Below are 230,686 nucleotides of genomic sequence, written 5' to 3' on the forward strand. Positions count from 1 at the left end.
TCGTAAGAAGCCTATGGATGTGTAGGCAGTTAAGGGTTCGATTCAAGCGTTTTGAGTAATCTCAAATGTTTTGTATTTGATTCAGCGAGCCGAGAACACGAGGTGAGCCCCTTATCTGCTTAAAAAACCATGGGATGGTGTTGGAGAAGCGGAGGGGAAGTTTGGAGCTGTAGGAACGAAGTATCCGCCTTTGTTCTCTGATTTCACCCGCTAACAGCGGTCCAATCAAGGAAATCAGAGAACAACAGCGGCCAGAAGCCCAAACATTCCCCGCAGCGACGACACACACCAGACCATATAAGGAGGATACCTATCATGGATTCAGTAACAAGCGTGCTTGGCGGCCGGGGCAGTTACCCGATCTCGGCAGTCATCATTGCCCAGGACGATGAAGTTCGGATATCCAAAGCGATTCAGTCCTGCCGGTTATTCGCCGATGAGGTGGTTGTAATCGACGGAGGAAGCAAAGACGGGACCGTAGGGCTATCCGAGAGCCTGGGATGCCGGGTGTATGTCAACCCATGGCCCGGATATGCGAAGCAAAGGGAATTCGGAGTGGAACGTGCCATCCATGATTGGGTCTTCCTGATTGATACCGACGAAGTGGTCAGCGAGGAGCTGGCCCGGGATATCCTGGAGCGCAAGCCGGGACTGACCGATGCTACGGTGGCGTTCTCGCTGTACCGGATTGGCGATTTCCTCGGCAAATGGCTGGATAAAGGCGAGTACCTGGTGCGGCTGTATAACCGCAAGGAATACGGTATCCGCAACTCTCTGGTGCATGAGATGCCCGAGGTGTCCGAGGAGCGGACGGTGAAGCTGAACGGAACGCTGTGGCATCAAGGCTTCCGCAGCATCAACGACCATGTCGCCCGGTTCAACAAATACACCGATCTGGAAGCAGAGAGCGCGTTCGCCAGCGGCAAGCCGTTCAAGCTGAGCCACCTGCTGCTGCGTCCGCCGGCACGGTTCCTGCAGAAGTATTTCCTGCATGGCCTGTTCAAGAAAGGCATCTCGGGCTTCGCAGTATCCGTCTTCTGGGTGATGTATGAATTCATGGTCGGCTTCAAGCATTACGAATTGCACAGCGCAGGCAGGCTGGCCCGGCACAACGAAGCAGGCCAGGCCGAGAAGGAGAACAAGGGGGAGAGAAGCTATGTCGTACAATGACGGACTCAACATTATGACGACCGGCCTCAGCTGGCCCTCGTTACAGCCCGGAGGACTGAACACCTATTTCAAATCCGTGTGTGAACAGCTCTCTTCACGGAACCGGGTGCATGCCCTGATTTGCAGCCAAGAAACGCCGGAGACGCCGCAGGAACTGATCATCCACAATGCCGGTGATCCGAAGGAGACGATCTGGAAGCGCAAGGATGCCTTCCAGCGCAAGGCGGCCTCCCTGATGGGGGATGGCAGCGGGCGGATTGATATCCTCTACACCCACTTCGCGCCTTACGGCATCGGGCCGGCGATTGAAGCGAAGAAACGCGGAATTCCGGTGGTGATGACCTTCCACGGCCCCTGGAACGAAGAGATGAAGATCGAAGGTCAAGGCATCAAGCATAAGGTCAAAACAACGATTGCCAAATCGATAGAACATAAGGCTTACAAGCTGGCCGACAAATTCATCGTCCTCAGCGATTACTTCCGTAACCTGCTGCACGAACTGCACGGTGTACCGCTGCACAAGATTACGGTCATTCCGGGAGCGGCGAATGTCGAGCGGTTCACCCCCGCCCCGAACCGGCTGGCGGTCCGCCGGACGCTGAATCTGCCGGAAGGCGCAACCACGGTCCTGACGGTCCGCAGACTGATGAACCGGATGGGGCTGCTGCAGCTGCTGGAAGCCTGGAAGCAGGTGGCGGAGCGGTTCCCGAACGCGATTCTGCTGATCGGGGGCAAGGGCCCGCTGCGCGGGGAGCTGGAAGAGCGGATCGCTGATTATGGGCTGGGCAACAAGGTCCGCCTGCTCGGCTACATTCCCGATCATGAGCTGGCCTCCTATTATCAGGCAGCGGATATGTTCGTTGTTCCTTCCCAGGCGCTGGAAGGCTTCGGCCTGATCACCGTTGAGGCTTTGGCCTCGGGGCTGCCGGTGATGGCTACGCCGGTCGGCGGCAACAAGGAGATCCTCCAGGGCTTCCGGCCAGAGCTGCTGTTCAAGAGTGCAGCCAGCGAGGATATGGCGGAAGGCATGATTCATATGTTGAGCAACCGAAAGCTGCTGCCGGGCCGGGACGAATGCCGGAATCATGTGCTGGAGAAGTATACCTGGCAGCATGTGGGCGACAGGATTGAGTCTGTATTCCTCGAAACCTTGGGAAAGGGTGTGAGCGTAGGATGATCAAAGTCGCTTATATCGACCACACCGCCAAATGGAGCGGGGGCGAGGTCGCCCTGTTCAACATCCTCACCAACATCGGTGAGCAGATTGAGCCGCTGGTGATCCTGGCGGAGGAAGGCACGCTGGCGGAACGTCTGCGGGAGAAGGGCATCGATGTCCGCATTATCCCGCTGGATGAGAGCATCCGCAGCCGCGGCCGCAATACCGTGAACCTCGGGGCTCCGGCGGCTGCGATGAAGCTGCTGGCTTACGGACGCAAGCTGGCTCCGCTGCTGAAGGAGGAGAAGGTGGATTGTGTGCATACCAATTCCCTGAAATCGGCCTTTTACGGAGCCGTCGCCGCCAAAAAAGCAGGTGTGCCGCTGATCTGGCACATCCGGGACCACATCGGGGCGCCTTATCTGAAGCCGGTTGTCGCCAAGGCGATCCGGCTGCTGTCACGCCTGCTGCCGAACGGGGTCATTGCCAATTCCCACTCCACGCTGAATGCCCTGGAGCTGCCGCGCTCGAAGAAGACGCTGGTCGTCTACTCGGCCTTCGCCAAGGCCATCGGCGAAGGAATCGGCCGGCGGGAGCGGAAGGACTTCAACGTCCTGCTGGTCGGGCGGCTCGCCCACTGGAAAGGCCAGCATATTGTGCTGGAAGCGGCCAAGGCCTTCAAGCAGGACAGCCGCGTGAAATTCTGGCTGGCCGGTGACGCCCTGTTCGGGGAGGAAGAATACAAACAGGAATTAATCAAGCAGATGCAGCAAGATGACATCACCAATGTCAGCCTGCTGGGTCATGTGGATGATATACAAGGACTCATGAACCAAGCGGATTTATTGATTCATACGTCGATCACTCCTGAGCCGTTCGGCCAGGTCATCGTCGAAGGCATGGCGGCCGGACTTCCGGTGATTGCCTCCAATGAAGGCGGACCGGTAGAGATCGTAGTTCCTGGTGAGACAGGACTGCTGATCCAGCCCGGAGATGCTACTGTACTTGCAGACTCCATCACCTGGATGCTGAACCATCCCGAAGAGCGTAGACGGATGGCGGACAATGGAATGAGACGGGTGAAAGAGCATTTTGTCATCGAGAACACGGTCAAGGATATTGTCGCTTACTACAAAGGTCTGCTGGCAGTTACCTGACCTTCCCGCTCCATAATGCTTAAGGCTTGCATCATATCTGTCTCTAGCCATGCGTGTACTGCTTAATGATGCTGCTCCATAAAACTTTGAGGATGATTCACATGAAAATTGCGATCGCGCACGATTATTTAATCCAGATGGGCGGGGCGGAACGGGTGGTGGAGGTTTTTCATCACATGTATCCGGAAGCTCCGATCTTCACAACGGTTTTTAACGGAAGCCGCCTGACCGATAACCTCAAAGATGCCGATATCCGGGCCTCCTGGCTGCAGAAGATTCCGGGAGTGAAGCGTAACTTCAAAGGGGTGCTCCCGCTCTACCCCATGGCTGTCCGCGATTTGGACTTCAGCGGGTATGATATCGTTCTTAGCTCCAGCAGTGCTTTTATGAAAAGCATCCAGGTGCCCGAATCCACCTTCCACCTGTGCTACTGTCATACGCCGATGCGTTTCGCCTGGGACTATGACACGTACATGGAGCGGCAATCGAATTCAGGTTTATTCAAAAGACTGCTCAAGGTGTATATGCAGCGGCTCAAGAACTGGGACCAGCGCACCTCCAAAAATGTGAACCAGTTCGTCGCCAACTCCTCCGTCGTGAAGACGCGGATTCAGAATTATTACCACCGCGATTCCGATGTGATTTTCCCGCCGATCAATACGGCCCGCTTCACCAGCTCCCCGAGCATTGGAGATTATTATCTGATTGTCTCGCGGCTGGTCTCCTACAAGCGGATTGATCTGGCGGTGGAGGCGTTCAACCGTAACGGGCTTAAGCTGTATATTGTCGGGGACGGACCGGACCGTAAGCGTCTGGAAGGCATGGCCAAAGGGAATGTATCGTTTCTGGGCCGGCTGGAGGATGAGGAAGTCACAGGGCTGATGTCCCAGTGCCGGGCGTTTGTTTTTCCCGGGGAAGAGGATTTCGGCATCACGCCGCTGGAGGCGAATGCTGCTGGAAGACCGGTCATTGCCTATCAGGCCGGGGGAGCGCTGGACACGATTATTCCATACGTTAACGGCGTGTTTTTCCAGCACCAGGAAGTTGATGATTTGCTTAAGGCCATTGATGAGGTGGAGTCCTATGCGTGGGATATCGACCAGATTATGGGCCATGCACGCAAATTCGATGAGCAGGCGTTTATGGTTCAGTTCAAGCAGTATGTAGAACAGGCCTACGTCAATTTCCTAAAAGGAGGATGAAAGTATGAAACTCGCAGTGATTGGTACCGGCTATGTAGGACTTGTATCAGGCGTATGCTTTACCCTAAATGGAAATCATGTCATCTGTGTGGATAAGGATGAGGAGAAAATCAATAAGCTGAACCGGATGGAATCTCCCATCTATGAGCCGGGCATTGAGGCCCTGATCGAAATGAATCTGCGCGAGGGCCGGCTGAGCTTCTCGTCCGATCTTCAGGAGTCGGTCCGCCGCTCCGATATCGTCATTCTTGCCGTGGGTACACCTTCCTTGCCGGGCGGCGAAGCCGACCTGAGATATATTGAAGGAGCGGCTGCTGAGATTGCACAGGCGATGGAAGGCTACAAGATTATTATGACCAAGTCGACCGTCCCTGTTGGCACTAATGAGCGTATCCGCCAGCTGATCTCCTCCCTCACGAATCATCCCTTCGATATCGTCTCTGCGCCTGAATTCCTCCGTGAAGGCTCTGCCATCCGCGACACGCTTCATCCCGACCGGATCGTCATCGGACTGGATAATCCGGCCCTTGAGCCAACGATGCGCGAGCTTCATCAGGGCTTCACAGAGAATGTATTCGTCACGGATATCCGCAGCGCCGAGATGATCAAATATGCCTCGAATGCTTTTCTGGCGACAAAGATCTCCTTCATTAATGAGATTGCCAACATTTGCGAAAAGGTAGGAGCAGATGTCACCGAAGTCGCAGGCGGCATGGGGATGGACCAGAGAATCGGTTCGACCTTCCTGCAGGCCGGTATCGGTTATGGCGGCTCCTGCTTCCCGAAGGACACCAATGCGTTGATCCAGATTGCCGGTAACGTGGATTATGAGTTCAAGCTGCTCAAATCCGTCGTTGAAGTCAATAAAGGCCAGCGCTTCATGATTATCTCCAAGCTGCATGAATCGCTTGGCAGCCTGCGCGGCGCGGTCATCGGCATCTGGGGGCTTGCCTTCAAGCCCAATACCGATGATGTCCGCGAGGCCCCGGCCCGTGAGATTGTTGAGGCGCTGGTAGCCGAAGGCGCCATCGTGAAGCTGTATGATCCGATTGCGGCCGATAACTTCCGCAAGGAATACGATCACCCGCAGCTCCGCTGGTGCGGACTGGCGGAAGAGGCTGCCGAGGGCAGCGATGCTGTCTGCCTGCTGACCGACTGGAGCCAGTTCAAGGAGATCAACCTGCACCAGCTCGCCGGAACCATGCGCCGCCAGGTGCTGATCGACGGCCGCAACGTCTATAGCAAAGAGCAAATCGAAGGCACCGGCCTCGAGTACATCTCTGTCGGCCGCCCGCAGATGGGCGGGCTTAGCGGATTCTCCGCCAGCGTGGCTGGCGCGGTGTAAGGCCGGCTCAGCCTTGCTGAACGCGCCACGCCGGGGGTGGTCTGCGCGGTGAAATAAGAGGTATAAATCCCCTTGAATGCGCCGAAAGTGGGCTGCGCGGTGAAAAGAGAGGGATAAATCCCCTTGAATGCGCCGGAAGTGGGCTGCGCGTTGAAAAGAGAGGGATAAATCCCCTTTAATGCGCCGGAAGTGGGCTGTGCGTTGAAAAGAGAGGTATAAATCCCCTTTAATGCGCCGGAAGTGGGCTGCATGGTGAAATGAAGAGCATTAGTGCCCCTGATTTCTCGAATGTTGGCTAAATGAGCAAATGAAGAGCACAAGTGCCTGTACTTAAACTAACCAGCTTCTGCCGCCGCAAACTTATGCGGCGAGCCCTTGGCACAAGAGTCTTGAATTCCGGTCTTGAATTCCATTGTCTTGGATTCTCTTGTCCTATACTCTTGTTCTTTCCAGCCGCTAACTCAGCGGTGACGCCTTGGAACAAGCGGCACTTAAGAGTCTTTGAGCCTCTGAGCCTTTGAATCTTTCGCCGCTGGAACAATATAGCGGCAGCCCGGCCCCCTTGCCGCTACAACAAGCGGCAATACCCGGATCTTTAGCCGGGAGCTTCGCCTGCGGGCGAAGCGGATATAAAAAGTAAAGCCGGTTATGAAATGGAGTGGAGAGGAATTTTGGAGCTGTAGGAGCGTTAGCGTCCGCCTTTGTCTCCGGATGTTATCTGCTGCAAGCAATATAATCAACAACATCTGGAGACAACAGCGGCCGTAAGCCCAAAATTCCTTGCAGCGACCCTCATAACAGGCGGGATTTTAACACACAGCCGAAATAAGAAATACCCAATAACAATACGATACGGAGGGTTCACTATGAAACTAGTACTTCTATCAGGCGGCTCCGGCAAGCGGCTCTGGCCGTTGTCCAATGATTCACGCTCCAAGCAATTTCTGAAGGTACTGGCAAGTCCGGCAGGTGAACCGGAATCAATGGTACAACGGGTATGGAGACAGCTGGAGGAGAACGGCATGGCCGGGTCCTCTTATCTGGCGACCGGACGCAGCCAGGTGGAGATGATCCAGAGTCAGCTCGGCAGCGAGGTGCCGATCATCGTGGAGCCGGAGCGGCGGGATACCTTCCCGGCCATTGCGCTGACGGCGGCCTATTTGTATTCCATCGCGGGGGTGTCTCCAAGCGAGACCGTGGCGATTCTGCCGGTGGACCCATACGTGGAATCCTCCTTTTTCGAAACGGTGCTGCAGCTGGAGAACACCATGCTGGTGAGCGGGGCGAACCTGGCGTTGATGGGCGTAGTTCCCGAGCATGCTTCGGAGAAATACGGCTACATTATTCCAACCGGCGCAGATGCGGGAGCGAATGGTTATCTGCAGGTCAGCCACTTTCAGGAGAAGCCGGACCGTGTGCAGGCCGAGGAGCTGATCAGCCAAGGCGCGCTCTGGAACTGCGGGGTGTTCGCCTTCCGTCTGGGTTACCTGCTGGATATCCTGCAGCGCAAAGGATTGCCGCTGAATTACGAGGAGCTGCAGAAGCAGTATAAGCTGCTGTCGTCCATCAGCTTCGATTATGAAGTGGTGGAGAAAGAGGAGAACATCGTCGTGCAGCCGTACGCCGGATTCTGGAAGGACCTGGGTACCTGGAACACCCTTACCGAAGAAATGAGCAGCAACCATGTCGGTAAAGGCTTCGTAACAGCAGACTCCGAAGGCACCTGTCTCATTAACGAGCTGGATATTCCGATTACCGTGATCGGGGCGAAGGATCTGATTATCGCCGCCAGCCCGGACGGTATTCTGGTGACGCACAAGACCGAGAGTCCGCGGATCAAGGAAGTGCTGAAGTCTTTTGAACAAAGACCGATGTACGAGGAACGCCGCTGGGGTCATTACAAGGTGATAGATTATGTGAAATATGATGAGGGCAACGAGGTGCTGACCAAGCGGATTTTCATCAATGAGGGTAAAAATATCAGCTATCAGCTGCATCACAAACGCAGTGAAATCTGGACCTTCGTCAGCGGGGAAGCCAGTATTGTCATCAATGAGAAGATGCATACGGTGAAGGCGGGAGATGTGGTGCGGATACCGGAAGGGACCAAGCATGCCATTCTTGCTCTTACCGATGTGGAGTTCATTGAGGTGCAGACGGGGTCGGAGCTGGTAGAGGAAGATAATATCCGTATTACTCTGGACTGGGAGGATATAGCGCTACATCAGTTCATTTCGTAGGTCTAACTTATCTATTTAACCATTTGTTACAGAATCAAAACAGGTACTCGGAACTATTTATTCGGAAAAATTCGCGTTTGCTCTACAAAAAAATTGCATAAAGACGATAATTTACGGTAAGAGGGATTGATCCTTCCAAAACGACAAAGGCAAACCTGATCGAAAGACAGGGACGCAAAGCTATAGGGCCTTCGCAAGAGTGGCAGCCTGGCTACCGAAAGGAAGAGAATATTGTGAAAACTTACCGTAAGTCTCGTTTGCTCTGCGCTGTGCTGTCGCTGGCCGTGGTATTGTCTGCTGTACCTGTGGGACTGGGAATCGCCCCTTCCACCGTCAAGGCTGCCTCCTCTGAAGGAGCGCCGGTGAACCCTAACGCCTCAGCGGAGGCGGTCAAGCTGCTGAATAATCTGTATGGTATCTCGGGAAATGGAATCATTACAGGCCAGCATGACTATTTCGAGAGTCCGGATGAGCTGAGCAACAAGCTGAAGGGAACAAGCGGACAATACGCAGCACTGCATGGTTATGAGCTGGGAGCAATCGGTGGGCAGAGTGAGAGCGGAGTAGCTGCACAACGCAAAAATATCGTCTGGAGTGCGACGAACTGGTCCAGAGCGGGCGGCATTGTCGCCATGACCTTTCACCAGAATCTGCCGGGCACCAAGTACGAATGGTCCAATGTGCAGAAGTCAATCACCCAGGCGCAATTTAACAAATACGTAACCCCCGGAACGCCAGAGTATAATGCTCTGATCACCGATTTGGATAAAGTAGCTGTCTCTCTGAAAAGCCTGCGGGATGCTAAGGTTCCGATCCTCTGGAGACCTTACCACGAAATGAACGGCGGCTGGTTCTGGTGGGGGAAGAAAGATAATTTTACATCCCTGTGGAATATTATGTATGACCGGTTCGTGAACGTTCATCAGTTAAATAATCTGCTCTGGGTATGGAACCCGAATGCGCCTAATGCAAACTCCGATCCCTATCCGCGGACTTATCCGGGTGCGGACAGAGTGGATGTGCTGGCAGCAGATATATATAATAACGACTACTCCAATAAATATCATGATGATCTGACCAGTCTGGCTGGCGGCAAACCGATCGGCATCGGCGAGAATGGTGAAATGCCGAACATCTCGAAGCTGAAGCTGAATCAGCAGAATTACGTGTTTATGATGAACTGGGGCAAGATGCTCTACGAGAATAACAGCACAGCTACGATCAAGAATTTTATGAATGACAGCTACACACTGACCCGTGACCAATATAAGGCCTGGTCTGCTCCGGCGGCGGCTCCTAAGCCAACCGCAACGCCGACGCCTACAGCAACGCCGACGCCGACACCGACACCGACGCCAACCGCAACGCCGACACCGGCGCCAACCGCAACACCGGCGCCAACCGTTGCGCCGAAGCCGGTCCCAACCTCCGGTGATCCGGAGAGTAAGCCTGCCCAGAATGGCTTGCTTGGAGAATACTTCAAGAACATGACGCTCTCGGGAACACCGGTTATGGTCCGTAACGATGATGTCATCAGCTTCAATTGGCGTCAGAGTACTCCTAATGCCGCACTCGGCGTAGATTACTTCTCGATCCGCTGGACCGGCCAGATTAAGCCGGCTTACAGTGAGAGCTATCAGTTCTATACTACATCGGATGACGGTATCCGCTTGTGGGTGAACGGTACAGCCGTCATTGACAGCTGGGTTAAGCAGAGCGGAACGGCCCGCACAGGAACCATAGCCTTGACTGCCGGGCAACTATACGATATCAAGGTAGAGTATTACGAGAATGCAGGCGATGCGAATGTCCATCTGATGTGGCAGAGCCCCAGCCAGGTGAAGGGAACCGTACCTTCAAGTGCACTTTTCTCCAGAGCAGGCAACACATCCATACCTGCTCCGGCTGCAACAGCAGTACCGACAACGGTACCAGCAGCGACAGCAGTGCCAGCACCGACAGCAACGCCGGCACCAGTAACGACACCAATGCCAACACCAGCACCAACACTGACGCCAGCACCGACACCAGTGCCTACGCCAACGCCGACAGCGGCTCCTGTTCCCGTTCCTTCTCCTACAGCAACACCGGTGGATCTGCCGGTAGAAGTCCCTGCTGCCAATGGGTTGTACGCGGAATACTTCAATAACATGACGCTATCGGGCGAACCCGCTGCAGTGCGCACCGATGCGGTGCTTGATTTCAACTGGCGCCAAGGCTCGCCGGATGCCGCTATCGGCGTAGACTTCTTCTCTGTCCGCTGGAGTGGCAAGATTAAGCCGCTGTACACAGAGACGTATCAGATTTATACCCATTCTGATGACGGTATCCGCGTACGGGTGAACGGTGAGCTTGTGATTGACAGCTGGGTGAAGCAGAGCGGCACCGAACGCATGGGCAGCATCAGCCTGACCGCAGGCGAGCTGTATGATATTCAGGTAGAGTATTATGAGAATCAAGGGGATGCAAAAGCGCGGCTAATGTGGCAGAGTCCGAGCCAAGCCAAAGGTACCGTTCCGGCAAGCGCGCTGTTCCTCCCGTCCGCTTCCTAAGCTCATAAGGTCCGCAGCTGTGTTCATCATTGGCGCTGTTACTGGTTAAGACGTTACAATTATAAATCCTGTAAGCCACTCTTAATGGCCCTGCTTACCAGCAGGGCTACTAAGCTATAGAAAGGCAGATAATCCGGGAGGCTTAACCTCCGGGGCCTGCCTGAGAGTGTGGCTGGAGAAAGGAGATTACATTGAACACTTACCGTAAGTACAGGCTATATACAACTATTTTTCCTCTAATCCTTATCCTTTCATTACTTCCATGGGGGGAAGGGCGCAGTCTGCCCGCAGCCGCCAAGGTTACGGCACCTGCCGCCCCCGCTCCCATAAAGCCCATTAATCCTTCGGCCTCCAAGGAGGCTTCCGCACTGTTAAGCTATCTTAGTAATCTTAGCGGCAAGGGGATGATATCCGGCCAGCATGATTACCTGGAGAGCCCCGATGAATTCAATAATAAGCTCCGCACAACAAGCGGCCGCTATGCCGTTCTGCATGGCTATGAGCTGGGAGCCATAGGCAACCAGTCTAAGGAGACCATTGCCAGACAGCGTCAGGCTGTCGTGGACAGCGCCATACGATGGCATGAGGGCGGCGGCATTGTCGCCATGACCTTCCATCAGAATCTGCCGGGAACCGCGCCGGTATGGACCAATGTGCAGAAGCCGCTTAGCCAGGATCAATTCAAGCAGTACGTCACTCCCGGAACGCCGCAGTATAAGGCTTTGGTTGCTGAGCTGGATGAAGTGGCCAAGTATCTGGGTGAGCTGCGCGATGCCGGAGTTCCGGTGTTATGGCGGCCCTATCATGAAATGAACGGCGGCTGGTTCTGGTGGGGGCAGAAGGATGACTTTGCGAAGCTCTGGGACCTGGTCTATGACCGCATGGTGAAGACGCATAAGCTGAACAATCTGCTGTGGGTGTGGAATCCGAATGCCCCCAACAAGTCGTCTGAGCCGTATGCCGCCTATTTTCCCGGCACCGCCAAGGTGGATATTCTGGCCGCCGACATTTACGACAATGATTTCAAGCAGTCTTATTATGACAGCCTCCTGAAGCTTGCAGGCGGCAAACCAATAGGCATCGGGGAGAGCGGAGAGCTTCCAGACCCTGTCATCATGTCTCAAAAACAAAGCAAATGGGTATATACGATGACATGGGGCAAGATGCTGGTGGAGAATAATCCGCCCGTAAAAATCCAAAGCTTCATGAATCATAAATACACGGTATCGCGGGAGGACTATAAGCTCGCGGTGGGTACCAAAACGCATGCGGCGGCTGTAAGCTCAAGGAACGGCCTGAAGGGCCAGTATTATGGCAATATGGACCTGTCCGGCACACCGCTGCTTACCCGTAACGACAGCACCCTTCAATTCAACTGGCATGGCAATTCACCGGCCTACGGCCTGCCCAAGGATGCATTCTCGGTACGCTGGACCGGGACCCTTAAGCCTCTCTACAGTGAAAAGTATACGTTCACCGCTTCTTCGGATGACGGCATCCGCGTATGGATCGGCGGCAAGCTCCTGATCGACAGCTGGAAGAATCAGAGCAGCACGGGCAAGGAGGGCAGCATCACACTTTCTGCAAATACCCCCTACGCCATCAAGGTAGAGTATTACGAGAACCGCGGGGATGCCAGCGTCAGTCTGATGTGGAGAAGCCAGAGCCAGAAGCAGATGATAATTCCCCAGAGTGCACTGACGCTTCCTTAAGGAAGCTCCGCAGCAGAAGAAGCGTAACGTTATCCCGGTACAGCATAGAATTCCGGAAGAAAGCGAGGACAAGGGAATGAGGACTAGAGTTCAAAAGAAACCCGGTAAATATCTCCACAGGCTACTAAAATTTGCAGCACTGATCATCTTGGTTCTGTTGTCCGTCTCTATCTTCGGAGATTACGGGACGAAGGACGGTGAAGCGGATGTAGATCTGTCTTCATTGTCAGCGGCTAAGGATGCCGGTCCTGAGATGCCGGAAGGAACGGTTCTATGGAAGCTTGGCAAGCATGACGGCTCTGCCGATGAGTTCAAGGCGGCAGGGTCAAACGGGGTGAAGAAGACGCTCAGCATAGCCTCAACCACTGCCAGGTCGGCAGAGCTGAAGTCCCTTCCCTCCGGCCTGCACGGGGAGACCAACCCGGAGCTGCGGATTCAGTATGAGCTGGATAAGATCCCGGAGCACGGGGTCTTATTTCGCGTCAGCATTATCGATGCGTACAAATCCGTACCCCAGATGAGCGTATTCTCCAACGCTCAGCTCTCAGGCATCATTCAGATCGCCGGGATTGCCGGAACAGGCAGCAAATACGACTTCCGCAAAACCTATGAGCTGTACATTCCCAAAGAGCAGCTCATCAGCGGCACCAACGAGCTGACGCTGCGGACGGCCAGGGGAATCTATTCCTCAGAAGCTGAGGATAAGTACAACTGGTGGACATGGGATAATCTCAGTCTGGAGGCGCTGAAGTCTCCGATTAAGGAGCCGATTCACGGCAGCTATACGGTGACCGGGACGGTGGTCAATAACAAGCAGTTTTATTTTGACGAGGGGGCGGTTACGCATCTGCCCTATATTATGAAGTGGCTGGGCGTAGCCTACAGCGGCAATATCATGCGAACCAGCTGTGCCAGCGATGTGGGCCGTTCCTGTGAGAAGATGGAGGAGTACTATAAGGTCCTGAAGGATTACAATATGCAGGCCGTAGCGCTCTATCTGTACACAGGCGATATCAAGCTGAAGGCGGACGGAACGCTGCCGGAGGATGCGGAGAAGAAGCTGACGGATTATTTCCAGAAGTACAGCCCGTACTTCCAGTATTACGAGGTGGATAACGAACCGGGCCTGTTCAACCGTTCCAAAGCGGTCAATCTGGCTATAGCCGAGTGGCTGAACAGCAAGGGTAAGACAATCGCGCCTCATTTGCAGACGGTTGCACCCGGATGGGCCTACTGGCCGGGCTACAGCGAAGATTCGTGCGGCAACCAGAAGGGGCCCGTGAAGCAGTGCGGAGACCCAGACGGCTGGGAACGCGACCCGAAGCAGCGCGATGAGCTGGAGGCGGTAACGGATCTGACAAATGGCCATTCTTATGGCGATTCCTATATTTTCGGTCAGGGCGGGAGCTTCACGGAGAACCTGAAGACCTTTGGGGGATCGGTAGACGGGCTTAGCAAAAAAATGCTCGCTACTGAGTTCGGCACCTCGGACTCCCATGTGGACGCGTATCAATACGGGGCCAAGGAGCGGACCTCGGCGGTGTTCGACCGGATTATGCGGGCACATATCGGCTATGCCGATATGTTCGTGCAGCATGCCGCCTTCTTCAAGAATTTCAGCCTGTTCAAATACGGCTTCAATCTGGAGGATCACGATCCGGCGGCTACAGAGATCTACTACACGAAGGAAGGCGAAGAATCCCGCGTCAGTATCATGCGCAGGCTGGATCTGGCTTATGCCACACACGGCGCTCCGCTGACCTATCAGATCAGCAATAAGGAGGAGCTGAAGGATAAGCTGGTCTATGTAAGAGCCGTGGACACCTCCACGCTTGAGCCGCTGGCGGGCAGCAAGGCGACATCCAACAAGGTGCTGGTGAACTTCGTCAATTTCGAGAAGACCGAGCAGACCGTTAAGGTCAAGGTCACTATGCCGAAGAAAACGGTGTACGAAGGAGAACGGTTCGGCAAGGGTGACACTTATGAGGAGGCCCGCAGTTACGTAACCGGCAGAGCCGCTTCGCCGGAGCTGGAATTCACGGAGACGCTGGCTCCGGGAGAAGGTGTACAGTACATTCTGGAGCCTTCCTCCGAGGTAGCGGATACGGCGCCGCAGGGCCTGAAGGCGACTGCTGTCAAGGGATTATCGATGCATCTGAACTGGCTGGAAGCCCCCGGAGCAAGCTATGAAGTGCTCCGGGCGGACGGCCCGGACGAGAAGCTGAAGGTCATCGCTACAGCGGTTAAGGGAACGGAGTATAACGATAGCAAGCTGAAGGAAGGCACACTTTATACTTATGCTGTAAGAGTGTCCGGCTCTGGTGTGATGTCAGAGAAGACACAGATTACAGCAACCGGACTTGTCCCGCTGGACCGGGCAGGCTGGAAGGTGACGTCCAGTGTGAGTAAGGAGGCTTCCAATCCGGCAGGTGCCATTGACGGAGACCGGCGGACCCGCTGGGATACGGTCAAGCATCAGGCCTCGGGGGAGTACTTCCAGATTGATCTGGGCGCCGAACATACGGTAGAAGCTATAGATATGGATTATCCTTTATCACCATATGACTATCCGCGCGGCTACATTGTGCAGGTATCCGATGATGCCAAGAGCTGGAGACAGGTCGCAGCAGGCAAAGGCCAGCTGGGGAAGACCAAGATTACGTTTGCCCCGGTCAAGACCCGGCATATCAAGATTACCCAGACAGGCTCCGGCGGCAACTATTGGTCTATTCAGGAGCTGCAGGTGTATTCAAGAGAATGAAGGACGGCATAATAACCTCCGTGGTATTCAGCCCACCGGGGTTTTTTTCTGTCGTGGAATCATAAACATTACTATAAAATACATGGGGCTAAGGCGGATACCCGGCTCCGGGGAAGGTGTGAACCGGTTCATGACTCATCTTGCAGATCAAATCATCCTGCTGCTGGCGGCTTTGCTGCTGATCGCCGTGCTCTCCACCAAATTCTCCACCCGTTTTGGCATGCCTGCTCTGGTCCTGTTTATTGCGGCAGGCATGATACTCAGCCATTTTATTTATTTCAACAATGCTTCGCTCACACAGATTGCCGGCATTTTTGCTCTGGTGGTGATTCTGTTTGAGGGCGGCATGCAGACGAGTATGAAGGATATTCGCCCGATTCTCAAGCCGGCGTTATCGCTGGCTACACTCGGAGTGCTGCTGACTACAATGATCGTTGGTATTTTTGCCAAATTCGTACTCGGTGTACCCTGGGCGGAGAGCTTCCTGTTCGGGGCCATTGTCGGCTCCACAGATGCGGCGGCGGTATTCTCCGTACTGGGCGGCAAAAATATCGATAAACGGTTAACCTCGACGCTTGAAGCCGAATCCGGCAGCAATGATCCGATGGCTGTATTCCTTACTGTGTCGCTGATTGAATGGGTGCAGCACCCGGATACCGCAGTGTTGAGCCTGGTGCTGTCGTTCTTCTGGGAGATGGGTGTAGGGCTGCTGGTCGGAATCATCATTGGCAAGCTGGCGGTGTATCTGATTAACCGGATAAATCTGGACTCCACCGGGCTGTATCCGGTCATGGCGGTCGGCTTCGCAGTTCTGACTTACGGGGTCTCGGCCATGGTACACAGCAGCGGGCTGCTTGCCGTCTATGTCATGGGGCTGGTGCTGGGGAATTCCGAACTGATGTACCACCGCACCATTATGAACTTCAATCATGGCTTTGCCTGGATGATGCAGATTGCCATGTTCATTCTGCTCGGGATGCTGGTCTTCCCGCAGGAGCTGGCGGCGGTGGCCTGGCAAGGGCTGCTGCTGTCTGTCATCCTGATGGCCCTAGCAAGACCGCTTGGCGTATTCCTCAGCCTGCTCGTGTCCCGGTTCTCCTTCCGTGAAAAGCTGCTAATCTCCTGGGCCGGGCTCCGGGGAGCCGTCCCGATTGTTCTGGCGACCTACCCGCTGCTCGCGGGGCTGCCGCACGGCAGGCTGTTCTTCAATGTCGTATTCTTCGTTGTCCTGACCTCGGCAGTGATTCAGGGAACAACGATTTCGCCTCTGGCCTCGCGGCTGAGGCTGGTGGGCCGGGAGCAGGCATCCCAGCCTTCATTAATGGAGCTGGTTGCGCTCGGGAAGACCGATTCCGAATTCAATCATATCGGAATTGACCGGCAGATGGCGATATGCGGCATGCAGATTGCAGAGCTCGGCCTGCCGGACGATATTCTGTTCACGGCCATTATCCGGAACAAGACGATCGTGACGCCGCATGGCAGCACGGTGATTGAACCTGGAGATACGGTATATGTGCTTAGCCCCAAGAGCAAACGGGAGGAGATGCGCGCCATCTTCCGCAGCGGCCTGGGGCGGGCGGCAGAGACGGATATCCCTACGGTATAAGGGACATCCTACGGGAGGATGTTAGCTTCTCTTCCGGTTTAGGTGATTTATGTCAATCCATGTGCTTTTCCAGAATTGTGATTCAAATTATAGGATAGGCTCCCGGAGGAGTGCTAGAATGTGCAGTACATCAAGGATGCAGGACATTAGATTGCAATACGGCAAAAAGTATGTTAAATTGTATATAGATTTAGAACGAGTCTAAATACAATAAGTTGTAAAATACACACTCCGGGAGGTTTTTTAAATGAGTACACAAGTTAACAGCCACACTGCACTGCATGCTGTTCTGAACCGTCAGACCGCGAACTGGACGTTGCTGGGAGTGAAGCTGCATCACTACCACTGGTATGTCAGCGGAACTCAATTCTTCACGCTGCATGAGAAATTCGAAGAGCTGTACAACGAAGCTGCGGGTTATGTGGATGAGCTGGCTGAACGGCTGCTCGCCATCGGCGGACGCCCTGCTTCCACCATGGCAGAGTACCTGAAGCTCTCCAGCCTGAAGGAAGCTGCCGGTGGTGAGAGCGCGAAGGAAATGGTGGCACAGCTGGTGCAAGACTTCGCTGCCGTAGCTGAAGAGCTGAAGCAGGGTATTACTAGCGCAGAGGAGGTCAGCGACCAGCCTACCGCCGATCTGCTGATCGGAATCCGGACAAGTGTAGAAAAGACAGCCTGGATGCTGAACGCTTACCTGGAAATATAAGAACGTATAGGTTTCACGCTATACGTTATCCTTCTATTTCTCGCTGAAACGGTACCGTCCTTTCAAAGGACGGCAATGCCGTTTCCACTTGCTTAATTCCGGCACAGGAAATATAGAAGAGCGCCCGCGTTACACATGCGGGCGCTCTTTGCTTAAAATATAAGAATTTATATGTTTCACACGATAACTTATCCTTCTATTTCTCGCTGAAACGGCACCGTCTTTTCAAAGGACGGCAATGCCGTTTCCGCTTACTTAATAAATACACCGCCAAAGGGCAGGGCCTCCCGCAGGAAGCGCTTGATAATGCCGTCTTCATTATTGTCGCGCTCGAAGCGTCTGCTCTGGCGTCCGGCCTGGAACAGCACAGGCCCGTGGCCGGTCATCTTCCAGTGATAGCTCATATGCTGGCTGGCGAGATGGTTGCCGTAGACCGTCAGCTCCAGCTTGGCGTTCTCAGGATAAGCGATAATGCTCCCGGCATCGACATACAGGGGATCGAAGGGATGGAGCTCGGCTTCGCAGACCGTGCCCTCCGTCAGAATGCCGATGCTGCCGCGGCCGGAGAATTTGACCTTGACGATATCACGGGTAATCAGCATATTCTTCATGCTCAGGACTCTCGTCTGCATCGTGACTCCCTTACTGTAGAAGAAGAGATGCCTGAAATCGTAGAGCAGATCGCTTTTACTGTCGAGCTGGATGGTCTTGACCCGGTAGCCGGGCGGCAGCGCGGCTGTGAACCGGCAAGGGCCGGTCAGATCCGCCCGGATCAGCTTGCGCTTGCGGTACATGCCCTTCACATCCATGAACCGGTCGGCACGTCCTGCCGAAGGGCCCTGGTAAGCAATAATCTGCTGCGGATGCAGCACATGAACCTCTTCGTTCTCCTGAACGGTAAAAGCAACCGCCTGTCCGCTGCCGCTGTCGCCTTCATCCTGAATGTCTATGTTCATTCTTCATCCTCCTTAACGCAGCCGGTCACTTCTTCTGGAGCGGTGGCGCATTGTGAAGCGCAGCACCCGGATCAGCAGGAAGTAGCCGACAAGAAGAGCAATCCCGGAGATGACCGTCACCTTGATCCGGTTGAAATAATTCTCTCTCGCTGTCCGGTCGTTCTTCAGCTCGTCCACGACCTGGCTGAGCTGACGGTTCTGCTCCTGCAGGGCGGCATTCTGGGACTGATACGTCTGCATTTGCTGCAGGCTGTCCGTCAGCTGGTCCTTGGCTTCACCGAGATCCTCCTTCGTCTGCTGAAGCTCTTCTGCAGTCTTCTGGTAACTCTCCTGCAGCTTGGTGACTTCTCCGGGAAGCTCCGAGAAGCTCTGTATTCCATTGTATATATCATTCAGATAATTGGCCTTGGCCTCGGGGGCAGGCCAAGTGAGAGTAAGGCCAAGCAGAAGCAGGGACGAACCCAGCAGCTTCAGCATCACTCCTGTTACCCGTCTTTTCATTAACTGATCACCACCTGTTAGAGCTAATTGTCTTCCTATTTTATCATAGCTGCTTGCCGTTTGAACAACCTGGAAGGCTGTAGGCATAATTACCCTTCAGGTCCATAGAGAGAACCATACAGGTAATACAGCGTTAAGCCAGAGATGGTTCCCGCGATATTGAGTGTCGCTGCAAATTAACGTATACTGTGAACGGAAAGGGGCTGTGTTCAATGAATAGATGGCTCAAAACACTGTTGTTCCTGGCAGGCTCTGCCCTGTTAACCCGGTTTATTCCGTTCTCCTCCTTATTCCGTAATCTGGATACCATGTTCCATGAATTCGGCCACGCGCTGATGACCCTGCTGCTCTCCGGCAATGTGCTGCGCATTGAGCTGTATTCTGATCACAGCGGTGTGACCTATTCAGCGATTGCTGCCGGAGGCAAGGCAATCCTGGTGTCGCTGGCGGGTTATCCACTGGCTTCACTGTTCGCGTTGCTGCTCTTCTATTTCTATAGTAGAGATAAGCGGGAATGGGGGCTGGTTCTGGCCAGCCTGGTCGCGCTAATTATGCTTGTGCTGTATGTGCGGGGCGGCTTCGGGATGATCTGGCTGAGCGGCTTCATTCTGCTGAATGCTGCGATGCTGTTTCTCTGGCCGAAGGTCAGCAAGGTGTACTACCTGTTTCTTGCGTTCCTGACCCTGGAGGAGTCCGTAATGGGGACCTTATTCCTGGTCTATGCTTCCGTCGTGACACCTTCCCGGGCAGGGGACGCAGCGAATTTGTCCAGATTAACCATTTTACCGGCCCCGGTGTGGTCACTCCTGTTCTTCCTCTTCGCATTGCTGTGTGCAACCTGGGCCCTAGGGCTGTTCTTCCGCCATGAGAAAGCGGGCAGACGGGTGAGATTGATGTAATGCGTAAAACTTTGTTCGTCATATTTTGACAAAAGAATAGGCTTTCGCAAAGAGGCAATCCCCTTTAGGGGGAGGTTGGCTCTTTTTTTGTCGATATTATAGGACCGAACATACATTCCATGACAAGGAGTTGTCCGCCAATATTGGTACATTAATAGAAGACCCAAATTAAGAAAGAGGTGGAAATATGCAAGCAAGTATTCAGACGTTGTTTACATGGAGCCAGGAGCGTATTTTGGCAGGCGGTGCCAAGAAAGTAGTGCTGCTCGTGGAGTGGAAAGGAGCGCTACAAGGTGAAGATTTCCGCAAGAAGAGCCGCAAGGTGGTAGCCCGGGATATTGAGCTGCGTGTCTGGCTCGAAAGTCATGTCAAGGTAACAGGATGTTACGGGTGTAGTGCAGAAGAAGGAGAGGGGAGATCACTGCTCCTGAAGCTTGGCAAAATCCATTCCGGACAGCGCAGGTACATCGCCCTGGAATTCATGATGGCGGGTATGCCTGCAGGCATACATGAAGCCCTCTGGCTGCAATGGCAATACAAGCAGCCTACGGTGGAGCGTATCCGCGAGCTGCCGCTTAAGAAGCTGGGAATCGAATATTCCCATCATACCGACCTGCTGGGGGCCCGCTCCTGCTTCCATGTGGAGAAGCATCTGGCACTGCTGCAGACAGAGGCTCTAATCGCGGAGGCCCAGGAGGCCCGGATAAAGAACAAGCCGGAGGTGCCCGCAGATATTCTTCGCAGGCAGGCGGACCAGTTGCTGCTGATGTCTGCCCGCTCCGGGGATATGCAGCTGCTCAGAGAAGCGGAAGCGCTGTATAAAAGACTGGAGGTGGAGAATCTGCCGCTTAGCAGGACCGGAATGAGATAATTGCAGGGAAGCTGCGTAGATAGAATAGGAATTACCCATACATAGGGCTCAAATATACAATCACACCCGGCGGAGCAGATAAAGAAATGCGTAATATATAAATGTGGTAACATAGTAAAATAGTTCTATTATATTTTCTTATCTCGGTTATTACATCCTTGGTTATAGATATATATAACTAGTTTATTTAAAAATAATGGGTCTATTTTACCATAAGTCAAGGAGAACTGAATATGACAGACCGATTGATCCGGCTGATGCGCATCATTACGCTAGTTCAAGCCAAACCGGGAATTCTGGCCCGTGAGCTGGCGGAACGATGCGGCAACAGCGAGAGAACGATTTATCGGGATATGGATGCGCTCAGTGCCATGCATATCCCCATTACTCATATGGGACATGGCAAGGGGTATGCTTTTATCGGGAATTTCGCGCTCTACCCCTTGGATTGGTCAGAAGAGGAAGAAGAGGCTTTTTCACAGTTGCGCAGTATTATGGCGGAGATCAAACCTTTACTGCCCCCGGGCTTTGAAGATGCATACGAGAAAGTGATGGCGGCAGATTATAAGCAAAAGGCAGAAAGGGAAGAAACAATGGAGCCTACGAAAAAAGAAGCCGGACCAAACTGGACGGAAAATAGCAGATCTCAGGGAGACCAGCCCCTCTTTCTGACCGACATTCTGGATGCCGTGATGAAGCAGAGAAGCATACAGGCTGACTATAGTGAGAATGCCTACGAAGAAAAAGGTATCCGGATTGATCCCTATTGCCTGGTCCCGCTAGAGAATCGTTTTCACCTGATTGGTTTCTGTCACCGTTTTGGAATTATCCGTACCTTTCATATTAACGGCTTCTCCAGTGTGAATCAGTTGGACAGGTGGTTCTCCAAAGATCAGTTCGATCTGCAGTCCTTCATGGAGCAGAAGTGGTCCCTGGAGCAGGACAGCCTGCAGGTTGAATTCAGAGTCAAATTCTCGCAGCGGATGATGGAACGGCTGAAGCAGGAGGAAATGTTTGTGAAGCCGAGCAGAGTGGACCGCCAGAACCGCAGCCTGCATTTCAAGGTCGCTGTGGAGCAGGACATCGGCTTCGTCCATTGGATTATGAAATACAAGGAAGAGGCTGAGATTATGGAGCCGCTGTACTACCGGGATGTGCTGAAGCATCAGTTGGAGAAGTGGCTGTCGCTGTACAAATAACGATAAGTATATTTTCCCCGGATTTTTATGCTCTGATATATTCATATAAAATTCATAGGGTTAGTTATATGCACAAATTTCCCTTGCCTAGATAGGATATCCATAGTAATGTTATACATTAAATAACAGTAATATGTATTTAAAGTCAATTATATTACTTAATATGTTAGGTATTGGTTATTGTATCTAACTTTTTAAATAGTTTTCCTGACCAGTCATTTGACCTTCGTTCAATTTTTAGCAGAAAAGAGGGAGAGACTTGATCCAGCCGATTCTGAGCATTGAAAACCTGCATACCCACTTTTTAACGGACCGCGGTGAGGTTCCTGCAGTGGATGGTGTCGATCTCTACATTAACCCGGGCGAGGTTCTGGGCGTGGTGGGGGAATCGGGCTGCGGCAAGAGCGTCACCTCCCTGTCCATCCTGAAGCTGGTTCCAAGCCCCCCAGGAAGAATCGTAGATGGACGTATCCTGCTGAAGGGCCGCGATATTGTCCCGCTGAAGGAGAAGGATATGCGCAAGATCCGGGGAGATTCGGTCTCCATGATCTTTCAGGAGCCGATGACCTCGCTGAATCCCTTATTCACAGTTGGCCAGCAGATTATGGAGACGGTACGTCTGCACCGCGGTCTCTCCAGAAAGGAGGCCCGGGAGCATGCGGCCGGTATGCTGCGCAAGGTTGGAATTCCCCGGCCGGAAGCGATCATCGACGAGTACCCCCATCAGCTCTCGGGCGGCATGCGCCAGCGTGTCATGATTGCCATGTCGATCTCCTGCAGCCCGGAGCTGCTGATTGCCGATGAGCCGACAACCGCACTGGATGTAACGATTCAGGCCCAGATTCTGGAGCTGATCCGCCAGTTGAATGAGGAGCAAGGCACTGCTGTCATGCTGATTACCCATGATCTTGGCGTAGTGGCTGAGATGTGCCACCGTGTGGCTGTGATGTATGCCGGCAAGGTGGTGGAGGAAGGCAGTGTTCGAGATATTTTCAAAAATCCGCTGCATCCGTATACGAGAGGACTGATTGCCTCCGTCCCCCGGATGGATGAAGCCAAGGAACGTCTCTACTCCATTCCGGGTAATGTGCCGGTTCTCAGTACAGAGATGCAGGGCTGCCGGTTCGCACCGCGCTGCCCGGAGGTCATGGAGCTCTGCATGCAGAGCCTTCCGGCGCTGACACGGCAAGAGGAACAGCACAGCTGCAGATGCTGGCTGCATGACAGTCCACAGGAGGATGCGGTATGAGTGAGAGCCTGCTTGAGGTCAAGGGACTCCGGAAGTATTATCCGCTGAACAAGGGCTTCTTCAGCCGGGACCGCGGCAGTGTGAAGGCTGTGGATGATATCTCCTTCGCTGTAAGCAAGGGCGAGACCTTCGGTCTGGTAGGAGAGAGCGGCTGCGGCAAATCGACCACCGGCCGCGCGCTGCTCCGGCTGATTGAGCCGACAGCGGGTGAGATCTGGTTCGAAGGGCAGGAGCTTACGAAGCTGTCTGCGGAAAAGATGCGGAAGCAGCGCCGGGAGATGCAGATCGTCTTCCAGGACCCGTTCTCCTCTCTGGACCCGCGTCATACTGTGCAGCGTATTCTCGAAGAGCCGATGATTGTACACGCCACCGGCAATGCCAGGCAGCGTAAGGCAGAGGTGGAGCGGCTGGCGGATGTGGTCGGATTGTCCAGGGCGCATCTGCAGCGTTACCCTCACCAGTTCTCGGGCGGACAACGCCAGCGGATCGGCATTGCCAGAGCGCTGGCACTCCATCCGAAGCTGATTATCGCGGATGAGCCTGTCTCTGCGCTGGATGTATCGATCCAGTCCCAGGTCATTAACCTCATGCAGGATTTGCAGCGGGAATTCGGCTTAACTTACATATTTATCGCCCATGATCTTAGTGTGGTGAAGCATATCTGCGACCGGGTAGCCGTAATGTACCTGGGGCGGATTGTCGAAATTACGGACAAGCATACGCTCTATGCCCGGCCGCAGCATCCTTATACGCAGGCTCTGCTCTCTGCGGTTCCTGAACCTGATCCCGATATCCGCAAGGAGCGGATCATTCTGCAGGGGGAGGTACCGAGTCCGGCCAATGCGCCAGTCGGATGTGCATTTAACACGCGTTGTCCGCGCGTGATGGAGCGGTGCCGGGTAACCAGACCTCCGCTGCTGGAGACAGAAGCCGGCCACTTCACAGCCTGCCATCTCTATGATGAAGAAGCCAATACACCGCTTGCCTGATCTGTTTGCATCTTAGAGCCATACACAGAAGAACCTTGGTTTATAGCTGTGCTACCTGCACCGCTCTATATAAACACTTTGATATTTCAATGAAAGAAGGGAGCTTTCTGGAGATGAAGAAATGGGGTAATCTCGCATTGGTACTGATGCTTGGCGCGGGGCTCGCGCTCAGCGGCTGCGGCGGAGGGAACAACACAGGCAACGCAGGCAACACAGGAAATACCGGAGGGAATACGGCGGCAACGAATGCTCCGGCAAGCCTACCTGAGACATCCGGGACAGCGCAGGATACCCTGATTCTGGGGCGCGGGGGCGACTCGGCTTCCCTTGACCCGGCGATTGTGACGGACGGGGAGTCGCTGAAGATTGCCCATCAGGTCTTCGATTCGCTGCTCGAATATAAGCCGGGCACCTCCGAAGTCCAGGCCTCCCTTGCCGATAGCTGGGAAGTAACGCCGGACGGGCTGAGCTATACCTTCAAGCTGCATCCCGGCGTGAAGTTTCATGACGGAACCGATTTCAACGCCGAGGCCGTTGTGTTCAACTTCCAGCGCTGGAGTGATCCGGCCAGTGAATACAAATTCGAAGGTGATTCTTTCGACTACTATGACTCCATGTTCGGCCCGGACGGGTCGCGGGTGATCAAGGAAGTGAAGGCGGTGGATGAGTCGACGGTTCAATTTGTACTGAACCAGCCGCAGGCGCCGTTCCTGCAGAATATCGCCATGACCACCTTCGGGATTGCCAGTCCTGCTGCGATCAAGGAGAAGAAGGAGAATTTCAAGAATGAGCCGGTAGGGACGGGCCCGTTCGTGTTCAAGGAGTGGAAGCGCAACGATTCCATCACGCTGGATAAGAATACTGCCTACTGGAAGGAAGGGCTTCCCAAGCTGAACAAAGTCATCGTGCGCTCGATCCCGGACAACTCGGCCCGCTTCACGGCGCTGCAAAACGGGGAAATCGACCTGATGGAAGACCTGAGCCCGGACGACTTGTCCACGCTGGAGAGCAACAGTGCTCTGACCAAGATTGAGCGCCCGCCTTTCAATGTGGCGTACCTCGGCTTCAACTTCAAGAAGAAGCCGTTTGACAATGTGAAGGTCAGACAGGCACTCAGCCATGCGGTCAACAAGCAGGAGATTATCGATGCATTCTTCGCCGGCCAGGCTCAGGCTGCGGTCAATCCTATGCCGCCTTCCCTGTGGGGCTATAACGACAGCGTGAAGGACTATGAGTATGATCTGGACAAAGCCAAAGCTTTGCTGGCCGAAGCGGGCTATCCTGACGGACTGCCTGACCCGGTGACCCTGTACGCGATGCCTGTATCCCGTCCTTATATGCCTGACGGCAAGAAGGTAGCCGAAGCGATTCAGGCGGAGTGGGAGAAGATCGGGGTCAAGACCGTGATCGAGTCCCCGGAATGGGCCACTTATCTCGATGACACTAAGGCCGGGGAGAAGGATGATATCTTCATGCTCGGCTGGACCGGCGACAACGGCGACCCGGACAACTTCCTGTACACCCTGCTGGACAAGGATGCTATTCCCGGCAATAACCGTGCCTTTTATGTGAATGAAGAATTGCATACGCTCCTGACCGGCGCCCAGAAGGAGACAGACCAGGGCAAACGCACCGAGCTGTACAAGCAGGCTCAAGAGATAATCAAAGCCGATGCGCCATGGATTCCGCTGGTTCATACCACACCGCTGCTGGCCGGCAAGGCCAATCTGAAGGGCTTTGTTCCCGGACCGACAGGTACAGAGTATTACAGTGAGATTTATTTTGAATAAATACACCTTTGGAAGGTGAACGGAATTGAACTCTTACCTCATAAAACGTGTGATGGTGCTGTTCCCGGTGCTGATCGGCATGACCCTGATCGTCTTCTCCATCATCCATGCCATTCCGGGTGATCCGGCCGAGACGATTCTCGGCCAGAAGGCGACGGAGCAATCCAAGCAGGCGCTGCGTAACCAGCTTGGCCTCGATAAGCCCTGGCTGCAGCAATATTTTAACTACATGGGTGACTTGGTGCAGGGTGACCTGGGGACTTCAATCCGCACCAAAACGCCGATTGCCAAAGAAATCGTACCGTATCTGGCCGCTACGCTGGAGCTGACGGCTGCCAGTATGCTGTTCGCAACCTTCGTTGGAGTGAACGCCGGTATCCTCAGCGCCTGGAGGCAGAATTCCTGGTTCGATTATACGGCTATGATCATCGCGCTCATTGGGGTATCGATGCCGATCTTCTGGCTGGGGCTGATGGAGCAGCTGCTCTTCGCCCTGAAGCTCCATTGGCTGCCGTCCATCGGCAGGATGGACCAGCGCAATCCGGTAGAGACGATAACCAACCTGTATGTGCTGGATACCATTCTGGCTGGGCAGTGGGACCAGCTATGGACGGTCATTAAGCATCTCATTCTGCCGAGTATTGCGCTTGGCACGATTCCGATGGCGGTCATTGCTCGGATGACCCGCTCCAGTATGCTGGAGGTAATGAATTCCGATTACATCCGTACAGCCAAGGCTAAGGGGATGTCGCAGTTCCTCGTGGTCTATAAGCATGCGCTGAAGAATGCACTGATTCCGGTGCTGACGGTAATTGGCCTGCAGACAGGGGCGCTGCTCGGAGGGGCGGTGCTGACCGAGACGATTTTCGCCTGGCCCGGGGTAGGGCGTTATATCTTTGAAGCGATCAGCTCGCGGGATTATCCGGTGATTCAGACGGGGATTCTGATTATCGCTTTTATCTTTGTGGTCATCAATCTGCTGGTGGATCTGCTGTATGCCGCTATCGATCCGCGCATCAATTACAAGTGAGGGGGAGCAGCTATGGGACAGGCAGCACTAAAGGCTTCACCTCCTAAGGCTCCGGCGGATCAAGCCTCCGGCCCCTGGCGCGATGCGTGGAAGGCCTTCCGCAAGAACAAGACGGCCATGGCCGGGCTTGGCATTATCCTGTTCTTTGTACTGATTGCGCTGCTTGCGCCGTGGATCGCCCCGTATGATTTCAAGGCCCAGCAATTGGTGAACCGCCTGAAGCCGCCGTCGGCGGAGCATTGGTTCGGTACGGATGATCTGGGACGGGATCTGTTCACCCGGGTGATCTATGGGGCACGGATTTCACTCTGGGTAGGATTTTTCTCCGTAATCGGCTCGATCATTGTCGGCACCGCACTGGGCATGCTCGCCGGATACTACGGCAAATGGATGGATATGATGATCTCCCGTCTGTTTGACATTTTGCTGGCTTTTCCGAGTATTCTGCTTGCCATCGCTATTGTAGCTATTCTGGGGCCTTCCTTGCAGAATGCGCTCTACGCAATTGCCATCGTCAACATTCCGACTTATGGGCGGCTGGTCCGGGCCAAGGTGCTGAGCTTGAAGTCCGAGGAGTACATTACGGCGGCCAGGGCGATCGGGATGAAGAACGGGCGGATTCTGTTCAGCCATATTCTGCCAAACAGCCTGACGCCGATCATTGTCCAAGGCACCCTTGGAATCGCTACAGCCATCATTGAAGCCGCTGCGCTGGGCTTCCTTGGACTGGGCGCCCAGCCGCCGGACCCGGAGTGGGGCAAGATGCTCTCCGATTCCCGGCAGTTTATCCAGAAGGCCCCCTGGACCGTAGTCTTCCCGGGCCTGTCCATCATGCTGACCGTCCTCGGCTTCAACCTGATGGGCGACGGCCTGCGGGATGTGCTGGACCCGCGGATGAAGAACTAAAGCGGATGTACCAGGAACCAATCCGGCCAAGGGAGGCGGGTTGGTTTTTTGGTGTGAGAAGTGATCTTTATCTAAATAAAGTCTTTTTGTTCATATCTACATTATTCGACTAAAAAATTCAAAAAAAGTAATGGATTAAACCCTAAAATCGGTTTATGATAGATTCATCAAATGGAATATTAACCCTTTTATTTAAAAATGTGAAAAATATCACTAAGTCTATTGATGCAGGATGTTTAGAGAAAGGGAGAGTACATAATGAAATTGCAGGAAGAAGTAATTGCTAATCTCCAGGCTATTCTAGTAATGAAGCTGCGCCTTCCGATGCAGCCCTCAGAGATTGATCCTGAGATGGAATTGTTCAACAGCGGACTGGGCTTGGATTCTGTCGATTCTTTGGAATTAATAGCAGCAATTCATGAGGATTACGGGATTGAGCTTAACGCGGAGCATACCCCGCTCTTCAGAAATCTGAATACATTAAGTGAATATATTACATCTTCCCTGGCGGCTACACTGTGAGAACCGGGAAGCAATGTGTAGTTACCGGACTGGGGGCCATTTGTGCGAACGGGGCGGATGCAGAGATATTCTGGAATAACAGCATACAAGGACAGAACGGCATCCGGCTAATTTCGCCTGAGAAGCTGGGCCGGGATATCCCGGGATGGTACGGCGAGGCCGAAGAAGTCATTCCATTAGCGGGAAATGGACGGGAATACCGGAGAATGGACAGGACTTCATTACTATGCCTCAAGGCTGCTGAAGAAGCGGTGACTCACTCCGGCGCGGATTTCAGCAGGATGGACAGACAGCGTATAAGTGTCGTGATGGGAAGCTGTACAGGCGGGCCGAGCAGTGCAGAGCGCATGTTGACAAGGCTGCGGAGCGGGAAACGGTTATCCCCTTATGATGTGCTTAATATTCCTATACACGCTACAGCCGGGCATATTGCCGGACATTACAGCCTGCGGGGTTCTGTAACCAACATTGCCAATGCTTGTGCGGCAGGAGCTATGAGTATCGCTTATGCCTGTAATCTGATCCGTTACGGTCAGGCTGATCTGGTTATTGCCGGAGGAGCAGACGCCTTTGCCAAGCTCCAGTTCGGCGGCTTCTACGCCCTTAAGGCCCTGGATGCCTCTCCGTGCTCTCCCTTCAGCAGAAGCGAAGGAATCTCACTTGGCGAAGGGGCCGGTGTTCTGGTTATCGAGTCCAGGGATCATGCGACCGGCCGCGGCGCCAAGATACTGGCAGAGGTGCTGGGCTACGGCATTACCTCTGATGCCTACCATATTACAGCTCCGCGCCCTGACGGTGAAGGGCAGATTGCCGCCATTCGTCTTGCACTAGAAGAGGCCGGGCTTACCAGCGCAGAGATAGGTTATCTCAACGCTCATGGAACAGGAACGCCGCTGAATGATGCTGCCGAGCAGAAGGCCCTGGAGGCGGTCTTTGCTCCTGAGGAGATTGCCGTAAGCTCCACCAAATCCATGATAGGACATTGTCTTGGAGCAGCGGGAGCTTTAGAAGCCGTGATTACGATTCAAGCCCTTGAACATCAGCAGCTTCCTCCTACTATTCATTCAAGCGGCAGCAACAAGCAATCCCGGTTCAACTTTGTACCGGATACAGCCCAGCATGGAAGCTTTGAATATGCGATGTCGAACTCTTTTGCATTTGGAGGAAATAATGCAAGCCTGATTTTTGGTAAAAATTCATATAACAACGGTATAAGAACATTTAATGAACAAAGAGTCTACATAACAGGAATCGGACTCCTCACTTCTGAGGGCGGAGATATTGCAGCCTATTGGAAGAATATGAATGATGCGGACAAAGAGAGGGCTACGGGTAAGGAGGCTACCGGTGGTCTCGTACCAGACTCCCACTTAGCTGCTGAAGGCATCTCTCCGGCATATACCCGAAGAATGGACAGGTTATCCAAGCTGCTATTGTTCTCTGGCCTCGGTGCCATTCGGGATTCAGGCCTGGAGATGGATGAACAGCAGGCACAGGATACCGGACTGATTGTAGGCACTTCGGACGGGCCGGCGGGCGAAATCCGCGGCTTCCTGGAGCAATTGCTGGCCAAGGGCGTCCAGGCAGGAAGTCCGATGTTGTTTCCCAATACCGTCTACAATGCCGCCGCCGCCCAACTGTCGATCAACCAGCAGATTCAAGGCTGCAACATGACGGTAAGCAATGGAATTGCCTCCGGCCTGGATGCGGTCTGCGACAGCTTCGAGATGGTCAGAACCCGGAGACATCGGGTGGTGCTCGCGGCCGGAGTGGACGAATATTCAGATACGGCGCAGCTGCTTTACGATACGCTGCAAGCACTTGACCGGCACGGGGAGTCAGCACTGTCCAAGCCGTACGGCTTCACCGGCAACGGATTCTCGCTGACGGAGGGTGCAGCGGTACTTGCCCTTGAATCTGAGGATCATGCCCTCTCCCGAGGGGCTCCCTTGTATGCCGAGATCACAGGGTATGGACGCTCTTACCAATTCTGTGCCCCCGGGAAGATTGATCCCGAAGGCACAGCCCTCGATCTCGCCGTTCTGCAAGCGACAGCCATGGCGGGCCTGTCTCCGGAAGACATTGATGCGATCGTAGGCTTCGCGAATGGGGATTCTGCCATCGACAGGATGGAGCTGCGCAGCTATGAGCGTGTGTTCGGCAGCAGGGCAGAGGATATACCGGTATATGCCATCAAGAACCGGTTAGGTGAAGGGCGGGCAGGGATCAGCGCGGTGCAGGCTGCACATGCTGCCATGCTCTTGCACAGCGGAGAACGTCCTGTACCCCAGAGAGGGAGCCTTCAGCCTTCGGGTATGGATTCTTCCGGGAGCAGTAAGGGATTCAATACCATTCTGGTCACCAGCTTTTCGTTCGGGGGCGGCTTCAGTGCCATCGTACTAGAGCAAGTCCCGGACCGGAGAGGAGCGCAATCATGAGGCAGGTAGCTGTGGTAACAGGCGGATCAAGAGGGATAGGCAAAGCATGTGCACTGGGGCTGGCCCGGGCCGGTCTGGATGTTGTGGTGAACTACCATGAGAATCAGGAACGGGCGCTTGAGGTTGTGGATACCATACACAGCTATGGAGTCCGGGCGATAGCTGTCCAGGCGGATGTCTCACGGAGCATTCAGGTGAAGCGGCTGTTTGAGGAGACGGTAGCAGCTTTTGGGACCATGGATGTACTAATCAATAATGCAGGGATCTCGGACAGCACACTCGGCATGATGATCAGCGACCAGCAGATAGAGCGGTCCATTGATACGAATCTTAAGGGGTGCATGTACTGCTGCAAACAGGCTGCCCTTCTGATGGTGCGGAATAAGCGGGGGAAAATCATCAACTTATCCTCGGTGAGCGCCTTCAAAGGGTTAACCGGGCAGTCTCTATACAGTGCTACTAAGGGGGCAGTCAATGCTTATACAAGGGTGCTCGCCAAGGAGCTGGCGCGTTTTAACATTCAGGTGAATGCAGTGGCTCCAGGATTCATTGAGACGGATATGGTATCTGCGCTCCCGGCGGCTAAGCAGGAGGAATACCTGAAGCTGATTCCTGCCCGTACCTTCGGGAAGCCGGAAGATGTCGCCAATCTTGTCTGCTTCCTGAGCAGCGACAAGGCAAATTATATTACTGGACAAGTCATGCTGGTAGACGGCGGGCTGGAGATCGGATGAGGGGGAGCGGGATGAACGAGATCTATTCATTGCTTGAGCAGCGGCCCCCGTTCCTGTTCCTGGACAAGCTTCTGGAGTTGGAAGAGGGAGTGTACGCCAAGGCTGTGAAGAATATCAGCATGAATGAGCCATTCTTCAGCGGGCATTTTCCCCGCCAGCCGATCATGCCCGGTGCCTTAATTATGGAAGCGGCGGCTCAGCTCTGTGCCGTTGTCATGGGCAGAGCGGATGAACAGCCGGATAAGCTCCCCGTACTGATCAAGGTGGAGCTGATGAAGTTCCTGAAGCCTGTTGTTCCGGGAGACCGCCTGGAACTGGAGGCCCGGCTCCTGTCAGGCACACCGTCATTGGCTAAGTTTAGCGTAGAAGGCTTTGTTGAAGGCCGGAAGGCAACAAACGGTATTCTCGTATTTTCATTCATATAACTATCCATAACCACTATTAAGAGCGGAGGCGCATTATGTACAGAGTCAGCAATTACACCATTTCCATTCCATTAACGGAGGACAAGGACAGATTCATGTTAGTACACGGGTATTCCGGGGCATTCGATATTGTGAACGAGTCGATCCACCAGGCACTGCGCAGCAGTGCTACGGAGGAGGAACTGCTGTGCGAGATCACAGCCGGAGACAGACAAGTACTGGAACAGCGGGGCTACCTCACCACGAAGACCGAAGAGGAGGAGCGGCAGACACTGGGCAGAATTTCGGAAGCGCTGCACCGGGCAAGCTCCAAGGTGATATCGGTTACGTTAATCCCCACGTATAATTGCAATTTCCGCTGCGAGTATTGTTTTGAGAAGAAATTATTCGATAAAGGTAAAGATTATCTGCAGCGTTCCATGGACGCTGAGACGCTCGCCGCAGTCTTCGTTCAGATTGACAAGTATCGGGAAGAGGGCTATCAGATTGGCCAGGTTACCTTGTTTGGCGGGGAGCCGTTGCTGCGGACAAGCTACCCCATCGTGAAGCAAATCGTAGAATTGTGCAAAGAACGGGGGATTACGCTGTTCGCTGTGACCAACGGCCATGATCTGAAGCATTATCAGGACCTGCTTACCAAGGATGGGATCAATTCGATCCAGATCACTCTGGATGGCGAAGAAGCAACGCATGACAGCAGGAGATACCTCGCCGGAGGCCAGCCGACCTTTGCCCGGATCGTGGAGAATATCACCATGGCGCTGAAGCAGGGAATTCATGTGGCCGTCCGCTCCAATGTCAACAAGCGCAATATCGCCCAGCTCGAAGGACTGATGAAGATATATCAGGACAAAGGCTGGACGGAATATCCGAATTTCAGCTACTACTTCAAATCGACGCATAAATGCTATGAAGAGCCTGCGGAGGCCATTACGGATGTAGAGCTGATGGAGCGGCTGAATTCTATATACGGCGGTGTCGAAGGCTTCTCCTTCAATAGTATCTACAGCAATCTGACCCGCACCCTGGGCAGCATGTTCAAGAGCGAAGGGTATGCTCCGCTTAGGGCGGGGTATTGCGGAGCCACCACCGGGATGTTCACTATTGATCCCTATGGAGACATCTATCCCTGCTGGGATGTTTTGGGCGACCGTAAAGAGAGCATTGGTGTGGTCAACCTGGAGCAATCGCGCTTTGAGCTGAATGAACGCTCTGCCTTCTGGCGGGGACGGACGGCCGACAAGATTGAAGAGTGCGCAGCCTGTCAATATGCTCTGTTCTGCGGCGGCGGCTGCGGAGCACATGCCAACATTACCAATAAAGATCATTACACGGCATACTGCGAGAATTTCAAACTGATTTTTGATGAAGTAGTTGCGGGACTATATAGCAAAATCCTTAAGGAACCGGCACAGGTATAGACATGCCCTCTTCCGAAAGGAGGTGAAAAGTATGCAGACAGAGACTGTTCAATCACTAAACAAGAATGTCAGTTTCAATGAGAAAATGGATATTCTGTTCCAGGAATTGTCCGAACGGACCGAAATGTCCTGCTCCAGCAACCATTGTACGATCGTAAGCACCACGCCAGGTGGAGGGTCGTGTATGGGCAATGTTTCCTTCTGTGATGTGAATCTGTAAGGCGCTAGCCCCTATTATTACGTAAAGGAGGTGAGAACAATGGAAAAAAGCATCCAATCTGTGAATCAAAGCATTGAGATTGATGAACAAATGGACTTATTATTCGAAGAATTATCTGAAAGAGCAGAAATGAGCTGTGCAGGCAATGCTTGCAGCGGAAACGCTTCAGCTTGTGGAGTTAATTTCTAATGCATCTAACTAGACGATGAAAGTGTGGTGGGAAAATGATTCAATCTTTGAACAAGGAAATTCGGGTGAACGAGCTGGATGAGATGATGATGGAGCTGGAGGAAAGACCGGAAATGGTCTGCTTCTTCCATGCTTGCGGAGGAGATGCAGGTACCGTTTGTCTGCCTGTGGCTTGTGCAGGATATTTAGGTTTAGGCGGAGGGGTATGTTTCCTGGGTATCTAATAGGCTACATAACACCATGAACAAGACAGGTCGGGATATTCTCTCCCGGCCTGTCTACCTGTTCCGCTAATACGAAGAGCTATTTCCTGAGAAGGTAGTGATATTATGAATCAGCAGCTTGTCCCCAAGCTTAAGCAGGAAGTGACGGTCGAACAATTCGATTCCAGCATGATCAGTGCAAGCTATCTGCTCAGCTATGGTTCACGGCAATGGCAGATATCGGAGCTTGTCTATAGTGTAGTCTCTCTCGTGAACGGCAGGAATAACGTGGAGGAGATTTGTAGTCAGATGAATAAGACGGGCGGACCGCGGATCGAACCCGAGTCCGTCCATTATATTATACATGAGCTTCTATGGAAGAAGGGTGTGCTTGAAGGTTCAGAGAATACAGATGCTCCCAAGAAATCGCTGAACCAGAGCTTGTGGCTGCGGGGAACGCTAATGAAGGCGGGTCTCGTAGGGAAATTCCGGTTTCTTGGAGTGCTGTACAATCCCAAAATATTCGTCTATCTTGCGGGCCTCGGGCTGATCTCGCAGTTATGGCTGTTGTCTTATTTGCTGCATCCCGGAACCTATCAGGCTGTACTGAACACCAACGGCCAAGGCTTTCTATACCTTCTGGGTACAGGGCTGCTGGTCACGTTGTTCCATGAGCTGGGTCATGCCAGTGCGGCCATGCACTACAAGATTGCACCCGGCAACATCGGATTCGGAATCTATTACGTTATGCCCGTGTTCTATTCGGATGTCACCAAGGTATGGAGACTGTCCCGGCGGCAGCGGGTGATAGTGGATATTGGCGGCATCTATTTTCATTCACTGGTGCTGCTCGTGGTCTATGCTGCCGGGTGGATGTTCTCGAATCCCTACTTAATGGTGTGTGCCATTGTGTTATCAGTAGAGACAGTGCTTAACCTGAACCCGTTCATCAAGCTGGACGGGTATTGGATTCTGTCCGATTTAACGGGAATCCCCAATCTTCAGGAGCAGATGAAGAAGTTCCTGGCGAGCAAGCTCAAAGGATTGTTCCGCCGTACGGAAGAGGTGAAATTCAACCTTCCTATCGGCCAAAAAGAAAAGATATTCTTTTATATTTATGTGGCCAGCAGCTCCTTGTTCATGATCTTTTTCTTCTATTGGATCTTCTCTATGGCTTACACGGTGCTCTCCCATCTGGATAAATTGCGGGCTATCGTGATGGTGGACTACAAAAATCTATCGATATGGAGCGCAATAACACAGGTATTCCGGAATATCTTCAATAATTTTGTTTATTTGATTTCTTTATTTTTTGTGGGGAGAATGGCTTACGGATTCGGAGGCAAGCTGATTCGTCCTGTTGCATACGCTATCCAGAGGAGGTTCCGGCGTGAGAAAACAGATCAGCGGGTTTCAGAGCATTCCTGAGCGGGAGATGCTGGATTGCCGGATCACATCCTTCCGGGAGATTCTGAGATATTATGGAATTATACTGGATTCCGCACCGATCTTCCTCTTATCAGGCGGTGCGGGATTCCAGTTCGGCCATCTTGCGCTGCAGGAGCTCGCGGGGGTGAAATTCTGGTTCGCGGGCAGCTCTGTGCCCTGTCTGGAGGAAGAATTCATGAACCGCATCTCCCTTCCCCGGCAGAAGTACCATATTGCCAATGATACGGGGGGATGGGAGACCATCAAGGAATTCACGGACCGGGACACCCCTCTGCTCATTATGTTTGACAGCAGATACATAACCAGCGGGCCAGCAGGAGGAGGAAGCATCCTGGGTCAGCTTTATAACCCTTCAATGACTGTATTTACCGGTTATGACACCGAACAGGAAGAAGCCTATATTGTGCTCCACCAGACGGACCAGCAGTCAGAGGTGCTGGTGACATCCCTGCCTGAATTTCTGGGTTCACGGCATCATGTAACGATTCCCTCCTCACCCGAAGGAATCTGTTATGAGCTGAATATAGATGCAGCGTACCGGGAATGGTTCAGGACTGAATACCCGCTGTTGCTGAAGAAGGCCCTACAGGATACATGTGAGCGTATGCTCGGGAACGGGACGATGGAGGACCTGGGTGGCGGTGCGGAGATTACAGATGGCGTGCAGGGAGTTTCAGGCCTGGCCAGGCTTATTGCAGAGATGGAGCAGCATGCCGCAGAGCTTGCCGAGACAGATAGCTTCAACGCCAAACAGTTTGTGGTCATCTTCCTGATTCTCAGGGGCAATCTTGAGATGGGCAGCTATACGTGCAACAGAGTAGAGTTCGGCAGCAGCCTGCAGAAGGTCGCCAGCCTGTTTGATCCTCAGGCGTTCCATGAGCTGGGCCAGGAATTTATTGAGGCAGGCGGGCTTTGGCGCAGCGTTATGAGACAGCTCTATAATGTAAAGTTCCGTACTCAAGATCCAGTTGCTTACCTGGGTGAAGTCATAGCGTTATTCAGGCAGATTAAGGAGAGGGAACAGTTGCTGTTTACCCGGCTGAAGAATATTTTGCAATGAATAGGAATTTATTTGTGAATTTCCGAACAATATCCAGATTGCTTCGTAATGTAGGTTGAAAGGGCGGGCGGAGAACAGATGATGACAGACCAACAGCTCGTTGAAGGATGCAAGTCAGGTCAGCCGCAGCATCTTGAGCAGCTCATTGCCAGATACAGGGATGATCTGTACCGGTTCTGCCGCCATCTGACACTGAACCGGCAGGATGCCGAGGATCTGTTCCAGGAAGTATGGGTGCGGGTAATCCGTAAGCTGGAGAAATATAATGCGGAGCGTCCATTCAAGCCCTGGCTGTTCCAGGTGGCCTTCAATCTGTACCGCGACCACTACCGGAAGTGGAAAAGCGTATACGCACTCTGGAATTGGCTGTCTTCCGATGCAGAACTGGTTCAGCTCAGAGACCCTGAGCCTTCCGCAGAGGAGAACCTGCTGCGGAGCGAGGAGCACCGGCAGCTGGAAGAGTGTCTGCGCGGCTTGCCCGCTCGTTATCTGGCCCCCCTGGTGCTGTACTACTACGAAGAGTTCAGCTATGAAGGAATTGCAGAAGTGCTGGGTGTGCCGGTGGGGACTGTCAAATCCAGATTGAATCAAGGCAAGAAGTTGCTGCACAGTCTAATGAAGGAGATGAATTAATTGAAGGAGCCCGGAGACAATGAACGGCTGCTGAAGGAATATTTCCATACCCCGCTCACCCCTTCGCCCCGGCTGGTCTTAAGCACCCTCCGGCGGATACAGGGTCGCGGGAGGATGGGCATCATCGCCGGACTAATGGCGCTGCAATGGCTGGTATTCATTTTGATGGCAGGATTCTTCCTGACAGGTCCGGCGGCGCAGCCCTGGATCCTCTGCCTGTTGCTGCTATTCGTCCTGGCGGGAATGGTTGCAGCCGCCCTGTTATTGTACCGTATGACAGGAGGCAGGGAGGGAGCGGGAGCTTATGAGAATTCACTTCACCGTTGAGAAGTTCGTATTCTGGGGGCTTACGGCCATCGTCCTGCTAAGCTGCATTGCACTCGGAGTAGGTATCAGCCCCTATATGGGTGACTTTCTGGAGGAGAATCAGACCTGGCTGATTGTAATGAGCCTGCTGGCCTTGCTGTTCCTCAGCCTCAATGCTCTGATTGCTGTATTTATATACAAGGATGCGTCCCGGCGGAGGATGAATGCCTGGCTGTGGATGACAGCGGTAATCTATATCCCCAACTTCATCGGCCTGATCCTGTACCTGCTGGCCAGGAAGCAGCCGCGCAATTCAATAACCGCTGACTCAAGCGTTGAGGGTATCCGTTGTCCGCACTGCGGGCATCTAATCTAAACCGGGGAGTGTTAAGAATATGAATAAGAAATGGATAACGCTGGGGATCTTGATCGCCATGGTGCCTTTACTGCTGACAGCCTGCGACAAAAGAATGATGTTCGCCGGCTCGAGCACCAAGAGCAAATTAAGCGCATCCTACAAGCTGTTTACAGGTACGGAAGAGAAGAAGGTTAAGCTCAAAAGAGGTGAAACGCTCAGCATGGATTACAATTCCAAGGTGGAAAAGGGCGAGTTGTCCATGAAGTTGTATGGGCCTGACAATGAGGTGCTCAAGGAGCTAGGAACTAATGAGTCAGGAACGGAGAAGGTAGAGGCTGACAAGGACGGGAAATACCGGATTGAAGTCAAGGGCGATGATACCAAAGGAAGCTTCGAGGTTACATTTAAAGTTGAATAACGATCTGCAAGGGGATGTGTGGGAATGGAATTCGGTACATTTACAATCGGGGAGAATGTTGATGCGAAATTCTGGCTGATGTTATCGCCACTCATCGTGCTTCAGCTTGTATTATGGATTATTGCGTTTGTGGATATAGCCAGACGAACCCGCTTTCGCTTCGGCAATAAGTGGATCTGGTCGCTGATTGTGATCTTTGGCAATATTCTTGGACCAGTGGCCTACTTCCTGCTCCGGGGAGATGAAGAGTGAGCTATATTCTGGAAACCGAGAAGCTGACCAAAACCTTCGGCTCGTTCACCGCTGTCCGGGAGATGACGGTGCGTATCCCCGCTTCATCGGTCTGCGGGATTCTGGGAGCGAACGGGGCAGGGAAGACTACCACCTTGAACATGCTCTGCGGGCTGTCGCGCCCTACTTCAGGAATGATCAGGATTGATGGGGAGGTGCTGGAATTCGGCAAGTCCCGTTACTCCCGGCTTGGCTTTGTTCCGGATGTTCCGCAATACTACAAATGGATGAAGCCCAAGGAGCTGATGCGGTTTGTGGGGGAACTGTATTATATGAGAGGCCCTGCATTAACCAGCCGGATTGAGGAGCTGCTCCACAAGGTTGGCCTGGAAGGCTGCAACAAACGGATTGGGAGCTTCTCCCGTGGTATGAAGCAGCGGCTTGGCATTGCCCAGGCCCTGCTGCCGGAACCGAAGATTCTGGTGCTGGACGAACCGACCTCGGCCCTGGACCCGGTAGGTAGAAGTGAGGTGCTTGAGCTGATCCGGTCGCTTGCCGGAGAGCTGACGATTTTATTGTCCTCTCACAATCTCTATGAGGTTGAACAGATCTGTGACCGGATTCTGATGATGGACCAGGGGAAGGTGATTGCCGATGATTCGCTGGTCAGCATCAAGAGCAAGTCCGCCCTGAATACCCTTGAGCTTCAGACCGAGAGCTTGGAGCTTCTGCAAACCGCAGCTTCATTATTAATCGAACACCCGCAAGTACTGGATGTTGAGATTTTGGAAGAGCGGAATGCATTAAACCTGAACGTGGCTGATCTAAGGGAAGCGCAGCTTTATATCCCGCAGCTGTTATCCGGTGCAGGGATTCCCCTGATGCTGTTTCGGATAACGGAGCCCACATTGGAACAATTTTTTCTGAAGATGGTGAATGCCCGGTGAATACTAAAGTGCTGTTCAGGAAAGATCTGAGAGAGATGATAGTCAGCAAGAAGGTGCTGATTCTGTTAGGGGTATTTATTTTTTTTGCCTTGTCAGGCCCGCTGTCTGCGAAGTTTGAACCCGAATTAATGAAGGCTTACTCGAATAAGTTAGGCCCTGGAAGCGTAATTCATATACCGGCCCCTGTATATACCGATGCCTACAAGGATACATTTAACAACCTCAAGCAGGCGGGCATCATCGTGGTGATTCTGCTGGTATGCGGAACTATGGTAGATGAGAAAAAAAGCGGAACCGCTGCATTTCTGCTGACAAAGGGACTGTCAAGGACCTCTTTTCTGTTAAGCAAGGTTGCCTCCAGGATGCTGCTGTTTACCGCTGCCTGCGCAGCGGCTGGTATCGTATGTGTCCTGTACACTTATCTGATTTTTGGTGAATATGCTCTTCCGAATTTGTATCTGGCTTTTCTCTTATATTGGGTGTACGGGGTTTTTGTAATCTGTATTTCCATGCTGGCCAGTGTATTGGCCCGGACATTTACCCAGGCTTTTTTTACCGGGTTTGCCGCTTATTTTGTCATAAGCCTGCTCAGCCTGGTGCCTTATCTGGACCGATATTTGCCCGGGAGGCTGAACACCATTAATCAGGATATCCTTTCCGGGGCAACGCTGCCGGAGCATTGGTTCATACCTGCGTGCATCTCTTTGCTACTGTCGGCAGTACTAGTCTTCCTGTGCCAGCGTATTTTTCAGGAGCAGGAACTGTAGTAAGGGAACCGCTGCATAACGTTTGGATACGGGACTCTTCCCTATACATAGGGTGGGGTTTTTTTAGCGTGCGGGCTAGGGTTATCCCTGATTTTAATACTAATTATAACTAAACATATACAAACATAATCAAATATATTGTATAATTCGATTTAACTTGCTAGAATATGATCAAAATAAAGAAGAGTGATTGGGAGGTATGGAGTGTGCTGAAGAAGTGGTTGACAGGATTATTGGTGTTCCTGATGGTGGCGGGCGTGTCGGCGGGTTCAGCGGGAGATGTTGAGGCGGCAGCCAAAAAGACGGAGATTATTGTCTCCGCAGCAGCGAGTCTGCAGGATAGTCTGGATAAGATCGCGGTGCAGTATGAGAAGCAGCATCCTGAGATTAAGCTGGTGTTCAATTACGGCGCCTCCGGGACGCTGCAGAAGCAGATTGAGCAGGGGGCACCGGCCGACTTGTTCTTCTCGGCAGGCGATAAACAGATGAACGCGCTGGTGGATAAAGGGTTGATCGCTGACCACAAGGCGCTGCTGAAGAATCAATTGGTCGTCGTGGTTCCTTCCGATTCGAATACGAAGCTTACAACCATTACTGACCTTACCGCTCCAGCCCTCAAAAAAGTAGCCGTAGGCCAGCCGGAATCGGTTCCGGCCGGACAATACGCCCAGCAGTCCTTGACCGCGAAGAAGGTTTGGGATACGCTGCAAAGCAAGCTGGTCTTCGCCAAGGATGTCCGTCAGGTGCTGTCATATGTGGAGACAGGCAATGCGGATGCAGGGTTCGTCTACAAGACAGACGCGTTAACCTCGAAGAAGGTGAAGATTGCCCTGACGGTGGGCGGCCATGTACACAAGGCGATTAACTATCCGGTGGGCATTGTCAAAGATTCGTCGCATCAGGCAGAAGCCAAAGCCTTCTACAGCTATGTGCAGACTGCTTCTGCAAGCTCGGTCTTTACAGGCTACGGCTTTCAATTAGCGAAATAAGTAACTTCTATTAGATAGGGTGAAAAGAGATGGAGATCAATTGGACCGACTTTTTCGCCCCGGTCTGGCTGTCCATCAAGATTGCGGTATTAACCAGTGTGATCGTATTCCTGCTGGCCACAGTGGCTGCCCGGAAGATGGCGGGACGCCGGTTCTTCGGACACAGCCTGGTCGAAACGGTCCTGCTGCTGCCGCTGGTGCTGCCGCCGACTGTGGTCGGCTTCGTCCTGCTGGTCTTCCTCGGGCGGCGCAGCTGGATCGGCAGGCTGTATGAACAGTTCACAGAGCAGACGATCCTGTTCACCTGGGGGGCAGCGGTAATTGCCGCAGTCGTGGTGGCTTTTCCGCTGGTATACCGCACGGTCAAGGCAGGCTTCGAGGGGGTAGAGAAGGATCTTGAGGATGCTGCGCGTGCGCAGGGAGCCAGCGAGCTTCAGGTGCTGCGCTATGTCACCCTTCCGCTGGCCGGGCGTTCGCTGGCTGCCGGCTATGTCCTCGGCTTCGCCCGCGGGCTGGGCGAGTTCGGGGCCACGATTATGGTGGCGGGCAATATTCCGGGCCGCACCCAGACCGTGCCTACCGCGATCTATGTAGCGGTGGACGGAGGCAACATGACGCTGGCCTGGATGTGGGTCGCTTCGATCATTTTGATTTCCATGCTTATGCTGATGTTCGTGAACCGCCGTTCCTGACGGATTACAGGTTAACAAGAGCAACCCCCGTCCTCACCGGAATTTGCGGTGAAGGCGGGGGTTGTTTACGGTAAACCGACCACAATCGGCTGGAGCGGGCGGCACATGACCAATTTATATACTTTGAGTCCCCTGCCGGCGGTAATCGGAGGGGGAGACGCCGGTCTCCTTCTTGAAGATCCGGTTGAAGGAACGGTAATTCTCGAACCCGATGGATTCGGAGATTTCGAAGGTCTTGTGGTCGGTGGTGAGCAGCAGCAGCTTGGCTTGTTCGATGCGCAGGCGGGTCAGATATTGGACAAAGCTCTCGCCGACGGCCTTTTTGAACATGGAGCTGAAGTAAGGCACGCTGTAATTGATCGAAGCCGCCAGCTCCTCCAGCTTGTAGGGATAGCTGAGATCTTCGCGCATCTGTTGAATGATACGTGTGATGGAGGCGTCGATCTTCCGGCCGCCCTCCTGAAGCTGCTGAAGCTTGCGGAAATAATCGCAGGTGATCTCATGTACGGAGTTGAACGTCTGGCAGAGCTCGATTTGTACACGCAGCTCCGCTTCGAGGTCCGCTCCGCCTTCCGCCCCAATTACGTTATGGCTCATATCCAGGAAGACTCTCAGGTACAGGGACTTGATCTGCTCCGGGTCCCAGGCTTGCTCCATGGCCTGACGGTGCAGGGATTGGCGCTCCTGTTCCAGAGCGGCTGTGCTGAGATGCGGCTCCAGCAGCGCTTTCTTCAGCACCTTGCTCCAAAAGCGGCTCTGCGGCTCGGGAATCCGCTGGAAGCTGGAGAGCTGCCCCCACTCCCCGATGCCGATAAGCTCATTGCAGCGGTAAAAGAACGGATACGGCGCTGAAGCCAGCCGCTTCAGCGCCTCCGGCTGCTCCTCCAGCCCCTGTTCGAAGCTGCACAGCAGGGCGATGCAGCTCATCCGCAGATTCGCGGCCAGAGACTCCAGCACCTGCTCCAGGAAGCGGGGTCTCTCCGTCTTCATGCTGTCGGTATACAGGGCCAGGAATCGCCCTTTGTCGAGGGCGATAACCTTATGCGGGCCTATGCTGCCGAGCAGCTCCTTCAGCACGTTGACCCCGGCGAATTGCCACAGTTTCAGCTCCTCCAGCTGGTCGATCGGGAAGCGCAGGGAGTTGCGGTCCAGCTCCAAGAGCAGGGTCATGAAGCCCTGGCCGTGAAGCGGAAGCTGCGAGTCTGCAAGACTGCGCAGCCATTTGGCTTCAGCCGCCGGGCTGCGCAGCATGTCCAGGAACAGGCTCTGCTCGATCTCCACTTCGCTCAGGCGGACCTGCTGCTCCAGCTGCAGATAATTGTTCCTCGTCTCGCCGCGTGAATCCGCCAGGACCGCCAGCTCCTCCATCGTCCGGGTCAACAGGCCCGGATCGGAGAGGCAGTCATCCTTAATCAGATAGGAGGCTGCCTTCAGATGAATGGCCTGCTGGGCATAATGGAAGTCCTGATGGCAGGTCAGGATAATGATCTGCGGCGCACGGACCCCGCTCCGTTCAATCTCGCGCAGCATTTCCAGCCCGTTCATGCCAGGCATCGTGATGTCGGTAACAATCAGCTCCGGCTTATGCTTCAGGAACAGCTCCAGTCCGTCCCGGCCATCTTCGGCTTCGCCGACAAGGGTGAACAGGTCAGCGCGCTCCTCAATGAAATGCCGGAAGACGGTTCTTGCCGGAATCTCGTCCTCCACAAGGACAACTCTATAGTGATTCATGATGTTCCTCCTTAATCAGGACGTTCCCGGACGGCAGCAGCATGCGGATGGTCAAGCCTTCGCCCGGAGCGCTTGTGAGCAGGATCTGTGTCTCCGCCCCGAACAGCAGCTTCATACGCATCCATACATTCTGCAGTCCGATGTTCTCGGCAGACTCTTCCTGCTGGAGATGAAGCTGCAGTTTCTTCAGCTCAGCCTCTTCCAGACCCTTCCCGTCGTCCTCCACTTGTACAATAATATGGCTCCCGCCGGGACTTCTGTATACGCGCACACGGATATGCCCTTCCGGTACCTTGCGCGGGAGAATGCCGTGGAATACGGAGTTCTCAATCAGCGGCTGCAGACCCAGCTTCGGAATCATCATGCCCCGCAGCGGCTCCTCAATCTCAGCCTCCAGGTGAATCTGGCATTTGTAGCGCATATTCAGCAGCCCGACATAATCCGCCAGATAATCAAGCTCCTGCTGGAGCTGCACCGTCTGCTCGAAATTCTCCATCGAATACCGCAGCAGGGCCACCAGCCGTCCCATCAGGGAGTTGATCTTCTCATAATCCTTCATCATGGCGAACATACGGATCGTATTGAGGGTATTGTACATGAAATGGGGGTTGATCTGCGACTGCAGCGCCCGGATCTCCAGCTTGCGCTTCAGATCCTCCGAATCATGCAGGTCTGCCAGCAGATCCTGAATGCGGACAGCCATGGTATTAAGCATCCGGCCCAGATCTCCGATCTCATTATTGGCGAAATGGGTAACCCGGGCCTCGAAATTCCCTTTTTTCAGAGCATCGACCTGCCGTTTCACAGCTTGCAGAGGCCGGTAGAGCTGATACCCGAAACCGACCACACAGAGCGCCCCCAGACAGACCAGAATCAGCAGGAAATAAGTGACTGTCCGGCGGATGATCTCAGCGCTGGCCGTCAGCTCCTTGGACGGAATCTCCGAGAGGACGATCCATTTGTCATAGGTTGAGGTCTGTTTGACAGAGACTATTGAGGAGCCTGCCGCGAACTGATCGGGGCGCTTCAGCTCCTTCCAGCGCTTTAGAATCTCCTGCACCCGCTGCGTATCCTCCTGCTTCTCCAGCTTGCTGGTCGTGGCAATGGTCAGGCCGTCTTCGGTCAGCAGGGAGATGGACCCCTCGCTCCCAAGCTGAATATTCTCGATCTGCTGCTGGTATTGGCTGTTGTTCATGGAGATCAGCAGCACGCCCTTCAGGTCCTTATATAAGTCGAAGGGAACGCGTGAGATATAATAGGTAGACGAATTAAGGATAGCCAGCTCAGGCAGCGAGTGCTTGTCCAGAAAAAGATTCGGCCGTCCCGAAGCCAGATACGCTTCAATCAGCGGCCGGTACGGGGAATCCTCCAGCATGGCAGGAGCTTCCGTGGAGGAGAGGACTTCTCCGGTGACGGCGGAATAGACCTGCAGTCCCTCCACGTTCCCGATGATGGCGGAGGCGCCGCTGAGCACCGAGATCAGATCCTTTTTGCGGACCACCTCTTCAAAATATTGGGCCGAAGGCGAGACCAGTGCACTCTGAATGGACGAGATCCGCGAGTATTGCTCGCTGAGCTCCCGCAGCCGGGTCATGGTTAATTCAATCCGGTCCACGACCTGATTGACGAGCTGGGCGTTCAGGCGGTTCACCTGCTGCTCCACTGTCGTGCTGGATACGCTTACAGAGATGAAGGACAGCACAATCAGCGGAACCACCGAGATGGCGAACATGACCACAATCATCTTAATATAGAAGCTCCGCCGCAAAAAGCTGAAAAAGGGTGAATTCATAGAATCACATCCGTTAGGGGTTTTGGACTACGGATACCGGGCAGGCTATCCTAAACAGATTATAGTACATTGGCGGACATGGAGATACCTGCGGCCCGGCAAATCTTAAAAATGGTGACACTTTGGCTGGAATCCGGCATGTTCTTAAGCTCCGGCGTCTTCTATAATCCAAAGTGTAAGCACGATGTAAACGCAATCAATACAAGCAAATGGGGGATGACAATGAATATTACAAGAAAGCTTGTACCGCTTGTAGCTTCAGCGGCGTTGATGGTAACTACACTGGCGGGCTGCGGCGGCGGTAATAATTCTGCGGCAGGCAGCACAGCGGCACCGGAAGGCAGTACACCAAGCGGTGCGGCTGGCAAGCCAGCCAGCATCAAGGCCATGACCATTCTTTTCGGTAATCCGCCGCAGATGACGAACAACAAGGCGCTGGAGGATCTGGAGAAGCGCGGCAATGTAGACCTGAACGTAACCTTCGTGCCATCCGAAGCCTATACAGATAAGCTCTCTGTGGCGGTATCCGCCGGAGATTCCTATGATCTGCTGCTAATGGATGGCGGTAAGGACGATAAATTCAACAACCTGGTGAAAATGGGCGCTTTTCATGACCTGACGCCTTACCTTGCGAAGACCAAGAATATCAGCCAGATTGATGAGGTGGTCTGGAACGGTGCCAAGATTGACGGCAAATCCTACGGGATTCCCCGGCCGCGCGGTCTCTACGGCGGAGGTGAAGCCAATATCCTGATCCGCAAGGACTGGCTGGATAAGTATAATCTGCCGGTTCCGAAGACTATGGATGAGCTGGCGAATGCGCTTGCGGTGTTCAAGGAGAAGGACCCGGCGGGCGGCGGCAAAACCATTCCGTTCACAATCTACGGATCAGACGGTGTGAACAGCCCTGGACCATTCTCCGGTGTTCAACCCATTCAATATGCCTTCGGCATCCCGAATGTATGGAAGCTGGAGGGCGATAAGGTGGTCCGTGATTTCCAGACGCCTGAATACAAGGCATTCCTGGAGTGGCTGAGAGATTCGTGGAGCAAGGGCCTGATCGACAAGGATGCGCCGGTACTGAAGAACCAGGGGCAGGCACGTAGTAAGTTCCTGGCCGGTACAGCGGGTGCTTTTGTCGGGAATGTAAGTGATATTGTAGAGACCAACGTAGAGAAGCTGAAACAGACGGACCCGAAGGCCGAAATCGCGATTGTCGATGTGCTTGAAGGCGCGAACGGACAGAAGGGCGCTTCTGTACTCTCCGGGTACTACGGACTGTGGGCGGTTCCAAGCTCCGTGCCGGAGGATAAGGTGCAGCAGATTGTAGACTTCCTTGATTTCACAGCCTCCGAGGAGAATGTAGCGTTCTCCAAAGCGGGTGTCACCGGCATCCATTCCAGCGATTTCAAGAATGGGGTTGCGGTGCAGACCGAGGAGCAGAAGAAGCAATATGAGCTGGATAAGCCGAACAATTTCATCCTGGAGAACCGCGCAGATCCATATGTATACGCCAACTCCAAGGAGCCGGACATCCTGGCGCTGCAAAAGGCGACTCTAGATACGATCAGCAAGATCGGAGTGGAGAATCCGTTCCTCAGCTACAACTCACAGTACGCCAGCAAGAATCCGGACAGCTATAAGAAAATGAGTGCGGTAATGACGAAGTATGTGCTGGGCGAGGGAGCCTGGGAGGATGTGCAGAAGGAAATTGATGCCTGGACTGAGGGTCCTGGGGTGCAGATCACCAAGGAACTGCTGGACCAGTATAAAGCAGAGCATTCCACGAAGTAATACAACACAATACACAGAGGCAAAGGAGGGGGCTTTTCCCTCTCCACTTGCCCAATCGGATAAGGAGGTTTAGCCCGTGCAGAGAGCTTTACGCCCCAAACGGTTTCATCAGCTATGGCCCTTTTATTTACTGGCAGCACCGGGTATTCTCTACTTTCTCACCTTTCATTATATCCCGATGACAGGACTCATTCTGGCCTTCAAGGAATACAGCCCGTTCAAGGGCATGATGGACAGTCCCTGGGTGGGGCTGGATAATTTCAGACAGTTTTTCGGAACCTCCGATTTCTATATGTTGCTGAAAAATACGCTGCTGATCAGTCTGCTGAATCTGATCATTTATTTTCCTTTCACTATCTTTCTCTCGCTGCTTCTGAATGAAGTGCGGCTCAAGGTGTTCAAGCGTGTCTCGCAGACCATCGTGTATCTGCCCCATTTTCTCTCCTGGGTCGTGATTTACGGGATTACGATTTCCTTCTTCGGGCCTTCGGGGGTCATTAACCATTACCTCGGCCAGTGGTTCGACGGCAGTGCAAATTTCCTGGTAAGCAACGAATGGTTCCGGCCGCTCGTCATCTTCCAGTCCATCTGGAAGGATGCGGGATGGGGTACGATTATCTTCCTGGCGGCACTGGCGGGGATTAACCCTGAGCAGTATGAAGCAGCCAAGGTGGATGGAGCAAGCCGCCTGCAGAGCATCTGGCATATCACGCTCCCCGGCATCAAGGGAACCATTGTGATTCTGCTGCTGCTCCGTCTGGGCTCCTCTATGGACTCCAACTTCATGCAGATCTTCCTGATGACCAATAGCCTTAACCTGGATGTCTCCAATGTCTTCGATCTGTTCGTCTACCATGTCGGTCTGGAGCAATTCAATTACAGCTTCGCGATTACCGTAGGCATGTTCAAATCCGTTGCCAGTCTGATCCTGGTCCTCGGGGCCAATTATGCGGCGAAGCTGCTGGGTGAGGAAGGCATATTCTAGAACTAGAACAGGAGTGGAGAGGTTATGAAGCTTAAGGCAACCTGGTTTGATACCATTATTGTAGTCATCATTTGCTTAATCAGCTTGCTGGTTATTCTGCCTTTTCTGTATATTATTGCGGTCTCGTTCAGTCCGCCGGGAGATTCGATGGCCGGGAATTTCTTCATCTGGCCCAAGCACTGGACACTGGACGCCTACAGCTATCTGCTGAATGCGAATACGTTCCTGACCTCCGTCAAGAACTCTGTAATTATCACGGTGATGGGCACGGTGCTCAGTCTGTTTGTCTCGATTACACTGGCTTATGCGCTGTCGAAGAAATTTCTGCCCGGACGCCGGGTCATGCTGCTGGTTATTTTCTTCACGATGATCTTTCACGGGGGCATGATTCCGAACTATCTGGTCGTCAAAAATCTGGGTCTGATCGATTCCTACTGGGCGGTAGTGCTTCCGGCAGCCTCCAGTGCCTTCAATATCATGGTCATCCGCTCGTTCTTCCAGAGCCTGCCTGAGAGTCTGGACGAAGCGGCAAGAATTGACGGGGCGGGGGAATTCCGAATTCTTTACTCGATCGTGCTGCCGCTGTCCAAGCCGATTATCGCTACGTTCACCCTGTTCTTCATGGTGCAGTTCTGGAATGAATTCTTCTCGGCGGTTATCTATCTGAATGATACGACGCGCTGGCCGATTCAACCACTCCTGCGGCAGATGGTCGCGATCAGCGCCTCCAATATCTCGGCAGAGGCGGCGGTGGATGCCTCGCTTGCGGCCAACCTTGGACCCAATGTCCAGAATGCGGCCATTCTGCTGGCGATGCTGCCCATAGTCATGGTGTACCCGTTCCTGCAGAAATATTTTGCTAAGGGTGCCATGCTGGGTTCGATTAAGGAATAGACATTTAGGCGGATGAATCCGCAAATATAAAGGTGATGATAGAATTGACCATGAATTATAAAGATCTGCGGCACAATCCCGCATACACGAAGCCGCAGCTGACTGCCGGAGAATTCTTAAGCACAAGGCTGGACTTGACCAGACCGGAGCTTGCCAGTGTAGCTGCGAAGCTGGACTTAGGCGATATCGCCGGTGCACGGGATGCTTATTTAGAAGTCATTGCAGCGGGTAACAACGGGAGATATTACTTTGATGTGAAGGATGTTCCTGGGCTTAGGGCTTACGCCGCCAGCCATTACAGCGGGGAGGAGGAGGCGCAGCAGGATATTGCCGAGGCGGACCGGATTGTGGAGGGGGATATTCCCCTGTTCAAAGGGAAAAGAGTGCTCTTCCGGCACGGAAGCTATGACTGGAACAGCTGGCTGTTCGACAGCTCGCAGTATCAGCTGCATTTGACCCGGTTCGTCTATGTGAAGCGCCTGTCCAGAGCCTATGCGCTGACCGGGGATGATAAATACGCCAAATGCTTCAATGATATGATCAGCCATTTCATTGACGATAACCCTATGCCGGTGGATGGTACGTTCCGGGCGGAGCATTCGACCTGGGACCCTCTCTCGGCTGGTGTGCGGATGTTCATGCTGCCGGAAGCCTTCATTACCTTCTTCGGCTCCCCGGCCTTTAGGGCTGAGGTGAAGCTGAAGCTGATTCAGTCCTTTCAGCAGCACGGGGAGTACGTCCGTAAATATCATGCCAGCGGCGGCAACCATGTCTGCATGCAGCTCCGGGGACTGACTCAGACGGCGCTGCTTCTGCCGGAGCTGAAGGATTCCGCCGCATGGCTGGAATACGCTGGGCGTAAGCTGCCGGGATACATCCTTGAGAACGTCTACCCCGACGGGGTACAGTTCGAGGGCAGCCCGAATTATCACCTGATCGTCATGCGCGAGCTGTATGAACTGGTGGTTCTGTACCAGAAGCTCGGCATCGATGCCGGGGAATACCGGGAGACGCTGGAGAAAATGTATGTCGTCACGATGCATCTGCTGGCACCGGACGGGCAGCTGGTCAAGTTCGGCGATACCGATGTTCAGGTCGTCAGCGAGCTGCGCAACGTCATGAGCCTTGGCGCTTACCTGTACCAGCGGGGGGACTTCAAGGCGCTGGGACATGAGCGGCTGCCGTTCTCCCTGCTGTGGAGAGTGGGGCCGGAGGCTGCGTCGGAGTATGATCAGCTCAAGGCTGCAGAGCCTGCGGAGACGGCCGCCTGCTTCCCGGCAGGCGGTTATGTGACCTCGCGCCAGGGCTGGAGCCCTAACGATATGTACATGGCGATGCGGGCAGGTGTGGGGATTGGCGGGCATGCGCATTCCGATGCGCTCAGTCTGGTTCTCTACGCCGGAGGACGCGAGCTGCTGGCCGATTCGGGTATGGGCTTGTTCGAGTGGAACAAGGAACGTAAATATACAGTCTCGACCCGCGCCCATAACACTGTAGTTGTCGACGGGCAGGACCAGCATGTCCGCAGCTTCCACTGGAATACACCGCCTACGGCGAGCTGTAGAATCTGGGATACTGGGTTCAATGAAGCGTATGATTATGCCTTTGCGAGCCAGTACGGATATACCCGTTACGAAGATCCGGTGGTTCACTCCCGCAAGGTGCTGTTCGTCAAGAACAGCTATTGGCTGATCGTGGACCTCTTCGAAGCGCAGGAAGAGCACCGCTATGAGCAGTACTTCCATCTGCCGCCGGGTGCAGCGGCTTACGACTCTCTCAGCGGGGAAGTGGTCTCGCAGCTGGAGGGGGCCAATCTGCTGCTGAAGCCGCTCCCCTCCGGGCTGGCGGAGGACCGGCTGACGCTGGAGCAGGGCCTGATCTTCAAGCAGGGCCACTATCACGAGAGTCCGGTCATGAAGCGTTCCCTTACCTTGACCGGAGGCGGAGCCGTCGTTACCTTGGCCGTTCCGTTCAGAACAGAGAAGCCGCAGGTGAGTGTAGAACGGCTGCCTGTCCGGCAGCATGGGGAACTACTCTCCGTGCAGGAGGCCACCGCGCTGCGTATCGTGATGGGGGACCGGGTGGATGATATCTGCCTCTACCATAAGAGTGTCGATGTCACCAGCTACCTCGACCATACCGGCAATATTATCTCCGAAGCGCTGCTGCCCCGCAAGACGGAGCCGGAGGGCATCGCGTTTGCTGGAGGCAACTATAACCGGGATGTTATTGTCGTTAGCGGTCATAGAGAATAGCACAGCACGAATAAGCAACGCCCCTCCCGAACCGGTGAGGGGCGTTGCTTATTCATCTAATATACGCCCTCGCTCTTCCGGGGATAGCTTGGGACAAGTGCTGCAATACTCTCCGGCATCTGGCCCGATCCGGATCCGGTAGGCCAAGCAGCAATGCTTGCGCAGATATAATGAATGGCCGCGCAGCTTCGGATGCTCATACCTCCGGAACCGCATGGATAATTCATCCGGCTTCTCCGGCTGGAGCAGGGTAGTATAATCCTGGCTGATGATCCGGCCACGCTCCTCAGAGTCCCAGAGTCCCTTGTCCGTATGCAGCCGTTCATACAGGTTATGCAAATTATGTGCAATCAGCGACCACATGATTTTCTCCTTAGCTCCTGTATACACAGATACAGCCTGTAGCACCTGCCGTAAATGTGCCAGCAGGCGATCCATATAGCCGGAAAGGCAGGCTTGACGGACTTCCGAAGGATTAACAGGCCATTTGTCCGTGGCTGCCGTCTCCGCTTCATATTGCATCATTCCTGCATCCGTTAGCCTGAACCGTAAAGCGCCGGGCAACAGAGAGAGAGGGGTATCGAAGAGAGTGATGGAGGCGGCCAGTCCCATGATCAACACCGAGTACCTTTTGGCAAATAAAGTTCCGACCACAATTCCTCCAGGCTCCCCAAGCTGAACCGATTGCTTGCCGATAATGAGCGGTAGCCTCGCTTCATCCAATAGATCTTCTGTACTGTAAGGAAAAGAATTATTCCTGTCCTCCGCGACAGTCACGGCAAAATGCTGCTGCATGAAATCTTGTATCCACTGGCTGCTAAAAGGTATAGCCTCACTCATTTCCCCAGCCATGCCATGATTTCATCAATAATTTCACCCCGGCCGATCACTCCCCAGCCCTTAAAGAGCCAGAAGGAATCGGTCTCATGAACCTTTCCTCCCTGTACGGCAGGGATGTTCTTCCAGAGCGGGCTGGCCTGCATGTTGTCCAGGAAATCTCCGGCATTGGAATCCACCTCAAGGACGATAAAGTCTGCCCCCAGCTCCGGTATTTTCTCCAAGGATAAATCTGCTCTTTGCTCTTCCGGCGTAAGTGCGGCAGGTTCGAACCCGAGATCCTGATAGAGTAATGCATTGGTTGGATGACCTTGCTGTGCGTACAATTGGAGTGTCTTCTCCCGCACACGGAGGTAGGCGAGTTTTTTGTTGTCCAGCGCTTTGATTTTCTCGCTGGCCTGGAGCGTTTTCTGTTCCAGTTCAGCAATTTTTTCCTTCGCCAGGTCCGTTTTGTCATACATCTCCGCAATGGTTAGCAGATCCTTGGTCCAAAAGGAAGTATCGTCGCCATAATCAAGCCATTCATTTCCAAGAACGATGGTAGGGGCGATTTTGTTCAGTTGCTCATACTTATTCTCGGCCGTCCGGCTCTCAATAAGAATCACATCCGGATCAAGCAAGGTAATGGCCTCAAGGTTGGGATTATCCGCCGAACCTACGGTTTGTACCCCCTGCAGCTTGTCAGCCATATAGGGAAGATACTCTCCTCCGTACCGGACCTCGGTGTTCACACCGGAGGGCTTCTCTCCGATAGTCAACAGATGATCTATGTACTCTGCCGAGAGAACAACGATTTTTTCAATTTTGGCCGGAATCACAGCTTCTCCCTTAAGGTGGGCAATCGTGCGTGTGCCCGGTTCCGCAGCCCCCTGACCGCTGGTTTGGGAGGCGGAGGGACGCGGTTCTTCAGAAGCCGGTTGACCTGTTCCGTTGCTGCACGCAGCCAGGATCAGCAGCAGCACGGCAAGGAGCAGGAACTGGAAGGATTTCATTTGCTTCATTTATTTCTAGTCTCCTTTACGCAATAGATAATAATAATCATTATCATTATGATAGGAGAACGATACATACTTATCAATGGATTATAACCCTGTGTTGGCGTGGATAATTCTATCGGCCGGCCTGCTAATCCGGGATGCAACATACGACATGGCCCACTTTCTGCCGGAGGGTCCGAGTGTTTTGAACAACAGATCTCCGGCATCGAACACCCGGGATTGCTTCACTGCATCCAGTGAAGACCATTCTCTGGACGAGAGCAGTGCTTCCAGACGTTGTCTCGATTCCAGGGTAGGGTCCGCAGCCAAAAAGATGGTTCCCGGGTTATACCCGGGAAGCTCATGAATCTCGAAATCCATTGCTTCAGTCTGCTCAGGGGTTGAGAGGGGCGGACTCAGTCCAAGATCCTGGTATAGCAGAGTTCCTGTCTGATTAGAGGCGCCGTACAAGCGGTAGAATTCAGAGCTGACTCTGATAAAAGAAACGGTGGGCAGCACATCCTGTGCCTCCAGCTGTGATCTAAGGAGGTGCTTTTGCTCTGCGTAGCGGTTCATCCAGTCATCTGCCTGCTGCTCTCTGCCCAGAATGCGGGACAACCTTGACAACTGCTGCTCCACATTATCGGTATGCTTAAGAACAACCGTCGGTGCGATGGACTCCAGCAACTCTCCTGGTAACAGGCGGTCGCTCCCAATAATCAGATCAGGCTTCAGACGTGCCAGCTCCTCGTAATTCAACCGGGAACCGTTCAGGCGGACAATGCCCTGCTCCTGTATACCGGAGTGGGGGAGGCTGTAATTTCTTGATACCCGCTCCCGGTAAGACAGCGCAGCCACTGGCGTCAATCCAAGTGTCATCAGGTAATCGTCCAGACCATAGTAGAGAACAGCAATACGGATATGATTATTTTTGAGGTAGCCTGCCGGTGCCACGCCTTCCGATTTTTTGAACACCCGGCTAAAATAATGCTCGTCCTTATAGCCCACTTCCTTGGCGATCTGTTTGACCCGTTCAGAAGAGAACAACAGCTGCTTGGCTCTTTTTATCCGCTCCTCCAGTAAATAAGTCATAGGTGTCTTTTCTGTAAGCTGCTTGAACGCTCTGATAAAATGATTGGTGCTTAAGCCCGCCATTAGAGCCAGTTGCCCAACTTTAAGCTCTTGGTTGTAGTTGTTCTTCATGTGGGCAAGCACAATGTCCATCCCTACAGCCTTGTCCTGCACAATACGCTTACTTGGTTGAAGGAGCATCGCGAGCAGCAGCTGCAGCCGGTGTTTGGCGTGCATGATATCCTCCGGGTCACGGGTACGGTGAAAGGAGGCCATTTGGCTGGTGATCTCTGCAGCCTGTGGATGGGCGGAAGCTTCAAGCTTCCCGCTAATTGGAAATTCCGGAGGGTGGAGCTGCTGTTGCCTGCGATTTTTACGAAGCTGGATACAGGAGAAGAAAATGATCATATAACGCAGCGGTTCTGTCGTCAGCGCTTTGCCTTCCACCGAAGTTTCGGGCAACAACAAAAAGAAGTCTCCTTTATTCGCCGTAAGCAGCCTCCCGTTTAGGATAATCTGCCCTTTACCTTCTGTAACATAACACAAAGCATGATGGTGAAGGATCCTTCGGGGCAAAGACTCCCCCTCTGCAAATCTTCCGAAATAGCTGTGTACGCTTGAAAAAAACAAGCGCTCCAGCCTGAATGCTGTCTGCTGTATTGTGGATAACATGCGTACCTCCTCGTCCGGCCGGAAAAAAATAGCAGATCCTTTTAAGTCTCGTAAATAATATCCCCCGTCTCACTCAGGTCATAGCTGTGAATCGAGCTTAGCTCACTGCGGAACGCTTCCGAGCGCAGAATTTCCAGAATCGCGTTAATCCAGACTTCATTCTCCGGCTTCTTCACCATGACCAGATCGTAGCGCTCGCGGATCAGGGGAATGAAGTCGATGCCGTCAATGATTTTGGCCGCTTTCTCGGTGCCGATGCCCACATCCGCCCCGCCTCTCGCCACCAGGCTGGCTACTGCCAGATGACTGTTCTCTTCATTAGAGTATCCGTTCAGGCGGGACGATGGAATACCATGAAGACGCAGCTGCTCATCCAGCAGCACCCGGGCGCCGGAGCCGCGCTCACGGTTGATCAGCGTCACTCCGTCCTGCCGGAGGTCTCCCCAGCTGCGGATGCCCAGCGGATTACCCTTCTGCACATAGAAGCCTGCGCTACGCGTCAGCAGATGCACTACTATATAAGAGAAGCCCACGAGCAGCTTGCGGATATAGGGCAGATTATATTCGCCGCTGTCGCCGTCCAGCAGATGGGTACTTACAATATCTGATTCACCCTGATACATGGCAATGAGGCTGTCCAGACTGCCCGCATAGGAACGGAGCGGACGGGTGGAGGGCAGAGTCCGCTCCAGATGGGTTGCCAGAATATCAAGCGACATATCCTGCCCGGTAATGACTACATTTACACCGCTGCTCTTCAAGCTGTGCGGCGGCGGGGAGGCGAAGGCCTGATAAGGGGCGGCGAACGGGAGGCCTGCCTGCTGCGATGGCTGTGCCTGCGGCAGTGCAGCTTCAGTCAGCCCGCTCCCGGGCAGCGGATTCGCATAGGCCCCGCTGTTGCGGGAATTCTGCTTGTATTTCTCCAGGTCGGAGAGGTCAACGCGCATCTGCTTGCCGACACGGTAAGAGGGCAGCTCGCCCTTTTTAATGAGATCATAGACCTTGAGCTTGGAGATTTTGAGCAGCCGGGCGATTTCCTCGGTTGTATAGGAAGTATTCTCGGTCATATATTGTACCCTCCTGGGGGATGGACTGGCAGATTCACAAATAGCCTTATTAGGATAGCCTTATTATGCTCAAGACTACCTTATTTTGTGAACCTGTGCAATCCGGGGAGGCCCCCTAATAGGTTATATGCCGGTCCGTCTTCGCCTGCTGTACATCGGATAACTCAATCAGCTCCGAGACGGTCACGAACCGGAAGCCCTGCTTCTTCAGCTCAGGCAGAATAATCTTCAGCGCTTCCTTCGTCTGAGACGGCCCGTGGACATGGTCGTGGAAGAGGACAATATCGCCGCTCTTGGCATTGCGGATGACCCGGCTTGAGATGTTCCAGACGCCGGGGCGGTTCCAGTCGCGGGTGTCCTGATGCCAGGACCACAGTACGGGCTTCAGGCCCATGCTGTTGGACACATCGATCAGGGTCTCGTCATACATTCCGCCCGGCGGTCTGAACAGGCTGCTGTGCCTGCCGGATATCTTCATAATTTCCTGCTCTGTCAGCGCGAGCTCCTCCTGAATCTGCTTCCCGGAGACCGGCTTTTTGAAGTAGACATGGTTATAGGTATGGTTTGCCAGCTCATGTCCTTCATTAATTACGCGTCTGGCGACATCGGGATATGCGGCGATCCGCTTGCCAATCGCAAAAAACGTGCATTTCGCATCGTACTCATGCAGCACCTCCAGAATGCTGTCCGTCTCCAGGGGGTCCGGACCGTCATCGAAGGTCAGCGCAATCACCTTCTGGCTGGTGCGCACTTCCCAGATCATATCTCCGCGCTCCTCATAGTAGTAGCGGTTTTTTGCCTTATTCGGACTGCCCAGGGCCAGATCGGAGGGGCTATGCATCAGCGCCAGTGCTGCAAGAACTGCGGCGGTCATTCGGGTGGCTGTTCTCATGGCTCTCAGATTCACTCCACACTTGTTTTTATAAGCGGTTCCTGCTGCTTAAGTCTTAGAATGCTCTATCCCCCTTGGATGCTATGCATTTATAACAGCCCGCAGGGCGATTTGCATTTTAGAGTGAAAGTTCCGGCGGAAATGACTTATAATAAGTTACTAAATACAGATCAAGGAATAGGGGCAGCGGAGATGACACTGATTGAACAAAGAGAGCATAGACAATATCCCGAAATCACGAAGCTGGAGACCTCCAGAGCCGCATATGAACGCGACTATTCGCGTCTGATCCATTCGCCGACCTTCCGGCGGCTGCAGGGCAAATCCCAGGTGTTCGGAGCCGGAACCGGGGATTACTACCGGACGCGCCTGACCCACTCGCTGGAGGTAGCGCAGATTGCCCGTGAAGCGGCCAAGAGTCTGCTGCGTTCTTACCCGGAAGTAGAGACAGGAGCTGCGGAGAATCCGGGTCTGGTCATTGATCCCGAGGTCGTGGAATGCGCGGCAATCGCCCATGACTTCGGACATCCCCCGTTCGGGCATAAGGGAGAAGAGGTGCTGGACAACCTGCTGGAGAAGCTGGTTACCCGCAAGACGGTGGAGGCGGTAGCTAAGTCCGGGGCAGGACCCGTTCAGCAGCAGACGATTCATGAGAGCATGAAGCGCAAATATGAGCATTTTGAAGGCAACGCCCATAACTTCCGCCTGATTATGTTCCTGGAGAAGCGCGAGAATATCGACGGCCTGAACCTCTCGGATGCGGTGCTGCTGGGGATTAACAAATATCCTTTTCCCGGGACGGTGCTGAAGAAGGGGATGTATCTGCACGAATGGGAGTATATCCACGAGATCCGCACCCAGTGGGGAATTCCGGCCGGCAAAAAAACGCTGGAAGCGCAGCTGATGGACCTGTGTGACGATATTGCTTATTCGGCGCATGACCTGGAGGACGGCATCAAAGCCGGGAAGATTGAGGTGCATGAGCATTTCATGCATGACGATTATATCCAGCGGCTGATTGTCGAGAAAATCACCACGCTTGAGGATGCCTTTTGGTCCGGCTGGAACAAGTCTGCGATCCGCTTCAAGGTGGAGGAGGTGCTGAGTTCGTTCCTGCGGGTGTGGAAGGAGAAGATGCCTACCTGTGAGAATGACTATTCCCGCACCCGCCGTGAAGTCAAGGCCTATTGGGTCAGTACCTTCGTCGCGAGCCTAGGCGTGATCGGGGACGGGGACTGGAAGAAGGTTACCTTCATTAAGGAAGGCAGGGAGGATGAGGACATGCTGCGGACCGTCAGTGTGCTCAAAAGCTTCGCCTGGGTAACGATGATCCGCGATTTGCGCGTGCAGCGTCTGCAGAAACGGAGCGAGTGGATACTGCGGCGGCTGTGGGAGGCCTTCCTTGATCCCGAGACATCCCGGAGTATCATCCCTTCGGACTGGCTGCAGCGGTTCGAGAAGGACCAGAAGTCGGCCAGACCGATCTGGACCTGGGAGCATATGGTGACGGATTATATTGCCGGAATGACGGACGCTTTTGCCGAGAAAATCTACAATGAGCTGTACGGACTGAAGGTCGGTTCGATATACGATCTGGATTAAGCTTGTTATAGTAGGAACTTTATCTGTCAGCCCTTTGGGCTGGCAGGTAAAACCTTACATCGGGAGAAACATGTAAATTTTTAATCGTCTGCTGCCGACATAGTACATATAACCTATTTTTTTTTTGCTTTTTTTATGAAAATAAATGTAATCAGATGGAAAATGGTGTAAACATCCAGACATTATCAAGGGGGCACACAGGTGTGGGTATAGGTCAGCGACTGAAGAATTTGTTAGGAAAAGGGAGAAAGAGAGCAGGCAAGAAGCAGCAGGCGAAGCTGTCCAGCGGCGGAAAAAGCATTGGCTTCAAGATCGCTTCCGGTTATGCGGCTCTGGCTGTATTCGTTCTGATCAGCGGCGGGGTATCTCTCTATCAAATGAACGGCATGCAGAATAATACCGAAAAAATCATTAATCACATCATCCCCGAGTTGAATAAAATTCATAATGTCAATTACCTGACAGAGCATGTTATGGCACTCAGCCTGCAGCATATCCTGAGTACTGACAGTGCGGACAAAAACGCCCTTGCGGAAGAACGGTCCGAATTCATCCGTAAAGTGTCGGATACCTTTAAGGAATATAAAGCCAATCTGAAAGGAGACCAGGAGCTGAAGCAATTACAGTCGCTCGTCGGGAAATGGGGCGAGTTCCTGACGGTCAACAATCAGGCGATCCTGCTCAGCAGCTCCAATGACGAGAAATTAGCTCTGGAGGTATCGCAGAAGGGAATTGACGCTTTTAATTCCATGCAGGTGGATCTGGATGCGCTGGTAGCACACAGTCAGAAGGATGCTGAGAATGAGGGTGAAATCTCTGCGAAAATTTTTAATACCTCAGTCACTTTAAATATCGTGACTGTGCTGGCTGCGCTTCTGGTGATCGGCTTGACGAACACGGTTATCCGCAGAACGATCATCAATCCGCTGAAAAGGGTAACTGCGCAGCTGCAGCAGATCTCCAGCGGGGATCTGACGGCGGAAGAGACGCTGATCCGCAACAAGGACGAGATTGGCCTGCTCGCCAAGACCGTGAATGAAACGAACCGTACGCTGCTCGAAATGGTCAGCCAGATCCGAAATGTATCCACTATTATTTCGGAGCAGGGCGATGAGCTGATGCATCGAATTGCCGATACGAAGGAAGGCAGCAGCCAAATCGCGCTGACGATGGAAGAGCTGGCCACAGCCTCCGGAAGCCAGGCCGAAGCAGCGGTGGATGCCTCCAAGGCGGTGGAGGAGCTAAATACGTTAATTGAGAATTTTGCCGGCAAAGGCACGGATCTCTCCAATCATTCCGAGCAGGTACGGCAAAAGGGTGAAAAGGGCCGGGCACTTATGGAAAGCTCCGTAGCGCAGATGAACGAGATTGCCGATGCGGTCTCGCAGTCCATGGATACGGTAGAAGAGCTGAACCGCAAGAATGAAGGCATCTTCCATCTGGTGGGGGCCATCCGGAGCATCTCGGAGCAGACTCATCTGCTGGCGATCAATGCTGCGATTGAAGCGGCACGGGCCGGTGACAGCGGACGCGGCTTCGCCGTTGTCGCACAGGAAGTACGGAAGCTGTCAGAGGATGTGCAGCGGACGGTCTCGGAGATTACAGAGATTACGCAGGGCATCCAGCTCGACTCCAGAACCATGGTAGAGCAGCTGCGCGGCGGAGTAGTGAAGACGGAGCAAGGCAGCCGGCAGATTGTCGAGACCGGTGATGCCCTGGCTGAGATCAACAGCTCGGTCCGCATGATGGCCGTGACCATCGACGAGATGGGCCAGGACCTGCAGCAAATGACCGGTGCCAGCGAGACCATGAACGAGTTCAGCCAGCATATCTCGGCACTCTCCCAGGAATCCGCGGCAGGTGTCGAAGAGACCTCTGCTTCTGCACATGAGCAGCTCAGCTCAACCACCGCTGTGGCTAACGGCATCGCGGAGCTGAAGCTGCTGCTTACGGAGCTTCGGGAGTCGGTAAGCCGATTTAAGGTGTGAGGGGGATAGATTGAAGTGGTAAAATTTCGGGGATTAGGGATACGCCGTGACTGCAGAGAATGTTTGGACTTCCGGCCGCTGTTGTTCCCGGATTTCTTGGATTGAACCGCAGCAGCGGTTGAAATCCGGGAACAAAGGCGGACGCTGTCGCTCCTACAGTTCCAAACTTCTCTTCCGCCACTGCTCCCTAATGGGGAAATTTCAAGTTCAATCTATTGAGGGATGGAAGTATATAAAGAGCCTCTGCTTAGTTCAGCAGAGGCTCTTTATTATGCGTGAATTCGTGAATCACTGAATGAACTGAATTGCTGAATTGCTGAAATTAGTTAAAAGAGTTGAACGAGCTGAGCATTTATCGACATGTGGTGCTGTTGCTGGTGTTGGTGCTGATGTTGGTGTTGGTGCTGGTGCTGATGCTGGTGCTGGTGCTGGTGTTGGTGCTGGTGCTGGTGTTGGTGCTGGTGTTGGTGCTGATGTTGGTGCTGATGCTGGTGCTGGTGCTGATGTTGGTGCTGGTGCTGGTGCTGGTGCTGATGCTGATGTTGGTGTTGGTGCTAATGAGTCCGCTTGGAATCCTGCACAATTTGCAACATTTACCTGATCAATATGAGGTGAATTGAGAGATTGTTGTACAAATGTCAGCAATTCTTATCCAGTTGGCAGATGAACAGGATAATTCCTGCATTTCCTGCAACATTCCGCTCGAACAGCCCAAATTGGGTATACCCGAGTTGCAATATGTGCAACATTTGGCCGCAAGGGACCGTTAGAACTCTAAACTGTGAGTCAATCCACCAAGCTACGGCCAACCAACCACGACTTGTCCACCCACCAACACGCAGCCTGCAATCCCAATAGTCCGCTAAACCGCCACCCGCCAGCTCAGCTCTGCAAGCAACCTAATACTGGCGGCTGTAGTCTACCAGGTTGCGTGAAGGTTTGCCGGTATCCAGGTAGGCTTTCATGTTCTGCACGAAGATATCGACTACCCGGTCGGCATAGCGGTCGGTCACCCCGGCACAGTGAGGGGTGATGATGACCTGCTCCATGTCCCATAGGGGGTGGTCTTCCGGCAGCGGCTCGGTCTCAAAGACATCAAGGCCCGCTCCGGCCAGCTGGCCGCTATTCAGTGCAGCGATCAGATCGTCCGTATGAGTGGTCACGCCGCGGCCAATATTAATATAGTATGCCCCCCGCTTGCAGGCAGAGAAGACTTCAGCATCGAACAGGCCGCGGGTTTCGTCGGTGAGCGGCAGCGTGTTGACCACGAAGTCCGCTCCGCGGACGGAGTCCTTCAGTTCCCCGGTGGTGAAGATCTGGTCGAAGCCCTCCACCGGACGCCCGGAGCGGCTGACGCCGATTGTCTTCATCCGGAAGGCCTGGGCGATTCTGGCGGTCTCGCTGCCGATCGCTCCGGTTCCGGCGATGACGATCGTCTTGCCGGTCAGCTCGCTCTCCTGCCCGTCCGAGTGCCAGCGGCGGTTCTGCTGGTTACGGATGGCCGTGTGCATGTTACGTGTGAACATCAGCATGAAGCTGAGGATGACTGCAGTAATCGGCTGCGCATGCACACCGCTGGCGTTCGTCAGCAGAATTTCGCGCTCTTTCATGGCTTCCAGCGGAAGCTTCTCTACTCCGGCGGACCAGGCTTGTACCCAGCGGAGCGGCGAGCCCTGGCGCAGTACGGTGTCACGGATGCCTTTGCCCCAGCCGATAATAATCTCTGCGCCGGCGAGCAGCTCCAGATCAGGGTTTCTGGAATCTCCCAGGGTAAGTGTGTACTCTGGTGCAGCGGCGCGGATCAGCTCCTGTTGAGCAGAGGAGAGCTGCTGCATACAAACGATGGATTTAGTCATGATGGTTCCCTCCTGTTCTACATTTCAGTAGAGAAATGGACGATAAGTATAGATAAGCATAACAAATCTGCCTGGAAAGGTGAAATTCGTATGAACCATTTGGACCCGGAGCAAGAAGTAGAGCGCCTGTTCGTTGCGGTGCCGTTGCCTGATAGGCTGCTTGAATATTTGAAAAATGAGTCTGCCCATGTGTCGTCCGGACTTAAATTTGCCAGATGGACACATTTTAAAGATTTCCATATTACGCTTCAATTTCTTGGAGATACTCCCAGGGAAACTATTCCAGCTCTCTGTGAGGCACTATGGAAGGTTGCACGCTCAAGCAAAGGCTTTCAATTGAAGCTCGGTGAATGGGGCACCTTCGGTCTTCCAGATTCGCCAAGAGTGCTCTGGGCGGGGGTTACCGGCGAATTGGAGCCGCTCTTGGAGCTGCAGCAAAAGGTGGTTTCAGCGACACTTCCCCTAGGATATACTCCTGAGATGCGAACGTACAATCCCCATTTGACTGTGGCCCGCAAATATCGCGGAGAAGATCCGTTTACGCTGGAGCGGCTGGAAAATTTACGGATGGAGAAGCACCCCTCAGACCAAGTACTTCCAGACATAGGCTGGACGGTAGATGCTTTTGTGGTGTATGCTACCAGGATGCATGCCATTCCTATGTATGAAATGACTGAAAAATTTACATTTTTCTAAATATAAAATCGACAAGAAAGTTTTCAAAGCTTCCATTTTCGGTTACATACAATAGGAATGTGCCGTAAAATAGGAGGTAAAACATGTTGATTTTCAAACAGAGCCGCTATATTGCGCTGCTGGTTGGTGTAATCCTAGTGTCTTTCTCAGCGATAAGTTTGATGAACCCCGAAGGAACTGCTGCTACCGGGGAGAATGTAATAGAAATAGGTAAGCTTAACTCTGCAAGCCATCAATCGGTAGAGCAGCTTATTCCGCAAGCCGCATCCGTCCTGCACAGGACAAGCCATTCAGCCGAAAATAGTACACCCATGCTCTACACCACAGCTGCCAAGCCGGTCCATACCTGGACCCGCACGGTGAGTGCAGGATGGATAAGTCCCGAGAAGCTGCAGCACAAGAGTGCGGCTAAGCCGGCTTCCATTGTGACTAAGCCTAAGGTAACTGTGGTGAAAGCATCGCCGCCAGCGGCGCAAGCGCTGAAGATCGCGGCAACGGGGACGAAGAGTGTGAAACCAAGCAAGGCTGTAACTCAGCAACATCCCCCCGCAACATTGTTCTTCTCCCGGACCAAGCTACTACCCAAGGAGCAGCAAGCTGAAGCTACCTGGAGCTACGCCGTATCCGGAGAAGACCTGCATCTGCTGCAAAAAATCGTCATGGCAGAGGCAGAAGGCGAACCGTACAAGGGCAAGGTGGCAGTTGCCAACGTTGTTCTAAACCGGCTGCGGTCAGCCAATTTTCCCGACACTATCAGAGAAGTCATTTATCAAAAAAGGCAGTTCAGTCCTGTGGCAAACGGGCGTCTTAAACGCGTGAAGCCCAATGCGGACAGTATTAAGGCTGTGAACGCAGCGCTTATGGGGGTCAAAGAAGTTACGGATGACACCTATTTTTTCCTGTCGCTGACGCTGGCACAGGATCTGACCGTGCATCATTCACGGACACTCGCCAAGACCATCGGCAATCATACCTTTTATAAATAAGGATTCTTCCGTAAACAAAAAGATCTTATACACCAGACGCTATACGTCTATTCAGTTACAGCTATTTGACGCAGCCGGAAGACACAACCGTACTGCTGACTCCGATGCCTTGTCAGGTCCGCGGAGCGAAAAGAACCTCCAGCCCCATTTCTATGGGCTGGAGGTTCTTTTGCACCTTCGTATGAATATCAGGATAAGGGCTTATGGTGTGACATAGACGGCTTCTTCTCCCCGTACCTTGGGCGGAGGGGCGCTCCACGCCTCGGAGAAGACGGCTTCTGCAGCTGGCTTGCCTAGCATCTTAAGAATGGTGGTGGCGCAGTGCTGCGGCTGCTGGAGGTCCGGAGAGCTTTTGCGCTTCTTCGGTCCTCCGAATCCGGCATATTCGCTCAGGAGCATGGAGAACCATTTGTCCACGACGCCCGGATCAAGCATCTCGGCGAGCCCCAGCTCGACGAAATACTGGCTGTTCTTCTCTTCCTGGCCGGGGATGGCGTTATAGAACAGCATGGGAATACCTTTGGCCTGGCCTTCCGTGCAGGTCATTCCGCCGGGCTTCGTGATCAGCAGATCCGAGGCATCCATCAGCTTGTTGATCTCGCTGCTGTACCCAAGAATCCTTACGTTGGGATGGTTGAGCAGGGGGTTGGCCTGCATTTTGGCTATAGCCTTGTCGTTGCTGCCCATACAGAAGATAAGCTGGATCTCATTGATCCGGGCAGTGAGCGAGTTCATAATATCCTTGCCGAACATCAGGCCCCAGCCGCCGCCCATAATAAGCGCAGTCGGGATGTCAGCGAGCCCCAGCTCCTTCCGCAGCTTGGTCTTACCCTGGGACTCCCAGAACTTCGGATGCACGGGAATCCCGGTCACCGTTACCAGCTCGGAGGGTACGCCGCGTCCCGTAAGAATGGATTTGACCCTGGAGGTCGATACCAGATACCGGTTGGCTTCCGCATTCACCCAGCTGCCGTGGGCATCATAATCTGTAATCAGCGTATAGAACGGCACATCAAGACCCTGGCGCTTGAGTCTGGAGATGACCGCAGCAGGAATCGGATGAGTACAGATAATCAGATCCGGCCGCAGCTGCTCAATGACCTGAGAGGCATGGGTATAAAAAATCCGGTGAAGGGCCAGCTTAGTCAACCGGTTCAGTGATTTATGATATTGGGTCTTATACATCATGCCGACCAGCTTCGGCTGGCTGCTGACAGTTTTGCGGTAAGCGGAAAGAATCCAAGGAGCGACCGTAGGATTCAGGAATTTTCCGAGCTCGAAGACCCGGCACTGAACATCAGGGTTCAGCAGTCGTATTCCTTCAGCCAGAGCATAGGCTGCCCCTGTATGGCCCGTGCCGAAGCCTTCCGAAAACAGCAGTACTCTTTTCTTTCGCATAAGTTCACCTGCAACTTTCCATTATAGGTAGGTTTGTTAGATAGCTTCATAAGTCCGTCTGCGGTTACTCGCGTACATGCTTCTCCTAATATTATACTAGGGATTTTGCTTCTTTTCTCACATTATACAAATAAGACGTAAATAGAAAGTTAAAACACTGCAATAAAATAAAAAAATTTAGCAAAAGTATTGCAAAGACATAGGCAAAGTGATAAAGTTGGTCTTGACCGAGTGACCGGATTAGTAAATTGGTCAGAACGGGAGTTACAGACGATCCTTCAGGAAAGGGAGTGTATGAATGGCTGTGGTAGATCGAAGGCAGCAGGTGCTTCAGGCGGCGACGAAGTCTTTTTCATTATTCGGGTATAAGGCAACAACGATGGATCAGGTCGCCAAGATTGCCAATGTCGGCAAAGGGACGATTTACACCTTTTTTACGAACAAGGAACAGTTATTTGATGAAATCCTGCGGGACGTCATCATCGAGATGAAAATGATCGCCGAGCGGGAGATTAGGCGTGATAAGCCGTTTTTTGATAATCTGCACCGTGTGCTGGATGCCCTGCTGGAATTTCGAAGCGAACACGAGCTATTCATCAAGCTGTCCCAGGAGAGTCTGGACTTCGGAACGCCGCAGGCTGGTGAAGGGCTCGACAAGATCGAGAGTGTGGTGCTTGAATATCTGGAACGGGAGGTGGAGCAGGCCATTCGTCAAGGGGAAATCAAACCCTGCGATCCCCAGATTGTGTCGGTGGTAATGTTCAGGCTATATATCGCGCTTACTGCTGAACTGAGCAAGGTACATGTGCCGTTGACCAAAGAACAGATCAAGCATTATTTTCATCTGTTTTTGGCAGAGGGGCTGTCACAGTAGAAGTTAAGTCCGGTATAGGGATGGCGTTTCGCACTGCTGCGCTTTCCCTGAATGGAATGGATGGGCTGAGGCGGATGGTACTGAATTAGGATAGACCCATTTTTTTTGCTCTTGATTGACCGAATGGGGAAAACAGTCATCTGGTGTTACTGTAACATTCACGAAACTATCATTTCAAAGCAAGTCACCGTATTTTTCAAGAGAGAGCATATGATCATAAGGAGAGAACCAGAATGAAATCTTTATCCGTGTTTATGAAGGATCTTGGCGCGGTATTCAAGAATCCCAAGATGCGTATTTCCATGTTCGCCATTCTATTTATTCCTGTTCTGTACAGCGGATTGTTCCTGAAAGCATTCTGGGACCCTTACGGTAAAATGAACGAGCTTCCGGTAGCGGTTGTCAACCAGGATAAGGGTGCTGATTATGAAGGCACCAAGCTGACCGCCGGAGCAGATCTGGTCACGGAGCTGAAGAAGACGGACGGGTTCAAGTGGAATTTCGTCAGCCGGGAGCAGGCGGAAGCCGGGCTTGCGGACAATACCTATTATATGGCGATTGTGGTTCCGGAAGACTTCTCGGCTAAGGCCACTACACTGCTGGATGCAGATCCGCAGCCGGCCAAGATCATCTACGAGCCGAATGAAGGCTATAACTTCCTGGCAGGCCAGATTGGCGGCACAGCAGTGAAGGATATGAAGAGCAAGGTATCCGCCAAGATTACGGAAGCTTATACCAGTTCTGTGTTTGATAAAATCACCACCATCGCAAACGGTCTGGGCGAAGCCGGAGACGGTGCGACCAAAATCGCAGACGGCGCCACTAAGCTCGATGACGGCGCTCTGAAGCTGAAGGACAATCTGGTTGTCCTGACCGAAGGCACCGGCAAGCTGCTGGATGGTGTAGCGCCGCTTACCCAGGGCGTGAGTGATCTCAATAACGGAGCAGCCGCACTCAAAACCGGCACGAGCACGCTGGCCGGAGGTCTGCAGCAGTTATCCGCAGCACATAAGCAGCTGCAGGATGGTGTGACGCAGTCGGCAGCGGGCAGCAAGCAGCTGAATGCCGGGCTGCAGAAGACGGCAGCCGGAACGGCTTCGCTACAGGCCGGAACCCAGTCGGCTGTAGTCGGTACCGAGAAGCTGCAGACAGGTACGAAGGCGGTTGTAGACGGCAGCGAGAAGCTTGCGGCCGGATTATCTTCCTCCGCCGAGGGCAGTGCTAAGCTTGAAGCCGGACTTACGGCTTCGAAGGACGGAAGTGCCAAGACAGCAGCCGGAGCCAAGGCTGTAGCTGATGGTCTGCAGGCGCTGGCGAAGTCGAATCCGACGCTTGCAGCAAGCCCTGAGGTGCAGAAGCTGCTGGCAGCAAGCGCAGCAGTAGCTGCGGGCACGGAGCAGCTGGACCAGGGTCAACAGCAGCTCCTGAACGGAGCTGCGGCCTTGAACAGCGGCCAAGAGCAGCTGTTGCAGGGAGCAAAGCAGCTGCACAGCGGTTCACAGCAGCTGGATGCAGGTGTAGGCCAGCTGCATGACGGAGCGCAGAAGCTCTACGCAGGCAGTTCGCAGCTGCTGGATGGCCAGAATCAGCTGGCAGCCGGAGCAGCTGCACTGGAGAACGGCGGCGCGAAGCTGACCGCAGGCATGAAGCAGTTCGGCGCGAAGCTGGACGAAGCTGCTGCGGGCGGCGTGAAGCTGGCTGACGGCGGCAAGGCGCTTGAAGCCGGCACCACGAAGCTGCTGGCTGGCGCAGGCAAGCTTGGTAGCGGCCTTAGCTCGGTAGCCGATGGCTCGAAGAAGCTGAGTGACGGAGCAGGGCAGCTGAAGGATGGCCTCGATGAGCTGAAGACAGGCTCCGGTGAGCTGGCAAGCAAACTGGGCGATGCGGCAGCGCAGACCAAATCGGTGAACAAGACCGACGGGCTGGTATCCATGTTCGCCCAGCCGGTACAGATCGAAGAAGTGAAAGTTAACAAGGTGCCTAACTACGGTACAGGATTCGCTCCTTACTTCCTGTCCCTCGGATTGTTCGTAGGTGCTCTGATCTGTACGATTGTTATCCCTATGCGTGATTCCGAAGTCATTGGAGCCAGCCGGTTCAACCGGTTCATGAGCCGTACCCTTACGTTCTCCATGATGAGTGTGCTTCAGGCACTGCTGGCTGTCCTGATTGTCTTGTATGGTCTCGGACTTGAAGTACAGAATGTACCCTTGTTCTACGCCTTCTCTTTCATTACCAGCCTGGCCTTCATGTGGATGATTCAAGCGATTGTTACTTGGCTGGATCAGCCGGGCCGCTTCGTAGTCATTCTGATTCTGATCTTCCAGTTGACTACAAGCGCAGGAACCTTCCCGCTGGAGCTGATTCCTAACTGGATGAAGTTCTTTAATCCGCTGCTGCCGATGACTTACAGTGTCAAAGGCTTCAAGGCAGTAATCTCTACTGGAGACTTCGGATCCATGTGGGCCGATGCAGGAACGCTTGGCGCTTATGGAATAATCTTCCTGGCCCTTACCTTCACCTACTTCATGACCCGTGACCGCGGCAATGAAGCTGTGCTGAAAAGTGAACAAGTTTTGACTGTATAAATCAACAATATTCTTTGTAAAACATACGAACCAAAAGCGTCTCCTAAGGGGGCGCTTTTGGTTTATTCATAAATATAAATAGCTAAAGAAAGTGCCGTTTTCAGTGCGGGAAAATGATTGAAACGCTTTCAATGCATAAGCGCTTATTCGCCATTTATGCATAATTATACATTCGACAGTTTTTTTACGCTTTTATTCGCTAAAGCTGCAATGCAAAAGCAAATGTTAATCAAGCTCATAAAAAAGTTTAAATTGCGCTCATGTCAGCTCGATGATAAAATAATAACACCAATTCTGCCTGAATAATTATTAAGATTTTCCGCTGAAAAATTTTCCTGGAATTCCGTCTACTTTATAATAGAGAGGTTGCATGTGATGAGACACACTGAACTGCCCGGCAAACAGGGCCTTTATGATCCCCAGTTCGAAAAAGACGCTTGCGGCATGGGATTTGTCGCGCATATTAAAGGCAAGCCGTCCCATGATATTGTCAGCAATGCGCTGACTATGCTTTTCAATATGGAGCACCGGGGAGGCCAGGGAAGCGAGCCGAACTCTGGAGACGGAGCCGGCATTATGCTGCAGATTCCCCACCGTTTCTTTGCCGGTGAAGCCGCGAAGCTGGGCTTTGAGCTTCCGGAACCGGGCCATTATGGCGTGGGCATGATCTTTCTGTCTCATAACGACGAGATCCGGGCCAGCCATGAGGCGCTCCTGAGCGAGATTATCGCGGAAGAGGGTCAGCAGGTACTCGGTTACCGCGATGTCCCGACCTTTGACGAAATGCTCGGCAAGACAGCCAAGGCTGCGAAGCCATATGTACGCCAGGTATTTATCGGCCGCTCGGAGGGAATCAAGGATGATCTGTCCTTCGAACGCAAGCTGTATGTGATCCGCAAACGGGCAGAGCTGGCCATCCGCTACGGCGGGGCAGAAGAGGGCGAATCCTTCTATGTGCCGAGTCTTTCCTGCAAGAAGATCGTATACAAAGGCATGCTCACTACCGTACAGGTAGGACAATTCTATCTGGACCTCCAGGAAGAAACGCTGGAATCAGCGATTGCGCTGGTCCACTCCCGCTTCAGCACCAACACCTTCCCGAGCTGGGAACGTGCCCACCCTTACCGCTTCATGATTCACAACGGTGAAATTAACACCCTTCGCGGCAATGTGAACTGGATGCATGCGCGCCAGTCGCTGTTCAAGAGCGAGAAGTTCGGAGAAGACATCAGCAAGGTTAAGCCGGTGGTGAATCCGGACGGCTCCGATACAGCCATGTTCGATAATACCTTTGAATTCCTCTACCTGAGCGGACGCTCCCTGCCCCATGTGGCGATGATGATGGTTCCTGAGCCTTGGAGCAATCATGACAGCATGGACGAGAAGAAGAAAGCCTTCTATGAATACCATAGCACCCTGATGGAACCGTGGGACGGGCCTGCCGCAATGGGCTTTACCGACGGCGTGCAGATCGGGGCCATCCTCGACCGTAACGGCCTGCGTCCTGCGCGATACTATGTCACCAAAGATGATCTGATTATTCTCTCCTCTGAAGCGGGTGTCCTCGACATTCCGGCAGAAGATGTTCTATACAAAGACCGGCTGAGACCGGGCCGCATGCTACTCGTGGATACGAAGCAGGGCCGGATTATCTCGGACGAAGAGGTAAAAGCCGAAATCGCCTCCGAGCAGCCTTATCAAGAGTGGCTGGATGAGCATCTGATCGGCCTCGACCAGCTCCCGGATGCACCGGAGCTGCCGAATCCGAAGCATGATAATGTGCAGCAGCTGCAGCAGTCCTTCGGTTATACCTTCGAGGATCTGCGCAAGGTGCTGGAGCCCATGGCCTCCACAGGCGCCGAAGCTGTCGGCTCCATGGGTTATGATTCACCGCTGGCCGTGTTATCAGACCGTCCGCAGCGCCTGTACAATTACTTCAAGCAGATGTTCGCCCAGGTCACTAACCCGCCGATTGATGCCATCCGTGAAGAGCTGGTAACTTCCACAGCGACTACGATCGGACCTGAACGCAACCTGTTGAAGGCAGAACCGGAGAGCTGCCGGCAGATCTCGCTGGATTCTCCGATTCTCTCGAACGAGGATTTTGCCAAAATCCGTCATGTCCGCCGTGCGGGCTTCAAGTCGATGTCCATTCCGATTCTCTTCCCGGCAGAGCTGGGAGCAGAGGGGCTCAGAATCGCGCTTGACCGGATGAATGAGGCGGCAGACCGCGTCATGGGCAAGGGCCATAATATTCTTATTCTCTCCGACCGGGGTGTGGACCGCGAGAATGCGGCAATTCCGGCGCTTCTGGCAGTCTCCAGCCTGCATCACCATCTGATCCGCTCGGGAACCCGCACCAAGGTCAGCATTCTGCTGGAATCCGGAGAACCGCGTGAAGTTCATCATTATGCGCTTCTGCTGGGTTATGGTGTAAGTGCGGTCAATCCTTACCTGGCCTTCGAGAGTCTGGATGACATGATCAGCCAAGGGCTGCTCCGCGGAATCTCGCATGAGAAGGCTGTGAAGAACTATATCAAGGCAGCTACGAAGAGCGTGGTCAAAATTCTGTCCAAAATGGGAATCTCCACGATTCAGTCTTATCGCGGGGCGCAGATCTTTGAAGCAGTCGGGCTGAATTCCGAGTTCGTAGACCGTTACTTCACCTGGACGCCTTCACGGATCGGCGGGATTGGCCTTGCGGAAGTGGCACAAGAAGCGCTTGCCAGTCATTACCGCGCCTTCACCGACAAAGACGGCAACGATATGGTGCTGGATTCCGGCGGTGAATACCAGTGGCGCAGTGACGGGGAAGAGCATCTGTTCAACCCGCAGACTATTCATCTGCTTCAGCACTCCGTGCGCAGCGGTGATTATGAGATGTATAAGAAATATGCGGCGCTCGTTCAGGGCGAAAGCGAGAAGCACCAGACGCTGCGCTCGATGCTGCAGTTCAAGAGCGTAGGTGCTCCTGTATCGCTGGATGAGGTAGAATCGGCTGAATCGATCATGAAACGCTTCAAGACCGGTGCCATGTCCTTCGGCTCGATCAGCAAGGAAGCACATGAGACGCTGGCCATTGCCATGAACCGCATCGGCGGCAAGAGCAACACCGGTGAAGGCGGAGAAGATCCGGCGCGCTTCCTTACCGATGCTAACGGCGATTCCCGCCGCAGTGCGATCAAGCAGGTTGCTTCGGGACGGTTCGGCGTTACCTCGAACTATCTGGTGAATGCCGACGAGATTCAGATCAAGATGGCACAGGGCGCGAAGCCGGGTGAAGGCGGACAGCTTCCGGGCCGCAAGGTTTACCCTTGGGTTGCTGAGGTCCGCGGTTCAACGGCAGGCGTGGGACTGATCTCGCCGCCGCCGCATCATGATATCTATTCCATTGAGGATCTGGCCGAGCTGATCTATGATCTGAAGAATGCTAATCCGCGTGCGAGTATTAACGTGAAGCTCGTCTCTGAGGTTGGTGTGGGCACCATCGCCGCAGGTGTGGCGAAGGGACGCGCTGATATTATCCTGATCAGCGGTTACGACGGCGGTACCGGCGCTTCGCCGATGAACTCCATCCGTCATGCCGGACTGCCTTGGGAGCTGGGCCTGGCGGAGACCCATCAGACGCTGATGCTGAACAATCTGCGCGACCGTGTCGTGCTTGAGACGGACGGCAAGATGCTTAGCGGGCGCGACCTCGCGGTAGCCGTTCTGCTGGGTGCTGAAGAATACGGATTCGCTACTGCACCGCTGGTAGCCGTAGGCTGTATCATGATGCGTGTATGCCAGATGGACACCTGTCCGGTGGGCGTAGCTACGCAGAACCCTGAGCTTCGCAAGAACTTCATGGGTGATCCGCAGCATGTGGTGAACTTCATGACCTTCGTGGCACAGGACCTGCGCGAGATTATGGCAGAGCTGGGCTTCCGGACGATTGAAGAGATGGTCGGCCGTACCGATTGCCTGGATGCGGTTAAGGCATCCACACACTGGAAGAAGAAGGGCGTCGATCTGAGCAGCCTGCTGCACATTCCGGCTATGCCGGAAGGAAGCACACGCTTCCGCAGCAAGTTCCAGAACCACGGTCTGGAAGAGACCCTGGATATGACCCATCTGCTGGATATTGCTGCACCTGCGCTTGAATCCGGTACGGCAGTGGAAGCCTCCCTGCCGATCACGAACGTGAACCGTGCCGTAGGTACGATTCTCGGTAGTGAGCTGACGCGCAAATACGGCGCAGCCGGATTGCCGGATGATACGATCCGGCTGCATTTCACCGGATCAGCGGGACAGAGTCTGGGCGCATTCGTACCAAAGGGGATCACCATTACCGTTGAAGGCGACTCGAATGACTATGTCGGCAAAGGGCTGTCCGGAGGCAAGCTGATTATCCGGCCTTCACGCAAGGCCACCTTCGCGGCAGAAGAGAATATCATCATCGGAAATACGGCGCTGTATGGAGCGACCGGCGGCGAAGCTTACGTGAGCGGCATTGCCGGTGAGCGGTTCGCAGTCCGCAACTCCGGGGCCAATGTAGTTGTTGAAGGCGTGGGTGACCACGGCTGCGAATACATGACCGGCGGCCGTGTCGTTGTACTGGGTACAACGGGCCGTAACTTTGCAGCAGGGATGTCGGGCGGTATCGCTTATGTCTACGATCCTGACAATACCTTCATCAAACGCTGTAACCTGGAGATGGTACTGCTGGAGCGTGTAGAGGAAGCGGACGAAATCGCCGAGCTGCATGCTATGATCAGCCGCCATACCCAGCATACAGACAGTAATGCGGGCCGGGCGATTCTGGATTCATGGGATGAGGCTCTGCCGAGATTTGCCCGTGTGATTCCGAAGGATTACAAACGGATGCTGGAGCAGATCCGTAAGGTGGAGCAGAACGGCCTGACTGGTGAAGCTGCGCTTATGGCTGCTTTTGAAGCCAATATGCGCGAGCTTGCGCGTGTGGGCGGTTAATATTCTACATTTCATAAGTGATGTGCTTCTGCATTAACGGAGCGCATTGTCAATTCAAGAGGCCACCTCTTTCCTATATGGAAAGAGGTGGCCTCTTAGGTTTTTCTTACAGGAAATTAGGGTCTCCTCTGATGGTGATAAAGTAAGCATAACGGGGCAAATGTATGCGAAAACAGTAAGTATCCGGTACACGGGGCCCGCGCTGGCCCAATGTAATCGGTTTTTCGATTACATTTCACTCATACGCCCCGCGCTGTTCCATTGTAATCGGTTTTACGATTACATTCCGCCCACACGCCCCACGCTGGCCCAATGTAATCGGTTTTTCGATTACATTCCGCCCACACGCCCCGCGCTGGCCCAATGTAATCGGTTTTTCGATTACATTTCACTCATACGCCCCGCGCTGGCCCAATGTAATCGGTTTTTCGATTACATTCCGCCCACACGCCCCACGCTGGCCGATTATTGCACTCGCACGCAGGCGCATGGCCCGAATGTATGCGAAAAACAGCATACATTGTGCTCGCACACAGGCGCATGGTCCGAATGTATGCGAAAAACAGCATACATTGCACTCGCACGTAGGCGCATGTTTCGAATGTATGCGAAAAACAGCATACATTGTGCGATCCCGTTCATGCGGTAGGATGATTTTGTGCCAAGCCGTTTCCACTGGCTTTCACTGCATTTCTTTCCTAATTTCAGGGAAAAGGGAAGGTGTGGTAAAATATATAAATGGTTGAAAATGGGTTGTTGATGCAATGATAAGGTTAATAATAGTTTGAACTGAAAAAGACAAGAATAAGATGAGAATAACGGAGGGGAAATTTGGAACTGGAGGAGCGGTAGCGTCCGCCTGAAAGCTTTCCGCAGGAAAGCTCGCTTCGGAAGCATCAGCAGTCAGCGGATTTCAACCGCTGGCGAGCGGATTAAATCAAGAAATCTGGTGACAACAGCGGCCGGAAATCCAAATGTTCACCGCAGTTACGGCTAACATCTACATTAGCTTCTCTTCAGTTCTGCTATGAAAGCACCTTATCCGAAAGCGCAAGGCCCGTTTCACACCAAACCGACGAAAGGAAGTGAAGTTATGCCGAATACGGCAGAAGTGGTGAAGCCCGTAGCCAGCCTGATAGGAGTCACCAAAAAGATCGGCTCCAAAACGCTGATCAGCGACTTGACACTCGACATTCCACCCGGGCAAATCTTCGGATTCCTCGGGCCGAACGGAGCCGGTAAAACCACTACCATCCGTATGATGGTAGGACTTATCTCCATTAGCCGCGGGGATATCCTGATCTGCGGACGAAGCATCAAGGACCATTTTGAAGAGGCCATAGCCAACGTGGGGGCCATCGTAGAGAATCCCGAAATGTACAAGTTCCTTACCGGATACCAGAATCTTCGCCAGTACGCCCGCATGGTGCCTGGCGTGACCAAAGAGCGCATCAATGAAGTAGTGGAGTTGGTAGGACTTAGCCAACGCATCAATGACCGGGTCAAGACCTATTCCTTGGGGATGCGCCAGCGGCTGGGTGTGGCCCAGGCGCTGCTGCACCGCCCGAAGCTGCTGATTCTGGATGAGCCGACCAACGGACTGGACCCGCAGGGTATCCGCGAGCTGCGTGATTATCTGCGCAAGCTGTGCCAGAGCGAGGGGACAACCGTGTTTGTTTCCAGTCACCTGCTGTCTGAGATGGAGCTGATGTGCGATAGTGTGGCGATTATCCAGAACGGCCGCCTGATCGACGTGAAGCAGCTTAAGACGGTCGGGGATGCAGCGGTACCGGTAAGCCAGACCTTCTTCGAGGTAGATAATCCTGAGGCTGCATTGGCGCAGATCGGCCAAGGCGTGATCATGGAAGGCGGAATAGCGGTAGAGGCGGTTCGGGAGGAGATTGCCGAGCTGAATGCCAAGCTGGTAGCTGCCGGGATTAAGGTCTACAGTATCAAGGCGTTGTCCCGTTCGCTTGAAGATCAATTCTTGGAAATTACAGGAGGTGAAGGCATTGGGTGAGTTCGCTTCTCTCATACATAATGAGAATATCAAAATATTCAGACGTCTGCGGACATGGATTATGCTGGTTCTGCTGGCACTGATGAGCGCGCTGTTTCCGGCGCTAATTCATTTCACCACGAACGGGAGTAATGTAGTCGGGTTATGGGACAGCTTCCGGACCACCGTAACCATCGCATTTTTCCTGAATACCATCTTCACAGCTTTAGTGGCTGCCGACTCTGTAGCTGGCGAGTTCACCTGGGGAACGATTAAGCTGCTGCTGATCCGCCCTTGGAGCCGCTCCAAGATTCTGCTCTCGAAATATATTTCGCTGGTCATCTTCAGTCTTGTCAGCACAGGCGTGCTGATCCTATTCGGCTATGGCTCCGCCTTCATTTTCTCTTCCTCAAATGCAGGGAATACCGGGGACATGGTGATGGGCTGGGGGCAAGGGGAATATGTCTTCATGCTGATTCTGTGCAGCTACATTGAGCTGTTCCTGACAGCAGCCATTGCCTTCATGATCTCCAGCGTGTTCCGTTCCAGTGGTCTGGCGATTGTGCTGTCGCTGTCGATCATGTTCACCAAGGATATCTTTATCGCCATCTTCAACCCTGACCGGTATGAGTGGGCGAACTATCTGATTTTTGCCCATATGAATCTTAGCAATTATGTGGTGTCGGATACCGGTCCCGGAGGAGCGACGCTGTGGTTCGCGATTGCCGTCCTGGCTGTGTATTATGTTATTTTCATGGCGGTATCATGGATTGTGTTCCGTAAAAGGGATGTGGCAGCGTAGGAGCAAGAAGGAGCTTGCCAGTGTTAAGCGTACAGGCTGAGAGCTTACGGCTCATGCACCCTCAAGCTTACTCTGCTTGCCCTCTCTGCGCTTACCGACAGACTTCTTGGCAGTGACCGTATGCAGCCCGCCCGCTGTCTCAGGGGCGGGCTGTTCGGTCATGGCCACAGCCCCGTTCAGCAGGCAGCCTTCCGTAATGCTCAGGGAACCAGCGGCAATGTTACCATGCAGCTGTCCCGTTCCGGTGAGAATCAGCTTCCGCTGGGCGGTTACGTCTCCATAGACCTTGCCGGCGATGATGATCTCCTGCGCCTCAATGCTGGAATGGACGGTGCCTTGCTCACCAACCGTCACAGTACCCTCACATAGAATCTCCCCGCTGAAATTCCCTTCAATCCGCAGGTTCGTATCGCAATGCACTTTTCCCTCAAGCGTGCCGCCATGTCCGATCAGGGAGTCGGTTGCCCTCAGCGAAGCACCTGGTTGACGTTTGTTCCACATTCCCGCATTCCTCCTTAATATTCTTGAACCTATAAAGGCTTAACATAATTAAGCGGATTCACCGGCTTGTTCTGCTTCACGACCTGAAAATGCAGATGAGGGCCCGTGCTGCGCCCGGTGCTGCCCAGCATGCCGATCTGCTCCCCTTTGCTGACCCGCTCACCGGGGGTGACCGTCATCTGGTTCAAATGCATGTACCAGGTCTCCAGTCCATTGTCATGCTTGATGATGATATATTTGCCCCGGGCTCCCATTTGTTCTGCGGAGGTAACCACGCCGCCCAGTGCCGCGTATACTGCATCTCCGATATTTCCCGCAATATCAATTCCGGAATGATAAGCAGAGACTCCTTTGAAAGGATCGGAGCGGTAGCCGAAGCTGGAGGTGATGACCTTCGAGCCGGTAGGCCACATCACGGCCCGTGCCAGCCGGGCTTGCTTCTCCTGGGCTTGTTTGGCCTGAAACTCCGCTCTTGTCTTGTGTGCCTCCTCGGCCTGTGTAATCGTGCTTGAGATACTGTTCATCATCTCATCCATGATGCTGTGGATCTCCTCGAAGTCATCCTTTGTCTCCTCAACCAGCCGCTGCGGATCATTCTCGTAGACGGCCACATATTCACCGCCGACCTGCGGATTCGCAGGCAGGCTCAGTGCGGTAGCAGCAGCCCGGATACGGAAGTTGACGGCAGGCGATACAGCGGCAGAGAGAGCTTCCGGCTGTTCCCGGATGAACGGGCCGGCGCTTAACCGGCTGACCTTGCCATAGCTTCCGGCGGCTGCGGTTCCTGCCCCGGCATCAGGCAAATCGGCCACTACCGGCTGGCTGCCTTTGACGGAAGCTGCGGAAGTTGCTGTACCCGCGCTGTAAGTCTTGGCACCAACATCTTCAGTACGGATAGCCGCATTAGAACCGCTGCCGGCAGCAGAAGAGGTGGTCTCCTTGTTGATCAGCGATTGCAGCTGCTCCTCCAGCTCAGTCACACTCTTCAGCTTGTCTTTAATACTCTCCGCTTCCTCCGAGAGCTCGCTTACCTGGCCGCGCAGCTGCTGTAATGCCTGATCCTTATCGGCAACCTTCAGCTCCATGCGGATATTGGTCAGCGATAAGGCGGCCGCTTCAGCCTCCAGCTCTGCGATGGACCGGGAAGCATGCATATGAATGGAGGTGACCAGACTGGAGAGGGAGAGAGCGGCTGCGGCAGGCAGCGCCAGAGCGAAGGGCTTCGACATCTGCAGCTGCTTCACAGGCCGTCCGGCCTCACGCATAACGAGCAGCGTAATCTTTTTCTGACTTGGCTGACTCTTCATAACGTCTCCTTACTGCGGCCATGGCAGCCGCTTGGTATGAACTGACTGAAACCATCTGTCGGGGTGCAGGGGGCTTATCCGATTCGTCCTACTACTCTATGTATTCCATAACTAAGGTGAACATGACAACGGTTTACTTGAATAAAGAAGGAGAGTTAAGGCAAAACCTGTAGTAAGCGCAGGTTTATGCCGCGGCAGACTCCTCATGAAAGTTAGCAAGTGCCGTCTATGCCCGCAGAGATAGTAAGAGTTCATTCAGTTGATCAGGAGGCCCGGAATGAGGATATTTGCCGTTATCTTATGTCTTTTTATTGTGCAGCTTGCCATTATTACCGCTGCAGAATTTCGCCGTCCGCAGCGGGCGCTTGCCTGGATATGTATCACCTTCTGCTGCCCGCCGCTGGGCCTGCTGTTCTACTATTTCCTGGGACGCGATTACTGGCAGAGCCGGAAGCTTGGCAACCGGTGCGTCTCCCTGCTGCGGGAAATCCGTATTCATGTTACCGGCAAGATTCATAAGGTCAAGCAGGCGGAGGATACCGGCAACCCCGGATTTGAACACCGCTCAGAGCTGCTGCACCTGTTCGCTGGACTGGCGGACAGTCCGGTTACAAGCCACAACCGGTGTGAAGTGCTGTCCAGTGCACAGGCAGCGTATAAGTCCATGCTGGAGGTGATGGAAGGTGCGCAGGAGCACATCCATATGGAATTTTATATTTTCCGGGAGGACGGCATCGGCCGGCAGTTCCAGGAGCTGATGATCCGCAAGGTACGCCAGGGGGTGAGGGTGCGCCTGCTGTGCGATGGACTGGGCAGCCATAAACTAAGCAGGGGCTTTGTGAATACACTGAAGAACGCGGGAGTGCAGGTCTATTTTTTTCTGCCTCCGCTGACTGCACTGCCGGACCGCCGCTTCAACTACCGCAATCACCGGAAGATTCTGGTGGTGGACGGACTGACCGGATTCACCGGAGGCATGAACATAGGCGATGATTACCTGGGCAAAAATCCGGAAATGGGCTACTGGCGGGATACGCATCTGCGCCTTGAAGGGGATGCCGTCTATCAGCTGCAGTATGTGTTTCTCAAGGACTGGCGGCTGGCGGCTGGTGATATTATCAGTCATCCGCGCTTCTTCCCGGATCATAGCTGTAGCGGAAGGGATGCCGTGCAGATTGTCGCCAGCGGCCCGGATGCGGCCATAGATGCCACCCAGGAGATGTATTTCGCTTCTATCTGCGCCGCAAGGCAGCGGATCTGGCTGACCTCGCCGTATTTCATTCCCGACCCTTCGATAAGCAGGGCGCTGAAGAATGCGGTCCTTAGCGGGGTGGATGTCAGGATCATCATCCCGGCGAAACCGGATAATAAGCTGGTCTATTATGCCACGCTGTCGTATCTGGAGAATCTGCAGGACGCCGGTGTGAAATTTTACCGTTATACCAAGGGGTTCATGCATGCCAAGGTCATGATTATTGACAGTCTGCTGGCTACGGTCGGCAGTGCCAATCTGGACATGCGCAGCTTCTATTCCAACTTTGAGCTGACGGCGGTGCTGCTCCGGCCGGAGATTATTACAGAGCTGGCTGAGGACTTCAGCAGAGACCTGGAGCAGAGTGAATTCATTGATCCGAAAAAGTTCCGGGAGCGCGGCCGTAATGTCAAACGCATAGAAAGTCTGTGTCAGCTCTTATCCCCGCTATTATGACAGAAAAGATGGCGGAAGCATCGATTATCGAAGGTTATATCAATTTACATGCGTTATTTGACCTTCCTTTATGATATAATGGAGATATAAGAAGAACAGGGGAGAAGGCACAACTGTACGTTCGCTTTCGTATGCTTCTTAGATACACTATTTATAGGGGGAGTTCTATGACTGTAAGCCAACATATCTTTACGAGTGAAGAACAGAAGAAGCCGCAGAAGTCCGGAGTTTTTAAGACGGCAAGATTGGCCCAGCGGATTGTGATGATTGTCATCGGAGCGGCCATGATGTCTGTTGCGCTTGAGATTTTTCTTGTTCCCAATAAGTTGATTGATGGCGGAATCACCGGTATTTCCATTATGTTGTCCCATATTTTCAATATACCGCTCGGTATTCTATTGACCCTGCTTAACCTGCCGTTCCTGGTTATCGGGTATAAGCAGATTGGTAAGACGTTTGCCTTATCTACTCTATTCGCTGTCATTGTAATGTCCATTGGTACCCAGTTGCTGCATCCTGTTCATCCTATTACAGTTGAGCCGCTGCTGGCAGCAGTATTCGGAGGGGTCATTCTCGGCGTTGGGGTTGGACTCGTTGTCCGTTATGGCGGATCACTTGATGGTACGGAGATTGTAGCCATTCTTGTATCCAAGAGGCTTCCGTTCTCTGTAGGGGAAGTTGTTATGTTCTTCAACCTGTTTATTCTGTCCGGCGCAGGCTTTGTGTTCGGCTGGAATAATGCGATGTTCTCCCTGATTGCGTATTACATTGCTTTCAAACTGATCGATATTACACTTGAAGGCTTGGACCAGTCCAAGTCGGTATGGATTATCAGCGATAAATTCCGTGATATCGGCGAAGCCCTGACGGAGCGTCTGGGGCGCGGAGTGACTTATCTTGATGGTGAAGGCGGATTCTCCGGCGATAACAAGAAAGTGATCTTTGTAGTCATCACCCGCTTGGAAGAAGCGAAGCTTAAGTCGATTGTCGAGGATTGGGATTCCGACGCGTTCATCGCGATCGGCAATATCCATGATGTCAAGGGCGGCCGCTTCAAGAAAAAAGCAATTCATTAGCATTAGCGTTACCAGCCCAGCCGCAACGCTTTCGAAGGAAGGTATATTTACGAACGACAGATTAATCCATACGGCGGTCTTGACTTGCTGCGCCGTATTCCCATATATAATACCTTTCGTCCTGATTGAGGAGGAAACCAGATAAGCCCGCAGCCTGAGAAGGCATTTGCGGGCTTATTGCTGTCCTGAGGGCAGCTTGGCAATAATCGCTTCGACCGGCTGGGGAGGAACCTTGGCAATCAGATCTCCTAACCGGCTAAGCCGCTCCTCTATATTCAGCAGGTTGAAATCTGTAGGTTTGACGCCCCGTTCAACCTCCTCCCACAGGAGGGGAGTGGAGACGGTGGCCAGCGGCCGGGCGCGCGGGGTGTACGGGGCAGCGAGTGTTTTGCCGCCGTAATGCTGGAGATAATCGAAGTATATTTTATCCCCGCGATGCTTCTTCAGGCGCTCCAGGGTGAAGAGATCGGGCCGCTTCTCGGTGACATAACGGCCTACGAAATGCCCGATCCGGCGCAGCTCATCGAAGGTCACCCCCGGCTTAACCGGAACAATGATCTGCACTCCGGTGGCTCCCGAGGTTTTGGGAACGGAGTCCAGTCCGAGCGATTTCAGCACCTCCCCTACCACAGCGGCAGCTTCCATAATCCGCGGTTCGACCTCAAGCGAAGGGTCCAGATCAATCATCCATTCGCAGGGCAGCGTACTGCCGGCATAATGGAGGGAGGGATGGAATTCGAGCGCAGCCAGATTGCCCAGCCAGAGCAGCTCCGGCAGGCCCTGGAGCACAATATAGGTGATATCGTCCTGCACCGCCGTTCGGACGAATTCCGGCAACGGCTCCGGGGCGTTCTTCTGATAGAACGACATCCCGGGAACGCCATGGGGATAGCGGATCACCGTGAGCAGCCGGTCTTTGCAATAGCGCAGCAAGTAAGGCGAGAGGGCCGCAAGCTTTTGCAGATAGATCTGCTTGGTGATGCCCATCTCGGGCCAGAGCGGTTTGTCGGGATTGGTGATGCTGATTTGCTGCCCGTCTACGGTAATGGTTCCTTTAGTGGCCGCTGGCATGGGACATCCCTCCTTAGCTTTCCCATTAACTTAAAATTTCAAGTTCAATCTATATAGTATTTGCCTTACTTTAGTTTTTCAGTCGACCAGGGCAGTTCACTTTTTTTGCGTAAAATGTCCCTTTTGGCCCGGGCAGGTGCTTATAAGAGTGTTAGCTATAAGAGAGGAGCGTTTTACGATTTTGGATGAAATGGAACACCTCGTGGTTCAGGTGCAAAACGGCTACGTGGAGCAGTACGAGGGGATCGTTGAGGATGTTCAGCAGCCGATGTACCGTTATTGCAGCCGCCTGCTCGGCAGCGGGGCAGAGGCGGAGGACGCCGTGCAGGAGATTCTGGTCAAAGCGTATCAAAATATCGGTAAGTACCGCCCGCTGGTCAGCTTCTCTTCATGGCTGTATAAAATCGCTTATCATCATTGTCTGGCGGTTATCCGCCAGCGCCAGCGGCAGAGCCGGGTGATGATGCTGCTGCGGCCGCAGAAATACGCAGAAAGCCCGGAGCAGCGGATAGACCGCTTCCTGTTCGATGAACCGCTCGCTGTAGCGTTTGCCCGGCTGAAGGCGGAGGAGCGGAACCTGCTGGTATTGCGGATTTTTGAAGAGCTGAGCTTTGCAGAAATTGCCGTCATTCTGGGCAAGAATCAGGATGCGGTCAAAAAAAGATACCGGCGCACGATCATTAAGCTCACGGGCCTGCTGCAATCGCAAAGAGAGGGGGAGGAACAATGGACAAGCACATCGCTGCTGAAGAAAAAAGGATAAGACGAATGGGTAACGGTGAAGCTCTGGGTAGCATTGATGTTAAATCATCCGTTATGGAGCGGGTACGGGTCATCCATGCCCAGCAGATTACAGCACAGGACGATACGCTGGCTTCCCAGGAACAACCGGTGTCCGGAATGGATGCGCAGACACCTGTAATGACCAGGCAGCCAATACTTTCGCTGCGGCCTGCGGTAAAGCGGGGCAGAAGGCTGGCCGCCGGGCTCTGCGCAGTTGCGTTGCTGGGACTGGCTGGATTCAGCGTTCTCCGCCATGTGACGGACCAGGAAACTACGGTGAAGGCGCAGCAACCGGACTTTGCGGTCATCCGGCAGACGGAGGGGCAGCCACTGGCCTTGAAGGACAACAGCGGCAGAGTTGTGGCGCAGGTGAAGAGGGCTGAACCGAAGGTCTATACGCCTTACATTGGCTCTAGCTCTGCCCGGGAACGTTACTTTAAGCTAAGTGAACAATATGAACGGCAGGCGCAAGCGGGCTTACAGCCGGGAGAGACAGCAGCTTATTATGTCAATGACAGTGAATTAATTACACTCATGAACGGGCTGGGGTATGGGAAACCGCTATTTTTCACAAGCAGAACGATTACGTATACCAGCTACACACAGTTGTCAGCAGCCCGGGAGCAAACGGGCAAGTGGAGCTTTGCACTGCCGCCTGAGAGTATTGGCCAACTCCGGTTTGCAGAAGGCAGACTGTTCACAAAAGTTCCTTCTTCATTTGCTTCAGAGTACGGGGTGATTCTGGAGGCGCTGAAGGCCAAAACAGATGCCGCCCAGGACGGGAATCCGTTAGCTGTAACCATATGGCCCTTAGAGGATATTGCGAGAGCCGAGGCGGTCTATCGGGATGGAAGAAATCAGCTTGCTCTTCAGATATCCTGGGACAGTACAGTAACAACCGGTCCTTCGCAAATTCACGTATCTCCCGGCCAAACGGCTGAACTATGGACCTACGAGGATAAGGAGCTGCTGTTCATTTCAGGTGCCGAGAACAACGCGGGTTCAGTAAGCAGACTGTATTGGTATGACAGCGCCTATGGAGGACTTGCTTGGATGACGGACCCGCCGAACCAGCGGCTGACCCGGGAACAATGGGAGACCATTGCCGCCGGGATGGTACAGTATTGAGGGAATCAGTGCGCAGATCAAAGGTGTTCCAGAAGCCTCAAAGGCAAAGGGACATCTTTTTTGTGCGAAAAACCGACCACAATCGGCCACGTGTAGGCGTGCGCGCCAAATGTTATTACCGGGGGACAAGGATGAACAGGTGCAGGTTAACGGGCAGGAGATATTGTTCACCTCGTTCGGGCCGCATCATGACAAGTTGAAATCTCAATTGCAGTGGAGCAGTGCTAACGGCAGCAGGGAGTACACATTGACGGATACCAGGAACATTGTGCAGAGTAAAACTGAACTGCTGAAGATTGCCGGAAGTCTCATTCCGCAATAGACAGCTAGAACCCCCTCTGGCTTAAGGAACAAGAGTGTGCGGGCAGATCGACCTGAGCCTGAATCACGGGCTGGCGGAAGGTGCCGGAGGGATTCCATTCCAGGTAATGCAGCTTAAACACCAGCTCAGGCTTAATCCAAACGGAGCCTGAGCTTCGCTGCGGAAGTGCAGCAAACGGCATATGCTCTGTGACAAGTTCCGGAATTCTTGCGGTCAGCGTCCGCCAGTCCTGGACGGTCATTCTGCCCGCCCCGGCATGCCCGATATAATGCAACTCCCCGGCATCATCATACAGGCCGAAGAGCAGTGCATTCACGATGCCGTCACGGAAGGTGACGCCCCCGGCGACAGCAGTGACATCAGAGATGATCTTGAGTTTCTGCCAGCGTTTGTCCTTGCCGCCCGGCACATAAGTGCTGTCCAGATCCTTGCAGACGATCCCCTCCAGACTCCCCTGCCGCGCCGCAGCGAGGAGCTGGGCGGGGTCAGGGTAGCTCGGCACCTGCTGTACATGGGGATGGGGAAGCAGTCTCTCCTTCAGTATCTCCTGCCGCCTGCCAAGCGGTTCGTCCAGCAGCCAGATGCCGTCACAGTATAGCATATCAAAAACCATATACAACACCGGAACCTGCGGCTGCACTGCCCGGATCGCCGATTCGTTCTTCAGGCTGTCCCGCCGCATAACCTCATGGAAGGAGGGCTTGCCGCCGCTGAGCGCAATGACCTCGCCATCCAGAATGAAGGAGCCGGCCCGGCAATAGCTCTCTGATCCGGCCAGCTCGGGATACTGGAGGGTGCGCCGGTTGCCCCGGCGGTTAATCAGTTCGGCATGGCTCCCGTCGTAATAGGAGATCATCCGCACGCCGTCCCATTTGATCTGGGCGATCCACTGTGCTCCACTTGGAAGCACAGAGGCCAGCACAGGCTCAAACGGAGTGACGGGCTGAAGCTGAAGGGAACCGGCGGGCCTTGCAGCAGGTGCAGGAGTCCGTCCCCTAGGCACCGGTGACCTTGCTCTTCGCGCTTCTGCGCTTCGGCTTCGGGGCAATCACCGGAATCGGTCCGGTGGCATCATCTACAACCGGAGCGGCAGTTGTATCGGTTGAAGTCGCGGCGGCAGCGGCCTTGGCCGGACGTTTCTTCGCACCGGCAGCAGTCCTCGGCTTAGCCCCGCTGCCTCCTTTGGCGGGCCCGGGATCGGAAGGAATATGCTGCACAGCCTCGATACTGGCCTGCAGTGCGGCCATTAGATCGATGACATTGTTCTCCTGGCGGGCCGGAGCAATATGGAACTCCTCTCCTGCAATCTTATGCGTAATCAGATCAAGCATCCGCTGGCGGTAATCATCGGTATATTTGGCAGGCTCGAACGGGGTGGACAGCTGTGAGATCAGCAGCTTGGCCATATCCAGCTCTTTGTCGTTCACACTTCCCGGCTCCGGCAGGCCCGGGACCTGCGATACGGGACGGACCTCGTCCGGGTAATAGATCGTCTCAATCGCCAGACAGTCCGCCAGGACGCGGATGGCGGCCAGACTGCTTTTGGAGCGGATAGAGATCTTGGCAATACCGATCTTTCCGGTCTGACGCATAGCCTCCATCAGTAGACGGTAGGCATTGGCGCCTGCCTGATCGGGCGATAAATAGTAGGTCTTCTGGAAATAAATCGGGTCAATCTCCGTCAAATCCACGAAATCGAGGATGGTGATGCTCTTGCTGCTCTCCTCGCTTAGCTGATCCAGCTCCTCCTTGTCGAACAGGACAAACTTGCCCTTCTCATATTCGTACCCCTTGCCGATCTCCTCCCAGGTGACCTCCTTGTCACAGACAGGACATTTACGTACATAAGACAGCGGACTGCCGCATTCTTTGTGGATGTAGCGCAGCGAGATGTCTTTATCCTCCGTAGCGGAGAACATCTTGACCGGAACATGCACAAGCCCGAAGCTGATGGCTCCTTTCCAAACGGTATGCATGAGAATCGCCTCCTGATGGGATGTGTTATGGCTTAGTATGGGGCGTCAAGGCTTTTTCTAGCCGGATGCATTATTTGAGAGTCATGGGAAAAAATAAGGCTGCTGAGCTTGCACAGACCCATAGCGAGAAGAGGAGGCAATATGGACAAGGAATATTATCACTGGAGCGATGCCCTATCGGAGCAGGACATTCCGGCAGAGGCGGTCAATTGGGACAATATTATTGCGGGTCCGGAGGATGCGGGACTGGATGAGGACGCAGCACTGCTGGATGCTGATGCAACCATTGGGGAGCTTCCGGCGGAAGATGACGACGAAGAATAGGAGGCTAGAAAAGAATGGATATAACACGTGCGCAGGATATTTACGCTTCCAAGGACAAAATCGCGGTGCATCTTGATGGAGAACCAGTGTGGATTGAGCATGTTGATTCCGCTAACGGCATGGCAACGGTTCAGGTAGGCTCCCGGCCGGCGAATACGCAGACTGTTGGTGTTGAGCGGCTGGAGGAGCAGGGGAAGTAGCGGGAGCGTAAAAGTAACTCAGCATTGGGGCAGGACCTTATTGGCGGTATTATTAACGCCAATAAGTCCTGCTTTTTCTCGCTGAAACGGTACCGTCCTCTAAAAGGACGGCAAAGCCGTTTCCACTTGGTGTGTTGGTTGTTGGCTGATCCTCTAGCTGGTGCATGGAGCTCTATAGGCTAGTTTTAGGCGGTGGCGGTAAGCGGAAAGAGGAACATTAGTCGGGAAGGTGGTGCAGAAGTGCCCCGGAATTGGAGGAAAGGGAGCATGGGGCGGGTATAAGGTGCAGAAGTGCCTATGAATTTAAGTGAAATGGGCGTGGAGCGGCGGCTTCAGGGGGGCGAGTTGGGAGGAAGATGTTGAGCGGACTGGAGTGCTCTTATTTGGATGAAACTCTTCGTTTTGTGGACCCGACCGGACTCAGATGTCGTTAAGTAACCCACTCAGCGTAACATTTGGCTCAAAATTGGAAATTAACGGCTCCTGAGTCCGCAACAAGCATCAAAATGATATTTTAAGCCAAATAGCGGCTTCTGGGTCCGCTGAACTCCCAGCACTCCGCTTATGCGCCACCACACTCATTCGTCTCCTCACCCACTGTCGTCTTGTTCATCCGCCACCACGCTCATTCGTCACCTCACACACCGTCGTCTCGCTCATCCGCACCACACACACCCTGAACTCTCCTCACAGTCACCTCCGCCAGTAACCTTCCCTGCGTCACCCACCAGGCAACGGACCTCTAATTATAGCTGACACAGTTATTGACGCCAGGCGTGGTGACCCCCTATATTTGGAAGAAGTATTTTGACGAAAAGAGATGATGGAAGTGCGTCCGATATTGCTGGGTGTGTGCTCGGCGCTGTTTTTTGCAGTGACGTTTGTGCTGAACCGGAGGATGGAGCTTGCGGGAGGAAGCTGGGCCTGGAGCGCCTCGCTGCGGTATTTGTTCACGCTTCCGCTGCTGCTGGTTATTGTAGCCGGGAGAGGAAAGCTGAAGCCGCTGCTGGCTGCGATGAGAGAACGGCCGGGGGCTTGGCTGCTGTGGGGCACTGTCGGGTTCGGCCTGTTCTACGCGCCCATCTGCTTCGCCGCTGCCTATGCACCGGGCTGGCTGACAGCGGGAACGTGGCAAATCACAATTATCTCCGGTTCCCTGCTGGCTCCGTTCTTCGGAGAATGGGTCAGCGGACCGGGGGGACAAGTATACATAAGAGGTAAAATCCCGCTGCGCGGGCTGCTCCTCTCCCTGATTATTCTCGCCGGAGTAGCGCTGCTGCAAGTGGAACAGGTGCGGCAGCTTGCCCTATCCCAGGTCCTGCTCGGCATTGTCCCGGTACTTATCGCTTCCTTCGCTTATCCGCTCGGAAACCGTAAAATGATGGAGCTGTGCGGCGGCCAGCTGGATGTATTCCAGCGGATTCTTGGCATGACGCTCGCCAGCCTGCCCTTCTGGCTGGCTGTTGCTCTGTATGGGATGGCAGATACAGGACTTCCCTCCTCCCCGCAGGTAGGACAATCAGTCATTGTTGCACTCAGTTCGGGAATTGTGGCTACGGTGCTGTTTTTCCGGGCTACCGATCTGGTCCGGGATAACATGGGCAGTCTGGCAGCCGTGGAAGCGACCCAGTCACTGGAGGTGTTGTTCGCCTTGCTGGGGGAGATGCTCCTGCTGGCCTCGCCGCTGCCGTCCCTGCTCTCTTGGGCAGGGATTGCGGTCATTATTGGCGGAATGGTGCTGCATAGCCTATTCTCCCGGCATCCGGGGAAGCCTGCGGCGGTTCAAGCGGCCTCGAGGGACTAACAGCGGCTGTTGCGGTACAAGTAGCATACCGATATAATTAAGGATATTGTTAACCGTTAAGGGACTTCAAAAAGGTGGTAGTTGCAGCTTTGGATAATAATACACAAACGGTGTTTACCTACCGTTCATTCAGCCTTCAGGATACGGAGGCACTTGCCGCCGCCATCGCTGCCGCGTCATCGGCGGGGATGGTTATCGGACTTGACGGGGATCTGGGTGCGGGCAAAACGGCGTTCTCGCAGTGCTATGCGCGCCATTTGGGTGTGGAAGGTATTGTGAATAGCCCTACTTTTACCATTATCAAAGAGTATGAAGGACGTCTGCCGCTGTATCATATGGATGTATACCGGATATCGCTGCAGGAAGCGGACGAGCTGGGGCTGGAAGAGTATTTCTATGGTCAGGGCGTGAGTCTGGTGGAATGGAGCCGAATCATCACTGATCTGATGCCGCCGCGGCATCTCCATATAGAGCTGAAGACCGCCGGCCCGGATGAACGGGAGATTACGGTGACCGGAATCGGAGAGCCTTACGGCGAAGTGTGCCGGATGCTGATCCAGAAGTGGGGTAAAGAAACATGACGAACTCGAATAATGAGCCGCGTAAGCGGTTTTTGGCGCTGGATACATCTACGGCAGTTCTGGGAGTGGCCGTGACTTGCGGCGGGGAGCTGCTGCATGAGATTAATGCTTCCGGGGAGCGGAACCATTCGGTTCATCTGCTGCCTATTATTGAGCAGGCGCTTCAGGCGTCTGCGACGACGGCTGATACAATCGGCGGAATCTCGGTCGGGATCGGCCCGGGCTCCTATACCGGAACACGGATCGCTGTGACCGCAGCGAAGACGCTGGCCTGGGCCTGGAACGTTCCGGTTACCGGCGTATCCAGCCTGCATGCGCTGGCCTGGGGCGGATACCATGCGGCTTCTGCGCTTGGCGCGGCAGGAACAGACTGGATCATTCCGCTGATCGATGCCCGGCGGGGACAGGCGTACACCGCTGTATTCGCGGCGGACGGGGACAAGCCGCCCCGGCGGCTGGCACCGGATGCTATCCGGCTGATGGCCGACTGGGTGCAGGAGCTGGCGGTACAGCTGAAGGAAGCCGCAGCTGAAGGCAATCTGCCGGAGACCCTGTGGTTCGTAGGCGAGACGGCGCTGCACGGAAGTGCGGATATGCTGGCTCCGCTGATGGAAGCTGCCAATGTCCAGGCGTTGCCTTATGAGCTGGAAGGACGCTGGACCGGCTTACTGGCGGAAGCGGGCCTTTATGAAGAGAGCGGAGATCTGCATACGCTGATTCCCAATTATACGCAGCTGTCGGAGGCGGAGGCGAATCTGCGCCGCAGCAGCGAAGGGAGCCTGAATACACGATGATCGAACCGGAACGTAGACCAGCTCAGGGGGCTGAGCTTGTTTTTCGCCTGATGCGGCTGGAGGATGTGCCTGCGATTCTTGTGATTGAACGGGAGGCCTTCACCATGCCTTGGACAGAGGAAGCCTTCCGCAACGAGCTGACCCACAATCATTTTGCCAAATATATGGTGATGGAGCTGGAAGGGAAATTAATCGGCTACGCTGGAATGTGGGCGATTGTCGATGAGGCGCATGTCACCAATATTGCACTGCTGGAGGCCTACCGGGGGCGTAAATGGGGCGAGCGGCTGCTGGACGAGCTGATGAAAACGGCGGCTTATCTCGGCATGCAGTCGATCACGCTTGAAGTACGGGTCTCCAATGAGGTGGCCCAGAATTTATACCGCAAAAAAGGCTTCAAGCCTGCCGGTACCCGCAAGGGCTATTATTCGGACAACCGCGAGGATGCGCTCATCATGTGGGCCGATCTGCCGGAGTACGGGGAGCAAGCTGTAACGGAAGGAAGCGTGGACTTGAAATGAAGACAGACACGGGCGCAAGGGAGCCTGTATTGATTCTGGCGATTGAAACCAGCTGTGACGAGACCTCTGTAGCTGTAGTGAAGGATGGCTGTGAGGTGTTGTCCAATATTATTTCCAGCCAGATTGAGACCCACCGGGCATTCGGGGGAGTGGTGCCTGAGGTGGCCTCCCGCAAGCATGTCGAGGTGATAACGCTGGTCATTGAAGAAGCCTTAAGCGTAGCTGGCGTACGTCCGCAGGAGCTGACGGCAGTGGCAGTAACGCAGGGTCCGGGACTGGTGGGGGCGCTGCTGGTAGGAGTCGTGGCTGCCAAAAGCCTCGCGCTGGCCTGGGGCAAGCCGCTCATCGGCACGCATCATATTGCCGGTCATATCTATGCCAACCGGCTGGTCAAGGAATTGAAGTATCCTAACATGACGCTGGTGGTGTCAGGGGGACATACGGAGCTGGTGCATATGGAGCGGGAAGGAAGCTTCCGGATTATCGGGCGTACCCGTGACGATGCCGTCGGAGAGGCGTATGACAAAGTAGCCCGTGCCCTGGGCTTCCCTTATCCGGGAGGGCCGCATGTGGACAAGCTTGCGCATGAAGCGGAAGAAGCCTTCGCTCTGCCGCGTGTGTGGCTGGAGCCGGGTTCGTATGACTTCAGCTTCAGCGGGCTGAAGTCTGCGGTGCTGAATGCGGTGAATCAGAGCAAGATGAAGGGGCTTGTGCCGGATGTCGCGGCCATTGCGCGCGGCTTCCAGGAATCTGTAGTTGAAGTGTTGATTGAGAAGGCGATCCGTGCCGTCCGTGAATACCACGCGGAGCAGCTTCTGCTCTGCGGAGGGGTAGCGGCAAACAAGGGGCTGCGCGAAGCCCTGATCCGGCGCTGCGGGACAGAGGGGATTGAGCTGATTATCCCTCCTCCCGTGTATTGTACGGATAATGCGGCGATGATCGGTGCCGCAGCTTATGTGAAATGGAGACATGAAGGCGGGATTCAGCTGGATATGGTCGCCGATCCCGGGTATTCGCTGGAGAAATGGTCGGTATCTGCCTATTGACTTTTGCAGAAGCCGCCGGGTATAATCAGTTCAATTCAATTACTTTATATTTGAACAAACGCAATGATCGGAAGCAGTAAGGTCACTCCGGGATAAGAGAGCTGCGGGAAGGTGCGACGCAGTCGATGGAGACCTGAACTCGTCCGGGAGCGGAGCGGTGGAAGCAGGGAGCTCTTTGAACAGGAGCGCTAGCCGGTACAGGATGTAATCCGGCGACCTTAGGTACACCGTTACGGTTAACCTCCGTGAGAGGGTGGTCAGTCAGGGCTTGGCGGAATGGGAACATGCCGGGAACCTTGCAGACATGGAGTGGGTATCGCAGAACAGCTGGAAGGCTAGCGGGTTCGGATATCAACAAGAGTGGTACCGCGACAGTGAGCAGCCTGTCGTCTCTTGAATGAGACGGCAGGCTTTTTTGTGCACATTTTGTGAGAAGTTTATAGGAATGACACGCTAGGATCGGGAGCAGTAGACGGCTAAGGTGAACAGAGAGCTGCGGGGAGGTGCGACGCAGACACCAGAGGCCGGCGAATCTCGCCCGTGAGCGGAGCGGCGGAAAGAGCTACAGGTACGCTGCTACGGATGTCCCCGTTACGGACCCTTCAGATCTTTAGAGCTTCCGTTATCGGGGCTGTGAGATCTGATACTAAGCTGGACGCAGCCGGGACTTCTGTACATCAGGAAGCCTATGCGTCAAAAAGAGTGGTACCGCGGAGGGCTGACCCCCCGTCTCTTTATAAGAGACGGGGGGTCTTTGTGCTTTTTAGGAGGCAGCTCTCCATTAGATAAACCTAATTTGAGGAGGAATTACGATGATCATTCCGGTAAAGAAACGAATTCAGATTTTTGATACGACGCTGCGCGATGGCGAGCAGGCCCCGGGAGCCAGTCTTACCCCTGAGCAAAAGATTATTCTGGCCGGCAAGCTGGCGGACCTGGGAGTGGATGTCATGGAGCCGGGGTTCCCTGTATCCAGCCCGGGGGATTTCGCTGCGGTGGAGACGATCTCCCGCAAGATTCAGGGCGTAGAGATCTGCGGCTTCGCACGTGCAGTCAAGGGGGATATCGATGCTGCTGTACGGGCCACCCGGGATGCCGCGCGGCGGCGGATTCATCTGTTCATCTCCTCCTCCGACATCCACCTGCGCCATCAGCTGCGCATGAGCCGCCCTGAGGTAGTAGCGGTTGCCAGAGAGATGACGGCTTATGCCCGCCAGTTCTGCGATGTGGTAGAGTTCACTGCAATGGACGCTGCGCGGACGGGTATCGACGATCTGATCGAGATGGTCGAGGCGGTGATTGAAGAGGGCGCTTCGATTATCAATCTGCCGGACACGGTGGGTTATGCGCTGCCGCAGGAATACGGAGAGATGTTCCGGCGTGTGCGGCTTGGGGCCAGGGGCGGAGACAAGGTCATCTACAGCGCCCACTGCCATAACGATCTGGGCCTCGCCGTAGCGAACAGCCTGGCGGCCATTGAAGGCGGCGCCACACAAATTGAGGTCACGGTCAACGGTGTGGGCGAGCGGACCGGCAACTGTGCGCTGGAGGAGCTGGTCATGGCGCTGGAGACACGCGGAGACTCTATTGGCGCCGAGACTGGAATCGTGCTGGATAAGCTGTATGACACCTCGCGGATGATCAGCGGGGCGATGCATTTCCCGATTGCCTTCAACAAGCCGGTGGTCGGGCGCAATGCCTTCCAGCATGAATCCGGCATCCATCAGGACGGTCTGCTGAAGGACCGCAGCACCTACGAGATTATGGACCCGGAGCGGCTGGGCATCCCGCGCAGCATGATTATTCTCGGCAAGCATTCCGGCCGGCATGCACTGAAGGACCGCGCCGCGAAGTACGGCATCGCCCTGGATTCGGCGGAGCTGGACGCGCTCTACGAATCCTTCAAGGAGACGGCTGACCGCCAGAAGGCCGTCAGCGACGATGAGCTGCTGCGGATGGTCAGCAGCACCACCGGACAGCAGGCGCAGGTCTATGCGCTCGGCGAGGTCCAGGTCCTGGCCGGCAGCGCGCCGCGCCGCGTGGCCGCAGTGACGGTGCGCCATCTGCAGAGCGGCGCAGAGACGACCCAGACCAGCACCGGAGACGGTCCGCTGGAAGCAATCATTGCCGCTATAGGGCAAGGGATTGCCGAGGATATCCGCTTCGACGGGCTGGAGCTGCATTCCCTCGGCAGCGGCGGGAATGCCCAGGCCGAGGCTGCCGTCATGGTGGAGTGGAAGGACACCAAGTTCCGGGGCACGGCCATCCATCACGATATCGTGATGGCCGCAGGCATTGCCTATATCGCCGCCTGCAATGCGGCGCTGCTGTCGGAATCAGAGGTGCCCGCTCCCGGCGCGGCGGTGAACAGCTAGAGCGGGGTTGTCCAAAGCATCAGGAGCACCAGCACCAGGAGCAGGTAGAGTGCCTTTACCCTAACGCATCTTGCCAAGCCCGATTTTACGGACTTGGCAGATGCGTTTTTTTGAAGCCGGCGGGACAGGGGCATTGGAGGGGAGAGCGTAAAGCGGATATAACGGGAGGAGTAAGGAGAGGGTTACCCGTCAAAGTAATCGTGCAAAGAGAGTACAGTTGGAGAAACGTAGCTTAATTTCCCGGTTTCTGAGATATATAACGAAGCAAGTGGAAAAACAGCATTTAATGGTGCTAATTGTGCCACATGGGCCGCAACTGTGATCTATTAAATGTAGTTTCTCCAACTGCTGTTGCTGTAGGGAACAATCTTGCTTTAGCAAGTGGAGAAAATCCATTTAATGAACAGAATAGCACCGCACCTGGCTCGTACCTTGCCGAAACAGGTCATTCCGCCGCTGTCCTGTCTCTGAAATTTGAGCTTTATCCAGCAGAATTTTTGCCTCATGCGGCATTTGTCAACCTGTGGACAACGTTATCCACATATTCCGCACGAGTTGTGTAAAAACCGTGTAAAATCAGCAATAACGCCTTTTTTGCGAGCGCTATAAACAGGAGGTTATGCTCTGAAACAAAATTGTGAGAATTGTGGATAATGTGGATAATTCGGTGGATAAAAAGTCCTTGACAAGCAAAGTAGCCATTTTACGCATGAAAAAAGCCCCGAAGGGCTAATTTTAGGTGATAGTTATGCACGGAAACTGTGGATGGGGCTGTGGATAACTACATTTGAACAAATTGGAAACTGTTAAAATTTTTTTTGAACCGCTTTTACATTATTCCTCAGCCAGTTTCTCCCATTCGCTAAATAAATCTCCCAGCTCGCGTTTTTTGTCCTTCAGCTCACTTTCATGCTCCTGAAGCGCCATATAATCCTGATACACCTCAGGTTTAGTCATTTCATGCTCAATCCCCGAGATGGCTTCCTCCAGCTTCGCGATATTCTCCTCCAGTTCAGAGATGCGGCGCTGGCGGTTCCGCTCCTCGCGTTTGGCCTGTTTCTCCGCTTCATAGGAGAGGGAGCTGCCTCTTTCCGCCGCTATCGCTTCGCTGTCGGCATTGCGGGAGGACTTGGCGGCGGCAAGCTCGGCTTCCTCTTCGGCAATTGCCTTGAGCTCGAGCTTTTTCTCAATATAGTCGTCATAATTGCCCAAGTACTGATCAATTCCGTCCGGGTGCAGTTCAAGTACCCGTTCAGCCATCTTGTTGAGGAAATAACGGTCATGGGAAATGAACAGCAGGGTGCCTTCAAAATCGATCAGGGCCGATTCGAGCACCTCGCGGCTGACGAGATCCAGATGGTTGGTAGGCTCATCGAGAATCAGCATATTGGCTCCGCGCAGCATCAGCTTGGACAGGGCGACGCGGGCCTTCTCACCGCCGCTCAGCGCAGCGACCTTCTTAAGTACATCCTCGCCGCTGAACAGGAAGTTGCCGAGAATCGTGCGGATTCTGGCCTCCTCCAGCATCGGATATTCGCTCCACAGCTCCTCCAGCACAGTATTGCGCGGATTCAGCCGGGTCTGCTCCTGATCATAGTAGGCGATCTTCACCTTGGTTCCCCAGTTCACGGTTCCGCGGGAAGGCTCGCGGGTGCCGGTCATACATTGCAGCAGTGTGGACTTCCCGATCCCGTTCGGCCCGATCAGCGCCGCTGTCTCGCCGCGCCGCAGCTCGAAGGAGGCATTGCGGAAGAGCGGTGCAGCCTCCGGACTGAAGGAGACTGCCACCTCCCGGACCTGGAGCACCTCCTTGCCGGACATGAAGTCGGGCTCGAAGGAGAAGCTGGCCTTCTTCAGGTCGCCCAGCGGCTTGTCGATGCGCTCCATCTTGTCGAGCGCCTTACGGCGGCTCTGTGCCCGCTTGGTGGTCGAGGCCCGGACAATGTTGCGCTGCACGAAATCCTCCATCCGCGAAATTTCGTCCTGCTGCTTCTCGTACTGCTTCATACGGATCTCGTATTCCGCAGCCTTCAGCTCCATATAACGGCTGTAGTTGCCTGTGTATCTGCGCGATTGGTGCCGCTCGATCTCTACGATGGTCGTCACCAGGCGGTCGAGGAAATACCGGTCATGGGATACGACCAGAATGCCTCCGGCGTAGCCGCGCAGATAATCCTCCAGCCAGGTGAGCGTCTCGATGTCCAAATGGTTAGTCGGCTCATCGAGCATGAGCAGATCGGGTGCTTGAAGCAGGATACGGGCCAGTGCCAGACGCGTCTTTTGGCCTCCGCTTAACGTTGAGATTGGAGTATCCGGTGCGAACTCCCCGAAGCCCATCCCGTGCAGCACGCTGCGGATGCGTGTATTGATCTCATAGCCGCCGTGATCCTTGAACCAGTCGGAGCGTCTGGCATAACGCTCCAGCAGATCCTCATAACGCTTCGGATCTTCGGCAAGTGCGGGATCGGCGATATCCGCCTCAAGCTGCCGCAGCTCGGCTTCCGCCTCCAGCAGCGGCGCAAATACCGCGAGCATCTCTTCCTGTATGGTGTTATCCGACTGCAGGCCGCTATTCTGGGCCAGGTAGCCAATCGTAGTCTCTTTAGACTTATGAATTTGTCCGCTGTCATAAGACATCTCACCCGCAAGAATCTGCAGAAAGGTCGATTTGCCTGCTCCGTTGACGCCAACCAGCCCGACTCTCTCCCTCTCGTTCACCATGAGATTAATGCCGTCCAGCACGCTTTGTATACCGTATGATTTCGTAATTCCTGTCGCTTGAAGAAGCATTCTGATGAAACCTCCGCCCTTGCAAATTGGCCTTGGCGGCTTGCGCCCAGGCGATTGTCCAATCTTATTCTCCAGTTTACATGAAAAAGGTTGGACGTGCGAGGTCCATTCTCCTAACAAGGGGAATGAATCAACCTTGGCGAACCAGTGAGAAGAGTGGTAAACTGAGCTTACAAACTATGATAAGCTAGGAACAAGTGAAGGAGGAGGCTGCCTATGCAGGACAGCAGCATGCAGCTTGCCGGGCGGAAACGTGAGCTTCGCACCGGGAATGCCGCGCTCCGCGATGCCTTGCCCATGGAGCAGCGGGAGCTGTTATCCGCCCGGGTATGCGCCCATGCCTGGAGCTGGTTCGCGCAGGAAGGCGCAGCTTCACTGCTTGCGTATGCGCCGTTTCGCTCCGAGCTGGACTGCCGTCCGCTTCTTGCGGCGGCGTGGGCTGAAGAGCACGAGGTGCTGCTTCCCCGCGTCAACCGGGAGAGCGGGGATTTAAGCCTACACCAGGTAAGCTCCTGGGATGAGCTTGTCCCTGGAACCTACGGGATCATGGAGCCGGCGGCGGGGAGTGCTGCACTTGCCGGACCCATCATGCAAGCAGCAGGACGGGGAACCAGCTGGCCGGAGGTCATCTTCGTGCCCGGACTGGCCTTTGACCGGCGGGGCGGGCGCCTCGGCTACGGACGCGGATATTATGACCGCCTGCACACCGCCTTGGAGGCGGTAGCCCCCGGCACGGCTGCCAAGCCCATATGGATTGGTCTGGCCTACGGCCTCCAGCTGGTACCCGAAGTACCGCTTGAAGAGCATGATGCCTTAATGGATCTGCTGATTACGGAGAACGGCATCTGGGATTGCCGGAAGGAGAGGGCTACATGGAATTAACTCATTTCAACGAGCAGGGCAGAGCCCGCATGGTGGATGTGAGCGACAAGGAAGTTACCAAGCGGACAGCGGCAGCCAGAAGCCAGGTACATATGGCCCCGGAGACGCTGAGCGCCATTAAGGCGGGAACGATCCGCAAGGGCGATGTGCTTGCGGTAGCTCAGGTTGCAGGAATCATGGCGGCGAAGCAGACCTCGGGCTGGATTCCGATGTGCCACCCGCTGCCGCTTACCGGAGTGGATATCCGCTTCATGGATAACAACAAAGATGAACTATATATAGAAGCAACCGTCAGCACTACCGGCAAGACCGGGGTGGAGATGGAGGCGCTCACTGCCGTATCGGCGGCGGCGCTGACCGTATATGATATGTGCAAGGCGCTGCAGAAGGACATGATTATCGGACCTACGATGCTGGTGTCCAAGAGCGGCGGTAAGAATGGGGATTACGCGCTGGAAGCAGAATAGAGCAGCAGCAGGGAATGATACAGCCGAAGGCGCAGCGGCAGCTGCTTCAGCAGCCGGACATACATAGTACATAGAGAGGGAGGGACAACCTATGGCGTGGAAAACAGCAATCCTGACGGCCAGTGATAAAGGGGCCAGGGGCGAACGGGAAGACACGAGCGCCCAGGTGATTCGGGAGCTGGTGGAAGAGGAGCTGGGCGGCGAGATCATTGAATACCGGATCGTGCCTGACGAGCAGGATGAGATTATTGCTGCACTGATTGAGCTCACGGATTATTTCCAGGCGGATCTGGTGCTTACTACCGGCGGAACCGATCTGGCGATCCGCGATGTTACGCCGGAGGCGACGCGGCGGGTTATTGAACGCGAAGTGCCCGGACTCTCCGAGGCGATGCGCAGTACGGTCATGCAGAAGAACCGCGCAGCAATGCTGTTCCGGGGAATCTGCGGGATCCGCGGAAGAACCCTGATTGTCAATCTGCCTGGTACCCCGAAGGGGGTACATGAGAATCTGGCAGCAATTATGGATCAGCTGCCGGAAGCTCTGTTAATGGTTACAGGGCAATACCGCCAGTAATAAGCCCCGGTTCCACCCGCTTTTGTCTAAATCGTTCAGGATAGACGATGGATGTGTGATATAAGTTATGGTATTATTATTTTATCGTTAACTATTGTCATGAACGGACAGAAGGATGGGAGGAAACCGGAATGTTAGGTGGTATTGGCACACCCGGAATTATCTTGTTGGTTATCTTGGCGCTTCTGCTCTTTGGTCCCAATAAGCTTCCTGAATTGGGGCGGGCAGTCGGGCGTACCTTCCGTGAATTCAAGGATGGTGCACGGGAGATTGTGAACGAGCCGGAACCGGCCAAGCGGAGCGAGACACCTGCTCCTGCGGCCTCGCAGACGGTAGCAGCAGAACTTCCGCAGGACCGCCGTCTGCCGGAATAATTGTAAGGTTCCCACGCAGGGGCGTCTTTCCCAGGTCTGCTAATAGACTGGGACGGCGCCCTTTTTTTGAAATATAAGCATTTAAATGTTGCACACGATAAATTATCCATTGCTAATATATCTATCCGGGTGGTGTCAGTCATGTCTCTGGAAGCGGAAGAAATGTCCCTCGTCGATCATCTGACGGAGCTGCGCAGACGTCTTATCTACGTGCTGATTGTATTTGTGGCCGGACTTGTGCTGGGCTTATTCGTCGCCAAACCAATCTATCTGTACCTGATCAGCGCCGACGCTGCGCAAGGCTTTGTACTGCATGCGTTCTCCTTCTGGGACGGGATCGGGATGTATATGAAGATCGCCATGGCGGTCTCGCTGGTCTTCTCCGTACCGTTCATTGCCTTCCAGCTATGGGCATTCATCAGCCCCGGTCTGCGTCCTGTGGAGCGGAGTGCTGCCCTGCGATATGTGCCTTATGTGTTTGTGTTGTTTATTGCCGGCATTGCTTTTGCCTATTACATAGTATTCCCTATGGCCTTGTCCTTCACCATTTCGATTACGCGGAATATGGGGCTTGAAGAGACCTACGGCATCGCTGAATACTTCAACTTCCTGTTCAGTCTGGTGATTCCGCTGGCCCTGCTCTTCGAGCTGCCGCTGATTGTCATGTTCCTGACCAAGCTTAGGGTGCTGAATCCGCTGCGTCTGCGCAAGATGCGCCGTTATGCCTATTTCGCGCTTGTGTTTATTGCTGTGGTCATTACGCCGCCTGATTTCATCTCGGACTTTCTGGTGACAATTCCGCTGCTGGTGCTGTATGAATTCAGTGTGTTTCTGTCCGCGTTCGTCTACCGCAGGCAATTGGCCGAGGACGCCAAGCGGGAGGCGCGGTATGTGAAGGCAGAATGAATGGATGGGGGGCATAAACTGCCCCTTGATGGATAGAATGTAGGAAAGTGTGTGCCGGACAAGCACTGAAACCATAATTTTGCAAAAAAACAAATACGATTTTACGTAAAAGGACTTGAAATCCGCCTTCAAGTTGAGTATCATAAAAATTGTTGTTAGCACTACAGAGGGTTGAGTGCTAACGCTGCGAGAAAACCGGGATTGGCCGCAGCAATACCCCTTCAGGGATGCTGATGGTGCAGATCCCCGCAGTTCAATCTATGTTTTCAAGGCAAAACACATAATTTCAAAGGAGGCTATTTTTTCATGATTAAACCACTAGGTGAACGCGTATTGGTAGAACCAAGCGAGCAACAGGAAACCACTTCTTTCGGGATCGTGCTTCCGGACTCTTCCAAAGAGAAGCCGCAAGAAGGTACTATTATCGCTGTAGGCAGCGGGGCTTTGAAAGACGGAGTCCGTGTAGCGCTGGAAGTGAAAGAGGGCGACCGTGTGCTTTTCTCGAAATATGCCGGAACTGAAATCAAATACGAAGGCAAAGAATATCTGATTATGAAAGAAAGCGACATCCACGCTATTCTTGACTAGTCTTGAACGTCTCTCATAATTCAGATTCAGAATACATTCACAAATTATATTAGGAGGTTAACTATACAATGGCTAAAGAAATTAAGTTCAGTGAAGATGCTCGCCGTGCAATGCTGCGCGGGGTTGACGCTTTGGCAAATGCAGTAAAGGTTACACTGGGTCCAAAAGGCCGCAACGTGGTGCTGGAGAAGAAATTCGGCAGCCCGCTGATCACTAACGATGGTGTAACCATCGCCAAAGAAATCGAACTCGAAGATGCCTTCGAGAACATGGGCGCACAGCTCGTTAAAGAAGTAGCTACCAAGACTAATGATGTAGCAGGTGACGGTACTACAACTGCAACGGTTCTGGCTCAGGCTATGATCCGCGAAGGTCTGAAGAACGTAACTGCAGGCGCTAACCCGATGGTTATGCGTAAAGGGATCGACAAAGCAGTTAAGGCTGCTGTCGCTGAACTGCAGAATATCGCTAAGCCGATTGTGGATTCCCAAGCGATCGCACAAGTAGCTGCAATCTCCGCTGCTGACGAAGAAGTGGGCCAACTGATTGCTGAAGCTATGGAAAAAGTGGGCAAGGACGGCGTTATCACCGTTGAAGAATCCCGCGGATTCCTGACTGAGCTTGAAGTGGTTGAAGGTATGCAGTTCGACCGTGGATACATTTCCCCGTACATGATCACGGATACGGACAAGATGGAAGCCGTTCTGGAGAACCCGTACATCCTGATCACAGACAAGAAAATCAGCAGCACTCAAGAAATTCTTCCGCTCTTGGAGAAGATCGTTCAACAGGCACGTCCGCTGGTAATTATCGCTGAAGATATCGAAGGCGAAGCTCAGGCGATGCTGATCGTGAACAAACTGCGCGGAACCTTCAACGCTGTGGCTGTTAAGGCTCCTGGATTCGGCGACCGCCGTGAAGCGATGCTGCAGGATATCGCTGCTCTGACAGGCGGCCAAGTGATCACTGAGAAGCTGGGTCTTGATCTCAAGAGCACTTCCATTGAGCAACTGGGTAATGCCCGTCAAGTGCGCGTAACCAAAGAAAACACTACAATCGTAGACGGAAGCGGCGACAAGGCGGACATCAATGCACGCGTTAGCCAAATCCGTTCCCAGCTGGAAGAAACGACTTCCGAGTTCGACAAAGAAAAACTGCAGGAGCGTCTGGCTAAATTGGCTGGCGGCGTAGCCGTTGTCAAAGTCGGTGCTGCGACTGAAACTGAACTGAAAGAGCGTAAGCTCCGCATCGAAGATGCCCTGAACGCAACCCGCGCTGCGGTTGAAGAAGGTATCGTATCCGGTGGGGGTACAGCTCTTGTGAACGTATATGCTGCTGTAGCTGCTGTTGTAGCTGAAGGCGACGAAAGAACTGGCGTTAACCTCGTGCTGCGCGCACTGGAAGAGCCTGTTCGTACGATCGCTGCTAACGCAGGCCAGGAAGGTTCCGTTATCGTGGACCGCCTGAAAAAAGAAGCCATCGGCATCGGCTACAACGCTGCTACCGATGAGTGGGTAAACATGTTCGAAGCAGGGATCGTTGACCCTGCCAAGGTAACCCGTTACGCGCTGCAGAACGCAGCTTCCGTAGCTGCTATGTTCCTGACTACCGAAGCCGTTATCGCTGACAAGCCAGAACCACCTAGTGCTGGCGGCGGAATGCCGGATATGGGCGGCATGGGCGGTATGGGCGGCATGATGTAATAAGGGTTACAAACCCTTATGCATCAAGGGTTTTCTGAGAAGGAAACCCCGTTTGACCACATGATGCAAAAATAAGAGACTTCCTATGAGTTCATTGAACTTGTGGGAAGTCTCTTTTTCTTCAATCTAATTCTTGATCTAGAAGAGGTTTTACTAAACGACGCACTTCGTCTGTTGAAGTGGTTTCCATTAATTGGTCTCGCAGTTCGTCTGCGCCTCTAAATCCACGAACATAGATTTTGAAATAGCGAAGAAGTGGTTTAAATGAACGTGGCAAGGTTTCTGTTGAATATTTATCATGAAGATCCAACTGTAAAAGAAGTAAATTGAGAAAATCCTTCGCGCTATGTTCTTTAGAGTCTTTCTCAAAAGCAAATGGATTAGTGAAAATGCCGCGGCCAATCATGATACCATCAACGCCGTATTGTTCAACTATTTTTAATCCTGTTGCGCGGTCCGGAATATCTCCATTAATGGTTAACAACGTATTTGGGGCAATTTCATCGCGCAATTTTTTTATTTCAGGAATTAGTTCCCAGTGTGCAGCTACTTTACTCTTCTCTTTTTTGGTACGAAGGTGAATGGAAAGATTCGCAATATCTTGTTTCAATATATGTCCTAACCAATCGCGCCACTCATCAATTTTAGAGTAACCTAATCTTGTTTTAACACTAACCGGCAATCCACCTGCTTTTGCTGCTTGAATAATTTCTGCTGCAACTTCAGGATGGCGTATTAATCCAGCCCCTTTTCCACTGGCTGCGGCGTTTTGTGCCGGGCATCCCATGTTTATATCGATACCACGAAAACCAAGTTTTTTCATATCAATACTCATCTGTTCAAAAAGTGCAGGTTTATTGCCCCAAATATGAGCGACAATCGGTTGCTCATCCGCTGTGAACATTAACCGGCCACCTACATTTTCTTTTCCAACAGGATGACAATAATTTTCTGCACTTGTGAATTCTGTGAAAAATACGTCAGGTTTTGCAGCTTCACTAATGACGTGACGAAATACAATATCTGTGACGTCTTCCATTGGAGCTAATATAAAAAACGGTTTCGGTAAATCCAGCCAAAAGTTTGGTTCGTTACTCATATTATCTTCTCCTGTTGCAACATATAAAAACGATATAATCTATAGCTAAGTCTTTTACCCATCCTACATAGACTAACACATTTTGTTAGGGGATGTGAATCAATTAGGCATCCTTAAAAGTCTGATCTCCTGGAGATCAGGCTCTTTTTGCTGTTGGCCAGAAGGGAGCGGCAAGCGCGAACTTAAAGATTTCTTTAACTTTCACACAGGGGTTAATCCGCCATGTAGAATTGTAGCTTAATAGGATTAATCAATTGAAGGGCCGGAACATGATGACAAAAATCAGAGGTTTTATCATTTTTTTAGTCTTTCTTCTTGCAACAACTCCATCATCAGCAGCGGCACAAAGCTCCAGCTATGCAGAAGCGCTTAACCACTTGGGATTGTTCAGTGGAACGGAGAATGGATATGAGCTGTCGCGGGTGCCTACCAGGGCAGAAGCCCTTGTAATGATGCTGCGTCTGTGGGGCAAGGAGAAGGAGGTCCTGAAAAGCACCTACAACAGTCCATTTACTGATACAGGGTGGGAAAGCCGCTACGTGTCGTATGCCTATACCAAGGGTGTTGTTAATGGAATAGATGAGTTTCGTTTTGGCGGTAACCGGCCCATCTCGCTTAACCAGTATTGTTCAATGGTTTTAAGGGTGCTCAGATATTCAGAAACAAAGGGCGACTTCACTTATGGAACTGCGGTTTCTTTCGCCTCAATAGTTCTAGGAATAGACCTTACCCAAGAACGCGGATTCAACCGGGGAACGCTTGCAAAAATAAGCAGTTATGTTCTAAACACAAGACCCAAAGACCAGCTTGCAACGCTAGGTCAAACCCTTAGTACAGCAAATATTTTCACCACGCAAGCTTTAAACGAGGCGAGGTCACTTTGGGAGCAGGATAAAAAGTTGAATGGAACGACGATTTTAATCTATGCAGTGGGTTCTGACCTTGAATCACAGCAAGGCCGGTTAACCGATGACCTGGAAGAAATTTTGCGGGGTCAGCCCAACCAAAATACGAAAATCCTGCTGCAAACAGGCGGAACGCTCAACTATCACAACAAATATATGACCGATGGAGCAGCCGAACGCTTTGAAGTTAGTCTTGGACAACTGCAAAAGCACGAAAGCCACATCCAAACCGCCGCATCAGACCCTAAAACACTAAAGGATTTTCTTGTATGGGGCAAAACCGTTGCACCAAATGATCGTTACATTCTGATTCTATGGGACCATGGGTATGGAACAATGGGCGGATTTGGCGCAGACGAGCTAAATGAACGAAAAACGATGAAGGTCTCGGAGCTTTCCCAAGCAATCGATTCATCAGATATGTATTTCGACTTAATCGTCTTTGATGCATGCCTTATGGGCACCGTTGAAACTGCCTATGCACTTAGAAATCAGGGCAAATATCTCATAGCTTCTGAAGATTCAACGCCCGCAGCAGGCTTGTACTATACCACATGGATAGGTGCGCTAGAGCGAAACCCGCAGATCAGCACTGAAAGGATAGGGCGCTTAATTTTAGATTCCTTTACCCTTCATTCGGGGATGGAAGCTAAGATGCAAACCACCCTATCAATGATGAAGCTGTCTCAGGCGGAATCCCTGGTTAAGGCCATAGAACATACAGAATTTGATCTCTCCCTAACAGACCTTGCCAACCGCTCAGAGCTATTAGGCAAGAACGACGGGATATTCGATCAATATGATCTTATAGAGATTATGGGCCAATCCTCAGAAGTCACTGCTGCCGCCCAAGCACTTGCCTTCGAAGTAAGAAATTCAGCAGGCTATAACCATCGGGGCGGCGTAGCGGTATATGTCCCTAACAAAAAAATGGAACTCACACATCAAATGAAACAAGAGCTACAAGCCATTGGTCTTAGCTCAAAATACATAGAAACTATTTTCTAACGAGGAGGTATTTTATGAAGAAGATTATAAGTTTGATGCTGGTATTCTCGCTTTTACTATCAGTAGCACCTGTGTATGCGAATGTAGCAACAGAGTACACTTATGTGTTTGGTGTGAAAACAGGAGGCAACGAGGACGGCGGAACGGGTGATAATATTTATATGGGCGTAAGTACATATGAATCTGGAGCAAGCTCTGATCAAGCAGCAAATTTTGGCGGCGCTGCCGCTTGGTCTGATACACAACATACATTTAAATTGCAAAATACTCCACCGTGGAGAATGAACGAGCTCGTTTTTTGGCTGGTGGGCAGTGATGACTGGTACGGTGAGTCGGTGGTTCTGTGGCTTCCTCAAATTGGCGGAAACATAAATCCAACACAGACGAAGACCATTCCAATATACTCATGGACAAAAAATCAGGACAGACTGTATCGTGACATTTCGGATGTAACCAAAAGAAAATTCACAGATATGGGTGACGTTGATAAGCATGGAGGAGAGTTCTATCTGGATGCGAATTCGTCAGGCTCTGAACGTGCAGAGTGGGACAACTATGTCAGAGATCAATATGGCCACTATGACATTATGCAATATGAGGATGCTCCTGTTGTCAGCTATAGCGTTTCGGACGACGCTGTGGGCAGGGATTGGTTAACATTCCAGGAACCGACAAAAACAAAAACGTTTGAGCTCAATATTGACCGCAAGAAGCTTCACGATCAGATGGTTGCCAAGGACAAAGCAGAGATTTCGCTGACCTATAGAGTGGCGCTGCTTGCCCAGTCTACCAATGCTGAGAGCCTCGGGGGAACTTTTGCCCATACAAGTTCAGGAAATCCCGAGGTTAAAACCTATTTGACAACAAAGATAGGGCAAGCGGACTACTATTATAAAGATGTAACGTATACGTTCTATCGTAGCATTTATAACCTCGGCAACCCCGATATCACTCAAACGGTTACCTATTCACCGAGCCAGGACAATCTGTATCTCAACCGTAAATTCACAGATGTTAATATCACGGTTGAAGCGGTGTCCATTCATAAAAAAACTATGACGCAAGAAATTAAAACGGAGCTTATCACCAACCTCCAAGCCACGCCTGTGTTATATCTTGGAAACAGTACGGAAACACCGCTTACCAGCCTTACCATGACCAAACTGCAGGGCAATGACGGCAAACCAAACGGCAAGCTTCAGTTCACTGGACAAGTCCCGCTTGATGTTAGCGTAGTTGAAAGCGAGGGCGTAAGGCTTCAGCTTGACAACGTCTCTACCCATCTAACGAAAAAAGGTCAGGCGCAGGCCTATTATTTGGAGAATCCCACTCCAGAATCACCGTCATCACAAAGCTTTTATTTCTCAACTCACAAAGTGGACACCAAAACCCCAACGGTAAGAGTGACTGACCAAACTGGAAATGACCTGACGGGGGCAGATTCCATTCAAGGCAACATCAAAAAGCTGCATGAATTCTATATGGTGGCCAGCGAAACCCTCTATCCAGAAGGAAATGTCGCCCACAGCGAGTCGAATCAAAACTATTTTAATTATGAGCTGTACAAGAAAACCGGTGATTCCTATGAACCGGCCATGACCCGAATCACAAACTTTGACGGTACAGGAAACAGAGCAAGAGTTACCGCACCTATAAACACGCAGGTTATCAATGGCGTTAGCCTAAAGCTAAGTCCAATCGATCGGGCGGAAGGCGAATTCAAGCTTCGGCTGTATGGATGGGATCAAGCCGACAATCCGCTTGGCGGAGAGGCCGGATATGCAGAAATTGAGAATATCCTAATCGATAATCTGGCTCCGCGAGTGACCGTAACCGAGACGGTACATCCGCAAGATGCACAGCTCCGCAAAAGAAATGACTATAGCTTTGAAATGAATGATCTTGAGCAAAGCAATAACGGCTGGTCAAGAACTTATTATACCTTTATGAACGGGATTGCGGCACCGCCTGACACGCCAATCCATCAGATTAAACCTGCCTCCGCAGAAATTGCTTCAACTCAAGGCGCATGGGCATTCGTAGACTCAGAAGGTGATAGCACAACTGCCATTCTATCCATTCCAAAAGGGGACAACTTTGAGGGAACGCTCTATTATTTCACCGTAGACTCACTTGGAAACGATTCTAGAAACGAGCAAGCCTCCAGATACTATAAAAAGCCTGTGAGTATGTTCAATGGAAATGTTGCTGACACCCTCCATACGGAGGATTCCAGTCTGCCAAAGCCGTATTTTGACATTAGCTTTGACGTAAGCAATCCAAACCTTGAAACGAGTTACCGGTGGATTTCTGATCCTGGCAATGACAACAGCTTTACACAAAAATTTAAAGTGTACGAATCAAGCGATGATGTTGGTGCAGCTGAAAAAACGAATCTTAGCGGAACCAAAGTGCTGATGGACGGGAAATATATCCTTGAATATCGTGTGAAAAATAAACAGTCTGGTAATACTGCTGAATTTTCACAAGAATACACGTATGACGCCTATCCCCCGGAGATTAAATTTACCGTAGGAAGTCAGCACGATCATTTCAAATCATCCCATCAAATTAACGTGAAAGTGGCAGACCGCAGTGGAATTGCCAGTGCATATTACTATGTATCCAAGCCGGATTCAGAGATGAGAATTGAAGATATGCCCAACTATCCGCTGACACTGACACTTGGCAGTGACAACATAGCCCAGGTTAATCAAACCTTGACCCTGACAGGACTTCCATCAGGTGCGTACAGCATTGTGGTTGTGGCCAAAGACCCGCATGGCAGAGAAAGTAAAAAGGTGTCCCCCTACTTTGGGATGAGGTCAGAACCTGCGGTAATTGATACCTTAAACTTTGCGGGAGCAAAGATTGTAAACGGAATGGGTACAACCACGGATGGAACCTATAGTATCAATGCTGTGTTGAATGAGCCCCATGCAACATGGACTTCTGACAGCGCAACGAAATATCAGAACCCGGTATATTATGCAGCAACGGACGGCCTGCCAACAGATAACGGCGTTTTAGTTCCTGAGTTCACAGCGAGCAACAATTCCGGCGGTAATTATGCATTTACACTCGACACACCGGTTCCGCTTCAAGAAGGTGTCAACACTATCTATTTCCAGTTTGGACTTATCAATGCTCCTGCGGACGACAGACCGGAGTTTGTAACAGAAGCAAGACCGCTCACCATTCTGTATGATAGCCAGGCACCAACCTTTGAATTGCCGGACTATAGCACCATACAGCCAACCAACGCATCAGTGACAGCAACAATAATCGCAAGTGATGCGGGTACAGGGATTAGCAAACTGACCGTTGCACCCGAGGATGCTGACAAAATCACGGTTTCTCCCTATACAGACGGTGCATTCACAGTAACGGTAAGCGAAAATATAACCACAAATCTGATCTTGTCTGACGAGCTTGGCAATCGTGTTCTAGTTCCTATTTCCGTATCTAACATTGACCGGGCAGCTCCATCTGCGCTTGCTTCAAGTGACACCGTGACCAAAGGAGCAAGACAGGATGGTGTGGTTACAGTTGATGTCTCAGACAAGCATGACACAACCGTCTCCTTCGCACTTATTCAAGATCCGGCAGCAAACCCTATTCTAACCGAAGCGGACTATGCGCTGTTTCAATCAAGCCCATCCGTGGAAATGCAGAGCAGTCCGGTCGTCATTAATGGCGAAGGCAACAAACAAAAAACCTACACCATTGACTTGAAGGGGCTTAGCGGAAGCTATGCCATTGGGATCAAAGCCGCCGACACCGCAGGAAATGTGACTGAAAAAGTGTTCTTTGACGCAAAACTGGACCTGGTTGACGCAGGGGCAGCCATTGTAAGTGTCAGCGCAAACCCTAGAACTACAAAAACCACCGCAACGGTCAGCGTTTATTTTAACGTTCCAGTAACCGTAATGCCAAACGCACCAGTAGAGGGCGATGTTGTGGGTGATATGGCCAGGTCGAACCTTCTGTATACAGGACTTTTAACAACCTCCGCTAACTATGTAATGGACTATGAGGTTGTTATCCAAAACAATAATAAAATCAGCCTTTATATTCAGGACGAGGTTGGAAGAGACAGTGTTCTGGAATTCACACCTGAGGTTGAATTTGTTACAGGTTTTGATACTACAGGCTATGTAGAGAAAAATGGTCAAACGATTCAAAACGGCGGGTTCATATCCTTTAACCAGGGCGACAAGCTGTATTATATTGTAGTTCCGAATCCAAAGTATGCCGGACAATATTTCTTTGTTGAACATGCAGTGTTATCCGGGCTAGAACTAAATACCGAGCTAAGTGTTCTTGACCCTTCGTTTACAGAAGTTGAAGGAAGAACAGCTTATTCAAAGCTTGTGTTTGAAGTGCTAAGAGACGGTAAAACAACAAAATCAGCTTATTTCGAGGCCTATACGGCAGAAGGCATGGAAGCGGACCGGATGGAAGCGGAATATGTTGCCATTGCATCGGTTGACGAAACGGCACCAGCTGCAAAGGTGAACTATTCGACCACGGAGCCAACCAACCAAAATGTTACCGCAACACTTTCTGTATATGACCCGGAAAGCGGGATTCTAAAACTTGAACGTTCGTATGACGGCATAAGCTTTAGCCCCATTGACTCCGTTGTTTCGCATACCGAAACCTTTGAACAGAATGCGACGGTATATTTTAAAGTGACAAACAAAGCCGGAACAGCAACGGTACTGCCGGTCACAGTTTTAAACATTGATAAAACGCCTATCACGCAAGACACACACTACACCGTTGAATACAGCTATGAGAACTATCTTGGGAACTGGGTTCCAATCCAGGAAGGCAAAGCCTATAGAAGGGTTATGGCAACGCTCAAGTTTACCGGAGGCGGAAAAACGCTTTCGATGACAAACAACAACGCAGCCTTCTCAAGGACGCTAACGGAGGATAATAACAAATTCACATTTGAATTTAAGGATCTTTCGGGCAACACAGGTTCTCATACGGTTAGCTATAACCATTACGACAATACGATTGGCCAAACATCCTATGTGTTATCCAATACGGCCAAGACCAACAAAAATATTTTTGCAACGATCACTTTAACAGATGATTCAGGTGAAATAGCCTTTGCAGAGGTGAAGAAGGGTGATGTGGTCTATCCCTTCAAAGGGGAGCCGCTTGAGAATGAATATGTCGTTGAACTGGACAGCTCAGGAATTTATAATGTGACCGCCTATGACTATGCCGGAAACCGTTGGACGACTCCGATTACTGTCTCGAACATTAACAAAGTAGTGCCAACTGCAATTGCAAAAACGTACAGCACGCCTCCCACCACCATTACTGCACAAAGCGTGAATGTGGAGTTGACACAGTTCAGCAAGGAGTTCAAAACGATTACTGTCACTGGTGTAGAACCTGCCGGAAGCCTAACTGCCAACGATATCGTGCATATCCCCGGCACTAAAGCTGTCCGCTTTAGAAAAAATGGTACAGTGTCCATGTTCTTTGTTGACGACTATGGCAATGAAGGCCAGGAAGTGATTACCGTATCCAATATTGTGTCCACACCGCCGCAAATCAAAGCCACAGCCACATTAGCTGAAGATAAGCTGAGTGTGAATGTGACCTTTGACCAAATCCGTGACAGTGACGGCGTTCCACTGGACATTCTTAGAAAACTAACTGATCTTACCGTTTCTTATCGGGGATATGAACATGCACTTCTGACTGAAGTGAAGGATGAAGCCGGCGATGTTCTGTCCTATAAAGAGGCAATGATCAACGTTAAAACGAACGGGGAGCACGTCTTTCAAATTAGGGACCAAACAGGCATCACGCAAAAAATTCTGGTAACGGTTGAAGGAATTGAAGTGAGCGGCCCAAGGGTTAAAGAAGTCCGCTGGACATACAAATATCTCGAACAGAACCAAAGCGGCGAATGGGTGGAAAAGGATCATCAAAACAAGATTGTTGTTGGTGTGGACACCTCTGGAAAAGAAGAAGGATATGTGGTGGGCACCGACAAAAACCCGGCAACGAACCAGAATGTAAAGGTCACGGTAATTACGGATAAAGATGCTAAATTCGTGGGCGGAAACGATCCTTGGGAACAAGAGAAGTCAATGAATTATAGAGACAATGGACTTTACAATTTTAACCTTGAAGGAAGAACAGGGACCTATACCTCGTATGGTGTTGACATTGGTCTAATCGACAAAACACCCCCTGTGTTAAAACTTAAAAATGGGGAAGAGCTCATCTTCATCGAAGGCATGACGCCTAAAAAAGATGCCTCCATTGCCTATGACAAGTCCAAGCTTCTAGACTTCGAGGCATGGGATATGGTTGCGGGTAAGAAGGTAGACCTGACGAAGCGGGTCACCATAAGCTATGGAGCCGGCGGGCGGGTGTTTAACCCTGACAACATCTCGGCAAATGAATTTGTCCGCTCGAACCCGTACTATATCGACTATACGGTAAGAGATGATGCCGGGAATCAAACCACCCTTCGCCGGACCGTTCGCCTTGTGGGTCTTTATGACACCATAGCTCTTGTGAACGGCGTGATGCCAGACAGCTCCAATGCTGCGTCCGTTCTTGGAAACAAGGTTGAAATTTCTTTGAAGAATTTCTCCGGGATCTCGTATGCACGTTATGAAAAAGGTGTCTTAACCCAAGGTCAGATGAAAACAAAAGGAACGGTCCTGCGGGAGAAAAGCGGAGTGTATACCCTCGATAATGTTACAAGCGGTTGGTACACCGTATATATCCAAACGGATAAACGCGACTATTTCAACATTCATGTATATGTCTCAAATCAAGGAGGGAAATAGGCAATGACGTTCTATAGAACAATGAAACGCAGCATGGCTGCAGCTATTATTCTATCCATGCTTTTCACCTTTGCAAGTTTCCCTGTTCATGCTGACAGTAGTAATGCGGATTATTCCATTGCGAACGAATTTATGAAATATTCAATCAATTCAAAAACGGGTGGCTTCTCCATCGAAACCATTGACGGTCATCCGCAAAAAGCGTTTGATAACAACCTTCCGCTTCTGTATAAGGAAGATGCGGCCAGGAGCAACGGAACATCCTTCACAACCGTCCGTATCGACGGAAAGGATTTTATTTTCGGTCAGGAATACGGCTGGTTTGGAATTGATACCAAGCTTCATGAACCTGTCGTTTCAGAGCAAAACAGGCTTTTAACCATTGCATGGGACATTAAGGGCTATACCATCACCCAAAAGGTGTCCATTTCAATCGACCCTAACAATTCAAGGACGGGTAACATTGGTATCTCATATGATGTGAAAAATAACAATGCCACAGCCGGAAAGGTGGGGATTCGGCTTCTTCTGGACAACGCGCTGGGTTCAGAGATTGACGCACCTTATGTGCTGGTTGACCCGTCGCAACCGACAATCGTTGAAACCGAATATAGCGGTGACAACCTTCCGCAGCAAATCAGATATGTTGATTCTCTGTCGGCCTCGAACAAGACGGCTTATGCCCTCTTGTCCGGCTGGAGCGGCAACAAGGATGTCAACGTTGATAAGGTGATTGTAGGACACTGGATTAATCTTGCAAACACCAGATACGAGTATACCCCAAACCCTAGTGTAGACTTTACTAATTATTCTAACCAATACTTAGTTCCCGACACTGCAACGGCCTATTATTGGAATGAAAAAGCCATTGAGCCGGGTCAAGTCAGAATTTCTGAAATGCTCTATGGGATCGGCAGCTTTGCTGAACAAACCCAAAAGGAGCATGTATCCATAGGGATTCAAACCGGAAATGTATACTTAGCTAACGACAAAAAAGGGTATGAAAACAATGGTGTTTTTAAAGCAAATGTAACCATCGACAATAGTGTCTCAGGAGCAAAGGAACTTATAGAACCCATTGTGAAGCTTAGCCTCGAAGAGGGACTTGTGTTTGCAGCCACGAAGACACGGGAATACACGGTGAAGATTTCGGGCGGTCTTAACATTGGAACGGTGTTTAATATTCCGGATGTTGACATTATTGCAGAGACTCAGTCTATGATTACGTCAAAACGGCTGGTCGTTTCGCTAAACGCCACAGAAATTATTGATGCTAAGACCAATAAAGTGGTTGACTATAGTGCCAACACAAACATTTTGATTCCTGCAGTGGAAGGAAAGCTCCCGGAGGTTTCAATGAAGCATGTTTTCCCGGCGGCCGTTTATTATGAAGGCGACAAAAACCTTACCGTTTCTGGCGATATGAAGGTTTTGATGGAGGCCCTTTCGGGAAGTGACGGATGGAGTCTGTACCTTGTTGCATCCTCAAGCGGTGAGGCTACTCTGATTGACAAAAGAAAAATAAGCTTTATTGATGAAGGCCAAACGCTTGCGTTCTCAACGAATCAGACGTTGGCGGTTGGAAAGTATGACATTGAATTCAGATTTACAAATCAACAGCTGATCGACGCCTTCGGTACCAAAATTAAAGCAGCAGCTTCAGTGGACGTTACCGATAATTTAGCAGATAAAAGTGCAAGCTACGGCATTGTTTCGCTAGTCCGCTTCACAGACGCTGCGAACCACAGACAGTTATATGACTATATCAGTTTTACAAACGAAGATGTCATGAAGAAATTCATAGCCGGCGGCGTGAGCAAAGACGGTATTCTTCACAAAGGAATTGCCTTTAAAGAAGACGAAACAGAAATTCTGTTGACCCTTCGCGGAAAAATCAGACTTATGGATACGGGGACAGAAAAATATTACTCTGCCAGCCCGGCCGATGGCGACATTACCATCAACAGCATCTTGACCTATGACAGCACCGAAGCCCTGAAGATGACCGTTGACAGCAAGGGGGCCAAGCTGGAAGGCGATGGTACCGTCAAAGTGATCAACTCGATTAATATTTGGCATAATAAGTGGCATTTTGAAGCCAGCAATGGAACCAAATATACGCTGAACCGGGAGGCTGTTGCCGGGAAGAGGGCTCAAGCCTTTGAACTACAGCTCGGTGATGCCGGTTATATGCTGCAAAATATTGCAGGTTTTTTGATCAATATTAAGTACGGTGTTATGACCCGGGAAGATGATGATTTCGGAATTAGCTTTGGCGGAAGAATTTCAATGCCTTTAAAAGCTGCTGACTCATCCAAGGGTGAGGAGCATTATGATTATAAAGGCTCGCTCACAGCGGACGTTCAAGATGTTCTCTATGGAAGTAAAGACAGCGAGATTGGTTTTGTTGGCATTAACACAACACTCTCAGTAGCTCTGCCCAAAGATATATTAGGCCCGTTAGTAGGAAACGAAGCCGGTGTTAAAGCGGATATAACCATTAACACCATTGAAGATATTTATAGTATTGATGCCGGTGTATCTGTTACCATGCTCGAAGTAGAAGGGTCATTGGCCCTCAAAAAGGTTCCTATTAACTCCGTGCCCAAAATGATGCTGGATAAGCTCACCTTCTTTTTAGCGCCATCTACAATGAAGGTTCCTGTGGTTGCACCTTATGTATTTATCACAGGCCTTGGCGGAGGCATTTCGAACCTTGCAGATACCATTGCCGGAGAACCGGCAGGGGAGCTTCCGCCCCTTACCATCCATCTTCAAACCAGGCTATTAATTAATGCCATTATTGTGGGTGACTTTAAGCTGGATGCGAAGCTATCCGGTCTTGCCATAGAAGGCAGCGGCCACTTGGAGAAAGACGAAGAGGGAAGGCTGCTTAATATTGGGGCGGGAATGAATGTTCAATGGATCTCGCCGTTTCAGCTTAATGCCTTCGGCAGCATCAGTATTCATGCCGGAGCCATTCGTGGCGGGATCACGATTAAAATTACGGAAGATTATTTCTATGGTTATGTGTACGCAGGGCTGTTCATTCCAGACTCCATCCCGCTGCTTGGGGGCAAGGAGATCGCAGGCGTTGAGGCAGCCGTCTCCTCTGACTTTGTGGGTGCAAACTTTAAGGTCATTGGGGTGAAGCTTGGCTTCATCTATTATTGGAACGGTGACCTAAGCTTTGGCGGGTCCATCGACCTCTCTTCAAGAGGAGACGCCGTTCACTATGTCCACTCGGAGGCGCTGGACGAGAGCGGCAACCTTGTGCCAACCACCATGATCTATGGAACAAATATGAGAAGATTGAGTACGGAGGCCGTCGCTAAGACAAGGGCCGGGAATGGGGTTACCAAAGAGATTAATCCGGCAACAAAGGATGCCCTTCTCTTTGAAGTTCCGCTGCGCGGTTTAATCCAGCCGTCTGCATCTGAAATCATTGTCACCAATCCAAATGGTAAAAGATTGACCATGGTTGAAGACGATAATAAGGGCAACGGAAACTATCTTGTTCAATCTTTAGACGGCACGAATTATTTGTACATTTCAGTCACTGATCCCTCTCTGATTGTTGGGGGCAACTGGTCCGTTTCAGTTTCAACACCTGATGTCTATATAGACAACTTTGCAGTAAACAGTGTTGACTATATGCCTGAGCTGACAGGAGTTAGTGCTTCTACTAGCACAAATACAAGCCGTGATATTAACGTTTCCTGGACAACGGACAAGCAGGGCCAATATTCGGGTGCGCTTAATGTCTATGTCACGAAGGACCCGTCCGTCATGAAAACCATCGAATCCTCTAACATTCAAGATACTTCATCCTTAATTAGTATCGGCAACCTGGAGTTAGATGAAATTAAATCAGGTTCTCATGTATTCACGCTTCCTGAGTCCTTCCCTGAAGGGAAATATCATGTGGTGGCCATGCTTGTGAACCATCAAGGCGGAATGAGCAAGAAAATCACGGCTTCGACCTTCACCTTTACCAATCCATTGCTCCCGCAAAACCCGAAATCTGTGTCTGCGGTCTATAGCGGCGACGGCTATGTAAAGGTTGATATAACGGGAACCGATGATACTGCAACACATTATCTTGTGGCGATCCAAGACGAAGATGGGGCCGAGGTCGAGAATTCCTTTGGTCAATTTAAAGTGGGCAGTGACATCATCCTCAAACCATTAGAAAACCAAACCAACCGGCCTCTGTTACAGGAAGGCAAGACTTACTTTGTTATAGTGCAGGCAGTTAGAATTGTGGAGTCTGCTCTTACACAGGCGGAATATTACCGTTCAACCGAATTTGCCTCATCGCCAAGCTTTGTTATGCCTTCAACGGATAAGCCCAAGCTTGTAAGCGTTGAGACGAACATTGACAGATCAAAGGAGCTCTATTACTTAAACACTGACCAATTCAAGGCGACGTACACCTTCGACAGACCTGTGAAAATGACCTTAAACCTTAACACCGAAGATAAAAACACACCTCAAGAATTTAAGAAGGTGTGGTCATTTGAAGAAAAGCTTGAAGACGGCCAGCAGCTGGTGGACTTTACAGCGGTTGCCGAAAACCATGACACCCTCCAAGGCAGCCGCTCATCAGGGGCCATTGGATTTACTGTTGATACCAAAGCGCCTGTGTTACTCCTTGATGAAGATGTTAAAACCAGCCTGGATAAGGAAAACGTTGATAACACCGTCAGCAATCAGGTTGTTTTTGTTGGTGCGGACTCCAGCTATAGCTTCCATGGCCTAACAGAGCCATCCGCAAGCTTAACGTTAGACGGCAGTTCAGACGGTATTGTTATCCGTCCTGACGGAACCTTCGTTGTCAACCGCAAGGCCTCAAGTGAGGAATCGAACCAAACTCTGATGCTTAAAGCGGTTGATGATGCTGGAAACGAAACGGTGGTTCCAGTGTATCTGGTGAATCGTGTTCTGTCAGAGTATGAGAGCATCAAACTAATCTCTGACCTGGAAAACTCCGAGGATCAGCCTGATTCGATTGAGCTGGGCATAGGCGGGACAACGGCACTTTCTGTGAAAGCACTCCGCACAGTTGACGGCACCGTTCTAAAGGCAGAAGACGTTGTGTGGGATGTTCTGTATAATCAGAACATCATCAGACTTTCACAAGACGGGACCCTTGAAGCATTAGCCCCAGGCGAAACGGCTATCAAGGTTAGTTATAGACTGTCTGCTTTTGAAGGCCAGAACGGGAAAACGGTCTATAAAGAACTGTCAGACGTTATCAAAATTCATGTAAAAGATTATGGTTACCGTTATGAAGTTCGTCAGACACAAGGGTTCTCGTTGTACACCATATATACTGAAATGAACATGGGGAAGGCAACGGTTGTGATTGGAGGCAACAAACAAACGCTGTTATATGACAATCTCAAGAAAGCATACATTGGTGCTTCAAAGGAGCTTGTCACAGGCGAGCAATTAACAGCCAAGCTTGGTTTTGAACCAACGGTGAAATCTCCTGTTCTTCTGCGTGGAGATACCGATGGCAGCGGTGCGATTGATAAAGTCGACGTTTTGGCAACCTTGAACGCTATTTTGGACAATGTTTACAACGGTTTTAGTTCTGTAGAAAATTGGATGAGAGCTGATACAAACGGCGACGGCGTGGTTGACATTGTAGATGCGCAGCTCACCCTAATGGAGGCCCTTCAAAGATGATCAAATACTTAAAAGTCATTTTGTGCATCATGCTTCTAGGGGCTGTTCTACCATCCTATGCCTATGGCGCAAATGATGCGGCAGACCTTAGTTATCGTGTGGACATCACCGTAACGGACAGCTCGGGTGCCTTGAAATCATCCTTTAAAGTCGGAGAAAAAATACTTGTTAAGCTTAGTCTTGCCTATACGGGTGCCGGAAGGGCACCGGTATATGGCTTTCAGGGAAAGCTGCAGTTTGATTCTTATGTGCTGGAAAATACCGGTGTGAAGATGGAAAACGACATTTCAATGAAAGTTTCCGATGGTGCCATCAACTATGTCTATCTGGATATGACCGCCAAGGGAACAGAGGATTCCATCCTGAAAAATATCGGAACGGCTGTATTTCAAGCTAAAAACAGCGGCACGTTCAGCCTTTTTTCAAGCAGCTTCATTCTAACCAACAAAGATGCGACACACCGGTATATTGAACCGGTTGAAGCTGTGCAAATCCTTGTTGGCGATGGAGTAAAGGATGCCTCGAAATCTCTGTTATATGAAAATATTGTTGCTGCAAAAGCTTTGCTTGCTTCAGTGACGATTGCGGATAATCCCAAAAACATCTATTATCCGGATCATTGGTACCCAACCAAATCCGCGGAAACATTGAGAGCTATGATTGCTGAAGCTGAGGCTGTTTTTAATAATAAGGATGCACTGGCTTCGGAAATCTCTGAAGCTATTGAAAAGCTTAGCATTGGCGTTTCTGACTTTGAGAACTCCAAAATTACCGGTCCGAAACGTTGGGCTGCCCAGGGGGGTGACGGCGCAGCCGATAAGGCTGCAGTGGATCTTTACTATTCCGTTAAAGCTTCAGTGAAAGGCGGAAACGGCAAAATTTCCGAGGGCTTTGAAGTTCAAACCATTCGCGCCACAACCTCTGCCACCATCCGAATGATTCCCGATGAAGGCTATGAAACCGAATATATCTTTGTCAACGGTGAGAAATGGATAGGCCACGACATTTACACTATTCCAGAGGTTAGCCGTGACACTATTGTGGTGGTTACCTTTGCGAAAAAAACGCCTTTTACAGATATAGCACATGACGACTGGTTCTATACTTCTGTAAGGTATGTTTACAACAAGGGACTGTTCACGGGAACCTCTGAGACGGAATTCTCACCCTCCGGAAAAATGAGCCGTGCCATGCTGGCCACTGTACTCTATCGCATGGAGAATAAACCGAAGGTTACATTTGTGAGTGTATTCTCTGATGTTCAAAGTGGCCGCTGGTATTCAGATCCGGTGATTTGGGCCCATCAAAAGAGTATTGTTAACGGGTATGATAAGGGGAAATTTGCTCCCAATGATGCGATCACCCGTGAGCAAATTGCGGTTATGCTGCATAGATACGCAAAGGTTAAAGGTGTTGGCCTTCAAGCTAAAGCTTCAAGCCTGAGCTTCAAAGATGCCAATCAAATTTCAGGCTATGCCAAAGAGTCCATTACTTGGGCTGTGTCCAAGGGCATCATGAAGGGCAACACTGATGTAACTATAAATCCTTCTGGTCTTGCTACCAGAGCGGAGGTTGCCACTATGCTCGAAAGGTTTAATGAGCTGAATTGAAATTTAAATGAATACCAGCCGCCCCAAAATATTTATTCATTAAATTAAAGACCGCGAAGCCTTGCTGCTGCGCGGTTTTTCTCTGTTTGTCCCCGGAAGTTTTCATTATTCTTTTATTCCCTTCCTTTAGACTCAAATATACAAGATATGATTTTGTCTATGAGAAAAATCTCATAGATTGTCGAAAACATGGGTGCTGTGATGAAGGGGGAATTGGCGTGAAGAACCACCAGGCAAAACAGAGAATCAGGCTCTTGCTCCATTGGCTGTTGATTGTCAGTCTAATTGCGGGGCTGTGGAATCCCGGACTTTGGCAGACTGGCCAGGCAGAGGCTGCGGCTGTGAACGGGACCGCCTCTGCTGCGGGCGATATCAGCGGTCATTGGGCAGAGCCGCAAATGAGCGAATGGATAGGGGACGGGTATATCAAAGGCTTCCAGGATGGAAGTTTCCGGCCTGATCAGGCTATCTCCCGCATAGAGTTTGTGGCGTTAGTGAACCGTTTGTTTGCTTACCAGGGAACGGGAAAGATTAGCTTCAAGGATGTTCCCTCTGCGGCCTGGTTCGTCTCACAGGTGCAGGCAGCGGTCCAGGCCGGATATGTGACGGGATTTCCTGACGGGACCTTCCAGCCGGACAAGCCGTTGTCACGGGTGGAGGCGGCTGTGATGCTCGCCAAGCTTACGCCTGTGCTGATGAAGGACGGCGAAGATCCGCTGAAGGTGTTCAAGGATGCGGGCAGTATTCCGGGCTATGGCCGTGATGCACTGGGTGCTGTGCTAAGTGCCGGTTACATGAAGGGTTTCCCGGACGGAACGATTGCAGCTGCGCGGCAGCTTACACGAGCCGAAGCCGTTGTGCTGCTGGATCGTCTGAAGCAGCAGTCCGGCAGTCATGCAGAGGGAGGGATCATTCCTCCGGCGAAGACCTTGGAAACCGGTGGCACTTATGGCCCTGCTACAGGCTCGTTCACCGTTGCCGGTGATCTTACCCTGAATGCGCCGGGCATAAAGCTGCGCAATATACAGGTTCAAGGAAATCTGCTCATCGGCTCCAAGGTTGGAGACGGAGAGATCTACCTTGAACAGGTGACGGTACAGGGCAGCACGGATATTCAAGGCGGCGGTGCCCATAGTGTACATATCAATCAGTCCCGGCTCGGAGTTGTAACCGTAGATCGCGCGGAGGGTCTGGTACGGGTTGTGGTCGGCGGGACAACGATCATCAGGCAGTTGAATGTCCAGTCCGGGGCTAAGCTTGAGTCAGAGCAGAGCGGGACAGCTTCCGGCGGGATTGAGGGAGTGGTCATTTCAGGGTCGGGTGAAGTCACCCTGAGCGGGAATTTCAGCTCGGTGGAGATTAAGAGCAACGTCAAGGTTGTGGTCACCTCGGGGACCATAGGCCGCTTAAGCGTTGCCGGGGGAGTTAGTAGTTCGGCCATTACGCTGAACGAAGGCGTGAAGGTGAGTGATCTGGAGCTGCATGGCACAGCCAGTGTATCGGGCACTGGGGAAATCGTGAAGGCGCTGGTAGATGCTCCGAAAGTAGTGTTTGAACGTTCCCCAGGCAGCGTGGAGACTACGACACGCGGGGAGTACACGGTTACTGCTCCGGCTTCAAGCACGGCTCCTGCCGGTGCAGGTGGAGCGGGAGGAACTGGCGGAGGAAGTGGTGGCGGTGGCGGAAGCAATCCGACGCCCCCGCCATCCCCAACAGCGACTCCGTCCCCAACGCCTCAGCCTACCCTGCCGCCTGCAGGGCAGCCGCTTGAGGTAGCAGTCACTGCTTCACTTGGCACCCCGGGAGGCTTCATGCTTAGCTTCAGCAAGCCTGTTGCGAATCTGACAGCAGCAGAGCTCTCACTGAAGGATGCCGCGGGACAGGCTGTCGGGATATCCTTCATCGGCTCACTGAACGGAGGAAGCACTTACCGGGTTGCCGCAGACTTGAAGGAGGGAGAGACCTACTCTGTGACTCTCTCCAAGGCAGGGTATGTCTTCGGCGACCCGGTCACCTTCGTTGTTCCGGTGATCGCACCAGAGGATATTCAGGTGGCTACGGCGGTGCAGAATATCACCGCAGCAGGTCTGGAGGTCCAATTTGATCAGCCGGTCGCGGATATGCCGCTGACCGGCTTCACCCTGAAGCGCAGCGGGACGGGCGAAGCTGTAGCTATTCAAGAGGCTGCCGCTCTTAATGGCGGAACCTCTTACCGGCTGGCAGCCGGCTTGCAGGAAGGGGCTACGTACCTGCTAACCGTGACGAAGGCGGGCTACCGCTTCGGCGGGGGGGTGTCTGTATTCGTTCCGGTCACCGACCCGGTAGTGATCTCAGTATCTACTGAGGTCTACGGCATTACGGAGACGGGCTTCCAGGTATCCTTGAATCCGCCAGTTGCCGGATTGACCGCTGCCCATTTCGCCTTGACGGCGGGGGATGGCAGCGGTGTTCCGGTGGACGGAGCGGCTTCCACAGAGGATGGCGGTGTATACACGATTACGGCAGGGCTTGTCCCGGGCAGCAGCTACACGCTTAGTATGGAACGGAGCGGCTATAGCTTCGGGACAGCGCTTGAAATGACTGTACCATCCGTAGGCAAGGTGAAGGTTGAACCTTCGGTCGGCACGGTGCGGACCTACGGCTTCATCCTGTCCATGGATAAGACAGTGCCGGATGTAGATTCGCTGAGCCTGGTGCTGGAGAACGCGGCGGGCGGGCATGTCAGTATCGACATGCTCAGTACAGTGATTCCCGGCAAGCAATATGAAGTGTGGGCCAGTCTGGCCCCGAAGGATTCGTATACCCTTTCGCTTGATATGGACGGGTATGAGTTCACCGAACCGGCGGCTCTGGCGGTCCAGGCAGATGAAGTTCCCTCTTCGGCAGGCTGGGTGACGCATAGCGGATTTGAGCTGCGGTTTGCGCAAGGCGTACCAGACTTCCCGGCAGGCGATATGACTCTGCAGGCTCCGGGCGGCGGGGCCGTAGAAGTGGATGAAGTCCAGCTTAGCCCGGACAGAACATCGGCAGTGATCACTGCCGATCTGCCCGCGGCAGGAAGTTATGCTTACCGCGTGAATCTCTATGACGGACGCTTCATACAAGGGACCGTAGTTGTTCCTGAGACAGTGGAGATCAGTAAGTATACGACCTTCGACGGGTACCCTGGTGCTTATAGCGGCCTTACGGTTCACTTCGGGCGGGCGGTACCTGGGTTAACAGTCTCAGCCTTTGAGCTTAAGAATAGCAGCGGCGGGGCGGTTGCACTAGACTCTGCGGGTTCCAGCGACGGGGGCCGTACCTACAAGCTGCTTACCACGCAGATTAATGCCGGAGGCCCGTTTGTACTTGGCCTTACGGCTCCGGGCTACAGCTTCGGGAAGCCGGCCACACTGGTGAACGCGACTCTGAATGTGTGGGGCGCAGGGCGGAAGCCGACCCAATTCATGGCCGGACTGAATCCGCGCGTGCCGGATTTGACGGCTGAACATTTCAGCGCCACGGATCTGGCAGGCCGTGAGGTTGCGATTACAGGGGTGACGTGGGATAACCAGCAGCGGATTTATGTAGTGACTTTTGACGGAGAGGGCGGTCAGAGTTATTACGTATCTGCCCATGCGGACGGGTATGACTTCGGCGCGCCGAAGAAAATTTATGTGTATGCCCAGAACACGGTGGTAGATCCGACTTACAGCGGCTTCACGCTGGTGATGGCACCTGCAATGAAGATTAATACGCAATACGGCTTTAAGCTAACCAAGGCTTTTGGAGGTCAGGAGGTTCCTATCAAGAAGGCGGTCATGAATGATCCTGAAGGCGGAAGCTATCAGTTCTCAGCCGCCTTGACTCCGGGCTACTATAGTCTCGCGCTGGATGCGGAGGTGGACCCGAACGTTGTCTCTTTCTTGGTTCCGCTAACCGCTACAGTTTCTGTCGGAGAGATTGAGAACATTGGGCTGCTTGCGAAGCTTGATTATGCCGTGGATGGGCTGGATGCCGGGAATTTCGTATTGCTCAACAACGATACAGGTGATCCGGTAGTGATATCCTCGGCGTCAACGGCGGACCAGGGCGCAAGCTACCGGCTGTCGGCCCATCTGGCGGGAGGCAGCTACAATCTGAAGCTGGCCGGGCATTTGCCTGAAGCGGGTGTGGATTTCAACGTTGCGGCTACTACAGACGCAGGAACAACAAGTGTATCGAAGATCACGAGTACAGGCTTCGAGCTTTCTTTTGCCAATCCGGTGATGGGCCTGCTTCCTGGTGACCTCACGATCACGGATGCGCAGAATAACAAGCTAAGCGGAATTACATTAAGCACGAGTGACAATGGCGGGACCTATCGTGTGCGGGTAACGCTTGCGGAGAATGCGGACTACACGATCGTGCTGAAGAAAGGGTTCATCCTCTTCGACTCGCCGGTTACGTTCCATGTGAATAAGTGGATTGCCGCCAGCATAGCGGATGTAACGAAGGACGGGCGGTTCACCTTGAAGTTCACTCCCGCGTTCCCTGAGATTGAGAATTATCTGGGACTGTCGTTAACGGATGAAGCGGGCACGCTCTATTATCCGAATCTGTTCGAGTCGGCAGACGGCGGGGCGAGCTACCAGCTTCGAGTGCCGGGCAATCAGCTGCAGCCGGGTATGGCTTACTCGATCAAGCTGGACAAGGATGAATTCTCAATGAATCCGGTCTCCTTCCGGCTACCGCCAGCGCTGACAGTGATGGAGGCGACAACAACAAGCGTGAAGGTGCAACTGGATGCGCCGGTCCCGGGGCTGGCCCAGCGGCATTTTGTGATCCGGAATGCCTCCGGTGACAGCATTGCACTGACTTCAGCGGTGACCACGGATGCGGGCGCTCATTACACTCTGGCCGGTGCCTTTGCAGGCGGACAGACGTATACGGTGCAGTACAAGCCTGATGTAGCTTATCAGGTGAATGAACCGGTTGCTTTTCCGATATCTACAATCATTACGGCTGCGGTCAGCAATGTGACGGTGCTGGGATTCAAGCTTCAATTCAGCACGAAGGTCGCCGGATTGACTGCGCAGCAATTGATTCTCCGCGATCAAAGCGGCAATCTGCTCTCTGTCACCGACTATTCGCTCAAGACAACGGATCAGGGGCTAAGCTACCAGGTGACGCTGAATGCGGCGGCAGCGGGCAAGGGGTATACGCTGGATCTGGCGAGAGAGGAATTCCGGCTGGCTTCTCCGCTCTCCTTCGATATCTCGGCGTCGGCTGCTCTCCGGCTGGTGGGCACTGTACTGAACAAGATTGTGGTGTCGGTTGCGCCGAATCTGGCAGATATGACACAGGAGCACTTCACCCTGTATGACAGCAAAGGGCGCAAGACTGCAATTACGTTGACCTCTCAAGGTCCGGCTAGCGCGATGTACAATATTGAAGGGAAATTCGACGCTTTTGAGACCTATACCCTGCAAGCGAAGTATCCCGGCTATCTGTTCGGAGCACCGCTTACCGTGGGCTTCCAGATTGGGGTATATGCAATTATTCACAGCCAGTCGCGGAGCGGCTTCAAGCTTGTTCTGAGCTCGGAGGTGCCCGGTCTGAGTGCTGCGGACATTACCGTCACTGATAAAGGGGGAAATATCGCTGCGGTACAATCCCTTCAGGCTTCCACTGCTCCAGGCAGCTATAACGTGCTTGTTCCGCTATCCGGCGGCAAGACGTACACGGTGAAGATTGCTGCGAAGGCGCCGTATGTGTTTGACAGCATTGACCCGTTCACCCTGAATGCGGCTGCGGTCACGGTGGATCAGCTGTCGCTGACCGGCTTCAAGCTGAATCTGTCTTCCCCGCTCAGTCTGGACCCCGGGAATCTCAGCCTGACGGATGAGCAGGGCGAAACGGTTAACCTCCGTTCGATCCTTACCCGGGATGCAGGACGGTCTTATGAGGTTAGTGTCTATCTGAAAGCAGGCGTGCAGTATAAGCTGGGCCTGCATGTGGCGGGATATGATCTGGGCACGGAGCTGCCGTTGTCCATTCAGGCTGTTGCGGCTGCGTTCGAGGGGATGGAGAGCGGGAACAATCAGGCGTTCACCGTCCGTTTCGATCAAGCGATGCCAAGTCTGCTGCCGGGCGATTTCAACATCATGCAAGGAGATAGTGCTACAGTATACCATCCTATGAAAATATCGACAGCGGACGGAGGCTTCACCTATAAGGTGGAAGCGAGCTTCTGGGGAACCGAGCGTTACTCGCTGCGCATGGCCAAGCATGGGTATGACTTCGGTGCTCCGCTCTTCATTGAGGTTCCGGCGATGATAAGCGCGGCTGTGCTGAGAACAGGCTCTGACTATGTGGAGATCGGACTGAATCCCGGTGTCTTCGGAATGAGCGCCGCAGATTTCACGGTGACGGACAGCGCAGGGCAAGCTTTGCCTGTGTCCTCTGCGGTGACGGACGATCATGGCTTAACCTACCGCCTGAAGGCAGCCTTTGCCGGAGGCCAGACCTATACGATTGCGCTGCAACAGACGGGCCATGACTTCGGGGAGGTCTTGTCTGCTACACTGCCAAGTGTGATTACAAGTGAGACAGGGCCGGTTAACGGGCAAGGGGGAACGGTTCTCCTGAACCCGGCTGTTGGCGGGCTTAAGGCAGGCAGCTTCAAGCTAGTGGATGCTGCCGGGCAGGCCATTCCGGTTACAGCTGTCAAAGAGCTGAATGCAGGAGCCGCGTATTCGTTATCTGCTAATCTTACAGCTGGAGCGGTCTATACGCTGACTGTGACTGCGGCAGGCTACGATTTCGGAGCCCCGCTTGCGGTGAAGGTACCGGTTCCCATCGCACTGAGCTATGACTCCATACAAAATGACGGGCTGACGGTGAAGCTGGACCCGGCTATTCCGGGACTTCACGCAGCCAGCTTCATCTTGAAGGATGCGGAGGGCAATCAGAGCGTTTCATCTGCGGCAAGCACGGCAGATGGCGGTGCAACCTACGCTGTGCGGGCGGCGCTGCAATTTGGAACGGATTACAGCCTGAGTATTGCGGCTGACGGGTATGATTTCGGAATGGTGCTGCCGTTCACGGTGCTGCAGCCTGTCGCCAAGTCTATTGAGACGCTGTCCAAGAACGGGTTCACTCTGCGCCTGCAATCCGCAGTTCCAGATTTGAAGGTCAATCACATTCTGCTGAAGGACAGCAGCGGTGAGGCTGTTGCGCTTGATTCCCTGGTGACGGCGGACGGCGGGCTGACGTACCAAGCGGCAGCGAAGCTAATAGAAGGGGCGGGATACCGTCTGGCCTTGACCGCTAAGGGGTATGATTTTGGCCCGCCGGTTCATGTGGATGTTCTTCCGATGCTGCAGCTGACTGCGGGTAACATTAGTACCTCAGGCTTCAGTCTGAATCTGAGCAAGGCCGTGCCTGATCTGAAGCTGTCTTCCGTTCGCCTTAGCGGACCGGACGGGCAGGCTATAACCCTTACCGCAAGCTCATTCTATGATGCTAATCCCGGTACAGCAGATGCGGGCAAAGTATATCAGGTGCGGGTGCCTATAAGTGCCGGACAAACGTACACACTTACGGTGCAGGATTCAATCCACCCGGTAGAAGGGCCGCTGGAAGTGGTGCTGCCGGTTGCGGTTACGAGCCAGGTCACCCGTGCGGATACCGGCGGAATAAGTGTGCTGCTGGCCCGCAAGTCTATCACGTTGCTGCCTGAGGATGTGGAGCTTCTTACGGCTGCAGGCGATAAGATCAAGGTGACGGGGATCGCAGCGGGAACTGACGCCGGTACCTTCATCATTCAAGCTCAGCTTGCTGAAGGCAGTACGTATATGCTGACTCTGAAGAAAGCGGGGTATGATTTTGGCGCAGCGGCTAAAGTGTACGTGGCTTACCGTGTTGCCTCAAGCCTCACCGGAGTGAATGAGAATGGCTTCACTGTAAGCTTCAGTGCGCCGGTTCCAGATGTACAGTTCAGCTTGCAGGACGCCGGCAACAACCCGGTCACACTGGGCGCGGTGTCCACCACAGACTTCGGCCAGACGTACAGGGTGGCAGCGAATCTGGCCTACAATAAGGAATTCAAGCTGCGGCTGAGCGCAGCGGGGTATGAGCTCGGGGCGGAGCTGACGGTGAATAATATAAGCGCGCCGCCGCAACTGATGGATGCAACCTCTTCGGAGAGCGGAACCCAGGTGATCCTGACGTTCGACAAGCCGCTGGCCAGCGTAACAGCGAGCGGGTCCTTCTCCGTTAAGATCGACGGACAATGGCAGAGCTCCGTAACTGCGGCACTCGGCGCAGATCCGGCGCAGATTCTCCTGAGCTGGAATAGCAGCGGCCGGGTAATTGGCTCAGCCTCTACGGTATCGGTAGCTTACACCGGTGTGAACCGGGTGAAGGCGGTCAATCAGACGTTCCTGGCTGTCTTTGACGAATTGCCGGTGGCCAATGCGGCGACCCTGGCCGGGTTCGTCTCCAGCTATGCCTATAAGAACGATGCAGCCTACCCGGCTCAAATCCTTCACAAGCAATATGGCAAGACGGCGCTGGAGACGGCGGAGCTTCTGCGGGACGGCGGCTTCAAGGCAGCGAATCTGTACCGTGCGGTGCTGGTCGAATACGGGATGATCCGTTCAGAAATCACTCCTATCCTGTATGCAATGAACGCGGATGCGTCAGCGCTCTTTGATGCTTACAATTCGCTTAAGCCAGCTACGGCTGCGTATGATGGATTGATTATAGGAGAGCTCCTCTCGGCAGGCTATTCGGCCAGTGAGATTGGCCCGGCCCTCCAGCGATTCGGTCTGCTCAGCAAAGACATCTTGGGATATCTGAAGCGCTACAATGTACCGGTGACAGAAGCGGCGAAGGTCCTGAGGGAGAACTGGAATGAAACAAGCGGAAATACCGTGGAGTTACTCGGGCGTACGGGTTATGACAGCAACGGGATTGCCGGAGCTGTCCAGAATGCATATGGTCTGAATCCGGCACAGACGGTGTCCGCCATGGCCGAAGGCAAGCAGCCGGCAACAAAATCAGCAGCAGTCATTAAGGAGCTGTACCAGGAGGGTGCGGTTACAAACGCAACCTGGCTGTCCCAAGCCGGATATCCGGCGGCGGAGGTGAGCAAGGCGATTGCAGAGCAGTACAGCTACGCCAGTGCGGCTGAAATGCGGAAGGCCTTCATGGACGCCGGCTTCCCGGCAGCCTACACGTATGCTCTGCTGCGGAGGGAGTATTCGCAGCAGGATGCGGCGGCAGAGCTGCTTAATGCCAAGGTGTCTGCCCGGGATGCGGCTGAAGCGGTGAAAGCAGCCGGTGACGGAGCCGCTGTTATCATTAGCGCCTTAACGGCCAAGCATTATGAGGTGCAGGAAATTGCCCTCATTGTGAATGATTTATGGGTATCGGCGGGTACCCCGTTAAGCGATATCCTTGCCCAGTTCGCTGCTGGCGGATATGAGCCTTCAGCACGGGCCGCGCTGCTGCGGGAGCAGTTCCGTGCAGAGCTTCCGGCAAGCATTGCGGCGCTCTCTCCAGGGCTTACCCAGACCCAGCGGGAGCATATCCTGAAATACCTGTTGGACGGGGGATATGATCCGGTTCTCATAGCAGATTATTATCTGAAGCAGGGCAGCCATCCTTATGAATTGTTCAGACAATTCAGGCTGGCGGGCAAGACGCCGGTACAATCGCTGCAGACGATGCATGATGCCTATATTCAAGCGGGAACAGCGCTGACGCTGAGCGGAGCCATGGATCTGTTCTATCATGATTACAATAACCGTTACGAAGCAGACCAGGTCCTGACGGTGATGCGTACCGTGTTCGCCCAGGATGTAGATGGGAAGGCGGATGCTACCGCACTAGCGGCTGTTATGAGCAACTCCACGCTGTGGGATAAATATGAAATTGCCAAGCCGCTTATCCGGCAGATGGGCCTGACAATTCAGGATTGGGTGGAGCTGGAGCGCACAGAGGCCTTGTCCCGGTTCGGCTGCGCTTGTGATGTACGTACGGTGGTGAAGGATACCCAGTATCTTTTCGCTGGTGCAACCCTGCCGGAGATTACGGTGGCCATGAGCTTATCCAGCAGCTATACCTTGAACATGATTGTGGAAGGAACGATTAATCTCTACCCTACAGGGGGTGTCAGAGCGAAGGGAATGCCTTACCTGATCTCAGCGCTGAAAAATGCGGGATATTCCTTCGAAGAGGTCGCTGCGGAATTCGACCGCCAAGGGTGGAGCGAATGGGTGTCTGTCTTCAGCACATACGGAATTGCAGCAAGTGATGTGACTGCCTATTTGGTTACAAAAGGTCTTACCATGAGCCAGGTCATTGACCGGCTGGCTCCTTATCCGCTGAAGGACCGGGCGCTGGTCCTGCGCGAAGCCTATGGGCTGGATAGCGCTGCTGCGGTGGCACAGCTGCTCCAGCAGACTGACGAGGATCAGGAGGATATTGGCCGGGCAGCGGCCTGGGCCTACGGCAGCGATCCAATCGCGTTGTGGATTCAGACGCTGCGGGCACAAGGGGCTACGGCTGCCTCCGTGATTAATACGCTCGCCGCGCGATATCCTGCCTACTGGCAGTCGGACAAGGTAGGCCCGGCCCTGATTCAGGGCGGATTCAGCCAGGATGAGGTGATGCGGGGGCTGCTGATCCATGCCGGAGTGCGGGGCAACCTGAAGGCAACGCTTGCGCTGCTGCAGTCGCTGTATAGCCAGCAGCAGATTACCATTGCGCAGCTGCTGAGTGCGGCCAAGCCCGAATCACCGGGAGACGGACTGGAATTTCTGCAGAAGGGCGGCTATAAGCTGCCTGATATTGCCCGCGCACTTAAGGATTATTACGGGCTTACGGCCGGAGAAGCAGCCAAGCTGCTTACCGCCGCTTATCCGAATGATCAGAGTCTTATTCTCTCCGGGCTTGCTTCCGTATACGGACAGACGCTCGGAAGTACGGTAGCAGAAGCGCTGCAGGAGCAGGGAATTACTGAAGTAGGCGCAGCTGTTGAATATCTGTGGAATGCGGGATTTGCTCCCAAAGAAATTGCGGTCTCTGCCAAAGACGCCTTCCACCAGGACGCAGGTCAGACCGCACTGCTCTTCGTGCAGAAGAATATTCTGGCAGATAAAAATGTACTGGTAACGACCCTTGCCTCTGTCTATGGACTGTCCGTAGAGCAGGTGATCCATGCACTGCTTGTCCGTCAGGGAGACCCCTCCTTCGAGGGAGCCATTGCCTTTGTGTTCCAGGCCCGGTTCAGTCTGGCGAACAGCATCAGGCTGGCCAAGACAGAATACGGATTATCTGCGGGAACCGCCTTGCAGCTGCTCACAGATTCCCGGTTATACCGCCAGGAGGATATCCTTGCGGGAGTGACGGATATCTACCGGACCTCGCAGCGTGAGAGTATCGTGGATTCACTGGCAGCCAGCGGGCTGGTCACCCTGGAATCTGCCGTAACCTTCCTGCGCAACATGAAGTTCGATCTGAACGGGATCGTCCGGGTGGGCAAGGAGCATTACCGGTTAACGGCCGGTGAGACTGCCGCCGCTCTGACTGTCGAGGGCACTTATAGTGATGAGGACATCCAGAGTGCGGTGTCCTATGTATACGGACAGAATCTGACGCAGACCCGGCTCGATACGCTGAATGCGCTGGGGATCACCGTGTTCGCTGATGCTGTGCCGGAGCTGATAAGCGCCGGATTTACACTAGCCGACCTGGTGCTTGCAGGCAAGACGCACTACAAGCTCAGCGCCGGAGAGACAACTTACAGCCTGCTGCAATCCGGGAAATATCCGGCTGCAGACCTTCTGGCTGCTGTGGCGGAATTCTATGGCAAGCCGGTGAATGAGAGTGTAGAGGAGCTGCTGAACCGCAGCGGTATTGCTTCCATCCAGGATGCAGCGCCATATCTTCGTTCGCTGGGCTACACACTGCAGGATGTGAGCGAAGTATCCAAGAACTACTACGGTAATACGCTACAGGCTACCTATGATGCCTTACTGTCGCTCCAATTGGAAGACGCCAGCATTATAGAATGGACTGTACGGCAGGTCTACGGCACAACTGCGGAGGAAGGCACTACGGCTGCCACTCCTCAATCGATCCTGCAGGAAGCCGGAATTACAGGGGAGCCAGCAGCCATTGCCTATCTATGGACCGCAGGCTACCCGCTACAGGAAATTGTCAGAATGCTCAAAGAGTATAACGGCCAATCTGCGGCCGCAGCGGCAGCATTGCTGCTTGCCGATGGCTCGTTCCATACCTCTGCGGTTCTGAGCAGCATCAGTGCTATATATGGCACTGCGTATGATCCCGCTGTGATGGAGCTCTTCAGAGCGCAGGGCATCTTTACAGACGCCCCGCAAGCGGCGCAGGTCTTGAGTACAAGCGGCTACCGGATGGCGTATATCGCAGAATTACTGAAGAAGAGCTATGGCAAGACAGAGGCAGAGGCGAAGGCCGTCCTGAACGGACTGGGTATATACACTGCGGATGCGGTACAGAAGACAGTGGCCGAAATGTATTTCGCAGTGGGCACAGCCTCTGGAACGCTTCAGCAAGTACTTGATCTGTATGGAATCACGGGTACAGAGGCTGCTGTAAGCCTGCTCTATAAGCAAGGTACACCGGTGCAGGATATCCTCCAGTATTTGAAGGATGCTTATCACTTGGGTGCCGATGAAGCAACCGCCCTGCTGGCCGTGCATGTCAAGGGGCCGGAGCTTGGTCTGGCCGTCACCACGGTGTATTACAGCAGCACGAATATCGGTTATCTCGCGAAGCTGATTCCGGCAACCTCTATGGGAAGCCCGGGAACGGTGGCGAATTTTATGAAGGCGAAATTCAGGGATACTGATATCGTGCTTGCGCTGAAGGTGATGTTCAATCTGGACGCTCTGGGTGTGCTGGATGCAATCACTACTGCGGTGATGCCTGCGGAGCGAGTCCGGGCAGCGGTAACCGAAGTGTTCGGGGCTGATCCGCTCTATGCCTATCTGAAGCGTATGAAAGACCAGGGAGCAAGTGCGAATGATGTCGCTGCCGAGCTGGATCTGCGGGGACTGCTTGAGCTGGCACCGTCCGGCTACCTGGTAGATACACTGCGGAGCCTGGGCTACGACAACGCCAGCATTCTGAAGATGCGCTACAATTATTTCAACGAAATGCGTCAGAATGCAGGCACGGAAGAGGAGCAGGGAATACAGCTGGTGCAGCTCGGCGTAAATACACCAGCCGCTATCGTTCAATACTTGCGCAAGTGGAGTCTGAACCCTTACAAGGTTCTTAAGATCGTAAGAGCAGGATTGCCGGATGCACCAATCGCGGAGATTGCCCTGGCCATGCGTGAGCAGGGCTACGGTGGCGAAGCTATTATCGGCGGCCTTCAGATTGTTGGAGAAGGCGGGGATAGCATCGCTGCGATTCTCCGCAAGCTTGGACTTCCAGTAGAGCAGGCACTGGTCTTCCTAGGCAAAAGCTGGTCCGTGGACGAGCAACTGCAATGGCTGATCAGCAATGGCTATACACCAAGCGAATACATCCGCTACCGGAATGTGGAGACCGACAATACCATTGCGGTTCTGAGACAGCAGCTCGGCTTGTCCGCAATTGATATTGCCAAGCTGCTGAGCAAGTATAAGGGAAGTATGAGTCACTATTACTTAGCCAAAGCACTGTATGACGGAGGATTTACACAGGTCAGTGAAGTAGCAGGTGCATTGATCGCGATCAATTATCAGCCGGTCTGGCTGCTGGGATTGCTGGTGGGGATTGGCGGCTGGACCATGGATGATATCGCCCAGGGAATGCTGGATTCCGGGCTGATCTCACTCGTGGATCTGGGAACGGCGATTCAGATGGCTACGGGCGGCGTGCTGAAGGAGACCTATCGTATTCTCAAAAAGGTATCCACCGTCAAACAGCGGGAATTCTATGACAGTCTTAGCAGCGTGGAGCGCATGCTGCTGGACAACAATGAAATCGCCATGATTGTAGTGGTGTCCGCCATGCGTAACGGAAGGATCAGTATCGCCGATGCCACCAATCAGCTGAAGGTGACGGAAGGGATTGAACCGGAAGATGCACTGAAGGTGCTGATTGTATCAGGAGCCAATGTACTGGATTCGGCAGGAGCCGTATGGGATGTCTACCGCGATTATATCGGGGCGAAGATTGTCCTCAAGATGTTCGAAAAGGCGGCAGGCAAGTATATTAGTGACTTCAGTAATTATTACAAGCTGGTCATGACGTTATCCAAGATTATTTATAAAGTATCCAAATAAGAAATGAGGCTGCAGCAAAGGCCGGTCCGCATAAGGACCGGCCTTTGCCGGTAACCTGTCATGGAAAATCAAGGCGTGGACACCCCGACCCGGAAGGTGCTATCCTAACTTAATAGAATTTGTTATTAAGGGAGACGCAGCCGTGGAAAGTAGGCATTGGATGTCGATTATGCTTTTTATTGCAGCAGCACTGATGCTGTTTGTCTCGTTTCTGTCGTACCAGAAAAGACATCTGCCTGTTGCCAGAACGATGATTCTGATTATGCTGACAGCAGCCTTCTACGCCTTCGGCTATGGTCTTGAGCTGCTTAGCGGGAACTTAAGCCAGGTGAAGCTGGCGCTGCACATTCAATATCTGGGTATTCCCTTTGTCTCCACCTTATGGCTGGTACAAGCGATTCAATTCACCGGAGCCGCTGCGCGCTTCCGCAAGCGACTGATCGCCCTGCTGTTCCTGATCCCCGCCGTCATCTTCATCCTGCAGCTCACCAATGACTGGCATCATCTAATCTACAGGGAATTTCTGCTGAATACGGACCCTTCGGTCTCCTTGTATTACACCGCCAAGGGGCTGTGGTATAACATCCATGCTGCTTATAATTATCTGGTGCTGCTTGGCGGCATTGCGCTGTTCATATCCATGTTTGTACGGGCGTTGCCGATTGTACGCAAACAGATTGCTGTGCTGCTTCTGGGTGCGGTTGCGCCTATGCTGCTCAATCTGTTTCTGTGGACCGGAACCCGAATTGATCTCACGCCGTTCGGATTTGCAGTGTCGGGCATCGCCTACGCCTGGGGCATCCTCAGATTCAACCTGCTCCGCCTGACTCCGCTGGCTATGGCGCAGGTGTTCGAGACGATCCGGGACGGTGTCCTTCTGTTCGATTATGAGAATCAGATCGTCAGCTACAACCGTGCCGCAGAGAAGATGTTTCCCGAGCTTGGGAGCAGGCGGCGCTACCCGGCGGATATGACGGAGGTGCTTGCCGGCAGCGGGGAGCTGCTTGAACGTCTCAGGGGCTTAAGCGATGAGGACGAGCGGTTTGCCTACGAGCGGCTCCAGGCTGGCAGGCGTCTGTACTATAATTGCAGTCTGTCCTTCATTCATGATACAGGCAGCACCCCTATCGGCAAAATCCTCTTGGTCAGCGACATTACCGAGCTGAAGGAGAGCGAGGTCCGGCTGCGCGAGAATGCCCGGCAGCTGTCCGAGCTGAATGCCTTCAAGGACAAGCTGTTCACCATTGTGGCCCACGATATCCGCGATCCGGTAGCACTGCTGGTCAGCCTGACAGAGCTGCTGGGCGACGGGCTGACAGCTGCAGATGGGGAGCATGCGGAGGTGGTGCGGGAAATTAAAGGGCAGGTGCGGAATACGTTCCAGCTTGTTGACAATCTACTGGACTGGTACCGCAGCCAGAAGGGGACGGTGTCGTTCCATCCGCAGGCCTGGAGTGTGCAGCAGGTGGTCCGGCAGGCCCTGATGCTGGCGGGTACGAAGGCCGGGATGAAGCAGATCCGCCTGACGGAGCGTATCGGCAGTGAATTAACCGTCCGGGCGGATAAAGAGATGCTGGATCTGATCCTGCGCAATCTGCTCTCTAACGCTATCAAATTCACTGGGATAGGCGGCTCTATTGTGGTTGAAGCCCTGCTTGAAGAGGACAAGGTGATCTTGTCTGTCCGCGATGACGGGATCGGTATTGATGAAGCGACCGCAGACATGCTGCGCCTGGAGGAGCCGATTCTGAAGGCGCCGCTGGGAGAGGAGGCAGGAGATGCCCGCTTCGGCCTGGCGCTCGCGCGTGAATTCGTGCGCATTCATGGCGGGAGCCTGTGGTTTGAGAGCAAGCCGGGTAGTGGAACCACCTTCTTCTTCACCTTGCCGGGATCGGCAGGAGGCGAACGGATGGAGTAACGGGCAGCGGGAGGGAGGGAGGAGATATGCAAATGAAGGTTATACTGGTCGATGATGAACGGATGATGCATCTGATCCTTAGCACTATGCTGCTTAAGCTGCCTGAAGTTGAGCTTGCGGGTACGTTCACAGATACGAAGTCGGCTGCTGCCTTTCTGGTGGAGCACCCGGATGTGGAGCTTGCCTTCGTAGACCTCTCTATGCCGGGAGAAGGCGGCATGGCCTTTGCAGCCAGGCTGGCGGCTGCCGGTTCACCGGTGCAAATTGTGTTTGTGACCTCACATAAGGAATTTGCCCTGGAGGCTTACGACTTGTCCGTGCTGGATTATTTGGTCAAGCCGGTCTCCCAGGAGCGGCTTGCGCGCACAGTGAACCGGGTGCTTACCCAGCGGCGGGCTGCTCCGGCACGGCTCTCCCCCCAGCCGGAGGTGCAGGCTCCGGCCGGTTCCGGCCGGGTAACGCTCACGATGCTCGGGGATGTTGCCGTCAGCAGCGGGGCAGGCCGGGTCAAATGGACCTCCCGTAAATGTGCTGAGCTGTTTGCCTATCTGCTGCTGCTCCGGGGGAAGCGCGTCCCCCGTTCCAGGCTGGTTGCGGATATCTTCGGCGGCATGCATAAGGCCAATGCGGAGAGCTATCTTAACACTACCGTCTATCAACTGCGCAAATCTCTGGAGCCGCTGGGCCTGCGGGAAGCCATCCGTTCGGAGAACGACGGGTATGCGCTTGAGCTTCAGGCGCCGGTTATGGACTATCTGGAATTTGAACAGAAGGCATCCGCCTTGCACACCATAGAACCCCCGGATATAGAGAGGGCTATGCGTATCGAGCAGCTCTATACAGGGGAGCTGTTCGGCGACAAGGCTTATGTGTGGGCCATCCATGAGACAGAGCGTTATGCCGAATTGTATGCCTCCTTCGTCAAACGGCTGGCCGCAGCGCTCATTGCCAGCCGGGATTCCGCTGCGGCCTCCAAGCTGCTGCTGAAGCTGAACAAGCGGAATCCGCTGGATGAATCGGTGATCCGCCAGCTGATGGCCGTTCACGAGCTGGCCGGAGACAAAAAAGGTCTGAATGCCGTCTATACAGATTATGTACGGCTGCTGAGCCGCGAGCTTGGCATCAAGCCCTCCGGCGACCTGATCTACCTGTATGATTCCCTGGTCCGGCGGATCTCGGAACTCAAATAATCTCTGTTTAAGCCTTCTCCGGAGGGCCCGGATTACGGGTCCTCCGGTTTTTTTTTGCTGCTCAACCCAATCAGAATGGCAATTGCTAGAGTAGATTAGGTTGAGGGGGATTCTATAAAGTGGCGGCAATGGACTGCGCCATATGTGGACAAGAGGGTAAAGGCGCGAATCCGTTCCGATTACATTAGGAAATGGGGGGATACAGATGGATTTCAGTGCATTGACTGGCCTTTTCGTAGATAACAACGGTTCAGTCGTGCTGAATGTTCTGTTATCTACTGCCTTGATCTGGAGTGTTAAGCAAATTGCGAATAAAGAGAAAGTAATCCAGAACTATCAGAAACGCGATGAGGAGAATGAGAAGCAGCTTAGCGAATATAACCGTACGCTCGTGAAGCTGCTGATTGAGAGAGGAACCGCAGAGAGAAAACCTAATGATGAGGAGGTCGTCAACAAGTGAAGCTCCTCGATATCTTTCGCAAGCACGAGCTGAAGCCCAGCCGGGTCAAACGGGAAATTGAGACCCTGGGCCAAATTCAGGAGGCGTATGAATCCAATGATCTAGAGAGGCTTATTGATCTGAACCGCACTGGCTTAGGTAGAAGGGGAGATGATCTGCATGGACATTATTGACTTGGTACTGATTACACTGGAACTGATCGCCTTGATCGCTTTTACCGCATATGTTATCCGTTACAGCAAATATTTCATCGGACGGGGGCCTATGCGCACCTATAATTTGTATCTCCGCAGTGTGTGGGTAACTTATGGGGCGGTAGCGCTCCTGTGTCTCAATCTGCTGTGGGGAAGGCTGAACATCATTCTCGGGCTGAATTTGTCCGGCAGCTTCTCCGATATTCTGCGGGAGTATGTGCTGGTGCTGACGCTTGTCATGCTTGTATTCGCAGGCTTGATGCATAAGGAATTATGGGACAACAACCATAGGCCCAAGCCCCGCAGCGAACGCAAGAAACTGAAGTAGTCCCCATTCCCCATCATTCCCCCTCGGACACCTGTCCTCCGCCACGTTCATCTCTCTCTATATGAAAAAGCACCAGCTCCAGCTGAAACAGCTGGCCGCTGTAAGCAAGCTGAAACAGCCCGCCGGCCCGCTCCATCGTCTGGCGGATATTCCGCAGTCCGATCCCGTGGGAGCGCTTATCGCTTTTGGTCGTCAGCAGCTCGCCGCCTGGGCCTTGGAGGACAGACCCGGCATACGGATTCTGAATCCGTATAAATAAGCTGTCATTCAGATAATGCATATGTACCGCGATGTATCGTTCTGTTCCCTGTTCCTTGGGGATCAGGCTGACTGCTTCCTGTGCATTGTCAAGGGCATTGCCCAGAATAACGCTGATAACAGTGGTATCCAGCATCAGCCGGGGCGGAAGGCTTAGCTCCAGACGGAGATCTATCTCTGCTGGGGATGCTTCCTGCCGTTTGTAATCCAGAATGGAGTCAATAACCGGATTGCCCGTGTTGCAGTAGGCTTGGGCATGTCCAGCCGAGCCCAGCAGAGCGTCCAGCTCGGCTGTAGAGGCAGCTTCTTCTCCGCTGAGGAATCTGGAGCGCAGGCCCAGCAGAATATGGTTGAAGTCATGGCGGAACCGGAGAGCTTCCTCCTGAAATTCCCGGTTCCGGTGGTACTGGTTCACATAATAGCTGTTCTGCTGCTCCAGCAGCAGACGCTGGCTGCGTTCAGACTGTGTGCTCAGCACGCGGTCAATCAGGAGGAAGATCAAGAGATTGATAGCGAGCAGCAAGGCGGGAACGACAGGAAATAATTGCGGATATAGCTGGAAGAAGGGGCTGCCGGATAACTGCAGCAATACCGCAATGCTAAGACAAGGACAGAGCAGGACAACAGACCCTAACCATCCGGTCAGCTGGCTCCGGCCCTCGCCTTTCACCAGCCTGCGCAGCAGAAGCACGAGCAATAGTATGAGCAGCTTCGAGAGCAGCAGGCCGAGCCTGTAACCGAAGTCTGTACGCGGTAGAGGAACCGCTGCATCGCTGAGGATAATCACAGCAGAGATAAACACCGCAGCGTATAACTGCGAGGAAAGGCTGCCCCTGTAGAGCAGGGACAGAGCCAGGATCAGTCCGATATTGCCAGCCATCAGCAGCAGGCCGGGCAGGGAGCTGTGATGGAGCAGGGCATGAACACCTATATACAGCATGTAAAGGGCGGTCAGCCGCAGCCGTGATTCCACACGGCAGGTGAAGAAGCGGCTGAAGAAGAGATGCAGTATGACTGCCAGGAACGGTAGTACAGCGAGATAAATGATTTCATCGAGGAGTACGGAATTCATACCAGCTCCCCCCTGAAATTCAGATAGGCCCTGCGCACAGCGGGGCTATATTTGCTGCTGACCGGCAGCTCACAGCCGGTGGTGAGCATGATTTTTTTGGCGCTGATGGCCTGGATTGAATAGAAGTTCACGATATAGGACTGGTGAATTCTTACGAAATGGCTGGACGCCAGCTTCTGCTCCTCCTCTATTAGCTTCCCGTAGTATTGCAGTGTCCGATCATGAGTAACCAGTATAATCCGCCGGATGCTGCTCTCCAGATAATGAATGTACTTGTGAGGAATCCTTAGTTCCTGGTTCTTCAGCTGTACCGCAAGGAAGTTAGTCCGGCCCTGCTGCCGGAGACGGAGGGTCTTATGTATGGCCCGGACCAGCTTCTGCTTGAAGATCTCCGGCGTTACCGGCTTTTTCATGAACCCCGACGGACGCAAGTCAAACAGCTGCATATGGTATTCCTCATGGCTGGAAATATAGATAAGCTGCACCGGATCATTGCCGTCATCTTCCCTCAGCAGTTGTCCCGCCGCAATGCCGCCCAGACCGCCCAGCTCAATGTCCATCAAGATAATATCGAAAGGGCTGCCATCCCGGAGGGCCCGGGCAAAGCTTTCTCCTGAATAATATATGGAAATTTCAATAGGCTCGTTCAAGTGTTCCCCGGTTTCCAGAATCAGGCGCTCGGCCTCTCCGGCTGCGCGGGGCTCATCGTCACACACAGCAATATGAATCATCGGCTTCTCCACCTTTGCATTTATCCCTACATTATACATTTTCATCCTCAAAAACGACATGATCTCGCGTGAATATGACACCTGCGTTAGCGAAGGGAACACCAGATGGTATCGTTAAGCCGTCAACAGATTTGAATGGGAAAAGGAGTGTTTGCTTTGACGGCAACGGTATTTGAGGCTGAGGGCTTATCCAAGGAGTACCCTACAGGAGCGGCGCTGGATCAGCTCTGCATGAGAATTGAGGCGGGGGATGTATACGGTTTCGTGGGGGAGAACGGGGCAGGCAAAACAACGCTGATGAGAATCATCGGCGGTCTGGTGCATCCGACAGCCGGAAGGATGGCCTTATTCGGAGAGCAGAGCAAGGAGAAACAGATTGCGGCCCGACGCCGGATCGGCTTCCTGATTGAACGGCCTTCGCTCTATCCGCATATGAATGCTATGGAGAATCTGGGCTTTTACTGCCGGATCTTCGGCATCAGGGACAAGGGCAGAAGTGCTGAAGTGCTGAAGCTTGTAGGTCTGGATGAGGCGGGACCGAAGAAGGCGGGCGAGTATTCGCTTGGCATGCGCCAGCGGCTGGGAATTGCCGTGGCCCTCCTGAACCGGCCGGAGTTCCTGGTGCTGGATGAGCCGGTGAATGGACTCGACCCTGCGGGAATTGTGGAGGTCAGGCATATCCTGGAGCAACTGTCCAGGGAACAAGGCGTGACTCTGCTGATCTCCAGCCATATTCTGAGTGAGCTGCAGCTGCTGGCCGGTAAATACGGCTTCATTCATCAAGGCCGGCTGATTCAGGAGATTTCGGCTGCTGAACTGCAGCGGTCTGCGCAGGTGATGATCTGTATTACCACATCTTCTCCGGCAGCAGCTGTAGCTGAAATGCTGAAGCAGGAGCTTGGCCGCGGGGATATCCGGGTTAAGCAGACCGGAGAGATCGAGCTTCCCAGAAGCGGGGTGGATCTGGAGCGACTGATGTCTCTACTCGTGCAGCGGGAGATTCCGGTTGACGGCTTTCAGCTGACGGCGCCCAATCTGGAGCAGTATTATATGGATTTGATCGGGGGCGGCGGAAGATGAGGAACTTCTGGCAGGCTGAAATCTATTATTTGCGTAAGGATCTGGCCTTCAAAAGCGTTACCGCAGTCTTCGCCTTAGCCAGCCTCGCACTTGTTCTACTTCTGGGCGGCAAAGGCGGCTATTCCTTAAGCAGTTATGCAGAGCCGCTCAAAACGGCTGCTTCATTCTCTATCCTGTTCTATCTGGTTATTCCGCTGCATGCCTGTTTTTTTGCAACCGAAGGCTTTGAGCATGGCTCGGTGCAGAATATTATTGCTGCCGGGCATGGCAAGATGAAATACTTTACCGGTAAATACGTGCTGGAGCTGCTTGCCGTTCTGGGCTGGCTGCTGGAGTTCTACGGTTTATATTATCTCTTCTCTCTGGCGGCAGCGCTGATTACAGGAGCTCCGGTGGGACATGCCGGATATACAGAGGATCTGGCGGCTGGTCTGACAGCCTTGGGACTGAACCTGCTCTATCTGGCAGCTTATTGTGCAGCAGTCATGATGCTGGGGATGCTGATCCGCAAACCGGCTTCGGCGGTGGTGGCCGCATTCTTCTTCATCTTCGGTAACCTGCTGCTCAGCGGGTATCTCAAGGATGCCTCCTCAGCGGTTCTTCGCGCAATTTCTGAGCATTCCCTGATGACGCAGATTTTCAAGTTCTCGGGGATATACGTGGAGAACTCACAGCTGATCCTACTCTCAGGGGCGGAGGATTATATACGCGCGTTGTGGATTCCTGCAGCTTGGATCTTGCTGTCTCTAACCATCACCCTGACCGCTTTGGAGAAGCGGGATATTCAGATATAATAGGGGAAAAGCATGCAGGGAGGCGGTCTGTTTGACTTCGAATGATACGCTGCAGCTGGCGACCTTCGCCGGCGGCTGCTTTTGGTGTATGGTCAAGCCGTTTGACGAGCTGCCGGGCATCGTCTCGGTAGTGTCAGGTTATACAGGCGGGCACACGGAGAATCCGACCTATGAAGAGGTAGGGTCGGAAACTACCGGGCACCGGGAGGCGGTGCAGATTGTCTATGATCCGGAGCTGTTCCCATATGAACGGCTGCTGGACATCTATTGGCAGCTGATCGATCCGACGGATGACGGCGGGCAGTTCATGGACCGGGGCCTTTCTTACGCTCCGGCGATCTTCGTTCAGAATGAAGAGCAGCGGAAGCTGGCGGAGCTGTCGAAGGAGAGGCTGAAGGCCAGCAAGCGCTTCAAGGCGCCGATTGTGACGCCCATCCTGCCGGCTGCGCCGTTCTATCCGGCGGAAGCGGAGCATCAGCAATATTATCTGACCCATCCGCTGGATTATAAGCTGTATCAGAAGGGCTCGGGCCGTGATGACTTCACAGCGCTGCACTGGAACAGCCGTGAGGACAAGAAGCGGCTTCGGGACCGGCTTACAGAGCTGCAATATGAGGTCACCCAGAACAAGGGCGCGGAGCCAGCCTACCAGAATGCATATTGGGACCACTTCGAGGAGGGGCTATACACGGATGTGATCAGCGGTGATCCGCTATTCAGCTCGGCAGCCAAATTCGATTCCGGCACAGGCTGGCCCAGCTTCACGGGTCCGGTGGAAGAGGGGATGATCCGGCGGGAAGCCGATTATAGCGGCGGGCAGGTGCGGACCGTGCTGCGCAGCAGGCTGAGCGGAGCTTATCTGGGGTATCTGACCTTTGACGGGCCGGAGCCGGCGAAGCAGCATTATCATATCTATTCTGCCGCCCTTCAGTTCGTCCCGAAGGCGGAGCTTGAAGACCGGGGGCTGGGACGGTATGTGAGACTCTGAAGCTTAGGTCATATTTATAGCTGCCTTGAGCATATGCTTGATCTATAGTCCTGTCCACAAAAGGGGTTGAAGATTTGGCGGGTGCACTTTTAGGCAGCTTTTTGTCTGCAATGGCAACAGTGCTGGGGGTTATTCCTATTCTGTTCGTAAGGCGGCTGTCGGAGCTGTGGAAGGATGTGCTGGTGGCCTTCACCGCCGGGATCATGGTCTCTGCAAGCACGTTCGGGCTGATGCCGCAGGCCATCAAGGAATCGGGCATTACTGCACTGACTCTGGGGCTGATTACCGGCGTATTGCTGCTCGATCTGATTGAGAGCCATATACCGCATATCGATGTGGAGAATAAGCCCGGCCTCAGCACTCTGGATTCCAAAGCGCTGCTTGTCATGATTGCGCTGTTCATTCATAACATCCCCGAAGGGCTCAGCACAGGCTTCAGCTATGCCAGCGAGCAGACAAGCCTTGGCCCGATGGTGGCGATTGCGATCGGTGCGCAGAATATGCCGGAAGGGCTGATTCTGGCGATCTTCCTCATGAATGCCCGCGCCAGCCGGCGTAAGGCGTTGACGATAGCAGCGTTGACCGGGCTGATGGAGATGGTGTCGGCCGTGATCGGGTATTTTACAGCCAGCTATGTACAGAATGTGGTCGGGTACGGTCTGGCATTCGCTGCCGGAGCGATGCTCTTTATTGTGTATAAGGAGCTGATCCCGGAGAGCCATGGTCACGGATATGAACGGCCTTCCACGTATTCGTTTATCTTCGGGCTGCTCGCGATGGTCTATATTACGCAGTTTTTTGGCTAGGCTGCTTCAGCAGCAGTGTCATTTGCATCTGCCTGCCGCAGCCGCTATACTATAACGCAATCCCCGGTTCCTATGGAGAAGGAGTGGTGACACGATGGTTAGACTGGAATGGGAAGCTGTATTATCCTTCGTACTATTGATTGCTTCATACCTGTGCTTATACGCGGCTATTCAGAAGCGGACGAATTTCGCCCGGTACAGCATGACGGTTCTCCTGATAGCCAGCGGAGCGCCGCTTGCTGTGATGCTGACTCTGGAGAGCAGAAGGGAAGCGCTGGATGCCAATATCGGGCTGGGCATGGCGTTCCTGCTGACCTGGCTCATTACCGCAGTGGTATTTGTGGCTGCATTGATTACGTGGATAGTTAAGGCAAGGAAACGCGCTCATAGGTAGAAAATAAGAAGCAAGGCAAAAAATAAGAAGCTGTCCAGAGACTGTAACGCCTACAGTTTCCGGACAGCTTCTTCTGTTAGGCGTAGGCTGCTCTATACGTGCAGGGTATACCGTCCTGCTTTGCTGGCACCCCGCACAGCTTCAAGCTCAAGTGCAGAGAGCGGCTGCGAGCGGGCAGCCGCCATATTCTGCCGCAGCTGCTCCAGGCTGCTGGCCCCCGGGATGATGGCCGCAACCGCCGGATCGGCCAGCGGATATTGCAGCGCAGTCTGCGTCAGCGTCCGGGTAAGGGTAGTCTGGCTCATCAGCTGCTTATGCAGCGCCGTGAGCTCGGCCTGCGTATAATCCAGATATGCCCGCTGCGCCTTACTATGGCCATGATCGTTCAGAATGCCGCTCGCCAGCGGCCCCCGCGCAATCAGGCTGATGCCCGCGCGGCCCAGCAGCGGAAGAATGCTCTCCTCCGGGCGTCTGTCGAGAATGCTATATTGGCTCATCACGCTGACGATACCGGAACGCTGCACATATTCCCGGATCACATTCGGCCGGATGGAGGAGATGCCGTAATGGCGGATCACCCCTTCCCGCTTCAGCGCCTCGAAGGCTTCAACCGTCTCATCGATATCATCCTCCAGCGTTCCTCCATGCAGCTGATACAGGTCAATATAATCGGTCTGCAGCCTGCGCAGGCTCTCTTTCACAGCGGAGCGGATATAGGCCTTGGAGGCATCCCAGCTCCAGCCTTCCTTGCCGGGAATTCTGCGGTTGCCCACCTTGGTCGCCAGGATTACGTCGGCGCGGCGGTGCCGGATGGCCTGACCGACAATCTCCTCATTGCGGCCCTCATCGTAGAGGTCGGCAGTATCCAGGAAGTTAATTCCGCGTTCGAGCGCTTCGTGGATAATGGCGGTGGCCTGCGCTTCCTCGGTCCCCAGCGACATGCAGCCAAGCCCCATGGCACTTACATGTAAATCAGATTGCCCCAGTCGGTTAGTCTTCATCGGATGTCCTTTCGTTACGCAGTGATGGGTATTGACGGGTACGAATGAGTTCATTATAGCATTCAGGCATAGCGTAAGCACCCGGGAGGGACTACTTCAAGGTTCAACTGGTGCAGCATCAGCCTTTAAATTGTAGTTGGGCGTGATGAGACCTGAAATTTTAAAAAGAGTAAAAGTATTAGGGGGAATTGTATGTGAAAAACCGAATACAATGTGCCCGCGCGAAGGTATCAGGCCGAATGTATGCGGAAAACCGAAAATAATAGTTTTGTTGTTTCCGTCTTACTGATCCAATCCATGCTTGTTAAACCTTATCCACCCAAAATCTAACGGACCGGAGAGATCTTATCCCCGCAAAAACGCCACTTTTTGCAGCGTAACGGACTCAGTGGACCTTATCGTCTTTCTGCGAGACGTTTTGGAGCTGAATAGCAGGGGATAAGGTCCTTGCGGTCCGCTAATCGCCCAAGTGAGGACTTTCTTCCCGGATAAGAGCATCTCAGTCTGTTACGCTAAGCCAAACGCCCCTGAATAACAACGCCCGCTTGGAAAAATAGATGTAATTTGAAGGGGAATTGCGTCTGCTCCACTATTTAAATCTGATAAGGTACGAGTCAGGGATATCTGCACAAAAAAAGAATCCTGCACCACCGCGAGCGGGTGGGCAGGATTTCCGTCATATCTGTAATCTGCAGACTCGGCAGGTGCAGTATCCGCCCCGGGTTATCCGCGCAGAATCGTCTCAATCTGCTCCAGCTCTTCAGTGCTTAGCTCAGGCGCATTCAGTGAAGCTACGGCATCCTCGATCTGGCTGATCTTGCTTGCTCCGATCAGTGCAGAGGTCACCTTGCCGCCGCGCAGCACCCACGATAAGGCGAGCTGGGACATTTTCTGTCCGCGTGCCGCCGCAATTTCATTCAGCTTGCCAACCTTGGCCAGTACCTCAGGCGTGAGCTCCTTCTCGGAGAGGAACACGCTGGGTCCGGCTGCACGGGAATCGGCTGCGATGCCGTTCAGGTAGCGGTCGGTCAGAATCCCCTTTTGCAGCGGGGAGAAGGCGATGGTGCCGATACCCTCTTCCTCGAGCACATCCTGCAGGCCATCCTCGATCCAGCGCGACATCATCGAATAGTTCGGCTGATGGATCAGGCAAGGCGTGCCCAGGCGGCGGAGAATCTGTGCGGCTTCGCGCGCTTCCTCCGGTCTGTAGTTCGAGAGGCCGACATACAGCGCCTTGCCCTGGCGGACCAGGAAATCAAGAGCGGACATGGTCTCTTCCAGCGGTGTGTTCGGGTCCGGGCGGTGGTGGTAGTAGATGTCTACATAATCCAGCCCCATCCGCTTAAGGCTCTGATCCAGACTGGAAACCAGATACTTCCTGGAGCCCCATTCGCCGTAAGGGCCGGGCCACATGTAGTATCCGGCTTTGCTGGAGATGATCAGCTCATCGCGGTAAGGCGCGAGATCCGTCTTCAGCATCCGGCCGAAGCTCTCTTCCGCTGAGCCGGCAGGCGGGCCGTAGTTATTAGCGAGGTCGAAGTGGGTGATTCCTAAGTCAAACGCCCGGCGGACCATGGCGCGGCCGTTCTCGTACACATCATTGCCGCCGAAATTATGCCACAGCCCGAGGGAGATGGCCGGGAGCAGCAGGCCGCTGCGTCCGGTGCGGTTATATTTCATCGTGTCATAGCGTTCAGGATTGGCGATATACATATTGGATTCCTCCTAAGTTAGAGTTGTGCGAGACTTCATACCTCCCTAATTGTAGCGGATAAACGCTTTCAATCGTATGTCAGCAAGGAAGATTTTTATAGCACAATGTCCGTATCTGCATGGCGGAGCCGGTATTCTTTGGGCGAGCAGCCTTTCACCTTCTTGAACATCCGGGAGAACAGCAACGCATCCTGATACCCCACCGATTGCGAAATCTCCCCAATGGTGCAGCCTGTCTCCGTCAACAGCTCGCAGGCCTTGGACATACGGTATTGGAGCAGATATTGCTGGGGCGGCAAGCCGACTGTCCGCTTGAACAGCGCCGACATATATTTGCGGTCCAGCTTCAGGGAAGCGGACAGGCTCTCCATCGTCACATTCTCGGCGTAGTGGGCTTGAAGGTAATGCAGGCACTGCTCGACATAGACACTTCTGCTGCGCGGAGCCGGGCTGTCGGTAGCCGGGACTGTGCGCAGCAGAAGGGAAAAGAACTCATAGAGCATCACCTTCAGCGGCAGATCCAGCAGATCCCCGCTGCTTCCCGTCTCCGATAACCTGGCAGACAGCGAGGGCATCAGCACCTGGTCCATCGGGAACACCGGCTGCTCCGGGGTAAGCGAGGTCCGTGACAGCAGATAACTTGCCTCCTCCCCGGTAAAAGCAATCCAGGAATACAGCCACGGGTCGTCCTGATCTGCGGCATAATGCGTGACCACATGCGGATAAGTGAGGAAGGCCTGCCCTGCGTTCAATGTATGGGTGGCTTCACCGACGGTTACCGTGCCGGTTCCGGCGTGTATGAAGTGGATTTTGTACAGGCTGCGCACCCCGGGTCCGAACGAATGACCGGGTGTGCACTGCTCCTGGCCCCAGTAATGCAGATATAAGTCAGGATTGGCCCGGTGGGGGCGATGGGCGTTATATTTGAATACTGTCATGCTTGCAGCCTCATTTCCTAAAAGGATGTTGGCACTCCTAATGAACACATACCTCTAGTATACCTCAGAAGGAGGAGGACCGGACAACCGCAAATAGTCCCAGCCCGGGAAGGGGAGGGACCAGGAGTATGAGGCTGAATGCAGGCTGGCTGGGGATGCAGGGAATCAGGCTTCCATTTTGAGCATAACCAGCTCTTCTACAGGCTGACCGTTCACCAGATGCTCCTCCACGATACGGGCCACATCCTCCGTCGTTACATTGTAATACCAGACCCCGTCCGGATACACGATGACAAAAGGGCCGTTGCCGCATAGGCCGAGACAGCTGGTTTTGTTGATTTTGACCGTCTTGTTGATCCCTTGCTCCACCAGTTGCTCCTTGAATTCCTGCATGACATCCTCTATATCCTGGTTATTGCAGTGCTCACTGCAGCAGAAGAGCAGATGCTTCTTAAGTACCTTCAGACGCATATTCATCGCGGTTTCCCCCTGGATTCTATAAGAGTAGCTAACCTGTTATACGAGGAGTATAGTCTCTTTTGGCCGCGCTGTAAGGAGATTGGAGCATTGTTCCCAAAGGCTTAATAACTGCCATCAATTGGAGAATTCAGTGTGATCTAAGCTGACTTCAAATCACTGAATTTGTGGAAAATGTGTCCGGCAGGCAATTTCCTGTTTCATAAATTTTTTTGCGGAACCCGGCTCAAGATCGAAAGTTACCAGTTTCGCGGAGAAGGGTTTGGTTAAGTAAGGGATGTGAAAGTAAAGCGAGAGTCAAACCATTAACAACCTAAAACAGCTACCAGGAGGGAATCGTTATGAATAAGAAAATTGTAGGTGTGTTCCATACGGAGCATGAAGCTTCACGGGCGATTGAAGACTTGAAGGCGCACGGCTTTCTGACAGAGGATATCTCAGTGATAGCGAGAAATAAACGTGATGTGGAAGCGATCAACGATGAGACCGGGACGAAGGTGCCGGAGGGTATGGCTTCCGGGGCAGCGACCGGCGGTATCCTTGGCGGTGTGACCGGACTGCTGGCAGGTATCGGTGCTCTCGCGATTCCGGGAATTGGACCGATTATCGCAGCGGGGCCGATTGCAGCCACCCTGACCGGAGTAGCGGTAGGAGCAGGAACGGGCGGTCTGGTCGGCGGTCTGATCGGATTAGGCATTCCGGAGGATGAAGCCGCGAGCTATGACAACTATGTAGACGAAGGACACATTCTGGTTATGGTGGATGCAGATGTCTCCCGCGAACATGATGTATACACGGTATTCCGCAACCATAATTCGGCAAATGCTGACCGCTATATGAGGGATGCCGGCACTGCGGGAACGGCTGCGGATAGGAATGCTCCACGGGACTCCGTCACAGACGCGGTGGATGCGGCGTTCAATGGCTCAGGTCTGGAAGGCAGACATGATACTGGGCTGGACACGATGAATTCAGCCACAGAGCATGATCTCCCGGAGCGCAGCGCAGTGGAGGATATGAAACGGCCGGGAATGACAGGCGATCTGTATTCCGGCACGCGTAACGGCATCGATAAGATACCGGATCATACAGCCGACCGCAGGCTCCAGGATGAGGAGGACCGGCTGGCACAGGAAGCTGCCAGACAGGAAGGCGCACGTCCTGGAACCTTCGGTAAAGTGACAGAGAAGGATGACAGCGAGTTGCTCCGAAATCACGGGCGTATTCGTTAAGCGGCGCAAGAGCAGCGGATGACGCATAAGCATAAGATGATAAAAGACAAGGGTTTCCCGAAGTCCTGCCGGACTTTAGGGAGGCCCTTGTTTGATATAAGGTCTCAAAAGGGGAGATAGTAGGCTATTACGGGAAGAAGCGGTTCGGGGAAGACGACCCTATTGAATATCCTTGGGTTACTTGAAAAGCCTGATAGCGGCAGGATCAAATTGTTTGACGAGAAGGATCAGAGAATCAGTCCCCTCCGTAGAAACAGCTTCTCCGGTTTTCTGTGCAACTGGTTTTCAACAACCAGACATTCCTGTGTTTTCGAGAAAATATAAGGGTTTCCGCGAAGTCCAGCCGGACTCCACGGAAACCCTTTTGTAGATCCAATGAACCGTTAGACTTCAGAAGATTCAACACGCGCTAAGGAACTACATAAAGGCCGCATTGGATCTGGCCGGAATGATCTCCGGAATATCCTTGCCGGGCAGGAAATGAATGCTGCGGATGTAGCGGATCGTGCGGCTCTGTGCCCGCATGATCACCGAATGGGTCTCGGCGCGTTCCTTGCCGATGAAGCGGACGCCGTTGAGGAACTCGCCGGAGGTCACTCCGGTTGCGGCAAAGATGACATCGCCTGTACCGACCATATCCTCCATGGACAGCACCCGTGTAGGGTTGTCAAGGCCCATCAGCAGACAGCGCTGCATTTCAAAAGGCCCCTCAGGGAGCAGCCTGCCCTGAAGCTCTCCGCCCAGGCAGCGCAGTGCGGCCGCCGCAAGAACGCCTTCCGGGGCTCCGCCGGAGCCCATGTAGAGATCGACATCGCTGTCCGGTAGCGCAGCGGCAATGGCCCCGGCGACATCGCCGTGATTGATCAGCTTGATACGCACTCCTGCTTCACGCAGAGTGGCGATCAATCCCTCATGCCGCGTGCGGTCCAGCACCATCACCGTCAGCTCCGGGAGAGCTTTGCCGGTGAGCATACTGGCCTTGCGCAGCGTCACTTCCACCGGATCGCCCAGGCTTAGCTTCCCGGCGAGCTCCGGCCCGCAGGCCAGCTTCTCCATATAGATATCCGGTGCATGCAGCAGGCTGCCTCTGTCGGCAATAGCGATCACGGACTGTGCATTATGCAGCCCGCAGGCGACTACCTCCGTTCCTTCCAGCGGGTCAACCGCTACATCCACGGAAGGTCCCTTTCGGTTCCCGACACGTTCACCGATATAGAGCATCGGCGCTTCATCCATCTCGCCTTCACCGATCACCACAGTTCCGTCAATGGAGACGGAATCGAACATGGCACGGATTGCGGTTGTGGCAGCAGCATCCGCCGCATGTTTGTCGCCCCGGCCAATCCAGCGGGCAGAGGATAAAGCGCCCAGTTCAGTGACCCGTACAATTTCCAGTGCCAATTCGCGTTCCATAAGGATCTCCTCCATTGTAGTTAAATTAGATATAACCCATAATAATGCCGGCGGTTTCTTCAATCGCCTTATCCGTAATATCAATGACAGGACAGCCCAGCTTGGCGAATAGGGCTACCGCATATTCCGTTTCTTCAGTAATACGTTCGAGGCTGGCATACTGCGAGCCAGTAGGCAAACCCAGCATCTTCAGGCGCTCGGAGCGGATCTTCAGCATATACTCGGGCTTCATAGTCAGGCCGATGATCCGGTTCGGCGGCAGGCTCAGCAGCTGCTGCGGCGGGCCGACCTCCGGGACAACCGGATAATTTACAACCTTCTTGCCCCGGTGGGCCAGAAAGATACTGAGCGGTGTCTTCGAGGTGCGGGACATGCCGAGCAGAACAATATCCGCCTTGAGCATGGCCCCAAGATCACGTCCGTCATCACAGGCAACAGTGAATTCAATCGCCTCAATCCGGCTGAAGTATTCCTCGTCAAGCTGATGCAGCAGTCCGGGCCGCGCCTCTGGCGCATCATCGAAGGTATCGATGAAGGCCTGCATCATCGGGCCCATAATATCAACAATTCGCAGATCGAGCCTGACGGCCTCCTCACGGATCATCTCCCGCAGCTCCGGCTGGACCAGGGTGTAAGCTACGAAACCCTGAAGCTGAGCCGTCTCTTCCATTAATTTGCGTAGTTCATCTTCATGTCTGACATTACCGTATCTTCTAATGGTGACACGCTGATTCTGAAATTGGTGGATGACGGCCTGCACGACAGCTTCCGCCGTATCTCCAATAGAATCCGAGCATATCGTAATGTAATGTGTGTCTGGCTCCATGCTCAATCGATTCCTCCGTTATCCTTTGGCTTCAAGCTCGAGGAGAAGCTTCACGATGGAAGTCTTCGTGAGCCGCCCTACTACGTCCAGCCCTGCATCGGACCCTTCCCCACTGCCTGAAACCACTACCGGCAGACTGTCTACCTCATGAACAATCATGCGCTGCGCGGCATCAAGCACCGTGTCATCGGGCGAGACCGTTACTACCTTGGGCTGGCGGGTCATCACCATGCTTACAGGCATTGTTACCGCGCCCGGATTGCCCAGTGTAACCTTGAGGAAATCCTTGCGTGAGGCGACACCGGTCAGTTTGCCGTCACTGCTGCAGATAATAAGGGTACCGACATCCTGCAAAAATAGCGTAACCACGGAATCCTGAATGGTTGTATTCTCACGGATAATCACCGGGATGCTCTGAATATCACTAACCTTGGTATCTTGCAGCAGCCCCCGGCTATTGTGGCGTGCTGCGGCTTTGGTGCCGGGGAAGTAACCGACCTTGGGCTTCGCGTCAACGTATTCTAGCATGACCAGAATGGACAAGTCCCCCCGGATCGTCGGCCGGCTGAGGCCGAGGCTTTCCGCGATTTGGTCACCGGTAATCGGCGCTCTTTTTTTCACAATTTCAATAATTTGCAATTGCCGGGTTGTCAGTTCGATCACAGTTTTCCTCCACTTTCCGGTTTACGTTATAGATACAGGTATTCCCCTTGTAGAAAAGGAGCACCGTACGCCGATTCCCCCTTTCATTCAGACGTCCTATTTGGGATAATATTCTCTAACTTTCTTATATAATACGCAATAATTATCGTTTTTGCAATATATAATACGTCATATATATTTTTCGAATATATATGACGCATAATCAGGATTGATTGTAGATGACATGAAGTTCATCAGATGAGGAATTGCAGCCGTTGAATTTGTATTTCAGCTCTGAAGTGAAGTAACAGATATGCCCGTCGGCGCTAAGCCTGTGAAGATAAAAGAACAGCCTGCATCCCTTTACGTCAGGGTGCAGGCTGTTTGTGTTCGGGAGAAGCGCAGCAGCTATTCCTGAACCAGGGGTTCAACGCTTGCTTTTGGCAGAACGGGGATTACCGGTTTAGGCTTGAAGAACAGCTGCTTCAGTGCGCTGGCATTCACAAGGATGGTTCCGGATATAATCGTGAACACGCCAAGCAGCGTTACCCAGGTGACCGCTTCGTTATAGAACAAGAAGCCTACGCCGACGGCAATCGGTGGTGAGATATACAGCCAGGTGGACGGGAAAACCGGATTCGTCTTGGAGACGAGCCAGTAGAACAGTGTATGTCCAACCATGGAGCCGACAACGGTCAGGTAGAGCAGGGAACCTGCTGTCTTGAACGATAACAGGAAGGACGGGTGCAGCGGCTCAGTGAACAAAGAGATGATGAACAGCAGTGCTCCGCCGTACATCATCTGGGCTGCGTTCAGAGCCACGGGGGACTCGCCTGCGAAGGTGGTGATTACTTTTTTGGAATAGATTGCCCCCGCCGCGTAGCAGAGTTCCCCAATCAACACCACCACACAGCCGAGCAGCCAGAGCGGAGTAACATCAGCCGCCAGACTGGGCAGCACCAGCAGCAGGACCCCGGTGAAGCCGATGATACAGCCGAGCAGGGAGTAGGCGGGAGCTTTTTGGCGCAGGAAGGCCGTCTGCATCAGCAGAATCATCATCGGTCCGGTAGCTGACAATACGGCAGCAAGCCCGGAGGATACATATTGTTCCGCCCAGTAGAGTGCGGCGAAGGTGCCGAAGGTCAGGGCTGCTCCCGTGAGCAGCATTTCCTTGCGCAGCAGCAGGGAGAAGCGGGCTTTGCCCTTCAGAACCATGAACAGGAACAGCACCGCACCCGCCACGAAAAAACGCAGTCCCGCAGAGAAGAAGGGCGGCGCTCCGGCGTCTACGCCGATTTTGATGGCCAGGAAGGTAGTGCCGAAGATCAGACAGACAAGTGAATAAGCTAACAGAATCATGGTTCAGTTCCCCTTTGCGGTGGTAATGTGTCACCCTCTTAAAGATTTCAGTTAATCATATCCTCATAGGCACAGAACAGATTGAAGGTAGTAGAACAGTTGCGGAGGGGAATGCTGTACAATAGGGCAAAGAGAAGCTAGCGGCGGGGCGTGCGGGGATGTGTAGGAGCCGGCAAGCGTCAGCTGGAGCCGTGTCGAGTGAATATGGAGCGATGGAGCGGGGCGACCCCGGTATAGGTTGCAGAGAGGCGGTAGTTTTTTGATGGAAAAAATAGCGGGTGCCGGGCAGAATAATCCATTATTCCGCCAAGTCTATGAGTTCATGCTGAACCGGATGGAGCGCGGGGAGTGGAAGACTGGTGATAAACTGCCTTCGATCCGGCTGCTGGCGGAGGAGCTGGGGGTTCACCGGCTGACAGTGTTCAAGGCCTACCGGGCGCTGGCCGAGAGCGGCAAGCTGTATGTCAAAGACAAATCCGGTTATTATGTGGCGCCGGGCAGCAGGCTTAACCCTCCAGCGGACGAAGGGACGCCAGTGCCTGGATATATGGTCAGGAGCCCGATGTCCGATATTCAACGTATGCCCGTAGTGTACCAGTTCTCTCAGGCATTGGTTGATCCGGGACTGCTGCCGAACCTGTTCCTGTCCGATTATGTCAAAAAAGTATTCGATCTCTACCCGAGGGTCATGGGCACCTACGCCTCCGTACAGGGGGATGAAGAGCTGCGCGTTACGCTGAGCAGCCATTTCGAGGAACGTTATAGGCTCCAGCTGTCGGCCCGGGAGCTGCTGATTACCTCAGGCGCCCAGCAGGCAATCAATCTGATTGCCGGAATCATGCTCGGCCCGATGGATGTTGTGCTGGTGGAGCGGCCTACGTATAGTGTGGCGCTGGATATTTTCAAGCGGGCAGGGGCACGGCTGGTAGCCGTGGAGATCTCGGCGCAGGGCTATGATCTGGCGGCGGTGGAGGAGCTGATGCGCAAGGCTAAGCCGCGGATGTTCTACATCAACCCGACCCATCATAACCCGACGGGGTATACGGTTCCGGCGAAGCAGCGTAAGCTTCTGGTGGAGCTTGCGGAGCGCTACCGCTGCCTGCTCGTGGAGGATGATCCGTTCCGTGATATGTACTTCGGGGAAGAGCCGCCCGCACCATTCTTCGCCTATGATACGGAGGGCTGGGTCATTTATATCAGCAGCTTCAGCAAATATGTGGCTCCCGGCCTGCGGATCTGCGCGGTGGCCTGCCGTTATCCGTTCATGGAACGGCTGATCGCGGCCAAGTCCTTGGCGGACAACGGGACGCCGCTGCTGAATCAGAAGATTTTCCTGCATTATTACACTTCACCGCGCTTACAGCAGCATCTCGGCAAGCTGCGGATTGCCCTGCAGGTGCACAAGGAGATTATGGAGGAGGAGCTCGCGGCCACCGGCTGGGAATGGACAACTCCGCATGGCGGCCTCAATCTGTGGGTCAAGCTGCCGGACAGTGTTCCGGTAACTCAGCTGCTGGCCCGTTGCCTGGAGCAGTCGATCTCCTTCGTTCCCGGTGAGCTTTGCGATCCGCTGGGGGAGATGAAGTCCTGGCTGCGTCTCAGCTATTCTTTTGCCAGTGAAGCATTACTGCGCGAGGGAATGCAGCGGCTCACCGCCATTGCGCGGGAGATTGAGGCGGGGGAGTAGTCAGTGAGATAGGTGACAGGAATAGGAATAAGTAACGGGAAAGACGGTAACAGCTGATAGTTGCGGCTACATCTCTATTAGGTATGCTTAGCGAGTAACTGCGGCTATTTTGCTAAGATGGGACTTTTTGGTTTGTAGAGTAACCTTTCTCTGGAAGCTTCCGTCTGAGGGATATGAGGAGCGTGATGATGATGGTAACGAGAAGGAAAATACGGAGCGCCTGGCTGATGGCTCTCTGTGCGCTAATTGTCTTCATGACACTGCTGACTGTGCGCCCGCAGGTTACCTATGCCTGTTCTTGTGCAGTGTTTCCTTCACCGCTGGAAGCACTAGAGAAAAGTACGGCTGTTTTTGAGGGAACGGTAGTCTCGATGAAAGAGGAATTTAAGCTAGTACAGTCCAGTGCTGATCCGGTGCAGGTAACCTTTCAAGTGGGAGCCCGGTGGAAGGGGGATATGGGAGAGCAGGTGACTGTTAGTACCGCACAGTCTGGGGCGAGCTGCGGCTTCCAGTTCACCAAGGGTGAGCGTTACATCGTATATGCAGGCGAAGAGAAAGCAGGGGATGGGGGAGGAACAGCTAAGCTTACAGTCAGCTTCTGCAGCCGGACCGCATTCTTTTCTGGTGCGGAGGAGGACTTAAATGAGCTTGGCGCCGGAATATCAGGGGGCTCGCCCACGGAGCCGCCCGGGATCGCTGATGATCCAGGGGCGGTCTCTGGAAACTATCCAACATCAGCAAACCCTCCAGCTTCTGAAAATAGCACAACAACTGAAAAAAATAAAACAACTGAAAGTAATCCAACGGCCGTGCCTGAAACAAACTCTGCACCTTGGCTGCTATACGCCGGAGCGGGTGCAGGTATAGTAGTCCTTGGAGCCGCCGCAGTGATTCTCCTGCGCCGTCAATCTAACTCGCATAAGTAATCTGGAGTAGATTAATAAGGCGATACTACCTACACTATTGTGTTTGGTTTATCGTATACATTGGGTTTGATTACCCTCGTAGCAGCAATTGTGTTCGGTTTATCACATACAATTTGTTCCAATGTGCCTCCGAGTGCAGCAGATGCGGGCCAAACACATCAACGAGGTGCACTAGTGCACCTGAATTCAGCAGACGCGGGGAAAATGAACGAATGAGGTGCACTAGTGCACCTGAATTCCCCGGATATGCGCTAAATAAACAAAGGAGGGGCATTAACGCCCCTCCTTATTCCACCACACTCCTATTCCATCAGAGCCGATAAAGCCGATGCTCCGTGAGCCAGCTGATCAGCTCTTCCATGCATTGCTCCGCTGTACGCTCCGCAGTGTGCAGTGTCAGCTCCGGGTCTGCCGGAGCTTCATAAGGATCGGAGATCCCGGTGAAGGCCGGGATCTCCCCGGAGCGGGCCTTGGCGTACAGCCCTTTGACATCCCGCGCTTCGCAGACGGGGAGCGGGCAGTCCACATAGACCTCGACGAAGCCCGGCAATTCCTGCCGGGCATAGCTGCGCATCTCGGCATAAGGGCTGATTACCGAGACTACGGTAATCACGCCATGCAGGTTCAGCATCCCGGCGAGGTAGACCGCCCTGCGGATGTTCTCGAACCGGTCCTCGCGGCTGAAGCTGAGTCCCCGTCCCAGGCTGCGCCGCAGCTCATCCCCGTCCAGCCATTCCACCGCCTGCCCCTGCTCCCGGAGCCGGTCTGTAAGCAGCGCGGCAAGCGTAGACTTGCCCGCCCCCGACAGACCGGTAAGCCATATCGTTATGCCAGTAGGTGTGTGGGCATGTACCTGTGCCGTCATTGCTCAGTCCTCCCGTCTCCGCGGCCAGCCGCCGATTGCAGGCTCTCCGCGCCGTAAGGAATACGCTCCAGCAGGCCGGAGCCGTAGATCTGCTCCAGGCCCAGCTCCGGCATATGAATATAGCCAATGTAACAGTCGCAGACTTTCATCCGGCAGCTCCGCTGGGCAGCCAGCCCTTCCAGCCCGTCACGGTAGAGGTTGCCGATGACCGCGCGGTCCTTGTAGCAGCGCTTCACTAGCCCCGGCCCTTGCACATAGAACACGCTGTTGCCGGCATTACAGCTCGCGCCGAGGCTGTCGTAGTCCATCGCATTAATCTGGAAATGCGGATCGATGCCGCTAAGGAAGCTTATATCCTCCGGGGTATAATAATCCGGCTTGTCCTTGTAGGCATTCACCCACAGATAGACGTCCTCCGGCAAGGCCGCGCGCAGCGAGGCGATAGCCGGGAAGGCGCTATGCACCCCCACACTGCCCACACTGAAAGGAATGTCCTGCCGGTATACCTGCATACACTGTGCCAGGAACTTGTCCTCGCTTACCTGACCCGGATGATAAGTCGCCCAGAAGGCCGTCTTGGCCGGGTTCAGCTCTGCGGTGAAGTCAAGCCGGGCCGACAGATTGGTCTGGATGGCGACCTTGTCCACATGCTCCATATGGGACAGCGTAATCAGCGCCTCCCGGTACCAGCGGTGCGTCAAGCCCTCGCCATACGGATTGAAAAAGATAGACAGGCGGTGGCCTGCTGCCCCCTGCTCCGCTACCCAACGGACGAAGGTCTCAAGACCTGCGCGGTCTTTGGCGAGGGTGGCGGCACTGTCTTTGGTTTTGCCGAAGGGGCAGTAAGGGCAGTCATAGTTACAGGAGGAGAGGGAACCCCGGTAGTAGAGGACTGCCTTCATGGCAGGACGAACTCCTTCATCTGCTCGCGGATCTCGCCGGAGATGAACCAGTCACCGATGGAGTCGGAGTACCCCAGTCCATCTGGAGTCAGCCGCAGAATGCCCTCATCATCCGTGGCGAACCCGCTTTGTACCAACAGGCCAAGCTCAGGATGGTCCTCCCACAGCGTAGTCCCGAACCGCTGGCTATAATCCGCAATCGTCAGCCCTTCGCTGTGCAGGATTGCTTTTAGAATGAACCGGCGTTTCTGCTCGTCCAGGCTCAGTACGATGCCATAATCGGCTGTATCATAACGCTCTGCGGCAACATAATCCGCGATAATGCTCTCCGTGGCCTTGCGGCTGACGCCGTAGCGGGAGGCATAATGCACATTCCGGGTATAAGACCGCGCGCCGCAGCCGAGACCGACCATCCCTTCCTCCTGGCAGCTGTAGTCGAGAATATCCTTGCCGGTTCCGGCATCCTCTTTGGCGAATCTGCGCATGGAGTATTGGCGGTAGCCACGCTCTGCCAGTACTGCACGTGCTGCTTCATAGCATTCATGACGGATATCCAGCTGATTCACCAGGTCGCCCGGCTTCACAATCGTATGCTCACGGGTGTAGAGCGGATAGAGGAAGATTTCCTCCGGTTCATGCAATAGCGCCTGGTTCAGCGAATAGAGCCAGGAGTCCACCGTTTGCCCCGGGAGACCGTAGATCAAGTCCAGATTGAGGATGGGAAAATCAAACTGTCCCAGCAGCTCCAGCGCACGGTACACCACCTCCGGGTCCTGCGGGCGGTAGATCGCAGCCGACTCGGCGGCCACGAAGCTCTGGATGCCCATGCTGACGCGGTCCACGGTGTGCTCCTTCAGAATCGTCAGCTTCTCCTCCGTCAGCGTCTCGGGTGAGGTTTCCACAGAGATAGAGGTGGTTCTAAGATCAACCCCCATGATATCCGTTGCAATCCTGAACAGCCGGTTCAGCTGCGCAGGAGCAAGGAGACTGGGGGTCCCGCCGCCGATGGCGAAGCGCGCGTAAGGCTTGTGACGGGTGAAGGCTGCCCACTGCCGGGCCTGCCGTTCCAGCGCATCCACATATTCGGCGTGGACATTCGCTCTTTTATCAGGCAGCGTGAACAGGTTGCAGAAGCCGCAGCGCGCGCCGCAGAACGGGATATGCATATATAAGAAAAAACTCTCCGCAGGCTCATCCCCCCACAGCTCCTCTAAAGGAAGGGGGGACGCGAACTCGCGGTAAGCGGTTTTGTGCGGATAGGAATAGAGATAATTGCGGTAAGGATGGGCCGTGATCTGCTCCGTCCATTGCTGAAGCTCCCCAGAGGAGAAGGGAGGGTGTCCGTCTTGGTTCATGTGATGCAGAGATTGCCGGATGGACGTCATACGTTCTCCTTCCTTGTGCGGGATCGAAATTTCAGTTCAATGCTTATAAAATAAATTCCCGGTACGGAACATTCCATACCGTGTCATGCGCCAGCCGGTGGCCCTGATAGCCGTCCTCGCCGTAAGCCGTACCGTGATCGGAAAAAGCCAGACAGAATACCGGATTGCCCCGCTTCCGGAACGCATCGAACAGACGCCCCAGCTCCCCGTCGGCATATCGCAGCGCTGCGCGCTGGCTGTCCACTGAGTCCTTGCGCGCACCCGGCAGAAACATATGGTTCGGGCCATGGATCGCCGAGACATTCATGAACAGGAACAGCCGCTGGTCCAGCGGGGTGCTGCCGAGCAGCTTTAGCGCGTGATTCACCTGATGCTCCGTCGAGCGCGGGTTCGTGACCCCGAAGGTCATCCGCCAGTAGCTCTGCTGGAAATAACCGGGGAGGACGCGGGCGAGGGGCACTTTTTTGCTGAAAAAGATCACGCCCCCGATACACACCGTCTGATAACCCGCCGCTGCCAGCCCCGACACCATGTCCGGTGTATCGAACAGCCAGGTATGGGGATGGGTCTTCATCCCGGTATTCCTGGAGTGGAACAGCCGCACATGCTCAGCCTTGTTCGTGTTCGCCGGAGTGGGCAGGAAGCCGCCGAAGAAGGCATGATGGGCCGCATACGTGAAGCTGCCGGGGGTATGCCGCTTCTCCCAGGGACCGCTGCCGCACAGATTGGGGCAATTCGCCTCCTCCAGCACAGCCGCATCGTAGCGCAGAGTATCGAGTGTAATCATTAATATATCATGGGTGCCGACGATGGCATTCATATCGGTCATGGGGCCGGATTCCTCCTAAGACAGCTGCTTCATTTCCCATTCGTAGGTGCTGCAGCCTTGGTATTCAACATCGTACAACAAGTCGCCAAAAGGATTCACATCCGCCGTATACGTCTGCCCGGTGCTTCCAACCAGCACATCGATGCCCGCGACGGAACAGTTCGGAAAAGCGGCCAGCGAAGCCTCCGCTGTCCGGCGTACCTCCGCTTGCTGCGCTTCGGTCAGCCCGGCTTCCGCCGGGGTCATCCGCCGGCTGCGCAGATGCAGATTCGTAATCGGTGTGGTGCTGACCCTGGCGACAGCGTGGCAGGCTTCTCCAGCGACAACCAGCTGGCGGATGTCGAAGGAATGCCCGTCCCTGCCGGGCTTCGGAATCCACTGCTCGGCATAGGCGCCGTGGCGGTAGAGCCAGTTAATGATGCCGGCAAGGCGGGCAGAATCTGTATAGCGCTGCAGCTTGCCGGAATTATAATACACCGGGGGCCGGGTGATATAGCTCTCGACCCCGATGGTAGTGACCGCTGACTCAGCTCCCGTGGCCGGGTTCAGCTGATAAGCAATCACGCCGGAAGCGGCGGAGCCGCTGGCCAGCTTGATGAATACGCGGTGCATCCGCTGCGACAGCATCAGCTCGCGCAGGGAGGCGTAGTCCACGGGGACTTGTCCGCCGCTGCCGCGGAGCGGCCGGGGAACAGACACGCCGGACTCAGCCAGAATCTGCTGGGTCCGGCGCTTGTCCGTCATGGCTGCGATCTCTGCCGGGTCGTTGGTCCAGCGGGAGGCGGGCAGGAGCTGCCCAGCCTCCTGCCGGAGCCGCGCCAGCAGGCGGCAGTAGCCGCGGAACCACTGGGACGGGTGATGCAGCACGCCGGGCAGATCCTTCAGGGCGGAGGCCGCTTTGAAGCTTAGCGGCCGCAGGTCCGGCTGCTGCCCGAACGGGTGCAGCGAGTCGTCCGCGTCCGGCGCATCCGGTGCGCCCAGCGCGATAAGCGCCCGCTCCAGCGCGAAGCTGCCGCCGGGGGACTCGAGCCGCAGCAGCGGGGGGTATGCTGCGGCGGCGGGCTCCAGCGCGGAGTGCGCGCTGAAGCTGCCTCCTGGAGAATCGGGCCGCAGGCGCTGCGCCTGCGTTCCGTCCACAGCCTGCTCCAGCAGATCAGCCAGCGGCTGGCCCTCCAGCAGCCCGGCGTAGGGAATCAGCAGCGCCGGGGGCATCCCGAGACGCGAGCGCGCCTGCTGGATACCGGCCGAGCGCCGGTCGCCGGGCTGGCAGAAGACAATCAGCGGCTCTGCGGTCTGCATTATTCTGTGATTGACGGATAACGCCAGTCATCATCGTCATCGGCCTGCTGCTGGTCGCTGACATCGACCGGCAAGCCGCTGTTCTTCAGACGCAGCAGCATCTCGTCAGACATGAAGTGATGGCTCAGATTGAGCAGCTTCAGTCCCTTGACCCGCTCGCTGGCAAGCAGCGCCTCTGCGCCGGTGTCGCTAAGCGTTCCCAGTGACATATCCAGGGTATGGAGCTGGTCCAGAATCGGCGCATCCGCCAGGGCTGCGGCAATTTCGTCCTGTATCTCACTGTTTTTGAGTCCGAGATAGGTTAGCTTAGGGAATTTCCCAGGCTCGATCAGCGGCAGAAGGTCCTCCAGCCCGCCGTCGAAGCCGTAATTGTCCACCCCAAGATAGAGTTCGAGCTTCTGCAGGTTAGGCAGAGTGGAAGCGGCGATATCCGCCAGCACATCCTTGCCAAGTCCGCCTGTAATGATAATCAGCTCTTCGAGCTTGTCGTGCTGCAGCTGGCTCAGACGCAGACCGGTACCGCCTTGTGCAGTCAGGGATTGCAGCTCAGGATAAGCGGGCAGCAGCGGTGAGAGATCGGTCTGGTTAATCCACGAAATTTCACATTCCTCATAGCTCATGTCCCCGATGAACAGCTTACGGAGTGCCGGGAAGTTTGCTTTATGCTTCACCAGAGCCTCGACGACAAGCTCCGAACTCTGCTCATAAGCTTGTCCCCAGTCGCCAATCGTCAGGCTGGTCAGGGTAGCCGCTTCTGGGCTGCTGCTTAAGCGTTCAATCTCCGTCTCCATCCGTTTGCCTTCCTCAAATGCATCATAATCAATACTGAGCTTCACTGCTGTCATGAACAATCCCTCCCGGAAAATAGTACCTTCCAAATCACCCTAACATGTAGGGTGAGGGAGAGTCAAATAACAGAGGAACAAGTGTCCCTATTTGCCTGTTAACTCCTGTAACCACGGGGGTGTACGGGTCAAATGTAATCGAAAAACCGACCACATTGGGCGTGGCGGTGGCGTGTGGTCCGAATGTAATCGAAAAACCGATCACATTTAGCGTGGCCGTGGGCGCGTGATCCGAATGTAATCGGAAAACCGATCACATTTGGCACGGCGGTGGTGTGTGGTCCCAATGTAATCTAAAAACCGATCACATTCGGCGCAGCGGTGGCGCGGCGGGGGTTGCCGTGAAGGATGCGCCCCAGAGCGCAAAAAAGCACTATCCGCCCGTCCGGGGGAATAGTGCTCTGCATGATTTACACCCAGCCGAACAGCCGCGCTGCCGAAGCCACCGCGAAGGTTACGCCGATAGCGATGGCGAGCGGGATTACAGCGGAGAGCACAGCCCATTTCAGGCTTTTGGTCTCCTTGTAGATGTTCACGAGTGTGGTGCCGCAAGGATAGTGGAGCAGGGAGAACAGCATCATATTCAGCGCCGTCAGCCAGGTCCAGCCGTGGCTCAGGAAGATGTCCTTAATGCTGCCGAGACCCTCGATATCGACCATGGCCCCGGAGGACATGTAGCCCATCAGCAGGATAGGCAGTACAATCTCGTTAGCGGGCAGGCCGAGGATGAAGGCCATAATAATGAAGCCGTCCATGCCGAGCAGCTGCGCGAACGGATCGAACCAGGCCGCCATATGATTCAGCACACTCTCCCCGCCGACAAATACATTGCCGAGAATCCAGGTGATGATCCCTGCCGGAGCGGCCACGACGATGGCGCGGGTCAGCACATTGAGGGACTTTTCCTTGGAGGAGCGGACAATGGTCTTCCAGATCTGCGGGCGGCGGTAAGGCGGCAGCTCCAGGGTGTAGTGAGTTGGCACACCGCGCAGCGCGGTTTTGGACATGATCCACGATACGCTCAGGGTGACAACAATTCCGACCAGCACGATCCCCATCAGCACCAGCGCAGTGGAGAAGGTACGCAGTGCCCCGGTGGTGGCCGCGCCGACCATGAACATGGAGGAGAGCAGGATAAGCGTAGGCCAGCGGCCGTTGCACGGGACGAAGTTGTTGGTCAGAATGGCCAGCATCCGTTCGCGGGGCGATTCAATAATGCGGGTGGACAGAATAGCGGCAGCGTTGCAGCCGAAGCCCATCGACATCGTCAGGGCCTGCTTGCCATGCCCACCGGATTTCTTGAACAAGCGGTCCATATTAAAAGCCACCCGGGGCAGATAGCCGAAGTTCTCCAGCAGCGCGAACACCGGGAAGAAAATCATCATAGGCGGCAGCATGACGCTGATGACCCATGAGGTGCCGCGGTACAGTCCCAGCACAAGGACGCCGTGCAGCCAGGCGGGGGCATGAACAGCCTCGAAGCCGGCGGTCAGATAGCCTTCAATCCAGCTGAAGAGGGAAGCAATCCAGCCGGAAGGATAGTTGGCGCCGGCAATGGTAATCCAGAATACCAGACCAAGGCCGGCGAGCATAATAGGGAAGCCCCAGATCTTCGAAGTGACGATATTATCCAGCTTGTAGGTGCTGCCTAGCTTCTTCTTATCGTGATAAGTAACGGCATCGCTGCAGATTCCGGCCGATACGCCGTAGATTCCGCTGACGATCTCGTCGCGGACCGCGCCTTTGTCTGCCAGCTTCTTCGCGGTTGCGAGCAGGGAATCAAGCGGGTCCTGGCCGTTAATGGCATGCGGTGACTCCATGGCGGGCTACCTCCTTCGCTACAGATATACCCTTGCGTCCCATATGGGCTTTGAGGGAAGCCAGCAGGCTGTGGTCACCGTCCAGCAGGCGCAGGGCAATCCAGCGTGCCGGATATCTGGCACCGACTGTCTGCTCCACCATGGGGATCAGTTCGGCAATGCCTTGCTCAATCTCTTCGCCATAGGTAATCTTCAGCGGTTCTGCCCTGAACTCACCGGTAGCTACGCGTGCGATCTGATCCAGCAGCGCTTCAATACCGGTCCCGTTGCGGGCCGAAATGGCCGTGACAGGCACACCGAGGCGCTCCGCCATCCGCTTCAGATTAATATCAATGCCCAGCCGCTTGGCTTCATCGATCAGGTTGATGCAGACCACCGCGCGTCCCGTAATCTCCAGTACCTGCAGGGCCAGATTGAGGTTGCGCTCCAGTGATGTGGCATCCAGAACCACCAGCGTTACATCCGGCTCTTCAAAAATAATATAGTCCCGGGCCGCCTCTTCATCGGCGGAATTGGAGTAGAGCGAATAGGTGCCGGGAAGGTCAACGGCCCGGTAGGTATGCTCCTTGTGGGTGAACCGCCCTTCAGCGGTGACTACGGTTTTGCCGGCCCAGTTGCCGGTGTGCTGGCGCATCCCGGTCAACAGGTTGAACAGCGTGCTTTTGCCTGTATTGGGGTTGCCCGCAAAAGCTACGATATACTCGCTCATCCTTCTCCGCCTCCAATCAGTTCGCCATAAATGAGGGAACTCTCTTCCCGCCGCAGGGCAATGGTCGTATTGCTGATCCGGTAAGCCGTAGGGTCGCCGAGCGGGCTGCGCCGCAGCACTTCTACACGGTTCCCGGTGACAAATCCGAGATCAAGCAATCTTCTCCGCAGCACACCCTGGACCTCGATGCCGCTGATCCGCAGCGTGCTGCCGTTCGTAGCTTCAGACAATGGAATTACGGCTCCGGCCATAAGCACTCCCACTTTCGTATGAATAATGAATGAATAGTTATAGTTATCCTTAAGTATGAAATATGCATTTGTATAGTATATTGTGCAGGGAACAAAATATTGCATCCTGCCACAAGATTAGTATACGTAAATAAATTTGTCCTTGCAACAATAATGTTTCCTTAGGGAAAGATAAATAGAGCAAGATTTATCAAAAGTGTTTCCGGTACCTAATATATACTTTGAGTTGTGGAGGGGGTGAGAGTAATGCACTACCAATTGATTCACAAGAGCATCGAATTTATTGAGCAGCATTTGGAAGAGGATTTGGATTTGGAGAAGGTGGCTAAGGCAGCAGGGTTGTCCAAATATCATTTTCACCGGGTTTTCCGGAAATATGTGAACAAAAATGTCCATGAATATATCCGGGCCCGCCGTCTCAGCCAAGCCGCCAATCTCCTGCTGTACTCCGAGACGCGTATTCTTGAGATTGCGCTGCAGTACGGCTTTGAGAGCCAGGAGGCTTTTACAAGAGCTTTCAAGGAAATCTATGATTTGCCGCCTGCGCTGTACAGATCGCAGGTGAGACTATTGATTCAGGAAAGAGAGGTATTTACAATGTCAGAGATTACAGGCTGGTATATAACAGGTACTCAACCGGACAACTATAAGGTAGAGATTGATCCCCGCGTCTGCTATAAGACAAGTCCCTCCATGCATCTTCATTCGAATGAAGAGGCTGCGCAGGACGACAATGGTTTTGGAACCTTAATGCAGCAGTTTCAGGCAAGAGAGTATCGGGGGAAGCGGATGCGCTTCTCCGGGTTCGTAAGAACGGAGGATGTCACCGGCTGGAGCGGCCTGTGGATGAGAGTGGATGATAATCAGCAGAATATGCTGGCTTTTGATAACATGCAGAACCGGAGCATACAAGGTACCACGGAATGGAACCACTATGCCTGCGTAATGGATATTCCGTCGGAAGCCGACGTAATCAATATCGGAATCCTGCTGAGCGGAACCGGACAGGTATGGCTGGGCGAATGTGAATTCGAGGAAGTAGGCAAGGATGTACCCGTAACGGATGGCTCTACAGGTGCAGTGAACCTTCCGTCCGGGCCGCAGAATCTGAAGTTCGACCAGCAGCAACAGCCGGAGCAATCTGCTTCAAGCTGAACGCTGTAACCGGCCCCGCACCCAGATCGACAGGGCCAGCAGCAGCGGAATGGCGACCTGGAATACCGGGTCAAGCTTAAGGCTTGGCCCGAGGCCGATGGCGATATGCTGGGTGTAATCCCGTTCGAGGAATGAGGAACCGTAGATGACGGCCCCCACAGGGAAGACCCACCATTTGGCCGGTTTGCCGGTCAGCTCTGCAAGAGCTTTTACGGAACAGAAGTAGAAGAGCATCATCTTGATCAGCAGCCCCAGGAAGAGCTGGATGGTGACGAGAATATCAAGCCGTTCGACGAATTTGAGGTTGGACAGCACCCGGACGGTTTTGAGAAAAGGCAGCTGGCTCACTCCCGCAATCGCCGGGCCGAGGACGGCCACATTCAGCGCATTCATGAAGATCAGGAACGCGCTGATGATCAGGTAGGCGTTCACTGTGTATTTTACAGGCATACCGGGCTTCTCCCATAACGTCCATAGCATCAGAAACACAATCATCTGCCCGAAGGGAAACGAGACGATCTCCGGCAGCGCCGCTTGCAGCACCGGCATCAACCCGCCCTCCATCACCGGCGTCAGACGGCTGAAATCGATCACTCCCATGATGGCCAGCATCAGAACAAGCAGAAAATAGAAGAACAGCATGACTGGAAGCAGCACCTCAGGCAGCCTGAAGACGACCTCCGCCCCCTTCCAAATGGCATATAAGGCCAGCAGCACGAACACCAGCATCGTAATGGCCATCGGGGTTCTCGGCAGCATGGTCATCGCCGTCAGCTCGCCGAGATCGCGGACATTGCGCATGGACTGATAAGCGAAGTACAAGCTGTACACCGCGCCGATGAACGCCCCGGGAGCTGTGCCGAAATGAGCTTTGAGCATTCCAATCAGGTCCGCGCCCGGAGACCGGTGCTGAATCCACATCAGCACAAGGAGAAGGGCGAAGCCCGCCGCTGAACCTGCACACATCGCCAGCCAGGAATCCTGCTTGGCGGTGCCCCCCAGCAGGAACAGCGGCGTGCTGCCGATTTCAAAGAGCATAATCATGAACGCAATCTGCAGGGAAGAGACCTGTTCTTTGACCTGTTTGTTGTTCACCATAAGGTTCTCAGCCTCCTAACCAATAGATAATGGCTCTGCCCACAGGCTGAAAGAGCGCCGTATACAGGAGGCCCAGTGACAGATGAGGAGTATCGGTAATACCGCATATATTAAGATAAGCCCCGTACGCCATAATGCAGCCAAGTAAGAGCCGCCGCCGGCGGTGCCCTTCTCCGCGCAGCATTCTCCATCCCCACCCGTAGGCCAGCACATACAGTAGAAGAGTAATAGCTATTTTCATAGATATGCTCCTTTACTTCTGCTGGACAGACTTGAACGATTTGTTGCTGAGTCCGGTCCGTTCCATCTCAATGGAGACCTGCGGGCGGAGCTCGATCTCCTGAAAGACGCTGTCCCAGCTCTTCTCCTGCTCAATCTGCTTCCAGCGCTTCGGATCGCTCCGGTGTACTCTCACAGCAAAACCGGTGACGTCTGCCTTCAGCCGCTTGACCTCTGTCCAGGCGTTATTCATTAGCTCCAGCACCCGTTGCTCCAGAGATTCCTCCATCTCACTGATCGCCTTGCGGTCGTTCAGATCCATGATGCTGCCAAGCTCCGTCAGCACACCGCTGCCCTTCACGTTAACCTCCATCACATAATGATCCTTGGCCCAGACAGGGCGTATGGTGGTGGCCGAATTCTGCAGGACGAAGGATGCGTCGAGCTTGTCGCTTGCTGCCGGCCGGGAGGGGAAGGCGATGGTGGCAGAATCAACATTATCGGTCAGAAAAGAAAGTCCGAATGCCTGCTTCTGGCTGAGCCAGCCCGCGAACGTATCTCCTTTAATGACGCCCAGCCTTCCCAGCGCCAGCCGCGAGGGCAGGTCGGTAACTGCGGTCTCACTGGTCTCATCCATCGTCTGGGAGCCGGTCAGCAGAATCTCCGGCAACACCGCGCTTTTGGACTCAGAGGCCAGCGCCATCGCCAGTTCATACAGGCGGGTTCCCGGATAGTAGGACAAGAGTCTTGATTCCTGTTCAATCATGAGCTGGATGCCGGCGCCCTGATTCTTGGTCATCTGCATCAGCTGATCCAGAATCATTCCGGCATCGCCCTGGGAGATAAAGACAAAGACCGTCTCCCGGGCATCCTGCTTGCGCAGGAACATATCAATCAGCTGATTGATTCCGTGTCTGGCCAGGCTCTCGCCGATGACGGTAATTCTGGAGTGGGAGAAGAACATCTCCCGCGTACTGGTCAGATTCGTCCGTTCAATGGCCTCCATAATCGTCCGGCCCTTGACGGTGAACGTGAGGAAGGGCGGCGAGCTGGTGCTGCCCCCTCCGCTGCCGCCCATCCCGCTGGCCCCTGAGGAGGGGTTAATGACCTGATAGGTCGCCTTCCATTGATTGTTCTCCCAGTCATAGGCGGAACCGGAGGTAATACCCAGCTCGTTAAGCTCCCGGTCATCCCAACAGCCGGAGAGCAGGAGGGAGAGAAGCGGGAGAAGGGGCAGAAGGCGCAGCAGCTTGCCAGGTTTGTTCATCATGTCTCCAGCCCCTTCCGTTTAGACCGGGCCTTGTGCAATCTGTTCAGCAAGACTGCGCCCAGCGGTACCAGAACGTTGAACAGGAAGAAGACCACGAACCGCCCTTCCTCGTTATAGACATTCAGCTTTGCGGAGCTTTTCCAGGAGAACAGGCACTCCAGAGCAATGATCAGACCCAGTGCGCCGATGAAGGGCCGGCTGCTGCTGACCCGGAAGGTCTGCTTGAAGCATTCCACCGTCACGAACAGGAAGATGGCGAATTTGAGATAGATTGACAGCACCCAATATGAGATGAAGAGAATATCGAGCTTCTCTATGAACCGGCCGATCCGGAGGATGCTGATGGTAGCGAAGCCAGGGTAGCTGCTCAGCTTAATGAATTCCGGGCCGAAGACCATCAGGGCTGTGATCAGGGAGAACATCATCAGTGCGGCCACGAACAGCAGGCCTGTCCAGCCGATAATCTTGGCCCGCTGCGGATATTGCAGGTAAGGGGCCAGGAACAGCAGCACCGCCACTTCAGACATCCATGCAGTTGGTGTCAGGCTTGCCAGGGTGATCTCAGCCAGATTATGATCGAACATGGGCAGCAGATGATGCACATTCAGATCATTATAGAGCCCGAACAGATACAGCGGTACGAAGAACAGATACAGCAGAATCACCAGACTGTTCACTCTGGCAATCGCTTCAAGTCCCTGCCTGACCATATAGATAGTGATGAAGAGAATGAGTATGACCAGCACCGTGACCGGGGTGTTAATCAGAACATTGTCTTTAACGAAATTGACGAACTCCCGCAGAATGGTTGCGGTGGTGTCCAGGTAGAACTGGAGCATCAGCAGACCCAGGATGACTGCAACCACCGGGGAGCTTTTCTCCCCGACCCACTCCAGAAAAGGAGCGCCGTTACTGTTCTGAATCACCGCCCCGACGATCCATGCAATGAGCAGCCCCGCTGCGGTAGACATGATAATTGCCAGTGGAGCGTCCTGCTCTGCATAGGTACTGATAATGATAGGCAGCACGACAGTGGCCGTCGGCAGGATGGTATTGACGACAAGCATGGCGGCTTGGGTGGTGCCGATTTTTCCATTCATGCTGGACCCTCTCCCTGCGGCTTAGGCTGTGCCGGTGATGGATTAGCTGCATTTTCAACGGGCTGCGGCTTCTGGTTAGGGGCTTGTCTGCGGGTCTCCTTGCCCAAATTGGTCTTGGGACGCATATTCATGCTCCACAGCGGAACACGGATGAAGATGTCCTTCAGATAACGCGGAATCATGGGCGCAACCGGAGACAGATAGGGCACGCCGAAGGAGCGCAGACCCGCCATATGAATCAGCAGCACCATCAGGAAGGACATAATGCCGAACAGACCGAGCGAGGCAGCGATGAACATCATCACGAAGCGGATCAGCCGGATGGAGTTGGCGATGGCCAGTGACGGAATCACGAAGTTCGAGATGGCGGTAAAAGAAACCACAATGACCATCGCCGCCGAGACCAGCCCGGCTTGAACGGCAGCCTGCCCCAGCACCAGCGCACCGACGATGGAGATGGCCGGCCCGATGGTCCGCGGCATACGTACCCCCGCTTCACGCAGGACGTCGAAGGTCAGCTCCATCAGCAGCGCCTCAGCAAATGCGGGGAGCGGAACGCCTTCCCGTTGGGCAGCCAGACTTATAAGCAGGGTGGTCGGCAGCATCTCCTGGTGAAAGGTAGTAACGGCAATATAAAGTGCAGGCAGCAGCATAGAGACGAAGAATGCACCATAGCGGATCAGCCGCAGGAAGGAGGAAATATCATACCGCTGGTAATAATCCTCGCTGGATTGAAAAAAGTTGAAGAAGGTGGACGGGGCCAGCAGCGCAAAGGGAGTGCCGTCAATGATAATCCCGACCTGGCCTTCCAGAATGCCTCCGGCCATAGCGTCGGGACGTTCGGTATTCTGAATGGTGGGAAAGGGCGTCAGGCCGCCGTCTTGAATGAATTCTTCAATATAATTGCTCTCCAGAATGGCATCGGTATTGATGGCGTTCAGCCGGCGGCGGATTTCGGCCAGCACCTGTTCACTGGCGAGGCCCTTCAGATAGACAAGAGCAATTCCGGTCCCGGTACGCTGGCCGATGGTATATTCCTCAATCCGCAGATCGGCGGTTTTCAAGCGGCGGCGCAGCATGGAGGTTCCGGTGCGCAGGCTCTCGGTGAAGCCTTCCTTCGGTCCGCGGATAACTCCCTGGGAGGTTGGCTCATTAATGCTTCTTTTCTCCCAGCCGGAGGTGTCGGCGGCCAGTGCGACCTGAAGACCCTCGAACAGTATCAGGGTATAGCCGTCAAACAGCAGGGGCAGCAGCACCTCCAGAGTCCGGGCCTCCTTAACTCCCCCAACCGGCAGGATATACTCCTTTATTAGATTAAAGGCAGCCTCTGTGGTCATCCCATCTCCGTTCAGCGTGCTGTTCCCCATCAAGGACTGGAGGACCGCCTGGTTGACGGTATCGGCGTTGACCAGACCGTCAATATAGATGAAGGCAAGGGAAAGCGGAGGCTCAGCTTCGCTCTTATAATGGCGGATGACAATATCCGAGCTGCTGCCGATCCGATGGCTCAATTCATGCAAATTATCCTCAAGGGAGAGCTTCAGCGGAAGCGGTGCAGGCACGAAGGTATCTACAGGATCTTGGGTAGTCTTACGGCTCTTCTTCGGTTGTTGAGGCATCCTGGGCACCCCTTTCTGCTGGAATCTGGATGTGTTGGCGTATTATCCCCCAGAGACCTATTCCTTATTCTGCCTGATTGCAGATTGAACTGAACGCGTATAACAGCAACTGGAATCAAAAAAGAAACCGCCCCTCAGGAATGGCAGCTTCGCAGCATTCCATAAAGGCAGTTTCATAAACACTTTAGATTTACACTCTAAGCTGGGTATATTATTTAGTCTGAACAACCAGAGCGTTGCTGATCAGGCGTCCCGGAGTCGTCAGGTACTTGCCGTTGTAATATAGGCCGCTGGAGGCGCCGCCATCGAGGTTCATCGCCTGGTAGGCTCCGGCCTGCTTCATAATTTCCGCCAGCTGGGGAATCGTTGCCCCGCCGGAGGTCAGCAGAATCAGCTTATGATCGCGGGTGATGCCCAGCGCGCTGCGGGAGCCTCCGCCGGTCAGGATTTTGGGGTCCCGGAAGCCTTCCCCCGCCACATTCAGCGCGACCTTCCCGTTAACCAGCAGCCGTGGTCCTGCCTGAAGCGCGCCGAGAATGGAACCGGAATCGAAGCGTGCCTTGAATTCACTGCCCGGAATGAGCTCAGCGAGCATATTGCGGTCGTAAGCGAAGACCGCCCGTTTGTCTCCAGAGCTGTTCTTCAGCATCTTGCCGCCGCTGATGATGTAGCCGTAAGGAGCCTTGAAGGCATCATTGGTATACGCGGCGAAGAACGTGCCGTTGATCGCGGCGACGGCATTGCTGCGCTTGGCGATGCTGGCAAGAGCTTCAGTCTTGCCGACAGTATTCCCGGCCAGAACGGCATCCAGCCTCACCGAAGGATGCAGCAGGGAGACTGTGACCGTCTGGACGCTGAAGGAGCGGCTGCCGACCTTGTAGGTATGATGTCCGCTGATTACAGCAGGCGAGCCGCTCTTAATCAGGCTGCCGTTCTGTACAGGCAGGGTGGCTGTCTCTGCGGTTCCTGTATCCGCTCCGCTTGTCAGCGTAAGCGATCCGGCCTCCTTATTCCACTGGAGCTGTATGCCGAGTGTCTGGCTTACAAGAGACAAGGGGACGTAGGTGGTCCCGTTCTCACTGAAAGGCCGCACACTTACGGTAACGGGCTTGCCGTTGACGGAAGCCCCGGGCTTGCCTGGAGTGAAGGTAATGGAATTCTCACCGCGTGACAGCTGGATCTGGCCGCCGGAAGCGGTGAGCACAGATTGGATGCCGGCGAAGCCGTTCAGGAAGCGGAGCGGGATGAAGGAATGATTCTCCTTGTCCACATATACGGCAAGCTTGGGCTGCGGTGCCGCAGCGGCACCGGATTGCATGGCTGGAAGAAGGACAGCCAGCAGACAGAAGGCGGTAAAGAGGGTGAGCAGTTTTTTCATGATACACAAAATCTCCTTTGGATTATAGCAGGTTAATCTGCAGGTTAGGATGATTCTGGAACAGACCCCAGAATGCAGCACTTGAGCTACCATCATATAATCGTCTCCCGTTACCGTCAATGGAGCATGCATCCAGCAGCGGGTTGGTTTATAATGGGATCACATTAGAATATCTGCATATAAGGGTGGTAGCGATCATGACAAGAATAGGCTTAATCCGGCACGGCAGCACACGCTGGAATCAAGAGGGGCGGGTCCAGGGCCACACGGATAATCCTCTGGACGAGGAAGGCTTCCGGCAGGCTGGCGTGCTTGCGGAGCGGCTAAGCGGTGAAGCGTGGGATTATATCTATTCAAGCGATTTGCTGCGGGCCAGACAGACGGCGGAGACCATCGCCGGGAGATTGGGTATCCCGCTGGCCGGTCTGCTTCCGGACATCCGGGAGATGAACGGCGGATTAATTGAAGGAACCACAGAGCACGAGCGGATCGAGCGCTTTGGCAGCCAGTGGAAGACGATGGATCTGAAGCTGGAGAGTCAGGAGATGGCCCGTGAGCGTGGCGTGCGGGCGATTGAAGAGCTTGCTGCGCGCCATCCCGGCAGCAATGTGCTGGTAGTCAGCCACGGAGCTATTCTACGGAGTACGCTGGCTGGACTTGTGCCCTCCCTGGATGTAAGTGTGCTGCTGAAGAACACCTCTATCACCTGCCTGGTCAAAGAGAATGATAGCTGGAGCTGTGAATTGTACAACAGCGCGGAGCATATGGACGGATAGACGTGGATATTTTCAGAGCATTTCATTACAATAAAGCGCCGGTCCTGCCGATAATAGGCTTAGTGCTATCCGGTGGGGGGGGAGATTTATGTCCAGCATCTCCTGCCGGCGTTGTTCAGAATTTGTTCAGTCTATTCCTGTACAGTAGCGCTTGAAAGCGATAAATTCATAAATTCATTGATAGGTTGAAGGAGGGCATAAGACTAGTGGAAGAGGCCCGCAATTATATGCTGACGATTCTATCCATACTTATAGGAGTACTGACCGTATATAGCACGCTTAGACTGACAAGGGATTTCGCCAGACAACCGCAAAGAACCCGGGCGGTCCGCTCGAGCCTTGTGGTACTGGTAATTAGTGCCGGGCTTGGTTGCATGCATCTGCTGGGCAGAAGAGCCTTAACCGGCTTTACTACAGAAGGCAAAAGCCTGTTGATCTCTTTGTTCCTGTACATGCTGACACTTGCCGGTATTCTGTATCTGTTCCTGCGGATGCGCATGATCCTTGGGGAGCGTGAGCAGCTTAAGGAATTGGCATACCGGGATACGCTGACCGGCCTGCTGAATAAGAACGGAATGGATCATTTCTGGGATCATTGCAAAGTAAGCGAGCAGCTTGCGGTATTATATCTGGACCTGAACCGGTTCAAATCGATTAATGATACCCTCGGCCATCATACAGGGGATCTGTTACTGGAGGCCGTTGGAACCAGCCTGCAGCAATTCACCTGCAAGGGCAAGCGGCATATTTTTCGGGTGGGCGGAGATGAATTTGTCATTATCGCCAAACGCTACAGCCGCAAGGAGGCGGAACAGCTTGCCCTTAAGGTTCTGGAGCGCATCACCCGTACCTATAAGCTGGAGAGCCATGAATTATTCGTGTCCGCGAGTGTCGGGATCACGATAAGCCAGGGCCGGATCGATCCGAAGCAACTGCTTCAGGAGGCGGATTCGGCTATGTACAGTGCCAAGCAACTGGGAAGCGGACGTTGTGCCGTATACAAGCAGGAGGGCCGTATTCCTTCCGTGAAGCTGGTCAGCAGCTCAAGAGCACAATAAGGTGTATAAGTAGCCTGCGCCATCCTATGGACAGCGCAGCCGTGTTACATAAGTCAGACGCCTCTGGCAGCCAAAAGCCCGGCCAGAACATCCGGATGATCGGTAATGATCCCTGCTACCTCAGCATCGATTAATGCCTGCATCCGCTCGGGATCATTAACCGTCCACGGATGATAGGCAATGCCTTTCTCCGCAGCGGCATTCACGAACTCCGGCAGCACTGAGGAATGATGGGCATGGAGCGCATCCGCCTGCAAGGTAGCCGCGTAATTCCAAGGACGGTACAGTCCCTCGCCGTAGAGAATACCCGTACGGATCTCCGGTGCCAGCGACTTGCAGTAGGCCAGGGAATAATGATTGAAGCTGGAGATTACCACCCGCTCACTCATCCCCTGCTCCCGGACAGCGGCGATTACCTTCTCTTCCATGCCGGGATAGAGGAAGGTCCCGTTCTTCAGCTCTATATTCAGAATCGTCTCCCGGCCCTGCAGCAGATCCAGCAGCTCGTCCAGTGTCGGAATCCGTTCTCCAGCGAACTCAGGGCTGAACCAGGAGCCTGCGTCCACCTCCAGCATCTCACGAAGCGTCTTATCCTTCACATAACCGCTGCCTGAAGTGGTGCGGTTAAGACTCTCATCATGGATGACTACTACTGCTCCGTCACTGGTCATTTGTACGTCGGTCTCAATGCCGGTTGCACCAAGCTCCAGACCCTTGCGGAAGGCCGCCATTGTGTTCTCCGGGGCGGCTGCGGATGCGCCGCGATGCGCGAAATTAATGATGTTCATATCGGGTAGTTCCCTCCATCTCTATGATGTAATGCAGCCCGTAGTGTCCGGGCCCCTTATAGTATATTCCACATCACATCAAGAAACCCTGTCCCCTGCTCTATAAAGGACGGGTTTCTTGAATAGACAACAACTATACTACCTACAGAAAGAAGCGATATAGCTTGAAGTTTTGTCTGGAATGCGGAAAGCCTTTGGTTATGAAGGAATGCAACGGAGAAGGAGAGGTGCCCTACTGTGAAGCCTGCGCCGTCTTCAGATTCCCTGTGTTCAGCACAGCGATGAGTACAGCCGTAATGAACCGGGGACTCGATAGAATCCTGCTTATCCAGCAGTATAAGCGCAAGGATTACATTCTGCTCGCCGGGTACGTGAATAAGGGAGAGAATGCCGAAGCGGCCCTGATCCGTGAAGTGAAGGAAGAAGCGGGGCTTGAGGTGATTGCTTATGAATATATGCGCAGCCAGTATTTCGCCCCGTCTAATACATTAATGCTCAATTACATCAGTGTGGCTGACACGGAGGACCTGAGTGCCATGAGCGACGAGCTGGACCACGCAGCCTGGTTCACACTGGATGAAGCTGCGGACGCCATATTAGCAGGCAGCCTCGCGGAGAGCTTCCTGCTTACAATTATTGATAAGCTGAGACAGGGGCGGGCTCTGGAGGATTTTACAGCGGTTGTCCGGTAATTAATAGATATATATTATTCAAGAGGTGGTTGTTCTTTAGGGGCATTTGGCTTAGCGTAACGGACACAGGGGCTCTTATCCGGGAAGAAAGTTGTCACTTGGGCGATTAACGGACCGCAAGGACCTTATCCCCTGCAATTCAGCTCCAAAACGTCTCGCGGAAAGACGGTAAGGTCGCCTGAGTCCTTTACGCTGCAAAAGGTGGCGTTCTCGTGGGGATAAGGTCTCTTCGGTCCGTCAGATTTATACTTGTGAGAAATACATTAAGTACAGTAACCCATCACTTTCCGTACCCCGATTATGGTACTAACGGTATGCTTAATTGTACTCTGGAGTCAATTTCATAATTCAGTTTGCTAAATAGCAAGATTTGGCCAAAATCTAAAATCAATTTTTAAAAAATCAGGCTACTTGCTGGGAGTCTTTCAACTGTTGGTTCAACTTGTCTAACGCAAACTTGCTCAAATTGTACGCGAGCGTACTGAGCTGGAAATCGACACTTGCCCGGACACCGCGGTGGCGTGTGCGTTTCAACCCGAAATACTCTTTGAGATAGGCAAATACACGCTCCACGGCCGTCCGCTTGTTGTATAGCGTGGTAAAACTTTCGCTGCCTCTGGCGGGATAGGTATGCAAACGCAAATCCGTTTGGATGCGAATTTTAAACACTTTTTGGCAAGAGGTACCGGACAGCGCACAGCCTTGGCATTCACTAGGCCGGGTGTACTTCAGGGTCTCATATTTGGCCTCAAAACTGTCGTAACGGTACGCATGCCCTTGAGCGCACACCGGCGTGTAATCCAGATTCATTCCCGCAGGCGGGTCTTTGTGGTGAATCAGAGAAATCGCAGGATAGGCGCCGAGCGAATGAATCAACTGGTAGATTGCCGCGCAGTCGTAGCCCTTGTCGCCCAAGATATGCTTGACCTTTAGCATGGGAAACTTCAGGAGCAGGCCTTTGAGAAGGACGACCGCCATACGCTGGTCATTCGGATGGGCTGAACTCCAGAGGCCGCTTAGGATATACTGGCTGTCCGTGTCGACCAGCAGATTCGCCTTGAACCCGTAATAGCTGGTCATTCGGCCCTTCGTATTTTTCTTGTCACAACGCGCAGCATGCCGGGGCAACGCGGTCAGCAGTTCATCGTACGTGTAGGGCAACATCGCTTCAATGGTTTTCTGGAACGGTCCGAGACTTTGTTCATAAGCTTCCATTTCCTCGCGCCGACGTTCCTTTTCCGCCGGGGACGGACGACCAGGCTTGCTATACCTGGGTTTCTTCAGCGGCTTGTTCACCGTCTTCGGCTCAGGCTCGGAATGTTCGAGCTGAAGTTGTTCAGCCACCGGAGCTTCACCTTTCTTTTGCTCCCGGCGAGCCGCACGACGCTTGGAGGCCGATTCGCTAAATTGGCAATCCCACGCCTCGACCATGGAGGAATCCACAGCAAGATGGGTGCCGCTCACAAACCCTTCTTCTAGGGCAGATGTGACTAGGCGATCCTGCAGTTGTTCCAGCATTCCCGTTTGCTCCAGCGCATGAATCAAACGAGAATAGGAGGCCTGGCTGGGAATGTTGTCCGAGCCCGTAAACCGGCACTGGACTCGAAATTCGTTGCTATGATTCAATCGCCGGACCAAGGCAGAGACAAACTCGATGTTCTCCATTTTAGCAATCAGCAGCGAGTAGATCATGGCAGGTACGTTTAATTTTTCAGGCCGTCCGCGATGGCTCTTTTTCCCCAGTGCGAATAGAACTGGAGCTAAATGTAAGTGTTCAAAGATTTGGCTGTATTTATCTTCCGGAGCCATCTGGAGCAATTCCTCAAAGGAAAACAGTTCTTCTTGTCGAATAGAATAGATAGGGATTACCTCTTTTCTTCTCGGGTGTTGGTTTCGTCGCCTATAACTTCGAGAATTTGGGGAGGTACTCCTTTTTCTATGCTCAAAAAAACCAGATATAGCAAGGGTTTTGAATTATGAAATTGTCTCCTCTGTTCAACTATATTGTTTTAAGTAGTACTGAATATTCGTCCAAACGGGACGAATTCTCCTCTTCAGTTCTGATGCTCTGTTAGCGCCCCGCAGGCATGATTTCCAAAGAGGGACTGGTGGAAGAGTCCGCTGGTGTTCCTGAGACTGCGCTGATCCAGGCCGCGTACAGACGCCCAAGACCCACCAACAGCAGCGGCAGAAGCAGCAGCAATACAAATCCGGTTCCGCATAGAATCCATGAGCGTTCATCTGAGGTTGTGCCGGACAGGAAGAAGAAGACCTCGGGGTCCAGCATATTCAGATCATAGGAGAATACCGATGAGCTGATTCGCTGAGCCACAGGTGACAGAAGAGCGCTGAAGGCCACCGCAGGCAGGACCAGCGCAAGCGTGAAGCCCAGAATCCCTGCGGGCAGCTGGAGGAGGCTGTACAGGATTCCCCGGTACGACTCCCTGTCACGGAGCTGGTGTCCTAATGTCCGCAGCCCCTCCCAGCGGAAGGCGGGGGCATGATCCGCTATAACAGCGGGTTTCCCGGTTCCCCGTCGGCTGTTGCCGCTGGACCAGGCTTCAACGGTTTTGTGTTCATTGGACATCATGCTGCGGCACCAGGCCAAGGTCAGGGCCAGCAGCGGCAGCCCCACCCACACAATAATCAGAGGCAGGCTCGCACTCAGACCTGTAACAGCAATGACGAAAGCAATGATTCCTTTGGGCAGGGAGAGCATTAGTAGTTTCCACGCGTGTATACTTTGTCTTATCATTCAAGCCGCTCCAATCCGAATTTCCAAATTTCAACTTCTTCAGTATAGAGGCTTCATCCGGAGAACACACTCTCCAAAAGGCGGGAAAAGTCCTGGACTCTGGTCCAGTGCTGACATAGTCAGGAATCTCTCTGCTATTTACTAGGTTTATCATTATACTAAAGTAAAGCGGTTTACAAGGAATACGACCATGAAGGGGAGTGTAGCAATTTATGCTGTTAGAGGTTATAGCAACTACAGTAAGTGATGCGGTCATAGCGGAGCGTTATGGTGCTGACCGGATTGAACTGGTCACGGGCATCCGTGAAGGCGGATTAACGCCCAGTCTGGGTCTGATTGAAGCGGTCCGGGAGCAGGTTAGCATTCCGGTGAGAGTAATGGTAAGGCCGCATGCACGCTCCTTCGTGTACGATGCATCCGATGTGGAGACCATGCTGCGCGATATCCGCCATATAGCCGGGGTAGGCGGGCTGTCCGTGGTGATGGGGATGCTCCGGGAGGACCGGACGATAGATGAAGAACTGCTGAGCCGGCTATTGGAGCAGACGGCGGGGATGGAGGTTACCTTCCACCGTGCGTTCGATGAGGTGCAGGACCAGCTTGAAGCTCTTGAGGTTCTTAAGCGGTATCCGCAGATTACCGATATTCTGACCTCCGGCGGGACTGCTGCTGCCAATACGCCTGGCGGTATGGTAAGACTTGCTGTACTGGAACGGCTGTCTGCCGGTTCTTCGCTCTCCATCCTGGCAGGCAGCGGCCTGAATGCCGCAGACCTGAAGGACTTCGTTACACGGACCGGTGTCCGCCGGGTGCATTTTGGTTCGGCAGTCCGGGAGGACGGCGACCCGCTGAAGCCGGTAGACCCGGAGCGGCTCGCAGCCATCCGTACGCTTCTCAAGCCCTAGACAGGAAGAACAATCCTGAAGGTACGGATAGAATTGAATACAGATGCTGCCATCTTCAGGGCGGCATTTTTTTGTTTATTTTGTTAATAACATATTGATAATATCAGCAAGGTCTGCTATGATGTTGTTAATAACAAATTAATAATAACAATAAGTAAATAACTATCTTCTGATTCTGAGATCTGAATTCTGCTCAGTAACCCAAGTGACTCACAATAAACCCTAGGAGGTAATGACCATGTTCGGATTCCGGTTCGTGAAATTTCAGCCCAGTGATTATGTGCTTAAGGTGAAGAATGGCAAGGTAGTGCGTGAAGGGGTCGGGCTTTCTTTTCATTATTATGCGCCGACGACTTCGGTGGTTGTGGTGCCTGTCTCCTCGATAGATGTTCCATTCATGTTCGAGGAAATTACAGCGGACTATCAGACGGTAACCGTCCAGGGACAGCTGACCTACCGGATTGCCGATTACCGCAAGACCACCCAGATCCTCAACTACACCTATAATCTCAAAAAGAACACCTATCTCTCCGACGATCCGCACAAGCTGGCCCAGCGGGTAATTAATATCGCCAAGGTCCTGACCAAGAAGCAGCTCGGGCAGCTCCCGCTGAAGGAGGCGATCCAGTCGAGTGAACGTCTGGCCAAGATGATTACCCATGAAATCGGCCAGAGTGCGGAGATTGAGAAGCTGGGCATAGAGCTGATGGGCTTGTCCATTCTGGCGATTGTACCGAATAAGGAGACGCTGCGGGCCTTGGAAGCGCAGGCCAGGGAGGAGATGCTCCGTAATGCAGATAACGCGCTCTATGAGCGGCGTAATGCTTCGATTGAGCAGGAACGGCGGGTGAAGGAGAATGAGCTGAATACAGAGATCGCCGTTCAGACGAAGAAGCGGCAGATGCGTGAGGCGCTGCTTGACTCTGACCGTTCGGCGAAGCAGAAGCAGAATGAGATGAAGGAAGAGCAGCTGATTTTTGATACGGAGCTGGAGGAGAAGAAGCAGGCGCTGATTGAGCTGGCCATAGCGAATAAGAGAGCCGAAGCGGATGCCAAGGCTTACGAGCTGACGGCGGTAATGAATTCGCTGCAAAATGTATCGCCTAACGTCCTGCAGGCGCTGACGAATGTCGGCATGAATCCGGATAAGCTGATCGCCATCGCCTTCCAGGAGCTGGCGGAGAATGCCGGGAAGATCGGCCAGCTTAACATTACGCCGGACCTGCTCCAGGGAATCATGGCCGGTTCGTATGGCGGAGGGAACAATGCGGCAAAGGGAGGCAATGAACGATGAGCAGCCGGGGATCGGAGAACAAAATTATACTGATCAAGCGGAAGACACGCCTGGAGGAGCTGGTGGTCCGCTACAATACGATCCAGCAGGCCCAGTTCTATATTGAACGGCTGGGTGCCGATTTCAGCGACTACTTAAGCGAGGATTTCCAATACCGCAAAGCGGTGGAGACCGCAGTGACCGAGCTTAGCGCCATAGGCCGGCTCCAGGTGCTGGAGCGGCAGCATGTGCCGAACTTCATCTTCGGAGCTGAGGATACCGTAGTGGTTCTGGGCCAGGACGGTCTGGTCGCCAACACGCTGAAATACCTTCAGGAGCAGCCGCTGATCGGGGTGAATCCTGATCCGCTGCGCTGGGATGGCGTGCTGCTGCCCTTCAGGGTCAAGGAGGTGCGGCAAGTGGTGAGTGAGGTGCTGCGCGCCCAGCGCCAGGTCCGTGAGGTTACCCTTGCCAAGGTGGAGCTGAATGACGGCCAGAGCCTGTACGGGGTGAACGATCTGTTCATCGGCCGCCGGACCCATGTCTCAGCCCGGTATCAGCTGGAGCTGAACGGGCAGCTGGAGCAGCAGTCCTCCAGCGGCATCATTGTCTCGACGGGCCTGGGCTCCACGGGCTGGCTCAAGAGTGTGCTTGCCGGAGCCGCAGGAATCGTCAGCCGTGCCGCACAAATGCAGCATGCAGAGGCTGAACGGACAGCCCGGGTGTCTGCGGAGATTGCCGCAGTCAGCACGGGCAGCGGGCTGGCCTGGAACCATCCTGAGCTGTATTTCACCGTGCGGGAGCCTTTTCCAAGCCGGACGACTTCAGCGGAGCTGGTATTCGGGAGAATCAGCAGCAGTCTGCCGCTGCGCATCACCTCGCAGATGCCGGAGGACGGCGTGATCTTCAGCGATGGAGTGGAGAGCGATTATCTGGAATTCAACTCCGGGGTGGAAGCGACGGTTGGACTGGCGGAGAAGACCGGCAGGCTGGTAGTCTAGACGAACACGAAGCTCGGACCGTCAACGCCGGGTACGCCAAAAGGGTTCTCTCAGCTTCCGCTGCTGCGGTCTGAGAGAACCCTTTTTACCAATATACGCTCTTACTGGAAGCTTCGTCCCTGGTTCATTGGAGCGTTATAGGAAGAGCCAGCGGACATAGGTGTCTGCATTGGCGTATGCATCGGCTGGTGGTTGATTCCGGCGTTATACCCCCCCATTCCTGTATTGTGGCTCTGACCCATTGGCTGGTTCTGTCCCATAGAATGCATGAGTCCCATCTGGTTCCCGGAATTGAAGCTTGGAATGCTTGTATGGGTATTGAAGCCGGAAGTCTGCGGGAACTGCTCCATTGATCTGACCGACTGCGAGATCTGCTGCAGCTGCTGCATCGCGGTCTGATGGCCCTGCAGCGCCTGCTGGATCATCTGAATGGCCTTGCTGTTATGCTGGCTAAGCTCCTGGAGCTTGGCGGCATCCTGCTGCTCCTGCTGAAGAAGCTGCTGGTAATTCTGCGTTCCCTGCTGGGTCTGTGCCATCAGCTGCTGAACGATTTGCTCGCATTCCCGGATCTGTGCAGATGAGTTGATATTCACTTTAATTGGCCTCCTTGAGATGAGTGTTATGGTCATGCGGGCTTATTATCTCTGATGGGACTGGCGAATATTCATGCTTCGGTGTGCAAGGAAGGCGCTACTGCCTAGAACGGTTACAATATTGCAAACGTTGCGTCACTCCAGGCAGGACGAGTTGATAAGAATAGGTACAGGCTGCTCTGCAACTATTGCGGCAAATGAACGTCTATTAGAAAAGGCAATCCAGAATCATCCATAACCCGGAGGTGGGGCAACTATGAGTCAGCGTGAACAGGCAAGCCGGTTTCAAACCTATTTTCCTAAAAGCATCGCACTAACACTGGTGTTTGTAATGCTTTTGACCGCATGCTTCACAGGATCTGCGCAAGCGGCATCGTCTTCCTCAGATCTGATCATTGTGAACAAAAAAACGAACAAACTCGCCTATTACAGCGAGGGCAAGCTGGTGAAGATTTTTCCGGTCGCTACCGGCAAAACGAAAAGCCTGACGCCTGAAGGCAGCTTCAAGATGGTGGTCAAAATCAAGAATAGACCCTACTACAAGGAGAAGATTCCCGGAGGCGATCCGGCCAATCCGCTGGGGGACCGCTGGCTGGGGCTGGAAGTAAATGATACTTACGGCACGACCTACGCCATTCACGGCAACAACAATGAATCTTCTATCGGTAAATATGTCAGCGCCGGATGCATCCGCATGCACAATGACGATATTCACTGGCTGTATCCGAAGATTGCGAAGAACACCCGGGTCATCATTACAACCTCCGGGCTTGAGATGGCGGCCATTGCCGAGAAGAACGGCTACCGTCTGGGATCTACAATGATTGCGGGAGCTTTTGTCAAGGGCGGGGAAAAGCTGCAAGTGAAGAATTCCTTCCTGCTGGAGGATTCGCGGGTGTATATTCCACTGAGTGAATCCGTGAAGCTGCTGGGCGGAAGCCTGATGCAGGAGGCGGGAACCGGAGCGCTTATCATCACAATAGGCAAGAATACAGCAGTTCACAAGCCGCTTAGCACGAAAGCCAAAGTGAACGGCAAAACAGTGGAGATGCTAGCCTCTAAAAGTGTAGACGGCCGCCTGTACATTCCGCTGGGCAGCTTAACGCCGCTGTTCGGCCTGCCGTTCACCTGGAACGCTAAAGAGGGAGCAGTGAAGCTGTAAAGCAGCAGGATACTGCTGCACCAGCCAAGGATTATCCAACCAAGATGCCGCCATACACTGCGGCCCCAGAAGCCAGCCAATCGATTATTGATGGGCTGGCTTCAATGTTTAACCGGGTGGAGTAGAGTGACAGGATACATAGAGAATAGTAATATGAGAGAGATTTGTTATATTCTTGATCTTCCAGGGGAGGGACTGAAGATTAGAGTACGGATTATAGGCGGCTGCGGGAGCGGGAAGACATATATCGCCCGGAAATTAGCTCAAAGTTACGGAATTCCGTGCTATGAAACGGATAATTTTGTCTGGGATCGCAGGGACAATACCAAGAACGCCCCGGAGGTACGGGATGCCAAGCTCGCGGAAGCTATGGAGGCGGAGTCGTGGATTATTGAGGGAGTACATTATCAGTGGGGAACAGAAAGCTTCCGGCAAGCGGATCTGATTTTCCTGATTCAGCCTAAGGCTTATGTACAGGATGCCCGGGTCATCCGCAGGTTCATGAAGACCAGGCTGGGGCTGGAGCAGGGAAATTATAAGCAGTCGTTCAAGTATCTCCGGATCATGCTGCTGGAATGGAACCGCAGCTTCAGGAGGGAGAGTATTCCTGCAATCATGGCATTAACTGAGGAGTATCAGGCTAAGCGGATCATCGTGCAGCAGAATCTTGAGATTTTGCAGCATGTGGGCAGGGTTGTGGAGGGGAAGAGTGCGCTGGAGGGGTGAAAGTATGGAGCCATGGATCGAGGAAGAACTTAATTTATACGATTTTGTAGGCTTTTGGAAAAGAGTACTGATTAATTTCATCGATTTCCTGATTCTTGTTTTTCCAACCTACTTGCTGGAGCGGATTTCCGTTTCTCTTGCAGAATCGGCAGGGTCAGCGTTCCCGCTTTTTGTACAGTTTGTACTGCTTATGGCGTTCAATGTATTTATGGTTGTCCAATACGGAGGCACGCCGGGCAGGCTGCTTTTGAGGGCAAGAATCGTTGATGAGAATGGAAGATATCCGGTGCTCAAGCAGGCTTTGATTAGGGATAGCTTTATTATTGTTAACAGCTTCCTGGCAGTGATTGTGGGTCTGAATACCGAGGCGTTGTCCTCCATCCCAAGCAGTCTCGTGAACTGGAGTCCGCTTGCGGCGGATTTGAATGCTTTTATTGGCTGGGTTGTGGTGTTGGATTGCCTATTCATCGTATTTACCCCGCGTAAGCGGGCGCTGCATGATCTGATGGCCCGTACTTATGTGGTGAACAAAACAGCGCTGGACCGTGATCAGACAGGGAAATTCATAGCATAAGGCTACGCGTATAATACCTGGATCAGGGGTCTGCGCCTGCAACCTTTGTTACAGGCGCTTCGTCATAGGGTACAGTTTAGACAAAAGAGGATGTTTCCCTTAACGAAGGAGATGGCAGCATGACTACATCAATAAGAAGAGTCGCCGGTATTCTTATCCTTGGGGCGATGCTCAGCCTTACAGCCTGTAATTCCGGCAAAACGGAACCGTCGCCTAACAATACGCCTGCGGTTACAGCGACTGCGCAGCCAGGGGATAACGCTTCATCGGCAGCAGAAGGCGCGCAGGTAAGCGAATCCGGCACAGATGAGGGCGCTGCTGCAGGGGCAGAGCCTGTAACTGCAGGCCCTGAAGCCGCCGCCGGAGCCACATCAGAGTCTACGGTCACTGAAGCCGCAGGGGCTGAGGCAGATACCGTAGCTCCCGCCACCCCGCAAGAACGGAGCAAACAGCTGAAGGAGCTGCTGGAGCTTGCCAAGCAGGGCAAGGTGCCGGGCGTTGAATATGCTGCGCATACCGGACTTATTGATGAGGTGGAAGCCGCGTGGGGAGAACCGGACCTCAAGGAATCGGCAGGCAAAGGGATCTATTCCACCTATTCGGGCAAGCAGGTGGTAATCGGCTTCAATAAGGGCAGCAAGATTTTCGATGTGCGCTCCAGCGCCCCGGACCTGCGTAACCTGACACTGGAACAGATTGAAGAAGTACTCGGCAAGCCGGATGCTACCACCGTGAATGGCGAGCATAACATCTATATTTATCAGGCCAACAAGCAGTATCAGCTCAAATTCATCATCCCGGAATCCACAGGAACGGTAGATCATATCTCGGTGTTCTCGGAGCAGGACTCCATTAATAATATGGCAGGCTAGTCAGCTCAGAGCATCTTAGAGCACCTATGCATCCCCTTGCAGCGGCAACTGCAGGGGGATTTTTCCGTTTACAGGCATGTAATCGAAAAACCGATCACAATGGGACCACCAGAAGGCGGCACCTAGGCCAAATGTAATCGAAAACCGCTGGCGAGTGAGCCAGCCCGCCTTAACCAGTTGGGAGTACTTAAATAAAGTCAACGCATGATGTATACTTTCTCTTATGAAAGAAATCAGAAGAAATGAGGCACGGCCATGCATCTGGAGCTGAACGCAAGTGAATATAAGGTATCCGCCGGAGGATTAACGGTAGAGCTGCTGCCCAAGGAGTTCGCACTGCTGCAGTTTCTGTACCGTAACCGGGGGCGGACCTTCAGCCGCGAGCAGCTGCTGGATAAAGTGTGGCCGATGGAGTACCCGGTGGAGCGGACGGTGGACGATCATATCTACAGGCTGCGTAAGAAGCTGAGGCCGTTAGGCGGGATCGACATTAAGACGATTCGCGGCTTCGGCTACAGTCTGACCATTCCCGGCAGCCTTGCGGGCGTGGCGGTGAATCCGGCATCGCATGATTCTGGGCTGCGCGATACCATGCGTGAGGTCTTCTCGAAATTTCATGTGTACGGCCAGGGCAAATCGATACTGACTTTGGCCCGCCAGCAGGACATCCTTGGTTATGAGCTGGACCCGCATTATGCGATGGTTGTTCATTTCGTGCAGGGAGATCTGGAGTGGCTGATTCATACGGACGAGATTCCGCTGAAGGACCGGCTCTTTTACCTCAATCTGTTCTACTTCTTCATTGGCAATCCCAAGGAGAAGGTGGAGTACGCCGAACGTCTTATTGAGCGGAATTTGCTGAATCCGCCAGAGCAGCTGGAGCTGGAGATTCTGACGATGCTGGACTTGTACACCCTTTCCGGGCAGCCGGAGCTAGCGCTGGAACGCCTGAAACGTACTTACCAGGTTATCGCAGGACCCGGGTTCGAGAACTTCATACCCGTCACGATGATTACGGAGCTGTTCATCCATCTTACCGTGGGTGCTGGAGAGGAAGAGCTGGAACGGATGGATGAAGCCGTCAGCAAGATCCTGCAGGATAAGCCGTTTTTGCGCGAGATTGGCAGTTATAAGGTAGTAAAAGGACTTTGGGCACTGCGCCGGGAACAATGGGCGGAAGGGGACAAGCTGATTCAGGAGGGACTACAGGTGATGGAGATGTCCGGCTTCATTCCGCTGCGGCTCTACTCGATCTACCGGATTCACCATTTCTGCCGTATGTTCCTGGCGGGAAGCCCTTTGGACCGCAAATATGAGGAACTGTTCACTACAGGGCTTGAAGCCTGCGGCCTGACCCGGCTGGAGCAGACGCTTGAGGATCTGTTGCTGGGGCTGCTGGAAGCCCTCTGATATTTCTCTGACAATCCTCCGTTATCTTAGGATCATAGATGGATCATCTAAGATTATAGGTAACCTGGAGGAATGTGAGATGGAGCTTTCAACCAAGCAGGGAACAAGCCTGCTGCATAACAAAACGTACATGCGGGTCTATACCGCATTCGCCACCGCAAGCTTCGGCGACTGGTTCGACGCGCTGGCCATTCAGGTGCTAGTCGGCTACCGCTGGCAGGCCAGCCCGCTAATGCTGGCGCTCATTCCGGTAACGCTGGCGCTGCCGAGTATTCTGCTCGGGTCGGTTGCCGGCGCAGCCGCTGACCGGATGAACAAGCTGAAGCTGATGCGTACCTGCGACCTGCTGACCGCGCTGCTGACCCTGCTGGTGCTGTTCGCGCCGAACATGGTCTGGCTGCTGCCGCTGCTGGCACTGCGCTCTGCGCTGTCTACGCTGAATATGCCGGCCCAGCAGTCCCTGACCCGCAGTCTGGTCCGGGAGGATCAGCTGCTGCAAGCCTCGTCTATGAACGGACTGGTCAACCAGGGCTCCAAAATCGCCGGTCCCTTACTCGGAGGTTTGGCGCTCGCCTTCCTTACGCCGCAGTGGTGTATCCTGCTGAATGCACTGCTGCGCGGCTGCTCTTATCTGCTGCTGTTGTCTGTCAAGTATATCCGCCAGGATGAAGCAGACAGCAAGCATTCTGAAGCGCAGGAAGGCAAGCTGACGCTGCTCAAAATGTGGCAGGAAGGCTGGACCTTCCTGCTGCGCAGCCGGCTGCTGCTGACGGCGATGTTGTTCGGACTCACCGGAGCACTGGTCATTCAGGTAGTTGATTTTCAGTTCACCAGTCTGTTCCGGATCTTCGCACCGGAGCGCGAATCGTTGCTGGGCTGGATGGTTGCCGCCACGGGAGTAGGGGCTGTGCTAATCATTCTGATCCTGAACAAGCTGAAATCCGAAGGCGGGTATGGCTGGAAGCTGGGGACCGGGTATGTGCTGATTGGCGGGTCAATTGCGGCGCTCGGTCTGCTTCAGCCGGGGACGTCGATGCTGTGGGTGCTGCTCTTCGGGTTTGTGCTGGGGACCGGCAACGGCATGTTTATGGTTACGTTCAATTATTGCCTGCAAAAAGAAACCCCGCCGCACATGACCGGCCGCATCTTCGGCATCCAGAATACCGTACTCAGCGCGGTAATGATTGTAGCGCCTTTGCTGGGCGGTGTGCTGGTACAGTATGCGGGTCCGGCCCGTATTTTTGTCAACATCGGCTTGCTGCTGTTGATTTTAGGGGCTGCGGGGCTGCTGCTTCAGCGCCAGCTCTGGCCGGTGGCGGGGTCTGCACCGGAAGCCGCTCAGCCAGCGGTAGAGAGTAGCTAAGATGGTTAACGGATCACTAATTTCTGTATGGATGATCAGGAGGAGCTTATGACAACTTATATCTACATGGTGAGGCACGGGGACTCGCTTCGTACTGGGGTGGATGAATGGACGCGCGGCCTGTCGCCCAAGGGGGAAGAGGATGCCCTGCGGGTCACCGAATGCCTGAAGGATGAAGGGATAGATGTGATGTACAGCAGCCCGTATATCCGGGCGGTCAATACAATTGCGGATTTGGCGGATAAGCTGGAGCAGGAAATCATTCTGATCGATGATCTGCGGGAAAAGGTCTGGATGGAGGGCGAACAGCAGCTGCCGGATGAGGAACTATATCAAGTGCTACAGAAGATGTACACCGACCCGGATTACGCCCTGCCGGGCGGGGAATCGAACCGGGAATGCCAGACGCGGGCGGTGAAGGCACTGCAGGATATTCTGCGGACCCATGCCGGGAAAAGAGTGGCCATCGGCACCCACGGCATGGTGATGTCCTTGATGCTGGGCTATTTCTCCCCTGGATATGGCCTGGACTTCCTGATGCAGACAACGAAGCCGGATATCTATGTCATGGAGTTCAAAGAGGATAAAGTATCGGTCCGGCGGATGCCTATTCAAGCAGGCTAACAGTCAGGATCATCCGGTAGGGAGGATAGAAAGATGATTCGGGGATAGTTGTATTCTATACATTTAAAAACAGCCAAAGGGAAGGATTTCCTCTTCTAACTGTTGTTTGTACAACTAAATTTGCCCGAGTGGGCGAGATCCCGGATAATGAGGCATTTTAAATGTATCAAATACAACTAAATGGTTGTTCGGCGGTAAATCAAACGATTTAGGTGTACGGAATACACTTAAGTATATAGCTTGCACCTTAATCAGGTCTGATGTTCTACTTAAGCAGAACATCAGACCTATACCTATAGCCCATAGAATCGCACCGTATTCGCCGTCAGCTTCGCTCTGGCTTCGGTAACAGAATACCCGTGCAGCGCCCCCCAGGCGGCAGCAACGTCATGGACCATAGCCGGATGGGTGGTGCGCCCGGCGAACGGTCCTTCAAACGGCCATGGGCCGTCCGTCTCTGCCATGACCAGCTCCGGCGGATAACGGCGTGCCATGTCCTGAATCTCCGGTTCATAGAGGATATCGGGAGTGAAGGAAATGTAGTAACCCCGGCTAATCATCCGGTCAACGGTAGCAGCGGGACCCTTGAACCAGTGAAAATGGGCCTGCGTAAGGCCATGCTGTTCCAGCAGATCGCATACGGTCCACGCATCCTCATAGACAGCATGCAGTATGACCGGCTTGGCTAATTGGGCGGCCAAGCCCAGAAGTCTGCCCAGCAGCCCGAGATAGGGCTCCATCTCCCAGTCTTCACCGCGTGCGGCAGCTTCGGCGCGGGAGTAGTAGGGGAGGCCGATTTCACCAATAGCGGCCATACGGTCCGCATGGCCGGTAATCCATTTCAGCAGCACGTTCAGTTCTTCCTCCGTAGGCAGCGCCTGCTCTGGATGGAAACCATACGCAGGCTCTACAAGGCCCGGATAGCTGGCTGCTAACTCCAGAGTTCGCTTGCTCGAAGCGAGATTCATCGAGACGGCGATGAGCGACTCGATGCCATGCTCCGGCAGTCCCTCCAGCATGGAGGATAATACCTTGTCCTCATATTGGTCAAGATGAATATGGGCATCAATCATTGCAAGCCTCTCCTTCCGGCAGCGGATTATTTCTCCACAATGGCTTCACCCCGTTCATGCGGCTCAAAAGCAATAGACCCCAGCTCCATCCCCGTCTTGCCTGCCTTATACTCCAGCTTCAGGGTACCGACACTCTCGGTCATGCCGACCATTAAGCTGGTATCTGCGAGCAGTTTGTTATTCTCTACTGAGTAGTAGGTCACTGCGCCAATAGCTGCTTTGCTGCCGAAATACTTCAGGCCGTCCTCAGCCCGGTCCGGGAGTCTGAGCGTCACCTTAGAGGGAACGGGTCCTGTAAGCTCAAGCTTCAGCAGGACATCGTCCTTATCCAGCGAAATACTGGAGGAGACTACAGCGGAGGCCGCTTTGTCCGCAGCAGGCACCGATATTTCCTTCCACTGTTCCGGCTTAACCACATGAACCTCCTGTGCAACCAGCGAGGTACCGGTACCCAGGGTGAACACAACCGTGATCTCCGGTTTGCCGTCCGAATCTACATCGGCGTAGAAGAGCTGAGGCGGGTGCGAGTAGTCCCTGGATACGGTCCAGTTGAAGCTTTGCTTTTTCCCGTTCACTTCAAGAATGAACCCTTTGTAGGTATTGCCGTCCTTGAGCGCAGCGTACAGCTTCACCTTGGAATTATTCTCTGCAACGGTAAGGGGAGCTGCGGGTACTCTAACGGTAGTGCTAAGACTGCCTGGGGTAACAGTAACCCGGCTTCCTCCCGGATTCAGCTCTGTAACTGCTCCCGTAAGGGAGTCCAAAGTAGCCGCCGCGATATACACACGGCCTGCCTTTAGTAACACAGGAGAGTCCAGCTCTTCCTGATATCCTCCGTCCGTTTGTGTATAAGTCACTTGCACGGAAGCGCTGCCGGGTGTAAGAATCGTCTTGTCCCAGCTTGTGGACAGGGTAAGCTGCTTGAGGGTGTTGTTCCATTGCAGCTGCATCGGATAGAACTCCAGCAGCGTGCGGGCCGGAACATACAAGATGCCGCCGGAATGGAAGGGCGCAGCATAGGGGAGAACGGCTTGTCCGTCCACAACAAGGGATAGAGGGGCAGCAGCAGAATGGGCAATATCTATAGATGAACCCGCCGCATGGCCTGCGAGGAGCAGGGCAATAGCGGCAGCGGTAATTAATTTTTTCATAAGATAACCTCCGGAGTCTGGAAATTCCAATCTCTTGTATTATAAATGAAAAACTCCGCCTGCGGGTCACGTTCTGTTAACAAAGATAAGACAAGCCTGTTACAGCCCTAGCTCATATTGTTTTGTGCCTAGCCGGCTACACCTTGACATACCTTATATAGTAGTCTTACAGGAACCTCAAGCCTCAAGCGCCTGAAGGGCAAGTGAGACCAGGGCTCTGACGGAGTCTTCGTCCAAGTTTCCTCCGGTCAGCAGCAACCGGTAAAAAATAGGGCCGTAGATCAAATCGATACAACTCCCGATATCGAGTCCCTGCTTCAGTTCCCCCCGGGCAATTCCACGTTCGAACAGCTTCCAGGCCTCCTGGCGGCGCGGGCCGAAATATCTGCTCCGGTACGCCTCCGCCAGTCCGGCATCGGACTGCCCTTCACCGATCAGCTCCGTAATGACTTTACCTTCCCGGCTGGTGAGGAACTGCGCGAGTGTTCCTGCATGAATCAGAATGTCCTCTTTGGCGGAACCGGTATCGGGGATCGGTAGTCTGGCGTTAGCAGCGTACAGATATCCGTCCATCACAACCGCCGCTTTATTCGGCCACCATTTATAGATCGTTGCCTTACTGACCTGGGCCTGCTCCGCGATCTTCTCCACGGTAACTGCGCTGAAGCCGGTCTCCAGCAATAATTCATATGAAGCGTTCAGAATAGCGTTCTTGGCCTCGGTGTTGCGCGGACGGCCTCTTTTTTTCTCCATGGTGATTCCTCCTGACAGTGCTGGTTCAACTCTAATTGGAGTATACCATAAAACTGCCTATTTACAATACTGAACGTTTAGTATATTATTTGGTCATGGCAATTAATGAACTGGATGTTCAGTATTTAAAAAATGGAAGGTGGAGTTTCAAATGAAGGCTGGAGTTCCAGTGCAACAACAAGCAGGTTCCCCTGAAGCCGTAAAGGCTGTTCCAGGCTGGATCACTTTTCTGCTGGCCGTATCCTGCGGACTGATCGTAGCGAATCTTTATTATACCCAGACGCTGGTTGGGCCCATCGGGCAGGCGATTCATCTGTCGGCCGGAGCGACAGGGCTAATTGTTACCCTGACGCAGATCGGTTACGTAGCCGGACTGCTGTTCATTGTCCCGCTCAGCGATATTATTGAGAACCGCCGGCTGACGGTGATGTCGCTGATTCTGGTTGTGGCCGCCCTGGTGCTATCCGTCCTGGCACCGAATGCACCGCTGTTCCTGGCCGCATCCTTGCTGATCGGACTGGGCTCGGTAGCGGCGCAGGTCCTGGTGCCCTATGCCTCCTATCTGGCCACAGAGGAAGATCGCGGCCGCGTAGTAGGCAATGTAATGAGCGGACTGCTGCTGGGCATTATGTTCGCCCGCCCGGTCGCCAGCTTCATGGCCGGATTATGGGGCTGGAAATCCATCTTCATCGTTTCGGCTATCGTGACTGCGCTGCTGACGTTGTTACTATCCCGTGTTCTGCCCGCCCGGAAGCCCGCTCCCGGCTTGAGTTACGGACAATTACTCCGCTCTCTGGGCCAATTGCTCACGCACACGCCGGTACTGCGGCGCCGCGCTCTATACCAGGCCAGCCTGTTCGGCGCGTTCAGTCTGTTCTGGACGACCGTTCCCTTGCACCTGTCCAGTGAGTTTCATCTGTCGCAGCAAGGAATCGCCCTGTTTGCCCTGGCTGGGGTGGGCGGAGCTGTAGCCGCGCCGATTGCGGGACGACTGGCTGACAAGGGCTGGACCCGGTTGCTGACCGGTCTTGGCATTTCGCTTGCTGCGGTATCCTTCATTCTGGCTTATGTGCTCCGGGATGATTCCAATCTTACCCTCGACCTGCTGGTGCTGACGGCGATTCTGCTCGATATGAGCGTGTCCGGCAATCTGGTCTTGGGACAACGGGCGATCTATTCACTGGGCAATGAGACCCGGGGGCGGCTGAACGGCTTGTTCATGGCGATTTTCTTCATTGGAGGCGCCGTAGGATCATCACTCGGGGGCTGGGCCTACGCTTACGGCGGCTGGAGTCTGACAACCCTAATCGGGCTGGCACTGCCAGTGCTGGCGCTGATCTACTTTTTGACCGGGAAGAAGGAGCAAGCTTGAGAAAAGGAGCCTTGCCGCGTTCAGCAATAATCCGCATAGCCAGTAATTCCTAAAAAAACTACAGTAGGCAGGGGAGCTTCGATCCTCTGTCTTTTTTTGTGCCTGCATATGTAATGGATTCGATAGATAGAGCGTATTAGCTCATGTAAATTACTTGGCCAAGTAGAATCTTCCTGGAAAGGAGTGCCACAAGGATGCAAGAGCGCGCATTGCTGCCTTTGATACATGATAGAGTTCCTGCTCATATAGAGACAGAGCTTGAGTTTGCAGCAGTTTTTGAAGCCTATTATAAACGGATATTCAACTATATCGCCTACCGGGTGAACTGCCGTTACACCGCAGAGGATCTGGCCAGCCAGGTGTTCGAGAAGACGCTGTCCAAGCTGCCCGGTTACTCCCCGGAGAAAGCGCCGCTTGAGGTGTGGCTGTTCGCCATTGCCCGCAACGTTGTGAATGATTATTACCGGAGCCGCGCGCGGCAGCGCTTCTTCTCACTGGACAGTATCCGGGAGCTGGTGTCTGGCAAAAAAGAGCCGGAGACGCTCATCCTCGGCAGAGAGCGCAGCGATAGGCTGCAGGTGGCGCTGGACACGCTCAGCCCGAAGGAACGTAACCTCATCGCCCTGAAGTTCGGGGCGGATCTGAAGAATACGGAGATTGCCCGGATTACCGGAATCTCGGAGAGCAATGTCGGAGTCATTCTCTATCGCAGCATGCGAAAATTGAAATCCGAAATAGGGAGTGTGGAAGAGCTATGAGCAAGAAGAAGAAGGCGGTGCAGCCGGATTTTACGGAGCAGGAGATTCAGGAGCTAGGGGGTTATCTGGCAAGCCAGGACTTCTCCAGGGAGTCCGATCCGGCGGCGGTTCTCCGCCAGGTGAGAAGCCGCTCCATTCAGAGACAACAGGAGGATGATAGTATGAAGAACAACCAACGGATCAGACGTCCGGTGATGATTGCAGCTTCCCTGCTGGTGGCAGCCGTGGTGAGCGTGTCTTTCGTGAGACCTTCTTTCGCGGAAGAAATACTGGAACGTGTGCTGAAGTCCGTCCATCTGGACAACATCGAGGTCGCTCAGATGGACGGAAGCCACCCTAAGGAGTTCCCGGCGGCCTGGAAGGGCAAGATATTTGACCAGGACGGTAATCCGGTGACCTCGTTGAACCCCATGCCTGAAGCCATCTTCAATGCAGCCGGGGAGGCCATCGTCAATTTCGACGGGGATAAGCTGATTACCCTGAGCGGGCAGGAGCAGCTTGACAAGGAAGCGTCAGAGCAGAAGTTTACCGTCAAGGAGGCAGCGAAGCTGGATCAATACGCCCTTTTCAAGGTAAAGCTGCCGGAATACCTGCCTGAGGGCTTTGCCTTTGACCACGGGGAGTTCTATAAGGATGAGGAGGGCGTAAGCGGGCAGATTGTTGAGCTGTTCTTTGGCAGCAAGGATAAGACTAAGCGAATCTGGATGCAGCTGCGCCTGGCCAATGAGGAGAATGCCTTTTCAATGGCAACTGACGACAAGGTGGAGCAGGTGAAGCTTAAGGGGACGGATGCGGTTCTGGTCGGTGGCAGAAGCCTGGACTGGGAAGCGAACGGCGTGATGTACGGCCTCAGCACCCGCGGCCTGGACCGGGCTGAGGTGCTGAAGATCGCAGAGTCGATTAACTGGTAAGCCGTTAAGCAACAGATAAGGGACAGGTACGAGCATAGATAGGCATAGGATCAATCAGAGCACCAGACTGCAACCCCGGAGCGTGGCGGGGAGTGCGGGCTGGTGCTTTTTGAAATGGTGTTTCTACTATAGAAGGGGAAATAAGAGGAACCATACATAGATTGTTAGATTCGTGGGGGACAGGAGCGGATTCGCGGCTGGAATAACACTTCTCTTCATGCTTGTCATGCCCGTCTGCATATTGAGGCCAAGTCCTTCATAGACATGTACTAATCAATGCATTCAAAACAGGTTAAGGGGATGATGTCATGCGCCGGATAACATGGGTACTCGCGATCATTATGAGCGTGGCCTTAGTATTGGCGGGGTGCGGGAAGAAGGATTCCGCCTCTGTGGTCAAGGATCTGAATCAAGTGTCTGACAAGCTGGAGAGCAAGCAGGGAGCTTATCAGGGCTCAGGCACGATGACCTTGTACACCGGGGAGCAGCCGCAGGATTACAAGGTGGAGGTATGGTATAAGAACCCTTCGTATTACCGGATCAGCCTGTCGAACGTCCAGAAGGACGTGAAGCAGATTGTGCTGCGCAATGATGAGGGCGTATTCGTTCTGACCCCAAGCCTGGGCAAAAGCTTCCGCTTCCAGAGCGACTGGCCGGACAGCCAGGGTCAGGTGTATCTGTACCAGACGCTGCTGAAGGGGATTGTCTCCGACAACAACCGGCAGTTCGTGGAGGACGGGGATAATTATGTGTTCGAGGTCGCTGCCAACTATCAGAGCAGTGCGCTGGTCCGCCAGAAGATCTGGCTGAACAAAAAGACCTATGAGCCGAAGCAGGTACAGGTATCGGATTCCGAAGCCAAGGTTGTGGTGAATGTGACCTTCGACAGCTTCAAGTTCGATCCGGAATTCACAGCAGACTCCTTCGATATGCAGAAGAATATGGCAGCCGGCAGCCCTTCCGAGAACACGATGGCGGAAGTGGATCAGGATGGCAATCCGGTGGTCTCTGAAGATGGTGAACAGACCGGTGAGCCGGTTACGGCCGAGCTGGGCGACTTCGGGATCATTGAGCCGGCTTACATTCCGGCCGGTGTGAAGCTGAAGGACACCAATAAGATTGAAGGCAGCAAGGACCATGCGGTGCTGATCCGCTATGACGGCGTCTACCAGTATACGATTATGGAAGCCCGTCCGCTGGACCGTGCGGTGTCGCTGGCTCCCGGAACACTGGTCGATCTGGGCTTCACGGCAGGCCTGCTTAGCGGGGATGAGCAGCAGACGCTGACCTGGATGAGCGAAGGTGTAGAGTACCGGATTACAAGCGCAAATCTGCCAGTTCCAGAAATGATGCAAATAGCCGCTTCTATGGAGGAACAATCGGGTAAATAAAAATCAGTGGGCGGATACTGCGCAAGGTGGGAATCATTCCTCTACCCGCGGTATCCGTTTTTTGCCTACACCTGCTCACATTGACAGCGGCCTTCACGAGCATTACCATTGGCAGTAAGACTTCTGATCTGTGCGAACAAGGCAGAGATGTTTTACTACAATGTAAGAAGGTGACCTGAAGTGAAGGCAAGCTATCGGCCGACAGCAGCCGAGATTAACCTGGATGATTTGCGTGCCAACTACGAAGCTTTACGCGGCGTATTGCCGCAGGAGACCAAGTTCATGGGATGCGTCAAAGGAAATGCGTATGGACATGGAGCAGTGGAGGTGACGCGGGAGCTGGAGCGGCTTGGAGCAGATTACGTCAGTGTTGCTTTTCTGGATGAGGCATTGGAGCTGCGTCAGGCGGGAATACTACTTCCTATCCTGGTGCTGGGCTATACTTCACCGGAGGGCATTGCCGTAGCCTGGGAGAACAATATTACCGTTACACTGTTCACACCGGAGGTACTGGAAGCGGTTAGCGCCCTTCCTGCAGAGAAGGAGCACCGGCTGAAGGTACACATCAAGATTGACAGCGGAATGGGAAGACTGGGATTATTGCCGGAGGATGCGCCCGCATTCATCGCTGAGGTGCATGCGGTGGCACAGGCGGAGCTTGAAGGCATGTTCACCCATTTTGCCAGAGCAGACGAACACAATAAAAGCTATACACTAATGCAGCACCGACGTTTCATGAGCGTGGCGGAGGCGCTTCGGGACATGAACATTACCATCCCGATCATACATACGGGCAATAGCGCTACGGCCATTGATACACCTCTACTATCCATTAACATGGTGCGTGTAGGCATAAGCTTGTACGGATTCTACCCCTCGGCTGAGGTGAACCGCGAGCTGGTGGCCTTGCACCCGGTAATGACGCTGAAGACGCAGGCTGTATATGTCAAAACCCTGCCGCCTGACTCAGGCATCAGCTACGGCACCCGGTACTTCACGGCAGGCGATGAGATCATCGCTACGCTCCCCGTGGGGTACGCTGACGGATATTCCCGCATGCTAACAGGCAAAGCGGAGGTGCTAATACGCGGACGCCGCGTTCCTGTCGTCGGAACAATCTGCATGGACCAGTGTATGGTATCACTCAAATCTTTCGCTCTTGAAGCGGAACAAATCAAAGCAGGCGAAGAGGTTGTACTCATCGGCCGCCAGGGCACCGAGTCGATCACGGCAGATGAACTGGCGCTCCATTTAGGGACGATCCACTACGAAGTAATCTGTATGCTGGCTCACCGGGTACCGCGCGTGTATGTACGCCAAGGTATGTTACCCAACCTCGTCAATCCCTTGCTGCAAGCCTAATACCCTGACCAGATACCTAGTACAGGAACTGAATATAAGGAACGTACCGTGTAGAGCTTGTGACTTATAGTCTATACGAACCGCCATTTCTAGTTTATAATGGGATGCAGCATACTTGATATACTGGCGGCATATATTCCTTGTATAAAATTCCTTGTATATTGTAACACTGGAACACAAGGGCAGAAGGTTTGTGGGGGTGGAAGAGAAGGTGGCCAATTTGCAGAACACCAAAAGAATCATGATCAGCTTGCCCGATCATCTCTTGCAGGAAGTAGATGGGATCGTTCAACTGGAGAACTCTAACCGTAGTGAATTGATCAGGCAGGCCATGAAGCTGTACTTGAGCGATCGGAGGAAACGTACCATCCGCGAGTCCATGCAGCGGGGCTATATGGAAATGGCTAAGATTAATTTGACCATGGCATGCGAGGCCTTTCTCGCAGAGGAAGATGCAGACAGTACTCTTGGCCGCTTAGTAAGCGGGGTGTAACTATTGATTGTTAAACGCGGCGACGTTTTTTTTGCCGACCTTTCACCGGTTGTGGGTTCTGAGCAAGGTGGAGTAAGGCCGGTACTGATCATTCAGAACGATATTGGCAATCGTTTCAGCCCGACTGTGATTGTGGCAGCTATCACTGCCCAGATCCAGAAGGCCAAGCTGCCGACGCATGTCGAGATTGATGCAGCAGCGCATGGCTTTGACCGGGATTCCGTGATTCTGCTGGAGCAGGTTCGTACCATTGACAAGCAACGCTTAACGGATAAAATCACCCACCTGGACGATGAGACCATGAAGCTGGTGGATGATTCGCTGCAAATCAGCCTGGGGCTGATTGATTTCTGAACCCTGCGGGGATATAACATCAACCATCGTAACAAAAGGCAGGCCGGATAGATTCCGGTGCTGCCTTTTTTGGCGTTCGTCCATATATACTTATTGATATACCCGAGGATAGATGAGTATGGATGATGGGGGTTGTGTGTGGAGATAACTGCGTGTTATAATCAGACCGATCGGTCGGTCTAGAGGAGGGTTAACAATGAAGGGACGCTCAGATGGAGAAGAAACGAAGAGCCGGATTCTGGAGCATGCGACCAGTTTATTTGCGCAAAAAGGCTACGGTGCTGTAAGCATGAACGAGGTCTGCACAGCCGCGAAGGTCAGCAAGGGCAGTCTGTATCACCATTTTCCGGGCAAGGATGAATTGTTCCTGTACGTGGTGGAGGTGGATACCCTGAAGTGGCTCAAGGAGTGGGAGGAGCTGCGGAGCGGGATTAGCGGAACAGAAGCCCGTCTATACGCGCTTGGGGATCATTATGCAAAAGATATCCAGAATCCGCTGATTCATGCCCTGGAGGAATACGGAAGATCTCATACGCTGTCGGAGGAGATCCGTGAGCGCCTCTCACATATTTTCGAATCGGTGACAGAGGCCTGCCGTGTACTGCTGCAAGAGGGGATGGATTCCGGTTATTTGATCCGTGGTGATCTGGAGAACTATGTAATCACGCTCAGCGCCATGCTGGAGGGAATCAGCCGGGTCCATGAGATCACAGGGCGGACCGATACCCCGGAGACGATCAGGGCATACTACCGTGCGGGAATTAAGATCCTGCTTCAGGGGATAGGTTCCGGGAAGATGGAGTAATAAATAGAGATCATTAATGAGTTACAATCAGAGCTTATAGCAAGCCGAGAGATATACGGAGGGAAACACCAATGTCATTACTGTTAAAAAACCGGGGAGCGATGCTGCTCCTGATGTTGAATATCTTTTTGGCGTTCACGGGGATTGGGCTGGTTGTCCCTATTATGCCTACCTATATGAACGAGCTGGGCATTGGCGGAAGTGTGGTCGGACTGCTGGTGGCAGCCTTCTCGCTGACGCAGCTGCTGGTCTCGCCCTTCGCCGGAAGACTGTCGGATAAGATGGGCCGTAAAAAAATCATCGTCGGCGGTCTGGCCGTATTTGCCTTCTCGGAGCTTCTGTTCGGTCTGGCCAATGCCTCCTGGATGCTGTTCGTATCCAGAATGCTTGGCGGTATCGGTGCCGCGATGATTATGCCTGCGGTTATGGCTTATGTGGCAGACACCACTACCTCGGAGGAGCGGGCCAAGGGCATGGGCTTCATCAACGCAGCCATTACCACAGGCTTCATCATCGGGCCGGGCATCGGCGGCTATCTTGCGGAGCTGGGCATCCGCGTTCCCTTCTTCGCCGCTGCGGGAGCGGCTGCCATTGTTGCGGTTATTACCTTGCTGGTTTTGCCGGAATCGCGTTCAGCGGAGCTGCGGGAAGAAGCAAGAACGATGGAAGGGAATAGCGATAGCCTAATCATGCAGCTCATGCGCTCGTATCGCGAGCCTTATTTCTTCGGATTAATTATTGTATTCGTGTTGTCCTTCGGACTGGCCAACTATGAGACGGTATTCGGACTGTTCGTAGATCATAAATTCGCGTTCACCCCTAAGGATATTGCGTTTGTCCTGACGTTCGGCTCTATTGCCGGGGCGGTGGTGCAGATTACCGCATTCAGCTGGATTCTGAACAAATTCGGAGAGAGCCGGGTCATTTCCGCCTGTCTGATGATCGCGGGCCTGTCGATTCTCCTGACGCTGTTCGTGCATGGCTTCGTGGCGATTGTATCTGTGACCTTTGTTGTTTTTCTGGCTATGGATATTCTTCGCCCGGCGGTCGGCACCCAGCTGTCCAAGATGGCAGATGATTCGCAGCAGGGCCTGGTGATGGGAATGAACTCCGCGTATACGAGCCTTGGCAATATTGCCGGCCCGATTGTGGCGGGTGTCCTGTTCGACCTGGATATTAATTTCCCTTATGCGGTGGCTGCGCTCGTCTTGTTCATCAGCTTCATACTGTCGGTAGGCTATGCCCGGCGGAGAAGAAGCAAGCAGGTTACTGCGGTGCGCTAGCACATCATCATATTTCATTTGAACAAAAGTATGCGGAAAACCGAATACAATCGCAATGCGCTAGTGCGAAGGTAATTTGTCAAATATATGCGGAAAATCGGTTTCGTCTTACTGATCAGGTTCACGAATTTAAACCTGATGCTATACTAGCATGATGGCGGCTGCGCTATCCCTGAGGGGACGGTGCGGCCGCTTCTTCTTTTGTATGGGGCAAACTTTGGTCCTGCGGCAAACTGTGATAGTATTTCAATAGAGAGCTATGAACTCAGACTGTGTATAGAAAGAGGGATCTACTTGAGCGTTGATACGAATCAGGCGGTGAAGGCGGCGGAAGATGCCGCTGCCCGTCAGGAGCAGGAACTGATACTTGCAGCGATTGCGAAGGAGCTGAGCATCAGTCTGAAGCAGGTAAGAACTACGGTGGGGCTGCTCGATGAGGGCAACACCATTCCGTTCATCGCCAGATACCGCAAGGAAATGACCGGGGAGCTGGACGAGAACGTCCTCCGCGATGTCGAAGAACGGCTCGGATATCTGCGTAACCTCGGCGACCGTAAGAAGGATGTGATCCGCAGCATCGAGGAGCAGGGCAAGCTTACTCCTGAGCTGCAGGCGAGTATCATGAAAGCTGTGAAGCTGCAGGAAGTGGAGGATCTGTACCGTCCGTTCAAGCAGAAGCGCAAGACACGGGCCAGTGTCGCCAAGGAGCGGGGACTCGAACCGCTGGCGGATTGGGTCATGGAGCAGAGGCGCCAAGGAGTTCCGCTGGAAGAGGCTGCGAAGTATATCGATGCGGACAAGGGCGTAGAGAGTGCCGAGCTGGCGCTGCAAGGGGCGATGGACATCATTGCCGAGAATATTGCCGATGATCCGGCTATCCGTTCCTGGGTGCGCCAGTATACAGCGAGTCAGGGGATTCTGGTCTCCGAGGCCAAGGATGCCCAGCAGGAAAGTGTATACGAGAATTATTATGCATACCGGGAGCCTGTGCACCGGATGCCGCCGCACCGTATTCTCGCGATCAACCGCGGGGAGCGGGAGAATATCCTCAAGGTCGGCATCGAGGTGGTGCCGGACAAGATTCATGCGTTCATTATCCGCAAGCTGGTGAAGGGGCCTTCTCCGGTCAAGGAGCTGCTGGAGGCAGTGACCGAGGATGCCTACAAGCGGCTGATTGCGCCTTCCGTTGAGCGCGAGGTGCGCGGGGAGATGACAGAGAAGGGGGAGACGCAGGCGATCTCCATCTTCTCAGGTAATCTGCGCAGCCTGCTGCTGCAGCCGCCGGTGAAGGGACGCCATGTTCTGGGCGTCGACCCGGCCTACCGCACCGGCTGCAAGCTGGCCGTCGTGGACGATACCGGCAAGCTGCTGGAGGTGGCGGTCACGTATCCGACGCCGCCGAACAACAAGAAGCGCGAGGCGGCGGCCAAGTTCAAGGAGCTGATCGCCAAATATGGCATCCAGCTCATTGTAATCGGCAACGGCACCGGCTCGCGGGAGACGGAGCAGTTCACGGCCGAGGTGATTGCCGAGGTCGGCGACCCTGAGCTGGCCTACCTGATCGTTAACGAGGCAGGGGCCAGTGTGTATTCGGCCTCCAAGCTGGCGCAGGAGGAGTTCCCGGATCTGGATGTGGCGGAGCGCAGCGCCGCCTCCATCGCCCGCCGCGTGCAGGACCCGCTCGCGGAGCTGGTCAAGATCGATCCGAAGGCCATCGGTGTCGGGCAGTACCAGCATGATGTGTCGCAGAAGCATCTGGAAGAGAGCCTGAGGGGCGTCGTGGAGTCGGCGGTTAACCATGTCGGTGTCGACGTGAATACCGCTTCGGCCTCGCTGCTCTCCTATGTGGCAGGAGTGAATACGACGATTGCCAAGAATATTGTGAAGTTCCGCGAGGAGAACGGCAAGTTCACTACGCGTAAGGCACTGCAGAAGGTGCCGCGCCTGGGCGCGAAATCCTACGAGCAGTGCATCGGCTTCCTGCGTATCCCCGGAGGGGACAATACGCTGGACCGCACGCCGATCCACCCGGAGTCTTACGCGGTGGTGGATAAGTTGTTCCGCGAGCTGGGGCTGGATGTGAAGCAGCTCGGCAGCAAGGAGGTTGCAGAGCAGCTAAGCGCTCAGGATGCGGAAGAGCTGGCGGTGAAGCTGGAAGTGGGCGTGCCTACGCTGCGCGACATCCTGGAGAGTCTTCAGCGTCCGGGCCGCGACCCGCGTGAGGAGCTGCCACTGCCTATCTTCCGCAAGGATGTGCTGAAGATGGAAGACCTGCTGCCCGGCATGGAGATGCAGGGCACGGTACGCAACGTAATCGACTTCGGAGCCTTCGTCGATATCGGGATCAAGAACGACGGGCTGGTTCATATCTCCCAGCTTAGCGGCAGCTATGTGAAGCACCCGATGGATGTGGTCTCCGTCGGCGACAATGTTACCGTATGGGTACTCGGCGTGGATGTGAAGAAGGGCCGCGTCAGCCTGACGATGCGCCAGCCGCGTGAGGCGGCGGGCAGCGGGGAGTAGAAGTAGAGACTTTACGGACTCAGCGGACCTTATTTGGCTGAAATCGGCGTTTTGCGGACCGTTGTGGACTCAGGAGCCGTTAATGCAGGCTTCGAAGCCTGTAAGTAGGTCTCACAGCCTCATTAGCGTCTTCTGAGTCCGTTTAGGGTGACAAAAGGGGCTTTTCAAGCAAATAACGGCCTCCTGGTCCGCAAAGACCGGAGGCTCAAAAATCAAGCTGTGCTTTCCTTCAGCAGGATGGCACAGTTTTTTTGCGAAATGGAGCTGATATGGCAGCGCTTGGGGCGGTGTACGAGCACAAAGAGCGCACCAGACCGGATATCCGGCGGTGCGCTCTTTGTGATGCATCTAGTTAGGCGGAGGCTGCTACTTTGTGACTCTGGAAGCAGCCGAGGTTGCCGAGCCAGGTGCAGCTTGTGCTACTGCGGTATAGCCTTCCGGCAGATAGGTGACGGCGGTGCCTGCCGAGATGACCTGGGGGTTCATGGAACCGGGCTTCGGTGAGGTTACCTTGAAGTAGATCACTGCGGTTTTGTCAGCGCCGAACTCAATCCGCTCAATGACCAGGCCATATCCCGGGTTCGGCAGATTGGATACGGTCACCGTAGCTTTGTTGACACCAGCGGCGGCTTTGTCCAGTGTAACAGCGGCATCATAGGTGCTTGACGGAGCTGAAATGTTCTCATCCATCATAATCACTTCCTTCACGAATTTGGCGGCATCGTAGACCAGGACGGCAGCTTCTGCACGGGTCACCGGCTCGTTCGGACGGAAGGTATTGTTCTTCTCCAGCATGACCAGTCCGGTGTTGATCAGAATCTGCAGACTGTTCATCTCCGCAGCGGATAGCTTGCCGCCGTCCGTAATGTTGGCATACATCTCCGTATACGCGAAGTCCCCTTTGTTCTGAAGCGCCTGAAGCAGCAATTGTGCGAACTGGACCCGTGTCATCACAGCATTAGGGTCAATAGACCGCTCCAGCGGCAAGCCGCTTTCTTTGGCCTTCAGGAATGCGGAGGCATACCAGGCGGTGTTTTTTACATTGTCAAAATAATCGCTGGCCTTCTTGCCGGAGGGGAGCTGCGGAGCAAGCTTCAGGCCGCTTACCATGAACTGCACGCCTTGCGCATACGTAAGGCTGGACTTTGGCGCGAACTTGTCGCTGGTCACTCCGTTAAGGATGCCCTCCTGATGAAGGGCATTGATTTTGGCTTCGGCCGCATGGCCCTTCAGATCCGAGAAAGCGGAAGCCGGTGACCCGATAGCTAAGGTTGCCGCCAGAATGCTGCAAGCCAGCGAGATTTTGGCCGTGTGCATCCGGGTTAATGTATTCTTCATTATACCTCACCTCTTATCCTCATAGATGGGATTCAGGAGCAAAAGGTTGCAGCCAATCACTCCATAGCTGGAATTATTATTCTCTATCCCGCCAGCGGTGATTCCCCGTTGTCCAAAACAATTCATCATGTGTCAATTTTCACCTACCGGAAGTCGAATCTTCGCCTGAATTCAGCTGCTATTGCAGTCAAAAAGGTCAATATACGATGATTAAAAGGTAATATACGGTGAGACAGGGTGCAGAAGAAAAATTATAATAATGATAACGCTTTCGTGAATATGGCGACGAAGGAATGGCTTGTATTACCGATCATTTATGAATTCCTACTAAGGGGGTAAGTCAAATGAGAAAAAAGAGTATTCTAGCCTTGGTGCTGGCAGGCTGTCTGGCAGGACTATCACTCGCAGGCTGCAGCAGTAAGGGGAACAGCTCAGATGTGGGGAATGACAGCAGCAACACGCCGGAGGGGAAAACAAAGCTGAAGGCGATTATCGTGAAGCATTCACTGACCAAAGATGTCACGCAAATGAAATGGCTCGCTGAAATAGAGGAGAAGGCGAATGTCGAAATTGAATGGCAGCAAATCTCTGCGGACTGGGATCAGAAGAAGAGTGCCCTGTTTGCCAGCGGCGAAATCCCGGATCTGCTGTTCAATGCGACCTCAAATTCCGATTTTGTGCAATTCAACGGATTATTCGAGGATCTGGGTCCGTTGATTGAGAAGGACGCTCCTAATATTCAAAAGATGTTCAGCGAGCACCCGGAATTGAAAACGCTTGCTACACAGATTGACGGGAAGCTCTACGGCACTCCGCGTTATAAGGGCATCTGGCCCGGCTCCACTGCCTCGATGTTCATTAACAAAACCTGGCTCGACAATCTCGGCCTTCAGGTGCCTACGACCTGGGATGAGCTAGAAACTGTGCTGCTTGCCTTCCGCGATGGCGACCCGAATCAGAACGGGGACAAGACGGATGAGATTCCGATGGACTTCAACCCGATTGGCTGGGACTTCACGCCGAAGCTGCTGCTGGGCAGCCTGGGGCTGCCTCTGTCCAACGGAGCGAGCGACGGCTATTTTACAGAAGGGGCACAGGTTAAGAATTTCTATGTAGATGAACGGTTCAAGACGCTCATGCAATTCCTGCAGAAGCTGTACAGCCAGAATCTGATCAGCAAGGAAGTGGTCACGCAGGATTACTCCAAATATCAGTCCGTTGCCCGCGGGAATGGAACTACGGCTAAGGTCGGATTCACCTGGGGCTGGGAGACAGGGGACCGCTTCGGCAACGAGTTGAAGGATCAATATGTTACCCTGCCGCAGCTGAAGCAGCATGCAGATTCTACGAATGAGCTGTACTGGAGCAATGACTACTACTACCAGAATTACGGCTCTAATGCGGTGTCGGTCAGTGCCCGCTCCAAGAATAAGGAAGCTGCGATGCGGTTCATTGATGCTTTTTATGAGCCGGTTGTCAGCTTGCAGGTTCTGTTCGGCGGGATGAATGACACGGATAAGGGAATCAAGGATAACGGGGATGGCACGTATGCGATTCTTCCTCCGGCGGATGCATCCCTCGACCCGGGCTCGTGGAAATGGACGAATTCGTTCGCCGATAACGGCCCGATGTACATTGCTGATGCACTGAAGGACAAGGTGACGCTTGGGTCCGATATGCAGAATGTGCTGAAGGAGAAGGCCGTCTATGATGAGCTGCTGAACAAGGCGGACGAGAAGAGCAATGTCTATCCGCAGAACTTCATGAAATACAGCACGGAGGACACTAACACCCTGGCCATGAATCAGGCGAACGTCAATAATATCACGGATCAAAAGTGGGCGAACTGGCTGACCACCAAGGTTGACATTGAGAAGGAGTGGGCGGCGTATGTAGCCTCAGTCAATAGCTCCGGTCTTGAACAGAACCTGCAAATCCGCCAAAAGGCTTATGACGAATACCTCTCGACCTTGAAATAGTGGACTCGAATGGAAGGGGCGCTCCCAAATGAAACCAGCACAGACCACGGTGCCGCATCAGACGCTGCGCGGGAACGGATGGCTTCGTAAGCAGGCGGGGCATTATCAGCTATGGCTGATGGTGCTTCCTGCGGTCATTTATATCGCCATTTTCTGTTATGGTCCGATGTACGGTATCCAGCTTGCTTTTCGTGAATTTGATTTCAGCAAAGGACTGACGGGCGGGGAATGGGCCGGACTCAAATATTTCGAGCAGTACTTCAACAGCCCGATGTTCTGGCCTACGCTGCGAAATACGTTTATTATTGCCTTTTTCTCCATCCTGCTGGGCTTCCCGATGCCGATCCTGCTGGCGCTGGTGGTCAACTCGATCCGCAGTAACAGACGCAAGCGTATCCTGCAGACTACGGTGTATATGCCTTACTTCATTTCCACCGTTGTACTGGTCGCACTATTGCAGATTATGCTGTCTCCTACCACCGGTCTGATTGACGGCTTCCTGAAGGCGCTGCACCTGATCCCTGCGGATACGAATCTCATTGGTGACCCCGGCGCCTTCGTCCCGGTGTATGTCATCTCTGCCATTTGGCAGGCCTGCGGCTGGAACAGTATTATCTTCATCGCCGCCCTGTCCTCGGTGGATGCACAGCAATATGACGCCGCCCGGATTGACGGGGCTAACCGCTGGCAGACTGTATGGCATGTCGAGATTCCGGCGATCCTGCCTACGATTATTATTTTATTGATTATGAATATGGGCAGCATACTCAGTGTAGGCTTCGAGAAGACTTTTCTGATGCAAAATAGTCTCAACAAGCCCGTCTCGGAGGTCATCTCCACATATGTCTTCAATGTGGGCGTGAAATCCAACCAGTTCAGCTTCGGTTCAGCAGTCGGACTATTCAATACCCTGATCAACTTCACGTTCCTGATGCTGGCGAATGCACTGGCCAAAAAAACTTCAAAAATAAGTCTGATGTAAGGAGGAAATGGGATGTCAAACAGTCAAGCCGCTCATTCGCAAAAGATACAGCATTCGGGCGGTATCGCAGACAGGCTGTATACGCTGGTGGTTGCGGTTATAAGCATCGCAGCGTTCATTATGGTCGCGTACCCGCTGTATTTCATCATCATAGCTTCCGTCAGCAATTCTACCATGGTGAATCAGGGGCAGGTTATTCTATGGCCCAAGGACATTAACCTGTACGGCTATGAGCAGATATTCAAGGACACCCGGATCTGGCAGGGGTATAAAAATACAATTATCTACACGGTGCTGGGCACGCTGCTCAATCTGCTGGTCACGCTCCCTGCGGCGTATGCCTTGTCCCAGCGGAAATTCCGGGCACGCAGGTTCATTATGCCGCTGTTCGTGATCACGATGTATTTTGGCGGGGGAATGATTCCCACCTATCTGCTGATCCGTGACCTGAATCTGCTGAATACGCCTTGGGTAATGATTGTGAACGGCGCCATTAGTGTATACAATCTGATTATTACAAGGACCTTCTTCGAGACCGCTATACCGGAGGAGCTGCAAGAAGCGGCTACCCTGGATGGCTGCTCGCATTTCCGCTACTTCATCTCGGTGGTGGTTCCGCTGTCCAAGGCGGTGATCTCCGTCATCACGCTCTACTATGTGGTGGGTCACTGGAACGACTTCTTCAACGCTCTGCTCTATATCAATACGGATAGCTTACAGCCGCTGCAGATCGTCCTGCGCAATATTCTGTTATCCAATCAGGCGTTTGCGGGCGGAGCCGGATCAGGTGCCGGGGCCGGTGCGGGCAGCTATGCCCAGCAGTTCGCGGATCAGATCAAATATGCGGTCATTATCGTATCGACGGTGCCGGTGCTGATTATCTATCCGTTTATCCAGAAGTACTTCGAGAAGGGTGTAATGATCGGTGCAGTGAAGGGCTGAGTGCATAGCTGACGCTGCGGCAGTATCCGGTGGGCCGGGAGGGAGGGAACCTCAGTGAAAAAAAGTCTTGAACTGCTCGATTCCATCGGCGAACCCGTATCTCAGGATATGAAGGAAAAGCTTATTCATGGCAGCAGACAATTCCGTATGAGCGTGCATGTAACCAAGGTAGCTAAGGTGAATAATCTGGTGCTGTACTCCCACTGGCATGAGGAGCTGGAGCTGCTGTTCATGATTAAGGGTACGGCCAAGTTCCATGTGGGACAGGAGAAGCTGGTCGTCCAGAGCGGAGAGGCGGTCTTCATTCAGCCCAATATGCTGCATTCGGCGATCCGCGTGGATCAGGAGGAGATTATTTTCTGCGCGGTGCTGGTGCACTTCAATTTCCTCTCCAGCCTGGAGAGAGACAAGATTCAGCAGCAGTTTGTATCCCCGCTCTTCCTCGACAACCGGCGTTATCCGCTGCTGATCGGGCGGGAGCTGGAGGAGAAGCTGCGGCTTATCCCACTGCTGGAGGAGGTGCGTGATCTCTATCAGCAGGAGTCGCACGGCTATGAGATGCTGATTAAGGCCAGGCTGTTCGAGGTGCTGTACCGGCTGGAAAAGTGTGCGGCTGAGCATCCGCGGGCAGGACTGCCGGGGCAGTCCCGGGGCGGCAACAGCTCGATGCTGGCCAAAAAAACGCTAGCCTACGTCCAGCAGAACTACAGCAAGCGGATCACGCTCTCCGATATGGCTCAACAGGTCAATATGAGCCCGTCGTACTTTTGCCGCTTCATGAAGAAGCAGTTCGACCTGTCGCCGATGGACTTCCTGAACGAATACCGGATCTCGGAGGCGGTCAGCCTGCTGGAGACCACGGATAAGAAGATCATGGAGATCTCCGGCATAACCGGCTTCAGCAATGTGAACCGGTTCACGGAGATGTTCAAGAAGACCTACGGCTGCCGGCCAATGGATTACCGGAACCGGCTGCGGCAGAGTAAGTAGGCGTACAACAAGAAGAAGCTGTGCCAAAAGCCATGAAAAGGCTCCTTGGGACAGCTCTTTATTGCGGAGTAGGATCAACGTGGGCACTTGGGTGGACGCTCCGCGAACGAAACGTTGTTCCAATCGCTGTGCTCTCCAGATTTTTTTCATTCCCCTATTCGGTGAAAATCCGGAGACCAAGGCGACCGCTGACGCTTTTACACAATCGTTCCGTTCTCTCCACTGTTTAAGCGGTATACGAAATACCCAACCCTAATAGACAGAAAGCAGCGATTCTCCAATAACGGAAGAATCGCTGCTTTTGTAAAGTTTTTGAGGGATTTATCTACCTCTAGATAGAGAGTACGTAGAAAATCTTACTTCGCTGGAGCCGATGGCTCAAGCCAGCGCGAATCCATTACAGGCTCAGCGGTTGCGGTGTAGCCTTCAGGCAGGTAAGTGGATACCGTGCCTTTGGTAATGACTTGCGGATACATTTTATCCGGGTCAGGCAGGGTTACCTTGAAATAAATTACGGCTTTGGTGGCGCTGGTGAATTCGATACGCTCTACTGTCAGGCCGTAACCGGGGTTAGGCAGATTGTCAACGGTGATGGTGGCTTTGTTGACGCCTTCCGCGGCTTTGTCCAGGACTACATCGGAGACGTAATTGTTAGCCGGAACCGGCTCCGGCTCAGAAGGCTCATTGCCCGGATTGTTCGGCGTAATCACCCGGTCGGCGAATTCAGCGGCATCATGGATCATGACAGCGGCTTCAGCGCGGGTAATCGCATCGGACGGACGGAATTTTCCGTTATCCAGTGTGAGCACCTTCGTATTCAGCAGCACCTGCAGGCTGTAATTCACCTCTGGAGTAAGCTTATCGCCATCCTCAATCATGAAGAACATTTTAGTTACAGGGAAATTACCCTTGCTCTGCAAGGCTTGGGTCAACAGATGGGCGAATTCTGCCCGGGTCATCGGTGCATTCGGGTTGATATCCTTTGCCAGTGTCAGGCCACTCTGCTTCGCAAGGGCGAAGGAGGAGGCGTACCAGGCATTATCTTTTACATTGTCAAAAAGCTGGCTGGCCTTAGTACTGCTGTCGGAACCGGCTTTCGGTGCAAGCGCCAACCCTTTTACAAGAAACTGAACGGCTTGCGCATTCGTCACTTTGGCATTGGGGGCAAACAGGTCGTTCGTAATTCCGTTAATTACACCAGTGCTATGCAGTGCATTGATCTTGGTTTCGGCTGGATTTCCCTTGAGGTCCGAAAAGGCAAATGCGGACGCTCCGAAGGATAAACTGGCAGCCAGGATTCCGCACGCGATGCTCATTTTTTTTGCGTGCTTCGTTAGATTAGTTGGTTTCATTGTGCATCACCTCTATATACTCAGATGGTTCTTTACGGCGAAAAGTTGCAGTTGTCCGAAAAATAATATTTAAAAACTTAGGACAACGGGATAAACCGGGTGGACCACAGGTACAATTTATTTTGCGGATCGGTAAATCCTCTTTTATTCTGATCCAGGGCTGCGATTCTCTTCATCTCTTCATCGGACAGGGAGAAATCAAACAGCTCCAGATTCTGTTTCAGCCTTGCAGGTGTAACCGACTTCGGAATCACAGCGATACCCCGCTCAAGGTTCCACCTCAAGATAACTTGCGCCGCTGTCTTATCATATTTGGCTGCCATTTCGGTGAGTACAGGGTGGGCAAGCATCTCCTGGCTACCGTGTCCAAAAGGGCTCCACGCGACATGCTGGATACCGTGTCCCCTCATATAGTCATGAAGCGGCCCTTGCTGGAGCAGCAGGTTCGTCTGGATTTGATTCACTGCGGGGACAATCGTCCCCTGCTTCATGACCTTGTCCAGATGCTCCGGCTCAAAATTGGACACCCCGATCGCCCGGATCTTGCCCTCCTTGTATAAAGACTCCATGATCTGCCAGCTTTCCAGATAGTGCTTGGCCGGCCAGTGGATCAGGTAGAGATCGACATAATCCGTTTGGAGCTTCTGCAAGCTTTCTTCAAAAGCTTTACGGGTCTTTCGCCCCAGGTCCGTGCTCCATACTTTGGTCGTAATAAAGAGCTCGCTACGATGTACACCTGATTTCTGAATAGCCCTAGCGATAAGCTCCTCGTTGCGGTAAGCTGCCGCCGTATCCAGATGCCGGTAACCGTTGCGGAGCGCCCATAGTAAAGCGTCTTCATGATTGTCTTTGATGTTATACACACCGAGACCCACCTTCGGCATCTGGACTCCGTTATTCAAAACGAAATGTTCCATTTCGCATCTTCCTTTCCTTCTAAGTTCAGATAACAATCCCTCTTGGTGAACGATTATAGCATAAGAAGGCAACGAATCATCATTGGGAAAGAAAATCGAGAAGGATGTACTTCGTAGGATTTTGAAGGGGAAATATAGTTCTGCAGACGGCTGATTGTATTTCCTGCAATAGAAAACTCATATTTGACCGTGAAATGTGATTCTATTGTATTTCGTACAGTAGAATGTTGCATTTTGGGCGAAAGATGGCCTTTGTTCAACATTCTGTTGTATTAAATACAATAGAATCTATTTGGAAGCCTTTTTTACAGCATTCTATTGTACAAACTACAGTTGCTACCGTTCCAGCGTAGTCGCATGCTGATGGTACGGTGCCGCCATTATGTTACCAGCGATATGCTCAAGTGTATTCTGTACAACTAAATCGTCCACTGTAGCGTCTAATTTCCATTTAGTTGTAAAACATACACTTAAGTAAAAAAGAAGCGGAGGGGAAGTTTGGAACTGGATTATCACACAATGCCAAACTTTTAAATTGTTCATTTTTCGAATAAGAAACTATGATATTTTTCCTTTTTAATCCCATAAAATACTATATTATAGGAAATGTAATCTTGGGGAAACAAGCTTATTTGAGAAGAATGGGATTGGAGAGAAGTTCATGCGTGTTGCGCTGGTGTGTTGTGCAGATTCCACAGAGCCTTGTGAGGATTGCAGGTTTAAGAGTGTTCATTCTTTTTTTGCACAGGTGTACGGTTGTAAGGTATTACATTTCAAGGAGCTTGAGGCGCTGGTCGATATTGTGAAGGAAGGTCTCCGGCTCGATGGTGTGGTGATCAGCACCCCTAACTTCAACCCGGGCTTCATTCACACGATGCAGTACCTGCAGGAGATGCTTACGCTGAGAATATTCTTCATTGTAGAGGAGATAAGCGCGCACGGTACCCCTGTCCCCTTTCCTTCCAATCATATGTACATCAGCAGCTTTGAGCGTTACGGCTTCCAGGAGGAATTGTTCAGCCGGTTGCGCTGCTGGTTCGACGAAGGACTGGGCCTCCCCGCACACCACACCAGACACATCAAGGATATCGCCCTTCATCTGCACTCCAAATCCCTGAAGGTCGGAGAATTCGTCATTGAGCTTACCTGTAAAGAGTTCGAACTCCTGGAGCTGCTGCTGGAATGCCAAGGCCAGTACATCCCCACCGAGCAGATTCTGCACCAGCTGTGGGACAGGTATACCTCCCCTGAGATTGTGAGGCAGTACGTATACAAGCTGAGGCACAAAATCGAGATCATCTCCGGACGAAGCGACATCATCCTGTTTCGCCGGGGGATCGGATATTCGGTGAACCCATTGATCTGACAGAATTCTGTCAGGTCTTTTTTTATAACTGTAAATTAACGCAAGCTTAACAGCCGGGTTATGTCCCCTTCCGGGCTTAGGCGTTACGATGTCATTAATACGAATGGGGAGGCAGATGAAGTGGCAACGATTCAGAACAGTATCTGGATTCATGCAGACCGGATCACCGTATTTGAGCGGACGAATGATATTGCGCACTGGACAGATTTATTCACGGAATACAAGGAGACGCGGGTGCTGGAGCAAGGGGACGCCTACATCCGGTTTGAGCTGACGACACATCCCGAGGGGAACCGGCCTTCGCGCACATGGGAATCGGAACGCTGGCTGGACCGGCCGAACTTCCGGATTACGGCCAGACGCCTTGCGCCGCTGCTGCCGTTCAAGCATATGAATCTGGAATGGCTCTATGAGGAGAAGGACGAAGGGACATACATGACTTGGATTCAGGAATTCGAGGTAGATCCGGCAAGCGGGCTGACCGGGGAGCAGGTGGAAGCGCATCTGAACCGCACGACCAAGGAGCAGATGGCAGCGATCAAGCATAATATCGAGAAGCAAACGGTTCGGAGCTGAGGGCTTACATGGAGAAGGTAACGGGTAGAAGAGTCGTAATCACCGGAATGGGGCTGCTTACCCCGCTGGGGAATACGCCGGAGCAGTTCTGGAGGAACAGCCTGCAGGGCAAGGTAGGATATGACCGCTTGCAGGGCTATGAGCATATAGCGTTAAAAAGCCGTGTTACCGGCACAATACCGCAGTTCGAGCATTTGGGCCGGACAGCCGATGAAGCGCAGCGGGCAGGCATGGGGCGGCCGGGTATTCTGGCGGTCAACGCCGCGAGAAGGGCGGTTGCCGATGCGGGGATTGTGTTCACGAAGGAGCTGCGGGAGCGTTCCGGGGTCTGCATCGCCAATGCGATTGCCGATACCCCGTTCTCGGAGCAAACCTTCCTGCGGATGACGGAGGGCGGGCAGGGGCCGATTGATCATGGACTCTGTCAGGAGGATTTGTACCGCAAGGGCATGTTTTCTTATATTGCCTTCGAAGTGGCGCATGAGTTCGGACTTCAGGGGGAGGCGCTGGTCATGTCTACGGGCTGCACGGGCGGCATTGATGCGGCCGGTTATGGATATGAGTCGATTACAGCCGGGGAACATGACGTAATGATCTGCGGCGCAGCGGAAGCACCGGTCAGCTCCATGACCATTTCCTCCTTCGATGCCATTGGTGCGTTGACCTCTAAGTTCAACGATGATCCGCAGCGGGCTTCGCGGCCGTTTGAGAAGAACCGCAGCGGCTTTGTTCTCAGTGAGGGCTGTGCTGTTGTGGTGCTGGAGGAGCTGGAGCATGCGCTCCGGCGGCAGGCGCCGATCTATGGCGAGGTGACCGGATTCGCAAGTACGAATAACGCTTTTCATATGACCGATCTGCCGCAGGACGGGGAGGCGCTTAGTCTGACGATGAACGAGGCGCTGGGCCACGCGGGCCTGACAGCGGAGGACATTCAATATATCAACGCGCATGGAAGCTCGACTCCGCAGAATGATGCTTTTGAGACCGCCGCTTATAAAAGAACGTTCGGAGAGCTCGCCTACTCCATCCCGATCAGCTCCACGAAATCGATGGTAGGCCATCCGCTCTCAGCAGCGAGTGCCATTGAGATTGTACACTGCCTGCTGGCCTTGAACGAGGGATATATCCCGCCAACCGCGAATCTGGACGAGCCGGACCCGGCCTGTGATTTGAACTATGTACCGAAGCATGCGATACAGCGCGACCTGTACCATATTCTGACCAATGCCAGCGGATTCTCCGGCATTCACTCCGCCATGATCCTGGCAGCGAACGAATACAGTAATCAGGCGGGCAAGCTTCAGACTGAACAATGGATGTGCAGCCTATGAAGAATACAGTATTCGTAACCGGAGTAGGAATGGTGGGGCCGTGCGGGAATAGTGCCGGGGCCTTCTGGGAGGGACTCCTGAGCGGCCGCAATTATATGACTCCGCTCCAGCTTGAGCATACAACCGGAGCGGCCCCTCCCTTCGCGGGACAAGTCAGCGGGATGGAGCCGGAGCGGGTCATCTCGAAACGTCTGCTCAAGAAATGCTCCCGCTTCTCTGTGATGTCGATCCTGGCTGCGAAGGATGCCATGGATGATGCGCACTGGGAGCTGGATCAGATGAGCCGCGAGCGGATCGGCATCTTCGTCGGCAACAATTCCGGGGGCTGGGAGAGTGCCAGAAATGGCCTGCGTGTCCTGCACACCGAGGGGGCGCCCTTCATTGATCCGAATCTGGCGAGCAACTGGTTCCCGGCGGCGGCACAAGGGCACATGTCCCTCGCCTTCGGCATCAAAGGCTACAGCAAGACTGTGATCGCCGACCGGAGCAGCGGTCTGCTCGCCATTGCCTATGCGGCCAGAGCCATCCGCAGCGGGATCATCGATGCGGCCATCGTGGGCGGAGCCGAGACGCCGCTTGATCCGTGGGCGTTGTCCTTCTATAACACGGAGGGGCTGCTGAATCTGAAGGCGGATCGCCCGCAGACGGCATACCAGCCATTTGTGGAGTCGCGGAGCGGGATGACCCTGGCTGAAGGAGCCGCGTTCCTCTGCCTTGAATCGGAGCGCAGCCTTCAGAAGCGCGAGGCCTCCCGCCGGGTGAGGGCAAGCATCCAGGGCTTCGGTTTTACCAACGACGGTCAGGCCGCAGCCCCGCCTGAGGAGAGTGTAGCGCAGTGTGCCAGGGCGATCCGGCTGGCGGTCGGGCATTCGGAGACGCAGCCGGAGAGAATCGGCTATCTGTCGCTGGACGGGGCGGCCTCTGCCCGGGAAGACGGAATTGAATGCTCGGCCATTCAGGAGGTGTTCGGCAGCAGCGCAGCAGATAAGTGGGCGGGCTGCCCTAAGACCGTCTTCGGCAACACGATTGGAGCGGCAGGGGCGTTCGATGTCGCACTGAGCGTGCTGGCCATGAATCACGGGGAGCTGCCCGGTCTTCCGTATCTGGCGGAAGCGGTGCAGGACAATGGCTTGAACTTCGTTCCGGGGATCAGCAGCCGGACCGCTGTGGAGTCTTCGCTGATTATATCCAGAGGAAGGGGTGGTGTCTCTTCGGCACTGGTTGTGAACAAGGAAGAGCTCTGAACCGTAAATTGTTAAGCAAGAAGCGTAAGGCCTATTAACTCTAACGGGAGGGTGTATCTAATGGTATTCGAGAAGGTAAAAGCGATCATTGAGGATATTGGCATTGAGGAAGAAATTACGGAATCATCGCGGCTCTATGACGATCTGGCGTTGGATTCTACAGAGCTGGCGCTGGTCTCTACAGCACTATCCAAGGCTTTCGGCATCTTCATTGAGAGCCGGGTGCTCAAGACTTATTCTGTAGCGCAAGTGATGGAAGCCGTTGCCTTGAAGGCATGATCAGAGGAATCGGCATGGATCTGGTCAGCATCAGCTTCGTGGAGCAGATGCTGGCCAAGTGCGGTGAACTCTTCATCCAGCAGTACTATTCATTGGAAGAAAGGGAACTGTTCGCCTGTAAAAAAAGACATGCGGAACAGTTCCTGGCCGGCAGATTCGCCGCTAAAGAAGCGCTGCTGAAGGCCATCGGCACCGGAATGAACTGTGAGCTGGACTGGAATGAGCTGGAGTTCCTGAGCCTTCCCAGCGGCCAGCCCTATCTGGTCCGCAGCCGAAGACTGGAGTCTTATATACAGCAGCAGGAGAGCATCCACGTAAGCATTAGTCATCACGGTGATTATGCTGCTGCATTCATCATTATTGAGAGCAGTCAATGACTGTGAGGAGGACGAATCACATGAGCAACAACAAAATATTCACACTACTCGCCATCAACATTCTGCTTGTATTCTCTATTATGGTCAGCATCTTCCCAATCGCACCCCTGATCAGCAGTGATCTCGGCATGACCTCCGGCGAGATTGGAACCATAGCGGGTATTGCCTCGCTGGTGATGACCTTTCTGTCCATTCCGTCTGGTGTCTTCGCAGACAGGTACGGGCGGAAGAAGATTATTATCGCCTCCATGGCATTATCGGCAGTGGCTGTATTTATGGTGGCTGCATCCCACGGAGTGCTGCTGTTCACGGCTGGATGGCTGCTGTTCGGCTTCGCCAGAGGGTTCGTGTCCACGCCGATCTTCGCGGTGGTGATGGATGTGTGCAAGCCCGAGGAGCGGGGCCGGGCGATGGGTATTGTGTCCGGGGCGATTGGCGCCGGTTCGGTGCTGGGGTATGTGCTTAGCGGGCTGCTGAGTAATTATTTCGGCTGGCATACCTCCTTCGCGGTGCTGGCTTCACTGCTGCTGCTGTCTACGCTAGTTACCACAGTGCTGCTGCGGGAGACCGGAGTCAAGAATACAAGCCGGAGCATCGGGCAAGCCTTCAAAAGCTCCTTCAAATGGCTGGGCGTCCGCGAAATTCTGCTGGCAGGCATTGTGGGAACCCTGTGCTTCATGGTAGGTGTCTTCACTACCTTCCTGGTGCCGTTTGCGGCTAAGGAACAGGATATCTCGCTGGTGCTGCTCAGCCTGCTGTTCATTCCGTATGAAGCAGTAGCCTCGTTCGGGGCGGTCTTCATCGGCTGGATCTCGGATAAGGTAGGCAGACATGCGCCCCTGATCTGGGCCCAATCGATCTGCGTGGGAGCGCTCGTGCTGCTGTATGCGCTGGACTTCAACCCCTGGCTGCTGACCTTCGGCTATGCGCTGATCGGGCTTACGGAAGGGCCGATTATTACCCTGGTCAACACGATTATTACGGATAAGGTAATCAAGATTAATCCGATGGAAATGGGTGCGGCCTTAGGAACCTTCCGGACCCTTCAGGGAGTCGGGATTGCATTGGGGTCTACGCTGGGCGGATTCTTCTACAGCCGGATCGGAACGCATCCCAGCTATCTGGTGGCCGCCGGACTCATGGTGCTGACAATTCTGATCTCGCTGAGTCTGGGCAAAAAGGAAAAAGCAGGTGTCACCGAATATAAATCTGCGGGATAAGGGGTGCAGTATGAATCAGGTGAAAGTGAATACAGTGGTCCATATGGAGGAGGTGCCGGTGGTTCATGCCAGAGGCGGGCAGATGCGTGTGCTGGCGAGTCCGGTGACTGTCGGGTCCACCCAGCTGATCATGGGCCATGTTCTGCTTCAGCCGGGAGAAGAGATCAAGGAGCATCTTCATGATTACGGCGAAGAGAATGTCTTCGTGATCCGGGGCCGGGGAACGGCGGTCATCGAGGATATTCCGCATGCCATCCGGGAGAACAGCCTGTTCATTGCGCGGAAGGGTGAGCGGCACCGGGTCGTCAATGAGGGTCCGGGCGAGATGGAACTGGTCTTCGCCACGGCGCCGCTGGCCCCGAGGCCGGAGATTGGGCACAGAGAGGTCTAGCCTCCCGGCCTTGCAATACCAATTCTAAGCAAAGTGGTGAGAAGACGAACGTGAAGAGCGATCTTGTAATTGTAGATACTCATGCCCATTTCGCCGTCAAGGAGAACAAAAGCCTGGAGCTTAGTCTGGCCGGGGCCGGGACGGTCCCGGATTACAAGAAGCAGAAGGGCTTCGATGACTTGCAGTATCTGAAGAAGATGGTGGGGGCCACGCAGGACGGCTTCGTCGATGACAACAATCTGCTGGAGGATTACCTGAACTGTATGGCCGAGAACCAGATTGCCATGAGCTGGGTGCATCAGCTCAGCTTCGAGGATGTCTACGGCTATGAGGTGCTGTCCAATGAGAAAATCGCCGAGGCGGTCCGCGCCCACCCCGACAAGCTGCGCGGCTTCGCCAGCGTCAATCCCTACAAAGGGAAGGAGGCGCTGGCGGAGCTGGATTATGCCATTAAGACACTGGGCATGCAGGGCTTCAAGCTGAACCCCAATGATTACGGGGGCTTCGTCCTGAATGACCGGGAGCTGCTGTACCCGCTGTATGAACGGTGCAGCGAGCTGGGAATTCCGGTCAGCGTGCATACCGGGATTACGCCGGGCAGTATTTTTCGGATGAAGCATAACTACCCGATTCTGCTCGATGATGTGGCGGTGGATTTTCCCGACCTGACCTTGATTGTGGAGCATATGGGCCATCCCTGGAATGACCTCTGCTATTACATGGTCGGCCGGCACGATAATATGTATGTGACCATCACGGCGGTAGCCAATATCCTGATCCACAATAACCCGAAGGTATTCCGGATGGAGCTGGCCAAGATGATCTCGGTCTGCGGCAGCCACAAGATCCTCTGGGGCTCGGATTGGACGGTCACCCCGAACATCGCCGAGGTGCTGAATTACATGCAAAAGGTAGTGATTCCGCTGCCCATGAAGCTGATGATGGGGGTGAAGGAGATCAAGCGGGAGGATGTCCAGAACATCCTGGGGCGTAACGCACTCAGAATTATGAAGTAGGTGAGGACATGACAGTTCAGTTCATTGATTTAAGTGTGCCGATGGAGCAGAATCCGGGCGAGCTGGCCCCGTACGGGTTCGAGCAGACCGGACATCAGGAGGGGGCAGACCGCTTTGCCCGCCAATTCGACGGGAGCCGGAAGGACTTTCCGGGCGAAGAGTTCCTGAACATGGAGATGATCACCGCGTCCACGCATACCGGGACCCACTTCGATGCCCCCCTGCACTTCGGCTCCACGAGCGAGGGAGAACCGGCAGCGTCCATTGACGAGGTCCCGCTGGAATGGTGCTTTGGCGACGGGGTGGTACTGGATTTCACCCATAAGCAAGCAGGAGAATCCATCGGGCAACAGGATATTGAACAGGCGCTTGAGCGGATCGGGTATACACTGAAGCCGCTGGATATTGTGCTGATCCGTACAGGTGCGGACCGGCACTGGGGAACCCCCCGGTATCTCACGGATTATCCGGGCATGAGCAGGGAGGCTACAGCATTCCTGACCGGGCAAGGCATCCGGCTGATGGGCATCGACAGCTACGGGTTCGACCGTCCGTTCAAGCATATGATCAGCGATTATAAGCGGACCGGGGATAACGCCTATCTGTTCCCCGCCCATTTCTGGGGACGGGAACAGACCTATTGCCACATGGAACGGCTGGCGAATCTGGACCGGATTCCGGTGGCGTACGGGTTCAAGATCGCTTGTTTTCCGATCAAGATCAGGCAGGCCGGTGCGGCCTGGGTACGGGCAGTAGCCATTATTGAGTAGTACATCACAAGTTAAGTGAAACGAATCACATATCGATCACATATTCCATGAGGAGGAAATACGGATGAATTATGAATTTGAACTTAAGGTGACAGGCGTTAAAGGGCATTGCCGGGCAGGGCATAAGGAAGGGGATGTCATGAAGGTCTCCCCGCTGAACGCTGGCAATCTGTGCGGAACGGCATTTCATGCGGTCTTCCCGATGCTGCTGGCGCTGAACATGGATGCGAAGCTGCCGTGGGACCCGGAAGGCAATATTGTACACTCGGCTTGCCCGGATATGCGCAACCAGATGACCATGGAGATCCGCCGTATTCCGGTGGAGCCATCGGAAGATTCCCCATATGCGGGCCGGATGCTGCAATCCAAATGAAGGGGGAGCGCACCATATGAGCAGAGCGAAGCAATATGTTGAATTGTTCAAGGAGAGAGATTCGATCTGTGTCTCGCATTATCCTGTGCCTGTCTCTCAGCACGAAGAATCTGAAGTAAGGTCGCTGATGGAGCTGGAGCAGGTGAATACCAAGGATACGCCGGTGGCTCTATATCTGCATATTCCCTTTTGCGATGCCACCTGCTCGTTCTGCCCGTTCAACCGTTATCTGAAGCGGCAGGATCAGGTGGACCGCTACCTGGCTGCTGTCCGGCAGGAGATTGACAGGTATGCGGGAACGCCGTTTGGCAGCAGCATTACCGTCTCCTCCATTAATCTCGGCGGCGGAACGCCCTCCTGCCTGTCCTCGGAAGAGCTGACCGGCGTCCTGCAATACATCAAGCAGGCCTTCCGCGTGGAAGAGGATGCGATGATCTTCATCGAAGGCAACCCGCGGAATTTCACGGCTGACAAGCTGGAGGCCTTGGCCTTGCAGGGCTTGAACCGGATAAGCGTGGGGGTGCAGACCTTCCAGGAAGAGCTTGCCGAAGTGCTGGGGCTGTACCACAGTGTCGAGGATTCATTCGCGTTAGTGAAGAATGCGCGTAACAGCGGCATTGAGAATGTTGGCATTGACCTGATGTACAATCTGCCGGGCCAGACGCTGGATCAATGGCGGGCGGATATTCTCACCTCCATCGAGCAGGACATTGATCATATCTGCGTGATTTCCTTCTGTGTGGTGCCGCATACGCAGATCGCCTCGCGTATAGCGGACGGGAAGATTCCGGGCATAGGGGATGTCTACCGGGAGATTGAGCTGTATACCATCGCCAAGGAGATGCTGCTGGAAGCCGGATATGAGCAGTACAGCGTGATTGATTTCGCCAAGCCGGGCAAGACGGACCGCCACGCCACCCTATACTTCTCGGAGCAGGCGCATATGATCGGCATTGGCGCGGCTGCTTTTGGCATCATTAACGGCTATATGTATATCAACAGCGGCAATCTGAATGAATATATGACCCGCGTGCAGGACGGGCTGCTCCCGGTCAATTGCGGGGAGAAGGCCGATGAGCGGGAGCTGGCGCACGGGGCCATGGCCAAGGGCCTGCGGATGCTGTCCGTTAACCGTGCCGGGTTCGTGAAGATGTTCGGGAAAGAGCCGGAGGAGCTGTTCCCGGAGACGATCGAACGTCTGGTGCAGGACGGGCTGCTGATTCAGGATGCGGAAGGGATTCGGCTGACGGAGGACGGTATTATATGGGGCAACAATGTGAGCAAGCAATTTTTCTCCGCCAAATATGCGGATTATGGGCTTCAACACCGGATGAAGCTGGCCAAGGGACGCCCGGTGCAATCGGTACAATCGGTACAATCATAAGGAGGGTATAGCTGATGAGCGAGATGTTGATGAGAGTTAATCCGCAGGTGGGGAACGCTTTTGAGAGCATGTGCAAGTCGATTGAGGACACGGGGACACTTGACCCCAAGGTGCGGGAATTGATCCGGCTGGCTTGCGTGGTTACAGACCGTTCTGCCTATGGCATCCGGCTGCATGCAATGAAGGCTTATGAGCTAGGGGCGAGCGCGGAGGAAGTGACGGAGACGGTGATGAATTGTCTGCCTGTGGCAGGTATTGAGGCGGTCTCTTCCGGTCTGGCTGCGGCCTTGTCGGCAGTGGAAGCTAAGCGGGGTGTTCATCATGTCGGTTAAGACCACGGCCTACGAACGCTTCTACAACGTCTATCCTCATAGAGATCCAATCTGTGTGTCTCACTATCCGAACCCTGTGACCGAGGTTGCCCCCGCTGATATTTATGGAACGATGGGCCTTGGCGGCCAGCCTCCGGCGGATAATGTGGGCGCAGTCTATGTGCATGTTCCCTTCTGCGCTTCGGTCTGCATCTTCTGTCCTTTCAATAAGATGGCCTATCAGGAAAAGCAGGTCGAGCAGTACATGGAGGCCGTCAAGGCCGAAATCGGCATCTACGCCTCTTCCCCGTATGGTTCGCAGTCCACGATCAGTGCGGTGACGTTCGGGGGCGGTACGCCTTCGGCTCTGTCGGCTGAACGGATGGTCGAGATGCTGAAGAGCGTCCAGGCGAGTTACCGGGTGACGCCGGATGCGCAGATCTCTTTTGAAGGCAGCCCGGCAACCTTGACACTGGAGAAAATGCAGGCTATCCGCGCCCAGGGGGCGAACCGGATCAGCATCGGCATCCAGACCTTCAACGATAAGATGGGGCATCATCTGCGGATGAGCCATGATTCCCGGCGGGCCTTCGAGGTGCTGGAGGAAGCGAAGGAAGCGGGCTTCGAGAATATCGGCATTGATCTGATGTACAACCTGCCTGAGCAGACGATGGAGGAATGGCTGGAGGATGTCCGCACAGCGGTGCGGCTCGGCATCGACCATATCACGGTATTTTCACTGTGTGTAGTACCTTTTACTGCCCTGTTCAAAATGATCAAGGAAGGCAAGATTCCGCCTACCGGCAGTGTCGAGCTGGAAGTGGATATGTATCTGGAAGCCAAGCGGCTGCTCCAGGAAGAAGGCTATGTCCAGTACAGCGTATGGGATTTCGCCAAGCCGGGCTTCGAGGACCGGCATGTTCTCTTGTACTATACCCAGCAGAAGGATCTGTTCGCACACGGTCCGGCGGCCTTCGGGTACGTCAACAAGCTGATGTATATCAACCAGGGGGATATCCAGGAGTACAGCGACCGGCTCCAGCAGCAGTTCCTGTCCGTCTTCATTGCCAGTCAGGCTGATGATTTGGAAGCGATGCACGGGATGATGGCCAAGGGTCTGCGGATGCTGTCGGTGAAGCGGAAGGATTTCGCCGGAATGTTCGGATATCAGCCGGAAGAGGTCTTCGGTCAGACGATCGATGATCTGGTAGCCAAAGGCCTGCTGGAAACGGATGAGCATGAGATCCGCCTGTCGGACAGAGGGATTGTCTGGGGCAACAACGTCTGCAAGGAATTCTTCTCGGAAGCGAACCAGCAGACCTTCGAGAGCCGTGTGAAGCTGGCACGCGGACAAAAGCCGGCTGAGGCTGCCGGAGAGGAGCTGAAGGGATGAAGCTGTCTGTCGGTACCAACTTCGATGACCGGTTGCCCATCTTGCTGAAGGATTCGCATGTGGATGTCTTCTACGGTAAGCTATCCTCTGATCTGGTGGGCGGCGGGAGACCGACCTTCGCGCTGCCAACGATTGACCGGGCGAGGGTGGAAGAGCATGTGAAGCTCCTTCATGCCTATGGCTTCAAATTCAATTATCTGCTGAATGCCACTTGTCTGGATAACCTGGAGACCACAAAGGACTTCCATTACCGCCTGCGCGAGCTGCTGGAATGGATCGGCACGCTGCAGCCGGAATATGTGACTGTATCCCTCCCGATGCTGATTGATATGGTGCGCACCGCGCTGCCCGATGTGAAGATCAGCCTGTCCACCTTCGCCAATGTGAATACGCTGCGGCAGGCACAGTATTTCGAGGAAAAGGGTGTCAGCGAGATTACTCTGCCCGAGAGCCGCAACCGCGACTTCGCCTTCCTGGAGAGCCTGCGCAAGAATACCCGCTGTGAGTATCAGCTCATTGCGACCAATGACTGTATGCTGGATTGCCCGATGCGCCACAATCATGCGAACTTCCAGAGCCATGCCTCGCAGTGCAATCATGTAACGGAGGGCTTCGCGCTGGATTATTATATGCTGCGCTGTACGGAGCGCAAGCTCCAGCATCCCGAGGAGCTGCTGAAGTCGCAGTGGATTCGCCCGGAGGATATGCATATCTATGAGGAGCTGGGCTATCACAAGTTCAAGCTGACCGAGCGGATGAAGACCACGGAGAAGATTGCGGCTACCGCGCAGTCCTATTCGCAGCGGAAGTATCAGGGGAACCTGCTGAGCCTGCTTAATTCGCGGATGGCAGAGGCTGACTTCGAAATGCCCAACTTCTCGAAGAATATCAAGGAGGAGTTCGCTCCGTCCGAGAAAATGAGACAGGTCTACCGCCTGCTGTTCAGCTTCCAGGCCAGCATCGACAACGAGAGCCTGGAAGGCTTCCTGGAGGGCTTCCGCTCGAAGCGCTGCGACCGGATGGATTGTGACAAATGCGGCTACTGTGCCGAATGGGCCAGCCGGACGGTGTCCATGGCGAAGCCCGGGGACGAGGCGCTGAAGGAATTCGAGCAGCTGTTCGCGGCGCTGGCTTCGGGAAGCTTCTTCGATTCGGCGGCCGGAGGAATGAAGGTGGCCTGGAGCGCGGAAGGCGAGAGTCTGTTCGACGCGGTCATCGGGCGCAAGCCGGAATTCATCCGTGATATGGCGAGACCTGAGATTCGCAAGAAAGCCGAGGAGCTGGCCGCAGCGCGCGGAAGCGCCCAGGTCGTAAGACATGATGTCGCCAAGGCGAACGTGCTGTGTACCCCGGCTGACTTCCGGATGTTCGCGCTCAGCGATCTGCGGTCGCTGGGCTTCGATACGGCTGAGCTGGACTTAGAGGAGGCGGCCGGATGAAGAAGATCATCGGGCTCGCCGGGTCCATGAAGAAGCGCCACAGCTCCAGTGAATACCTGCTCTCTGTTGCGCTTGAAGCCGCAGCGGAGCAGGGGGTGCAGACGGAGCTGCTGCGGCTGAATGATTACAACATTCTGCCCTGTGACGGCTGCGGCAATTGCATGAACGGCAAGCACTGCCACTTGCTGAAGGACCCGGAGGACCAGTTGACGGAGCTGTACGACAAGCTGAAGGAGGCGGACGGCTTCGTCTTCGCCTCTCCGGTCTATGCGCTCTCGCTTCCGGCCGTCTGGAAGAACTGGATCGACCGCTGCGAGCCGTGCAGCGACGAGGATCTGGACTTCGAGTACTACAATTATGACCGGGTAGCCGGGGTGAAGGGCAAGGCGTTCAAGGGTAAGGTCGCCGGACAGATTGTTGTCGCAGCGGGACCGGGGCATGAATGGGCGCTGGCCTCGCTGATGCCCTGCTTCACGGCGATCAAGCTGTCGATGATTGCCAGCGCGGGCATCAGCCTGATTGAATATGACGGCCAGCCGGGTATCCGCAAGCGCTCCTGGAGCAAGCCGATTGAAGAAGCGGAAGAGGCGAAGATGATGGCCCGGGCGGTCGGGATGCGGGTGGCCTCCTCCTTGGGCTTCTCTTACTTCGATCTTCCCGGGCAGTCGGGGGCAGGGCGAGAGCAGGGAAGCGGGGGGCAGGATGCTATGGAGCCGAGCCAGGACCCTATGGAGCCGAGCCAGGAACGCGGGGTGCAGGCTGAAGTCTGGTCTGCCTTCACTGTGCAGGACGTCCGGGATGAGGAGGTTACGCTCGGTGATCTGGCTTCGATTCACCCGCGCATCTTCGTTATCGGCGATCAGCAGGCCAGCCTCCGCTGCGGGCCGCTGCTGGAACAGCTGGAGCAGCAGTTCGGCGGGAGCGCAGACTGTGCGCTGATTGCAAGAGTCGGGCAGCTGCCCCACTTCATCACGCATGAATTCGTGAAGGAGAAGACGAGCCAGACCGTTCCCGGCTTCATGCTCTACTATGACTGGGAGGATAAGCTGGCCTCACGCTGCACCCTGGCGCCTGGACAGCCGGCTATTCTGGTAGGCAGAAGCCCCGGGGAATGGCGGTTGTTTGCAGTCGATGAATCAGACGGCCGGGATATAGACCGGGTCGTGGACTATCTGGAGGAAGCTGTCGTATGAGCGGCCCGGCCGGGAAGTTCAAGGGAGGATACACACTACATGCTGAAGACTAAGGGGATACCTTTATTTTATAGCCGGCAGGGCGCCGGGGAGGCCGTGCTTTGTCTGCACGGCAACCGGGACTCTTCGCTCGTCTTCGGGGACCTGGCCCGGGCACTGGAGCCTCATTACCAGGTGATCCGCGCGGACCTGCGCGGACACGGCCAATCGGAATACGCCGGTCCGGCCTTCACCCTGGAGGACATGGTTGATGATATTCTCAGGCTGCTGGATGAGCAGGGGCTGAAGCAGGTCTCGATCATCGGGCATTCCCTGGGCAGCACGCTTGCGCTCCTGCTCTCTGCGCGTGAGCCGGACCGGGTGAAGAAGCTGGTGCTGATGGGGGCCGCCGCCACCTTCGCGGTTCCGTTCAAGCGGCCGGAGCACGGGGAAGAGATCACGCCGGATGCTGTGCGGCAGACGAATGCGGCGGCGGTCCCGTATTTTTTCACCGAGGGCCATGAGGAGGTTCAGCATCAGATTCTGGAGGGCTGGTCCCGGCTGCCTGCCGCGACCCACCGTCTGATGATTCAGATCAAGCATCCCGATCTCCGGCCGATCCTTCAGGGCATCCGGCAGAGATCGCTGATTATTACCGGGGAGGCGGACCGGATTACGCCGCTACACAAGGCCCTGGAGCTGAACCGGTATTTGCCGGACTCCCGGATGCATTCGGTTCCAGGCGCTGGACACTTTATGTTTCTTGAGGCGGGCGAAGACGTAGCTGCTGCCGCGCTCACTTTTCTTAAGGGGGAGTGAGCATGGGCAGAGTGCTGCTGATCTCGGCGAATACGGAGAAGCGGCCCCCTGTATTCCCGCTGGGTCTTAGCTATATTCACGCCAGTCTTGTCGCTTCCGGCTGGGAGGCAGGCATGCTGGACATGACTCAGCTGGAGTACACCCGGGAGGCCGTTATGAATTACCTTAACGCCTATGCGCCCGATTACATCGGCTTGTCGATCCGTAACCTGGATAATTGCTGCATGCAGTATCCCCGGAGCTTCGTGGACCAGGTCTGTGCGTTGGTCGATTGGGTCCGGGGATGGAACTGTACCGCCCGCATTATTCTGGGAGGGGCGGGCTTCTCGCTTCTGCCCCGGCAGTGGCTGCAGGAGACAGGAGCCGATTACGGCATTGTCGGAGACGGCTGTGACAGTATCGTGGAGCTGCTGGGCCAGCTGGAGGCGGGGCAGGTGCCGTCCGCAGTGAGCGGGCTGATGTTCAGAACAAGGGCCGGGGAATGGAATTACTGGTCGCCATATGCACCGGAGCAGCTGGATCAGGAGTATTTCCCGAGCCGCAGCGGATTTCTGCACAGCTATGATGTAGAGCGGAAGGTCCGCCATAATGTATTGACCAAAAGGGGCTGTGCGCTAAGCTGCACCTATTGCGCTTACCCGTCACTGGAGGGCCGGGCGGTCCGCCTGCGCTCACCGGAGGGGGTGGCCGATGAGATTGAACAGATGGCGCTTCAGTATGACATCGGTTCATTTGACTTCGTCGACAGTGTCTTCAACTATCCGCTGGAGCATGCCGAAGAAATCTGCCGCGAGCTGATCAAGCGCACGCTTCCGTTATCCTGGGGCTGCTTCCTGAATCCGCGGTTCTTCACGGCAGCATTCGCCGGGCTGCTTAAGCAGGCCGGGTGTACAGAGGTGGAGTTCGGGATTGATTCCGGCAGCGATATCTGCCTCAGATCCTTCAAGAAGAATTTCCGGCAGGGCGAGATCCGCAAGGTGGTCCAGCTCTGCCGCAGCCAGGAGCTGGACTTCAGCTTCTGCCTCCTGATCGGGGGACCGGAGGAGACACCGGAGACCCTGCAGGAGACGCTGGATCTGATGGAGGAGCTTGCGGTGCAGCGCATCTTCGGCTTGTTCGGCATCCGTATTCTGCCGTCCACCGATATGTACAGCTATGTGGGTTCGCCGGAGCCGGATGATCTGCTGCATCCGAAGTTCTTCATGTCCCCGCAGCTGAGTCTGGAGCAGGCGAACCGCATCTGCGCCCCGTACCGGGAGCGTAACCCGGACTGGATGTTCATTTGAAGGAAGACAGGGTGGAGTGAATCATGAGAATACTGGTAGTGTCTACGAATACCCTGCTCCGGCCGATGCCGGTTCTTCCTGTCGGCGCGGGGATGGTCTACTCGGCCCTCACGGCTGCCGGATTTAGCACCCGTTTTCTGGATCTGGCCTTCGTAGCTGAACCGCTGGAGGCGCTTCGCGAGGAGCTGCGGGTCACCGGAGCGGATCTGATCTGCCTCTCGGTGCGCAACATCGATAACCAGGTGATTCAGCAGCCGGAGAGCTATCTTGCTTTTATACAGGAAGTCATGCAGGTATGCCGTACTTGCAGTTCAGCCAAGGTACTGCTTGGCGGGGCTGCGATGCTGGTGATGCCAGGCGAGCTGGTGAAGGAGCTGGGGGCGGACTACGGAATCAAGGGGAGCGGAGGCGAAGCGGAAGCAGTGCGGCTGGCCCGTGAGATGGAACAGGGGCAGGCCCCGGAGACAGGTACGGTACGTCATGCAGATCCCGCCTATCACCCGGTGTACAGCCGTATTCCCCCGAAGTCGCTGTTCGCTCCGCAGTATTTTATCCCCAATCCCCGCATCAAAAAAGCTTCGATGGGCTATCAGGCCTCCAGAGGCTGCAGCCGGCACTGCATCTATTGCTCGGAGGGCTACATGAATCCCGGTGCCTGCCGGATTCCTGCGGAGCAGTTCAGCGAGGATATGAAGATTCTGGAGAACGGCTATCAGGTGCATAATATCACTTTTGTAGACGGGGTGTTCAATCATGAGGTGGAGGAGACGGTAGAGTTCTGCAGGCTGATCGGCAGCACAAGCCCCTCGCTGGAATGGAGCTGCGCCCTGACTCCGGCCCATATTACCGAGGACCTGATCCGCTCGCTGAAGGAGACCGGCTGCCGCTTCGTAGACATCGGGGCTGACTCGGGTTCACGGCAGATGCTCCGGCGGATGGGCAAGCAATTCACCCCGGAGCAGCTTGTTGAGCTGGGACGCCTGCTGGAGCACTATCAGCTTCCCTATTCGGTATCGCTGCTGTTCGGCGGTCCGGGAGAGAATGCGGAGACGGTGCAGGAGACGGTAGAGGTGGTCAATCAGCTGAACCCTGTGTATATTCTGGCCAGCCAAGGCATCCGTATCTACCCTCACACCGCACTCTACCATATCGCTCTACAGGAGCAGGTGATCCGGGCTGAGGATAACTTGCTTGCTCCGGCCTATTACCAGTCCAAGGACTATAGCGCTGACCTGCTCACCGATGCCCTGTCCGTATCACGCCACATCTATAAGGATATGCTTATGAATTCAATTGGAGGAAGGACTTGATAGAATGAACAAGCCTGTGTACCCGTTCCGGGAGATCGGGATAGGGCATTATCCCATGGGGAACACTCCGGTGTCGCCAGAGGACAGCAAACGGCTGCCGTCTCTCATGAACTTGAATCAAGGCGCGGCAAGCTCCAAGCTGGTCTATGTACATATTCCCTTCTGCGACTCCATCTGCCCGTTCTGC

The 230,686-nt window shown here is 53.8% G+C and carries 191 protein-coding genes, 2 pseudogenes, 1 riboswitch and 2 other annotated features (2 of these 196 cut by a window edge); of the genes and pseudogenes, 140 read left to right on the plus strand and 53 right to left on the minus strand.

Annotated elements, in window-relative coordinates; all coding sequences use genetic code 11:
* From NSS83_RS24990 to NSS83_RS25045, 12 genes are all read left to right on the plus strand, one after another.
* A protein-coding gene (locus NSS83_RS24990) for an oligosaccharide flippase family protein (protein WP_076157063.1) crosses the window boundary here: on the plus strand, nt 1-25 show its final stretch. Its footprint begins 1,355 nt before the window's first position; the window shows 25 of its 1,380 coding nt (coding positions 1,356-1,380); the start codon falls outside the window, past its left edge; the stop codon is at nt 23-25.
* 290 nt (nt 26-315) lie between these two features.
* The gene (locus NSS83_RS24995; RefSeq protein WP_036693614.1) at nt 316-1,170 is read left to right on the plus strand and encodes a glycosyltransferase family 2 protein; all 855 of its coding nucleotides are present in this window, start codon (nt 316-318) and stop codon (nt 1,168-1,170) included.
* Entirely contained in the window at nt 1,157-2,347 is a 1,191-nt protein-coding gene (locus NSS83_RS25000; protein WP_341187097.1) for a glycosyltransferase family 4 protein, read from the plus strand. The genes NSS83_RS24995 and NSS83_RS25000 overlap by 14 nt, the downstream gene beginning before the upstream one ends.
* Entirely contained in the window at nt 2,344-3,483 is a 1,140-nt protein-coding gene (locus NSS83_RS25005) for a glycosyltransferase family 4 protein (RefSeq protein ID WP_341187098.1), read from the plus strand. Before NSS83_RS25000 ends, NSS83_RS25005 begins: the two co-directional genes overlap by 4 nt.
* Before the next feature lie 101 nt (nt 3,484-3,584).
* Nucleotides 3,585-4,685, plus strand: a complete 1,101-nt coding sequence (locus NSS83_RS25010) for a glycosyltransferase (protein WP_036693619.1) — start codon at nt 3,585-3,587, stop codon at nt 4,683-4,685.
* A gap of 4 nt (nt 4,686-4,689) precedes the next feature.
* The gene (locus NSS83_RS25015; RefSeq protein ID WP_341187099.1) at nt 4,690-6,030 is read left to right on the plus strand and encodes a UDP-glucose/GDP-mannose dehydrogenase family protein; all 1,341 of its coding nucleotides are present in this window, start codon (nt 4,690-4,692) and stop codon (nt 6,028-6,030) included.
* Nucleotides 6,031-6,896: 866 nt separating this feature from the next.
* Nucleotides 6,897-8,270 carry a sugar phosphate nucleotidyltransferase gene (locus NSS83_RS25020; RefSeq protein ID WP_341187100.1) on the plus strand — a complete coding sequence of 458 codons (1,374 nt, stop codon included), beginning with the start codon at nt 6,897-6,899 and terminating at the stop codon, nt 8,268-8,270.
* Nucleotides 8,271-8,408: 138 nt separating this feature from the next.
* Nucleotides 8,409-8,489: riboswitch (cyclic di-GMP riboswitch) on the plus strand.
* A 14-nt stretch (nt 8,490-8,503) separates the two neighbouring features.
* Nucleotides 8,504-10,822, plus strand: coding sequence for a PA14 domain-containing protein (locus tag NSS83_RS25025; protein WP_341187101.1), 2,319 nt, complete (start codon nt 8,504-8,506; stop codon nt 10,820-10,822).
* A 191-nt stretch (nt 10,823-11,013) separates the two neighbouring features.
* Complete coding sequence (locus tag NSS83_RS25030) at nt 11,014-12,534, plus strand: glycosyl hydrolase (protein ID WP_341346748.1); 1,521 nt, start codon at nt 11,014-11,016, stop codon at nt 12,532-12,534.
* A 214-nt stretch (nt 12,535-12,748) separates the two neighbouring features.
* Nucleotides 12,749-15,295 carry a discoidin domain-containing protein gene (locus tag NSS83_RS25035; protein ID WP_341348767.1) on the plus strand — a complete coding sequence of 849 codons (2,547 nt, stop codon included), beginning with the start codon at nt 12,749-12,751 and terminating at the stop codon, nt 15,293-15,295.
* Between the two features lie 130 nt (nt 15,296-15,425).
* Nucleotides 15,426-16,904 (plus strand): potassium/proton antiporter, encoded by a 1,479-nt coding sequence (locus NSS83_RS25040; protein ID WP_341187103.1) that lies wholly within the window; start codon nt 15,426-15,428, stop codon nt 16,902-16,904.
* Nucleotides 16,905-17,151: 247 nt separating this feature from the next.
* A complete protein-coding gene (locus tag NSS83_RS25045; RefSeq protein ID WP_076157080.1) occupies nt 17,152-17,610 on the plus strand; it encodes a Dps family protein in 459 nt (152 codons plus the stop codon).
* Nucleotides 17,611-17,861: 251 nt separating this feature from the next.
* On the opposite strand, the gene NSS83_RS25050 is transcribed toward NSS83_RS25045, so the two are convergent.
* Complete coding sequence (locus tag NSS83_RS25050; RefSeq protein WP_036723116.1) at nt 17,862-18,566, minus strand: AIM24 family protein; 705 nt, start codon at nt 18,564-18,566, stop codon at nt 17,862-17,864.
* Nucleotides 18,567-18,578: 12 nt separating this feature from the next.
* On the minus strand, nt 18,579-19,067 hold the full coding sequence (locus NSS83_RS25055) for a hypothetical protein (protein ID WP_341187104.1): 489 nt from the start codon (nt 19,065-19,067) through the stop codon (nt 18,579-18,581).
* 212 nt (nt 19,068-19,279) lie between these two features.
* Here NSS83_RS25055 and NSS83_RS25060 point away from each other — a divergent pair, with 212 nt between their 5' ends.
* The 27 genes from NSS83_RS25060 to modB all read left to right on the plus strand — a co-directional run bounded on the left by NSS83_RS25060 (nt 19,280) and on the right by modB (nt 42,002).
* Nucleotides 19,280-19,966 carry a M50 family metallopeptidase gene (locus NSS83_RS25060; protein WP_341187105.1) on the plus strand — a complete coding sequence of 229 codons (687 nt, stop codon included), beginning with the start codon at nt 19,280-19,282 and terminating at the stop codon, nt 19,964-19,966.
* Nucleotides 19,967-20,153: 187 nt separating this feature from the next.
* Nucleotides 20,154-20,837, plus strand: coding sequence for a hypothetical protein (locus NSS83_RS25065; RefSeq protein WP_341187106.1), 684 nt, complete (start codon nt 20,154-20,156; stop codon nt 20,835-20,837).
* A gap of 233 nt (nt 20,838-21,070) precedes the next feature.
* Nucleotides 21,071-22,036 (plus strand): WYL domain-containing protein, encoded by a 966-nt coding sequence (locus tag NSS83_RS25070; protein WP_341187107.1) that lies wholly within the window; start codon nt 21,071-21,073, stop codon nt 22,034-22,036.
* 259 nt (nt 22,037-22,295) lie between these two features.
* Complete coding sequence (locus tag NSS83_RS25075; RefSeq protein ID WP_341187108.1) at nt 22,296-23,285, plus strand: ABC transporter ATP-binding protein; 990 nt, start codon at nt 22,296-22,298, stop codon at nt 23,283-23,285.
* Nucleotides 23,282-24,274 carry a dipeptide ABC transporter ATP-binding protein gene (locus tag NSS83_RS25080; RefSeq protein WP_341187109.1) on the plus strand — a complete coding sequence of 331 codons (993 nt, stop codon included), beginning with the start codon at nt 23,282-23,284 and terminating at the stop codon, nt 24,272-24,274. Before NSS83_RS25075 ends, NSS83_RS25080 begins: the two co-directional genes overlap by 4 nt.
* Before the next feature lie 113 nt (nt 24,275-24,387).
* On the plus strand, nt 24,388-26,064 hold the full coding sequence (locus NSS83_RS25085) for an ABC transporter substrate-binding protein (protein WP_341346749.1): 1,677 nt from the start codon (nt 24,388-24,390) through the stop codon (nt 26,062-26,064).
* A gap of 25 nt (nt 26,065-26,089) precedes the next feature.
* Complete coding sequence (locus NSS83_RS25090; RefSeq protein ID WP_341187111.1) at nt 26,090-27,094, plus strand: ABC transporter permease; 1,005 nt, start codon at nt 26,090-26,092, stop codon at nt 27,092-27,094.
* Nucleotides 27,095-27,106: 12 nt separating this feature from the next.
* On the plus strand, nt 27,107-28,000 hold the full coding sequence (nikC, locus tag NSS83_RS25095; RefSeq protein ID WP_341346750.1) for a nickel transporter permease: 894 nt from the start codon (nt 27,107-27,109) through the stop codon (nt 27,998-28,000).
* Nucleotides 28,001-28,258: 258 nt separating this feature from the next.
* On the plus strand, nt 28,259-28,522 hold the full coding sequence (locus tag NSS83_RS25100; protein WP_341187113.1) for a phosphopantetheine-binding protein: 264 nt from the start codon (nt 28,259-28,261) through the stop codon (nt 28,520-28,522).
* On the plus strand, nt 28,519-30,960 hold the full coding sequence (locus tag NSS83_RS25105; protein ID WP_341187114.1) for a beta-ketoacyl-[acyl-carrier-protein] synthase family protein: 2,442 nt from the start codon (nt 28,519-28,521) through the stop codon (nt 30,958-30,960). Before NSS83_RS25100 ends, NSS83_RS25105 begins: the two co-directional genes overlap by 4 nt.
* A complete protein-coding gene (locus NSS83_RS25110; RefSeq protein ID WP_341187115.1) occupies nt 30,957-31,694 on the plus strand; it encodes an SDR family NAD(P)-dependent oxidoreductase in 738 nt (245 codons plus the stop codon). The genes NSS83_RS25105 and NSS83_RS25110 overlap by 4 nt, the downstream gene beginning before the upstream one ends.
* A gap of 11 nt (nt 31,695-31,705) precedes the next feature.
* Entirely contained in the window at nt 31,706-32,119 is a 414-nt protein-coding gene (gene fabZ, locus NSS83_RS25115; protein WP_341187116.1) for a 3-hydroxyacyl-ACP dehydratase FabZ, read from the plus strand.
* A gap of 35 nt (nt 32,120-32,154) precedes the next feature.
* Nucleotides 32,155-33,540: a radical SAM protein gene (locus NSS83_RS25120; protein WP_341187117.1), complete on the plus strand. Its 1,386-nt coding sequence runs from the start codon at nt 32,155-32,157 to the stop codon at nt 33,538-33,540.
* A 31-nt stretch (nt 33,541-33,571) separates the two neighbouring features.
* Entirely contained in the window at nt 33,572-33,760 is a 189-nt protein-coding gene (locus NSS83_RS25125; protein WP_341187118.1) for a hypothetical protein, read from the plus strand.
* A gap of 39 nt (nt 33,761-33,799) precedes the next feature.
* Nucleotides 33,800-33,949 (plus strand): hypothetical protein, encoded by a 150-nt coding sequence (locus NSS83_RS25130; protein WP_341187119.1) that lies wholly within the window; start codon nt 33,800-33,802, stop codon nt 33,947-33,949.
* Between the two features lie 35 nt (nt 33,950-33,984).
* The gene (locus NSS83_RS25135) at nt 33,985-34,173 is read left to right on the plus strand and encodes a hypothetical protein (RefSeq protein ID WP_341346751.1); all 189 of its coding nucleotides are present in this window, start codon (nt 33,985-33,987) and stop codon (nt 34,171-34,173) included.
* 105 nt (nt 34,174-34,278) lie between these two features.
* A complete protein-coding gene (locus NSS83_RS25140) occupies nt 34,279-35,580 on the plus strand; it encodes a hypothetical protein (RefSeq protein ID WP_341187121.1) in 1,302 nt (433 codons plus the stop codon).
* Nucleotides 35,543-36,661, plus strand: coding sequence for a hypothetical protein (locus tag NSS83_RS25145; protein ID WP_341187122.1), 1,119 nt, complete (start codon nt 35,543-35,545; stop codon nt 36,659-36,661). Before NSS83_RS25140 ends, NSS83_RS25145 begins: the two co-directional genes overlap by 38 nt.
* 78 nt (nt 36,662-36,739) lie before the next feature.
* On the plus strand, nt 36,740-37,294 hold the full coding sequence (locus NSS83_RS25150) for an RNA polymerase sigma factor (RefSeq protein WP_341187123.1): 555 nt from the start codon (nt 36,740-36,742) through the stop codon (nt 37,292-37,294).
* Entirely contained in the window at nt 37,295-37,621 is a 327-nt protein-coding gene (locus tag NSS83_RS25155) for a hypothetical protein (protein WP_341187124.1), read from the plus strand.
* The gene (locus NSS83_RS25160; protein ID WP_341187125.1) at nt 37,599-37,976 is read left to right on the plus strand and encodes a hypothetical protein; all 378 of its coding nucleotides are present in this window, start codon (nt 37,599-37,601) and stop codon (nt 37,974-37,976) included. Before NSS83_RS25155 ends, NSS83_RS25160 begins: the two co-directional genes overlap by 23 nt.
* 19 nt (nt 37,977-37,995) lie before the next feature.
* Entirely contained in the window at nt 37,996-38,376 is a 381-nt protein-coding gene (locus NSS83_RS25165) for a hypothetical protein (RefSeq protein WP_341187126.1), read from the plus strand.
* Between the two features lie 24 nt (nt 38,377-38,400).
* Nucleotides 38,401-38,628 (plus strand): PLD nuclease N-terminal domain-containing protein, encoded by a 228-nt coding sequence (locus tag NSS83_RS25170; RefSeq protein ID WP_341187127.1) that lies wholly within the window; start codon nt 38,401-38,403, stop codon nt 38,626-38,628.
* Entirely contained in the window at nt 38,625-39,554 is a 930-nt protein-coding gene (locus tag NSS83_RS25175; protein WP_341187128.1) for an ABC transporter ATP-binding protein, read from the plus strand. The genes NSS83_RS25170 and NSS83_RS25175 overlap by 4 nt, the downstream gene beginning before the upstream one ends.
* The gene (locus tag NSS83_RS25180; RefSeq protein ID WP_341187129.1) at nt 39,551-40,321 is read left to right on the plus strand and encodes an ABC transporter permease subunit; all 771 of its coding nucleotides are present in this window, start codon (nt 39,551-39,553) and stop codon (nt 40,319-40,321) included. Before NSS83_RS25175 ends, NSS83_RS25180 begins: the two co-directional genes overlap by 4 nt.
* A 245-nt stretch (nt 40,322-40,566) precedes the next feature.
* On the plus strand, nt 40,567-41,310 hold the full coding sequence (modA, locus tag NSS83_RS25185; protein ID WP_341188069.1) for a molybdate ABC transporter substrate-binding protein: 744 nt from the start codon (nt 40,567-40,569) through the stop codon (nt 41,308-41,310).
* A gap of 29 nt (nt 41,311-41,339) precedes the next feature.
* A complete protein-coding gene (modB, locus tag NSS83_RS25190; protein ID WP_341187130.1) occupies nt 41,340-42,002 on the plus strand; it encodes a molybdate ABC transporter permease subunit in 663 nt (220 codons plus the stop codon).
* A 114-nt stretch (nt 42,003-42,116) separates the two neighbouring features.
* On the opposite strand, the gene NSS83_RS25195 is transcribed toward modB, so the two are convergent.
* Complete coding sequence (locus NSS83_RS25195; RefSeq protein ID WP_341346752.1) at nt 42,117-43,733, minus strand: helix-turn-helix domain-containing protein; 1,617 nt, start codon at nt 43,731-43,733, stop codon at nt 42,117-42,119.
* A complete protein-coding gene (locus tag NSS83_RS25200; protein ID WP_341187132.1) occupies nt 43,720-45,525 on the minus strand; it encodes a histidine kinase in 1,806 nt (601 codons plus the stop codon). Before NSS83_RS25200 ends, NSS83_RS25195 begins: the two co-directional genes overlap by 14 nt.
* A gap of 222 nt (nt 45,526-45,747) precedes the next feature.
* On the opposite strand from NSS83_RS25200, the gene NSS83_RS25205 reads away from it, so the two are divergent.
* The 4 genes from NSS83_RS25205 (at nt 45,748) to NSS83_RS25220 (ending at nt 51,453) form a co-directional block, all read left to right on the plus strand.
* The gene (locus NSS83_RS25205; protein WP_341187133.1) at nt 45,748-47,319 is read left to right on the plus strand and encodes an extracellular solute-binding protein; all 1,572 of its coding nucleotides are present in this window, start codon (nt 45,748-45,750) and stop codon (nt 47,317-47,319) included.
* A 76-nt stretch (nt 47,320-47,395) separates the two neighbouring features.
* On the plus strand, nt 47,396-48,304 hold the full coding sequence (locus NSS83_RS25210; RefSeq protein WP_076157105.1) for an ABC transporter permease subunit: 909 nt from the start codon (nt 47,396-47,398) through the stop codon (nt 48,302-48,304).
* Between the two features lie 24 nt (nt 48,305-48,328).
* Nucleotides 48,329-49,198 carry a carbohydrate ABC transporter permease gene (locus tag NSS83_RS25215; RefSeq protein WP_341028956.1) on the plus strand — a complete coding sequence of 290 codons (870 nt, stop codon included), beginning with the start codon at nt 48,329-48,331 and terminating at the stop codon, nt 49,196-49,198.
* A 50-nt stretch (nt 49,199-49,248) separates the two neighbouring features.
* The gene (locus NSS83_RS25220) at nt 49,249-51,453 is read left to right on the plus strand and encodes an alginate lyase family protein (protein ID WP_341348768.1); all 2,205 of its coding nucleotides are present in this window, start codon (nt 49,249-49,251) and stop codon (nt 51,451-51,453) included.
* A gap of 48 nt (nt 51,454-51,501) precedes the next feature.
* On the opposite strand, the gene NSS83_RS25225 is transcribed toward NSS83_RS25220, so the two are convergent.
* The 5 genes from NSS83_RS25225 to NSS83_RS25245 form a co-directional block, all read right to left on the minus strand.
* Nucleotides 51,502-52,293 (minus strand): hypothetical protein, encoded by a 792-nt coding sequence (locus tag NSS83_RS25225; protein ID WP_341187135.1) that lies wholly within the window; start codon nt 52,291-52,293, stop codon nt 51,502-51,504.
* Nucleotides 52,290-53,291, minus strand: a complete 1,002-nt coding sequence (locus tag NSS83_RS25230; RefSeq protein ID WP_341187136.1) for an iron-siderophore ABC transporter substrate-binding protein — start codon at nt 53,289-53,291, stop codon at nt 52,290-52,292. The genes NSS83_RS25225 and NSS83_RS25230 overlap by 4 nt, the downstream gene beginning before the upstream one ends.
* Before the next feature lie 81 nt (nt 53,292-53,372).
* The gene (locus NSS83_RS25235) at nt 53,373-55,010 is read right to left on the minus strand and encodes an ABC transporter substrate-binding protein (RefSeq protein WP_341187137.1); all 1,638 of its coding nucleotides are present in this window, start codon (nt 55,008-55,010) and stop codon (nt 53,373-53,375) included.
* Between the two features lie 41 nt (nt 55,011-55,051).
* Complete coding sequence (locus NSS83_RS25240) at nt 55,052-56,077, minus strand: helix-turn-helix transcriptional regulator (RefSeq protein ID WP_341187138.1); 1,026 nt, start codon at nt 56,075-56,077, stop codon at nt 55,052-55,054.
* A 115-nt stretch (nt 56,078-56,192) separates the two neighbouring features.
* On the minus strand, nt 56,193-56,969 hold the full coding sequence (locus NSS83_RS25245) for a polysaccharide deacetylase family protein (RefSeq protein ID WP_341187139.1): 777 nt from the start codon (nt 56,967-56,969) through the stop codon (nt 56,193-56,195).
* Between the two features lie 192 nt (nt 56,970-57,161).
* Here NSS83_RS25245 and dgt point away from each other — a divergent pair, with 192 nt between their 5' ends.
* From dgt to NSS83_RS25260, 3 genes are all read left to right on the plus strand, one after another.
* Nucleotides 57,162-58,571: a dGTP triphosphohydrolase gene (gene dgt / locus NSS83_RS25250; RefSeq protein ID WP_341187140.1), complete on the plus strand. Its 1,410-nt coding sequence runs from the start codon at nt 57,162-57,164 to the stop codon at nt 58,569-58,571.
* A 203-nt stretch (nt 58,572-58,774) separates the two neighbouring features.
* Nucleotides 58,775-60,559, plus strand: a complete 1,785-nt coding sequence (locus tag NSS83_RS25255) for a HAMP domain-containing methyl-accepting chemotaxis protein (protein ID WP_341187141.1) — start codon at nt 58,775-58,777, stop codon at nt 60,557-60,559.
* Nucleotides 60,560-60,894: 335 nt separating this feature from the next.
* Nucleotides 60,895-61,179, plus strand: coding sequence for a hypothetical protein (locus NSS83_RS25260; protein WP_341187142.1), 285 nt, complete (start codon nt 60,895-60,897; stop codon nt 61,177-61,179).
* 279 nt (nt 61,180-61,458) lie between these two features.
* Here the strand turns inward: NSS83_RS25260 and NSS83_RS25265 are convergent, their stop codons facing one another.
* On the minus strand, nt 61,459-62,415 hold the full coding sequence (locus NSS83_RS25265) for a D-2-hydroxyacid dehydrogenase (protein WP_341187143.1): 957 nt from the start codon (nt 62,413-62,415) through the stop codon (nt 61,459-61,461).
* Nucleotides 62,416-62,505: 90 nt separating this feature from the next.
* Here NSS83_RS25265 and thpR point away from each other — a divergent pair, with 90 nt between their 5' ends.
* Both thpR and NSS83_RS25275 read left to right on the plus strand, forming a co-directional pair.
* The gene (thpR, locus tag NSS83_RS25270) at nt 62,506-63,111 is read left to right on the plus strand and encodes an RNA 2',3'-cyclic phosphodiesterase (protein ID WP_341187144.1); all 606 of its coding nucleotides are present in this window, start codon (nt 62,506-62,508) and stop codon (nt 63,109-63,111) included.
* 83 nt (nt 63,112-63,194) lie between these two features.
* Nucleotides 63,195-64,097 carry a cell wall hydrolase gene (locus tag NSS83_RS25275; protein ID WP_341187145.1) on the plus strand — a complete coding sequence of 301 codons (903 nt, stop codon included), beginning with the start codon at nt 63,195-63,197 and terminating at the stop codon, nt 64,095-64,097.
* 201 nt (nt 64,098-64,298) lie between these two features.
* On the opposite strand, the gene NSS83_RS25280 is transcribed toward NSS83_RS25275, so the two are convergent.
* Nucleotides 64,299-65,495, minus strand: a complete 1,197-nt coding sequence (locus tag NSS83_RS25280) for a glycosyltransferase (RefSeq protein WP_076157134.1) — start codon at nt 65,493-65,495, stop codon at nt 64,299-64,301.
* A gap of 298 nt (nt 65,496-65,793) precedes the next feature.
* Here NSS83_RS25280 and NSS83_RS25285 point away from each other — a divergent pair, with 298 nt between their 5' ends.
* From NSS83_RS25285 to NSS83_RS25305, 5 genes are all read left to right on the plus strand, one after another.
* Nucleotides 65,794-66,369, plus strand: a complete 576-nt coding sequence (locus NSS83_RS25285; RefSeq protein ID WP_036693681.1) for a TetR/AcrR family transcriptional regulator — start codon at nt 65,794-65,796, stop codon at nt 66,367-66,369.
* Between the two features lie 233 nt (nt 66,370-66,602).
* Entirely contained in the window at nt 66,603-68,957 is a 2,355-nt protein-coding gene (locus NSS83_RS25290; protein ID WP_341187146.1) for a YhgE/Pip domain-containing protein, read from the plus strand.
* A 375-nt stretch (nt 68,958-69,332) separates the two neighbouring features.
* Nucleotides 69,333-73,928, plus strand: a complete 4,596-nt coding sequence (gene gltB / locus NSS83_RS25295; protein WP_341187147.1) for a glutamate synthase large subunit — start codon at nt 69,333-69,335, stop codon at nt 73,926-73,928.
* Nucleotides 73,929-75,021: 1,093 nt separating this feature from the next.
* Nucleotides 75,022-75,948 carry an ABC transporter ATP-binding protein gene (locus tag NSS83_RS25300; protein WP_341187148.1) on the plus strand — a complete coding sequence of 309 codons (927 nt, stop codon included), beginning with the start codon at nt 75,022-75,024 and terminating at the stop codon, nt 75,946-75,948.
* Nucleotides 75,941-76,729 carry an ABC transporter permease subunit gene (locus NSS83_RS25305; protein ID WP_341187149.1) on the plus strand — a complete coding sequence of 263 codons (789 nt, stop codon included), beginning with the start codon at nt 75,941-75,943 and terminating at the stop codon, nt 76,727-76,729. The genes NSS83_RS25300 and NSS83_RS25305 overlap by 8 nt, the downstream gene beginning before the upstream one ends.
* Before the next feature lie 51 nt (nt 76,730-76,780).
* On the opposite strand, the gene NSS83_RS25310 is transcribed toward NSS83_RS25305, so the two are convergent.
* Entirely contained in the window at nt 76,781-77,230 is a 450-nt protein-coding gene (locus NSS83_RS25310) for a polymer-forming cytoskeletal protein (protein ID WP_341187150.1), read from the minus strand.
* Nucleotides 77,231-77,259: 29 nt separating this feature from the next.
* Nucleotides 77,260-78,537, minus strand: coding sequence for a M23 family metallopeptidase (locus NSS83_RS25315; protein WP_341187151.1), 1,278 nt, complete (start codon nt 78,535-78,537; stop codon nt 77,260-77,262).
* A 277-nt stretch (nt 78,538-78,814) separates the two neighbouring features.
* On the opposite strand from NSS83_RS25315, the gene cls reads away from it, so the two are divergent.
* Entirely contained in the window at nt 78,815-80,245 is a 1,431-nt protein-coding gene (cls, locus tag NSS83_RS25320; protein WP_341187152.1) for a cardiolipin synthase, read from the plus strand.
* Between the two features lie 167 nt (nt 80,246-80,412).
* Nucleotides 80,413-81,321: a YitT family protein gene (locus NSS83_RS25325; protein WP_036693693.1), complete on the plus strand. Its 909-nt coding sequence runs from the start codon at nt 80,413-80,415 to the stop codon at nt 81,319-81,321.
* A gap of 174 nt (nt 81,322-81,495) precedes the next feature.
* On the opposite strand, the gene ligD is transcribed toward NSS83_RS25325, so the two are convergent.
* The gene (gene ligD, locus NSS83_RS25330) at nt 81,496-82,392 is read right to left on the minus strand and encodes a non-homologous end-joining DNA ligase (RefSeq protein WP_341187153.1); all 897 of its coding nucleotides are present in this window, start codon (nt 82,390-82,392) and stop codon (nt 81,496-81,498) included.
* Between the two features lie 190 nt (nt 82,393-82,582).
* On the opposite strand from ligD, the gene NSS83_RS25335 reads away from it, so the two are divergent.
* From NSS83_RS25335 to NSS83_RS25345, 3 genes are all read left to right on the plus strand, one after another.
* Nucleotides 82,583-83,155, plus strand: coding sequence for a sigma-70 family RNA polymerase sigma factor (locus NSS83_RS25335; protein WP_341188070.1), 573 nt, complete (start codon nt 82,583-82,585; stop codon nt 83,153-83,155).
* Nucleotides 83,119-84,303 (plus strand): hypothetical protein, encoded by a 1,185-nt coding sequence (locus NSS83_RS25340; RefSeq protein WP_341187154.1) that lies wholly within the window; start codon nt 83,119-83,121, stop codon nt 84,301-84,303. The genes NSS83_RS25335 and NSS83_RS25340 overlap by 37 nt, the downstream gene beginning before the upstream one ends.
* A 109-nt stretch (nt 84,304-84,412) precedes the next feature.
* Nucleotides 84,413-84,625: a hypothetical protein gene (locus NSS83_RS25345; protein WP_341187155.1), complete on the plus strand. Its 213-nt coding sequence runs from the start codon at nt 84,413-84,415 to the stop codon at nt 84,623-84,625.
* A gap of 4 nt (nt 84,626-84,629) precedes the next feature.
* Here the strand turns inward: NSS83_RS25345 and NSS83_RS25350 are convergent, their stop codons facing one another.
* Together NSS83_RS25350 and NSS83_RS25355 are read right to left on the minus strand one after the other, a co-directional pair.
* Entirely contained in the window at nt 84,630-85,628 is a 999-nt protein-coding gene (locus NSS83_RS25350; protein ID WP_341187156.1) for a DNA ligase, read from the minus strand.
* On the minus strand, nt 85,621-86,601 hold the full coding sequence (locus NSS83_RS25355; protein WP_341187157.1) for a Ku protein: 981 nt from the start codon (nt 86,599-86,601) through the stop codon (nt 85,621-85,623). The genes NSS83_RS25350 and NSS83_RS25355 overlap by 8 nt, the downstream gene beginning before the upstream one ends.
* Nucleotides 86,602-86,742: 141 nt before the next feature.
* Here NSS83_RS25355 and NSS83_RS25360 point away from each other — a divergent pair, with 141 nt between their 5' ends.
* The 8 genes from NSS83_RS25360 (at nt 86,743) to NSS83_RS25395 (ending at nt 94,246) form a co-directional block, all read left to right on the plus strand.
* The gene (locus NSS83_RS25360; RefSeq protein ID WP_341187158.1) at nt 86,743-86,925 is read left to right on the plus strand and encodes a hypothetical protein; all 183 of its coding nucleotides are present in this window, start codon (nt 86,743-86,745) and stop codon (nt 86,923-86,925) included.
* Nucleotides 86,926-86,939: 14 nt separating this feature from the next.
* Nucleotides 86,940-87,125 (plus strand): H-type small acid-soluble spore protein, encoded by a 186-nt coding sequence (locus tag NSS83_RS25365; RefSeq protein WP_341187159.1) that lies wholly within the window; start codon nt 86,940-86,942, stop codon nt 87,123-87,125.
* A gap of 829 nt (nt 87,126-87,954) precedes the next feature.
* Complete coding sequence (locus NSS83_RS25370) at nt 87,955-88,929, plus strand: multidrug resistance efflux transporter family protein (protein WP_341187160.1); 975 nt, start codon at nt 87,955-87,957, stop codon at nt 88,927-88,929.
* Between the two features lie 110 nt (nt 88,930-89,039).
* Nucleotides 89,040-89,510: a tRNA (adenosine(37)-N6)-threonylcarbamoyltransferase complex ATPase subunit type 1 TsaE gene (gene tsaE, locus NSS83_RS25375; protein ID WP_341188071.1), complete on the plus strand. Its 471-nt coding sequence runs from the start codon at nt 89,040-89,042 to the stop codon at nt 89,508-89,510.
* The gene (gene tsaB, locus NSS83_RS25380; RefSeq protein WP_341187161.1) at nt 89,507-90,304 is read left to right on the plus strand and encodes a tRNA (adenosine(37)-N6)-threonylcarbamoyltransferase complex dimerization subunit type 1 TsaB; all 798 of its coding nucleotides are present in this window, start codon (nt 89,507-89,509) and stop codon (nt 90,302-90,304) included. Before tsaE ends, tsaB begins: the two co-directional genes overlap by 4 nt.
* The gene (gene rimI, locus NSS83_RS25385; RefSeq protein ID WP_341187162.1) at nt 90,301-90,825 is read left to right on the plus strand and encodes a ribosomal protein S18-alanine N-acetyltransferase; all 525 of its coding nucleotides are present in this window, start codon (nt 90,301-90,303) and stop codon (nt 90,823-90,825) included. Before tsaB ends, rimI begins: the two co-directional genes overlap by 4 nt.
* Nucleotides 90,822-91,871: a tRNA (adenosine(37)-N6)-threonylcarbamoyltransferase complex transferase subunit TsaD gene (gene tsaD, locus NSS83_RS25390; protein WP_341346753.1), complete on the plus strand. Its 1,050-nt coding sequence runs from the start codon at nt 90,822-90,824 to the stop codon at nt 91,869-91,871. Before rimI ends, tsaD begins: the two co-directional genes overlap by 4 nt.
* Nucleotides 91,872-91,925: 54 nt before the next feature.
* Nucleotides 91,926-92,268 (plus strand) — a binding site (T-box leader).
* 49 nt (nt 92,269-92,317) lie between these two features.
* Nucleotides 92,318-92,608: a binding site (T-box leader), on the plus strand.
* Between the two features lie 75 nt (nt 92,609-92,683).
* Entirely contained in the window at nt 92,684-94,246 is a 1,563-nt protein-coding gene (locus tag NSS83_RS25395; RefSeq protein WP_341187164.1) for a 2-isopropylmalate synthase, read from the plus strand.
* 834 nt (nt 94,247-95,080) lie between these two features.
* On the opposite strand, the gene NSS83_RS25400 is transcribed toward NSS83_RS25395, so the two are convergent.
* Nucleotides 95,081-97,036 (minus strand): ABC-F family ATP-binding cassette domain-containing protein, encoded by a 1,956-nt coding sequence (locus NSS83_RS25400; RefSeq protein WP_341187165.1) that lies wholly within the window; start codon nt 97,034-97,036, stop codon nt 95,081-95,083.
* A 216-nt stretch (nt 97,037-97,252) separates the two neighbouring features.
* Between NSS83_RS25400 and NSS83_RS25405 the strand changes: the two genes are divergently transcribed.
* From NSS83_RS25405 to groL, 7 genes are all read left to right on the plus strand, one after another.
* Nucleotides 97,253-97,918 (plus strand): 5-formyltetrahydrofolate cyclo-ligase, encoded by a 666-nt coding sequence (locus tag NSS83_RS25405; RefSeq protein ID WP_341187166.1) that lies wholly within the window; start codon nt 97,253-97,255, stop codon nt 97,916-97,918.
* A complete protein-coding gene (gene moaC / locus NSS83_RS25410) occupies nt 97,909-98,385 on the plus strand; it encodes a cyclic pyranopterin monophosphate synthase MoaC (protein WP_341187167.1) in 477 nt (158 codons plus the stop codon). Before NSS83_RS25405 ends, moaC begins: the two co-directional genes overlap by 10 nt.
* A 91-nt stretch (nt 98,386-98,476) precedes the next feature.
* Nucleotides 98,477-98,962: a MogA/MoaB family molybdenum cofactor biosynthesis protein gene (locus NSS83_RS25415; RefSeq protein ID WP_036693720.1), complete on the plus strand. Its 486-nt coding sequence runs from the start codon at nt 98,477-98,479 to the stop codon at nt 98,960-98,962.
* 131 nt (nt 98,963-99,093) lie between these two features.
* On the plus strand, nt 99,094-99,336 hold the full coding sequence (gene tatA / locus NSS83_RS25420) for a twin-arginine translocase TatA/TatE family subunit (protein WP_341187168.1): 243 nt from the start codon (nt 99,094-99,096) through the stop codon (nt 99,334-99,336).
* Nucleotides 99,337-99,477: 141 nt separating this feature from the next.
* Nucleotides 99,478-100,242 carry a twin-arginine translocase subunit TatC gene (tatC, locus tag NSS83_RS25425; RefSeq protein ID WP_341187169.1) on the plus strand — a complete coding sequence of 255 codons (765 nt, stop codon included), beginning with the start codon at nt 99,478-99,480 and terminating at the stop codon, nt 100,240-100,242.
* 306 nt (nt 100,243-100,548) lie between these two features.
* Nucleotides 100,549-100,830 (plus strand): co-chaperone GroES, encoded by a 282-nt coding sequence (gene groES, locus NSS83_RS25430; protein WP_036723192.1) that lies wholly within the window; start codon nt 100,549-100,551, stop codon nt 100,828-100,830.
* Between the two features lie 68 nt (nt 100,831-100,898).
* Nucleotides 100,899-102,533, plus strand: coding sequence for a chaperonin GroEL (groL, locus tag NSS83_RS25435; protein WP_340756507.1), 1,635 nt, complete (start codon nt 100,899-100,901; stop codon nt 102,531-102,533).
* 121 nt (nt 102,534-102,654) lie between these two features.
* Here groL and NSS83_RS25440 read toward each other — a convergent pair whose 3' ends face one another.
* Complete coding sequence (locus NSS83_RS25440) at nt 102,655-103,632, minus strand: tRNA-dihydrouridine synthase (protein WP_341187170.1); 978 nt, start codon at nt 103,630-103,632, stop codon at nt 102,655-102,657.
* A gap of 269 nt (nt 103,633-103,901) precedes the next feature.
* Here NSS83_RS25440 and NSS83_RS25445 point away from each other — a divergent pair, with 269 nt between their 5' ends.
* The 10 genes from NSS83_RS25445 (at nt 103,902) to NSS83_RS25490 (ending at nt 138,060) form a co-directional block, all read left to right on the plus strand.
* On the plus strand, nt 103,902-105,545 hold the full coding sequence (locus NSS83_RS25445; RefSeq protein ID WP_341187171.1) for a clostripain-related cysteine peptidase: 1,644 nt from the start codon (nt 103,902-103,904) through the stop codon (nt 105,543-105,545).
* A 14-nt stretch (nt 105,546-105,559) separates the two neighbouring features.
* On the plus strand, nt 105,560-112,378 hold the full coding sequence (locus NSS83_RS25450; protein WP_341346754.1) for a hypothetical protein: 6,819 nt from the start codon (nt 105,560-105,562) through the stop codon (nt 112,376-112,378).
* A 3-nt stretch (nt 112,379-112,381) separates the two neighbouring features.
* Complete coding sequence (locus NSS83_RS25455; protein WP_341346755.1) at nt 112,382-118,072, plus strand: dockerin type I domain-containing protein; 5,691 nt, start codon at nt 112,382-112,384, stop codon at nt 118,070-118,072.
* Complete coding sequence (locus tag NSS83_RS25460) at nt 118,069-119,682, plus strand: S-layer homology domain-containing protein (RefSeq protein ID WP_341346756.1); 1,614 nt, start codon at nt 118,069-118,071, stop codon at nt 119,680-119,682. Before NSS83_RS25455 ends, NSS83_RS25460 begins: the two co-directional genes overlap by 4 nt.
* A 218-nt stretch (nt 119,683-119,900) precedes the next feature.
* A complete protein-coding gene (locus tag NSS83_RS25465) occupies nt 119,901-133,970 on the plus strand; it encodes an S-layer homology domain-containing protein (protein WP_341346757.1) in 14,070 nt (4,689 codons plus the stop codon).
* 142 nt (nt 133,971-134,112) lie between these two features.
* A complete protein-coding gene (locus tag NSS83_RS25470) occupies nt 134,113-135,888 on the plus strand; it encodes a histidine kinase N-terminal 7TM domain-containing protein (RefSeq protein ID WP_341346758.1) in 1,776 nt (591 codons plus the stop codon).
* A 32-nt stretch (nt 135,889-135,920) separates the two neighbouring features.
* Nucleotides 135,921-137,078, plus strand: coding sequence for a response regulator (locus NSS83_RS25475; protein WP_341187177.1), 1,158 nt, complete (start codon nt 135,921-135,923; stop codon nt 137,076-137,078).
* Nucleotides 137,079-137,283: 205 nt separating this feature from the next.
* Nucleotides 137,284-137,538, plus strand: coding sequence for a hypothetical protein (locus tag NSS83_RS25480; protein ID WP_036723207.1), 255 nt, complete (start codon nt 137,284-137,286; stop codon nt 137,536-137,538).
* Complete coding sequence (locus tag NSS83_RS25485; protein ID WP_341346759.1) at nt 137,535-137,711, plus strand: hypothetical protein; 177 nt, start codon at nt 137,535-137,537, stop codon at nt 137,709-137,711. The genes NSS83_RS25480 and NSS83_RS25485 overlap by 4 nt, the downstream gene beginning before the upstream one ends.
* Nucleotides 137,698-138,060, plus strand: a complete 363-nt coding sequence (locus NSS83_RS25490; RefSeq protein ID WP_341187179.1) for a hypothetical protein — start codon at nt 137,698-137,700, stop codon at nt 138,058-138,060. Before NSS83_RS25485 ends, NSS83_RS25490 begins: the two co-directional genes overlap by 14 nt.
* 13 nt (nt 138,061-138,073) lie before the next feature.
* Here NSS83_RS25490 and NSS83_RS25495 read toward each other — a convergent pair whose 3' ends face one another.
* Both NSS83_RS25495 and NSS83_RS25500 read right to left on the minus strand, forming a co-directional pair.
* Nucleotides 138,074-139,390 (minus strand): ATP-binding protein, encoded by a 1,317-nt coding sequence (locus NSS83_RS25495; RefSeq protein WP_341346760.1) that lies wholly within the window; start codon nt 139,388-139,390, stop codon nt 138,074-138,076.
* Complete coding sequence (locus NSS83_RS25500) at nt 139,387-140,121, minus strand: LytTR family DNA-binding domain-containing protein (protein ID WP_341187181.1); 735 nt, start codon at nt 140,119-140,121, stop codon at nt 139,387-139,389. The genes NSS83_RS25495 and NSS83_RS25500 overlap by 4 nt, the downstream gene beginning before the upstream one ends.
* A gap of 156 nt (nt 140,122-140,277) precedes the next feature.
* Between NSS83_RS25500 and NSS83_RS25505 the strand changes: the two genes are divergently transcribed.
* The 5 genes from NSS83_RS25505 (at nt 140,278) to NSS83_RS25525 (ending at nt 144,183) form a co-directional block, all read left to right on the plus strand.
* Entirely contained in the window at nt 140,278-141,201 is a 924-nt protein-coding gene (locus NSS83_RS25505; protein ID WP_341346761.1) for an ATP-binding cassette domain-containing protein, read from the plus strand.
* Nucleotides 141,198-141,995 carry a hypothetical protein gene (locus tag NSS83_RS25510; protein ID WP_341187183.1) on the plus strand — a complete coding sequence of 266 codons (798 nt, stop codon included), beginning with the start codon at nt 141,198-141,200 and terminating at the stop codon, nt 141,993-141,995. The genes NSS83_RS25505 and NSS83_RS25510 overlap by 4 nt, the downstream gene beginning before the upstream one ends.
* A 31-nt stretch (nt 141,996-142,026) precedes the next feature.
* The gene (gene msrA / locus NSS83_RS25515; protein WP_341187184.1) at nt 142,027-142,983 is read left to right on the plus strand and encodes a peptide-methionine (S)-S-oxide reductase MsrA; all 957 of its coding nucleotides are present in this window, start codon (nt 142,027-142,029) and stop codon (nt 142,981-142,983) included.
* A 74-nt stretch (nt 142,984-143,057) separates the two neighbouring features.
* The gene (locus tag NSS83_RS25520) at nt 143,058-143,789 is read left to right on the plus strand and encodes a ZIP family metal transporter (RefSeq protein WP_036693754.1); all 732 of its coding nucleotides are present in this window, start codon (nt 143,058-143,060) and stop codon (nt 143,787-143,789) included.
* A gap of 94 nt (nt 143,790-143,883) precedes the next feature.
* On the plus strand, nt 143,884-144,183 hold the full coding sequence (locus tag NSS83_RS25525; protein WP_341346762.1) for a hypothetical protein: 300 nt from the start codon (nt 143,884-143,886) through the stop codon (nt 144,181-144,183).
* A gap of 92 nt (nt 144,184-144,275) precedes the next feature.
* On the opposite strand, the gene NSS83_RS25530 is transcribed toward NSS83_RS25525, so the two are convergent.
* From NSS83_RS25530 to NSS83_RS25545, 4 genes are all read right to left on the minus strand, one after another.
* On the minus strand, nt 144,276-145,184 hold the full coding sequence (locus NSS83_RS25530; protein ID WP_341346763.1) for an aldo/keto reductase: 909 nt from the start codon (nt 145,182-145,184) through the stop codon (nt 144,276-144,278).
* 723 nt (nt 145,185-145,907) lie between these two features.
* The gene (locus tag NSS83_RS25535; protein ID WP_341346764.1) at nt 145,908-146,897 is read right to left on the minus strand and encodes an aldo/keto reductase; all 990 of its coding nucleotides are present in this window, start codon (nt 146,895-146,897) and stop codon (nt 145,908-145,910) included.
* A 95-nt stretch (nt 146,898-146,992) separates the two neighbouring features.
* Nucleotides 146,993-147,835 (minus strand): AraC family transcriptional regulator, encoded by an 843-nt coding sequence (locus NSS83_RS25540; RefSeq protein WP_341346765.1) that lies wholly within the window; start codon nt 147,833-147,835, stop codon nt 146,993-146,995.
* A 165-nt stretch (nt 147,836-148,000) separates the two neighbouring features.
* Entirely contained in the window at nt 148,001-148,312 is a 312-nt protein-coding gene (locus NSS83_RS25545) for a (2Fe-2S) ferredoxin domain-containing protein (RefSeq protein WP_341346766.1), read from the minus strand.
* A gap of 341 nt (nt 148,313-148,653) precedes the next feature.
* Between NSS83_RS25545 and NSS83_RS25550 the strand changes: the two are divergent.
* Together NSS83_RS25550 and NSS83_RS25555 are read left to right on the plus strand one after the other, a co-directional pair.
* Nucleotides 148,654-149,148, plus strand: a pseudogene (locus NSS83_RS25550) (general stress protein); the annotation flags it as partial.
* 432 nt (nt 149,149-149,580) lie between these two features.
* Nucleotides 149,581-149,766 (plus strand): annotated as a pseudogene (locus NSS83_RS25555) (ATP-binding cassette domain-containing protein); the annotation flags it as partial.
* A gap of 195 nt (nt 149,767-149,961) precedes the next feature.
* On the opposite strand, the gene glpX reads toward NSS83_RS25555, so the two are convergent.
* From glpX to NSS83_RS25575, 4 genes are all read right to left on the minus strand, one after another.
* Nucleotides 149,962-150,957, minus strand: coding sequence for a class II fructose-bisphosphatase (gene glpX, locus NSS83_RS25560; protein ID WP_341346767.1), 996 nt, complete (start codon nt 150,955-150,957; stop codon nt 149,962-149,964).
* A 25-nt stretch (nt 150,958-150,982) separates the two neighbouring features.
* Nucleotides 150,983-151,783, minus strand: a complete 801-nt coding sequence (locus NSS83_RS25565; protein ID WP_341187189.1) for a pyruvate, water dikinase regulatory protein — start codon at nt 151,781-151,783, stop codon at nt 150,983-150,985.
* 18 nt (nt 151,784-151,801) lie between these two features.
* Nucleotides 151,802-152,446: a helix-turn-helix transcriptional regulator gene (locus NSS83_RS25570; RefSeq protein ID WP_341346768.1), complete on the minus strand. Its 645-nt coding sequence runs from the start codon at nt 152,444-152,446 to the stop codon at nt 151,802-151,804.
* A 387-nt stretch (nt 152,447-152,833) separates the two neighbouring features.
* The gene (locus NSS83_RS25575) at nt 152,834-153,784 is read right to left on the minus strand and encodes an EamA family transporter (RefSeq protein WP_341187191.1); all 951 of its coding nucleotides are present in this window, start codon (nt 153,782-153,784) and stop codon (nt 152,834-152,836) included.
* Nucleotides 153,785-154,046: 262 nt separating this feature from the next.
* Here NSS83_RS25575 and NSS83_RS25580 point away from each other — a divergent pair, with 262 nt between their 5' ends.
* Nucleotides 154,047-155,471 (plus strand): PLP-dependent aminotransferase family protein, encoded by a 1,425-nt coding sequence (locus tag NSS83_RS25580; RefSeq protein WP_341346769.1) that lies wholly within the window; start codon nt 154,047-154,049, stop codon nt 155,469-155,471.
* Between the two features lie 185 nt (nt 155,472-155,656).
* Nucleotides 155,657-156,397 (plus strand): hypothetical protein, encoded by a 741-nt coding sequence (locus NSS83_RS25585; RefSeq protein WP_341346770.1) that lies wholly within the window; start codon nt 155,657-155,659, stop codon nt 156,395-156,397.
* Between the two features lie 310 nt (nt 156,398-156,707).
* Here NSS83_RS25585 and cysC read toward each other — a convergent pair whose 3' ends face one another.
* The 9 genes from cysC to NSS83_RS25630 all read right to left on the minus strand — a co-directional run bounded on the left by cysC (nt 156,708) and on the right by NSS83_RS25630 (nt 165,302).
* Nucleotides 156,708-157,262, minus strand: coding sequence for an adenylyl-sulfate kinase (gene cysC, locus NSS83_RS25590; protein ID WP_341346771.1), 555 nt, complete (start codon nt 157,260-157,262; stop codon nt 156,708-156,710).
* Nucleotides 157,259-158,164: an STM4011 family radical SAM protein gene (locus NSS83_RS25595; protein WP_341346772.1), complete on the minus strand. Its 906-nt coding sequence runs from the start codon at nt 158,162-158,164 to the stop codon at nt 157,259-157,261. The genes cysC and NSS83_RS25595 overlap by 4 nt, the downstream gene beginning before the upstream one ends.
* Nucleotides 158,161-159,549: an STM4012 family radical SAM protein gene (locus tag NSS83_RS25600; protein WP_341346773.1), complete on the minus strand. Its 1,389-nt coding sequence runs from the start codon at nt 159,547-159,549 to the stop codon at nt 158,161-158,163. Before NSS83_RS25600 ends, NSS83_RS25595 begins: the two co-directional genes overlap by 4 nt.
* Nucleotides 159,550-159,592: 43 nt before the next feature.
* On the minus strand, nt 159,593-160,378 hold the full coding sequence (locus NSS83_RS25605) for an STM4013/SEN3800 family hydrolase (RefSeq protein WP_341346774.1): 786 nt from the start codon (nt 160,376-160,378) through the stop codon (nt 159,593-159,595).
* Between the two features lie 15 nt (nt 160,379-160,393).
* Nucleotides 160,394-161,677, minus strand: coding sequence for an STM4014 family protein (locus tag NSS83_RS25610; protein ID WP_341346775.1), 1,284 nt, complete (start codon nt 161,675-161,677; stop codon nt 160,394-160,396).
* Nucleotides 161,677-162,522, minus strand: a complete 846-nt coding sequence (locus NSS83_RS25615) for an STM4015 family protein (RefSeq protein ID WP_341346776.1) — start codon at nt 162,520-162,522, stop codon at nt 161,677-161,679. Before NSS83_RS25615 ends, NSS83_RS25610 begins: the two co-directional genes overlap by 1 nt.
* A gap of 410 nt (nt 162,523-162,932) precedes the next feature.
* A complete protein-coding gene (locus NSS83_RS25620) occupies nt 162,933-164,342 on the minus strand; it encodes a nucleoside recognition domain-containing protein (protein WP_340756448.1) in 1,410 nt (469 codons plus the stop codon).
* Nucleotides 164,320-165,051, minus strand: a complete 732-nt coding sequence (locus NSS83_RS25625) for a FeoB small GTPase domain-containing protein (RefSeq protein WP_341346777.1) — start codon at nt 165,049-165,051, stop codon at nt 164,320-164,322. The genes NSS83_RS25620 and NSS83_RS25625 overlap by 23 nt, the downstream gene beginning before the upstream one ends.
* Nucleotides 165,048-165,302 (minus strand): FeoA family protein, encoded by a 255-nt coding sequence (locus tag NSS83_RS25630; RefSeq protein WP_341187200.1) that lies wholly within the window; start codon nt 165,300-165,302, stop codon nt 165,048-165,050. The genes NSS83_RS25625 and NSS83_RS25630 overlap by 4 nt, the downstream gene beginning before the upstream one ends.
* Nucleotides 165,303-165,548: 246 nt before the next feature.
* Here NSS83_RS25630 and NSS83_RS25635 point away from each other — a divergent pair, with 246 nt between their 5' ends.
* Nucleotides 165,549-166,457: an AraC family transcriptional regulator gene (locus NSS83_RS25635; RefSeq protein WP_341346778.1), complete on the plus strand. Its 909-nt coding sequence runs from the start codon at nt 165,549-165,551 to the stop codon at nt 166,455-166,457.
* Here NSS83_RS25635 and NSS83_RS25640 read toward each other — a convergent pair.
* The 6 genes from NSS83_RS25640 to NSS83_RS25665 all read right to left on the minus strand — a co-directional run bounded on the left by NSS83_RS25640 (nt 166,449) and on the right by NSS83_RS25665 (nt 173,081).
* The gene (locus tag NSS83_RS25640; RefSeq protein WP_341346779.1) at nt 166,449-167,555 is read right to left on the minus strand and encodes an endospore germination permease; all 1,107 of its coding nucleotides are present in this window, start codon (nt 167,553-167,555) and stop codon (nt 166,449-166,451) included. The two genes, NSS83_RS25635 and NSS83_RS25640, sit on opposite strands and share 9 nt — an antisense overlap.
* Before the next feature lie 7 nt (nt 167,556-167,562).
* Nucleotides 167,563-167,796: a hypothetical protein gene (locus NSS83_RS25645; protein ID WP_341187203.1), complete on the minus strand. Its 234-nt coding sequence runs from the start codon at nt 167,794-167,796 to the stop codon at nt 167,563-167,565.
* 12 nt (nt 167,797-167,808) lie between these two features.
* Nucleotides 167,809-169,044 carry a Ger(x)C family spore germination protein gene (locus tag NSS83_RS25650; RefSeq protein WP_341346780.1) on the minus strand — a complete coding sequence of 412 codons (1,236 nt, stop codon included), beginning with the start codon at nt 169,042-169,044 and terminating at the stop codon, nt 167,809-167,811.
* On the minus strand, nt 169,041-170,144 hold the full coding sequence (locus NSS83_RS25655; RefSeq protein WP_341346781.1) for an endospore germination permease: 1,104 nt from the start codon (nt 170,142-170,144) through the stop codon (nt 169,041-169,043). Before NSS83_RS25655 ends, NSS83_RS25650 begins: the two co-directional genes overlap by 4 nt.
* Nucleotides 170,141-171,763 (minus strand): spore germination protein, encoded by a 1,623-nt coding sequence (locus NSS83_RS25660; protein WP_341187206.1) that lies wholly within the window; start codon nt 171,761-171,763, stop codon nt 170,141-170,143. Before NSS83_RS25660 ends, NSS83_RS25655 begins: the two co-directional genes overlap by 4 nt.
* Nucleotides 171,764-171,974: 211 nt before the next feature.
* A complete protein-coding gene (locus NSS83_RS25665; RefSeq protein WP_341348769.1) occupies nt 171,975-173,081 on the minus strand; it encodes a phosphodiester glycosidase family protein in 1,107 nt (368 codons plus the stop codon).
* A 257-nt stretch (nt 173,082-173,338) separates the two neighbouring features.
* Between NSS83_RS25665 and NSS83_RS25670 the strand changes: the two genes are divergently transcribed.
* Nucleotides 173,339-173,917, plus strand: a complete 579-nt coding sequence (locus NSS83_RS25670; protein ID WP_341187207.1) for a histidine phosphatase family protein — start codon at nt 173,339-173,341, stop codon at nt 173,915-173,917.
* Between the two features lie 206 nt (nt 173,918-174,123).
* Nucleotides 174,124-174,975, plus strand: a complete 852-nt coding sequence (locus NSS83_RS25675) for a GGDEF domain-containing protein (protein ID WP_341187208.1) — start codon at nt 174,124-174,126, stop codon at nt 174,973-174,975.
* 53 nt (nt 174,976-175,028) lie between these two features.
* Here NSS83_RS25675 and NSS83_RS25680 read toward each other — a convergent pair whose 3' ends face one another.
* Nucleotides 175,029-175,763, minus strand: coding sequence for a glycerophosphodiester phosphodiesterase (locus NSS83_RS25680; protein ID WP_341187209.1), 735 nt, complete (start codon nt 175,761-175,763; stop codon nt 175,029-175,031).
* Nucleotides 175,764-175,963: 200 nt separating this feature from the next.
* Between NSS83_RS25680 and NSS83_RS25685 the strand changes: the two genes are divergently transcribed.
* Nucleotides 175,964-176,455, plus strand: a complete 492-nt coding sequence (locus tag NSS83_RS25685; protein ID WP_341346782.1) for an NUDIX domain-containing protein — start codon at nt 175,964-175,966, stop codon at nt 176,453-176,455.
* Nucleotides 176,456-176,857: 402 nt separating this feature from the next.
* Here the strand turns inward: NSS83_RS25685 and NSS83_RS25690 are convergent, their stop codons facing one another.
* Both NSS83_RS25690 and NSS83_RS25695 read right to left on the minus strand, forming a co-directional pair.
* Nucleotides 176,858-178,264 carry a transposase gene (locus NSS83_RS25690; RefSeq protein ID WP_341182742.1) on the minus strand — a complete coding sequence of 469 codons (1,407 nt, stop codon included), beginning with the start codon at nt 178,262-178,264 and terminating at the stop codon, nt 176,858-176,860.
* A gap of 262 nt (nt 178,265-178,526) precedes the next feature.
* On the minus strand, nt 178,527-179,210 hold the full coding sequence (locus NSS83_RS25695) for a sensor domain-containing protein (protein ID WP_341346783.1): 684 nt from the start codon (nt 179,208-179,210) through the stop codon (nt 178,527-178,529).
* Nucleotides 179,211-179,422: 212 nt separating this feature from the next.
* Between NSS83_RS25695 and NSS83_RS25700 the strand changes: the two genes are divergently transcribed.
* The 3 genes from NSS83_RS25700 (at nt 179,423) to NSS83_RS25710 (ending at nt 182,389) form a co-directional block, all read left to right on the plus strand.
* Nucleotides 179,423-180,115, plus strand: a complete 693-nt coding sequence (locus NSS83_RS25700) for a copper homeostasis protein CutC (protein ID WP_341346784.1) — start codon at nt 179,423-179,425, stop codon at nt 180,113-180,115.
* A 238-nt stretch (nt 180,116-180,353) separates the two neighbouring features.
* Nucleotides 180,354-181,409, plus strand: coding sequence for an SPFH domain-containing protein (locus NSS83_RS25705; protein ID WP_341187214.1), 1,056 nt, complete (start codon nt 180,354-180,356; stop codon nt 181,407-181,409).
* Nucleotides 181,406-182,389: a sugar kinase gene (locus tag NSS83_RS25710; protein WP_341187215.1), complete on the plus strand. Its 984-nt coding sequence runs from the start codon at nt 181,406-181,408 to the stop codon at nt 182,387-182,389. Before NSS83_RS25705 ends, NSS83_RS25710 begins: the two co-directional genes overlap by 4 nt.
* A gap of 101 nt (nt 182,390-182,490) precedes the next feature.
* On the opposite strand, the gene NSS83_RS25715 is transcribed toward NSS83_RS25710, so the two are convergent.
* Nucleotides 182,491-182,982 (minus strand): hypothetical protein, encoded by a 492-nt coding sequence (locus tag NSS83_RS25715; RefSeq protein WP_341346785.1) that lies wholly within the window; start codon nt 182,980-182,982, stop codon nt 182,491-182,493.
* Between the two features lie 256 nt (nt 182,983-183,238).
* Here NSS83_RS25715 and NSS83_RS25720 point away from each other — a divergent pair, with 256 nt between their 5' ends.
* From NSS83_RS25720 to NSS83_RS25750, 7 genes are all read left to right on the plus strand, one after another.
* The gene (locus NSS83_RS25720; protein WP_341187217.1) at nt 183,239-184,144 is read left to right on the plus strand and encodes a L,D-transpeptidase family protein; all 906 of its coding nucleotides are present in this window, start codon (nt 183,239-183,241) and stop codon (nt 184,142-184,144) included.
* A gap of 153 nt (nt 184,145-184,297) precedes the next feature.
* Entirely contained in the window at nt 184,298-184,870 is a 573-nt protein-coding gene (locus NSS83_RS25725; protein WP_341187218.1) for a hypothetical protein, read from the plus strand.
* 4 nt (nt 184,871-184,874) lie between these two features.
* Entirely contained in the window at nt 184,875-185,444 is a 570-nt protein-coding gene (locus tag NSS83_RS25730; protein ID WP_341187219.1) for an RDD family protein, read from the plus strand.
* A 119-nt stretch (nt 185,445-185,563) separates the two neighbouring features.
* Complete coding sequence (locus tag NSS83_RS25735) at nt 185,564-186,316, plus strand: DUF4309 domain-containing protein (RefSeq protein ID WP_341187220.1); 753 nt, start codon at nt 185,564-185,566, stop codon at nt 186,314-186,316.
* 255 nt (nt 186,317-186,571) lie between these two features.
* A complete protein-coding gene (locus NSS83_RS25740; RefSeq protein ID WP_341346786.1) occupies nt 186,572-187,726 on the plus strand; it encodes a winged helix-turn-helix domain-containing protein in 1,155 nt (384 codons plus the stop codon).
* Between the two features lie 79 nt (nt 187,727-187,805).
* Nucleotides 187,806-189,089 (plus strand): MFS transporter, encoded by a 1,284-nt coding sequence (locus tag NSS83_RS25745; RefSeq protein WP_341187222.1) that lies wholly within the window; start codon nt 187,806-187,808, stop codon nt 189,087-189,089.
* Between the two features lie 48 nt (nt 189,090-189,137).
* Nucleotides 189,138-189,713 (plus strand): histidine phosphatase family protein, encoded by a 576-nt coding sequence (locus tag NSS83_RS25750; protein ID WP_341187223.1) that lies wholly within the window; start codon nt 189,138-189,140, stop codon nt 189,711-189,713.
* A 293-nt stretch (nt 189,714-190,006) separates the two neighbouring features.
* Here the strand turns inward: NSS83_RS25750 and NSS83_RS25755 are convergent, their stop codons facing one another.
* The 3 genes from NSS83_RS25755 to NSS83_RS25765 form a co-directional block, all read right to left on the minus strand.
* Nucleotides 190,007-190,786: a TatD family hydrolase gene (locus NSS83_RS25755; protein WP_341346787.1), complete on the minus strand. Its 780-nt coding sequence runs from the start codon at nt 190,784-190,786 to the stop codon at nt 190,007-190,009.
* 26 nt (nt 190,787-190,812) lie between these two features.
* Entirely contained in the window at nt 190,813-191,937 is a 1,125-nt protein-coding gene (locus NSS83_RS25760; RefSeq protein WP_341346788.1) for a stalk domain-containing protein, read from the minus strand.
* Between the two features lie 177 nt (nt 191,938-192,114).
* A complete protein-coding gene (locus tag NSS83_RS25765) occupies nt 192,115-192,690 on the minus strand; it encodes a TetR/AcrR family transcriptional regulator (protein WP_341187226.1) in 576 nt (191 codons plus the stop codon).
* Nucleotides 192,691-192,841: 151 nt separating this feature from the next.
* Between NSS83_RS25765 and NSS83_RS25770 the strand changes: the two genes are divergently transcribed.
* From NSS83_RS25770 to NSS83_RS25815, 10 genes are all read left to right on the plus strand, one after another.
* Nucleotides 192,842-194,062: an MFS transporter gene (locus tag NSS83_RS25770; RefSeq protein ID WP_341346789.1), complete on the plus strand. Its 1,221-nt coding sequence runs from the start codon at nt 192,842-192,844 to the stop codon at nt 194,060-194,062.
* A gap of 194 nt (nt 194,063-194,256) precedes the next feature.
* On the plus strand, nt 194,257-194,820 hold the full coding sequence (locus NSS83_RS25775) for a sigma-70 family RNA polymerase sigma factor (RefSeq protein WP_209993366.1): 564 nt from the start codon (nt 194,257-194,259) through the stop codon (nt 194,818-194,820).
* On the plus strand, nt 194,817-195,731 hold the full coding sequence (locus NSS83_RS25780) for a DUF4367 domain-containing protein (protein ID WP_341187229.1): 915 nt from the start codon (nt 194,817-194,819) through the stop codon (nt 195,729-195,731). The genes NSS83_RS25775 and NSS83_RS25780 overlap by 4 nt, the downstream gene beginning before the upstream one ends.
* Before the next feature lie 308 nt (nt 195,732-196,039).
* The gene (locus NSS83_RS25785) at nt 196,040-197,122 is read left to right on the plus strand and encodes an outer membrane lipoprotein carrier protein LolA (RefSeq protein ID WP_341187230.1); all 1,083 of its coding nucleotides are present in this window, start codon (nt 196,040-196,042) and stop codon (nt 197,120-197,122) included.
* A gap of 180 nt (nt 197,123-197,302) precedes the next feature.
* The gene (gene alr, locus NSS83_RS25790) at nt 197,303-198,484 is read left to right on the plus strand and encodes an alanine racemase (RefSeq protein WP_341187231.1); all 1,182 of its coding nucleotides are present in this window, start codon (nt 197,303-197,305) and stop codon (nt 198,482-198,484) included.
* Between the two features lie 211 nt (nt 198,485-198,695).
* Nucleotides 198,696-198,977, plus strand: coding sequence for a ribbon-helix-helix protein, CopG family (locus NSS83_RS25795; protein WP_036697455.1), 282 nt, complete (start codon nt 198,696-198,698; stop codon nt 198,975-198,977).
* A 3-nt stretch (nt 198,978-198,980) separates the two neighbouring features.
* On the plus strand, nt 198,981-199,331 hold the full coding sequence (locus tag NSS83_RS25800) for a type II toxin-antitoxin system PemK/MazF family toxin (protein WP_036697332.1): 351 nt from the start codon (nt 198,981-198,983) through the stop codon (nt 199,329-199,331).
* A gap of 196 nt (nt 199,332-199,527) precedes the next feature.
* Nucleotides 199,528-200,136: a TetR/AcrR family transcriptional regulator gene (locus NSS83_RS25805; protein WP_341187232.1), complete on the plus strand. Its 609-nt coding sequence runs from the start codon at nt 199,528-199,530 to the stop codon at nt 200,134-200,136.
* 71 nt (nt 200,137-200,207) lie between these two features.
* Nucleotides 200,208-201,419 carry an MFS transporter gene (locus tag NSS83_RS25810; protein WP_341187233.1) on the plus strand — a complete coding sequence of 404 codons (1,212 nt, stop codon included), beginning with the start codon at nt 200,208-200,210 and terminating at the stop codon, nt 201,417-201,419.
* A gap of 294 nt (nt 201,420-201,713) precedes the next feature.
* Complete coding sequence (locus tag NSS83_RS25815; protein ID WP_341187234.1) at nt 201,714-203,942, plus strand: Tex family protein; 2,229 nt, start codon at nt 201,714-201,716, stop codon at nt 203,940-203,942.
* Nucleotides 203,943-204,308: 366 nt separating this feature from the next.
* Here the strand turns inward: NSS83_RS25815 and NSS83_RS25820 are convergent, their stop codons facing one another.
* The gene (locus tag NSS83_RS25820; RefSeq protein ID WP_341187235.1) at nt 204,309-205,280 is read right to left on the minus strand and encodes an S-layer homology domain-containing protein; all 972 of its coding nucleotides are present in this window, start codon (nt 205,278-205,280) and stop codon (nt 204,309-204,311) included.
* Nucleotides 205,281-205,624: 344 nt separating this feature from the next.
* Between NSS83_RS25820 and NSS83_RS25825 the strand changes: the two genes are divergently transcribed.
* The 4 genes from NSS83_RS25825 (at nt 205,625) to NSS83_RS25840 (ending at nt 210,173) form a co-directional block, all read left to right on the plus strand.
* Nucleotides 205,625-207,259, plus strand: a complete 1,635-nt coding sequence (locus NSS83_RS25825) for an ABC transporter substrate-binding protein (protein WP_341187236.1) — start codon at nt 205,625-205,627, stop codon at nt 207,257-207,259.
* 118 nt (nt 207,260-207,377) lie between these two features.
* On the plus strand, nt 207,378-208,241 hold the full coding sequence (locus NSS83_RS25830) for an ABC transporter permease subunit (RefSeq protein ID WP_051493818.1): 864 nt from the start codon (nt 207,378-207,380) through the stop codon (nt 208,239-208,241).
* A gap of 12 nt (nt 208,242-208,253) precedes the next feature.
* A complete protein-coding gene (locus NSS83_RS25835; protein WP_341187237.1) occupies nt 208,254-209,183 on the plus strand; it encodes a carbohydrate ABC transporter permease in 930 nt (309 codons plus the stop codon).
* A gap of 54 nt (nt 209,184-209,237) precedes the next feature.
* Complete coding sequence (locus tag NSS83_RS25840; protein WP_341187238.1) at nt 209,238-210,173, plus strand: AraC family transcriptional regulator; 936 nt, start codon at nt 209,238-209,240, stop codon at nt 210,171-210,173.
* Nucleotides 210,174-210,529: 356 nt separating this feature from the next.
* Here the strand turns inward: NSS83_RS25840 and NSS83_RS25845 are convergent, their stop codons facing one another.
* Nucleotides 210,530-211,525 carry an S-layer homology domain-containing protein gene (locus NSS83_RS25845; protein ID WP_341187239.1) on the minus strand — a complete coding sequence of 332 codons (996 nt, stop codon included), beginning with the start codon at nt 211,523-211,525 and terminating at the stop codon, nt 210,530-210,532.
* A 77-nt stretch (nt 211,526-211,602) separates the two neighbouring features.
* Nucleotides 211,603-212,442 carry an aldo/keto reductase gene (locus NSS83_RS25850; protein ID WP_341346790.1) on the minus strand — a complete coding sequence of 280 codons (840 nt, stop codon included), beginning with the start codon at nt 212,440-212,442 and terminating at the stop codon, nt 211,603-211,605.
* Between the two features lie 661 nt (nt 212,443-213,103).
* Between NSS83_RS25850 and NSS83_RS25855 the strand changes: the two genes are divergently transcribed.
* The 20 genes from NSS83_RS25855 to hemW (NSS83_RS25950) form a co-directional block, all read left to right on the plus strand.
* Nucleotides 213,104-213,808: a winged helix-turn-helix domain-containing protein gene (locus NSS83_RS25855; RefSeq protein WP_341346791.1), complete on the plus strand. Its 705-nt coding sequence runs from the start codon at nt 213,104-213,106 to the stop codon at nt 213,806-213,808.
* 120 nt (nt 213,809-213,928) lie between these two features.
* On the plus strand, nt 213,929-214,384 hold the full coding sequence (locus NSS83_RS25860; protein WP_340756364.1) for an SRPBCC family protein: 456 nt from the start codon (nt 213,929-213,931) through the stop codon (nt 214,382-214,384).
* An 8-nt stretch (nt 214,385-214,392) separates the two neighbouring features.
* Nucleotides 214,393-215,715: a beta-ketoacyl-[acyl-carrier-protein] synthase family protein gene (locus NSS83_RS25865; protein WP_341187242.1), complete on the plus strand. Its 1,323-nt coding sequence runs from the start codon at nt 214,393-214,395 to the stop codon at nt 215,713-215,715.
* Nucleotides 215,712-216,959 (plus strand): beta-ketoacyl synthase N-terminal-like domain-containing protein, encoded by a 1,248-nt coding sequence (locus NSS83_RS25870; protein ID WP_341187243.1) that lies wholly within the window; start codon nt 215,712-215,714, stop codon nt 216,957-216,959. Before NSS83_RS25865 ends, NSS83_RS25870 begins: the two co-directional genes overlap by 4 nt.
* Before the next feature lie 60 nt (nt 216,960-217,019).
* A complete protein-coding gene (locus tag NSS83_RS25875) occupies nt 217,020-217,238 on the plus strand; it encodes a phosphopantetheine-binding protein (protein WP_341149271.1) in 219 nt (72 codons plus the stop codon).
* Nucleotides 217,235-217,615 carry a holo-ACP synthase gene (gene acpS, locus NSS83_RS25880; RefSeq protein WP_341187244.1) on the plus strand — a complete coding sequence of 127 codons (381 nt, stop codon included), beginning with the start codon at nt 217,235-217,237 and terminating at the stop codon, nt 217,613-217,615. The genes NSS83_RS25875 and acpS overlap by 4 nt, the downstream gene beginning before the upstream one ends.
* Before the next feature lie 20 nt (nt 217,616-217,635).
* Nucleotides 217,636-218,835, plus strand: a complete 1,200-nt coding sequence (locus tag NSS83_RS25885; protein WP_341187245.1) for an MFS transporter — start codon at nt 217,636-217,638, stop codon at nt 218,833-218,835.
* 10 nt (nt 218,836-218,845) lie between these two features.
* Nucleotides 218,846-219,226 (plus strand): cupin domain-containing protein, encoded by a 381-nt coding sequence (locus NSS83_RS25890; RefSeq protein WP_036697305.1) that lies wholly within the window; start codon nt 218,846-218,848, stop codon nt 219,224-219,226.
* A 50-nt stretch (nt 219,227-219,276) separates the two neighbouring features.
* On the plus strand, nt 219,277-220,242 hold the full coding sequence (locus tag NSS83_RS25895; protein WP_076161951.1) for an amidohydrolase family protein: 966 nt from the start codon (nt 219,277-219,279) through the stop codon (nt 220,240-220,242).
* 8 nt (nt 220,243-220,250) lie between these two features.
* Nucleotides 220,251-221,012, plus strand: a complete 762-nt coding sequence (locus tag NSS83_RS25900) for a cyclase family protein (RefSeq protein ID WP_341346792.1) — start codon at nt 220,251-220,253, stop codon at nt 221,010-221,012.
* Nucleotides 221,013-221,076: 64 nt separating this feature from the next.
* The gene (locus NSS83_RS25905) at nt 221,077-221,385 is read left to right on the plus strand and encodes a TIGR04076 family protein (RefSeq protein ID WP_209878724.1); all 309 of its coding nucleotides are present in this window, start codon (nt 221,077-221,079) and stop codon (nt 221,383-221,385) included.
* 16 nt (nt 221,386-221,401) lie between these two features.
* Nucleotides 221,402-222,769 carry a radical SAM family heme chaperone HemW gene (gene hemW, locus NSS83_RS25910; protein ID WP_341346793.1) on the plus strand — a complete coding sequence of 456 codons (1,368 nt, stop codon included), beginning with the start codon at nt 221,402-221,404 and terminating at the stop codon, nt 222,767-222,769.
* 14 nt (nt 222,770-222,783) lie between these two features.
* Complete coding sequence (locus tag NSS83_RS25915; RefSeq protein ID WP_341187250.1) at nt 222,784-223,101, plus strand: carboxymuconolactone decarboxylase family protein; 318 nt, start codon at nt 222,784-222,786, stop codon at nt 223,099-223,101.
* Complete coding sequence (hemW, locus tag NSS83_RS25920) at nt 223,091-224,473, plus strand: radical SAM family heme chaperone HemW (protein ID WP_143804436.1); 1,383 nt, start codon at nt 223,091-223,093, stop codon at nt 224,471-224,473. Before NSS83_RS25915 ends, hemW (NSS83_RS25920) begins: the two co-directional genes overlap by 11 nt.
* Nucleotides 224,470-225,912: a U32 family peptidase gene (locus NSS83_RS25925; RefSeq protein ID WP_341187251.1), complete on the plus strand. Its 1,443-nt coding sequence runs from the start codon at nt 224,470-224,472 to the stop codon at nt 225,910-225,912. Before hemW (NSS83_RS25920) ends, NSS83_RS25925 begins: the two co-directional genes overlap by 4 nt.
* A complete protein-coding gene (locus NSS83_RS25930) occupies nt 225,909-227,105 on the plus strand; it encodes a flavodoxin family protein (RefSeq protein WP_341346794.1) in 1,197 nt (398 codons plus the stop codon). The genes NSS83_RS25925 and NSS83_RS25930 overlap by 4 nt, the downstream gene beginning before the upstream one ends.
* A 39-nt stretch (nt 227,106-227,144) precedes the next feature.
* Nucleotides 227,145-227,903, plus strand: a complete 759-nt coding sequence (locus NSS83_RS25935; RefSeq protein WP_036723297.1) for an alpha/beta hydrolase — start codon at nt 227,145-227,147, stop codon at nt 227,901-227,903.
* Nucleotides 227,904-227,905: 2 nt separating this feature from the next.
* Entirely contained in the window at nt 227,906-229,189 is a 1,284-nt protein-coding gene (locus tag NSS83_RS25940; protein WP_341346795.1) for a radical SAM protein, read from the plus strand.
* A 23-nt stretch (nt 229,190-229,212) separates the two neighbouring features.
* Nucleotides 229,213-230,499 (plus strand): radical SAM protein, encoded by a 1,287-nt coding sequence (locus tag NSS83_RS25945; protein WP_341346796.1) that lies wholly within the window; start codon nt 229,213-229,215, stop codon nt 230,497-230,499.
* Nucleotides 230,500-230,503: 4 nt separating this feature from the next.
* Nucleotides 230,504-230,686: the 5' portion of a radical SAM family heme chaperone HemW gene (gene hemW / locus NSS83_RS25950; protein WP_341346797.1), read on the plus strand. It continues 1,116 nt past the right edge of the window; only the first 183 of its 1,299 coding nucleotides appear in the window; the start codon lies at nt 230,504-230,506; its stop codon lies beyond the right edge, outside the window.

This window comes from Paenibacillus sp. FSL H3-0469, assembly GCF_038051945.1.
Taxonomy (GTDB): domain Bacteria; phylum Bacillota; class Bacilli; order Paenibacillales; family Paenibacillaceae; genus Paenibacillus_AQ.

What these genes read in the sequence shown, in the direction of transcription:
- NSS83_RS24995 (WP_036693614.1), top strand. Translation starts at nt 316, where the DNA reads ATGGATTCAGTAACAAGCGTGCTTGGCGGCCGGGGCAGTTACCCGATC.
- NSS83_RS25000 (WP_341187097.1), top strand. Translation starts at nt 1,157, where the DNA reads ATGTCGTACAATGACGGACTCAACATTATGACGACCGGCCTCAGCTGG.
- NSS83_RS25005 (WP_341187098.1), top strand. Translation starts at nt 2,344, where the DNA reads ATGATCAAAGTCGCTTATATCGACCACACCGCCAAATGGAGCGGGGGC.
- NSS83_RS25010 (WP_036693619.1), top strand. Translation starts at nt 3,585, where the DNA reads ATGAAAATTGCGATCGCGCACGATTATTTAATCCAGATGGGCGGGGCG.
- NSS83_RS25015 (WP_341187099.1), top strand. Translation starts at nt 4,690, where the DNA reads ATGAAACTCGCAGTGATTGGTACCGGCTATGTAGGACTTGTATCAGGC.
- NSS83_RS25020 (WP_341187100.1), top strand. Translation starts at nt 6,897, where the DNA reads ATGAAACTAGTACTTCTATCAGGCGGCTCCGGCAAGCGGCTCTGGCCG.
- NSS83_RS25040 (WP_341187103.1), top strand. Translation starts at nt 15,426, where the DNA reads ATGACTCATCTTGCAGATCAAATCATCCTGCTGCTGGCGGCTTTGCTG.
- NSS83_RS25045 (WP_076157080.1), top strand. Translation starts at nt 17,152, where the DNA reads ATGAGTACACAAGTTAACAGCCACACTGCACTGCATGCTGTTCTGAAC.
- NSS83_RS25050 (WP_036723116.1), bottom strand. Translation starts at nt 18,566, where the DNA reads ATGAACATAGACATTCAGGATGAAGGCGACAGCGGCAGCGGACAGGCG.
- NSS83_RS25055 (WP_341187104.1), bottom strand. Translation starts at nt 19,067, where the DNA reads ATGAAAAGACGGGTAACAGGAGTGATGCTGAAGCTGCTGGGTTCGTCC.
- NSS83_RS25060 (WP_341187105.1), top strand. Translation starts at nt 19,280, where the DNA reads ATGAATAGATGGCTCAAAACACTGTTGTTCCTGGCAGGCTCTGCCCTG.
- NSS83_RS25065 (WP_341187106.1), top strand. Translation starts at nt 20,154, where the DNA reads ATGCAAGCAAGTATTCAGACGTTGTTTACATGGAGCCAGGAGCGTATT.
- NSS83_RS25070 (WP_341187107.1), top strand. Translation starts at nt 21,071, where the DNA reads ATGACAGACCGATTGATCCGGCTGATGCGCATCATTACGCTAGTTCAA.
- NSS83_RS25080 (WP_341187109.1), top strand. Translation starts at nt 23,282, where the DNA reads ATGAGTGAGAGCCTGCTTGAGGTCAAGGGACTCCGGAAGTATTATCCG.
- NSS83_RS25085 (WP_341346749.1), top strand. Translation starts at nt 24,388, where the DNA reads ATGAAGAAATGGGGTAATCTCGCATTGGTACTGATGCTTGGCGCGGGG.
- nikC (WP_341346750.1), top strand. Translation starts at nt 27,107, where the DNA reads ATGGGACAGGCAGCACTAAAGGCTTCACCTCCTAAGGCTCCGGCGGAT.
- NSS83_RS25100 (WP_341187113.1), top strand. Translation starts at nt 28,259, where the DNA reads ATGAAATTGCAGGAAGAAGTAATTGCTAATCTCCAGGCTATTCTAGTA.
- NSS83_RS25110 (WP_341187115.1), top strand. Translation starts at nt 30,957, where the DNA reads ATGAGGCAGGTAGCTGTGGTAACAGGCGGATCAAGAGGGATAGGCAAA.
- fabZ (WP_341187116.1), top strand. Translation starts at nt 31,706, where the DNA reads ATGAACGAGATCTATTCATTGCTTGAGCAGCGGCCCCCGTTCCTGTTC.
- NSS83_RS25120 (WP_341187117.1), top strand. Translation starts at nt 32,155, where the DNA reads ATGTACAGAGTCAGCAATTACACCATTTCCATTCCATTAACGGAGGAC.
- NSS83_RS25125 (WP_341187118.1), top strand. Translation starts at nt 33,572, where the DNA reads ATGCAGACAGAGACTGTTCAATCACTAAACAAGAATGTCAGTTTCAAT.
- NSS83_RS25130 (WP_341187119.1), top strand. Translation starts at nt 33,800, where the DNA reads ATGGAAAAAAGCATCCAATCTGTGAATCAAAGCATTGAGATTGATGAA.
- NSS83_RS25135 (WP_341346751.1), top strand. Translation starts at nt 33,985, where the DNA reads ATGATTCAATCTTTGAACAAGGAAATTCGGGTGAACGAGCTGGATGAG.
- NSS83_RS25140 (WP_341187121.1), top strand. Translation starts at nt 34,279, where the DNA reads ATGAATCAGCAGCTTGTCCCCAAGCTTAAGCAGGAAGTGACGGTCGAA.
- NSS83_RS25150 (WP_341187123.1), top strand. Translation starts at nt 36,740, where the DNA reads ATGATGACAGACCAACAGCTCGTTGAAGGATGCAAGTCAGGTCAGCCG.
- NSS83_RS25160 (WP_341187125.1), top strand. Translation starts at nt 37,599, where the DNA reads ATGAGAATTCACTTCACCGTTGAGAAGTTCGTATTCTGGGGGCTTACG.
- NSS83_RS25165 (WP_341187126.1), top strand. Translation starts at nt 37,996, where the DNA reads ATGAATAAGAAATGGATAACGCTGGGGATCTTGATCGCCATGGTGCCT.
- NSS83_RS25170 (WP_341187127.1), top strand. Translation starts at nt 38,401, where the DNA reads ATGGAATTCGGTACATTTACAATCGGGGAGAATGTTGATGCGAAATTC.
- modA (WP_341188069.1), top strand. Translation starts at nt 40,567, where the DNA reads ATGGTGGCGGGCGTGTCGGCGGGTTCAGCGGGAGATGTTGAGGCGGCA.
- modB (WP_341187130.1), top strand. Translation starts at nt 41,340, where the DNA reads ATGGAGATCAATTGGACCGACTTTTTCGCCCCGGTCTGGCTGTCCATC.
- NSS83_RS25195 (WP_341346752.1), bottom strand. Translation starts at nt 43,733, where the DNA reads ATGAATCACTATAGAGTTGTCCTTGTGGAGGACGAGATTCCGGCAAGA.
- NSS83_RS25200 (WP_341187132.1), bottom strand. Translation starts at nt 45,525, where the DNA reads ATGAATTCACCCTTTTTCAGCTTTTTGCGGCGGAGCTTCTATATTAAG.
- NSS83_RS25205 (WP_341187133.1), top strand. Translation starts at nt 45,748, where the DNA reads ATGAATATTACAAGAAAGCTTGTACCGCTTGTAGCTTCAGCGGCGTTG.
- NSS83_RS25215 (WP_341028956.1), top strand. Translation starts at nt 48,329, where the DNA reads ATGAAGCTTAAGGCAACCTGGTTTGATACCATTATTGTAGTCATCATT.
- NSS83_RS25220 (WP_341348768.1), top strand. Translation starts at nt 49,249, where the DNA reads ATGAATTATAAAGATCTGCGGCACAATCCCGCATACACGAAGCCGCAG.
- NSS83_RS25225 (WP_341187135.1), bottom strand. Translation starts at nt 52,293, where the DNA reads ATGAGTGAGGCTATACCTTTTAGCAGCCAGTGGATACAAGATTTCATG.
- NSS83_RS25230 (WP_341187136.1), bottom strand. Translation starts at nt 53,291, where the DNA reads ATGAAGCAAATGAAATCCTTCCAGTTCCTGCTCCTTGCCGTGCTGCTG.
- NSS83_RS25235 (WP_341187137.1), bottom strand. Translation starts at nt 55,010, where the DNA reads ATGTTATCCACAATACAGCAGACAGCATTCAGGCTGGAGCGCTTGTTT.
- NSS83_RS25240 (WP_341187138.1), bottom strand. Translation starts at nt 56,077, where the DNA reads ATGACCGAGAATACTTCCTATACAACCGAGGAAATCGCCCGGCTGCTC.
- NSS83_RS25245 (WP_341187139.1), bottom strand. Translation starts at nt 56,969, where the DNA reads ATGAGAACAGCCACCCGAATGACCGCCGCAGTTCTTGCAGCACTGGCG.
- dgt (WP_341187140.1), top strand. Translation starts at nt 57,162, where the DNA reads ATGACACTGATTGAACAAAGAGAGCATAGACAATATCCCGAAATCACG.
- NSS83_RS25265 (WP_341187143.1), bottom strand. Translation starts at nt 62,415, where the DNA reads ATGACTAAATCCATCGTTTGTATGCAGCAGCTCTCCTCTGCTCAACAG.
- thpR (WP_341187144.1), top strand. Translation starts at nt 62,506, where the DNA reads ATGAACCATTTGGACCCGGAGCAAGAAGTAGAGCGCCTGTTCGTTGCG.
- NSS83_RS25275 (WP_341187145.1), top strand. Translation starts at nt 63,195, where the DNA reads ATGTTGATTTTCAAACAGAGCCGCTATATTGCGCTGCTGGTTGGTGTA.
- NSS83_RS25280 (WP_076157134.1), bottom strand. Translation starts at nt 65,495, where the DNA reads ATGCGAAAGAAAAGAGTACTGCTGTTTTCGGAAGGCTTCGGCACGGGC.
- NSS83_RS25285 (WP_036693681.1), top strand. Translation starts at nt 65,794, where the DNA reads ATGGCTGTGGTAGATCGAAGGCAGCAGGTGCTTCAGGCGGCGACGAAG.
- NSS83_RS25290 (WP_341187146.1), top strand. Translation starts at nt 66,603, where the DNA reads ATGAAATCTTTATCCGTGTTTATGAAGGATCTTGGCGCGGTATTCAAG.
- gltB (WP_341187147.1), top strand. Translation starts at nt 69,333, where the DNA reads ATGAGACACACTGAACTGCCCGGCAAACAGGGCCTTTATGATCCCCAG.
- NSS83_RS25300 (WP_341187148.1), top strand. Translation starts at nt 75,022, where the DNA reads ATGCCGAATACGGCAGAAGTGGTGAAGCCCGTAGCCAGCCTGATAGGA.
- NSS83_RS25310 (WP_341187150.1), bottom strand. Translation starts at nt 77,230, where the DNA reads ATGTGGAACAAACGTCAACCAGGTGCTTCGCTGAGGGCAACCGACTCC.
- NSS83_RS25315 (WP_341187151.1), bottom strand. Translation starts at nt 78,537, where the DNA reads ATGAAGAGTCAGCCAAGTCAGAAAAAGATTACGCTGCTCGTTATGCGT.
- cls (WP_341187152.1), top strand. Translation starts at nt 78,815, where the DNA reads ATGAGGATATTTGCCGTTATCTTATGTCTTTTTATTGTGCAGCTTGCC.
- NSS83_RS25325 (WP_036693693.1), top strand. Translation starts at nt 80,413, where the DNA reads ATGACTGTAAGCCAACATATCTTTACGAGTGAAGAACAGAAGAAGCCG.
- ligD (WP_341187153.1), bottom strand. Translation starts at nt 82,392, where the DNA reads ATGCCAGCGGCCACTAAAGGAACCATTACCGTAGACGGGCAGCAAATC.
- NSS83_RS25335 (WP_341188070.1), top strand. Translation starts at nt 82,583, where the DNA reads ATGGAACACCTCGTGGTTCAGGTGCAAAACGGCTACGTGGAGCAGTAC.
- NSS83_RS25340 (WP_341187154.1), top strand. Translation starts at nt 83,119, where the DNA reads ATGGACAAGCACATCGCTGCTGAAGAAAAAAGGATAAGACGAATGGGT.
- NSS83_RS25345 (WP_341187155.1), top strand. Translation starts at nt 84,413, where the DNA reads ATGTTATTACCGGGGGACAAGGATGAACAGGTGCAGGTTAACGGGCAG.
- NSS83_RS25355 (WP_341187157.1), bottom strand. Translation starts at nt 86,601, where the DNA reads ATGCATACCGTTTGGAAAGGAGCCATCAGCTTCGGGCTTGTGCATGTT.
- NSS83_RS25360 (WP_341187158.1), top strand. Translation starts at nt 86,743, where the DNA reads ATGGACAAGGAATATTATCACTGGAGCGATGCCCTATCGGAGCAGGAC.
- NSS83_RS25365 (WP_341187159.1), top strand. Translation starts at nt 86,940, where the DNA reads ATGGATATAACACGTGCGCAGGATATTTACGCTTCCAAGGACAAAATC.
- tsaB (WP_341187161.1), top strand. Translation starts at nt 89,507, where the DNA reads ATGACGAACTCGAATAATGAGCCGCGTAAGCGGTTTTTGGCGCTGGAT.
- rimI (WP_341187162.1), top strand. Translation starts at nt 90,301, where the DNA reads ATGATCGAACCGGAACGTAGACCAGCTCAGGGGGCTGAGCTTGTTTTT.
- tsaD (WP_341346753.1), top strand. Translation starts at nt 90,822, where the DNA reads ATGAAGACAGACACGGGCGCAAGGGAGCCTGTATTGATTCTGGCGATT.
- NSS83_RS25395 (WP_341187164.1), top strand. Translation starts at nt 92,684, where the DNA reads ATGATCATTCCGGTAAAGAAACGAATTCAGATTTTTGATACGACGCTG.
- NSS83_RS25400 (WP_341187165.1), bottom strand. Translation starts at nt 97,036, where the DNA reads ATGCTTCTTCAAGCGACAGGAATTACGAAATCATACGGTATACAAAGC.
- NSS83_RS25405 (WP_341187166.1), top strand. Translation starts at nt 97,253, where the DNA reads ATGCAGGACAGCAGCATGCAGCTTGCCGGGCGGAAACGTGAGCTTCGC.
- moaC (WP_341187167.1), top strand. Translation starts at nt 97,909, where the DNA reads ATGGAATTAACTCATTTCAACGAGCAGGGCAGAGCCCGCATGGTGGAT.
- NSS83_RS25415 (WP_036693720.1), top strand. Translation starts at nt 98,477, where the DNA reads ATGGCGTGGAAAACAGCAATCCTGACGGCCAGTGATAAAGGGGCCAGG.
- tatA (WP_341187168.1), top strand. Translation starts at nt 99,094, where the DNA reads ATGTTAGGTGGTATTGGCACACCCGGAATTATCTTGTTGGTTATCTTG.
- tatC (WP_341187169.1), top strand. Translation starts at nt 99,478, where the DNA reads ATGTCTCTGGAAGCGGAAGAAATGTCCCTCGTCGATCATCTGACGGAG.
- groES (WP_036723192.1), top strand. Translation starts at nt 100,549, where the DNA reads ATGATTAAACCACTAGGTGAACGCGTATTGGTAGAACCAAGCGAGCAA.
- groL (WP_340756507.1), top strand. Translation starts at nt 100,899, where the DNA reads ATGGCTAAAGAAATTAAGTTCAGTGAAGATGCTCGCCGTGCAATGCTG.
- NSS83_RS25440 (WP_341187170.1), bottom strand. Translation starts at nt 103,632, where the DNA reads ATGAGTAACGAACCAAACTTTTGGCTGGATTTACCGAAACCGTTTTTT.
- NSS83_RS25445 (WP_341187171.1), top strand. Translation starts at nt 103,902, where the DNA reads ATGATGACAAAAATCAGAGGTTTTATCATTTTTTTAGTCTTTCTTCTT.
- NSS83_RS25450 (WP_341346754.1), top strand. Translation starts at nt 105,560, where the DNA reads ATGAAGAAGATTATAAGTTTGATGCTGGTATTCTCGCTTTTACTATCA.
- NSS83_RS25455 (WP_341346755.1), top strand. Translation starts at nt 112,382, where the DNA reads ATGACGTTCTATAGAACAATGAAACGCAGCATGGCTGCAGCTATTATT.
- NSS83_RS25460 (WP_341346756.1), top strand. Translation starts at nt 118,069, where the DNA reads ATGATCAAATACTTAAAAGTCATTTTGTGCATCATGCTTCTAGGGGCT.
- NSS83_RS25475 (WP_341187177.1), top strand. Translation starts at nt 135,921, where the DNA reads ATGAAGGTTATACTGGTCGATGATGAACGGATGATGCATCTGATCCTT.
- NSS83_RS25480 (WP_036723207.1), top strand. Translation starts at nt 137,284, where the DNA reads ATGGATTTCAGTGCATTGACTGGCCTTTTCGTAGATAACAACGGTTCA.
- NSS83_RS25490 (WP_341187179.1), top strand. Translation starts at nt 137,698, where the DNA reads ATGGACATTATTGACTTGGTACTGATTACACTGGAACTGATCGCCTTG.
- NSS83_RS25495 (WP_341346760.1), bottom strand. Translation starts at nt 139,390, where the DNA reads ATGAATTCCGTACTCCTCGATGAAATCATTTATCTCGCTGTACTACCG.
- NSS83_RS25500 (WP_341187181.1), bottom strand. Translation starts at nt 140,121, where the DNA reads ATGATTCATATTGCTGTGTGTGACGATGAGCCCCGCGCAGCCGGAGAG.
- NSS83_RS25510 (WP_341187183.1), top strand. Translation starts at nt 141,198, where the DNA reads ATGAGGAACTTCTGGCAGGCTGAAATCTATTATTTGCGTAAGGATCTG.
- NSS83_RS25525 (WP_341346762.1), top strand. Translation starts at nt 143,884, where the DNA reads ATGGTTAGACTGGAATGGGAAGCTGTATTATCCTTCGTACTATTGATT.
- NSS83_RS25530 (WP_341346763.1), bottom strand. Translation starts at nt 145,184, where the DNA reads ATGAAGACTAACCGACTGGGGCAATCTGATTTACATGTAAGTGCCATG.
- NSS83_RS25535 (WP_341346764.1), bottom strand. Translation starts at nt 146,897, where the DNA reads ATGTATATCGCCAATCCTGAACGCTATGACACGATGAAATATAACCGC.
- NSS83_RS25540 (WP_341346765.1), bottom strand. Translation starts at nt 147,835, where the DNA reads ATGACAGTATTCAAATATAACGCCCATCGCCCCCACCGGGCCAATCCT.
- NSS83_RS25545 (WP_341346766.1), bottom strand. Translation starts at nt 148,312, where the DNA reads ATGAATATGCGTCTGAAGGTACTTAAGAAGCATCTGCTCTTCTGCTGC.
- glpX (WP_341346767.1), bottom strand. Translation starts at nt 150,957, where the DNA reads ATGGAACGCGAATTGGCACTGGAAATTGTACGGGTCACTGAACTGGGC.
- NSS83_RS25565 (WP_341187189.1), bottom strand. Translation starts at nt 151,783, where the DNA reads ATGGAGCCAGACACACATTACATTACGATATGCTCGGATTCTATTGGA.
- NSS83_RS25575 (WP_341187191.1), bottom strand. Translation starts at nt 153,784, where the DNA reads ATGATTCTGTTAGCTTATTCACTTGTCTGTCTGATCTTCGGCACTACC.
- NSS83_RS25580 (WP_341346769.1), top strand. Translation starts at nt 154,047, where the DNA reads ATGGAAAAAATAGCGGGTGCCGGGCAGAATAATCCATTATTCCGCCAA.
- NSS83_RS25585 (WP_341346770.1), top strand. Translation starts at nt 155,657, where the DNA reads ATGATGATGGTAACGAGAAGGAAAATACGGAGCGCCTGGCTGATGGCT.
- cysC (WP_341346771.1), bottom strand. Translation starts at nt 157,262, where the DNA reads ATGACGGCACAGGTACATGCCCACACACCTACTGGCATAACGATATGG.
- NSS83_RS25595 (WP_341346772.1), bottom strand. Translation starts at nt 158,164, where the DNA reads ATGAAGGCAGTCCTCTACTACCGGGGTTCCCTCTCCTCCTGTAACTAT.
- NSS83_RS25600 (WP_341346773.1), bottom strand. Translation starts at nt 159,549, where the DNA reads ATGACGTCCATCCGGCAATCTCTGCATCACATGAACCAAGACGGACAC.
- NSS83_RS25605 (WP_341346774.1), bottom strand. Translation starts at nt 160,378, where the DNA reads ATGACCGATATGAATGCCATCGTCGGCACCCATGATATATTAATGATT.
- NSS83_RS25610 (WP_341346775.1), bottom strand. Translation starts at nt 161,677, where the DNA reads ATGCAGACCGCAGAGCCGCTGATTGTCTTCTGCCAGCCCGGCGACCGG.
- NSS83_RS25615 (WP_341346776.1), bottom strand. Translation starts at nt 162,522, where the DNA reads ATGACAGCAGTGAAGCTCAGTATTGATTATGATGCATTTGAGGAAGGC.
- NSS83_RS25620 (WP_340756448.1), bottom strand. Translation starts at nt 164,342, where the DNA reads ATGGAGTCACCGCATGCCATTAACGGCCAGGACCCGCTTGATTCCCTG.
- NSS83_RS25625 (WP_341346777.1), bottom strand. Translation starts at nt 165,051, where the DNA reads ATGAGCGAGTATATCGTAGCTTTTGCGGGCAACCCCAATACAGGCAAA.
- NSS83_RS25630 (WP_341187200.1), bottom strand. Translation starts at nt 165,302, where the DNA reads ATGGCCGGAGCCGTAATTCCATTGTCTGAAGCTACGAACGGCAGCACG.
- NSS83_RS25635 (WP_341346778.1), top strand. Translation starts at nt 165,549, where the DNA reads ATGCACTACCAATTGATTCACAAGAGCATCGAATTTATTGAGCAGCAT.
- NSS83_RS25640 (WP_341346779.1), bottom strand. Translation starts at nt 167,555, where the DNA reads ATGGTGAACAACAAACAGGTCAAAGAACAGGTCTCTTCCCTGCAGATT.
- NSS83_RS25645 (WP_341187203.1), bottom strand. Translation starts at nt 167,796, where the DNA reads ATGAAAATAGCTATTACTCTTCTACTGTATGTGCTGGCCTACGGGTGG.
- NSS83_RS25650 (WP_341346780.1), bottom strand. Translation starts at nt 169,044, where the DNA reads ATGATGAACAAACCTGGCAAGCTGCTGCGCCTTCTGCCCCTTCTCCCG.
- NSS83_RS25655 (WP_341346781.1), bottom strand. Translation starts at nt 170,144, where the DNA reads ATGAATGGAAAAATCGGCACCACCCAAGCCGCCATGCTTGTCGTCAAT.
- NSS83_RS25660 (WP_341187206.1), bottom strand. Translation starts at nt 171,763, where the DNA reads ATGCCTCAACAACCGAAGAAGAGCCGTAAGACTACCCAAGATCCTGTA.
- NSS83_RS25665 (WP_341348769.1), bottom strand. Translation starts at nt 173,081, where the DNA reads ATGCAATCCGGTGCCGCTGCGGCACCGCAGCCCAAGCTTGCCGTATAT.
- NSS83_RS25670 (WP_341187207.1), top strand. Translation starts at nt 173,339, where the DNA reads ATGACAAGAATAGGCTTAATCCGGCACGGCAGCACACGCTGGAATCAA.
- NSS83_RS25680 (WP_341187209.1), bottom strand. Translation starts at nt 175,763, where the DNA reads ATGAACATCATTAATTTCGCGCATCGCGGCGCATCCGCAGCCGCCCCG.
- NSS83_RS25685 (WP_341346782.1), top strand. Translation starts at nt 175,964, where the DNA reads ATGAAGGAATGCAACGGAGAAGGAGAGGTGCCCTACTGTGAAGCCTGC.
- NSS83_RS25690 (WP_341182742.1), bottom strand. Translation starts at nt 178,264, where the DNA reads ATGGCTCCGGAAGATAAATACAGCCAAATCTTTGAACACTTACATTTA.
- NSS83_RS25695 (WP_341346783.1), bottom strand. Translation starts at nt 179,210, where the DNA reads ATGATAAGACAAAGTATACACGCGTGGAAACTACTAATGCTCTCCCTG.
- NSS83_RS25700 (WP_341346784.1), top strand. Translation starts at nt 179,423, where the DNA reads ATGCTGTTAGAGGTTATAGCAACTACAGTAAGTGATGCGGTCATAGCG.
- NSS83_RS25705 (WP_341187214.1), top strand. Translation starts at nt 180,354, where the DNA reads ATGTTCGGATTCCGGTTCGTGAAATTTCAGCCCAGTGATTATGTGCTT.
- NSS83_RS25710 (WP_341187215.1), top strand. Translation starts at nt 181,406, where the DNA reads ATGAGCAGCCGGGGATCGGAGAACAAAATTATACTGATCAAGCGGAAG.
- NSS83_RS25720 (WP_341187217.1), top strand. Translation starts at nt 183,239, where the DNA reads ATGAGTCAGCGTGAACAGGCAAGCCGGTTTCAAACCTATTTTCCTAAA.
- NSS83_RS25725 (WP_341187218.1), top strand. Translation starts at nt 184,298, where the DNA reads ATGAGAGAGATTTGTTATATTCTTGATCTTCCAGGGGAGGGACTGAAG.
- NSS83_RS25730 (WP_341187219.1), top strand. Translation starts at nt 184,875, where the DNA reads ATGGAGCCATGGATCGAGGAAGAACTTAATTTATACGATTTTGTAGGC.
- NSS83_RS25735 (WP_341187220.1), top strand. Translation starts at nt 185,564, where the DNA reads ATGACTACATCAATAAGAAGAGTCGCCGGTATTCTTATCCTTGGGGCG.
- NSS83_RS25740 (WP_341346786.1), top strand. Translation starts at nt 186,572, where the DNA reads ATGCATCTGGAGCTGAACGCAAGTGAATATAAGGTATCCGCCGGAGGA.
- NSS83_RS25745 (WP_341187222.1), top strand. Translation starts at nt 187,806, where the DNA reads ATGGAGCTTTCAACCAAGCAGGGAACAAGCCTGCTGCATAACAAAACG.
- NSS83_RS25750 (WP_341187223.1), top strand. Translation starts at nt 189,138, where the DNA reads ATGACAACTTATATCTACATGGTGAGGCACGGGGACTCGCTTCGTACT.
- NSS83_RS25755 (WP_341346787.1), bottom strand. Translation starts at nt 190,786, where the DNA reads ATGATTGATGCCCATATTCATCTTGACCAATATGAGGACAAGGTATTA.
- NSS83_RS25760 (WP_341346788.1), bottom strand. Translation starts at nt 191,937, where the DNA reads ATGAAAAAATTAATTACCGCTGCCGCTATTGCCCTGCTCCTCGCAGGC.
- NSS83_RS25765 (WP_341187226.1), bottom strand. Translation starts at nt 192,690, where the DNA reads ATGGAGAAAAAAAGAGGCCGTCCGCGCAACACCGAGGCCAAGAACGCT.
- NSS83_RS25770 (WP_341346789.1), top strand. Translation starts at nt 192,842, where the DNA reads ATGAAGGCTGGAGTTCCAGTGCAACAACAAGCAGGTTCCCCTGAAGCC.
- NSS83_RS25775 (WP_209993366.1), top strand. Translation starts at nt 194,257, where the DNA reads ATGCAAGAGCGCGCATTGCTGCCTTTGATACATGATAGAGTTCCTGCT.
- NSS83_RS25780 (WP_341187229.1), top strand. Translation starts at nt 194,817, where the DNA reads ATGAGCAAGAAGAAGAAGGCGGTGCAGCCGGATTTTACGGAGCAGGAG.
- NSS83_RS25785 (WP_341187230.1), top strand. Translation starts at nt 196,040, where the DNA reads ATGCGCCGGATAACATGGGTACTCGCGATCATTATGAGCGTGGCCTTA.
- NSS83_RS25805 (WP_341187232.1), top strand. Translation starts at nt 199,528, where the DNA reads ATGAAGGGACGCTCAGATGGAGAAGAAACGAAGAGCCGGATTCTGGAG.
- NSS83_RS25810 (WP_341187233.1), top strand. Translation starts at nt 200,208, where the DNA reads ATGTCATTACTGTTAAAAAACCGGGGAGCGATGCTGCTCCTGATGTTG.
- NSS83_RS25820 (WP_341187235.1), bottom strand. Translation starts at nt 205,280, where the DNA reads ATGAAGAATACATTAACCCGGATGCACACGGCCAAAATCTCGCTGGCT.
- NSS83_RS25825 (WP_341187236.1), top strand. Translation starts at nt 205,625, where the DNA reads ATGAGAAAAAAGAGTATTCTAGCCTTGGTGCTGGCAGGCTGTCTGGCA.
- NSS83_RS25830 (WP_051493818.1), top strand. Translation starts at nt 207,378, where the DNA reads ATGGTGCTTCCTGCGGTCATTTATATCGCCATTTTCTGTTATGGTCCG.
- NSS83_RS25835 (WP_341187237.1), top strand. Translation starts at nt 208,254, where the DNA reads ATGTCAAACAGTCAAGCCGCTCATTCGCAAAAGATACAGCATTCGGGC.
- NSS83_RS25845 (WP_341187239.1), bottom strand. Translation starts at nt 211,525, where the DNA reads ATGAAACCAACTAATCTAACGAAGCACGCAAAAAAAATGAGCATCGCG.
- NSS83_RS25850 (WP_341346790.1), bottom strand. Translation starts at nt 212,442, where the DNA reads ATGGAACATTTCGTTTTGAATAACGGAGTCCAGATGCCGAAGGTGGGT.
- NSS83_RS25855 (WP_341346791.1), top strand. Translation starts at nt 213,104, where the DNA reads ATGCGTGTTGCGCTGGTGTGTTGTGCAGATTCCACAGAGCCTTGTGAG.
- NSS83_RS25865 (WP_341187242.1), top strand. Translation starts at nt 214,393, where the DNA reads ATGGAGAAGGTAACGGGTAGAAGAGTCGTAATCACCGGAATGGGGCTG.
- NSS83_RS25870 (WP_341187243.1), top strand. Translation starts at nt 215,712, where the DNA reads ATGAAGAATACAGTATTCGTAACCGGAGTAGGAATGGTGGGGCCGTGC.
- NSS83_RS25875 (WP_341149271.1), top strand. Translation starts at nt 217,020, where the DNA reads ATGGTATTCGAGAAGGTAAAAGCGATCATTGAGGATATTGGCATTGAG.
- acpS (WP_341187244.1), top strand. Translation starts at nt 217,235, where the DNA reads ATGATCAGAGGAATCGGCATGGATCTGGTCAGCATCAGCTTCGTGGAG.
- NSS83_RS25885 (WP_341187245.1), top strand. Translation starts at nt 217,636, where the DNA reads ATGAGCAACAACAAAATATTCACACTACTCGCCATCAACATTCTGCTT.
- NSS83_RS25890 (WP_036697305.1), top strand. Translation starts at nt 218,846, where the DNA reads ATGAATCAGGTGAAAGTGAATACAGTGGTCCATATGGAGGAGGTGCCG.
- NSS83_RS25900 (WP_341346792.1), top strand. Translation starts at nt 220,251, where the DNA reads ATGACAGTTCAGTTCATTGATTTAAGTGTGCCGATGGAGCAGAATCCG.
- NSS83_RS25905 (WP_209878724.1), top strand. Translation starts at nt 221,077, where the DNA reads ATGAATTATGAATTTGAACTTAAGGTGACAGGCGTTAAAGGGCATTGC.
- hemW (WP_341346793.1), top strand. Translation starts at nt 221,402, where the DNA reads ATGAGCAGAGCGAAGCAATATGTTGAATTGTTCAAGGAGAGAGATTCG.
- NSS83_RS25915 (WP_341187250.1), top strand. Translation starts at nt 222,784, where the DNA reads ATGAGCGAGATGTTGATGAGAGTTAATCCGCAGGTGGGGAACGCTTTT.
- hemW (WP_143804436.1), top strand. Translation starts at nt 223,091, where the DNA reads ATGTCGGTTAAGACCACGGCCTACGAACGCTTCTACAACGTCTATCCT.
- NSS83_RS25925 (WP_341187251.1), top strand. Translation starts at nt 224,470, where the DNA reads ATGAAGCTGTCTGTCGGTACCAACTTCGATGACCGGTTGCCCATCTTG.
- NSS83_RS25930 (WP_341346794.1), top strand. Translation starts at nt 225,909, where the DNA reads ATGAAGAAGATCATCGGGCTCGCCGGGTCCATGAAGAAGCGCCACAGC.
- NSS83_RS25935 (WP_036723297.1), top strand. Translation starts at nt 227,145, where the DNA reads ATGCTGAAGACTAAGGGGATACCTTTATTTTATAGCCGGCAGGGCGCC.
- NSS83_RS25940 (WP_341346795.1), top strand. Translation starts at nt 227,906, where the DNA reads ATGGGCAGAGTGCTGCTGATCTCGGCGAATACGGAGAAGCGGCCCCCT.
- NSS83_RS25945 (WP_341346796.1), top strand. Translation starts at nt 229,213, where the DNA reads ATGAGAATACTGGTAGTGTCTACGAATACCCTGCTCCGGCCGATGCCG.